Source organism: Lysinibacillus sp. NPDC097162 (assembly GCF_044762185.1).
Taxonomy (GTDB): Bacteria; Bacillota; Bacilli; order Bacillales_A; family Planococcaceae; genus Lysinibacillus.
The window spans coordinates 1-225,864 of sequence record NZ_JBIWDT010000005.1 but is presented as its reverse complement, the minus strand read 5'-3'; the positions used below and the strand labels follow the sequence as shown (position 1 = coordinate 225,864).

206 protein-coding genes, 1 riboswitch and 1 other annotated feature are annotated in these 225,864 nt (G+C 37.0%); of the genes, 155 read left to right on the top strand and 51 right to left on the bottom strand.

Translation table 11 applies throughout. The annotated features are described in order from the left end of the window. Positions 1-528: 528 nt before the first annotated feature. Entirely contained in the window at positions 529-1,038 is a 510-nt protein-coding gene (locus tag ACIQXW_RS19360) for a competence protein ComK (protein ID WP_340826325.1), read from the bottom strand. 228 nt (positions 1,039-1,266) lie between these two features. Between ACIQXW_RS19360 and ACIQXW_RS19355 the strand changes: the two genes are divergently transcribed. From ACIQXW_RS19355 to ACIQXW_RS19300, 12 genes are all read left to right on the top strand, one after another. Further along, complete coding sequence (locus ACIQXW_RS19355; RefSeq protein WP_340826323.1) at positions 1,267-1,509, top strand: IDEAL domain-containing protein; 243 nt, start codon at positions 1,267-1,269, stop codon at positions 1,507-1,509. 348 nt (positions 1,510-1,857) lie between these two features. Next, positions 1,858-3,837 (top strand): excinuclease ABC subunit UvrB, encoded by a 1,980-nt coding sequence (gene uvrB, locus ACIQXW_RS19350; protein WP_340826322.1) that lies wholly within the window; start codon positions 1,858-1,860, stop codon positions 3,835-3,837. A 7-nt stretch (positions 3,838-3,844) separates the two neighbouring features. Next, positions 3,845-6,709, top strand: coding sequence for an excinuclease ABC subunit UvrA (uvrA, locus tag ACIQXW_RS19345; RefSeq protein ID WP_401021141.1), 2,865 nt, complete (start codon positions 3,845-3,847; stop codon positions 6,707-6,709). A 279-nt stretch (positions 6,710-6,988) separates the two neighbouring features. Then, on the top strand, positions 6,989-8,179 hold the full coding sequence (locus ACIQXW_RS19340) for a DUF4097 family beta strand repeat-containing protein (RefSeq protein WP_340826320.1): 1,191 nt from the start codon (positions 6,989-6,991) through the stop codon (positions 8,177-8,179). 275 nt (positions 8,180-8,454) lie between these two features. After that, on the top strand, positions 8,455-9,141 hold the full coding sequence (gene ftsE / locus ACIQXW_RS19335; protein ID WP_340826319.1) for a cell division ATP-binding protein FtsE: 687 nt from the start codon (positions 8,455-8,457) through the stop codon (positions 9,139-9,141). Next, entirely contained in the window at positions 9,131-10,015 is an 885-nt protein-coding gene (gene ftsX, locus ACIQXW_RS19330) for a permease-like cell division protein FtsX (protein WP_340826317.1), read from the top strand. Before ftsE ends, ftsX begins: the two co-directional genes overlap by 11 nt. A 267-nt stretch (positions 10,016-10,282) precedes the next feature. Further along, positions 10,283-11,581, top strand: a complete 1,299-nt coding sequence (locus ACIQXW_RS19325; RefSeq protein WP_340826316.1) for a murein hydrolase activator EnvC family protein — start codon at positions 10,283-10,285, stop codon at positions 11,579-11,581. A gap of 269 nt (positions 11,582-11,850) precedes the next feature. After that, on the top strand, positions 11,851-12,471 hold the full coding sequence (locus ACIQXW_RS19320) for a hypothetical protein (RefSeq protein ID WP_402764802.1): 621 nt from the start codon (positions 11,851-11,853) through the stop codon (positions 12,469-12,471). Further along, positions 12,468-13,055 carry a peroxiredoxin family protein gene (locus ACIQXW_RS19315; protein WP_401021149.1) on the top strand — a complete coding sequence of 196 codons (588 nt, stop codon included), beginning with the start codon at positions 12,468-12,470 and terminating at the stop codon, positions 13,053-13,055. The genes ACIQXW_RS19320 and ACIQXW_RS19315 overlap by 4 nt, the downstream gene beginning before the upstream one ends. Before the next feature lie 605 nt (positions 13,056-13,660). Then, complete coding sequence (locus tag ACIQXW_RS19310; protein WP_340826312.1) at positions 13,661-15,109, top strand: S41 family peptidase; 1,449 nt, start codon at positions 13,661-13,663, stop codon at positions 15,107-15,109. Between the two features lie 124 nt (positions 15,110-15,233). Continuing rightward, a complete protein-coding gene (locus ACIQXW_RS19305) occupies positions 15,234-16,415 on the top strand; it encodes a PDZ domain-containing protein (RefSeq protein WP_340826311.1) in 1,182 nt (393 codons plus the stop codon). After that, complete coding sequence (locus tag ACIQXW_RS19300; RefSeq protein ID WP_401021441.1) at positions 16,415-16,639, top strand: CsbA family protein; 225 nt, start codon at positions 16,415-16,417, stop codon at positions 16,637-16,639. Before ACIQXW_RS19305 ends, ACIQXW_RS19300 begins: the two co-directional genes overlap by 1 nt. 181 nt (positions 16,640-16,820) lie before the next feature. On the opposite strand, the gene ACIQXW_RS19295 is transcribed toward ACIQXW_RS19300, so the two are convergent. Next, positions 16,821-17,147, bottom strand: coding sequence for an AzlD domain-containing protein (locus ACIQXW_RS19295; RefSeq protein WP_340826310.1), 327 nt, complete (start codon positions 17,145-17,147; stop codon positions 16,821-16,823). Then, positions 17,144-17,875 (bottom strand): AzlC family ABC transporter permease, encoded by a 732-nt coding sequence (locus ACIQXW_RS19290; RefSeq protein ID WP_401021157.1) that lies wholly within the window; start codon positions 17,873-17,875, stop codon positions 17,144-17,146. Before ACIQXW_RS19290 ends, ACIQXW_RS19295 begins: the two co-directional genes overlap by 4 nt. Before the next feature lie 125 nt (positions 17,876-18,000). On the opposite strand from ACIQXW_RS19290, the gene ACIQXW_RS19285 reads away from it, so the two are divergent. The 8 genes from ACIQXW_RS19285 to ACIQXW_RS19250 all read left to right on the top strand — a co-directional run bounded on the left by ACIQXW_RS19285 (position 18,001) and on the right by ACIQXW_RS19250 (position 31,387). Beyond that, a complete protein-coding gene (locus ACIQXW_RS19285; RefSeq protein ID WP_402764796.1) occupies positions 18,001-18,552 on the top strand; it encodes a helix-turn-helix domain-containing protein in 552 nt (183 codons plus the stop codon). A gap of 11 nt (positions 18,553-18,563) precedes the next feature. Then, on the top strand, positions 18,564-19,187 hold the full coding sequence (locus tag ACIQXW_RS19280) for a TVP38/TMEM64 family protein (RefSeq protein ID WP_340826308.1): 624 nt from the start codon (positions 18,564-18,566) through the stop codon (positions 19,185-19,187). Between the two features lie 167 nt (positions 19,188-19,354). Further along, positions 19,355-22,864, top strand: a complete 3,510-nt coding sequence (gene addB, locus ACIQXW_RS19275; protein WP_402764792.1) for a helicase-exonuclease AddAB subunit AddB — start codon at positions 19,355-19,357, stop codon at positions 22,862-22,864. Position 22,865: 1 nt separating this feature from the next. Next, positions 22,866-26,579, top strand: a complete 3,714-nt coding sequence (addA, locus tag ACIQXW_RS19270) for a helicase-exonuclease AddAB subunit AddA (protein ID WP_402764789.1) — start codon at positions 22,866-22,868, stop codon at positions 26,577-26,579. A gap of 158 nt (positions 26,580-26,737) precedes the next feature. Next, positions 26,738-27,904, top strand: a complete 1,167-nt coding sequence (locus ACIQXW_RS19265) for a DUF418 domain-containing protein (RefSeq protein WP_402764786.1) — start codon at positions 26,738-26,740, stop codon at positions 27,902-27,904. Positions 27,905-28,028: 124 nt separating this feature from the next. Beyond that, positions 28,029-28,931, top strand: coding sequence for a fumarylacetoacetate hydrolase family protein (locus ACIQXW_RS19260; protein WP_340826304.1), 903 nt, complete (start codon positions 28,029-28,031; stop codon positions 28,929-28,931). A gap of 228 nt (positions 28,932-29,159) precedes the next feature. Next, on the top strand, positions 29,160-29,528 hold the full coding sequence (locus tag ACIQXW_RS19255) for a YisL family protein (RefSeq protein WP_401021174.1): 369 nt from the start codon (positions 29,160-29,162) through the stop codon (positions 29,526-29,528). A gap of 392 nt (positions 29,529-29,920) precedes the next feature. After that, entirely contained in the window at positions 29,921-31,387 is a 1,467-nt protein-coding gene (locus ACIQXW_RS19250; RefSeq protein ID WP_402764782.1) for an alpha-amylase family glycosyl hydrolase, read from the top strand. 294 nt (positions 31,388-31,681) lie between these two features. Here the strand turns inward: ACIQXW_RS19250 and ACIQXW_RS19245 are convergent, their stop codons facing one another. Both ACIQXW_RS19245 and ACIQXW_RS19240 read right to left on the bottom strand, forming a co-directional pair. Further along, positions 31,682-32,539, bottom strand: coding sequence for a DegV family protein (locus tag ACIQXW_RS19245; protein ID WP_340826540.1), 858 nt, complete (start codon positions 32,537-32,539; stop codon positions 31,682-31,684). Positions 32,540-32,631: 92 nt separating this feature from the next. After that, entirely contained in the window at positions 32,632-33,438 is an 807-nt protein-coding gene (locus ACIQXW_RS19240; protein WP_340826300.1) for a Cof-type HAD-IIB family hydrolase, read from the bottom strand. 125 nt (positions 33,439-33,563) lie between these two features. On the opposite strand from ACIQXW_RS19240, the gene ACIQXW_RS19235 reads away from it, so the two are divergent. Together ACIQXW_RS19235 and ACIQXW_RS19230 are read left to right on the top strand one after the other, a co-directional pair. Next, positions 33,564-34,328, top strand: coding sequence for a prolyl oligopeptidase family serine peptidase (locus tag ACIQXW_RS19235; protein ID WP_340826297.1), 765 nt, complete (start codon positions 33,564-33,566; stop codon positions 34,326-34,328). 53 nt (positions 34,329-34,381) lie between these two features. Then, entirely contained in the window at positions 34,382-34,690 is a 309-nt protein-coding gene (locus ACIQXW_RS19230) for a metal-sulfur cluster assembly factor (RefSeq protein ID WP_173478090.1), read from the top strand. Positions 34,691-34,909: 219 nt separating this feature from the next. Here ACIQXW_RS19230 and ACIQXW_RS19225 read toward each other — a convergent pair whose 3' ends face one another. Continuing rightward, complete coding sequence (locus ACIQXW_RS19225) at positions 34,910-35,605, bottom strand: Crp/Fnr family transcriptional regulator (RefSeq protein ID WP_402764777.1); 696 nt, start codon at positions 35,603-35,605, stop codon at positions 34,910-34,912. 264 nt (positions 35,606-35,869) lie between these two features. Between ACIQXW_RS19225 and ACIQXW_RS19220 the strand changes: the two genes are divergently transcribed. Then, the gene (locus ACIQXW_RS19220; RefSeq protein ID WP_402764774.1) at positions 35,870-37,996 is read left to right on the top strand and encodes an ATP-dependent Clp protease ATP-binding subunit; all 2,127 of its coding nucleotides are present in this window, start codon (positions 35,870-35,872) and stop codon (positions 37,994-37,996) included. Positions 37,997-38,052: 56 nt separating this feature from the next. Here ACIQXW_RS19220 and ACIQXW_RS19215 read toward each other — a convergent pair whose 3' ends face one another. Then, positions 38,053-38,247 (bottom strand): YjzD family protein, encoded by a 195-nt coding sequence (locus tag ACIQXW_RS19215; RefSeq protein WP_340826294.1) that lies wholly within the window; start codon positions 38,245-38,247, stop codon positions 38,053-38,055. A gap of 372 nt (positions 38,248-38,619) precedes the next feature. Between ACIQXW_RS19215 and ACIQXW_RS19210 the strand changes: the two genes are divergently transcribed. The 3 genes from ACIQXW_RS19210 to ACIQXW_RS19200 all read left to right on the top strand — a co-directional run bounded on the left by ACIQXW_RS19210 (position 38,620) and on the right by ACIQXW_RS19200 (position 41,156). Beyond that, the gene (locus ACIQXW_RS19210; protein ID WP_340826293.1) at positions 38,620-39,558 is read left to right on the top strand and encodes a beta-ketoacyl-ACP synthase III; all 939 of its coding nucleotides are present in this window, start codon (positions 38,620-38,622) and stop codon (positions 39,556-39,558) included. Between the two features lie 30 nt (positions 39,559-39,588). Beyond that, complete coding sequence (fabF, locus tag ACIQXW_RS19205) at positions 39,589-40,830, top strand: beta-ketoacyl-ACP synthase II (RefSeq protein ID WP_340826292.1); 1,242 nt, start codon at positions 39,589-39,591, stop codon at positions 40,828-40,830. A 95-nt stretch (positions 40,831-40,925) separates the two neighbouring features. After that, on the top strand, positions 40,926-41,156 hold the full coding sequence (locus ACIQXW_RS19200; protein ID WP_340826291.1) for a YuzI family membrane protein: 231 nt from the start codon (positions 40,926-40,928) through the stop codon (positions 41,154-41,156). Here the strand turns inward: ACIQXW_RS19200 and ACIQXW_RS19195 are convergent. After that, complete coding sequence (locus tag ACIQXW_RS19195; protein WP_402764769.1) at positions 41,140-41,448, bottom strand: hypothetical protein; 309 nt, start codon at positions 41,446-41,448, stop codon at positions 41,140-41,142. The two genes, ACIQXW_RS19200 and ACIQXW_RS19195, sit on opposite strands and share 17 nt — an antisense overlap. 15 nt (positions 41,449-41,463) lie before the next feature. Then, on the bottom strand, positions 41,464-42,453 hold the full coding sequence (gene trpS / locus ACIQXW_RS19190; RefSeq protein WP_401021186.1) for a tryptophan--tRNA ligase: 990 nt from the start codon (positions 42,451-42,453) through the stop codon (positions 41,464-41,466). 65 nt (positions 42,454-42,518) lie between these two features. Next, positions 42,519-42,750 (bottom strand) — a binding site (T-box leader). Positions 42,751-43,243: 493 nt separating this feature from the next. Between trpS and spxA the strand changes: the two genes are divergently transcribed. The 4 genes from spxA (at position 43,244) to pepF (ending at position 47,966) form a co-directional block, all read left to right on the top strand. Further along, positions 43,244-43,639 carry a transcriptional regulator SpxA gene (gene spxA, locus ACIQXW_RS19185; protein ID WP_024362527.1) on the top strand — a complete coding sequence of 132 codons (396 nt, stop codon included), beginning with the start codon at positions 43,244-43,246 and terminating at the stop codon, positions 43,637-43,639. 437 nt (positions 43,640-44,076) lie between these two features. Then, positions 44,077-44,745: an adaptor protein MecA gene (mecA, locus tag ACIQXW_RS19180; protein WP_340826286.1), complete on the top strand. Its 669-nt coding sequence runs from the start codon at positions 44,077-44,079 to the stop codon at positions 44,743-44,745. Positions 44,746-44,918: 173 nt separating this feature from the next. Then, entirely contained in the window at positions 44,919-46,040 is a 1,122-nt protein-coding gene (locus ACIQXW_RS19175) for a competence protein CoiA (RefSeq protein WP_402764765.1), read from the top strand. 108 nt (positions 46,041-46,148) lie between these two features. After that, the gene (gene pepF, locus ACIQXW_RS19170; RefSeq protein WP_402764762.1) at positions 46,149-47,966 is read left to right on the top strand and encodes an oligoendopeptidase F; all 1,818 of its coding nucleotides are present in this window, start codon (positions 46,149-46,151) and stop codon (positions 47,964-47,966) included. Positions 47,967-48,579: 613 nt separating this feature from the next. On the opposite strand, the gene ACIQXW_RS19165 is transcribed toward pepF, so the two are convergent. The 4 genes from ACIQXW_RS19165 to ACIQXW_RS19150 all read right to left on the bottom strand — a co-directional run bounded on the left by ACIQXW_RS19165 (position 48,580) and on the right by ACIQXW_RS19150 (position 51,470). Continuing rightward, a complete protein-coding gene (locus ACIQXW_RS19165; RefSeq protein WP_340826282.1) occupies positions 48,580-49,389 on the bottom strand; it encodes a ClpXP adapter SpxH family protein in 810 nt (269 codons plus the stop codon). Next, on the bottom strand, positions 49,382-49,789 hold the full coding sequence (locus tag ACIQXW_RS19160; protein WP_173478079.1) for a globin domain-containing protein: 408 nt from the start codon (positions 49,787-49,789) through the stop codon (positions 49,382-49,384). Before ACIQXW_RS19160 ends, ACIQXW_RS19165 begins: the two co-directional genes overlap by 8 nt. A gap of 252 nt (positions 49,790-50,041) precedes the next feature. After that, a complete protein-coding gene (locus ACIQXW_RS19155) occupies positions 50,042-50,833 on the bottom strand; it encodes a lytic transglycosylase domain-containing protein (RefSeq protein ID WP_402764758.1) in 792 nt (263 codons plus the stop codon). Positions 50,834-50,879: 46 nt separating this feature from the next. Continuing rightward, on the bottom strand, positions 50,880-51,470 hold the full coding sequence (locus tag ACIQXW_RS19150; RefSeq protein ID WP_402764755.1) for a CYTH domain-containing protein: 591 nt from the start codon (positions 51,468-51,470) through the stop codon (positions 50,880-50,882). A gap of 296 nt (positions 51,471-51,766) precedes the next feature. Between ACIQXW_RS19150 and ACIQXW_RS19145 the strand changes: the two genes are divergently transcribed. From ACIQXW_RS19145 to ACIQXW_RS19120, 6 genes are all read left to right on the top strand, one after another. Next, positions 51,767-52,150 (top strand): UPF0738 family protein, encoded by a 384-nt coding sequence (locus ACIQXW_RS19145; RefSeq protein ID WP_340826278.1) that lies wholly within the window; start codon positions 51,767-51,769, stop codon positions 52,148-52,150. Between the two features lie 62 nt (positions 52,151-52,212). Further along, positions 52,213-52,884 carry a GTP diphosphokinase gene (gene yjbM, locus ACIQXW_RS19140; RefSeq protein WP_340826276.1) on the top strand — a complete coding sequence of 224 codons (672 nt, stop codon included), beginning with the start codon at positions 52,213-52,215 and terminating at the stop codon, positions 52,882-52,884. Further along, positions 52,881-53,675 carry an NAD kinase gene (locus tag ACIQXW_RS19135; RefSeq protein WP_340826274.1) on the top strand — a complete coding sequence of 265 codons (795 nt, stop codon included), beginning with the start codon at positions 52,881-52,883 and terminating at the stop codon, positions 53,673-53,675. The genes yjbM and ACIQXW_RS19135 overlap by 4 nt, the downstream gene beginning before the upstream one ends. After that, positions 53,650-54,576, top strand: a complete 927-nt coding sequence (locus tag ACIQXW_RS19130) for an RluA family pseudouridine synthase (RefSeq protein ID WP_402764750.1) — start codon at positions 53,650-53,652, stop codon at positions 54,574-54,576. Before ACIQXW_RS19135 ends, ACIQXW_RS19130 begins: the two co-directional genes overlap by 26 nt. A gap of 226 nt (positions 54,577-54,802) precedes the next feature. Continuing rightward, positions 54,803-56,179 carry a magnesium transporter gene (mgtE, locus tag ACIQXW_RS19125; RefSeq protein WP_340826271.1) on the top strand — a complete coding sequence of 459 codons (1,377 nt, stop codon included), beginning with the start codon at positions 54,803-54,805 and terminating at the stop codon, positions 56,177-56,179. Positions 56,180-56,232: 53 nt separating this feature from the next. Further along, positions 56,233-56,658 (top strand): hypothetical protein, encoded by a 426-nt coding sequence (locus ACIQXW_RS19120; RefSeq protein WP_340826270.1) that lies wholly within the window; start codon positions 56,233-56,235, stop codon positions 56,656-56,658. 66 nt (positions 56,659-56,724) lie between these two features. Here ACIQXW_RS19120 and ACIQXW_RS19115 read toward each other — a convergent pair whose 3' ends face one another. Further along, positions 56,725-57,249 carry a CotY/CotZ family spore coat protein gene (locus ACIQXW_RS19115; protein ID WP_340826268.1) on the bottom strand — a complete coding sequence of 175 codons (525 nt, stop codon included), beginning with the start codon at positions 57,247-57,249 and terminating at the stop codon, positions 56,725-56,727. A 134-nt stretch (positions 57,250-57,383) separates the two neighbouring features. On the opposite strand from ACIQXW_RS19115, the gene ACIQXW_RS19110 reads away from it, so the two are divergent. The 6 genes from ACIQXW_RS19110 to ACIQXW_RS19085 all read left to right on the top strand — a co-directional run bounded on the left by ACIQXW_RS19110 (position 57,384) and on the right by ACIQXW_RS19085 (position 60,274). Beyond that, positions 57,384-57,788: a YhcN/YlaJ family sporulation lipoprotein gene (locus ACIQXW_RS19110; protein WP_401021205.1), complete on the top strand. Its 405-nt coding sequence runs from the start codon at positions 57,384-57,386 to the stop codon at positions 57,786-57,788. After that, entirely contained in the window at positions 57,788-58,243 is a 456-nt protein-coding gene (gene spoVAC / locus ACIQXW_RS19105; protein ID WP_340826265.1) for a stage V sporulation protein AC, read from the top strand. Before ACIQXW_RS19110 ends, spoVAC begins: the two co-directional genes overlap by 1 nt. Beyond that, the gene (locus ACIQXW_RS19100; protein ID WP_401021207.1) at positions 58,237-59,232 is read left to right on the top strand and encodes a stage V sporulation protein AD; all 996 of its coding nucleotides are present in this window, start codon (positions 58,237-58,239) and stop codon (positions 59,230-59,232) included. Before spoVAC ends, ACIQXW_RS19100 begins: the two co-directional genes overlap by 7 nt. A gap of 9 nt (positions 59,233-59,241) precedes the next feature. Continuing rightward, positions 59,242-59,607, top strand: coding sequence for a stage V sporulation protein AE (spoVAE, locus tag ACIQXW_RS19095; RefSeq protein WP_340826262.1), 366 nt, complete (start codon positions 59,242-59,244; stop codon positions 59,605-59,607). Positions 59,608-59,671: 64 nt separating this feature from the next. Beyond that, a complete protein-coding gene (locus ACIQXW_RS19090) occupies positions 59,672-59,833 on the top strand; it encodes a YjcZ family sporulation protein (RefSeq protein ID WP_401009779.1) in 162 nt (53 codons plus the stop codon). Between the two features lie 192 nt (positions 59,834-60,025). Next, positions 60,026-60,274: a stage VI sporulation protein F gene (locus ACIQXW_RS19085; protein WP_340826260.1), complete on the top strand. Its 249-nt coding sequence runs from the start codon at positions 60,026-60,028 to the stop codon at positions 60,272-60,274. Between the two features lie 117 nt (positions 60,275-60,391). Here ACIQXW_RS19085 and ACIQXW_RS19080 read toward each other — a convergent pair whose 3' ends face one another. The 3 genes from ACIQXW_RS19080 to ACIQXW_RS19070 all read right to left on the bottom strand — a co-directional run bounded on the left by ACIQXW_RS19080 (position 60,392) and on the right by ACIQXW_RS19070 (position 62,142). Continuing rightward, the gene (locus tag ACIQXW_RS19080) at positions 60,392-60,820 is read right to left on the bottom strand and encodes a GNAT family N-acetyltransferase (RefSeq protein ID WP_402764743.1); all 429 of its coding nucleotides are present in this window, start codon (positions 60,818-60,820) and stop codon (positions 60,392-60,394) included. 3 nt (positions 60,821-60,823) lie between these two features. Then, positions 60,824-61,339: a YjcG family protein gene (locus tag ACIQXW_RS19075; RefSeq protein WP_401009774.1), complete on the bottom strand. Its 516-nt coding sequence runs from the start codon at positions 61,337-61,339 to the stop codon at positions 60,824-60,826. Positions 61,340-61,422: 83 nt separating this feature from the next. Further along, complete coding sequence (locus ACIQXW_RS19070; protein ID WP_340826256.1) at positions 61,423-62,142, bottom strand: alpha/beta hydrolase; 720 nt, start codon at positions 62,140-62,142, stop codon at positions 61,423-61,425. A gap of 112 nt (positions 62,143-62,254) precedes the next feature. Between ACIQXW_RS19070 and ACIQXW_RS19065 the strand changes: the two genes are divergently transcribed. Both ACIQXW_RS19065 and ACIQXW_RS19060 read left to right on the top strand, forming a co-directional pair. Further along, positions 62,255-62,836 carry a phosphatidylglycerophosphatase A family protein gene (locus ACIQXW_RS19065; protein WP_402764740.1) on the top strand — a complete coding sequence of 194 codons (582 nt, stop codon included), beginning with the start codon at positions 62,255-62,257 and terminating at the stop codon, positions 62,834-62,836. A gap of 1,292 nt (positions 62,837-64,128) precedes the next feature. Further along, complete coding sequence (locus tag ACIQXW_RS19060; protein WP_340826253.1) at positions 64,129-64,944, top strand: thermonuclease family protein; 816 nt, start codon at positions 64,129-64,131, stop codon at positions 64,942-64,944. A gap of 337 nt (positions 64,945-65,281) precedes the next feature. On the opposite strand, the gene ACIQXW_RS19055 is transcribed toward ACIQXW_RS19060, so the two are convergent. Both ACIQXW_RS19055 and ACIQXW_RS19050 read right to left on the bottom strand, forming a co-directional pair. Continuing rightward, complete coding sequence (locus tag ACIQXW_RS19055; protein WP_402764736.1) at positions 65,282-67,078, bottom strand: LVIVD repeat-containing protein; 1,797 nt, start codon at positions 67,076-67,078, stop codon at positions 65,282-65,284. 515 nt (positions 67,079-67,593) lie between these two features. Next, positions 67,594-68,211, bottom strand: coding sequence for a TetR/AcrR family transcriptional regulator (locus ACIQXW_RS19050; protein ID WP_340826251.1), 618 nt, complete (start codon positions 68,209-68,211; stop codon positions 67,594-67,596). Positions 68,212-68,421: 210 nt separating this feature from the next. Here ACIQXW_RS19050 and kynU point away from each other — a divergent pair, with 210 nt between their 5' ends. The 10 genes from kynU (at position 68,422) to ACIQXW_RS19000 (ending at position 78,335) form a co-directional block, all read left to right on the top strand. Continuing rightward, positions 68,422-69,708 carry a kynureninase gene (gene kynU, locus ACIQXW_RS19045; protein ID WP_402764733.1) on the top strand — a complete coding sequence of 429 codons (1,287 nt, stop codon included), beginning with the start codon at positions 68,422-68,424 and terminating at the stop codon, positions 69,706-69,708. A 26-nt stretch (positions 69,709-69,734) separates the two neighbouring features. Further along, positions 69,735-71,168, top strand: coding sequence for an amino acid permease (locus ACIQXW_RS19040; RefSeq protein WP_340826249.1), 1,434 nt, complete (start codon positions 69,735-69,737; stop codon positions 71,166-71,168). Between the two features lie 101 nt (positions 71,169-71,269). Further along, the gene (locus ACIQXW_RS19035) at positions 71,270-71,803 is read left to right on the top strand and encodes a 3-hydroxyanthranilate 3,4-dioxygenase (protein WP_340826248.1); all 534 of its coding nucleotides are present in this window, start codon (positions 71,270-71,272) and stop codon (positions 71,801-71,803) included. After that, entirely contained in the window at positions 71,794-72,804 is a 1,011-nt protein-coding gene (locus tag ACIQXW_RS19030; protein WP_402764823.1) for an amidohydrolase family protein, read from the top strand. The genes ACIQXW_RS19035 and ACIQXW_RS19030 overlap by 10 nt, the downstream gene beginning before the upstream one ends. Continuing rightward, positions 72,801-73,247, top strand: a complete 447-nt coding sequence (locus ACIQXW_RS19025; RefSeq protein ID WP_401021219.1) for a RidA family protein — start codon at positions 72,801-72,803, stop codon at positions 73,245-73,247. The genes ACIQXW_RS19030 and ACIQXW_RS19025 overlap by 4 nt, the downstream gene beginning before the upstream one ends. Before the next feature lie 11 nt (positions 73,248-73,258). Then, complete coding sequence (locus ACIQXW_RS19020; RefSeq protein WP_402764728.1) at positions 73,259-74,728, top strand: aldehyde dehydrogenase; 1,470 nt, start codon at positions 73,259-73,261, stop codon at positions 74,726-74,728. An 80-nt stretch (positions 74,729-74,808) separates the two neighbouring features. After that, the gene (locus ACIQXW_RS19015; RefSeq protein ID WP_402764725.1) at positions 74,809-75,588 is read left to right on the top strand and encodes a 2-keto-4-pentenoate hydratase; all 780 of its coding nucleotides are present in this window, start codon (positions 74,809-74,811) and stop codon (positions 75,586-75,588) included. Positions 75,589-75,607: 19 nt separating this feature from the next. After that, positions 75,608-76,498 carry an acetaldehyde dehydrogenase (acetylating) gene (locus ACIQXW_RS19010; RefSeq protein ID WP_402764722.1) on the top strand — a complete coding sequence of 297 codons (891 nt, stop codon included), beginning with the start codon at positions 75,608-75,610 and terminating at the stop codon, positions 76,496-76,498. 17 nt (positions 76,499-76,515) lie between these two features. Continuing rightward, entirely contained in the window at positions 76,516-77,544 is a 1,029-nt protein-coding gene (dmpG, locus tag ACIQXW_RS19005; protein WP_402764719.1) for a 4-hydroxy-2-oxovalerate aldolase, read from the top strand. A 2-nt stretch (positions 77,545-77,546) separates the two neighbouring features. After that, complete coding sequence (locus ACIQXW_RS19000) at positions 77,547-78,335, top strand: 2-keto-4-pentenoate hydratase (RefSeq protein ID WP_402764716.1); 789 nt, start codon at positions 77,547-77,549, stop codon at positions 78,333-78,335. Between the two features lie 253 nt (positions 78,336-78,588). On the opposite strand, the gene ACIQXW_RS18995 is transcribed toward ACIQXW_RS19000, so the two are convergent. The 4 genes from ACIQXW_RS18995 to ACIQXW_RS18980 form a co-directional block, all read right to left on the bottom strand. Then, complete coding sequence (locus ACIQXW_RS18995; RefSeq protein ID WP_402764714.1) at positions 78,589-80,013, bottom strand: MFS transporter; 1,425 nt, start codon at positions 80,011-80,013, stop codon at positions 78,589-78,591. 64 nt (positions 80,014-80,077) lie between these two features. Next, a complete protein-coding gene (locus tag ACIQXW_RS18990) occupies positions 80,078-80,851 on the bottom strand; it encodes an ABC transporter ATP-binding protein (protein ID WP_402764711.1) in 774 nt (257 codons plus the stop codon). A 1-nt stretch (position 80,852) separates the two neighbouring features. Continuing rightward, a complete protein-coding gene (locus ACIQXW_RS18985) occupies positions 80,853-81,917 on the bottom strand; it encodes a FecCD family ABC transporter permease (protein ID WP_340826238.1) in 1,065 nt (354 codons plus the stop codon). After that, positions 81,904-82,920, bottom strand: a complete 1,017-nt coding sequence (locus ACIQXW_RS18980) for an ABC transporter substrate-binding protein (RefSeq protein ID WP_401021234.1) — start codon at positions 82,918-82,920, stop codon at positions 81,904-81,906. The genes ACIQXW_RS18985 and ACIQXW_RS18980 overlap by 14 nt, the downstream gene beginning before the upstream one ends. A gap of 132 nt (positions 82,921-83,052) precedes the next feature. On the opposite strand from ACIQXW_RS18980, the gene ACIQXW_RS18975 reads away from it, so the two are divergent. The 7 genes from ACIQXW_RS18975 (at position 83,053) to ACIQXW_RS18945 (ending at position 91,594) form a co-directional block, all read left to right on the top strand. Further along, entirely contained in the window at positions 83,053-83,700 is a 648-nt protein-coding gene (locus ACIQXW_RS18975; RefSeq protein ID WP_402764707.1) for a TetR/AcrR family transcriptional regulator, read from the top strand. A gap of 814 nt (positions 83,701-84,514) precedes the next feature. Further along, positions 84,515-85,345 (top strand): AraC family transcriptional regulator, encoded by an 831-nt coding sequence (locus ACIQXW_RS18970; RefSeq protein WP_402764706.1) that lies wholly within the window; start codon positions 84,515-84,517, stop codon positions 85,343-85,345. 307 nt (positions 85,346-85,652) lie between these two features. Beyond that, positions 85,653-86,969, top strand: a complete 1,317-nt coding sequence (locus ACIQXW_RS18965; protein ID WP_401021241.1) for an NtaA/DmoA family FMN-dependent monooxygenase — start codon at positions 85,653-85,655, stop codon at positions 86,967-86,969. Positions 86,970-87,004: 35 nt separating this feature from the next. Next, positions 87,005-87,994 carry an ABC transporter substrate-binding protein gene (locus ACIQXW_RS18960; RefSeq protein WP_401021244.1) on the top strand — a complete coding sequence of 330 codons (990 nt, stop codon included), beginning with the start codon at positions 87,005-87,007 and terminating at the stop codon, positions 87,992-87,994. A 19-nt stretch (positions 87,995-88,013) separates the two neighbouring features. Then, complete coding sequence (locus ACIQXW_RS18955; protein WP_402764702.1) at positions 88,014-89,018, top strand: FecCD family ABC transporter permease; 1,005 nt, start codon at positions 88,014-88,016, stop codon at positions 89,016-89,018. Continuing rightward, entirely contained in the window at positions 89,006-90,040 is a 1,035-nt protein-coding gene (locus ACIQXW_RS18950) for a FecCD family ABC transporter permease (protein ID WP_402764699.1), read from the top strand. Before ACIQXW_RS18955 ends, ACIQXW_RS18950 begins: the two co-directional genes overlap by 13 nt. Before the next feature lie 123 nt (positions 90,041-90,163). Then, on the top strand, positions 90,164-91,594 hold the full coding sequence (locus ACIQXW_RS18945) for a DHA2 family efflux MFS transporter permease subunit (RefSeq protein WP_402764696.1): 1,431 nt from the start codon (positions 90,164-90,166) through the stop codon (positions 91,592-91,594). Positions 91,595-92,092: 498 nt separating this feature from the next. Here the strand turns inward: ACIQXW_RS18945 and ACIQXW_RS18940 are convergent, their stop codons facing one another. The 3 genes from ACIQXW_RS18940 to ACIQXW_RS18930 are packed head-to-tail and all read right to left on the bottom strand — an operon-like array spanning position 92,093 to position 94,958. Further along, complete coding sequence (locus ACIQXW_RS18940) at positions 92,093-92,887, bottom strand: ABC transporter ATP-binding protein (RefSeq protein WP_340826230.1); 795 nt, start codon at positions 92,885-92,887, stop codon at positions 92,093-92,095. A 14-nt stretch (positions 92,888-92,901) separates the two neighbouring features. Then, entirely contained in the window at positions 92,902-93,957 is a 1,056-nt protein-coding gene (locus ACIQXW_RS18935) for a FecCD family ABC transporter permease (protein WP_401021254.1), read from the bottom strand. After that, positions 93,957-94,958: a FecCD family ABC transporter permease gene (locus tag ACIQXW_RS18930; protein WP_340826227.1), complete on the bottom strand. Its 1,002-nt coding sequence runs from the start codon at positions 94,956-94,958 to the stop codon at positions 93,957-93,959. Before ACIQXW_RS18930 ends, ACIQXW_RS18935 begins: the two co-directional genes overlap by 1 nt. A 156-nt stretch (positions 94,959-95,114) precedes the next feature. Between ACIQXW_RS18930 and ACIQXW_RS18925 the strand changes: the two genes are divergently transcribed. Continuing rightward, the gene (locus ACIQXW_RS18925; protein WP_401021258.1) at positions 95,115-96,095 is read left to right on the top strand and encodes an ABC transporter substrate-binding protein; all 981 of its coding nucleotides are present in this window, start codon (positions 95,115-95,117) and stop codon (positions 96,093-96,095) included. 157 nt (positions 96,096-96,252) lie between these two features. On the opposite strand, the gene ACIQXW_RS18920 is transcribed toward ACIQXW_RS18925, so the two are convergent. Beyond that, positions 96,253-97,254: a FecCD family ABC transporter permease gene (locus ACIQXW_RS18920; protein WP_402764820.1), complete on the bottom strand. Its 1,002-nt coding sequence runs from the start codon at positions 97,252-97,254 to the stop codon at positions 96,253-96,255. A 158-nt stretch (positions 97,255-97,412) separates the two neighbouring features. On the opposite strand from ACIQXW_RS18920, the gene ACIQXW_RS18915 reads away from it, so the two are divergent. From ACIQXW_RS18915 to ACIQXW_RS18890, 6 genes are all read left to right on the top strand, one after another. Continuing rightward, the gene (locus ACIQXW_RS18915) at positions 97,413-98,372 is read left to right on the top strand and encodes an ABC transporter substrate-binding protein (protein ID WP_402764691.1); all 960 of its coding nucleotides are present in this window, start codon (positions 97,413-97,415) and stop codon (positions 98,370-98,372) included. 335 nt (positions 98,373-98,707) lie between these two features. Further along, positions 98,708-99,385, top strand: coding sequence for a response regulator transcription factor (locus tag ACIQXW_RS18910; RefSeq protein WP_402764688.1), 678 nt, complete (start codon positions 98,708-98,710; stop codon positions 99,383-99,385). A 351-nt stretch (positions 99,386-99,736) separates the two neighbouring features. After that, complete coding sequence (locus ACIQXW_RS18905) at positions 99,737-100,777, top strand: siderophore ABC transporter substrate-binding protein (RefSeq protein WP_402764685.1); 1,041 nt, start codon at positions 99,737-99,739, stop codon at positions 100,775-100,777. 19 nt (positions 100,778-100,796) lie between these two features. Next, entirely contained in the window at positions 100,797-101,813 is a 1,017-nt protein-coding gene (locus ACIQXW_RS18900; protein WP_340826535.1) for an ABC transporter permease, read from the top strand. Next, positions 101,810-102,874 carry an iron chelate uptake ABC transporter family permease subunit gene (locus tag ACIQXW_RS18895; RefSeq protein ID WP_401021264.1) on the top strand — a complete coding sequence of 355 codons (1,065 nt, stop codon included), beginning with the start codon at positions 101,810-101,812 and terminating at the stop codon, positions 102,872-102,874. The genes ACIQXW_RS18900 and ACIQXW_RS18895 overlap by 4 nt, the downstream gene beginning before the upstream one ends. Further along, the gene (locus tag ACIQXW_RS18890; RefSeq protein ID WP_401021266.1) at positions 102,871-103,623 is read left to right on the top strand and encodes an iron ABC transporter ATP-binding protein; all 753 of its coding nucleotides are present in this window, start codon (positions 102,871-102,873) and stop codon (positions 103,621-103,623) included. The genes ACIQXW_RS18895 and ACIQXW_RS18890 overlap by 4 nt, the downstream gene beginning before the upstream one ends. Positions 103,624-103,756: 133 nt before the next feature. Here ACIQXW_RS18890 and ACIQXW_RS18885 read toward each other — a convergent pair whose 3' ends face one another. Beyond that, positions 103,757-104,104, bottom strand: a complete 348-nt coding sequence (locus ACIQXW_RS18885) for a hypothetical protein (RefSeq protein ID WP_402764681.1) — start codon at positions 104,102-104,104, stop codon at positions 103,757-103,759. 282 nt (positions 104,105-104,386) lie between these two features. Here ACIQXW_RS18885 and ACIQXW_RS18880 point away from each other — a divergent pair, with 282 nt between their 5' ends. The 16 genes from ACIQXW_RS18880 to ACIQXW_RS18805 all read left to right on the top strand — a co-directional run bounded on the left by ACIQXW_RS18880 (position 104,387) and on the right by ACIQXW_RS18805 (position 119,091). Continuing rightward, entirely contained in the window at positions 104,387-104,959 is a 573-nt protein-coding gene (locus ACIQXW_RS18880) for a manganese efflux pump (RefSeq protein WP_340826221.1), read from the top strand. Between the two features lie 273 nt (positions 104,960-105,232). After that, entirely contained in the window at positions 105,233-105,835 is a 603-nt protein-coding gene (gene isdC / locus ACIQXW_RS18875; protein WP_401021269.1) for a heme uptake protein IsdC, read from the top strand. Next, entirely contained in the window at positions 105,835-107,346 is a 1,512-nt protein-coding gene (locus tag ACIQXW_RS18870; RefSeq protein ID WP_401021271.1) for an NEAT domain-containing protein, read from the top strand. The genes isdC and ACIQXW_RS18870 overlap by 1 nt, the downstream gene beginning before the upstream one ends. A gap of 84 nt (positions 107,347-107,430) precedes the next feature. Next, positions 107,431-108,681 (top strand): NEAT domain-containing protein, encoded by a 1,251-nt coding sequence (locus tag ACIQXW_RS18865; protein WP_402764676.1) that lies wholly within the window; start codon positions 107,431-107,433, stop codon positions 108,679-108,681. 11 nt (positions 108,682-108,692) lie between these two features. Next, positions 108,693-109,610, top strand: coding sequence for a heme ABC transporter substrate-binding protein IsdE (gene isdE / locus ACIQXW_RS18860; protein WP_402764673.1), 918 nt, complete (start codon positions 108,693-108,695; stop codon positions 109,608-109,610). Between the two features lie 224 nt (positions 109,611-109,834). Next, the gene (locus tag ACIQXW_RS18855; protein ID WP_402764670.1) at positions 109,835-110,800 is read left to right on the top strand and encodes a FecCD family ABC transporter permease; all 966 of its coding nucleotides are present in this window, start codon (positions 109,835-109,837) and stop codon (positions 110,798-110,800) included. 5 nt (positions 110,801-110,805) lie between these two features. Further along, the gene (locus ACIQXW_RS18850; protein ID WP_340826215.1) at positions 110,806-111,576 is read left to right on the top strand and encodes an ABC transporter ATP-binding protein; all 771 of its coding nucleotides are present in this window, start codon (positions 110,806-110,808) and stop codon (positions 111,574-111,576) included. Positions 111,577-111,588: 12 nt separating this feature from the next. After that, positions 111,589-112,365, top strand: coding sequence for a class B sortase (gene srtB, locus ACIQXW_RS18845; protein ID WP_402764667.1), 777 nt, complete (start codon positions 111,589-111,591; stop codon positions 112,363-112,365). A 394-nt stretch (positions 112,366-112,759) separates the two neighbouring features. Continuing rightward, positions 112,760-113,287 (top strand): YceI family protein, encoded by a 528-nt coding sequence (locus ACIQXW_RS18840; RefSeq protein ID WP_402764664.1) that lies wholly within the window; start codon positions 112,760-112,762, stop codon positions 113,285-113,287. Between the two features lie 283 nt (positions 113,288-113,570). Beyond that, entirely contained in the window at positions 113,571-114,497 is a 927-nt protein-coding gene (locus tag ACIQXW_RS18835) for an NAD-dependent epimerase/dehydratase family protein (protein WP_340826210.1), read from the top strand. A 234-nt stretch (positions 114,498-114,731) separates the two neighbouring features. Next, positions 114,732-115,160 (top strand): MarR family winged helix-turn-helix transcriptional regulator, encoded by a 429-nt coding sequence (locus tag ACIQXW_RS18830; protein WP_402764660.1) that lies wholly within the window; start codon positions 114,732-114,734, stop codon positions 115,158-115,160. 76 nt (positions 115,161-115,236) lie between these two features. After that, the gene (locus tag ACIQXW_RS18825) at positions 115,237-115,533 is read left to right on the top strand and encodes a putative quinol monooxygenase (protein ID WP_402764657.1); all 297 of its coding nucleotides are present in this window, start codon (positions 115,237-115,239) and stop codon (positions 115,531-115,533) included. Positions 115,534-115,760: 227 nt separating this feature from the next. Continuing rightward, complete coding sequence (locus ACIQXW_RS18820) at positions 115,761-116,336, top strand: RloB family protein (protein WP_173478046.1); 576 nt, start codon at positions 115,761-115,763, stop codon at positions 116,334-116,336. 245 nt (positions 116,337-116,581) lie between these two features. Next, positions 116,582-117,352 carry an ABC transporter ATP-binding protein gene (locus tag ACIQXW_RS18815; RefSeq protein ID WP_402764817.1) on the top strand — a complete coding sequence of 257 codons (771 nt, stop codon included), beginning with the start codon at positions 116,582-116,584 and terminating at the stop codon, positions 117,350-117,352. 15 nt (positions 117,353-117,367) lie between these two features. Continuing rightward, positions 117,368-118,321 carry an ABC transporter substrate-binding protein gene (locus ACIQXW_RS18810; RefSeq protein WP_402764654.1) on the top strand — a complete coding sequence of 318 codons (954 nt, stop codon included), beginning with the start codon at positions 117,368-117,370 and terminating at the stop codon, positions 118,319-118,321. Positions 118,322-118,335: 14 nt separating this feature from the next. Beyond that, entirely contained in the window at positions 118,336-119,091 is a 756-nt protein-coding gene (locus ACIQXW_RS18805) for an ABC transporter permease (RefSeq protein WP_402764651.1), read from the top strand. A gap of 29 nt (positions 119,092-119,120) precedes the next feature. Here ACIQXW_RS18805 and ACIQXW_RS18800 read toward each other — a convergent pair whose 3' ends face one another. Further along, complete coding sequence (locus ACIQXW_RS18800) at positions 119,121-119,561, bottom strand: winged helix-turn-helix transcriptional regulator (RefSeq protein ID WP_401021296.1); 441 nt, start codon at positions 119,559-119,561, stop codon at positions 119,121-119,123. 126 nt (positions 119,562-119,687) lie between these two features. Here ACIQXW_RS18800 and ACIQXW_RS18795 point away from each other — a divergent pair, with 126 nt between their 5' ends. The 6 genes from ACIQXW_RS18795 (at position 119,688) to ssuE (ending at position 127,519) form a co-directional block, all read left to right on the top strand. Then, on the top strand, positions 119,688-120,206 hold the full coding sequence (locus tag ACIQXW_RS18795; protein ID WP_402764648.1) for a DUF4242 domain-containing protein: 519 nt from the start codon (positions 119,688-119,690) through the stop codon (positions 120,204-120,206). Between the two features lie 18 nt (positions 120,207-120,224). Continuing rightward, complete coding sequence (locus ACIQXW_RS18790) at positions 120,225-121,226, top strand: acyl-CoA dehydrogenase family protein (protein WP_402764645.1); 1,002 nt, start codon at positions 120,225-120,227, stop codon at positions 121,224-121,226. A 186-nt stretch (positions 121,227-121,412) separates the two neighbouring features. Then, on the top strand, positions 121,413-123,479 hold the full coding sequence (locus tag ACIQXW_RS18785) for a catalase (RefSeq protein WP_402764642.1): 2,067 nt from the start codon (positions 121,413-121,415) through the stop codon (positions 123,477-123,479). Between the two features lie 247 nt (positions 123,480-123,726). Next, on the top strand, positions 123,727-124,923 hold the full coding sequence (locus tag ACIQXW_RS18780; protein ID WP_402764639.1) for a polysaccharide deacetylase family protein: 1,197 nt from the start codon (positions 123,727-123,729) through the stop codon (positions 124,921-124,923). A 365-nt stretch (positions 124,924-125,288) separates the two neighbouring features. Continuing rightward, entirely contained in the window at positions 125,289-126,626 is a 1,338-nt protein-coding gene (lpdA, locus tag ACIQXW_RS18775; RefSeq protein WP_402764636.1) for a dihydrolipoyl dehydrogenase, read from the top strand. 359 nt (positions 126,627-126,985) lie between these two features. Further along, positions 126,986-127,519 carry an NADPH-dependent FMN reductase gene (ssuE, locus tag ACIQXW_RS18770; protein ID WP_340826190.1) on the top strand — a complete coding sequence of 178 codons (534 nt, stop codon included), beginning with the start codon at positions 126,986-126,988 and terminating at the stop codon, positions 127,517-127,519. 46 nt (positions 127,520-127,565) lie between these two features. Here the strand turns inward: ssuE and ACIQXW_RS18765 are convergent, their stop codons facing one another. Continuing rightward, a complete protein-coding gene (locus ACIQXW_RS18765) occupies positions 127,566-127,730 on the bottom strand; it encodes a hypothetical protein (protein WP_340826189.1) in 165 nt (54 codons plus the stop codon). A 219-nt stretch (positions 127,731-127,949) separates the two neighbouring features. Here ACIQXW_RS18765 and ACIQXW_RS18760 point away from each other — a divergent pair, with 219 nt between their 5' ends. Then, complete coding sequence (locus ACIQXW_RS18760; protein ID WP_402764632.1) at positions 127,950-129,338, top strand: aldehyde dehydrogenase; 1,389 nt, start codon at positions 127,950-127,952, stop codon at positions 129,336-129,338. A gap of 24 nt (positions 129,339-129,362) precedes the next feature. Here ACIQXW_RS18760 and ACIQXW_RS18755 read toward each other — a convergent pair whose 3' ends face one another. Further along, positions 129,363-130,967, bottom strand: a complete 1,605-nt coding sequence (locus ACIQXW_RS18755) for a two-component system sensor histidine kinase NtrB (RefSeq protein ID WP_401021312.1) — start codon at positions 130,965-130,967, stop codon at positions 129,363-129,365. Positions 130,968-131,238: 271 nt separating this feature from the next. On the opposite strand from ACIQXW_RS18755, the gene ACIQXW_RS18750 reads away from it, so the two are divergent. The 7 genes from ACIQXW_RS18750 to ACIQXW_RS18720 all read left to right on the top strand — a co-directional run bounded on the left by ACIQXW_RS18750 (position 131,239) and on the right by ACIQXW_RS18720 (position 142,436). Beyond that, the gene (locus tag ACIQXW_RS18750; protein ID WP_401021315.1) at positions 131,239-132,705 is read left to right on the top strand and encodes a UDP-N-acetylmuramoyl-L-alanyl-D-glutamate--2,6-diaminopimelate ligase; all 1,467 of its coding nucleotides are present in this window, start codon (positions 131,239-131,241) and stop codon (positions 132,703-132,705) included. Positions 132,706-132,994: 289 nt separating this feature from the next. After that, positions 132,995-134,572 (top strand): peptide chain release factor 3, encoded by a 1,578-nt coding sequence (locus ACIQXW_RS18745; protein WP_340826184.1) that lies wholly within the window; start codon positions 132,995-132,997, stop codon positions 134,570-134,572. A gap of 369 nt (positions 134,573-134,941) precedes the next feature. Continuing rightward, positions 134,942-137,995 carry an efflux RND transporter permease subunit gene (locus ACIQXW_RS18740; protein WP_402764628.1) on the top strand — a complete coding sequence of 1,018 codons (3,054 nt, stop codon included), beginning with the start codon at positions 134,942-134,944 and terminating at the stop codon, positions 137,993-137,995. 20 nt (positions 137,996-138,015) lie between these two features. Further along, positions 138,016-139,101: an SDR family oxidoreductase gene (locus tag ACIQXW_RS18735; RefSeq protein ID WP_402764625.1), complete on the top strand. Its 1,086-nt coding sequence runs from the start codon at positions 138,016-138,018 to the stop codon at positions 139,099-139,101. A 333-nt stretch (positions 139,102-139,434) separates the two neighbouring features. Continuing rightward, entirely contained in the window at positions 139,435-140,199 is a 765-nt protein-coding gene (locus ACIQXW_RS18730; RefSeq protein WP_402764622.1) for a TerC family protein, read from the top strand. Between the two features lie 270 nt (positions 140,200-140,469). Then, positions 140,470-141,825 (top strand): TrkH family potassium uptake protein, encoded by a 1,356-nt coding sequence (locus tag ACIQXW_RS18725; protein WP_340826180.1) that lies wholly within the window; start codon positions 140,470-140,472, stop codon positions 141,823-141,825. Between the two features lie 452 nt (positions 141,826-142,277). Then, positions 142,278-142,436: a hypothetical protein gene (locus ACIQXW_RS18720; protein WP_340826179.1), complete on the top strand. Its 159-nt coding sequence runs from the start codon at positions 142,278-142,280 to the stop codon at positions 142,434-142,436. 680 nt (positions 142,437-143,116) lie between these two features. On the opposite strand, the gene ACIQXW_RS18715 is transcribed toward ACIQXW_RS18720, so the two are convergent. Next, positions 143,117-144,856, bottom strand: coding sequence for a B12-binding domain-containing radical SAM protein (locus ACIQXW_RS18715; RefSeq protein ID WP_402764618.1), 1,740 nt, complete (start codon positions 144,854-144,856; stop codon positions 143,117-143,119). A 259-nt stretch (positions 144,857-145,115) separates the two neighbouring features. Here ACIQXW_RS18715 and ACIQXW_RS18710 point away from each other — a divergent pair, with 259 nt between their 5' ends. Further along, positions 145,116-146,534 carry a PAS domain-containing sensor histidine kinase gene (locus ACIQXW_RS18710; protein WP_401021327.1) on the top strand — a complete coding sequence of 473 codons (1,419 nt, stop codon included), beginning with the start codon at positions 145,116-145,118 and terminating at the stop codon, positions 146,532-146,534. 109 nt (positions 146,535-146,643) lie between these two features. Beyond that, a complete protein-coding gene (locus ACIQXW_RS18705) occupies positions 146,644-147,093 on the top strand; it encodes a MarR family winged helix-turn-helix transcriptional regulator (RefSeq protein WP_402764615.1) in 450 nt (149 codons plus the stop codon). A 224-nt stretch (positions 147,094-147,317) separates the two neighbouring features. On the opposite strand, the gene ACIQXW_RS18700 is transcribed toward ACIQXW_RS18705, so the two are convergent. The 3 genes from ACIQXW_RS18700 to ACIQXW_RS18690 all read right to left on the bottom strand — a co-directional run bounded on the left by ACIQXW_RS18700 (position 147,318) and on the right by ACIQXW_RS18690 (position 148,938). Then, positions 147,318-147,989 carry a hypothetical protein gene (locus tag ACIQXW_RS18700; protein ID WP_401021330.1) on the bottom strand — a complete coding sequence of 224 codons (672 nt, stop codon included), beginning with the start codon at positions 147,987-147,989 and terminating at the stop codon, positions 147,318-147,320. Positions 147,990-148,051: 62 nt separating this feature from the next. After that, positions 148,052-148,669, bottom strand: a complete 618-nt coding sequence (locus ACIQXW_RS18695) for a CPBP family intramembrane glutamic endopeptidase (RefSeq protein WP_401021332.1) — start codon at positions 148,667-148,669, stop codon at positions 148,052-148,054. An 80-nt stretch (positions 148,670-148,749) separates the two neighbouring features. After that, positions 148,750-148,938 carry a YkvS family protein gene (locus ACIQXW_RS18690; RefSeq protein WP_024362262.1) on the bottom strand — a complete coding sequence of 63 codons (189 nt, stop codon included), beginning with the start codon at positions 148,936-148,938 and terminating at the stop codon, positions 148,750-148,752. 126 nt (positions 148,939-149,064) lie between these two features. On the opposite strand from ACIQXW_RS18690, the gene ACIQXW_RS18685 reads away from it, so the two are divergent. From ACIQXW_RS18685 to ACIQXW_RS18675, 3 genes are all read left to right on the top strand, one after another. Continuing rightward, a complete protein-coding gene (locus ACIQXW_RS18685) occupies positions 149,065-149,253 on the top strand; it encodes a hypothetical protein (protein ID WP_340826169.1) in 189 nt (62 codons plus the stop codon). A 94-nt stretch (positions 149,254-149,347) separates the two neighbouring features. Then, positions 149,348-149,542, top strand: coding sequence for a Spo0E family sporulation regulatory protein-aspartic acid phosphatase (locus ACIQXW_RS18680; protein WP_340826168.1), 195 nt, complete (start codon positions 149,348-149,350; stop codon positions 149,540-149,542). A 442-nt stretch (positions 149,543-149,984) separates the two neighbouring features. Continuing rightward, positions 149,985-150,851, top strand: coding sequence for an NAD(P)-dependent oxidoreductase (locus tag ACIQXW_RS18675; RefSeq protein WP_401021336.1), 867 nt, complete (start codon positions 149,985-149,987; stop codon positions 150,849-150,851). Between the two features lie 56 nt (positions 150,852-150,907). Here ACIQXW_RS18675 and ACIQXW_RS18670 read toward each other — a convergent pair whose 3' ends face one another. Both ACIQXW_RS18670 and ACIQXW_RS18665 read right to left on the bottom strand, forming a co-directional pair. After that, positions 150,908-151,156 (bottom strand): hypothetical protein, encoded by a 249-nt coding sequence (locus ACIQXW_RS18670; protein WP_402764608.1) that lies wholly within the window; start codon positions 151,154-151,156, stop codon positions 150,908-150,910. Positions 151,157-151,176: 20 nt separating this feature from the next. Beyond that, complete coding sequence (locus ACIQXW_RS18665) at positions 151,177-151,569, bottom strand: DoxX family protein (RefSeq protein WP_401021341.1); 393 nt, start codon at positions 151,567-151,569, stop codon at positions 151,177-151,179. Positions 151,570-151,722: 153 nt separating this feature from the next. On the opposite strand from ACIQXW_RS18665, the gene ACIQXW_RS18660 reads away from it, so the two are divergent. The 6 genes from ACIQXW_RS18660 (at position 151,723) to ACIQXW_RS18635 (ending at position 160,469) form a co-directional block, all read left to right on the top strand. Then, a complete protein-coding gene (locus tag ACIQXW_RS18660; protein WP_401009670.1) occupies positions 151,723-152,043 on the top strand; it encodes a winged helix-turn-helix transcriptional regulator in 321 nt (106 codons plus the stop codon). Positions 152,044-152,243: 200 nt separating this feature from the next. Beyond that, a complete protein-coding gene (locus ACIQXW_RS18655) occupies positions 152,244-153,566 on the top strand; it encodes an MFS transporter (protein WP_402764606.1) in 1,323 nt (440 codons plus the stop codon). A gap of 69 nt (positions 153,567-153,635) precedes the next feature. Continuing rightward, entirely contained in the window at positions 153,636-154,538 is a 903-nt protein-coding gene (locus tag ACIQXW_RS18650; protein WP_340826160.1) for a chemotaxis protein, read from the top strand. 164 nt (positions 154,539-154,702) lie between these two features. Continuing rightward, positions 154,703-156,280 carry a Ppx/GppA phosphatase family protein gene (locus tag ACIQXW_RS18645; protein WP_402764602.1) on the top strand — a complete coding sequence of 526 codons (1,578 nt, stop codon included), beginning with the start codon at positions 154,703-154,705 and terminating at the stop codon, positions 156,278-156,280. Next, a complete protein-coding gene (locus tag ACIQXW_RS18640; protein ID WP_340826158.1) occupies positions 156,246-158,402 on the top strand; it encodes an RNA degradosome polyphosphate kinase in 2,157 nt (718 codons plus the stop codon). The genes ACIQXW_RS18645 and ACIQXW_RS18640 overlap by 35 nt, the downstream gene beginning before the upstream one ends. Before the next feature lie 54 nt (positions 158,403-158,456). Next, complete coding sequence (locus tag ACIQXW_RS18635; RefSeq protein ID WP_402764598.1) at positions 158,457-160,469, top strand: EAL domain-containing protein; 2,013 nt, start codon at positions 158,457-158,459, stop codon at positions 160,467-160,469. A 241-nt stretch (positions 160,470-160,710) separates the two neighbouring features. Here ACIQXW_RS18635 and ACIQXW_RS18630 read toward each other — a convergent pair whose 3' ends face one another. After that, positions 160,711-161,328, bottom strand: a complete 618-nt coding sequence (locus ACIQXW_RS18630; RefSeq protein ID WP_402764595.1) for a TetR/AcrR family transcriptional regulator — start codon at positions 161,326-161,328, stop codon at positions 160,711-160,713. 233 nt (positions 161,329-161,561) lie between these two features. On the opposite strand from ACIQXW_RS18630, the gene ACIQXW_RS18625 reads away from it, so the two are divergent. The 11 genes from ACIQXW_RS18625 (at position 161,562) to ACIQXW_RS18575 (ending at position 171,584) form a co-directional block, all read left to right on the top strand. Further along, positions 161,562-162,455, top strand: coding sequence for an NAD(P)-dependent oxidoreductase (locus tag ACIQXW_RS18625; RefSeq protein ID WP_340826154.1), 894 nt, complete (start codon positions 161,562-161,564; stop codon positions 162,453-162,455). Between the two features lie 15 nt (positions 162,456-162,470). Next, positions 162,471-163,991 (top strand): CoA-acylating methylmalonate-semialdehyde dehydrogenase, encoded by a 1,521-nt coding sequence (locus ACIQXW_RS18620; RefSeq protein WP_402764592.1) that lies wholly within the window; start codon positions 162,471-162,473, stop codon positions 163,989-163,991. Positions 163,992-164,234: 243 nt separating this feature from the next. After that, complete coding sequence (locus ACIQXW_RS18615) at positions 164,235-165,551, top strand: GntP family permease (protein ID WP_401021360.1); 1,317 nt, start codon at positions 164,235-164,237, stop codon at positions 165,549-165,551. A gap of 15 nt (positions 165,552-165,566) precedes the next feature. Next, positions 165,567-166,328, top strand: coding sequence for a 3-hydroxybutyrate dehydrogenase (locus ACIQXW_RS18610; RefSeq protein WP_402764814.1), 762 nt, complete (start codon positions 165,567-165,569; stop codon positions 166,326-166,328). A gap of 17 nt (positions 166,329-166,345) precedes the next feature. Further along, the gene (locus ACIQXW_RS18605) at positions 166,346-167,530 is read left to right on the top strand and encodes an iron-containing alcohol dehydrogenase (RefSeq protein WP_402764588.1); all 1,185 of its coding nucleotides are present in this window, start codon (positions 166,346-166,348) and stop codon (positions 167,528-167,530) included. Positions 167,531-167,747: 217 nt separating this feature from the next. Beyond that, positions 167,748-168,077: a PadR family transcriptional regulator gene (locus ACIQXW_RS18600; RefSeq protein WP_340826150.1), complete on the top strand. Its 330-nt coding sequence runs from the start codon at positions 167,748-167,750 to the stop codon at positions 168,075-168,077. A gap of 2 nt (positions 168,078-168,079) precedes the next feature. Beyond that, the gene (locus ACIQXW_RS18595; RefSeq protein WP_402764585.1) at positions 168,080-168,484 is read left to right on the top strand and encodes a DUF1700 domain-containing protein; all 405 of its coding nucleotides are present in this window, start codon (positions 168,080-168,082) and stop codon (positions 168,482-168,484) included. Between the two features lie 327 nt (positions 168,485-168,811). Then, positions 168,812-169,579 (top strand): 2,4-dienoyl-CoA reductase, encoded by a 768-nt coding sequence (gene fadH / locus ACIQXW_RS18590; RefSeq protein ID WP_401021363.1) that lies wholly within the window; start codon positions 168,812-168,814, stop codon positions 169,577-169,579. Between the two features lie 158 nt (positions 169,580-169,737). Continuing rightward, positions 169,738-169,977, top strand: a complete 240-nt coding sequence (locus tag ACIQXW_RS18585; RefSeq protein WP_340826146.1) for a short-chain dehydrogenase — start codon at positions 169,738-169,740, stop codon at positions 169,975-169,977. A gap of 441 nt (positions 169,978-170,418) precedes the next feature. After that, positions 170,419-171,294 (top strand): helix-turn-helix domain-containing protein, encoded by an 876-nt coding sequence (locus tag ACIQXW_RS18580; protein ID WP_402764581.1) that lies wholly within the window; start codon positions 170,419-170,421, stop codon positions 171,292-171,294. A gap of 125 nt (positions 171,295-171,419) precedes the next feature. Next, positions 171,420-171,584, top strand: a complete 165-nt coding sequence (locus tag ACIQXW_RS18575) for a hypothetical protein (RefSeq protein WP_340826143.1) — start codon at positions 171,420-171,422, stop codon at positions 171,582-171,584. Between the two features lie 54 nt (positions 171,585-171,638). Here ACIQXW_RS18575 and ACIQXW_RS18570 read toward each other — a convergent pair whose 3' ends face one another. Then, the gene (locus ACIQXW_RS18570; RefSeq protein WP_402764577.1) at positions 171,639-172,472 is read right to left on the bottom strand and encodes an alpha/beta fold hydrolase; all 834 of its coding nucleotides are present in this window, start codon (positions 172,470-172,472) and stop codon (positions 171,639-171,641) included. 158 nt (positions 172,473-172,630) lie between these two features. Between ACIQXW_RS18570 and ACIQXW_RS18565 the strand changes: the two genes are divergently transcribed. The 17 genes from ACIQXW_RS18565 to ACIQXW_RS18485 all read left to right on the top strand — a co-directional run bounded on the left by ACIQXW_RS18565 (position 172,631) and on the right by ACIQXW_RS18485 (position 192,357). Continuing rightward, on the top strand, positions 172,631-172,759 hold the full coding sequence (locus ACIQXW_RS18565) for a hypothetical protein (protein WP_340826140.1): 129 nt from the start codon (positions 172,631-172,633) through the stop codon (positions 172,757-172,759). A 94-nt stretch (positions 172,760-172,853) separates the two neighbouring features. After that, positions 172,854-173,624 carry a hypothetical protein gene (locus ACIQXW_RS18560; protein ID WP_340826139.1) on the top strand — a complete coding sequence of 257 codons (771 nt, stop codon included), beginning with the start codon at positions 172,854-172,856 and terminating at the stop codon, positions 173,622-173,624. After that, positions 173,621-174,838 (top strand): YcaO-like family protein, encoded by a 1,218-nt coding sequence (locus ACIQXW_RS18555; protein ID WP_402764573.1) that lies wholly within the window; start codon positions 173,621-173,623, stop codon positions 174,836-174,838. Before ACIQXW_RS18560 ends, ACIQXW_RS18555 begins: the two co-directional genes overlap by 4 nt. A 12-nt stretch (positions 174,839-174,850) precedes the next feature. Further along, entirely contained in the window at positions 174,851-175,555 is a 705-nt protein-coding gene (locus ACIQXW_RS18550; protein ID WP_402764570.1) for a SagB/ThcOx family dehydrogenase, read from the top strand. Further along, complete coding sequence (locus ACIQXW_RS18545; RefSeq protein WP_402764567.1) at positions 175,552-176,352, top strand: arylamine N-acetyltransferase; 801 nt, start codon at positions 175,552-175,554, stop codon at positions 176,350-176,352. Before ACIQXW_RS18550 ends, ACIQXW_RS18545 begins: the two co-directional genes overlap by 4 nt. A 120-nt stretch (positions 176,353-176,472) precedes the next feature. Further along, positions 176,473-177,117: a DUF2268 domain-containing putative Zn-dependent protease gene (locus tag ACIQXW_RS18540; protein WP_402764564.1), complete on the top strand. Its 645-nt coding sequence runs from the start codon at positions 176,473-176,475 to the stop codon at positions 177,115-177,117. Positions 177,118-177,128: 11 nt separating this feature from the next. Next, entirely contained in the window at positions 177,129-178,352 is a 1,224-nt protein-coding gene (locus tag ACIQXW_RS18535) for an MFS transporter (RefSeq protein WP_402764561.1), read from the top strand. A gap of 349 nt (positions 178,353-178,701) precedes the next feature. Further along, positions 178,702-179,145 (top strand): cyclic-di-AMP-binding protein CbpB, encoded by a 444-nt coding sequence (gene cbpB / locus ACIQXW_RS18530; RefSeq protein ID WP_340826130.1) that lies wholly within the window; start codon positions 178,702-178,704, stop codon positions 179,143-179,145. Between the two features lie 67 nt (positions 179,146-179,212). Beyond that, the gene (locus ACIQXW_RS18525; RefSeq protein ID WP_340826530.1) at positions 179,213-180,100 is read left to right on the top strand and encodes a transcriptional regulator CcpC; all 888 of its coding nucleotides are present in this window, start codon (positions 179,213-179,215) and stop codon (positions 180,098-180,100) included. A gap of 420 nt (positions 180,101-180,520) precedes the next feature. Next, positions 180,521-182,911, top strand: a complete 2,391-nt coding sequence (locus tag ACIQXW_RS18520) for a hypothetical protein (RefSeq protein ID WP_402764558.1) — start codon at positions 180,521-180,523, stop codon at positions 182,909-182,911. After that, positions 182,911-183,846 carry an ABC transporter ATP-binding protein gene (locus tag ACIQXW_RS18515; RefSeq protein ID WP_340826126.1) on the top strand — a complete coding sequence of 312 codons (936 nt, stop codon included), beginning with the start codon at positions 182,911-182,913 and terminating at the stop codon, positions 183,844-183,846. The genes ACIQXW_RS18520 and ACIQXW_RS18515 overlap by 1 nt, the downstream gene beginning before the upstream one ends. After that, entirely contained in the window at positions 183,843-184,688 is an 846-nt protein-coding gene (locus ACIQXW_RS18510) for an ABC transporter permease (protein WP_340826125.1), read from the top strand. Before ACIQXW_RS18515 ends, ACIQXW_RS18510 begins: the two co-directional genes overlap by 4 nt. A 12-nt stretch (positions 184,689-184,700) precedes the next feature. Then, on the top strand, positions 184,701-186,143 hold the full coding sequence (locus ACIQXW_RS18505) for a hypothetical protein (RefSeq protein ID WP_402764553.1): 1,443 nt from the start codon (positions 184,701-184,703) through the stop codon (positions 186,141-186,143). 11 nt (positions 186,144-186,154) lie between these two features. Beyond that, positions 186,155-187,150 (top strand): AAA family ATPase, encoded by a 996-nt coding sequence (locus ACIQXW_RS18500; RefSeq protein WP_340826121.1) that lies wholly within the window; start codon positions 186,155-186,157, stop codon positions 187,148-187,150. Next, on the top strand, positions 187,147-188,019 hold the full coding sequence (locus ACIQXW_RS18495) for a DUF58 domain-containing protein (RefSeq protein ID WP_340826120.1): 873 nt from the start codon (positions 187,147-187,149) through the stop codon (positions 188,017-188,019). Before ACIQXW_RS18500 ends, ACIQXW_RS18495 begins: the two co-directional genes overlap by 4 nt. Before the next feature lie 11 nt (positions 188,020-188,030). After that, positions 188,031-189,776: a vWA domain-containing protein gene (locus tag ACIQXW_RS18490; protein WP_402764550.1), complete on the top strand. Its 1,746-nt coding sequence runs from the start codon at positions 188,031-188,033 to the stop codon at positions 189,774-189,776. Further along, positions 189,760-192,357 carry a VWA domain-containing protein gene (locus ACIQXW_RS18485; RefSeq protein WP_402764547.1) on the top strand — a complete coding sequence of 866 codons (2,598 nt, stop codon included), beginning with the start codon at positions 189,760-189,762 and terminating at the stop codon, positions 192,355-192,357. The genes ACIQXW_RS18490 and ACIQXW_RS18485 overlap by 17 nt, the downstream gene beginning before the upstream one ends. A gap of 59 nt (positions 192,358-192,416) precedes the next feature. Here ACIQXW_RS18485 and thiW read toward each other — a convergent pair whose 3' ends face one another. From thiW to ACIQXW_RS18450, 7 genes are all read right to left on the bottom strand, one after another. Then, positions 192,417-192,908: an energy coupling factor transporter S component ThiW gene (gene thiW, locus ACIQXW_RS18480; RefSeq protein WP_402764545.1), complete on the bottom strand. Its 492-nt coding sequence runs from the start codon at positions 192,906-192,908 to the stop codon at positions 192,417-192,419. Between the two features lie 220 nt (positions 192,909-193,128). Further along, positions 193,129-193,236: riboswitch (TPP riboswitch) on the bottom strand. 55 nt (positions 193,237-193,291) lie between these two features. Continuing rightward, entirely contained in the window at positions 193,292-194,488 is a 1,197-nt protein-coding gene (locus ACIQXW_RS18475; protein ID WP_401021397.1) for an MFS transporter, read from the bottom strand. A 401-nt stretch (positions 194,489-194,889) separates the two neighbouring features. Next, positions 194,890-195,963: an ABC transporter substrate-binding protein gene (locus tag ACIQXW_RS18470; protein WP_340826112.1), complete on the bottom strand. Its 1,074-nt coding sequence runs from the start codon at positions 195,961-195,963 to the stop codon at positions 194,890-194,892. Further along, the gene (locus tag ACIQXW_RS18465) at positions 195,960-196,757 is read right to left on the bottom strand and encodes an ABC transporter permease (RefSeq protein ID WP_402764540.1); all 798 of its coding nucleotides are present in this window, start codon (positions 196,755-196,757) and stop codon (positions 195,960-195,962) included. Before ACIQXW_RS18465 ends, ACIQXW_RS18470 begins: the two co-directional genes overlap by 4 nt. Further along, positions 196,754-197,563, bottom strand: coding sequence for an ABC transporter permease (locus tag ACIQXW_RS18460; protein ID WP_401009628.1), 810 nt, complete (start codon positions 197,561-197,563; stop codon positions 196,754-196,756). Before ACIQXW_RS18460 ends, ACIQXW_RS18465 begins: the two co-directional genes overlap by 4 nt. Continuing rightward, the gene (locus tag ACIQXW_RS18455; protein WP_340826105.1) at positions 197,553-198,659 is read right to left on the bottom strand and encodes an ABC transporter ATP-binding protein; all 1,107 of its coding nucleotides are present in this window, start codon (positions 198,657-198,659) and stop codon (positions 197,553-197,555) included. Before ACIQXW_RS18455 ends, ACIQXW_RS18460 begins: the two co-directional genes overlap by 11 nt. 17 nt (positions 198,660-198,676) lie before the next feature. Further along, positions 198,677-199,219 carry a helix-turn-helix domain-containing protein gene (locus ACIQXW_RS18450; RefSeq protein WP_340826103.1) on the bottom strand — a complete coding sequence of 181 codons (543 nt, stop codon included), beginning with the start codon at positions 199,217-199,219 and terminating at the stop codon, positions 198,677-198,679. Positions 199,220-199,623: 404 nt separating this feature from the next. Between ACIQXW_RS18450 and ACIQXW_RS18445 the strand changes: the two genes are divergently transcribed. The 7 genes from ACIQXW_RS18445 (at position 199,624) to ACIQXW_RS18415 (ending at position 206,754) form a co-directional block, all read left to right on the top strand. After that, the gene (locus ACIQXW_RS18445; RefSeq protein WP_401009626.1) at positions 199,624-200,166 is read left to right on the top strand and encodes a peroxiredoxin; all 543 of its coding nucleotides are present in this window, start codon (positions 199,624-199,626) and stop codon (positions 200,164-200,166) included. Positions 200,167-200,400: 234 nt separating this feature from the next. After that, entirely contained in the window at positions 200,401-200,853 is a 453-nt protein-coding gene (locus ACIQXW_RS18440; RefSeq protein ID WP_340826099.1) for a TlpA family protein disulfide reductase, read from the top strand. Positions 200,854-201,134: 281 nt separating this feature from the next. Then, positions 201,135-201,797 carry a potassium channel family protein gene (locus tag ACIQXW_RS18435; protein ID WP_024362220.1) on the top strand — a complete coding sequence of 221 codons (663 nt, stop codon included), beginning with the start codon at positions 201,135-201,137 and terminating at the stop codon, positions 201,795-201,797. Positions 201,798-201,963: 166 nt separating this feature from the next. Next, on the top strand, positions 201,964-204,486 hold the full coding sequence (mprF, locus tag ACIQXW_RS18430) for a bifunctional lysylphosphatidylglycerol flippase/synthetase MprF (protein ID WP_402764534.1): 2,523 nt from the start codon (positions 201,964-201,966) through the stop codon (positions 204,484-204,486). A gap of 182 nt (positions 204,487-204,668) precedes the next feature. Next, positions 204,669-205,235: a GNAT family N-acetyltransferase gene (locus ACIQXW_RS18425; RefSeq protein WP_402764531.1), complete on the top strand. Its 567-nt coding sequence runs from the start codon at positions 204,669-204,671 to the stop codon at positions 205,233-205,235. A 190-nt stretch (positions 205,236-205,425) separates the two neighbouring features. After that, entirely contained in the window at positions 205,426-205,923 is a 498-nt protein-coding gene (locus ACIQXW_RS18420; protein ID WP_402764528.1) for a GNAT family N-acetyltransferase, read from the top strand. 9 nt (positions 205,924-205,932) lie between these two features. Next, entirely contained in the window at positions 205,933-206,754 is an 822-nt protein-coding gene (locus tag ACIQXW_RS18415) for an alpha/beta fold hydrolase (RefSeq protein ID WP_402764525.1), read from the top strand. 94 nt (positions 206,755-206,848) lie between these two features. Here ACIQXW_RS18415 and ACIQXW_RS18410 read toward each other — a convergent pair whose 3' ends face one another. Further along, complete coding sequence (locus tag ACIQXW_RS18410; protein ID WP_340826090.1) at positions 206,849-209,938, bottom strand: efflux RND transporter permease subunit; 3,090 nt, start codon at positions 209,936-209,938, stop codon at positions 206,849-206,851. A gap of 99 nt (positions 209,939-210,037) precedes the next feature. Here ACIQXW_RS18410 and ACIQXW_RS18405 point away from each other — a divergent pair, with 99 nt between their 5' ends. Then, complete coding sequence (locus tag ACIQXW_RS18405) at positions 210,038-210,871, top strand: TetR/AcrR family transcriptional regulator (protein ID WP_340826087.1); 834 nt, start codon at positions 210,038-210,040, stop codon at positions 210,869-210,871. 379 nt (positions 210,872-211,250) lie between these two features. Here ACIQXW_RS18405 and rnjA read toward each other — a convergent pair whose 3' ends face one another. Together rnjA and ACIQXW_RS18395 are read right to left on the bottom strand one after the other, a co-directional pair. Further along, complete coding sequence (gene rnjA / locus ACIQXW_RS18400) at positions 211,251-212,918, bottom strand: ribonuclease J1 (protein WP_340826085.1); 1,668 nt, start codon at positions 212,916-212,918, stop codon at positions 211,251-211,253. A 5-nt stretch (positions 212,919-212,923) separates the two neighbouring features. Then, the gene (locus ACIQXW_RS18395; RefSeq protein WP_340826084.1) at positions 212,924-213,133 is read right to left on the bottom strand and encodes a DNA-dependent RNA polymerase subunit epsilon; all 210 of its coding nucleotides are present in this window, start codon (positions 213,131-213,133) and stop codon (positions 212,924-212,926) included. Positions 213,134-213,567: 434 nt separating this feature from the next. Here ACIQXW_RS18395 and ACIQXW_RS18390 point away from each other — a divergent pair, with 434 nt between their 5' ends. Continuing rightward, positions 213,568-214,338, top strand: a complete 771-nt coding sequence (locus tag ACIQXW_RS18390) for a Cof-type HAD-IIB family hydrolase (RefSeq protein ID WP_402764521.1) — start codon at positions 213,568-213,570, stop codon at positions 214,336-214,338. Between the two features lie 170 nt (positions 214,339-214,508). On the opposite strand, the gene ACIQXW_RS18385 is transcribed toward ACIQXW_RS18390, so the two are convergent. Then, the gene (locus ACIQXW_RS18385; protein WP_401021421.1) at positions 214,509-215,270 is read right to left on the bottom strand and encodes a DeoR/GlpR family DNA-binding transcription regulator; all 762 of its coding nucleotides are present in this window, start codon (positions 215,268-215,270) and stop codon (positions 214,509-214,511) included. Between the two features lie 147 nt (positions 215,271-215,417). Between ACIQXW_RS18385 and ACIQXW_RS18380 the strand changes: the two genes are divergently transcribed. The 5 genes from ACIQXW_RS18380 to phnX are packed head-to-tail and all read left to right on the top strand — an operon-like array spanning position 215,418 to position 220,667. Further along, positions 215,418-216,170, top strand: a complete 753-nt coding sequence (locus ACIQXW_RS18380; RefSeq protein ID WP_340826080.1) for an ABC transporter ATP-binding protein — start codon at positions 215,418-215,420, stop codon at positions 216,168-216,170. Further along, on the top strand, positions 216,163-217,791 hold the full coding sequence (locus ACIQXW_RS18375; RefSeq protein ID WP_402764517.1) for an ABC transporter permease subunit: 1,629 nt from the start codon (positions 216,163-216,165) through the stop codon (positions 217,789-217,791). The genes ACIQXW_RS18380 and ACIQXW_RS18375 overlap by 8 nt, the downstream gene beginning before the upstream one ends. Beyond that, positions 217,791-218,774: an extracellular solute-binding protein gene (locus ACIQXW_RS18370; RefSeq protein ID WP_402764810.1), complete on the top strand. Its 984-nt coding sequence runs from the start codon at positions 217,791-217,793 to the stop codon at positions 218,772-218,774. The genes ACIQXW_RS18375 and ACIQXW_RS18370 overlap by 1 nt, the downstream gene beginning before the upstream one ends. A 14-nt stretch (positions 218,775-218,788) precedes the next feature. Beyond that, positions 218,789-219,889 carry a 2-aminoethylphosphonate--pyruvate transaminase gene (locus ACIQXW_RS18365; RefSeq protein ID WP_402764514.1) on the top strand — a complete coding sequence of 367 codons (1,101 nt, stop codon included), beginning with the start codon at positions 218,789-218,791 and terminating at the stop codon, positions 219,887-219,889. Next, entirely contained in the window at positions 219,879-220,667 is a 789-nt protein-coding gene (gene phnX, locus ACIQXW_RS18360; RefSeq protein WP_402764511.1) for a phosphonoacetaldehyde hydrolase, read from the top strand. The genes ACIQXW_RS18365 and phnX overlap by 11 nt, the downstream gene beginning before the upstream one ends. A gap of 237 nt (positions 220,668-220,904) precedes the next feature. Here the strand turns inward: phnX and def are convergent, their stop codons facing one another. Further along, positions 220,905-221,462 carry a peptide deformylase gene (gene def, locus ACIQXW_RS18355; protein ID WP_340826072.1) on the bottom strand — a complete coding sequence of 186 codons (558 nt, stop codon included), beginning with the start codon at positions 221,460-221,462 and terminating at the stop codon, positions 220,905-220,907. Between the two features lie 395 nt (positions 221,463-221,857). On the opposite strand from def, the gene pdhA reads away from it, so the two are divergent. From pdhA to ACIQXW_RS18335, 4 genes are all read left to right on the top strand, one after another. Next, complete coding sequence (gene pdhA, locus ACIQXW_RS18350; RefSeq protein ID WP_401021436.1) at positions 221,858-222,973, top strand: pyruvate dehydrogenase (acetyl-transferring) E1 component subunit alpha; 1,116 nt, start codon at positions 221,858-221,860, stop codon at positions 222,971-222,973. Positions 222,974-222,976: 3 nt separating this feature from the next. Continuing rightward, positions 222,977-223,954, top strand: a complete 978-nt coding sequence (locus ACIQXW_RS18345; RefSeq protein WP_173477915.1) for an alpha-ketoacid dehydrogenase subunit beta — start codon at positions 222,977-222,979, stop codon at positions 223,952-223,954. Positions 223,955-224,001: 47 nt separating this feature from the next. Continuing rightward, a complete protein-coding gene (locus ACIQXW_RS18340; protein WP_340826069.1) occupies positions 224,002-225,354 on the top strand; it encodes a dihydrolipoamide acetyltransferase family protein in 1,353 nt (450 codons plus the stop codon). A gap of 4 nt (positions 225,355-225,358) precedes the next feature. Beyond that, positions 225,359-225,864: FAD-dependent oxidoreductase (locus tag ACIQXW_RS18335; protein ID WP_401021439.1), on the top strand; the 506-nt coding region annotated here is incomplete at its 3' end.

Here is a 225,864-nt window from a genome sequence, read left to right as displayed (position 1 = left end):
GAATTTACGCTTTAGAATTACAATGCATAGAATGGCACAGGAACTCCAGCTATGCAATATCCTCCTAGGCACTGCTAGTAGAACATTAATATATATTTCCTAAGTAAAAACCCACATAGACTCCTGCGGGAACGCACAGAGCGTAAGACGTAACAAACGGCGCCACAGCGACGGTTACGGCTTACGTGTATGCCCGCGGAAAGCGAAGGGGAATTTACGCTTTAGAATTACAATGCATAGAATGGCACAGGAACTCCAGCTATGCAATATCCTCCTAGGCACTGCTAGTAGAACATTAATATATATATTTCCTAAGTAAAAACCCACGTAGACTCCTGCGGGAACGCACAGAGCGTAAGACGTAACAAACGGCGCCACAGCGACGGTTACGGCTTACGTGTGTGCCCGCGGAAAGCGAAGTGGGTTTTTACGCTTTAGGAAGAGTCACATGAATAGAGCATTTTTTGTGACAGCTCCTACTAACCCTAACAAGTAGATATTTTATTAATACTCAAGTGACCCTTCTCCTTAAAATGGTGGATGGTACGGAGCATCGTGGCTAAGTTGTTTACGCTCACCCATATAATGTTTATAAAGCATTGAAGCATTAACAAATTGTTTACTAATCGAAGCATATTTAATAGGCAGCTCAATTTCCATATCATTTTTCAATGTAATAATACATCCTTCACTACTCGGCGAAATATTGGAAATAGCATGGAGTCCAATCCAAATATTGTGTATAGAGTTTGGTGAATAGGTCGGTAAAAAAATGCAAGGAAAGCCATAATCATATGCGACGACTATAGGGAGCTTATGTTGATTACCAAAAAAACGTTTTGCAGAATGTTTTGCAGCTTCATAGGTCGTGCCTAATGAGATGCAAGATTTGCGTAAAACATGCAAAGGTTTGCGTGTCACAATAAGCTCATTATGCTTGTCAATAACTCGAGTGAAAATTTTAGATTCATGCTGAATCGGTTCCAATAAATAAGTATTAAAAGACATTAAATAACCATTCACATAATTTGATGACATATGTAAAAGCCTCCTTTTAATAGTGATTATTTGTAGTGTAAATGACAAAAATGCATTCTGAAAATATAGATATAAACCGAAATTATATAGATAATTGATGCTTTTCCCTAAGGAATTTGCTCGAAATTCCGCTATAATTCTAATAAATAATAGATGATTTTTATTTGTTTAGCGTTGCATTTTAATCTAAATTTTCTTATAATTTAGAAAAGGATCGAGGTGAGATCGTTGGATAAATATTATTCGTACACAGATTTTCTAAAAGCCGTAGGTCAGTCAAAAAAAGTTGATGAGGCAGAGAAATTATTGAACGAGATTTATTTAGATTTATTTTTAAATCATATCCAGCGTATGCATCGTGAAGAAAAGCTAATGGTTCTGATAGATAGAACACTCGATGAACGAGATAAAAAAGCTTTTCACTTATACGCAACTGAACTAGAGGCTTTACACAAAGTAGCAAGTGAATAATATGATAAGACCGCTCTCCAATAACAGGAGAGCGGATTTTTTTGTTTATCTACAAATAGATGTTATCAGCACTATTATGTTTAATGAAAAATTGTAAAATCTTTTATTTTTCTAGAATTCTATGATTAAAGAAAGGGTATATATCTAATCATAGGTATAAAGGATAGAAGTTTGTTGTTTCTGAAAGAGTGTCACATCTAAGAGGAACCTCAAATGCTACATCAACATACACGTACCGAAATTGAAAATGAAGAAAAATAACAAACATTCGTTCGTTAAATGTTCGATATTTTAATACTGCTATGCTAAAATAAATGTACAAATTGGAAGGAAAGGACGGGGACATGCGTGCAAACATTTGATTTACAGGCGCCTTATCAGCCTAATGGTGATCAGCCACAGGCGATTGCAGAATTAGTGGAGGGTGTACGTGAAGGGAAACGACATCAAACATTACTTGGTGCAACGGGGACGGGCAAAACTTTTACGATTTCCAATGTCATTCAGCAAGTAAAAAAACCAACACTGATTATGGCCCACAATAAAACACTTGCGGGTCAATTATATAGTGAGTTCAAAGAGTTCTTCCCAAATAATGCGGTTGAATACTTTGTAAGTTATTATGACTACTTTCAACCGGAAGCGTATGTTCCGCAAACAGATACGTATATCGAAAAAGATTCAAGCATTAATGATGAGATTGATAAACTCCGTCACTCAGCCACTTCTTCACTTTTCGAACGTGATGATGTCATTATTATTGCGTCCGTATCCTGTATATACGGTTTAGGTTCTCCGGAAGAATATCGAGAATTAGTTGTATCAATTCGCACAGGGATGGAAATTGAGCGCAATCAATTACTTCGAAAATTAGTCGACGTGCAATATGAACGCAATGATATTAGTTTTACACGTGGGACGTTCCGTGTGCGAGGAGACGTTGTGGAAATTTTCCCAGCATCTCGTGATGAACATTGCGTCCGTATTGAATTTTTCGGAGATGAGATTGACCGAATTAGAGAGGTAGATGCTTTAACTGGAGAAATATTGGCAGATCGAGACCATGTAGCAATTTTCCCAGCATCCCACTTCGTTACACGTGAAGAAAAAATGCTTAAAGCAATTGACAATATTGAACAAGAATTAGAACAACGCCTTGAGCTATTGAGAGCAGAAGATAAGCTATTGGAGGCACAGCGCTTAGAGCAGCGTACACGCTATGATTTGGAAATGATGCGTGAAATGGGCTTTTGCTCAGGTATTGAAAACTATTCACGCCATTTAACATTACGTGAAGCTGGGGCAACACCATATACGTTACTTGATTACTTCCCAGAGGACTTTCTACTCGTCGTCGACGAAAGCCATGTGACATTACCACAAGTAAGAGGTATGTATAATGGGGACCAAGCGCGCAAAGGGGTACTAGTAGAGCATGGTTTCCGTTTACCTTCTGCACTAGACAATCGTCCATTGCGTTTTGAGGAATTTGAACGACATATTCATCAAGCAATTTATGTATCAGCAACGCCTGGTCCATATGAAATTGAACATACTCCAGAAATGGTAGAACAAATTATACGTCCAACAGGATTACTAGATCCGTTAATTGAAGTTCGTCCAATTGAAGGGCAAATTGATAATTTAATTGATGAAATTCATGATCGTATTGCGCGAAATGAGCGTGTACTCGTAACAACATTGACGAAAAAAATGTCAGAAGATTTATCTGCATATTTGAAGGAAATGGGCTTAAAAGTGGAATACTTACATTCAGAGATTAAGACATTAGAACGTATTGAGATTATTCGCGAACTTCGTAAAGGTACATATGATGTACTTATCGGCATTAACTTATTGCGTGAAGGCTTAGATATTCCTGAAGTATCACTAGTAGCGATTTTAGATGCAGATAAGGAAGGCTTTTTACGTTCGGAGCGTTCTCTTATTCAAACAATTGGCCGTGCGGCACGTAATGCAAATGGGCATGTCATTATGTACGCGGATAATATGACAGATTCTATGAAAAAGGCAATTGAGGAAACAAAACGCCGCCGTACAATTCAAATGGCTTACAACGAGGAACATGGCATTACACCGAAAACGATTGTCAAAAAGATTCCGGATGTTATTCGTGCGACACAGGTGGCAGAGGAAGAGGAGTCTTATGTAACAAAGGCAACGAAAGGCAAAAAATTGACGAAAGCAGAAAGAGAGAAATTACTTGCTACTCTTGAAGTTGAGATGAAGGAAGCGGCAAAAGCACTTGACTTCGAACGTGCAGCTGAGCTTCGCGATACAATATTTGAATTGAAAGCAGAAGGGTGATTGGCTTGTGAAAAATACAGAAATTGTCGTGCAAGGCGCACGAGCACATAATTTAAAAAATATAAATGTCACAATTCCACGTGATCAATTAGTCGTGTTAACAGGTTTATCTGGATCTGGGAAATCGTCATTAGCGTTTGATACGATTTACGCTGAAGGGCAACGTCGCTATGTCGAATCTTTATCGGCATATGCGCGCCAATTTCTTGGCCAAATGGATAAACCGGATGTAGATGCAATAGAGGGGCTATCGCCTGCTATTTCAATCGACCAAAAAACGACGAGCCGAAATCCACGCTCAACAGTCGGAACAGTTACGGAAATCTATGATTATTTGCGTTTACTATTTGCCCGTATCGGCAAGCCCATTTGTCCAAATCACGGTATTGAGATTACGTCTCAAACGATTGAGCAAATGGTCGATCGTCTGCTCGTCTATCCAGAGCGTACGAAAATGCAATTACTTGCACCAATGATTTCAGGGCGTAAAGGGACACATGTAAAATTACTTGAGGATTTGAAAAAGCAAGGCTTTGTCCGTGTACGAATTGATGGAGAATTACGCGATTTAGACGATGCTATTGATCTAGATAAAAATAAAAAACATTCGATAGAAGTTGTTGTCGATCGTGTAGTTGTAAAAGAAGGAATTGCAGCTCGTCTTAGTGATTCGTTAGAAACAGCCCTTCGATTAGCAGAGGGACGTGTGCTTGTCGATGTAATGGAGCATGAAGAATTATTATTTAGCGAACATCATGCCTGCCCATTATGTGGATTTTCAATTGGAGAGTTAGAGCCTAGGATGTTTTCTTTTAACAGTCCATTTGGGGCGTGCACAAGCTGTGACGGTTTAGGAACGACACAAGAGGTTGATCTTGAGCTTATCGTGCCAGATTGGGATCGTTCATTATTAGAGCACGCTATTGCACCATGGGAGCCTACTAGCTCTCAATATTATCCACAGCTATTAAAGGCTGTATGCGACCATTACGATATTCCAATGGATGTACCTGTCAAAGATTTACCTAAAGAAAAGATGGATAAGGTTTTATTTGGCTCAGGTAAAGATAAAATTCACTTCCATTATGAAAATGAATTTGGCAATGTGCGAGATCAGATGATTGAATTCGAAGGTGTCGTTCGTAATGTAGAGCGTCGTTTTAAGGAAACAACTTCCGATTATGTACGAGAACAAATGGAGAAATATATGGCTCAGCAAGCTTGCCCATCATGTAAAGGCTACCGACTAAAGCCCGAAACATTAGCTGTGAAAATTGCAGATCAGCATATTGGACAAGTAACAGAGTATTCGATTCAGGATGCAGATACGTTTTTCAAAGAACTAGATTTATCTGAAAAGGATATGCAAATCGCAAAACTCGTATTGCGTGAAATAGAAGAACGTCTCGGCTTCTTAGTCAATGTTGGATTAGATTATTTAACATTAAATCGTGCTGCGGGAACACTTTCAGGCGGGGAGGCTCAGCGTATCCGTCTGGCAACACAAATTGGCTCTCGTTTAACAGGAGTGCTCTATATTTTGGATGAGCCATCTATCGGCCTACATCAGCGAGATAATGACCGTCTCATTAGTACGCTACAAAATATGCGTGATATCGGAAATACGTTAATTGTAGTAGAGCATGATGAAGATACAATGCTAGCAGCGGATTATCTTATTGATGTTGGACCAGGTGCAGGAGTACATGGTGGACAAATTGTTGCAGCAGGTACACCACAGGAAGTAATGGATAATCCTAAGTCATTAACAGGACAATATTTAAGCGGCAAGAAATTCATACCGCTACCAATTGAGCGTCGTAAACCAGATGGTCGTAAACTATCTATTTTAGGTGCAAAAGAAAATAACCTACAAAACGTCAAAGTAGACGTACCATTAGGTCTATTTGTAGCGGTGACAGGTGTTTCTGGCTCAGGTAAATCAACTCTCATCAATGAGATTTTATATAAATCTTTAGCGCAAAAGCTCAACCGTTCAAAGGTGAAGCCAGGTGCACATAAAGAAGTAACAGGATTGGATGAGTTAGAAAAAGTTATTGATATTGATCAATCACCAATCGGCAGAACGCCACGCTCAAATCCGGCAACATATACAGGAGTATTTGATGATATTCGCGATGTTTTTGCAACAACAAATGAGGCAAAAGTACGCGGCTATAAAAAAGGGCGGTTTAGCTTTAATGTTAAAGGTGGTCGTTGTGAAGCTTGTCGTGGCGACGGTATTATTAAAATTGAAATGCATTTCCTGCCAGATGTTTATGTGCCGTGTGAAGTTTGTCATGGTAAACGTTATAATCGCGAAACACTTGAAGTGAAATATAAAGATAAAAGTATTGCGGATATTTTAGATATGACAATTGAAAATGCTGTGGTGTTCTTTGAAAACATTCCTAAAATTCAACGTAAATTACAAACGATTGTTGATGTAGGGTTAGGTTATATGAAATTAGGACAACCTGCGACTACCCTATCTGGTGGTGAGGCACAGCGTGTTAAATTGGCTTCTGAATTACATCGCCGCTCAACAGGTAAGTCATTTTACATTTTAGATGAGCCGACAACTGGCTTACATGCAGATGATATTGCACGCTTACTCATTGTGTTGCAACGCCTTGTTGAAAATGGTGACTCGGTACTTGTCATTGAGCATAATTTGGATGTTATTAAAACAGCGGATTACATTATTGACTTGGGGCCAGAGGGTGGCGACAAAGGTGGTACAATTGTTGCTACAGGTACGCCAGAAGAAGTAGTGGAAGTAAAGGGCTCTTATACAGGTAAATATTTAAAACCGATATTAACACGTGATAGAATGCGTATGGAAGCTGCTTTGGTAGAAGCATCTAAATAATTTATTATAAAGTAGTTTATTGTAAAAATCTGCTCTTTTCCGAGGGTAAGACTTAAGACCCCGCATGCTCGTTAGCTTTTGTGGCATCATGCATAAGGCTTTTTCTCCCTCAGGAAAACTTGCAGATTTTTTATTTTCCCATATCAAAAATGCACCTAATAGCGACAATGCAGTAATTCATCATCTGTGATAGTAAATACTTTTTCATTTTTTCAGTGAAACTTTTCACATAGGGATACGTATAAATAGATATAACAATCTGTGGGAGGCTATATGATTATGCAAAATGAACGTCAACGAATTTTAGAACTTGTGGAAAAAGGTACAATTTCAGCGCAAGAGGCGATTACATTATTAGAAGCATTAGAGCAACCTAGCAAGTCCACTCAAAGTAGTAACGATGTGTCGAATATGGGTCAGCAATCCTCAACAGAGAAAGAATCTATCTTTAAAGATCCAGAGTTTAAAGAAGAACAAAAGAAAAAAGATGCAGACTTCACTAAAAATTTCCAAGAGGAAATGCATGATTTTCGTAAAGATTTATCGCAAATCGGTTCAATCTTTATGGATATGATGAATACAGCAGTTAAAAAAGTAAAAGAATTTGATGTTTCTTCGCCATTTGGAGATAAATTTGAATTTACACATACAGAAGAACTAGCGGCAGAGAATGTAGAAAATGTCATTGTTGAATTACCGAACGGCAATTTTTCATTAGAGACGTGTGAAGGTGATAACTTCCAAGTCATTTGTAAAGTAAAGGCACCGCTACTTAATGATAACGAGGAAGAAACACGTAATCATTTCTTGGAACAATTTGTTGTGAAGAACGAGGAAGGCTCACTTAGAATTTTAAGTCAGCTTAAGCTTGTGCAGGTGAATGTTCAATTACTTGTGCCAAAGGAAAAGTTAGATAAATTGTCAGTCCGTTTAATGAACGGTAGTGTTGCCTTGCAAGATATCGAGCTAGATCAATTAAAACTTAAAACACTTAATGGTGCGATTAAGGGCTCTAAGCTAGTATTTACGAAGGCAGAAGTGGATTCATCGAATGGCTCGATCGAACTAACTGATGTACGTGGTAAAGATTTAGAAGCTGAAACATTGAATGGTCGTGTTTATTTAGATGGGGCTTTAGATGAAGTAGAAGCAAAATCTATAAATGGACATGTTGTTGTGACAACATGCTCTAGTAATTCATCAAAAATTAAAGCACATACAGTTGCTGGAGCTGTAGAAATATATGTACCACGAACAATGTCTTTAAGCGGAAAAATTGTCACAAACTTCGGCAAAGTGGATGTAGGTATTCAAGATACGTCGAAAATTGAAACACAGGATCAATTCTTAACTAAAGTAGTTCGTTTTGATAAAGAAGTGGAAAATGCGAATCGCTTATTTATCGAAGGCGAGTCGAAAACAGGAGCAGTTTTAATTCGTTATACAACTACTGACGAGCAACAAATGTAAAAATATAGAGCATTCAGGCTAGGCTATATAGCTTGAATGCTTTTTTATATTCAATATTTACTAATAAGAAACAGGAATCACTATAACCTTCCATCGATTCCTGTTTTTATTTGTTGTCATTTGGTGGTTTTTAAAAAAATATTCCAAAAAACATTAAATAAATAGAATATAATGCCAACGAATGAAATAAAACTGTAATAAAAAAACATAGATTGAGTGATATAATAGAAAAAGAATACATCTTACATATAAGAGGTTTAGGTGGTTTAAAAAACATGATAGAAATGAAAAATGTGACAAAGAAGTATCCGAATGGTGTAGTTGCGACAAATGGCATTTCGGTTAATATAAAACAAGGTGAATTTGTCTATGTTGTTGGTCCAAGTGGTGCAGGTAAATCGACATTTATCAAGTTAATGTACCGTGAGGAAAAAGCAACTTCAGGTGAAATTACTGTTAATGGTATTAATTTAGGTGATTTAAAAAATAAAAAAGTACCTTTCTTGCGCCGTCAACTCGGTGTAGTTTTCCAAGATTTCAAATTACTTCCAAGATTAAATGTCTATGAAAACGTAGCATTTGCGTTAGAGGTAATTGAAGAGGAACCAGTTGAAATCCGACGTAGAGTTATGGAAGTTTTAGATCTTGTTGGATTAAAGCATAAGGCAAGAATGTTCCCGAACGAACTTTCTGGTGGAGAACAGCAACGTGTTTCTATTGCTCGTTCTATTGTGAACGTACCAAAAGTAGTAATTGCAGATGAACCAACAGGGAATCTAGACCCTGAGACATCTTGGGAGATTATGAATTTGTTTGAAGAAATTAATGCACGGGGAACGACAATTGTAATGGCAACCCACAACCGCGAAATTGTGAATACCATTCGTCGTCGAGTTATAGCGATTGAAGGCGGTATGATTGTCCGTGATGAGCACGGAGGTGACTACGGCTATGAAATTTAATACGGTAAAACGACACTTTCGAGAGAGTATAAAATCACTTGGTCGTAATAGCTGGATGACAATTGCTTCTGTCAGCGCGGTTACAGTGACTTTGATATTAGTAGGTGTATTCTCGCTAATTATGATGAACTTAAATAAAGTAGCATCAGATTTAGAGAACGATGTTGAAATAAAAGTGTTAATCGATGAAACAGCAGATGAAGCTGCTGAAAAAGCATTGCTAGCAAAAATAGAAAAATTGCCTGATGTTGCGGAATTTACTTATTCCACAAAGGAAGACGAATTAACAAAGTTAGTGAAAGATTTTGGGGATGACTTTAAGCTTTTTGAGCAAAGTAACCCGTTACGAAATGTTATTTATGTAAAGGCAACAGATCCACAGCAAACTGCCACGGTTGCAAAGACAATTAATAAGTATGAATATACATACGATGTGAAGTACGGTGAAGGTAAGGTAGAAAAACTTTTCAACTTCTTAAATATTAGTCGTAATGTAGGTCTTGTGCTGATTTTAGGGTTATTATTCACAGCTATTTTCTTAATTTCTAATACGATTCGTATTACGATAATCGCACGACGTGATGAAATCGAAATTATGAAACTAGTAGGTGCAACAAATTCGTTTGTGCGTATTCCATTTCTTTTAGAAGGTATGTGGCTGGGGATATTAGGTTCTATCGTCCCGATTGCGGTTATCGCAACACTTTATCACAATGTATATAGAATTATTGCACCTCGTTTACAAGGTGAGCTCGTTCAGCTTCTTAGCTTCTCACCACTTGTTTATCAAGTAAGTGGTCTACTATTGCTTATTGGTGTGCTTATTGGTATTTGGGGAAGCTTCATGTCTGTACGTAAATTTTTAAAAGTTTAACTTGTTTCAGCAAAAGTTCTTATTTATAAAAGCGGGGGATACACGGGATTCTTTGTGGATTCTACCCCCGTCTGAATCAAGTTAAAGTCCACGGTTAATGTCACAGATTTTATAAGGAGCCTATTGATCAGGCTCGAAAAAAACTTGACGCAATAATGCCGAGGCGTAATTTATATTTAGTCAGAGATGTAGCGCAATAAAAAAGCCGTTTATGACGGCGTACATAGTCAGAAAAATGGAATTAAATAGACGAAGGGAGTTCAATAAATGAAAAGTAAGGCAAAAAACACAATTAAAGCATTTGCAGCAACAACGGCACTACTTCTTATTATCCAAACTCCAACAGCGTATGCAACTAGTTTAACGGATTTAAAAGAAGAGAAAAAACAAGTAGAAACAAAGAAAAATCAATTAAATTCTTCTATTAGCAATAAAGAAAATGCAATTAGTGCAAATGAAGAAAAGCAACAAAAATTACTAGATCAAATTCAAGCGTTAAACGCTGAAATCGAAACTACAAATAGTAGTATTAAAAATGTATTGGCAGAAATTCAATCTACAAATGCAGAGATAAAAGAATTAGAAGGTACAATTGAAGAGCTTCTTCGCAAAATTGAAGAGCGTGATTTATTATTACAAGATCGTGCACGTGCAATTCAAGCTGGGGGCTCAGTTAGCTATTTAGATGTGCTACTAGGTTCTAATAGCTTCGTAGATTTCATCGACCGCTTCTCCGCTGTAAATGCATTACTTGAAGCGGATCGTCAAATTATTCGCGATCAAAAACAGGACAAGCAAACATTAGAAGAGCAAAAGCAAGTACTAGAAAGTAAACGTCAAAAGCTTGAAGAGCAGAAAGCAAAGCTAGAGCGTCTAAAAGCATCATTAGATGGACAGAAAAAAGAGAAAAACACTTTAGTTGAACAGTTAGAAAAAGAACAAGCAAAACTAAAGTCAGAAAAAGTATTACTTGAAAAAGAATATTCAGAGGCGCTTGAAATTAGTGCTGAATTACAGCAGCAAATTATTTCAGAGCAAAACCGATTAGCGGAAGTAGCTCGTCAACAAGAGGCAAAACGTAAAGCAGCAGCGGCTGCTGCAGCTGCTGCAGGGAACTCAGGCTCTGGCGGCTCTACAGTGAATGCTCCAGCTTCGGATGGAACATGGATTAAACCAACAAATGGTCGTTTAACATCACCATATGGCTGGCGTAATCTTGGTGCTGGTCCTGAATTCCATTATGGAGTTGACCTTGCCAATAAAACAGGTACGCCAATTTGGGCAGCGGCTGACGGTGTCGTATCTTACGCCGCACCACTTAGCTCCTACGGAAATGTGGTTATTTTAACACACTCTATTGATGGAAAAATATATACAACAGTTTATGCACATTTAAGTGCATTTAATGTTAGTGTTGGTGACGAAGTAAGCCAAGGACAGCAAATTGCAGCAATGGGTAGTACAGGTCGCTCAACAGGACCACACTTACACTTTGAAGTGCACATCGGCTCTTGGCAAGGACAAGCAGTTGGTAGTGTGAATCCACTAAAATATATTCCATTGTAAATATTTTATGAAGAGAGTCGTCTCATAGTGAGACGGCTCTTTTTTGCGTAAGTGACAAAATAAAAAGGAGATTTTTCCTGTTATAACGTGCATTCGAAAGAAATGTTTATTACTATATACGATGTGGGGTATTTTCAAGTGAAATGCTCCAAAAATGACTATTCTATGAAAACTTGAGAATAATTTTTGAACACAGTGTGAAATGGAAGTTTTCATAAAAGTATGTATGCTATGCTAAAATTATCTATATCGGTGGAGGATTTGTTAAGGTGATTAATACTGAGTGGTTTTCAATTCGTGCATTAACTTTACCAGCAACGGCGGTCGCATTATTAGCAGCATTTATCATTGTATGGCTTGTCTTACGAATACAATTCCCGAAAATATGGTCAGGGGTATATGGCGATGCAATCTTTACTCTTATACTTGTTTGGAAATTTAGCGTCGTTATTACGGACTTTCAATCTGTCTTTTCACAACCATTAACGCTTCTTTACTTTAATGGCGGAACTGTCGGTGTCTTATTAGGAACAGTTGCCTTAATATTTCAATTGTGGTGGAAGCGACAACAACTACAATTCGATTCTGAAGGCGTAACTGCAAGTGGCTGGGCAATCATTTTAACGCAATCCATTTATCAATGGTTCGTGGTATTATTGAATGACAATTCGCTCCAAAGTGAACTCATCACTTTGGTAGTGCTAAGCATACTAACGATTATCATATTATGGAAAGTAACAGAAACAACTCTAGCGTTATTAGTGTATACAGCTGTGTATGTAATCGTTGCTGTTTTTCAGCCTAATGGCTTTTGGCAACCGGCTGTTGGAGTAAGCTTCCTATTACTTATGTTAGGTATAGGAATTCAACGAATGGGAGGAAAAGAATGAAAAAAAATATTGGGTTACTTATGGTTGTGTTGTTAATAGCTGCGATGATTGGTACATATGTTAAACAGCAAATCGATAAAGAGCGCGAAATTGAAACGGCCTCACTTGGTAAAGAAGTAGAAGAACGGACAATTGGGTTGAAAAAAGGAGATACACCGCCAGATTTCACGTTAACTAATTTAGATGGTGAAAAAGTGACGTTAAGTAAGTTACGCGGAAAAAAAGTAGTATTAAATTTTTGGGCAACATGGTGTCCACCGTGTAAAGCTGAAATGCCGCATATGCAAAATTATTACGATCAATATGCAAAAGAGGATAATGTTGAAATTTTAGCAGTCAATTTAACGTCAGCCGAGCGAGACGTAACAGCTGATGCGAAAATTGATTCAGTCATGACATTTAGAGATGGTTTTGAACTTACATTCCCGATTTTACTTGATCCAGAAAATGCTGCTGGTTCAGATTATCAGGTCATTACAATTCCAACAACGTATTTCATTGATTCAACTGGGGCTATTCAGCAAGCGATAGAAGGTCCAATGAACATCGAAATGTTAAAAAACACTGTTGAAGCATTAGATTAAAACTAAACTACAACCCACTGTGCCCGTAAAATGCATAGTGGGTTTTTTTAGTGCCGGTTTTTTAGTGCCAGGCACCCAAACAATTCTGAATTTTTATAGTACTGCTAGTAGATTATTTTATATATCCAAGAAAAAATCCACGTAGACTCCTGCGGGAATGCAGTGGGTATTAGTGCCAGGCACCCGAACAATTCTGAATACTTAAAGCGCTACTAGTAGATTATTTTATATATCCAAGTAAAAATCCACGTAGACTCATGCGGGAATGCACAGTGGGTATTAGTGCCAGGCACCCGAACAATTCTGAATACTTAAAGCGCTACTAGTAGATTATTTTATATACCCAAGTAAAAATCCACGTAGACTCCTGCGGGAATGCACAAAACGTAAGACGCAACAGGCGGCGCGATAGCGACGGTTGCGGCTTACGTCGTGCCCGCGGAAAGCGAAGTGGATTTTTACGCTATAGGTGGCTAGATTCTTTGAAAAGTGCCAGGCACCCAAACAATTTTGTATAGCCCGTGAGCTTATTTAGAATTCCAAAACATTATTTTGTATGTTTGAAAATAAAAATTCATACAGTAAAGAGACAGAGGAGGGAAGGTTTGCGCAAAATTACGGCAGGAGTCGGGGTACTTGTCAGCAGTTTATTGATAGGTAGTGGATTTTACTTTGACTTGTTTGATTTTGATGGAGGAGAGAAAAAAGTGCAAGTTGCAGAAGTTGATTCGATTAACGAAGCTTTGCAACTAATCGAAAAGAAATCTGTATATAGCACTAAAAAAGAAGAATTAGTAGAAGGTGCTTTACGTGGTATGGCAGATGCAATTAAGGACCCGTATAGTACCTATTACACGAAGGAAGAGGCTGAGCAACATCGACAAATGCTAGCAGAAGAAAGAGTTGGCATCGGTATTGAACTGACAGAAAACAATGGGAAGTTTATTGTTGTATCGCCTGTTCGTTCGTCACCAGCAGAAAAGGCTGGAATGCGCTCTCTCGATGAAATTGTACAAGTTGATGGCGTAAAAGTAGATGGGAAAACAATGAGTGAACTAATGCATTTAATTCAAGGTGACAAAGGGACAAAGATTACCATTGTTGTTTATCGTCCAAGTGAGGATAAGCATATTAAAATGACGATGGAACGTGCTGCAATCTCCAATAAAACCGTAACGAGTGAGGTAGTGAAGGTTGAGGATACTTCGATAGGCTATATAGAAATCTCGTTATTTGGTGAGAAGACAGCAAATGAGTGGGTTGCTGAAACAAGTAAGCTACTACGCAAAGATGTAGAAGGGCTCGTTGTTGACGTTCGTGATAATCCTGGAGGCTATTTACATAGCGTCGCAGCGCTACTAAGTACAATTTTAGAAAATGGTAAAGTATTTGCCTATATGCAAAATGCAGAGGGGGCTATGGAACCATTAAAAACTGAATCGAAAGGCTTTGATGAAAAATATTTAGCTACGATGAATAAAATTCCGATTGTCATTATTCAAAATGGTGGTAGTGCATCGGCTAGTGAAGTACTCAGTGGAGCATTAAAAGGCTGGAATCGTGCTTCCCTTGTCGGCGTTAAAAGTTTTGGTAAGGGCACAGTGCAGGAATCATGGTCTCTTGCAAATGGGGGAGAACTAAAGCTATCGACAAATAAATGGCTTACGCCAAAACGTGAATGGATCCATGGGAAGGGCATTGAAGCTAGTTTAGTTATTGAACAAAACGAGTTATTTGCGTTCCAATTGCATCCATTAACAGGGCAATTCAAAATAGGCAATATGAGCGAGGAAATCGCGTATACACAAAAAGCATTGCAAAAGCTTGGTTATCAAATTGATCGATTAGATGGGTATTTAGATGAGACAACTCAAGAGGCAGTAAAACTTTATCGTAAGCAGAAGGAATTACCACCAGCAGATAATGATGTATATGTAGATTCTACATTCTTCAATAGTTTAAATGGAACGTTAAAGGCTTATAAAGAAGATCGTCAAAATGACTTGCAATTCCAAATGGCAACAAGCTTCCTGTTGCACAATATTGAGCAATAGATATTATAAATCTAGTAAAAATGATGGGAAATAACAAGCTTTCTACCAGTTACTACTACGCAAGACAGTGGTCGTTTGATACAATGAATGCATAGTATTCATGACAGAAACGGCGGGTGTTCGTATGGTTAGTAACATATTAATAGAAATTGTAACAGCGATTGGCCGCTTTTTACTTAATCCAGTAGTTTATATGGCGATAGTGGTTGCTATCTTATTAGGGTATAGACGTGTAAAGCAAGAGCGAAGATTTTTTAACAGACGTATTATTTGGGGTTGGACAGAGCTGATAGGACAATGGAAGCGTGGATGGCCTTATGCATTAGTCATTTCTCTAATAAGTCTAGGTTTCGGGCTCACTGTACCCAAACCTTTTTTACTAATTTTAATGGCTATATCTTTACTAGGTCTCTTGTTATTTTTCATCAATGTATTGTCACCAATTTACACAATGGCAATCGCGACTCTTACATTGTGGGCGATGTACCAGTATAACTGGTCGTTCTCCTGGTGGAAGCTTTCGTTGGAAGGCGTCGATTTATTAGCAGGGGCTATTGTTACAATTACGATCATAACAGGGCTATGTGTAATAGTAGAAGGCATGTTTATTCGCCGTACTGCTAAACAAGTTATCACACCTGCTATCGAAAATACAAAACGTGGCATGCAGGCTATCGTCTATCGAACAAGGAATGTCTGGGTGTTACCTATTTTCTTTATTATTCCAGGTAATATCATCCCATCATCACTGCCATATTGGCCGCAGTTTACATTGGGAGATAATCACTTTGCATTCGTATTATTCCCTGTAGTTATCGGTTTTTCAAAGCTGTTAAGGAAAGAATTACCCGTTGTGCAGTTGCCGAAAATAGGGCGCTCAGTCTTATTGTTAGGACAGCTGATTTTAATAGGTGGACTTGCATCATTTTTGGCACCGATTATTGGTTATATAACATTAGCAGTAGGGGCATTAATTCGGATCATAATATCAATTTATTATGCTTTGCAAGATAAAACGGAATCGTATGCGGTTGCCCCAAGTACAAAGGGAGCTATTATTGCTGCGGTGCTTCCTGATTCGCCAGCAGAAAAAATGGGCTTACTTGCAGGGGAATGTATTCGTAAAGTAAACGGACACACGATTACTACAGAAGTTGAATTATATGAAGCTTTACAATCAAATGCTGCACATTGTCGTTTAGAGGTGCTAGACCGTAATAACGAAATTCGCCTTACGCAGCATGTAATTTACAGCAATGACCATTATCGAATTGGATTATTGTTGGCGGAGCCGAGGGAACTATGATAGATCTATATGGGAAAATGATGCTAGCATTATTTTTCCCAGCATTACTCGTGTTATTGTTTACACGTATTACGTATAACCGTTATGTGGCGTTAGGTTTAGCTATAGCACTTATTGCCGCTTCAGTATATGCAGGTTATACTTCCCCACCTATTATTTTTGTTGTAGATGCTTTTTCGTTAACTGTTGGTTTTTGGTTGGCGAGCAAAATGCAAAAAAAATAAGGAGGGCTGTCATTAAAGACTTCCTAACTCCTTTAGTAATAAATAAAAATCCGCGTCGCATTTGCGGGCACTGTGTAAGACGAACTCATCCATATTGGGGTGATTCGTCTTACACCTCGTGCTACTTTCGCAAGCGACTAAGCGGATTTTTTTATAGTGAAAAAGCAAACGTTAAATATTTTTACATAATGAATCTTACAGCAGCCATTATTATAACGCCTGCCACAACTGTAATCGATAAGCTTTTTGTGACTAGTGCAATGATAAGTGTAGGCACAAAAGTTAAAAAGACAGGCCAATCCAGTGTAACGAAACTTTTGCTTTCAGTATCCAATAAATTTTCGATAACAAGGGCACTAAGAATACAAACTGGAATAAAGCTTAGCCATTTTAAAACTACATCTGGCAGTTTCACACTGCGCACAAACATAAACGGTATAATACGGGGTAACCATGTAACCAATGCGCAACCGATAATAAGCCATACCATAGAAGCTGTTGTCGTCATTTATCTGTCACCACCCCAATCGTAGCTACAATAACAGTTGCAAGTAGTACAGCTAAATGCGAAGGAACGAGATAAGATAAGCCATACATAATGACCACCATATAGCCAATTAACATAAGGTAATGCATGATTTTATTTTTTCCAACGCTACTAAGCTGTAGCACTAGTAAAGCAACAAACATGGCGATTAATGCAAAGTCTAAGCCCCACTTTTCGGGATTTGCCACCCATTGTCCTAAAAAAGCACCTGCGACGCAAGATAAAATCCAAAATGCGTACGCTGTGATATTCAGTCCATCCATCCATTTGCCATGTAATTTACCATTTTGCATTTGTTTGGTTACGGCTACACCAAATGTTTCGTCTGTTAATAATGTCCCGAATCCGACATTTCGTAGCATAGAATAGCGCGTAAAATGAGGTGCCAATGTTAAACTCATTAATAAATGACGTAGATTTACGACAAAAATGGTTACAATGATAGCAGAGGCAGGACTACTCGTTAGCAAAAGTGCGCAAAAAATAAACTGCGCAGAACCCGCGTAAACGAGAATTGTTAGTAATGCAATTTCAACTACAGATAGTCCAGAAGCGGAACCTACAACACCGAATGCCAGTCCTATACTAATATAACCGAGTAAAGTAGGTACACAATCTTTTACTCCTTGTAGGAAGCTATCGTCTGTAGAGGTTGTTGATTCATTATGAAGATCTGTTGTGCTTGTCATAAATAGGTCGTCCTTTCGAAAAAATTTCCATGTATACTTATAATGGAATAGTTTGAACATTCACATATGTTTATTAAAGTATACATATGTCCGATAAAATAAACAATAGGAAATGGTGAGTCAAGATGGAACAAATGAGTCGAAATTTAGCATTCCAATTAAAAAAAATACGACAGCAGCGTAGTTTAAGCTTAGATGATGTGGCAAAAGCAACAGGCGTAAGTAAAGCACAGCTAGCGCAAATTGAAAAAGGTGAAGCGAATCCAACGGTTTCAACAATTTGGAAAATAGCTGCAGGCCTTCGAATATCATTTTCATCCCTTTTACAGCCACCGATAGCCCATTTTATGAAGTTTAGCAGTAAAAATGCGCCACATGTCGATGAAGACGATGGGCGTTATCGAGTTTACTCAATTATTCCTTATGATCCTGAACGTGGCTGGGAATTTTATAAGGTAGAAATGGAACCAGGGGCGAGAAGTAGGAGTGAAGCCCATACAGAAGGGGTAGAAGAAACTGTGACTGTTATTCATGGACAAGCTATTATTTTTGCTGGCGTAATGCATGAAACTTTAACTGAAGGAGAAACCTTGGTATTTTCTGGGCATCAAGCACACGAATATCAAAACGCTTCAGAAGAACTTACAATTTTACATGTAATTTTGCAATATAAGTAGAGGTGGCAATAGTGAATGAATGGTTTACTGTAGAAAATATCGAGCATGTTGCGGCACAATACCGAACACTAGGCCCAATAATAGGTGTAGTACTACCTTTTTTAGAGGCTTTTTTTCCTTTTTTACCGCTAGTTGTGTTCGTTGTCGCAAATGCGAGTGCATTTGGATTATGGATTGGATTTTTATTATCTTGGTTAGGTTCAGTAGCTGGCTCATATGCAGTTTTTTTGCTTGTTCGACATTTCGGAAAGCATCCGAAGCTGCGTTTTGTAACGCGAGGGAAAAAGGTACAAAAGCTTATCAAATGGGTTGATATGAACGGAATTAGCCCGTTGTTTGTATTACTGTGCTTTCCATTTACGCCTTCAGTCATTGTCAATATAGTTGCGGGACTTTCTCATATTCATAAAAAATATTATTTAACGGTGCTATTAGCAGGGAAATTCGTAATGATTTTAGGGATGAGTGTTCTTGGCTATGATTTAAAATCGCTATTAACAAGTCCGATACGACTGATTATTGCTGGTGTAGCCATTGTCTTGTTATGGTGGATTGGCAAGTTAATCGAGAAGCGATTGAACGCTCGAGTGGAAAGAGATTTGAAACGTGTGCGAAAAATGACGAAAAATGAATAATCTTCTAGGCTGAATCTGCACATGCAGTCCCTTGTATCATGTAAAATGGTAGGAGGGTCTTTTTTATTTCATTTAGCAATAGCTTTAATAGTGGAGAATTATAATGAAACAATTACAATAAATTTTTTATCATAGATTTGATTTTTTACGAATAGGGGGAAGAGTGAATGACATTACGAATTGTATCAGGACGTGCAGGTACCGGAAAATCAGCGTTTATTCATAGAGAAATAGTCGAGCAATTATCAACAGATCCATTAGGTCACCCTATTTTTATCATTGTCCCTGACCAAATGTCTTATTCAACTGAATATGAACTGACAAATAGACATGGCTTACACGGGCTAATACGTGCACAAGTGATGACGTTTAAACGTTTGGCTTGGCTTGTATTACAAGAAACAGGTGGTATTGCTCGTCAAGAAGTAAATGGCTATGGTTATCGGATGCTTATTCGAAAATTACTAGAGGAGCAAAAAAGTGATTTCTCTCTATTTCGACAAGCTGCTGGTAAACGGGGCTTTACAGAGGAAATCGAATCGTTATTACGTGAATTTAGCCGTTATAGTGTAAACAGTTCGGTATTAGCGGAAGTGACAGCTTCTTTAAAGGCTATTGATGCACCGAATACATTGCAGGCTAAAACAAATGATTTACAAATCGTTTTGCAAGCATTAGAAGCACGACTTGGCACGACTTATGTCGATAGTGAGGGATACTATCCGATCTTAACCGAGCAGTTAAAATTTTCAGAGACGATGAAACAGGCGACAATTTATATAGATGGCTTTACTGCCTTTACTGTAAGAGAGCTAGAGCTTGTTAAAGAACTGCTAAAGGTGTCAAAGCAAGTAACCGTAGTGCTGCCGTTTGACCATATAGAAGAAGTGTATGATGAGCAAGCGCTCTTTAATGAAGCGGCAATTACAAATCAGCGTTTGCATGATATAGCACAGGAAAATGGCATTGAGGTAGATGCACCGTTGCATTTTATCAAAACACATCGATTCCAGTCAGAAGATTTACGTCATGTAGAAGCAACATTTGAAAATATGGTGCCAAAAACGAAAAAATCAACAGGCGATGTGAAGGTCTTTGAAGCGTCGAATCGACGGGCTGAGATTCACGCCATTGCCCGGGAAATAACGAAGCTGACAAGGCAGGAGGGCTATCGTTATCAAGATATAGTGTTACTTTATAGACAAGCAGATGTATATGATCCGCTTATTTCAACAATTTTCCAACAATACGACATTCCTATTTTTGTGAACTCGAAAAAAACGATGCTCCATCATCCATTAATTGAGTTTAGTCGTTCTGCATTGGAGGTTATTACTTCTAATTGGAAATATGAACCGCTTTTTAGAAGTGTGAAAACAGATTTGTTTTTCCCTTTGCATGCTGAGCAAAGTGTTTGGCGGGAGCGTGCAGATCGCTTAGAAAATTACTGTTTAGCACAAGGAATATACGGAGAACGTTGGTTTGAAGATGCTCGTTGGTTTTACAAAAAATATCGAGGTCTTGAATTCCATTCCCGTGTTCAAACGGATGAAGAGCGTGCGATGCAGACAGAAATTGAGGCAATTCGTGATGTAATCCGTCCACCATTAAAAGCATTACAGGACAAGCTTATGCAAGCGACAACTGGTAGAGATGTAGCAACTGCGTTATATGAACTTGTAGAGGAAGTTCAAGTATATGACAAGCTTCAAATCATGAAAGATCGTGAAATTGATAGAGGAGAAGCATTAGCTGCAAGTGAGCATGATCAAGCGTGGAAAGAATGGGTTGCAGTACTCGATCAGTTCGTTTACATGTTTGGTGAGCAAGAAATGTCAGTGGAAGAAGCGGCAAAAATTTTAGATGAAGGATTCGATACATTAGAATTCTCCCGTATTCCACCTACTTTAGATGAAGTGATGGTGGCAACAGTCGATTTAGCTCGTTTATCGCATATTAAAGTTGCCTTTGTTCTTGGAATGAACGATGGCGTTTATCCTACTCGTATGGATTATGAAGGATTGCTGTCTGATACGGAACGTGAATGGTTTATGCACATTGGCTATGAATTAGCCCCAACATCCAAAAATAGGTTACTGCAGGAAAACTTCTTACTATATCGTGCAATTACAACACCTTCAGATAAGCTTTATATGACTTATTCGACGGCAGATGAAGAGGGGAAAGCGTTATTATCCTCGTTATATATTAAGAAGATTATCGGTAACGATAAAACGGCAGGGCTTTTAAGCGGGGTAAATGTCGAGCGTGTAGTAATAGATCCAATTGAATTGATTGATGATAATGTATTGCCGTATTTACGACATCCTCGTACAGCATTAGCCCATTTAATGCTACAGTTACGGCAAGCAGAGCATAGTCGTGAGCTTGCACCAGAATGGGTAGCTTTACAAAAATATTATGAGCAAGATCCATATTGGGCATTAATTTTACATCGACTAATGCATCCAATTACGCATAAAAATGAGGCAGAACCACTGGAAGGCTACATTACACAAGAGTTATATGGTCGTAAGCTAACATCAAGTGTGTCAAGGATTGAAAAATACTTCCGCTGTCCGTTTTCACATTTCACAACGTATGGGCTGCGTTTGGAAGAACGAGCAGAATATCGTTTAGAAACATTTGCAATGGGTGATCTATTCCATGAGGCATTGAAATGGATTACAGAAGAGACGCATCGTTTACAACTATCTTGGATTCGTTTAACAAAGCAGCAAATTCAACAGCTTGCACGACAGGCTGTAGAGCAAATTGTGCCCGTATTCTCACATCAAATTTTGCTATCTAGTGCACGCTACCGTTATATTCAGCGCAAGCTTATACGTATTGTAGAGCGCACAATGATGGCACTAACACAGCACGCGAATGTTTCGCATTTTAAACCAATTGCCATCGAAGCATCATTTGGACCAGGGCAACACGAACAGCTTCCGCCATTGGAAATTGATTTACATGGTGGCAAAAAAATGTTTATGCGAGGTCGTATTGACCGTGTGGATAGTGCATCTATAGATGATCGCTCCTATTTACGTATAGTCGATTATAAATCGTCTGCCCGTGATTTAGATTTGAACGAGGTATATCATGGGCTATCGTTGCAGGTGTTAACTTATTTAGATGTAGCGATGGAAAATGCATCCTATTGGCTACCTGGTGATGCAGAGCCTGCTGGTGTGCTTTATGTCCACGTCCATAATCCAATGCTAAAACTTGATAAAGACTTAAGTGATAGTGAAATTGAAGAAGATCGATTAAAGCAATATAAGATGAAGGGTCTTTTAACAGAAAATCCAGAAGCTATTTTATCAATGGACGAGCAACTTGAGGAAGCAAGCGGGCACTCACAAATCATACCTGTCTATATGAAAAAGGATGGTACACCGTCCGAATCACAATCGCGTATTGTGCCGGTTAATGATATGAAAAACTTGCAGCATTTTGTGCGCCGTAAGCATCAAGAAGCTGGGAATGGTATTTTAGCAGGGGATACAGCCATTAGCCCTTATAAACTAAAATCAAAAACAGCCTGTGATTATTGTCAATTTGCATCAGTGTGCCAATTTGACCCATCCGATGGTAAACAAAGCTATCGTCAGCTACCGCAAGTAAAGCCGGTAGAGGTTGTCGAAAAAATTCGGGAGGAGATGAACTAACATGGTGCAGCAAATACCCTTGAAGCCAGCAAATGTCACTTGGACAGATGATCAGTGGAAAGCGATTTATGCAAGTGGGCAAGATACCCTTGTTTCAGCAGCAGCTGGTTCTGGTAAAACAGCAGTGCTCATTAATCGCATGATTGAGAAGGTTGTAGCAACAGAAAACCCGATTAATGTTGATGAATTACTTGTTGTAACGTTTACCAATGCTTCGGCAGCTGAAATGCGCCATCGTATGGCAGAGGCGCTTGAGAAGGCGATAGCAGAAAATCCGACGTCTAGCCATTTGCGACGTCAGTTAAGTCTTGTCAACAAAGCACAAATTTCAACATTGCATTCTTTCTGTTTAGCCATTGTGAAGCAGTATGCTTATATGCTCGATATTGACCCAGGTTTCAGGATAGCGAATGAAGCTGAGATTGCGTTGCTTAGAGATGATATTTTAGCTGATGTGCTAGAATCAGCCTACGATACTGAGGATGAAGCACAAATCAACGCCATTTATCGACTAGTGGATAGCTTTACATCAGATCGTGATGATCAGGCGATTGAAACATTAATGAGTAAGCTTTATGATACTTCTCGCGTTCATGCTGAACCGAAAAAATGGTTACGAAGCTTACCAGAAACATATAAGTTAGCGGATAATGTGACAATTGATGATTTAGAGTTATCAAAATATGTAAAATTGACTGTTAAGCATAGTCTGGAGGAAGCATTCGTATTAATTTCTGAAATGCGTGCCATTACGCTCCAGCCAGATGGTCCTGCTCCATATGCTGAAACGGCAGAAATCGATTTTGCTATGATTCAAGAAGGCATTCGGATTAGTCACGAAGGAACGTGGCAACAGCTATTTGATTATTTTTCAACTGTGAAGTGGTCGACACTTAAGCGTGTTTCAAAGGATGCTTTAGTCGATGTAGAGCTTCAGGAGCTGGCAAAGAAAAAGCGTGAGTCTGCTAAAAAGATCATGAATAAGCTGAAAGAAACCTATTTTGTCCGTACACCTGCCCGTCTGCTTGAAGAAATACGACTAATGGCACCAACGATTGCAACGTTGGTTGAATTGACGACTATTTTTTACGAGCATTTCCGTTTGGCAAAATTAGAGCGGGGAATTATCGACTTTTCAGACTTAGAGCATTATGCACTGCAAATTTTAACGGAAGAGGTAGATGGTAAATTACAGCCATCACCTGTTGCGCTAGATTTGAAAAAACGTTTTAAAGAAGTGCTTGTGGATGAATATCAAGATACGAATATGCTACAAGAAACGATTTTACAATTGGTCAAGCTAGGTGAAGAGCAAGATGGCAACCTTTTTATGGTTGGTGACGTAAAACAAAGTATATATCGCTTCCGTTTAGCAGAGCCAAAGCTCTTTATGCGAAAGTATGGTGAATTTTCAGAAGATCCCGAAGCAACTGGCATGCGCATTGATTTAAATGCTAATTTCAGAAGTCGTAGCGAGGTTTTAAACGCTACAAATTTTGTATTCGCGCAAATTATGGGCGAACGGGTTGGTGAAATACACTATGATGACAATGCTTCATTGAAGCCAGCAGCACCATATGACGATAAAGAGGTACCTGTTGAACTCGTCGTTTTACATCCACTCGAGGAAGAGACATTGGATGAAGAACAGGATGAGAGTATAAGTGAGGCTTCAGAGCTTGAAGAACTAAAAAAATCACAGTATGAAGCACGATTTATTATTGATCGAATTCGCCAAATGATGGAAGATGGTACAACGGTATACGATACGAAAACAGCAACAGAGCGTCCATTAAAATACAGTGACATCGTTATATTAATGCGTTCAATGACGTGGTCAACCGATTTAGTGGAAGAATTTAAACTAGCTGGTATTCCCCTTTATGCAGAGTCATCTAAAGGTTATTTTGATGCACTTGAAGTGATGATTATGCTCAATACACTAAAGGTTGTAGATAATCCGTATCAAGACATTCCACTAGCCTCTGTGTTGCGAGCACCTTTTGTAGGCTTAACAGAAAATGAGTTAGCCAAAATTCGTTTAGCGGATACAAAAACACCGTTTTACGATGCATTAAGACAGTTTATTCGAAGTGAAGGACATGGTGTACAATCCGAAACATTTGAGAAGCTTCAACGTTTTATGCTGGCATTTGAAAACTGGCGAGATTTAGCACGTCGAGGATCTTTGTCAGATTTAATTTGGAAAATCTACTTAGATACGCATTATTATGAAATGGTTGGGGCAATGCCAAATGGTAAACAACGACAGGCGAATCTACGCGTTTTACATGATCGAGCATTAATGTATGAAAAAACGTCGTTTCGAGGCTTATTCCGCTTCCTGCGCTTTATAGACCGGATGCGAACACGTGGGGATGATTTAGGAACGGCAAAGTCCATTGGTGAAAAAGATGATGTAGTAAGACTTGTGACCATCCACTCTTCCAAAGGGTTAGAGTACCCAGTTGTTTTTGTTGCAGGAATGGGACGTCCTTTCAATAAAATGGATTTTCACAATCCATATTTATTCGACCAGGATTATGGGCTTGCGGTCAAGGCGATTGATCCAGAAAATCGCATAACCTATACTTCTTTACCGTTTCTTGCGATGAAGGAGAAAAAAGAGCTTGAAATGAGAGCCGAGGAAATGCGTGTATTATACGTAGCGATGACACGCGCCAAGGAACGGCTTATTTTAGTAGGCTCAGTAAAAAGCTGGGGTAAAACACGTGATGCATGGCAGGACGCTCAAAACTTGGCTGTGGATGCACCGTTGCAAGATTATTTACGTGCCCGTGCAAATAGTTACTTTGATTGGGTTGGACCTGCTGTTGCAAGACATGCTGATTTTGCATCAATCGCAAGTTCTCCATATAAGGCTAGACAAGATGCATCGCATTGGTGGATCCGTGCAGTTCCAACCTATCATTTTATGTATGACACGCAAGCACTCGATAGCGACGTACAGCAGATGCTAGAAGCACCAGAAGATGCCGAGTTGCTTGCAGAAATTACTGCTCGCTTCCAAGCGCAGTATGCATTTCAAAAATCGACACAAAAACGCTCGAAAACATCGGTTAGTGAAATTAAGCGTGTAGAAAGTTTACAACGTCAAGAAGAGCCAGAATACTATTTTACTGCACCTAAAAAAGACAAGGCTTCTATTGCACCAAGACCAACCTTTTTACAGGACAAGCAGCTAACAGGCGCAGAAATGGGAACGGCCGTCCATACGGCTATGCAGCATGTACCACAGTGTGGCTTTTCAACAGTGCAAGAGGTTGAGCAATTTGTAGCGGAGTTAGTGGCAAAACAGTTGCTAACAGAGGCAGAAAGCAAAATTGTTCCATGTGAGAAAATTTTCCGTTTCTTTACAACTGATATTGGCCAACGCTTCAAAAATGCAAAGCAAATTCGCAGAGAAATGCCATTTACCATTAGTCGTGTCGATGAAGACGGTGACGCGCAAATCGTACAAGGGATTGTGGATTGCTTGTTTGAGGATGTTTATGGCAACTGGATATTACTTGATTATAAAACAGACCGCATCAGTTCCCAATTTGCGGAGGAGCCAGCGTTATCGAAGGAACTTATAGGCCGTTATGGTGTACAACTACGTGTTTATAGTGAGGCGATTGAATCGATTTTACACATACAAGTGAATGAAAAAGTGTTGTACTTGTTTGACATTGAGCAGGCACTTTATGCGTAGGGAAACCTTCGCCTGTGAAATTAGGTAGTATTCCTTTCAGAAGCGTTAAAATGCAAGCTGCGATCTTCTGCATGGAAAGTGAGCGTTGATATGGCTTACCTACATGCAGAAGGGGCAAATTGCAATGTACGTGATAAGAAAGAAGAGGAGGCTATTTTGTGAATTTAAAACCGACGATGTTGCAGGAGCGTATTGCAACATTAGATATTTTACGTGGAATAAGCTTACTAGGTATTTTGCTTGTTAATATGTATGCTTTTTATTTACCAATGCCACATATTGATTTAGGGTCATGGTTTACAACACCGTCAGATATTGTTTGGCAGCAAAATTTAGATATCTATGTGCAAAGCAGCTTTTATCCGTTATTTTCTATGTTATTTGGCTATGGGTTAGCGATGCAATGGCAAAAAGCCCAAAGTCGTGAACAAAACTTTTATGGAATAGGTCTTCGAAGACTTACTGTATTATTTATGTTTGGTTTGGTGCATGCGGTCCTTATTTGGTGGGGAGATATTTTAATGATGTATGCATTTTGTGGTATTTTTTTACTGTTACTTCTACGTTTACAGCCAATCTGGCTTTTATTAACCGGCATTATAATTAATGGATGTATGCATCTTTTTATGTTGTTTGTCGTAGGTTATATTAGCTTTAATACGAAGGTAGATACGTATTTAAATATTACGGATGTGGAAAAAGCAATTACTGCTTATGGTACAGGTAGTTGGGTGGATGCCTTTTTACAACGCTTATCAGACCTATCTGTTCAGGCAGGTATAGGAATGTGGATTGCGTCATTGTTTATGGTATTACCATTTATGCTAATCGGTGCTGCTGCTTCTAAATGGCATTTAGTTGAGCGAGCGAAAGAGCTGAAATGGCTGTGGCTGGCATTAACAATCGCAGGGCTCACAGTAGGTATTTTTTTGAAAAGTACCCCAATCATCTATACTCGTACGTATTTACTAGATTATATAAAGGTCTATATGGGTGGTCCAATATTATCAATCGGCTATATAGGATTCATTGTATTACTATGTCTACTGCCAGTTGTCCCAAAATTACTTAGTCCCTTTGCAAAAATTGGACGCATGTCGTTAACGATGTACATACTTCAATCCATTATCGGAACATGTATATTTTATCAATTTGGATTAGGTTGGTATGGAAAAGTTAGTGTTTCTACTGGAGTGTTAATTGCTATCGGTATTATTGTGGCGCAAATGATCTTGGCAGAAATTTGGCTAACGAAGTGGAAGCAAGGTCCGTTAGAGGCTTTATGGCGTAAATTAACATATAAGGCGAAGACTGAGCCAAGCTAAAAAATTGCTCGTAATATACTTAATTGATAGAGAATTAGCAACATTAAAAATTGTTATCGTAAAAGTAAGGTAATTTATATCATATTGTTGTATCATGTAGAAAAAAGAAGGAGCTCTTAAAATCATGAAAATTTTATCATTTAAATTAGGTGGACATGTAAGCTTTGGACCAAAAGTAAAAAAAGAAGAAGCGGTATGGGATGTACTCGCTATTCAAAACGAACTTCAAGTTCTCCCTTCTTTTTCAAGTTCAATTGTCGATGGTATTGCATTAGGCTTCGATTTTGTTGAACAGATTCGTAAATTAGTAGAGGCAGCAGAAAAATCAGATCGTGCTAATAGCTTCAAGCGTGAATTTACAGCGATTGAATGGTTATCACCAATTCCACGTACGCCAAAAAACATTATGTGTATCGGTAAAAACTATGATGAGCATGCAAAGGAAATGGGTGCAGAAGCAGCACCAATCGATTTAATGGTATTTACGAAGTCTCCAACAGCGATTGCTGCGGATGGCCAAACATTATCTATTCATGCTGATCTTTCTTCAAAAATGGATTATGAAGGTGAACTTGCAGTTGTCATTGGTAAACGTGGGAAAAACATTCCGAAAAACTTAGCCTTTGATTATGTATTTGGCTACACAATTGCGAATGATATTACAGCGCGTGACCTGCAAGATAAACATAAGCAATTTTTCTTAGGAAAAAGTCTTGAAGGCACTTGCCCATTAGGACCATACCTTGTGACAAAAGATGAAATTCCAAATCCACAAGAGCTAACAGTTGTAACAAAAGTGAATGATGAAGTACGCCAAAACGGTACAACAAAAGATATGATGTTCACTGTTGAAAACCTTGTATCAATTTTATCGCAACACGTAACGTTAGAGCCAGGCGATGTCATTTTAACAGGTACACCAGCAGGCGTAGGGAAAGGCATGAATCCTCCGCAATTTTTAAAAGCAGGTGATACAGTGAAAGTATCAATTCAAGGTATCGGTACGTTAGTCAATCATTTTGAATAATATGTATAATCCGCGCGAGTGTAAGCTCCGCGGATTTTTTAATTTGTTTTTTGTAAAGCCCTTTTCTAGGTGGTGGAAGAATCCCAAAAATGCAATGAATTTAGTTAGGTTTAGCCACCTTCGAGGTGTAATTGATTCAATTTCGTGAACACAATTTGTAATATTTGAAACCATTTCCACCACATGATAGGATATAGTTTGATAGAAAAAAAATGAGGTGGGACAAACATGGATTTTTTAACTAACCAAACACATTTACACATTACAACTTGGGTAGTTGGTATCGTAATCTTTTTAATCGCAGCACTTAGTGGTAAGCAATCAAAAGGCTTACATATGACATTACGTTTATTTTACATTTTAATTATCATTACTGGTGGGGCATTATTTATTGAAGCAATGGATTTCGGCCAAGGAATGCTTTATGGCTTTAAATTTATTGGCGGTATTTTAGTTATTGGTATGATGGAAATGGTATTAGTCCGTCAAAAGAAAAACAAGCCAACAACAATGTTCTGGATTTTATTTGTAGTGTTTTTACTAATTACACTGTTCTTAGGGTTTAAATTACCAATGGGACAACATTTCCTTGCATAATGATTAACAAAAGCCGTGATGCAGTCGCTTCACGGCTTTTTTTTTGAAAGTGCCAGTCACTCAAACAATTTTGAATTTTCTTGAATTTATAATCTGCGGGAGCATATAAAATGTATGACACGGGCATTCTGCGCATTAGTAAGGTTGCGGCTGACACTGTGCCCACGGAAAGCACCGCCGTAGCGGACAACAACGGCATAGCCAAAATTGACTGTAGTCAAACAACACTTTTTCTCAATGGTCTCTGTCTTTTATTATTGAAGTTGGCTTAATTTGACACCTTTTTGTCTTAATTCATTTTGCATTTCAGGAAAATATTTTGAAATGATAGCTACGTAGCTGTTTTATTTGGTAAAATGACGTTGGATTGCTTTGAAAGAGAGGGAATAAAAGTGAAATTTAAGAAGTGGATAGGCGCAACAGCCGCATCGCTTTTACTGGCAACTTCATTGATTGGTGTAACACCAGCTCATGCGGATGAAGTTCAAACAAGAACGATTGCAGAAGAAAGCATTTTTGATTTACTCGTTGACCGTTTCTTTAATGGTTCAGGCACCAACGATTTTGATACAAATACGCAAGACCCAACGAAATTTGCAGGCGGTGACTTTACAGGTCTACAAGATAAACTAAAATTTATTGGAGAAATGGGCTATACGATCGTATCTATCGGAACAATTTTCGATACTGAAATATACGATGGCTCAATGCCAACAAGCTATAGTAAAATCGAAGAGCATTTTGGAACAGCAGAAGAATTTCAAAGTGTAGTGAAGACATTTAAAGAAAAAAATATGTCGATTATGGTTGACTTTCCCTTAAATAATGTAAGCCCTAATCATGAGTGGGCACAGGATGCAGCAAAACAGAACTGGATTGCCTCTACAGATAATGGACATATTCAATGGGATTTAACAAATAAAGATGTACAAGCTGCTTTAATTGAATCAGCGACAAAATTTGTTTCTACATATGATGTTGGTGGCATACGTTTAACAAATATTGCGGATGCCGATTCTGCATTTCTTAATGCAATGATCACAGCATTAAAAGATACAAAAAAATCATTATATATTATTTCAAATGAAGAAAGCGATGCAAATTTTGATGCAAGCTTCTCGCCAGAAACAGCAGAAATTTACCGTAATATGTTTAAAAATGTCGATAAAGACTCTTCAAAGCTAATGGAGCCTTTTACTAGTGAGAAACCAACGCAAATTATGATTGATTCATTGCAAACGCATCGTTTTACATTCGATTCCGCATCTGAAAATATGTTCCCTCCAACACGATTAAAAATGGCATTGGGAGCGTTATTTATGATGCCTGGAATTCCGGTTGTTCAGTATGGTACAGAAATTGCCATGAACGGGGAAGTGAAACCTGACACACATCAATTATACAATTTTAAAACAGATGAAGAGTTAATTGATTATATTAAAAACGTACAATCTTTACGTAATCAATCAGCGACATTACGTAAAGGTGATTTTGAAGTCATTACAAATGACAATGGTTTACTTGTGTTTACACGAACATCCGATGAAGAGCAATGGATTATTATGGTGAACAATACGGGGAAAACACAACGTGTCGATTTAACACCAGAGCAAATTGGTGAAGGCAAAATGCTAAACGGTATTTTACAAGAAGAAAAGGTACGTATAAATGAAAAAGATGTGTACCCTGTCATTTTAGACCGTGAAATTGTAGAAATATATCAAGTTAAAGACGATGAAGGGCTAAACATTCCTTACATGGCTGCGCTTGGATTAGTCTATGTTGTATTTATTGGCTTCGTCGTTGTTATAATTAAACGAGGTAAAAAACGTCGTCAAGAACAAGACGCTGCAAAATAAAATTAGCCAAGAGGCTGGGACAAAACTTTAAAAGAGGAACAAAACTGTTAGTAAATTCTTTTACAGTAGATAAAATTTAGAAGAGAGCATTAGTTGATGGTAGCAAAGGCGGTGACTCCTGCGGGAACGCACGCAGCGTAAGAAGCAACAAACTGCGCGCTAGCGAGGGTTGCGGCTTACGGTGTGCCCGCGGAAAGCAACCGCCGTAGCGGACATCAACGGCATAGTAAAAAAAGTGTTAGATTGATTGAAATCAATCTAACACTTTTTCTCTTATGTCCTGTTCTCAATATGCTATGATTGGTAGCTTTTATTTGTAAAGAAAATAGCGATTGTACCTGGTCCAACATGAGAACCGATAACTGAGCCAATCATTGTCATTTGAACTTCTTTTGGCGCAAATTTTTCCTGTATGGATGCCTTTACTTCGTTAGCAAAGGCCGTATCATCACTATGGCTAATGCCGACAATTTTATTAGAAAAATTACCACCACGCTCTTGCATTAAATCTAACATACGCGCAATCGCTTTTTTACGACCACGTGATTTTTCAATCGGTACCAGTTTGCCATCCTCGACATTTAAAATAGGCTTAATGCTAAGGAGTCCACCAAGAAATGCACTTGCTTTTGAAACACGCCCCCCTTTAGCAAGGTAATCTAAATCTTCCACTGTGAAAAGATGTTCCATTTGTGAAGCGAGTGAAGAGACTTTTGTTTCAATTTCTTCAAGCGAAGTACCTGCTTTCCTCAGTTGAACGGCTTCTTGAACGATTAAGCCGTGACCTAAAGAGGCACATTTTGAATCGATAATTGCTAGCTTTAGTGTAGGGTACTGCTCAATTACTTGGTTGCGTATCATTAAAGCTGTACTATACGTACCTGACAATTCAGATGAAAAGGCGATATAAATGCCTTGCTCACCGCTTTTTGCAAGCTCTTCAAAATGTTTTAAAAAGAGTTCTGGTGAAACTTGTGAAGTTTTTGGATGTGCACCTTGTCGGATAGCGTCGTAAACTTCTTTAGAATCAATTGATATGACATCATCATATTCGTTGTTATTTACTTGTACACGTAACGGAAGTAGAATGACATCATTCTCTTCGTAGTAAGACTTCGGCAAATCACATCCACTATCAGTAAAAATTTTCATCATCTTAACCTCCTAAAAAACTGTATTTATTAGTAATGCTTACTTCTCCCTATTTTTAAATGGCTGAAAAAAGGGGAATTACTACTTAACTATCATAATTTTAAGCGCTCAATAAGTATTTTAGCAATGCCATCTTCATTATTCGTCGTTGTAATTTCATTGGCTATGTTTTTTAAGCTAGTGATGCCGTTACCCATAGCGACGCCAATACCGGCATAATCAATCATTTCTAAATCATTGTCCTCGTCACCAAAGGCGATAATACGCTCACGCGGAATACCTAAATCTTTAGCTACATGTGAAATACCGACAGCTTTATTTAAGCCACGACGGACAATTTCAATAATATGAAGCGGTGCACCCCAACGACGATGCTCTATAACTTCCGCATGAACTGCTTGTAAATGGTCTCGAATAATCATGGAATTAGTTTCGTTAGCTTGAATTAGGAGACTTGTTGGATTAACTAATAGGTTTGTCGAAATATCACCTAACGTAATTTTTGGGTTACCCATGTTAAAAATATTTAGTATGCGATCATCCTCTGTATGCACATAAATGTCATCCTTCACTTCAGCTATAATATTTTCATATTCATAGCTATTAACAGAATCAACAACCTCTCGTACAACGTTTAAGTCAATCGGTGTATGCATTGTTTGCCAAGCAGCATTTTTAGGATGGTGGACATAAGCGCCATTAAAATTCACAATAGGTGTTGTTAAACCAAGCTCATGATAGTAGATATCACTTGCACGATAAGGACGACCTGTGGCAATCATAACCTGATGCCCTTGTTCCTTAGCCTGCAATAATGTTTGTTTTGTTTTTAAAGAAATTTGTTGTTGGTCCGTTAATAACGTACCATCTAAATCTAAAACGATTAAATGCGGTTTCATTGCTTGTTGCCCCTTTCCTATATGTTTGAATAGTATCTCTTTGTAATCCATACGTCAAAATTTTGTCACATTGAAAAAAGTTTGCTAACATAAAAAAGGTTAGACAAAAGTTGGGAGTGACAAGAATGTTAGTAAAGAATGAAATTTGGGGACATATTCCTTTGTTACATATATCGACAGATAATATGAATGAAAATACCCCGGTAGTAATTTTCTTACACGGCTTTATGAGTGCAAAAGAACATAACTTACATTATGCATACCAGTTAGTAAATAAAGGGGTGCGTGTCCTATTACCAGATGCAAAACTTCATGGTGATCGCAGCGAAGGATTAACAGAGACTCAAATGAATTTACATTTTTGGGATATCGTCTTAAATTCTATTCATGAAGTAGAGCAATTATATAAAGAATTAAAGAATAAGCAATTAATAGCTAACAATAAAATTGGTGTAGCGGGCACTTCAATGGGTGCAATCGTCACATCTGGCTGTTTAAAACGTTATAATTGGATTCAAACGGCAGCAATATGTATGGGAGGCCCTGGTTTTATTAAATTAGGTGCCTATCAATTGCAACAAATGGCGAAAAACGGAGTGAAATTTCCGATGTCAGAGCAAGAAGTACAAAAAACGAATGAACTTCTCGCAAAGTATGATATCAGTTTAACACCAGAACAATTCGCTGGACGCCCTGTATTCTTTTGGCATGGTGAGCATGATAAAACCGTACCTTTTAATGATACGTATAACTTTTATTTAACATTACGTGCATACTACGATGAAAATCCGAGCAACTTAAAATTTATTACAGATAAACATGCTGGTCATACTGTAACACGTGAAGGTATGTTGGCGGCAACCGATTGGCTTGCACAGCATTTGGCATAATAAGAAGCATCTGCTATGATTAAGTTAACACTGTGACGAAAGGAGAAATACAGATGGATCAAGATATGAAAGACAGCATGTTAAGTGCATTAGAAAACGTAATCGACCCTGAGCTTGGTATTGATATCGTCAACTTAGGTTTAGTATATGATGTAGATTTAGATGACGAGGGGTTAGCAACAGTTACAATGACATTAACTTCAATGGGTTGCCCAATGGGACCGGTTATTGTCGATCAAGTAAATACAGCTATGAGTGAACTACCAGAGGTGAAAAGTACAAATGTAAATATTGTATGGAACCCACCTTGGTCAAAAGATAAAATGTCTCGCTATGCGAAAATGGCATTAGGTGTCCGCTAATAGATTGACTTCTAACAATATGAATAAAAAATCCCTGCTTGCACATAACTGTAAGCGGGGATTTAATATTTATTTTGCTTTAGCAGAAGTCCTTCGCTTTTATAAGTAGGGAAGACATGCCAAAGAAGCACTGCATTCACTGAGAATTAAAATTATTGCTTAATTAATCGTTAATGAAACCTACGCATGTCTCAAATATGTCACGCCGTTGTTGATATATTAGTCAATACGGCAAATTTGCAATGGGCAGTTTTCACAGGCAATTTCATTTTTTAAATATTGTAAATTAAGAATAGTAATATAGCCTTTTTCGAAGGATAGAATGTGATGTTTTTTAAGATCGTTCAACATTCGGTTAATCATTTCTCTACTTGTAGCACATAAATTCGCAATTTCTGAATTTGTTAATGGAAAGTCGATAAAAATTGACTTATTTTCTAATGGCTTCCCATACGTATTTGAAAGGCGAATTAGCGTAGAAAATAAAGCACCTTTTTTACCATTTAACACTAAATCACGTAGACGGCTTTGATATTTTAAATTTTCTGTTTGCAACCATTTCATATACTCTACCATTAAATGTGGCTGCTCCACTAATAGATGCTCTAATGATTTACGACTTAAAACATACAACGTTGAAGGTTCTAAAACTTTAGCTGTCATCGAAAAATAAGTGAGGTTACAAAATAATGAGCCTTCACCAATTATACTATCAGGACCGCAAATTCGAATTGTTAATTCCTTTCCATTTTCGGTTTCCTGGCTAATCGAAATAGCCCCTGTTTTAATATAATAAATTTCTTTAGCTCGTTCCCCTTCTAAGAAAATTTTACTATCTTTATTCACTTTAATAAAAACGCCATTATTTTTAAAAAGTGCATGCATTTTCTCTTGAATATTATCCATTAGTACCATATATCAAACACATCTCTTTCTTTTTGTAATAAAAATTACCTGTATTACAAAAGGATGACGATAATCATTTCGATATACTAAAACAACGAAACATACCACTATTATAACGTAATTTTCCATTTTTCAGTAAAATATTTTTGAGCTTTTTTTTTGCTACGATTTGTCGATTGTTGTAAAATAAAGTTAGTCAAAAAAGGTCAAACTTTTAATGGAATCAGAATAAGGGTAAAGATATAAAAAAGAAGAGAGAAGAGGAGTGCTACAATGCAATTTCAACAAACTGATGATAAAAAACCATTAGAGCAATTTGGTCGTAACTTAGTTGAAGAAGTAAAAAACGGCAAAATGGACCCTGTAATTGGACGTGATGAAGAAATTCGCAATGTGATTCGAATTTTAACGCGTAAAACGAAAAATAACCCGGTCTTAATCGGTGAACCAGGAGTAGGTAAAACAGCCATTGTAGAAGGGTTGGCACAACGTATTGTGAAAGGTGATGTTCCAGAAGGATTAAAAGAGTGCGTATTGTACGAGCTTGATATGAGTGCATTAATAGCTGGTGCAAGTTATCGTGGTCAATTTGAAGAACGATTAAAAGGCGTACTAAAAGAGGTAAAAGAATCTGAAGGGCGCATTATTTTATTTATCGATGAAATCCATACAATTGTTGGTGCTGGTAAAACAGACGGAGCAATGGATGCTGGAAATATGTTGAAGCCTATGCTTGCGCGTGGGGAACTCCACTGTATAGGCGCTACTACGCTAGACGAATACCGTATGTATATTGAAAAAGATCCAGCTTTAGAACGCCGCTTCCAACAAGTGCTTGTTCGTGAACCGTCTATTGAAGATACCGTTTCTATTTTGCGTGGTTTAAAAGAACGCTTTGAACTGCATCATGCAGTACGTATTCATGATCGGGCTATTGTAGCTGCTGCAGAGCTTTCAAATCGCTATATTACAGAGCGTTTTTTACCAGATAAAGCGATTGATTTAATTGATGAGGCATGTGCGATGATACGAACAGAAATTGATTCGATGCCGCAAGAACTAGATGCGGTGACTCGTCGTATAATGCAGTTAGAAATTGAAGAACAAGCATTGCGTAAAGAAAAAGATGAAGCTAGTAAAAAACGTCTTGAGCAATTACAAGAAGAGTTAAAAAAGCTTAAAGATTCATCAGAAGGGATGCGAAAACAATGGGAAGCAGAGAAAGAAGCATTGCAAGGCATCCAGAAAAAACGTGAATCACTTGATAAATATCGTCGAGATTTAGACGAAGCGGAAAGTAAATATGATTTAAATAAAGCTGCTGAATTACGACATGGCAAAATTCCTGCGCTTGAAAAAGAGATTCAAGAGATGGAGAAACATCTAGAAAATGGTAGTGAGACACGTATTTTGCGTGAAGAAGTCACATCTGACGAAATTGCATCAATTGTATCTCGTTGGACAGGTATCCCTGTAACAAAGTTAGTTGAAGGTGAACGTGAAAAATTACTGCGTTTAAAAGATACGTTACATGAACGGGTTGTAGGACAGGATAATGCTGTTCAGCTTGTTACAGAAGCAGTATGGCGTGCCCGAGCAGGCATTAAAGATCCACATCGCCCAATTGGTAGCTTTTTATTTCTAGGGCCAACAGGTGTAGGTAAAACTGAGCTCGCTAAGGCACTTGCTGCACAGTTGTTTGATTCCGAGGAGCATTTTATTCGAATTGATATGAGTGAGTATATGGAGAAACATAGCGTATCACGTCTTGTTGGTGCACCTCCAGGCTATATCGGCTATGAAGAGGGTGGACAATTAACTGAAGCGGTTCGTCGTAATCCGTATTCTGTCGTATTACTCGATGAAATTGAAAAGGCTCATCCTGATGTAGCGAACATATTATTGCAAATTTTAGATGATGGGCGCATTACAGATAGTCAGGGACGAATGGTGAACTTTACAAATACCGTAATTATTTTAACATCCAATATAGGCTCTAGCTATTTAATGGAAGCACAAGAAGATGATGCTGGAGTTGAGGATTTAGTAATGGCAGCGCTGCGTCAGCACTTTAAGCCAGAACTTTTAAACCGAGTGGACGATATTATTATGTTCCATGCGTTATCTGAAGAACATTTCACTGCGATTGCTTGGAAATATGTTGAGCAGCTTGTAAAACGTGTAGCTGAGCAGGAAATTACATTAGATGTTGCTCAAGAAGTAATAGATTGGGTTGTTGAACAAGGAGCAGATCCGCAGTTTGGGGCACGTCCATTAAAACGCTTTGTACAACGGTATATTGAAACAGCAGTTGCCAAGGAGTTATTGCGTGGCGAAGTACTACCAGGAGAGACTTTGCATATTAAAATGCAAAATGGTCAGTGTGTAGTCGAAAAATAACAAATAGAAAAAAACCTGTTTCGCATTAGGCGAGACAGGTTTTTTTATGATATTGATTAATGGTGGTCTGCAGCTTCTGGAGTTGGCTCGTTTGGAATGATTGCGCCAATAACAAAAATAAGTACAGAGAATACCAATGAAAGGATCGCACCAGTTTGGAAATCAAATGGTACTCCGATTACAGCACTTACTACGTAGTTTAACATTGAAACTAGTAAGAATGACCATATGAACGTTACGATATATTGCATTTAATTCACCTCAACCGAACTTTTTTATTACATATACATTATCATATCATAACATAAGTCGAAAAAAAAAGAACCTTTTATCAAAAAGTGGCGCATACAGAGCGGTGATTTATGGCAATTTTGTAACAACATTTTAGCTTGTCGGTAGAAGAGAATTATTTAAGCGGCGATAGAACAAGTTCTATCGGCGATAACAGAAGTTTTACCAGCGACTAAGAGACTTCAATCGGCGATAGTAGTACTTTTACCAGCGATTGAACGACTACTATCTGGTATACTTAATTTAATTCACCTTGCACCATTCCTTCATTATGAGTTATAATTATGACCAGTTACTAATAATTGATAGTAAGAAAGCAGAGGGGTTGCTATATGAACGCAGGTATTATAGGTTTAGGCAGATACGTTCCTGAAAAGGTCGTTACGAATTTTGACTTAGAAAAAATTATGGACACTTCGGATGAATGGATTCGAACTCGTACAGGAATTGAAGAACGTCATTTCGCTGCAGATAATCAGGAAACTTCAGATTTAGCAGTAGCAGCTGCGAAAGATGCTATTGCAAAAGCAGGTATTACACCTGAAGAAATAGGATTAATACTTGTAGCAACTGTAACACAAGATCAAACATTTCCAAGTGTAGCATGTATGGTTCAGGAGCAAATTGGCGCTGTAAATGCAGCAGCGATGGACCAAGCAGCAGCTTGCGCAGGATTTATATATAGCTTAGTGACAGCAAAACAATTTGTAGAATCAAGCGCTTATAAATATGTCTTAGTAGTAGGTGTTGAAAAGCTGTCCAAAGTCATTGATTGGGAAGATCGCAATACGGCTGTTTTATTTGGTGATGGAGCAAGTGCTGCCATTGTCGGTCCTGTATCAGAAGGTAGAGGGATTTTATCATTTGAGCTTGGAGCAGACGGCACGGGCGGTAAGCATCTTTATTTAACGCAGCAAGAGACAATTGCGATGAACGGTCGTGAAGTATTTAAGTTTGCTGTACGTCAAATGGGTGAATCAGCAGTTAATGTATTAGACAAAGCTGGTTTAACAAAAGAAGATGTTGATTTTTTAATTCCACATCAAGCAAATATTCGAATTATGGAATCCGCACGTGAACGATTAGCATTACCAGCAGAAAAAATGTCAAAAACGATTCACAAATATGGCAATACATCAGCAGCTTCTATTGGTATTTCTTTAGTAGAAGAGCTTGAAGCAGGTAAAATAAAAGATGATGATTTATTAGTACTTGTCGGTTTTGGCGGTGGCTTAACATGGGGTGCCGTTGCAATGAGATGGGGAAAATAACATAGAAAATTGCTTGAGAGGAGTAAGACAATGAGTAAACGACGAGTAGTAATTACAGGAATTGGCGCTGTTACACCACTAGGGAATAGCATCGAAGAAACATGGGCAAACATCAAGGCTGGTAAATCAGGCGTTGGTGAATTAACGCGCTTAAATAAAGATCTATTTGCTGCCAAAATCGCTGCTGAAATAAAAGACTTTGATATTGAAAAGTATATTGAACGTAAAGAAGCTCGCAAAATGGACCGTTTCACGCACTATGCACTAGCAGCGTCTATTATGGCGATGGAAGATGCACAGCTTACAATCGATGAAGAATTAGCACCACGTGCAGGTGTATGGATTGGCTCTGGTATCGGTGGCATGGAAACATATGAACAACAATTTTTAACGTTCCAAGAGCGTGGCGCAAGACGTGTTAGTCCATTCTTTATTCCAATGATGATTCCAGATATGGCTTCAGGTCAAGTGTCTATTCACTTTGGAGCTAAGGGCATCAATTCTTGTTCAGTAACAGCTTGTGCATCAGGTACGAATTCAATTGGTGATGCATTTAAAGTAATTGAACGTGGCGATGCTGATGTGATGATTTCAGGAGGAGCTGAATCACCAATCGTGACGATGGCGGTTGCAGGCTTCTGTGCGAATACAGCATTATCGTTAAATACGGATCCTCAAACAGCTTCTCGTCCATTTGATAAAAATCGTGACGGCTTTATTATTGGTGAAGGTGCAGGGATTGTTATCTTAGAAGAATATGAACATGCAAAAGCGCGTGGCGCAAAAATTTATGCAGAAGTTCTTGGTTACGGTTCAACTGGAGATGCGCATCATATTACTGCACCAGCTCCAGAAGGTGAAGGTGCTGCACGTGCGATGACTCAAGCATTAGAAGATGGTGGAGTAGACCCTTCACAAGTTGGCTATATTAACGCACATGGTACAAGTACACCATACAATGATTTATTTGAAACACAAGCAGTAAAAACTGCTTTTGGAGAACATGCTTATAAATTAGCGATGAGCTCTACTAAATCAATGACAGGTCACTTACTAGGTGCAGCTGGTGGTGTGGAAGCCATTTTTACAGCACTAGCATTGAAAGAGGGCATTTTACCGCCAACAATCAATTTAACAGAGCCAGACCCAGAGTGTGATTTAGATTATGTGCCGAATGAAGCTCGTGAAGCGAACATTGAATATGCAATGAGTAATTCACTTGGTTTTGGTGGTCATAACGCAAGTCTATTATTTAAAAAAATTGAGGAATAAAAAAAACGTCAGCCTAATTTACAAGGCTGACGTCTTTTTTTAAAAGCTAGCGAATAGAAAAGAAAGTAAGAAGAAATAGAAAGGATGCCGTTTATTTGTTTCGTCTTTTTATATTTTTAATGAGCTATGGATTAATGATACTTTCCATTGGCAATTTAATTTTATATTTAAATTACCGGACTCTTGGTTATTCCTGGTCAGTTGTCTTTAAATTTATTATGCATACGACAGAATTTTATATGGCAATTGGAGCTTGTATTGTACTTTGTAGCGTTGTGCTCGATTTTGGTTTTGATCGAACAGCTAATCTTAAAGATAAGGCATAAATGTTACGGGCACCGCTAATTCTACTGCTACTTTTTGGGCCAAGTCTTCACCTTGCTCATCATGATTTTTCGCTAAGTATTCCATACCTTCGATAAATGAATCTGTTTCAAGATCAATCCATTCACCAAACTTACACATCCATGTCGTCAGATCAGCTAATAACACCTCTCCTAAAGGAAGCTGTTCTAATTCTAAATTAGCGCGACAATGGCCACACCATAATGGATCTGCACCAAAGTCACTTTCTAACAGTAAGGCTTTGATTGTTTTATTGCAATGTTCACAGTGCATATGCTAATTCCTTTCTTAGCGACGTGTGCGACCTAAGCCCATAGCTTGTTCCATGCGCTTTAAAGTTGCGCTAGCAATAGCATTTGCCTTTTCTGCGCCTGCATCTAAAATGATATCTAATTCAGAGGATTCTACAAGGTTATAAAATCTTTCTTGAATTGGTGTAAGATGATCGATAACTGCTGTCGCCACACCTTGTTTAAAGCCACCATAACCGATACCATCATATTTTTTCACTAAATCATCAATAGATACACCTGTAATAGCCGATTCAATCGTTAATAAATTTGAAACGCCAGGTTTATTTTCAACATCAAAAGCCACAATACCATCAGAGTCAGTTACTGCTGATTTGATTTTTTTCTCAATATCCTTAGCTGTATCTAAAAGCTTAATTGTTGCTTTTGTATTTGGGTCGGACTTGCTCATTTTTTTTGTAGGCTCTTGTAAAGATTTAATGCGAGCACCTGCTTTTGGTAACTGAATTTCAGGAATTGTTAAAACTTCACCATAGCGTTTGTTAAAGCGCTCTGCAAGGTCCCGTGTTAGCTCAATATGTTGCTTTTGATCGTCTCCTACAGGAACAATATTCGTGTTATATAATAAAATGTCAGCCGCCATTAATGGTGGATATGTTAAAAGTGCTGCAGAAACTGTTTCTTTACCATGGGATTTATCTTTGAACTGCGTCATGCGCTCTAGCTCACCGATAGAAGCGACACATTGTAGCATCCATCCTGCTTGGGCATGGGCAGGTACTTCTGATTGGATGAATAGTGTGGACTTTTGAGGGTCAATACCAGTAGCGATATAAGTAGCAGCTAAATTACGAATGTTTTGACGTAGCTCTTTTGGATCTTGAGCAACGGTAATTGCATGTTGGTCAACGATACAATAAATGGCATTCCCTTCATCTTGTAAAGCTGGGAATTGCTTGAATGCTCCAAGATAATTTCCTAATGTCACAATACCAGTTGGCTGTACGCCTGAAAAAATTGTTGTCATAATAAGTTCCTCCTCGGGGTTCGAAAAATAAAAAAACATCATGCGTCCTCATTAGATTTTACTAATGAAGGGACGAATGATGTTCGAATCCGCGGTACCACCCTGCTTGCCAAAAAGGCCACTTAGCTTCGTAACGTGAAGAGACGAGCTTTGCTAATAGGTATCAAGTGCTTACTTGTACGTTCACAAAGCTAACTCGGAAGTCCATTCCAAATGCGTACATGATCTGTTTCCAGCAACCACAGACTCTCTATACATGTATATTGCATATGTACTACTCTTCGTCAGCGTTTTTAACTACATTATTAATGTAGAGGTAATGCGCAAAATGCGCTTTTCTTATTGCACCACATTATAGTATAAAGACTTAGCTAAATGCAAGCCTGAAAAGTCAGTCTTTAGACTGAATTTTTTTAGTTTTGTAAAAAAAAGCAACCTACATTTGGAAAGTAGCGTCATAATTGTACACGTCTAAGTGACATTATTCTCGTTTGTATTTTTTAATTGAGAACAACTACTTTCCGTATATCCATGTTTAAAATGATGTGCTAATGGGAATATTATTATTAGTTCGTTGGACATGCAAAGGAATTAGATACTTTAAGGTAGTATTAAAAGACAGAATATTTTGTAACAAAGTCATTTACTATGCATTCTTTTTTTCCTTGGAACTATATTCAAATACAGCAGAGTGCTGTATAATGGAACTGTAGTTTTACATTACATTAATTCTAATTTAACAAAGTGGCTTATAGATAACGAAAACAAAGAGAAAGGATGTGTCAGTATGATAGTTACTTTATTTACATCACCAAGTTGTACGTCTTGTCGTAAAGCGAAAGCATGGTTAGAGGAGCATGAAATCCCATATACAGAACGTAATATTTTTTCTGAACCGTTAAGCATTAGTGAAATTAAAGAAATTTTACGAATGACGGAGGATGGAACAGATGAAATTATTTCAACTCGCTCCAAAATATTCCAAAAATTGAATGTAGATGTTGAAAGCTTACCATTACAACGCTTATATGAACTAATTCAAGAATATCCTGGCTTATTACGACGCCCAATAATTTTGGACGAGAAACGATTGCAAGTAGGCTATAATGAAGATGAAATTCGACGATTTTTACCACGTAAGGTTCGGGCTTATCAATTACAAGAAGCACAGCGCATGGTGAACTAAAATCCTCCTATATTGCATAGAATAAATGTATTAGGTGTTACAAATGCAGAAGCATGCATGTTGTGACATCTATTTTTTTATGTTTTACTTATGTAAAAACCTTCAAACAAAACTAATAATTAATAGGTAAAAGTCATATATTTCCCTAAAAGTATGTTAAACTTGATTTAATCTAAATAGTTTACTACAATTTCAATAATTCAAATATCTTCTTTGAAATGGTGTATATCCTTTTCATTTTATGAAAGAACAGCATACAATAGAATTAGAGACAACTGTGAACAAAAAATTTATGATTACAGTTACTCGATGACTTTCTGTGGTGTGGTCAAAGGTTGAAAAACAAGGGAGTATGAAGGTTAAAAACAATGAATCAAAGCATACTAATTAAATAATACTGTTTTTCGACAAATGACAGTGAAGGGAGATGAGGTCTAGTGGACATCGAACGTGTAAATGAAAATACACTCAAGCTCTTTATTACGTACAATGATATAGAGGATCGCGGCTATAGTCGTGAAGAAATTTGGTACAACCGAGCAAAGGGTGAGCAACTTTTTTGGGATATGATTGATGAAGTGAATACGGAAGATTATTTTGATGTAGAAGGTCCGATTTGGATTCATATCAATGCGTCGGAAGTAGGCTTAGAAATCATTGTCACACGTGCACATATTTTAAAAGACGGTGAAACATTAGATGGTCATTCACATTATGATGAACAAAAAAGTATGTTTGCCCCATTCGACGAAGTTGGAGAGGATCTTCTTAGTCAATTAACTCAATTTGGTGACATGGATGAATCAGAGTTATTTATGGATACAGACATTTATGTTTATAAATTTAAAGATATAGATGAGTTAATCCCCGTTGCAAAACGGATGACAGACGACTTAGTGGATTCCTCATTATTCAAATATGAAGGTTGTTACTATTTAGTAGTAGACTTTGCAAACGCAGATGACGATTTAAATCGTCATGATAAGAACGCAGTCATTAAAGAGTTTTTAAGCCCTTCCAATTTCACAATTCATCGTCTTGAAGAATATGGCGAAAAAATTATGGAATACGATTGCTTCGAAACTGTTCGAAAATATTTTAGTTAACATCTTTTAGCTTCTTATCAGGAACTTTCAGACTGTAGACACACTCAAAGATTTGAGTATGTCTACAGTCTTTTTTTTATGTGGTAAAAATCAAATTTCAAAGAAAAGCAGATATTTAGTTGGCTTAAAGGATAACTTTCTTTACAATGGGTGCAAAAAGGAGAAAGATTGCCATGTTAATTGCCTATACAGAGCAGCAGCAATTATTTGTCTCATATCAACATTCGAGAGAAGCTCTGCAAATGTATCGCCAATATCAACAATTTTTTTGCCCTCAATGTCAGCAGCCTGTTCAATTAAAAATTGGTCAGCTCAATATCCCGCATTTTGCTCATATTGCTAGCCAATCTTGTGAACGACGATTTTCAGAAGGAGAATCACTGCTCCATTTGCGAGGAAAAATTCAATTATTTGAATGGTTGAAATCACTCGGGCATACAGTAGAGCTGGAGCCATTTTTAACGACACTGTCTCAACGACCGGATATTTTACTACAAAGTAAACAACGAGCAATTGCGCTTGAATTTCAATGTAGCGCGATAACAAATGAAAACTGGCAGTTACGAACTGGGGGATATGAGAAAAATAATATCCAAGCTTTATGGCTTTTTCAAACACCACAAAACAGTTATACAACGCAAGCTATTCAAAAAATTAGAATTTCTCCCATCCACCAAAACGTTATTAGTTATTCATCAAACAATGTGCCATATTTAGTTACATATGATGCGAGAGCAGCTAAATTTAATTACTGGACGAATCTTCTTCATGTTCACGGGCATACTTTTATAGCGAACGTACTCGATATTCCACTTGAAACACAATACTTTCCATTTTATGAGCCGAAGTCAATTACGTATGAAGCATTTATTGTTTACTGGCATATTTATAAAAGAATGTGTCAACAGTATGTGAAGCAACGCTTAATGCGAAGTAAAAAAGGCGTACAAGACCTTTTTCTACGAAGCTGCTATGAATTAAAATTTTCGCTCAATGCGTTGCCGCATTATATAGGTGTACCTGTTATAAATGCAAAAGCTATTCCGATTTTTTCAATTGAATGGCAAGCAATCTTGTTGGATTTTTGCAGAAAACGACAGTTACTACCATATGAGATGAGTAAAGAAGAAATTCAATTGTTTCTTACGCTACTCAATTTAGAGCCTACAAATTTAAGAGTGCAAGCTATTGAAAACTATGGAAAACTGTTAGGGTATAGTTTCCTTCAAGAAAAATACAGTATGGAAATTTTGGGAAAAGTATATGAGCATTTGTATAGTCATATAAAAGTTTAAGAAACCTCATGAGGAGGAAAAGGTAGGTAGATTATTATTTGCAATTGTCGCAATATATTGAGAAAATGTTTAGAGTAAAGGAAAGTCATATATAAAGGGGGCTGGCTCATGGCTAGTAACAACAATCGAGTTTTAATAAGAAATGAAGTACCAGTAGAGTTAACTTGGCGATTGGAAGATATTTTTGCCACTGATGCACAATGGGAAGAGGAGTTTAAGAAGGTCGCAGAACTGGCAAAAAAAGCACCTAGCTATGCAGGTACTTTAAAAAATGGTTCCGATGCCTTATTAGCAGTATTAACTTATTACGATGAAATTTATCAGCGTACAATGAAACTGTATACGTATGCGCATATGCGTAATGACCAAGATAAAACGAATAGTTTGTATCAAGACTTGTATGGTCGTATTCAAACGCTAGCGACAAATATTTCAACGGCACTCTCATTTTTAACGCCTGAGATTTTATCGCTAAGTGAAGAAACAATCGAAAGCTATTTAGCAGAAAATCAAGATTTACAATTATACAAGCAATCATTAAAAGAAATTTCAATGACTCGCCCTCATGTATTACCTGCTGAACAAGAAGCATTACTTGCGCAGATGGCTGAGGTGACAGGCACTGCTTCAAATACGTTTGGTATGTTGAACAATGCAGATTTAGTTTTCCCTACAGTGAAAAATGAGGACGGGGAAGAAGTTCAGCTCACACATGGCAATTACATTAAGTTTTTAGAAAGTAAAAATAGAACAGTGCGTGAAGCAGCATTTAAAGCGATGTATGAAACGTATGGCAATTTTAAAAATACATTTGCTGCTACTTTGACAGGCAATGTAAAAAAACATAACGTAAGTGCCAATATTCGTAATTATGATTCTGCACGTCATGCTGCGATGTCAAATAACTTTATCCCAGAAAGTGTGTATGACCAATTAGTAGAGACAATTCACAAGCATCTACCAGCTATGCAGCGTTATATTGCTTTGCGTAAAAAGTTATTAGGTGTGGATGAATTGCATATGTGGGATTTATTTACACCACTTGTCCAGGAAGTTGACATGAAAGTGCCATATGAGGAAGCTAAGGATATTTTAGTGAAGGCGCTAGCACCACTCGGTGAAGAGTATCAAAGCATTGTTCAAAGTGGCTTCGATAATCGTTGGGTTGATGTTATGGAAAACAAAGGTAAGACTAGTGGTGCTTATTCATCTGGTACTTATGGTACAAATCCTTACATTCTTATGAACTGGCAGGACAATGTAGATAATTTATTCACATTAGCGCATGAATTTGGACACAGTGTACACAGTTATTACACACGTAAAAATCAGCCATATGTCTACGGGGATTACTCAATTTTTGTGGCTGAAGTAGCCTCTACATGTAATGAAGAATTGTTAAATGATTATCTGCTAAAAACAATAGAAGATCCGCAGCAGAAAATTTATTTATTAAACCATTGGTTAGACAAGTTCCGTAGTACGGTTTTCCGACAAACAATGTTTGCAGAATTTGAACATATAATACACCAGATGGACAAAAATGGGGAATCATTAACAGCGGAACGTTTAACGGAAGTATATTATAATTTAAATAAGCTCTATTTTGGAGATGCAATCGTAATTGATGAGGAAATCGGTCTGGAATGGGCACGTATTCCGCATTTCTATTATAATTACTATGTATATCAATACGCTACAGGAAAATCTGCTGCCACTGCATTAAGTAAGCAAATTTTGGAGGAAGGCGAACCTGCTGTAGAACGTTATATTAATAACTTCTTAAAAGCCGGTTGCTCTGACTTCCCAATTGAAGTGCTAAAAGCAGCAGGTGTTGATATGAATGTGGCAAAACCAATTGATGATGCTTGTAACGTATTTGAACAACGGTTAAATGAACTTGAAAAGTTATTGTTAAATAATTAATTTATGTGGCTGTAGTAATCTTACTACAGCCATTTTCTTTGCTAAGTGGAATAGGTCATTCTAGAAAAATTTAATTAATAATGATTTTCTTAGATTTACAAATGAAAAAAAGTAACCATCTTGAAAAAATACTGTATTGTAATCGCTTTCTATATGACAAATTTGTGAATCTAAAGCAGGATACATTGCTTAATTTATTATTCCATGATAAAGTGAATCTTGTGAAATAAATCACAAAACAAACATACACCCCTTTGTTTGAACGTGAACATTTCTCCCATCCCCTTTGTGAAAAAGAGGCGTCTCTATCTGTCGAGGATAGAGGCGTCTCTTTTATTTTAGGTCTTTGTTGCTATTAGCAAAACGTCTTTGTGCCTTTAGTAGTTTTTTTACTAACTATCTCTTTTACTATTTTTGCTAGTGGTGCATTATTTTATTGCTAAGACTATTGAAACAATCTTTCCACTATCAATAATGTTTTTGACGCACTGCTTTTTCTTAGCAGTAGAAAATCAATTAATCTAATTACCAGTTTTATAAAACAAAAAAAAGGATAGGTCTCTGTCATATAATGAGCGAGTTCCTAACCTTTTGGAATATAAGTATAATTGCATTATTTAAGACGCCATAGTGTAGCGTGATCTGTTTGAATACGTTCTATCTTTTGTTGAAGCATACGTTTTTTTAATTCACGTTCAGCTGCTTGTTCTGTTAAAGAATAAATAAAAGCTATATCATTTGTAGAAAGTGTTTGAAACTTTGAAAACAACTCTTCAATCGTTGGTAACGTTTGGCGTATAAGTTGCTCGTTCATCATCTCTTCTAAAATATGCTCATAAACCTCATAGGAATAGCTACCACTCACTTTTAGACCTTCATCTTCAATGCATTCATTGAAAAATACGATACTAGGTACTTCATCAACTTCCATTTCCCGCTTTATATACAAATCGCATTGGAAGGCGCGTGCGGCTTCTTTTGAGCCAAAGTCTACTACAAATTCATTCATATCTAATTGAACATCCTCGGCTATTTTTAAAAGCGTAGCATAGGAATTTACATCTTGGTGGTTCAGTACAACATATTCCTGTAATTTCGATAAATAACGAGCTCCTGCGCGTTTCCCCTGTAATTCTGCCGCCTTTATAGCTATAGAAGGTAAAACAGGGTGATTAATATCCAGCTCAATCCCTGATTCACAACCTTTCATGCGCTTGCTCAGACAATTAAGTGAAGAAAGCTCTGTGCTTAAGACAATACGCCATGAGAAATAATGATTGTACTCTAGTTGTAGTTTACGAATGATGGATTGCATACTAAAAGCTTCAGGACAAAGTGGATCTACGAAAATATACAATTCAATTGGCTTATTAGCAGTAGAAATCGTCGGTGTTGGTTCTTGCAACATTTGAATATTATTCACGTAATAATTCCCCCTCATCGTCATTAGGTGTATTAATCATGTGATGAGCTGTTAATACTAAACGGTGGTAATAGGTTTCACGGAACTTCCCTTCCAAGCCAACTTCATCCATTGCTTCAGCCATACATTCTAGCCAAGCTTGGGCACGATCGGGTGTAATTGGAAAATTCATATGACGCGCACGCATCATTGGATGTCCGTGCTCTTCAGTAAAAAGATTTGGACCACCTAAATACTGTGTTTGAAATTGAATTTGCTTGCGTGCTGTCTCTGTTAAATCTTTTGGGAAGATTGGTATAAGTTCAGGATGCTGTGCAACTCTTTTATAGAACGCATGTATGAGTTCAGAAAGTTTTTCAGCGCCCAGCTCCTCATAAGGAACAGTGTATTTTCGACTCATAAGTAAATGCTCCTTTTATTCTTTATAGGAAGTATATCGTAAAGTGCAAATCAATATGTTGATGTACAATTTTAGCTAATACTATGTTGAATAGAAAAATGTGAATATCTTGTGACTACCTTCATTCTATCAACGTCCATTCGTTTACACAAACAAAGAGCACTTTGGAAATGTTTTCGCTAGAAAAGCACAAATTTCACCAACATGGGTGAAATTTGCTGAAAAAGACCGTAATTACAGGTTTTATGCGATTTATACAGTGTAGTAATTCATCACTTTTTTGACATAATTCTGTGTTTCCTTAAATGGTGGGATTCCATTATATTTTGTTACACGAGAAGCACCCGCGTTATATGCTGCCAACGCAAGTGTTGGATCATTATCAAATTTATCGAGCATTTGACGCAAATATTTGGCGCCTGCCATAATATTTTGTTCAGGATCAAAGGAATTCGTTACACCTAAAAATTGTGCTGTCTTAGGCATTAATTGCATTAAGCCTTGTGCTCCTGCATTACTGACAGCCAATGCGTTAAAGTTAGATTCTTGCTTTATAACGGCTGCAATAAGCTTGGCAGGTACATTATAGGTAGCTGCAGCTTTGTCAATAATATCGCCGTATTTGTTTGCTCCAGCAAGTGAATTTGCATAGGCAGTTGATCCAATAACATCATCTGATACATAGGAATCAAGACTAGTGCTGGATTGCATTTTTGCTAACGTAGCTTGGATAGAAGCAGGTATATATACTGAATTTGATCCACTATAGAGCAATGATTGAAGCGATCTATTAGTAGTTCCTCCAGACATGCCTGTTAAACTACTAAGCTGATCCATGAAATTTGTTGAGCTTGATGAGCTCATTCCAAGTAGACTAGATAATTTTGCACTGTTAGTTGTTGTGGCATCGCCTAACATTTCATCAATCATATCAGAAAATAATGAATTGCTGTTTGTGAAAGAATTGGATGAAGTATTATCTGTAGAACCAAGTGTTTGCAGTGCTTGAATTTCAAGCATCGTTCTTAAAGATTGGATATCCAATTAGTTGGTCACCCTTTCGTTTGTACTATTAAGTAAGTAGCTGTAATTATTGTTTCTTAATTGATTGTAGTGCTTTCATAAAGCGGGCGATTTTTTTTTCAGCAATTTGTTTTTCTATACCATATTGCTGTAGAAATTCGTCGAAGATTGCATTTCCTTTTATTTCATCTTTTGTTTCATATTCTACCTCATAATCGTCACACTGCAAATAAAAAGAATGATCAAATACAAGAAGTCCGTCTTTATAAGGAATTTCGACACGGTCTGTAGTAAGTGAACCGAACACTGCTAATTGCTCTAATGGAATATTGTATATCGCTAGTCTTTTTGCAACTTCAGGCGCATAAAAGCCTTGACCTGCAAGCATTTTTTCGGCATGCGCTGCTGTTAATTCGTCCGTCGTCTCTACATGTACATGTTTTGAAGATTTTTCTTTTAATGTACATTCATAATAATTGTCTATTATTCGAATACGAAGCCCACTTTGCAATTTTCGAATAGCATTAGATGGTGTGTCGAAATAATGATTTGTTTGACGATGAATAGCATTTTTTTTGATTTGGAAATCTTCTAGCAATTGCTCATATTGTTGTTTGGTTAACACATTTTTAAATTCAATTTCAAGTTGTTGTGCCATGTATGCTCACCCTTTATTATTAGTATTTAAACTTGATTTAGCTGAAGTCAGCCACATATACAATTGATTCAGTGAAGGCTTAAACCCCTGCGGAATCAACTTTAAGGTTCCATGCGGCGGTCACAGATTTTAAGAAGAGCTTTTCAAGTAGGCCCGAAAATAATCTGGATGCAAATACACCGAGACGTAATAGATTTTTAACCATAGTTTACTTGTAGTTTTGCAATTACACACTGCAACTATTTACCCCATATGATAAAATAAGAGGAAGAGAACGACGAAAAGGGGACCCACATGTGCGTAAAATATATACAATAGAATCATTTTATTTTGAAAACCAGCAACTTCATTTTAGTTTAAACGACAATAATAAAAATTTACAGTTAAAGCCTGCTGCTCAATTAATTGCAGACTCTGATGATTTTGCTTTTATTTATTTACTTGATGCAGGAGAGGACTATCATTATTTGCGTTTTCCACTAACTAGTTGGGAGAATCTTGTACATATTTTACAAGCTAAGCAAAACCCAATGTTAAAAATAGATGAGGAAGTTATTGAACTTACAAATTTTTACGATGAATTGGAAATGCTCGTGTATAATATTGAAGGAAATTACAATTACGGAGCAGAATTTGTTCAGGCAGTGGAACAACACTTCAAGGCAGTTCTCGCTGAATAAAAAGACAAAACGAACAGACGGTATTGCTTTTGTTCGATACCGAATGTCGGGAGGTTTTAGCGATGGGACAATGGGAGATTTTTTTAAGTCCTTATAAACAAGCAGTAGATGAGTTAAAAATAAAATTAAAAGGTATGCGTTCCCAGTTTGGCATTGTCAATGCAAATTCACCAATAGAATTTGTCACAGGACGAGTAAAGCCACTGGCAAGCATTTACGATAAAACGTTAGAAAAAGGACTAGCCTTTGAACCTTCGAAACAACTTGGCGACGAGCTTGGCGATATTGCGGGTGTTCGTATTATGTGCCAATTTGTAGATGATATTTCGACGGTGACAGAGCTAATAAGGCAACGTAAGGATATGCGCGTTGTTGAAGAGCGCGATTATATCACCCATAGTAAACCAAGTGGTTACCGTTCACATCATATGATTGTTGAATACCCCGTTGAAACCATTCAAGGAAAAAAGGTAGTGCTAGCTGAGATTCAAATTCGTACATTAGCTATGAATTTTTGGGCATCAATAGAACATTCACTAAATTACAAATACAAAGGCATGTTTCCAGAGGAAATAAAAAATCGTCTGCAAAGTGCCGCAGAGGCTGCATTCCGGTTGGATGAAGAAATGTCATCGATCCGTAGTGAAATCCAAGAAGCACAGGCCTATTTTAGTGAATATAAAGAGGCATCGAATCCTAGTTTACTATCAGAGAAGGAGCGTGACTCACAATGAAATTTTCCATTCAATCACGTAGAGATGCACAATCGAATGAATTAATGGAGCTAGCAAAAACATATTTGCAAGACTTTGGCTTAACATATGACGAAGAGACGCCTGAAATTGTTGTATCAATAGGTGGGGACGGAACGTTATTACATGCCTTCCATCGCTACTCACATTTGCTAGATCAGGTTGCGTTTGTCGGTATTCATACAGGTCATTTAGGATTTTATGCGGATTGGAAGCCTTCGGAATTAGAGAAATTGGTGTTATCCATTGCCAAGAAGGATTTTAATGTTGTTGAGTATCCTTTACTGGAAGTAAAAGTGGAGCATCATAATACTGATTCCAATACTTATTTGGCGTTAAACGAAGCGACGGTGAAATCACCGGATGTTACGCTCGTAATGGATGTAGAGTTAAACGGGAATCAGTTTGAGCGATTCCGTGGCGACGGTCTTTGTGTTTCGACACCTTCAGGTAGTACAGCCTATAACAAAGCCCTTGGAGGAGCTATTATTCATCCAACATTAGCGGCACTTCAAATTACTGAAATAGCATCTATAAATAATCGTGTTTTCCGTACGGTTGGCTCACCATTGATTTTACCAGCACATCATCACTGCGTTTTACGTCCAGTCAATGAGCAAAACTTTAATATGACAGTTGATCATATTCAAGTTACACAAGGCGATGTGAAATCCATTGCTTTTAATGTAGCCAATGAAAAAGTCCGCTTTGCACGCTTTAGACCTTTTCCATTCTGGGAACGTGTGCATGAGTCATTTGTTGCAAATGAATAATAGCGATACACGTTTTACGCTCCGTTTTTTAGCTGAAAAGGATGGCCAATTATTACGCGAAGCTTTAGCAGAATGGCAAATATCCAAACGAGCCTTAACAGCTATTAAATTTGAAGGGGGCTTATTGACGGTCAATGGTATCGAACAAAATGTACGTTACCCTCTTCATATAGGGGATCAGATAGAAGTAAAATTTCCACCAGAAGAGAAAAGTGATGGGCTTGCTATTGAATATGGCAAGCTTGCTGTTATTTACGAGGATGAGGCTCTGTTAGTGCTCGATAAACCAGCACATCAAAGTACCATTCCATCTCGTGAGCATCCAACTAAAAGTATTGCAAATGATGTTTGCGGCTATTTCGAACAACAGAGTTTAGCTTCTACTATTCATGTTGTGACAAGACTTGATCGGGATACATCTGGCTTGTTATGCATTGCAAAACATGCGCATATTCATCATCTAATGGGTCTAGCCCAACGCCTTGGTGAAGTGTCACGTGAATATGAAGCAATTGTACATGGACATTTAACAGAAGATTGGCAGTCTATCGTGGCGCCCATTGGACGAAAAGAATCGAGCATTATTGAGCGTGAGGTACGACAGGATGGCCAATATGCTCATACGGATGTAACAGTATTACAGCGTTTTTCTGTTCAAGGAGAGCCGATGACTCATATTCGCCTAAAGTTGCATACAGGTCGAACACACCAAATTCGTGTGCATATGAGTTATTTAGGTCATCCGCTCGTTGGTGATGATTTATATGGAGGGAGTCGCGAACTGATAGATCGGCAAGCATTACATTGCGTATCGTTATGTTTGCAGCACCCTCTAACAAAAGAGAAGCAATATTTCACTAGTCCGATAAAGGATGATATGAAACAAATATTAAATAATTGAGGAGGTGTTCGCAAAATCGGGCATCTCCTTATCATTTTTACTAAAAATAATTATCTTAATAGCATGTTAACAGAAAAATAACCAATTGTAGGGTATAGTATAGTAGAAAGTTGATGTTATCTAAAAAAAGAGTTTGCACAAACAGTACATGCACACTATTATATAAAAGGTAGATTTACATCAACGTATGTAAAATGAATTCAACGCTCGGAAGGAGGGGACAAGCATGATAGAGGAAAGAAATGAAAAGGATGATGTGCAATTCGACGAGGCACATTTACGAGGTATGCTCGAGACCAATGATATTACCGCATTCCGTGATGAGTTTTTAGAACTTCATCCATATGATCAGGCAACGTTTTATGAAAAGGTGGAGCCTGATATACGAAAGATCATCTATTCGTACTTGTCTCCGACGGAAATGGCTGATATTTTTGAGGCAATCGAATTAGATGATGATGAATATAAAGCATATTTAGCAGAGATGGATCCAGCATATGGTGCGGAAATGCTTTCCCATATGTATGCGGATGATGCCGCAGACGTCTTAAATGAGCTGGATACTCAGCAACGAGAAAGCTACTTAGGCATGATGGATGAAGAAACAGCTGGAGAGATTAATGAGCTTTTGAGCTATGATGAATATACAGCTGGTTCTATTATGACAACTGAATACGTGGCCATTCCTGAAAATTCTACAGTTCGTTCGGCAATGGCGATATTACGTAAAGAGGCACCGAATGCCGAAACGATTTATTATATTTTCGTAGTGGATGAGGTACATCGACTTACAGGTGTTATTTCTCTTCGTGATTTAATTATTGCTGACGAAGATACACTTATTCGCTCAATTATGAATGAACGAGTTGTAATGGTACATGTTGGAGATGACCAAGAGGAAGTAGCACAAATTATGAAAGATTATAATTTCTTGGCGACACCGGTTATTGATGATAAAGGTGAGCTTTTGGGGATTATTACAGTTGATGATATTATCGATGTTATTGATGAAGAAGCATCTGAGGATTACTCTAAATTAGCGGGTATTTCAGATATGGATAAATTTGATACAAGTCCTTGGCAAGCAGCGAAAAAACGATTGCCATGGCTTGTCGTATTATTGTTTTTAGGTATGCTAACAGCGAATTTAATGGGGCAGTTTGAAGATACATTAGATAAGGTTGCACTACTGGCGGTCTTTATTCCCCTCATCTCGGGTACATCGGGGAATAGTGGGACACAAGCATTGGCTGTTGCCATTCGAGGTATTGCTACAGGTGACGTTGAAGAACATAGCAAAATGAAACTGTTACTTCGAGAGGCTGGTACTGGAATTTTGACTGGTATTGTTTGTGGTATCATTGTTATCGGTATTGTATATATATGGAAAAACGAATTAATATTAGGCATGCTTGTAGGTGCGGCTATTTGTGGATCAATTTTAGTGGCAACTCTTGCTGGATCATTTATCCCTTTATTGATGCATCGCATGAAAATTGATCCAGCTGTTGCATCTGGTCCGTTTATTACAACGTTAAATGATATTACGAGTATTTTAATTTATTTAGGACTAGCGACAATGTTTTTAAGTCAAATAGGCTAAGAACCAATTTCTTCATTTTTGCATATTGTAGGGAAAAAAGGGAAGTGATAATTGTGGAGCGAGAGCCACGCTTATATATAAAATCACCAACTTATTTCTTAAACATTTCCAAAATGCTGCATGAGCTTGATTTGGATGAAAGTACGTCTGTGTACGTAAGGGATCAATATGAAAACGAGTCGAGTGAAGACGAAATGCTGCCAAAACAAATTGAAGAAAAAGTAGAAATACAAGTACAAGATCAAATGGATGAATATATAATTAAACAATTACAGTTTTTGGAAAAACCGTTTCGTCAGAAGGCCTATCAGCCATTATTAATAAGTTTAAAAGATGGCAGAAAGTTGAGTGGAACTGCCTCAGATATGCAATTAGATTCACTTATGTTAACGTCGAGGGAATTTAATACGCAAGAAATAATTCACTTTGAAGATATTGAACAAATATTATGGCGAGGGAAACAATTGCCAACATTATAAAAAAAGTGTACAGCAGAGGATGCTGTACACTTTTTTTTTATGTGTAGTGTGTCAAAGGAGAAAGACTTAATCACAAATCCCTAAGTCAACATCAGCGATACATTGTACAGCGCAGAAACAAGATAAATCCACAGTAATACAGCTATCAGTTGAGTTCCAATCATCTACTTTACAAATTTTCTTCATATTGACGCAGCAGCCATCACGACTTAATAAGTCAACTGTGCTTTCAGTAGAGTCATAAGTACATAAAGGTTCTAAAACACGTAAAGTAGCACAGCATTCATCAAACATATCTTCGACACGGAAAAATACTGATGTACATTTACATGGATCTGCTGATGGTGAGCTAAAGAATGCTTTAAATGGAGTACCGTCTTTTGTAATTAACATGAATACGCGTGTATCTGCTGCTGAACGTGCAGGACTTACAATCCCGCCTAGTGGTTCTAAGAAACAATTTGCTGTACATGGGGAACACTCATCTCGCACCGCTTGATTTTGAATATCTAAAATTGCACGAACTACGTCACAAACGCAGCCTGCTGAATGGATAGGTCCAATAGGATTTGTTGGTTTACCACAACCCATATCGTCACCTCCTTTCTTTCTAACTACTTCTACAATATGTACTTTTAGAAAATGGAATCGGGCTTTCGTTTACTTATTCAAATGAATAGTTTTTTTCTGTGTGGAGAAACTGAGAAGAAAAGGAGGGTAAATACTTGAGGTTATTAAGAATGATGTTGCCTCTTTTAGTCTGTATGACATTGCTTATTGGATGCACGGAAAAAGAAAAATTTATTGTCTATGGTTCTCCGCAAAATGAAGAAGAGCTTGAGTCCTTATTAAAAGAAGAAAAATTTGTTGAAAAAACAACTGTTATTCAATATGACGATAAAATGCTTGTAGCAGTGCAAATTAAACCAATAAAAAAATGGAACAAGACTAAATTAGAGAAAAAACTACAAAAGAAGTTTGATGAAAAATACCCTAACAAAGAAATTTTCGTTTCAGCTGATTATAAAATATTTTATGAAGCAAATAAAATAAAAAAGGATCAACTTGAAGATAATAAACTAAGCGAAAAAATAACTGAGCTAGAGAAGCTTGCAAAGGAGGAAACATAATGGAAAAAGAGCAATATCAAAAACTTGAGCAAAATATAACACCGACTCCACCCTACTTAAAAAATGCTGTAAAAGCATTCGTAGTAGGAGGTCTAATTTGTACAATCGGACAAGCAGTTTCTCTTTTTTATATCGTTTTCTTTAATTTCACGGAAGCAACTGCTGGGAATCCAACGGTAGCAACAATGGTGTTTTTCGCAATGATCTTGACTGGCTTAGGTTTATACAAAAAAATTGGTCAATTCGCTGGAGCTGGTTCGGCAGTTCCAGTTACAGGGTTTGGTAACGCCGTTATATCGGCTGCAATTGAACATAAATCTGAAGGTCTCGTACTTGGTGTTGGCGGTAACTTATTTAAATTAGCTGGATCTGTTGTGTTATTTGGAGTAGTATCTGCATTTTTTGTAGCACTTATTAAATATATTCTTGTGACGATAGGGGTGGTTTCATGGTAATCATATTTCCATCAAAACCATCGTTGTTAGCTGGTGGCGTGGTGGCAGGACCGTTAGAAGACCGTAGTACTTTTAAACAATATTTTGATACAATCTACGACGATGAGCGCTGGCAAATGGAAACAAATGAACAAGGCCATCGAAAAATGATTGAAGAAGCATGTGAAATTGTGATGAAAAAAGGTGGCATTTCAACTGGAGAAGTCGATTTTTTGTTAGGTGGCGACTTAGTTAATCAAATGACACCTACTAATTTTGCTGCAAGGGAATTAGCCATCCCATTTATCGGATTATTTTCAGCATGTGCTACCTCTGTTTCTGCTGTTATTGTGGCTAGCCTTTTAACTGAGCTTGGAGCAGCGAATTTATCAATTGCCGGTGCTTCAAGTCAGCATAATGCGATAGAACGCCAATTTCGCTATCCTATCAATTATGGGGCGCAAAAACCTCAAACGGCGCAGTGGACAGTAACGGCTGCTGGGTATGCGCTTATTGGAAAACATCAAGAAGACGCTCCATGTATTGAAGCGGCGACGGTTGGAAAGGTTATTGATTATGGAATGGATGATCCATTTCATATGGGCGCTGCAATGGCACCTGCAGCCTTTCAAACGATTAAGTCACATCTTGAGGACCGCAAGCAAGAAATATATCATTATGATTTAATTTTAACGGGTGATTTAGGACAGCTTGGCTTAAAACTTCTTAAAGGGATGCTTGTAGAGAGTGGCATAAAAAATGAAGAACTAACACTTTTACGAGATGCTGGAGCAGAATTTTACGGTCAAGATGAAGCATTTCAATCTGGGGCAAGTGGAGCAGGTTGTTCAGCGGCTGTTTTTTTTAGTTATGTTATTCAAGAACTCCGAGCAGGCACATATAAACGAGTCCTTCTTGTAGCGACAGGTGCGCTACTATCTCCACTTTCATTCCAGCAAAAAGAAACAATTCCATGTACGGCACATGCGATAGAAATTACAATGAAATGAGGCAAAAGCATGGTTACGACATTTATTTTTGCATTTATTATAGGAGGCATTATCTGTGTTATCGGTCAATTATTAATGGATGTTGGTAAATTGACACCAGCACATACATTAAGTACGTTAGTTGTCGTTGGTGCCATTTTAGATGGAATGGGTTTATACGAGCCGCTCATTCATATGGCGGGTGCAGGTGCCACAGTACCTATTACATCATTTGGTAACTCTTTAACACATGGTGCAATGGCGGAAGCAGAAAAACATGGATTAGTAGGCGTGTTAACTGGAATGTTTGAAGTAACAAGCTCAGGAATCAGCGCTGCTATTGTTTTCGGATTTATAGGAGCATTAATTTTTAAACCAAAAGGGAATATTGACTAGACGAATACCCCTCTCTAATCTGCAACTTTACATATTATAGGTTGTAGAAGGGAGGGGTGCTTTTATGGGATATCAGGGCTGGTGTGCACAACCTTATGCAGGGATGAATAGCTGGAACAATAATTATTGTGGAGGTAATAACAATAGTGGCTATGGCTCAACATTTGTCTTAATAGTTGTCCTATTCATTCTTCTAATTATTGTTGGTGCTACTTTCGTTAACTAATTTTCTAGCTATTAGTGATTGATAAAAAGTTTTATATTATTTAGGCTTTAACTTCAATTCTGTGAGTATATAAATAACTTACTAAATTAGGTTAAAGCCTCCAACAGTTGTCATAGATGTTTTGTACAAAAGCTATGGGCTACAAATCATTAGCGACAATGATGTTGAGGTGGAATTGATAGGAGGGGGAACATGCATCGCTCGTTTTTTAATTCAATTGAGCAAAAGACAGGCGTTTCAATGGATGAAATCTTTGCATTAGCAAATGCAATTCAACATGCTGATTTTACCAATGAAAAACAAGTAAGAAAAATTGTACGTCGTGTCGGCAAAGTGTCTAATAGACAAATCACACAAGAGCTTGAAGATAAAATAGTAAAGTCTATTATTCAAGATGGTGCTTCACTAGACTTCGACAAGCTTGCTAAAATGATGAAGTAATGCTGAAAGCTAGCGTTATTTAGTATATAAAAGAGCTTAAATAGCTACTTAAAATAGAAAACTAGCTTCAAAAAAAGGTGTTACGATTATGCTTTGGCATATCGTAACACCTATTAATTAAATCATTTTTTCCATTGCTCGATGTGGTATACCGGCATCCATAAATTCTGGAGATGTTACCGTATAGCCAAGCTTTTCGTAAAAAGGAACAGCGTAGCTTTGCGCATGGAGTTTTAATTTCTTCTGGTCAATGGAAGTCGCGTAGTTTTCCATTTCCTTCATTATTAAGGCACCCAGTTTTTTGCCACGCTGACTTTGCAAAATACATACGCGTTCAATTTTTGCAGTATGCTCTTCAATGCTACGAAGACGAGCAGCACCAACAGGTTCATCGCCCTCATACATAATGAAATGTGTTGCAGTTTCATCTTGCGCATCACATTCTAAATGAAGTGGAACTCCCTGTTCCTCTACAAAAACCTTTTTTCGAACAGCAAATGCATCGTCATGTTCTTTCTCTGTTTCAACTATCTTAACGTTATACAAAAATTATTCAGCTCCAGTCAATCGGAATGTTTCATATGTTGTCCATGACCCATCTTCCAATTGATATAAAAGATGAATACGATCAATACTATCTTTTTCATCAACCCCTGTCATGCGGAGTTGGCCAAAAATATCATCATGCTCTGAATCAGTCATTTTTTGTGCAATTGTAATGTGTGGGACAAAAACATGTTTAGAATCCCCAAAAGGAATTTTTTCTTCAATCACACGATGGAATGCTTGTAATTGTTCAGTTGGTTCGATGCGGAAATAAATCGCATTTGTTGTTGGGAAAAACGAACTAATGCGTGATGCGTGAATGCTTAAAGGTGCATGATTGGCAGCAATGTCATCTAATTGCTTCACGATGGATTGAATATCCTCTTCCGTTGCATCAAAGCTGTCCTTTAACGTCATATGCGGTGTAATCTTTGCATAATGCGGATCGTAACGTTTGCGATACGTGTTCGCTAAATCTTGCAATTTTTTTGATGGAAAAGCCACAATTCCGTACTTCATAGTCCATTACCTCCCGTAAATAAACAATTTTTCTATCTAAGTATAACAGAAAATTAAAAAAACGTAATTTGAATCGCCCAACATTAATTGAAATTTTCAATTAATGCACGTCTTAAATCAGGTTTCCAATATTTCCATGTATGATTTCCATCGAACTCTTCATAAAATGTAGAAAAGCCTTTGCTTAACATAAGATTATGCAACTGACGATTTGGTGTTAAGAAATCTTTTATAGTTTTATCCATTGTTACAACTTTATCTTCGTTTTTGCCAACGATATGATAAATAGAAATTGCCCCTGGATCTTTGAAGTGTTCAACAGCTTTCAGTACATCTTCGTCAACATAAGGTGATTGCAAAATAACTTTTCCAAAAATGCTTGGATACTTTAAAGCAGCCATTAAGGAAGCGGTTGCAGCCATAGAATCACCGATGACAGCACGACTCATACCCATCTGGTATGTTGCATATTCAGCATCCAAATAAGGAACAAGTTCATGTGCTAGAAAGCGCAAATAGGCTTCGTGTTGTTCACCACTCGGAATATATTTATGACGGCGATCTTTAATATCTTTATATGGAACAAATGCAATGATTAAATTCTCGATTTCATAGTCATCGATAAGTTCATCGGCTAGTTTTGTAATACCTCCTAGTTGGAAATAGTCCTTACCGTCTGATGCGATTAAAATATTATATTTGTATAGTGGAGAATAATTAGCAGGGACATAAATATATAGCTCTAATTCCTCCTGCAATGCTTCACTATAGAATTTTAAATCTTGTACAGTTCCCTTATCCAATGATGACACTCCTTCATGTGTTTGTGACAAAATTGTACCATATTACTTAAGTAAAGGTATAATAGGTTGGGCTAGCGTTATACTAGCAAAAAATCTGAAATGAGGGTTAGTTATGCATGATAAAAGTATTCGCGTACATTCAGAAGAAGTGGCGAAAGCAGCTCAAGCTGCACTAATTCGTCGTGGTGTAAAGTTAGAGGACATTGCTGAAATTGTTTATGAAATGCAAAAATCCTATAATGTAGGGTTAACATTAGAGCATTGTATTCATTCGGTTGAACGTGTATTGCGTAAACGTGAAGTCCAGCATGCTGTATTAGTTGGAATAGAGCTAGATGAATTAGCTGAAAAAGGGCTATTATCATCACCTCTTCAACAAATTATCGAATCCGATGAAGGATTATTCGGAGTAGATGAAACAATTGCGCTGGGGTCTGTGTTTACATATGGAAGTATAGCTGTAACAACATTTGGACATTTAGATAAACAAAAAATCGGTATCATAAAAAAACTCGACACAGAGCCAGGACATCATGTTAATACATTTTTAGATGATTTAGTTGGCAGTATTGCGGCTTCTGCTGCCTCTCGTATTGCTCACCGTATGCGTGACTTAGAAGAAGAAGGCGAAACATTTGCGGATATTGAGCCAGAAGAGCTTGGTCCAAAACCAAAACCACATAATGAAATTTAAAATATTATTTAAATAAAGAGCCTCTCAAAAGTTTTGGGAGAGCTTATAATGACAAAAGGTATCAAGAAGTTTCAATCTTGATGCCTTTGTTGTTTTTTTATCTTGATTAAAGTGAAGGGCGTCGACTCCTGCGGGAACAGCACAAAACGTAAGACGCAACAAACCGCGCGTAAGCGAGGGTTGCGACTTACGATGTGCCCGCGGAAAGCGCGCGCCCGTAACGGAAATCAACGGCAGAAGTCTTTTATATTTATTTCGACTAAACCTTTTTATGCCAAGACCACAAATTTTTTATTGAAAGTAGCTTATTTTCAGTACTTATTCAGTTGATTGAAGTGAAGGGCGTTGACTCCTGCGGGACTAGCACAAAACGTAAGACGCAACAAACCGCGCATAAGCGAGGGTTGCGGCTTACGATGTGCCCGCGGAAAGCGCGCCCGTAACGGATATCAACGACAGAAGTCTTTTATATTTATTTCGACTAAACCTTTTTATGCCAAGACCACAAATTTTTTATTGAAAGTAGCCTGTTTTTCGTGCTTATTAAGTTGATTGAAGTGAAGGGCGTCGACTCCTGCCGGAACAGCACAAAACGTAAGACGCAACAAACCGCACGCTAGCGAGGGTTGCGGCTTACGATGTGCCCGCGGAAAGCGTGCGCCCGTAACGGAAATCAACGGCAGAAGTCTTTTATATTTATTTCGACTAAACCTTTTTATGCCATGACCACAAATTTTTTATTGAAAGTAGCCTGTTTTTCGTGCTTATTAAGTTGATTAAAGTGAAGGGCGTCGACTCCTGCGGCTTACGATGTGCCCGCGGAAAGCGCGCCCGTAACGGAAATCAACGACAGTAATCGCTTTGACGTTATAGAGTTTAGTAATTTTTATGACCTATTAGCAATGTTCCACCATCTACATAACTTGCATAACATAGCTTGATATTTTATTTGAGACGGAAGATTTTTTATTGGTAGAGTCATACTCGGAGTAAAATTGAAAAATTCTTCAGAAGACAAATCAAATTCATTGTGATATTAGTCGACTTTATTGATAATATAATTAAATAAAGTTTTGTAATAATGATGTAAGAAGAGAGGTACTGAAAATGAGTGACAAAGATATTAAAACGTTAATTACTAGCGGAACAATTATTTTTGCTGTTATTTTGTATTTAATATTCAGATAAATTTTAAATCTTCAGTTTAAAATAACTGAGGATTTTTGATTTTAGAGAAATAAGTGTATGGAATTTAAAAATATAGTTTAACTTTAAGGAAGTAGGATATTGAATTGAAAAAATTATTATTAGCTTTGTTCTTTTCAACATTGATTATTAGTGGATGTACAGAAGAATCTAGCACCGTAAGTGGTAAAGCTGAAGATATACAAGGAATTGTAGCTTCAACAAAGGAAACTGCTGAAAAGCATGATATAAGTAAATTTGAAGAATATGAGCTACAGGATGTAATTGACGGAGACACAATAAGAATAAAATATAATGGTAGCTCTGAAAAAGTGCGTTTTCTACTTGTAGATACTCCTGAAACGAATCACGAAACGTTAGGAGTACAACCTTTTGGGCCAGAAGCGAAAGAATTTGCAAAGCAACTACTAGCTGGACAAGATACGGTTTATTTAGAATTTGATGTTTCGTATCGGGATAAATATAAAAGATTACTAGCATATGTATATACGAAAGATGGAATTAGTGTTCAAGAGCAACTATTGAAAAATGGATTAGCACGCGTGGCTTATATTTATGATCCAAATACAAAGCATGTCGATTGGTTTAAATCCATTCAAAAAACTGCGCAACAATCTGCTATTGGTATTTGGTCAGTTGAAGACTATGTAACAAATCGCGGTTATGATAAAGAAGCGTATTATGATGCTGTGAAAGATGAAAATCCAACTAAAGCAGATGAAGATGACTCAAATAATACTAGCAGTAATGAGAGCTGTAAAATTAAAGGGAATATTAATTCCAAAGGTAATAAAATATACCACATGCCAGGACAACGGGATTATGACAATACAGTAGCAGAAGAAATGTTCTGTACTGAGGAAGATGCAGTGGAAAATGGGTTTGTTCCAGCAAAGCAATAAAATAGTTGAAGTTTTATATTTTTAGATTTGAAGCATCGACAAATAAAGTAATAAACGTTTATGTAATCTATGGGTAAGCGCCAAATACAACACACCTTCAACGAATTAAACCTCCAACTACATTCATGGAAACGAATGTAGTTGGAGGTTTTTTTTATGAAATGATTAGAACGTAAGCTGTTATGGCAATCTCGTATTTAAGCTTTTCACATAAGTGGCGAATCAAGCCGCTTGGTGTCCCAAAAAACTTGGCGTAAATCCAATCACTTCCAAACATCACACGCCCAAATACTAAAAAAACTGAACGACTTTCCAACAGTCGTTCGGTTTTTTAAATTTACTTTTTACTTTTTTGCGTTTGTTTTTCCTCCTCTACGGGCTTCGGTAAACCGATGACCGGGTCACCGAGTAAAGGTGTAGATAGGGCATACATGCCATGGTTTGAAAATGCCCAAATTAAATTTCGGTCCCATTCGACGAAAATGCCGTGTACCGGATTAGAATGATCGCTTGTCGTAGTTGTGCCATCTTCATTTGGAATTTCTCCAGACATCTTCGGCACAAAGTATGCTTCGATTGTTGATTCTGTTGGGTTGGTTACGTCAAAAATTTGGACACCTGCATTGTAGAAGGCGTAAGGAATATATTGGTCGCTCGGAACACCTGGATTAATGGTTGCATAGCCACTCCGCTTCGGTCCAAAGCTGCCGCGACGTTGGCAAAAGTCTGTGAATGGTGCTGATTCTGGTGGTGTCGGGCGTTTTAACGTACTAATGATTTTAGGCTCAAGCGGATTGTTGACATCGATTGCATAAATTTCCTTATAAGGCTCATGGCAATCTTCGCTAAGTGGATAGCCGCTATAGTAAACAATGCCTGTGCTTTCGACTTTGGAAACGTCAATATTATCCCCTTCAGTACCGCTAACACTCATTGGCATCTCAATATGTGAAACCGTTTTCATATTTGCCGGATCGGATATGTCGACAATATAAAACCCAAAGCCACCCATTGCTGCATAGCCGTATTTGCCACCCTTTTCTACAGGTGTGGGAATGAATAGCGGCATGCGAGCACCCATCCATGTTGTTTTGTTGCCAGCATGGGGGTTTTTATTATAGGCTGCTTCTTCGCCTACACGTTGACCTGGCACCCACCAAGTTGAAAGACGTTTCGGATTAGATGGGTCTGAAATATCAAAGGCCATTTGTGCACCTGAGTATAAATAGCTTTTATACTCCGTATTGATGAAGGAATCATCAGGTGCACCTGCAACAAATAAATAATCTCCACCATCATAGACAGGTACGTCTTGACAGCCAGAGCCTTCTTGTACAAGGTCACTTGCATTTGCTTTCGCATCTAAAGGTGTTTCAGATAGCAGCTCCCATTCTGAAAATAATGGGCTTGTAACTTCAAAAATGCGGAATCCACGCAGCATTTCTTTTTCTTTAATAGCCTTAACTTGCTCAGGGTATTCATACTTATTCGATAGAACACCATAACGTGGTACTTCGTAACATTGAACGGCAATTGTTTTGTCCAACTTTTTATTGTATTTTACTGTCATTGGACCGAAGCGTTTGTCTCCCTTATCTGTGTCAATTAATTTATTGGCGATACGCTTGGCATTTTTAGGATCTGTAATATCGAATACATTGTACATATCTGTTTCAAGATCGTATAAATAGCGACGACCGTCTAGATCGAATGTAGCTTGCCAGCTATGTCCCCACCCAATAACGTATGGATAGAATGCTTCTACATTCATATTTTTTGTATATTGATTTTGATCTAGATAAGGCAAACTCCCTTCAAATGGTTGTGGACCTTCATTATCCGGTGTTGCGGCTGGGTGAGTGAAAATCCCTGTCTTTGCATCATAGCCCCAGCTGTCAGGCGCGGGCTCTTTTGGTTCACCTGGTAAAAGCTTTGTTGTGCCTTCCGTTTTATTTGGCAGCGGTGCATCAGGTGCATTTTTGTTCAGACCTGTGCGCGGTGCTTCCTGCTTTTCTTCTTTTTTAGCTTCATCGTTCGCAAAGGCAACGCCTAAAGACAAGAAGAAAATAATGGCCATCATAAGAAAGGCAAAAGCTGAATTACTCAGAAAAGGATGTAACTTAAATTTTTTCATCAACGCAATCCCCCTAGAAATCTATGAATTTTTTAAAGCGTAAGAGCATTTTACTAAAGACATGTAGATTGTATAGGTGACAAATAAGTTGAAGCTGAAAAATTGTGAAATTTAGTTGTTCCGGAACTAAATAAATACTACAATCATATATGACACGATGTCAACTTTTTATTTTCTGAATATTTAGACTATCCTAAATTTGAGTCTTCTATCCTACCTTTACGCTGAAATTAGATCTCAAACAAAATAAAAAAACAGATGAAGATGAATCTCCTATGGACTAACCTAATCATAAGACAATATAAAACACCTCTAAAATGGGCTTGCTATATGTAAAACATTTGGGGGGTGTTTTTTTATGGCGAAAGTCTTCAGAAGATAAATCGTAAAGGATATGAGGAAGGGATATAAAAAAATTAGGCTACTTAACTCCCCTAGAATTTGGGAAGCAAGTAGCCTAATTGGGTTGTTTTCTATGTGTCTCAATGACTAGGTCAGTTCTTAATCTGGGTTTTTTATTTGTATAACCCATCGATATACATCGTTGTAATCGTCCAAGCAATATCCTCAATGGACTCGGACGTATCATCACGCACGAGGTCCCATTGGTGGTTTTCATTGATTAAAAACCATGAGCGTGCGACGATATCGATTTTTAAATCTGACCGTACTAAGCCTTGACTTTGCGCATATGTAATATCGCGGATAATAAAATGAATGTTCGTTTTTCGGATGTCATCCCACTTTTCATTCACGGCAGGGGAAAGGCTAATCGCTTCTGCGAATACTTTCATAATATCTTTATTGGATTTTGCCATCGTTAAAAAAGCAGTGACTTGATTCAGGACAAGCTCTTTTGCTTCTTCTTTGCTAGTAGGTAAGAAAGGTGTGTGGGCCATATCAAGAAATTCTTGCATGACTGTTTCCATGAGAGCAATTAAAATCTCGTCTTTTCCTTTGAAGTGTACGTAAGCAGTCCCATAACCAGTTTCTGCTCTCTTAATAATTTGAGTAATAGTAGTTTTTTTAAAGCCAAATTCGTAGAATAAGTCACGCGCGGCATCCAATAATTTTTGTTTCGTTGCGATAGAGCGCATATTTCTTCCGTCGATTTGCTTCGTTTCTTCACTCATTAAATGACCTCCAAGATATGACTTATTTTATTTATAATAAGCGTGCTATTGCTTGATAATCCAATGATTTATTTCATTTAATCATAGCCCATTAGAAATATTTTTACAAATGACGTTGAAAAAATTTGGTAAAAATAATATTGACACTATGTCAACTTTATTTTAGACTATGAACATATTCAGAAAATTTAAAAAATGGGGGAAAGAATTTTGGGAACTAGAGAAAGCGTTTACAACAAAGAGCATGCAAAACAATATGATGCGAATGATTCATTTCGATCATACCGCGATGAATTTTATTTACAATCAGGTGTTATTTACATGGATGGCAATTCCTTAGGCTTAATGTCCAAAAGAGCCGAGGAAAATGTCCATGAATTAATGGAATCATGGAAAGCATACGGAATTAAAGGGTGGACAACTGGTAAGTATCCATGGTTTTTCATTTCAGAGAAGCTCGGTGAAATGTGTGCACCGCTAATCGGAGCTGAGACAAACGAAGTCATTATTGCCGGTTCAACGACTTCCAATATTCATCAAGCTGTCGCAACATTTTATAAACCAGAAGGGCGACGAACAAAAATTTTAGCGGATGAATTAACATTCCCATCAGATATTTATGCCTTACAGAGTCAAATAAAGTTAAAAGGCTATAATCCAGATGAGCATTTAGTACGTGTGAAAAGTCGTGATGGCAAGCTAATTTTAGAAGAGGATATTATCGCAGCGATGACAGATGAGATAGCGCTCATATTGCTGCCAACTGTCCTTTACAGAAGTGGTCAGCTACTAGATATAAAACGCTTAACTGCCGAAGCACACGCAAGAGGCATTTGCATTGGCTTTGATGCTTGTCATTCCATTGGGGCAATTCCGCATTACTTCAGTGAGTGGAATGTTGATTTTGCTATATGGTGTAACTATAAGTATCTCAACGGTGGTCCTGGTTCAGTCGCTGGCTTGTATGTGAATAAAAAACATTTTGGCATTCATCCTGGCTTAGCTGGCTGGTACAGCTCCAAAAAAGATAAACAGTTTGATATGGCACATTCATTAGATGTGGAAGAATCTGCAGGGGCATTTCAAATGGGTACACCGCACGTGCTGAGCTTAGCCCCTATTATCGGCTCATTAGAAATGTTTGCGGAGGCTGGTATCGAAAATATTCGTCAAAAATCATTAAAGCTTACACGTTATATGATGGACTTAATCGAGCAAGAGCTAACTGAGCTTGGCTTTTCAATTGGCAATCCAAATGAAGATGATAGACGAGGGGGGCATGTTTGCTTAGAGCATGATGAGGCGATTCGAATTTGCAAAGCTTTAGTTGATAAGGGTGTCATTCCAGACTTTAGACCGCCTAACATTATTCGTCTCGCACCAATCGCCTTTTATACGTCATTCGAGGAGGTGTGGGAAACCGTCGAAATATTAAAGGAAATCGTGACTGAAAAGCAATATGAAAAGTATGGGATGGAAAGAAATGTAGTATCTTAAACGACAATATCAAAGGGGGAAAATGTATGTCACAAGACAATCGTTTGCAAGATATCGTTGAAAGAGAAAAGGGATTAAGTCAGAGCTTAACAACACGCCAGCTAACGATGATTGCCATCGGGGGAGCAATCGGGACCGGGTTATTTTTAGGGAGTGGCTTGGCAATTGGCTTGGCAGGACCGAGTGTCATTATTAGCTATACAATCGGTGCATTAATTGCATTATTACTCATGGGCTGCTTAGCAGAAATGACTGTAGCTCATCCAGTGACAGGGTCGTTTGGTGCCTATGCAGAGAAGTATATTAATCCATGGGCTGGCTTTTCGGTACGCTATTCGTATTGGTTTAGTTTAGTATGTGCAATCGGGACGGAGGTTACAGCTGTAGCCGTTTATATGAAGTATTGGTTTCCGACCGTGCCTGCCATCGTTTGGATAATCTTGTTTGCAGCAGTGCTTTTGTATGTGAATGCAACAACGGTCAAATTATTTGGTGCTGTTGAATATTGGTTTTCAGTCATTAAAGTAGCTGCGATTGTTGGATTTATTATTCTAGCAGTATATGTCATTGTTGGCGCGGATAGTGGCACAGCTATTGGGACTCAAAATTATACAAATAACGGTGGTTTCTTCCCTAATGGGGTATGGGGCATGTGGATTGCTATATTTGTATCGTTGTTCAGTTATTTAAGTATTGAAATGATTGCTGTCAGTGCTGGTGAAGCAAAGGATCCGGAAAAAGCAGTGCCGATTGCGCTTCGTTCAGCCGTTGTTCGACTTGTGCTGTTTTATTTATTAACGCTATCTTTAATGCTAATGATTGTGCCATGGGGGATGGCAGGCATCGATAAAAGTCCATTCGTAAAAGTAATGGAAATTATGAATATCCCAGGAGCAGCAGCTATTATGAATTTCGTCGTACTTGTAGCAGCGCTTTCTGCAATGAATAGTCAATTATACATTTCTACACGTATGATGTTTTCTTTATCAAGAGGTGGCTACGCGCCGAAAGTATTGGGGAAATTAAATAGCAAAAACGTACCTTCAGTTGCATTATTTGCTTCTGTTATCGGTATCGCCATCGCGACAATTTTTACAGTTGTCAGACCAGATGCGGCTTTTGCAACGATGATTTCGCTTTCTAGCTTTGGTGCGATGTTTGCTTGGTTTATGATTTTTATTACACACTTGTTCTTCCGTAAAAAATGGAATGAAACGAACGGGCGCAAATTACCGGTAAGAATGATTGGTTATCCGTACTTAACAATTTTCGGTGCAGTCCTGTTAACATCTGTTGTACTATCAACATGGTTCTCACCTGACTTTAAACCCACATTAACACTCGGATTCCCTTGGTTAATCTTTATTACAGCTTGTTATTTCTTGTGGAAGAAGGCGAACACGAAATCTCCGGTTATTGTAGAAGATACTACAGAGAGTTCGGGAAGCGGGATTATTTAGCAGTAGGCAATCTTGGTAATTAAAGTCGGTAAGCGATTTCAACACGGTATTAAAATAAATAAAAAAATATAAATATAAAATTTTAGAGGAGCGGGTTTCGTATGGCAAAATTACAAGCATTTAATCTATTAAAATGGATCGAAGAAAATAAGGACTCTTTAAAGCCACCTGTTAACAATAAAGTGCTATGGGAGGATTCGGAGTTTATTTGTATGATTTTGGGCGGACCTAATCGCCGTCGAGATTTCCATGTCGATCCATCTGATGAGTTCTTTTATCAAATTAAAGGCGATTGCTTCGTTGAGATAATTAATGAAGGAAAGCGTGAAGTGATTACAATTAAAGAAGGAGAAGTGTTCATGCTACCAGCGAATGTGCCGCACTCTCCCCATCGAATTGCCGACACATTTGGACTTGTCGTAGAAAGGAAGCGGGCAGAGGGAGAGCTAGAGGACTTCGTATGGTTCTGTGAAAACTGCGATCAACAAATGCACAAAAAAACGGTGCAATTAACAGATATCGAAACACAAGTGAAAGGTGCAATCGAAGAATTTAATGGTAGTTTAGAGCTGCGCACATGTAAAAATTGCGGTCATGTAATGTCTGAAGAAGTGAGTTTATGGCAATGCGAGTAGATTTCCATACTCATATTATTCCAGAAGATATTCCTAACTTTGTGGAGAAGTTTGGCGGAGAGCGCTGGCCAACATTAGAAAAAACTTGTACATGTGGTGCGAATATTATGGTAGCAGGTCAAGTGTTTAGAGAAGTGACAGACCAAGTATGGAGCCCAGAAAAACGCATACAGGATATGGATGCTGAAGGGGTGGATATACAAGTATTGTCCCCGATTCCTGTGACGTTCTCCTATTGGGCGGAGGCACATGCGGCAGAGGAAATGGCTTGTATTCAAAACGACTTTATTGCGAATACGGTGAAGCAATATCCGAAGCGATTCATCGGTATTGGCACAGTGCCACTCCAAGATGTAGAGGTAGCTATTCGTGAAATGGATCGTTGCATACATGAGCTAGGGCTTAAAGGCATCGAAATCGGGACGAATGTAAACGGCAAAAATTTAGACGACCCAGCTTTTACAGCATTTTTCGAAATGGCGGAGAGATGGGAAGTGCCTTTATTTATTCACCCGTGGGAAACGCTCGGGAAGGACCGAATGCCGCGCCATAATTTTATGTACACGGTAGGGATGCCGAGTGAAACTGCGCTTGCTGCTGCTAGTCTTATTAACGGCGGAGTTATCGAAAAATTCCCAAAACTTAAAGTGTGTTTTGCACACGGTGGCGGCTCTTTTCCTTATATTTTACCTCGCTTAGATCAAGGGTGGAAAGTATGGCCGCATCTACGCTTAACGAGTAAACCACCGAGCTATTATGCGAAAAATTTCTATTTCGATTCTTTAAATTATGATCCGCTAAATCTTCAATATTTAATCGACCGATTTGGAGCAGACAAAATTGTGATGGGCTCAGACTATCCCTTCTTATTAAGGGAAATCCCACCGGGGAAAATAGTGGATGAGACACTTCGTCTTTCAGAAGAACAAAGAAGGGATATTTTAGGGAGAAATGCCTTAGCCTTTTTAAATATCGAGATAAAGGAAGAGATCGAATCATGACACCAGAGGAAAGACTTGCACAGTTAGGACTTGAATTACCATCTTTACGTCCTGCTTGGGGAGACTATGTAGGTTGTGTAAGGACAGGCAATCTCTTATTTACCGCAGGACAGGGTGTGGATCAGTACCACGGTAAGCTAGGGAGAGATTTGACGACAGAAGAAGGCTATTTAGCAGCACAACAATCGATGCTAAACCTACTCAGTGTAGTGAAACATGAAATAGGCGAATTAAGTAAAGTGAAGCAATTTGTCAAAGTATTAGGGATGGTAAATTGCACGGAGGATTTCATTGAGCAGCCAAAAGTAATGAACGGAGCCTCAGATTTAATTGGGAAAGTTTTCGGAGAGAAGGGTAAGCACGGGCGCTCTGCTGTTGGAATGGCTCAATTACCTAATAATACAGCAATCGAAATAGAGATGATTATTGAAATCGAAGAATAGGAGGAGTGGCATTGATTAATGAAAAAGTAATCGAAGAAAAATATTTAAAAGATGCCAAACTATTCATTGGTGGCGATTATGTAGACGCCTTATCAGGTGAAACTTTTAATACGATTAATCCCGCTACAAATGAAATATTAGCATCCGTAGCAAATGGCGGACATGAGGATGCAAAGCGCGCAATTGATGTTGCACATAAAGCATTTGCTAGTGGTGTATGGAGCAAGATGCCTGTTGAGGAACGCTCGCGGATTTTATGCAAAATGGCTGATTTAATAATGAAGAATGTTGAAAAACTTGCCTATGTTGAAACGTTAGACGTAGGTAAGCCAATACGGGAGAGTCTTGAATTTGATATTCCACGAGCGGCTGCTAACTTCCGTTTCTTCGCTGAGATGGCGAAATATATGACGCACGAGCATTATGATCAAAGCAAGCATTTTTCATATGTACAATATGCCCCAGTCGGTGTGACAAGCTTAATTATTCCATGGAACTTGCCGTTTATGCAAATGACGTGGAAGGCATCTGCTGCTCTTGCTGTAGGTAATACCGTTGTAATCAAGCCTGCTTCATATACACCGCTAAGTGCCATCATGCTTGGAGAAATAGCAAATGAGGCGGGATTACCTCCAGGTGTGCTAAATATTTTGACAGGTCCAGGTGGTATTGTAGGAACAGAAATGGCGACAAACCCTGCTGTGAGGAGAATCTCCTTTGTAGGTGAATCAAATACAGGAAAAACGGTTATGCGTAATGCTGCTCAAAATTTAATCCCAGTTTCGTTAGAGCTTGGTGGGAAATCAGCTAATATTGTGTTTGAAGATGCTGATTTAGAAGAAGCAGTAGCAGGATCCATCGAAGCCATTTATCGCAATCAAGGAGAAATTTGCTTAGCAGGTTCTCGTATTTTAGTGCAGGAAAGTATTTATGATCAATTTTTAGATAAATTCGTGGCAGCTGTGAAACAAATTAAAGTTGGAAACCCGCTCGATATGACAACAGATATGGGTGCTTTAGTTTCTAAGGGGCATTTAAAGCTAGTAGATGAGTATGTGCAAATTGGTCTAGCTGAGGGGGCGAAATTAGCATACGGCGGTAAGGCTGTCGCTTCACTACCTGAAGGGAACTTCTATGAGCCGACCGTTTTGTACGATGTCAATAATGGTATGCGCGTTGCTCAAGAGGAAATATTTGGTCCTGTCCCTGTCATTATTCCATTTAAAACAGAAGAAGAAGCTATTCAGATAGCGAACGATTCTATTTATGGATTAGCAGGGGTAGTATGGACGAATGATTTACGGAGAGGACAGCGTGTGACAGCCCAAATTCATGCGGGCTTATTATGGGTGAATTGCTGGTACGTGCGGGATTTAAGAACCCCATTTGGAGGAGCGAAAGCTAGTGGTATTGGGCGCGAAGGCGGTCGTCATAGCTTTGAGTTCTATAGTGAAATAAAAACAATTACCGTAAAAAAATAAGGAATGAATAAGCAAACAAACAAACAAAAGCTGGTATAGCAACCGCCTTTTGTTTGTTTTACTAAGGAGAGTGAATGGTGGTGTCAGAGAAAATTAAGCAATATGCCACACAGTTACTGACAGCTGAAAAAACAAAGCAAAGCATCGTTCCTTTAACAGAGTCGGATGCAAGTTTAAGCATAAAGGATGCTTATGAAATACAGCTTGAAATAGTAAAAATGAAGCTGGACGAAGGTCGACACATCGTTGGTAAAAAGGTTGGTTTAACAAGCGTAGCGATGCAAAAAATGCTCCATGTAGATGAGCCAGATTATGGTCATTTATTAGATGATATGGTGTTTGGAAATGAAGCTATTGTAAAAGTGTCTAGCATGCTCTCCCCAAAAATTGAAGCGGAAATTGGTTTTGTACTAGGAGAGGATTTAGTAGGACCGAATGTAACCTTTCTCGATGTCATGATGGCTACTGACTATATCGTGCCAACAATTGAAGTAATTGATAGTAGAGTAGAGGATTGGCGCATTAAATTAATTGATACAGTAGCTGATAATGGCTCGTCTGCAAAGGTCATCGTCGGGCATGAAAAGACGAAGGTAAATGAAGTTGATTTACGGACAGCAAGTATGGCACTTTACAAAAATGGGGAGCTACTCGCAACAGGGGCAGGGGCTGCTGCACTAGGACACCCGGCACACGCAATTGCTTGGTTGGCAAATAAATTACATGAGTTTGGCATTACACTTAAAAAGGGCGAGCTTATTTTACCTGGCGCTTTATCTGCGGCAGTTGTAGTAAATGCTGGAGATAGTATTGAAGTAAAATTTGGGGGCATCGGTACAGTAACGGTTCACTTTGAATAATGGGAAAGGAGAGAAGGATATGGGCAAAATCAAAGCGGCTATACTAGGCACAGGAAACATAGGCACTGATTTGCTTTATAAATTAGAGCGCAGTGAAGTGATTGAAGTTGTGGCGATGATTGGGATAGATTCACAATCAGAAGGTTTGAAGCGTGCAGCAGAGAAAGGGTATGCGACATATTCAAATGGCATCGAAGCTATCGTTGCCAATCCTAACATGGCGGCTATCGTGTTTGACGCCACATCAGCGAAAGCTCACGTACGCCATGCGAAAGTATTGAAGGAGCTAGGAATTTTAGCGATTGATTTAACACCAGCAGCAAGAGGACCGTTCTTTTGTCCGGCAGTGGGGACTACGGAAAACTTACTCGATTTACACAATGTCAATATGATTACGTGTGGTGGCCAGGCGACGATTCCAATCGTCTATGCGGTCAACCAAGTTGCAAATGTACTATATGGGGAAATTGTGGCGACTATTTCAAGCTTAAGTGCAGGTCCAGGGACGAGGGAAAATATTGACGAGTTTACGATTACGACGCGCCGTGGAATCGAAGAAGTAGGTGGAGCAAATACTGGAAAAGCGCTCATTATTTTAAATCCGGCAGACCCACCTATCCTTATGCGAGACACGATTTATTGTGAAGTGAAAAATATGAAAGAAGAGGAAATTCGCGACTCTATTTATACAATGGTAGAGAAAGTGAAGGCATATGTGCCAGGCTATCGTTTAAGACAGGAGCCATTATTTGATGGCAACCGTGTAACAATCTTTATAGAAGTAGAAGGTGCTGGAGATTATTTCCCTCCATATGCAGGGAATTTAGATATTATGACAGCTGCTGCGACACGTGTTGCAGAAGATTTTGCGCGGGCCATGTTAGAGAGAACGACATTAGAGACGCATTAAGAAAGGGGGCAGTATACATGAATTCGCAAGTTAATAAACCAATTCGATTAACAGAAGTGTGCCTCCGAGATGGCAGTCATGTCGTGGCACATCAATTTACAGAGCAGCAAGTACGAGATGTTGTGAGAGGGTTAGATGATGCAGGCATGCATTATATAGAAGTAAGTCACGGAGATGGCCTTGGAGGCTCCACTTTTCAGTATGGCAAATCGCTCGTTAATGAGATGAAGCTCATTGAAGCAGCTGTTGCTGCATGTACCAAGTCAAAAGTTGCTGTGCTGTTAATACCAGGGATTGGTACTGTACACGAATTGAAGCAGGCAAATGACTTAGGTGCTCGCTTAGTGCGTGTTGCTACACATGTAACAGAGGCGGATGTGTCAGCTCAACATATGAGCAAGGCACGCGAGCTAGGGATGGAGACAGTAGGTTTTTTAATGATGGCTCATTCTGCACCTGTGGAAAAGTTAGTGGAGCAAGCGAAGAAAATGGAAAGCTACGGTGCTGAAGCGGTCTATATAACAGATTCTGCTGGCGCATTGCTGCCGCATGAGGTGCGTGAGCGTGTGCGCGCTTTACGACAATCGTTGCAAATAGAAGTAGGATTCCACGCTCATAACAATTTATCTATGGCAGTGGCGAACACGGTCGTTGCTATAGAGGAAGGAGCGACACGTATTGACGGGAGTGTGCGCTGTTTAGGAGCAGGTGCAGGGAATACTCAGACAGAAGTGCTATTAGCTGTGCTAGACCGCATGGGAATAGATGTAGGTATTGATTTATATAAAATGATGGATGTCGCAGAAAATATTGTAGGCCCTCTCTTGCCAGGCTCGCAGGAAATTCGAAAGGGGAGCTTAGTGTTAGGGTATGCAGGGGTGTACTCAAGCTTCCTGCTTCATGCAGAGCGTGCGGGGAAAAAATTTGGTCTTGATCCACGCGATATACTTATCGAATTAGGTAAACAAAAAGTAGTAGGTGGTCAGGAGGATATGATTATCGATGTCGCTGCTGAGCTCGCAAAAAAAAGGGAAATTGAGGTGTGAAAATGACGGTACAAATAAATCAGCAAAAAATGGTTGATTATTTATATGAGGCAGAGCGTGATGTAAAGGAAGTCATCAAGCTGACAGACGACTACCCACAGTTGACGATACAGGATGCTTATCGTATACAGGATGCTTTACTAGCACGCAAGCTAGAGGAGAATGGCACGAAGCAAGTAGGCGTGAAGCTAGGTTTAACGAGTAAAGCAAAGCAGCAGATGATGGGAGTCAATGAAGCGATTTATGGCTATTTACATAGTGATATGCTCGCACTAGAATGGGAAGCGATTGAATTTTCACAGCTCATTCATCCGAAAGTTGAGCCTGAGATTGCCTTTTTTTTAGGTGAGGACTTGGCAGGGGAGGCGGTTACAGAGGCGGATGTTGTAAAGGCAACTAAATACGTCGCACCTGCCCTTGAAGTAATAGATAGCCGTTATAAAGATTTTCGCTTTACATTAGCAGATGTTATCGCAGATAATTGTTCCTCGGCGAAATTTATTATTGGTAGTAAGTGGGTTTCTCCTCACATGCTTGATTTGGGACAAATTGGCATGGTTCTAAGTAAAAACAGCACTGTGGAGCAAACAGGCTCAAGCGCTGCTGTATTAGGGCATCCTGCTACTGCCATTGTGTGGGCAGTGAAAGAATTAGCCAAGGTAGGAAAAGGCTTTAAAAAAGGCGATATTATTTTAAGTGGTGCGATGTCTGAGGCGATTTCTTTTCAGCCAGGGGATACAGTTGTAGCAGATTTCGATGCGCTTGGCAGTGTGACATTATCTTGTAATTAAAGGACAGTGCTTCTTTCTTCTCAATTGTGAAAAGTCGATTGCAACCTCCTTTACTTTAAATGAGAGCATCTGGAAATGAAGTTTTATTTCCAGATGCTCTTTTAACGGTTTATGAAAGGGAGAATCGCTGTTTAATGTGGAAACGGTCTTTTTATGAAACTGTCTAAATAATAGGGTTCAGTTCAATCTTTTTCAAAATGGACTTTTATTAGTTAATTTTAAATAGAAATTTACAAGAGGGTTTCAATCATATTTAATTTTTGCTTTTATGATAAATAGAAAGAATTACAAAGGACATAACAGACAACAGACCGATTCCAAATAAGCTCGTAGAAAACGCATGTACAAAAGAGGCTTTGTCTAAGGTCTTATTCAAAGCTGTAGAGAATACTATGCTAATACCTGCAACTGCTAAGGAATTGGCTAAATACATGATTGTTGTAAACACCCCAGAGGCAACACCGACCTGATTCTTAGGTATTTTACTCAGAATGGCATTCGCTAAAGGTGTTGTGGCAAGCCCTAAACCAAGGCCGTAGACGAATAAAAGCACTAAAGTATAAATTGTAAATAAATTATACGGCTCGAAAGCAAGGATGCCGATAAGTATAAAAATACAAATACTCATTGTCAATGCACCAATTTTTAATACAATTAAGCCGAATAAATGAACTATTTTTGACGATAGAATCGATGTGAAAAAAAATCCAATACCAATTGGTAAAAAGATCAAGCTTGTCTCCTTCGTATTATACTGCAAGCCAAATTGTATAAAATAGCTAAGGATAAAGAAGAACGAGAACATACTCAAATAAATTGACAGTACTGAACCAATTCCAATGACAAAAGAACGGTGCTTGAACAAAGATAGATCTACAAGTGGTGTTTGATGCTTTTTTTGTTTTGATTTTTCAACAAAAATAAACGAAGCAAGCATAACACATGACAGAATAATGCAACCGAAAAACCAAGGCTGCCACCCATATGTTTGACCTTCTGATAATGGATAGATGAAAAATAATATACTAAACATTAATAAAATGGCGCCCATCCAATCAATATTATTGTTTTTCACAACTGTGGATTCAGGTATTATAGGAAGTAGTAATAGCACAAGAATGCCAAATGGGACATTGAAGAAAAAAACAATTCGCCATCCTCCATTAAATAGATTCAAACTGACTAGTAATCCCCCTAATATTAAGCCAAAGGTAAAAGCAATCCCAATGACAGCACCATACAAGCCAAAGGCTAAATTTTTCTCCTTCGAAGGGAAGATTTCTTGAATAATCGATAAAATTTGTGGTTGTATAAAAGCTGCTGCAAAACCTTGCACAATTCGGACGCCAATTATTAGTAATGGATCCGATAGCATTCCTCCGACGAAGGAGGTAAGAGTAAAAAAGAATACACCAATCCATAATAATTTTTTTCTTCCGTAGATATCTCCAAGTTTACCGCCAATTATTAGAGCTGTTGCAAGTCCAATCGAATATCCAGAAAATATTAATTGCGCTCGCGAAAAACTTGCGTGTAAGTCATTTTGAATGTTCGGCAAGGCAATTTGAATCATATAAGTATTTAAAGAGATTAGCAGTGTCGGAAGTAGGATAATCGCTAAGGCCAGCCATCTATATGCATAATGTTTGCTCGAGTTATTGGATTGAAGAGTACTCATAGATTTGGCTCCTTTTATCGTTGTTTAAAATTGAGTGATTGTCAGTCAATTAGTTAAAGCTTTATTAAATAGTTAGGGTTGGATGATACGCTATGACTAAGTTTTTAGTATGTTCATTTTGATTAATATGACAGTCAACGTCATAAACTTTTTTTACTAATTCAGGAGTTAATAATTCTTCTGGCTCGCCGTGTGTATAGATGCGCCCATTTTTTAGTACATAGAGGTACTCACAATACATGGCTGCTAGAGAGAGATCATGTAATGCAGCAAGTGTACCAATTTTTAATGATTGTACTAGGGATAAGATTTGAATTTGATATTTAATGTCCAAATGATTTGTTGGTTCATCTAAAATTAAAAACTGGGGCTCTTGTGCTAAAGCACGTGCAAGAATAACACGTTGTTTTTCACCACCAGAAAGATAGGAGAAATGCTTTGAAGCATGATGTTCCAAGTTCACCTTTCGTAACACATTATCTACAAGATCATAATCTTGGTTTGTGTCAGATTCCATTATCTTTTTATGTGGAGTTCTTCCCATCAACACCATGTCACGTACAGTAAAGTCAAAATTTGCATTGTTAAATTGACCAACAACACCCAGTCTTCTTGCAATTGCTTTAGGGGAGGCTTTTACTATATCTAAATCATCTAAGAAAATCATTCCTGTTGTCGGCTTTGTTACTTTATAAATGTTTTTTAACAATGTCGATTTTCCACAACCATTTGGTCCGATGATTCCGACAAATTGCCCTTCTTGCACCCTTAACGAAACATCTTTTATAATGTCAACATCAGATACCGAGAAGGATACATTTTGTACTGTTAATTCCATACTAATTACCTCCAAAACCATATTTTTTTTTTATTAACATGTGCATAAAAACTGGAGCTCCTAATAATGATGTCACAATCCCAATCGGTAATTCGCTATTTGGAATAATTGTTCTTGCTAGTAAGTCTGTCCAAGTTAAGAAGATAGCGCCGACTAATATGACAGTGGGTACTAAATAACGATGATTAGAACCTGTAAAGATTCGCACTATATGAGGAATAATGAGACCGACAAATCCAATAATTCCACATATCGATACAATAACACCTGTCAAAATAGCAGTAATGACTAAATAGACTCTTCTATAAATATTTAAGTTAATGCCTAATGACATTGCAGCATCGTCTCCCATAAGCATTGCGTTCATAACACGCCATTGTGATAAAAAGAATAGGCCTACAATCGTAACGATTGCAGCAATCAACGGTAAGTCCTTCCAATCAGCAGAGGCTAAACTTCCCATCGTCCAAAATGAAACAGAACGGACGCCTTCAGCGTCTTTGGCAAAATATATGAATAAATTTGATAGAGCTGTGAATAAGGCATTGACCACGGTACCCGCTAGAATAAGTTTAATGACCGACATTTTTTCTCCGACACTTGATAACAGTAATACTAGAAATGTTGCAAGTAAAGCACCTAAAAATGCCCATACAATTAAGTCGAATTCTCCAAAGAAACCGCTAAAGCGATGACCTAGAATAATCGAAAATGTTGCACCTAGTGAAGCACCTGAAGAGATGCCGAGAATATAAGGATCTGCAAGTGGGTTTTGTATCGATGCTTGCATTACACTACCACAAAGAGCTAAACCTGCACCTACTATTAATGCTAGTAAAATTCTTGGAGTGCGAATTTGCCAAACGATTTCGAATGTCATTTTAGAAATAACTGTATCAACATGACCAATATTGATCCCTGTAAACTGATACAAAAGAATTTTACAAGAATCGAGAAATGGAATGCTTACTTGTCCAATAGAAGCGGAAACAATCATTGAGACGAAAACTAGTCCTATCAATAATAAAAGAAGCACGGAGAAAGGACGTTTACTATTCACCATCATTTACTACTCCAACAAAAACATCAGGATGAATGAATTTAGCGACCTGTTCATATAAGTCAGCAAGTTCAATACCACCATTGATAGCCCCAGTATATTCAGCAACCATAACGTCTTTATTTTGGATTGCTTTTATATTTTGAAGTTTTTTATCATTGATCAAGTTATTTTTCGTTTTTTCTTGGTCGGGTTGTTGAAATTCTGTGATAATAATTTTATCTGGGTTTGCTGCTATTATCGCCTCTGTTGAAAGTTCGATATAGTCTTCTTTGGATAGCTCAATATATTCAGCTCCAGCACCTTCAATCATTTCATCAATAATTGCCCATTTAGGTGAGTAATAGAAATACTTTCCACGTGCTCCACTAACTAATAGAACGTTAGGGTGATCTTTAATATTTTTAGCCTTTGCAGTAATTTTATCAATACGAGCTTGTTGCTCTTTCAAGTATTTATTAGTTTGATTTTCGATATCGAATACTTTCCCGAATGTTTTGATTTCATCAAAATAAATGTCGATACTACGTCCAATTGTAAAGTTTGTAGAAGAAACAACAGGAATCCCACGATTGCTCCAAGAAGGGATGCTCCCAATTAGTTCCTCTCGAAATGCAGAGGCAATAGAATAAATTAAGTCAGGTTGTAGCGCTATAATGGATTCTTTTGAGGGCCACATTTCACTAACTAAATGCATTTTCTCAATCTCTTCCGTAAAATTTGAATGGGCTTGATCATTATAGGCAAATCCAACGACTTTATTTTGTTGTCCAAATTTAACCATTAATTCTGCGACTGATGATCCGATAATCATTACTTTCTCAGGAGCTTGGTTAATTGTCTGAGTGACTTTTTTCCCTTCATATGTATGAACATCAAATGACATTGGATACTTTCCGCTATTGCTGATGTTCGTCACTTCTTCAGATGATTTTCCCTCTGATTGTGAGCAACCTGTAGTAACTAAAATGAATGAAAATAATAATAGACATAGAGATTTTTTTAACATTTGAATCCTCCTAATATTTTTTTGACCGACAATCACTCAGTATAATTAAATATAAAGTACATTCATTTCTTTTTCTTAATTTGACTAGTTATTAGTCAAATGCTTAAATTGAAAAAGGGGGTAGTACAAGCGATGGTTAGAGTAACAAAGAATGCATCAGAACGGCGAAATGAAATATTAGATACCGCAGAATCTCTTTTTAGCCAAAAAGGTTATGAAAAAACTTCAACGACAGATATTACTAAAACGTTGGGAGTAGCACAGGGCACACTGTATTACTACTTCAAATCAAAAGAAGCCTTGGCAAATGCATTGATTGATAGACAGCTAAAAGTGATAAAAGAGCATTTTATCGAAGTAATTTATGACGAAACACTTTCTGCTTATGAAAAAATAGCTTGGATTTTTGTATACGAGCTTGATGATCCAACAGGGCATGTTGAAATTTTTAAGTATTTACAACACGATAGTAATGCTATCCTTCGTCAAATATTACATGTACAAACAATTTGCCAATTCACACCAATTTTAGCTGATCTAAATATTCAAGGTAATGAAGAGGGTATCTTTCATATTGATAATCCAACACTAGTAGCAGAATTTTTCCTTTCAACAATCCATCATTGGGTTGATTCATCACTATTCAAATGGAATTCACAAGAACGTATCGTAAGGATTGAAGCGATTCAATCCACATTTGAACATTTATTTGGCGTTCCTAGTGGAAAGTTTGATTTAGCTCTTTTAAGAGAAACTGTGAAAACTAAATTTAATTACTGAGTGAAAAACATCTTGATTGATAATCAATATCAATTAAGATGTTTTCATTATAATTATTGACTGACAACCTGTCAAATTAATTTTACAAGCGAAGTATTTGCAGAAAAACGACTAATGGAGGAACAAAGCCTTTCGAAAATAGGGTTGAGTGCCAACGAACTGAAAACCAACCCTAGTTCTTTTAAACTTTTAAAAACAAGCAATTTACAGCAAGTTCCTCAGTTACATGGGGAATAGCATGACAGAGAGCCTAGTGTAATCTTGTCCATGAACTGCTTCCTTTACTAGTGGATTTGGACGTATTAACATCTGACTTCATCCAATGAAATGGGCTTTTTTATGCACAATGAAATTGATTAATATTTATAGAAATTTCGAAATTTAATTTATTTTAATGTAACGCCAGTAATACATATTGATTTTCAGATTTATGTATTGCGTCTACAAATTGCTTGTGATGAGTCTCGTAGAGTGCATGTTTCTTTCCTACTGGTTTGACCGAACCCTATCCCACATGTGTACTAAATCATCATTCAGCAAACCTGGATTAGACAATAATGCATATTAGTATTTGTGATTTGTGTATTTGTATTTGTTCCAGACCTTGTTAAACTATAGTTTATAATGAGAATCTTTATTAATTAATATCCTTCTAGTAGCAACATCTGATTAGAGTATTTCATGGGCGCAAAACTATTTTTACTTTAATAGCTTCAGTCATTGTATTGGCTGAGCAATGGTCGTGCTGGCGGGAATATTGTCAGTGAAAGTAGACCAGATGTACAATGTTTGGATAGGGAGCAGGTGTATTATCATGATAGACTTAGATAAATTAGCCGAGATATTTGCTAGAGGTTTTTATGATATAGAAGGTGTCCACCGTTTAGTGATCCAGCCGAAAAGTATATTAAGTGAATTTAGAACCGTCCGCCATGGATTTCTTTTTGTAATTCGTGGGGAGGCTAGAATGCGTGTGAATGGAACTGTCTATGAATTACATCCTGGCTCAGTAATTCACGTGGCTCCAAGCATGCAAATGGACGCGCAAGTTATAGGTCAATCAGAGTACGAGTACTATTTACTGTTTTATAGATTTGTCAAGTTAGACGAAATATATAGCGTTCATGAATGCGACTCCCATTTCAAACTGGAGGCGGGAGCAAATCCGAGAGTACTAGAATTGCTTATTATGCTGCACCAGAATGCCAATACACTTAGTGGTATTGGGAAGCTTCGTGTCAAAGAATTATTTTTAAGTGTCATGCATCAAGTGTTGGTGGGTTGCAAGCATCGAGTGATTGGCAGTTCTCCAAGTGAAAAGGTAATAGAGGAGGCTATTGCATACATACATAGGCATTATATGAACCCGTTAACACTCGATGAATTGGCGGAGCTACATGCAATGAATACCAAGCGCTTCTCATATTTCTTTCACAAATATACTGGGCTTCGTCCAATCGACTATCTTATCAATTATCGTATGGAAAGAGCAAGTGACTTACTTAAAGTGGGGAATTTCGCCATCAACGATATTGCTATCAGTGTCGGATATGCCAATCCGCTTTATTTCAGTAGAGTGTTTAAAAAGAAATTTGGTGTGTCTCCTTCCGCATACACACATAAATTAGATAATCGTATAAATTGAGTGACTGATTTATGTTTTACGCCTGCAACTGGTGATGAACCTAGAGTGCAGGCTTTTTCCCCTTTGTCTTATTATTTCCTTCCAGAGCCCTATCCTACAAGTGGCTAAATTATCTTTCAGCAAAACTAGATTAGATAATAATACATATCGTATTGGTGATTTGTGTATTTGCATTTGTTGCAGACCTTGCTACACTATGGTTGATAATGAGAATCATTATTAATTAATAGCCTTCTAGAAACAACATCTGATCAGAGTATTTCATGGGTGCAAAACTATTTTTACTATATAGAAAGGGTTGGTAATATTGACGACAAATAGACAATTATGTATTGGATTAGTCTTATCTACTTGGGTGAAAGGAGGCGACTGGCGGCGCCCAGACAGCGGTGTGGAAAAAATGGATTCAATTGACCCTTACATTGATTTGGCAAAGATGGCGGAGAAGACAAAGCTCGATTTTCTTTTCAGGGCGGATTATCTTTTTGTTAGTCCACAGATGCTTGGCGATTCTGCTAATTTTGGTAGCCCTGACCCCACTATGATATTTGCAGCGATTGCTCGTGAAACTGAGCGGATCGGTCTAGTAACGACTATTTCTACCACTTTTAATCCACCATATGTTGTTGCTAGACAGCTTCAGACTTTGCATTGGCTGAGCAATGGACGTGCTGGCTGGAATATTGTCACTTCTATTGAAGGTGCCGAAAATTTTGGTGAGTCACCTATGCCTTCTTCCAAAGAAAGATATGCGAAAGCAATTGAATTTACTGAGGTCGTACGTAAACTCTGGGAAAGTTTTCCGAAAGAAGCCATTGTTATTGACCGTGAGACAGGTATATTTTCCGATAAGGATAAAGTTTCTCCAATTAATCATTCAGGTGAGTTTTTTAGTGTTAAGGGACCACTTACTTTGCCTGCACATAAATCGGGACCAATTCCATTATTTCAAGCAGGTGCGTCGGACACAGGACGAAATTTTGCCTCTTCAATAGCAGATGCTATTTTTGCTGCGATGCCAGACCTTGAGTCAGGAGTAGAATTGCGAAATGATCTGAGAAGAAGAACTATTGAGCATGGACGCGATCCGGACACCATAAGAGTTTTGCCAGGTTTATATTTTTTCTTGGCTGAAACTCGCGAGGAAGCCCATGAATTACATAAGGCGGCACACGCACATTTGACTATTGAGCGTAGACATGCATCGCTTAAATCAGTACTGGGTCTTGATTTGAGCAGCTTTGCTTTGGATAGTCATGTAACTTCCGAAATGCTTCCCGATCCGAATCAGCCAGTCCGCAGCCGAACACATGCTGAGCTGTTGCGCCGGTATATTACAAATTATCAGCCTACAGTGGAAGAGGTATTGGCAAGGCCGGAGGTTGTCGGGTCTGCTCACTGGGTTTCCGTTGGAACGGTTGAAGACGTTTTGAAAGATATAATTGAGCGATTTGAGGCTGGAGCTATTGACGGATTTATAGCTATTCCGGGTGGTTCAGAAAAATCTTTGAAATTATTTTTTGAAAAGCTGATGCCGCAGTTGGTTGAAAGAGGCTTGTTCAGAAGTGAATATACGGGTGTCACTTTGCGGGACCATTTAGGGATTAATATTACTGATCATTAATATAGGGGTACTTTTGAAAGGGGTTTAGGAGAAAAATGAACAAAAAGTTTATAATAGTTTGTTTGATAGCATCATTCGTAATTATTTTGGCTGCATGTGGAGGAGGAGACAAACAGAGCAAATCAACAAACTCCGACAGCAACGGTGAATCAGCGCAACATCAAGTGGACAATACAGGAACAAGTGAAACAAGAACGATTGATTATCTCGGCGAAAAGTATATCATCCCACAAAAAGTAGAAAAAATTGTAATTGGGGCTATGGAAGCGATGGAAGATGCGGTTATGCTTGACGTTCATCCAGTAGGGGCAATATCAGTAGGCGGAAAGTTTCCGGAAATGTTTGCTTCAGTAACGAGCAAGGCGGAATCAATTGGTGAAAAAAGACAACCTAACTTGGAGAAGATATTGCAATTGAAGCCAGACGTTATTCTAGGTTCAACCAAGTTTCCAAAAGAGGTGGAGGAGAAATTGCAAAAAATTGCTCCCACTATTTTGGTGTCGCACGTTTCTACGAACTGGGAAGACAATTTGAAGTTAATGGCTGAATTAACTGGAAAGCAAGCAGAGGCAGAAAAAATTATATCTCAATATAAAATAGATACACAAGAAGTAAAAGCATCGTTAAAAGAAAAGCTTCAAGGTAAAAAAGTAGCTGCTGTTCGTATTCGCGGAGGGCAAGCTTACATTTTTGCAAAAAATGTAGACTTTAACCCTTTTCTATACAATGACATTGGTTTAGAAATGCCAGAACAGATTAGCATGGCAAAATTGCAAGATGCGATCTCTGTCGAGCAACTGGCGGAAATGAATCCAGACTATTTGTTTGTGCAATTCTCTACGAATGATAACAAAGATGCAGAAAATGCATTCGAAGACTTAAAGAAAAATCCAATTATCCAAAATATTAATGCATTTAAACTCGATCACGTATATGTCAATGTGGTTGATCCTCTTCTAGAAGGAGGCCCTGTTTATAGTCGAATCAAGTTTTTAGAAAGTGTGCAAAAGCATTTGAACAAGTAATGGAATGGAGCAGGGAGGAATGAATTCGTTATTAAGCCATAAATTTGTTCAAATTGTCGTATTATGCATTCTTTTCAGTGTGACAGTAGTTTTATCTCTTTTCTATGGTTCGAAATCAATGAGTTTTGTAATGATGTGGCAGGCGTTTTTTCATTTTGATTCAGAGAATATGGATCATTTAATCATCCAAACATCGCGCCTTCCGCGTGTGATAGGGGCGCTATTGGTTGGCGCCTTCATGGCGGTTTCAGGGGCTTTAATGCAGGGGATGACAAGAAATTATCTTGCCTCCCCTTCGATTATGGGCGTGGCCGATGGCTCAGTGTTTGTCATTACAATATGTATAATTTTCTTGCCAGGTGCATCTTCTATGACCCTTATTATATACTCGTTAATTGGTTCAGCACTAGGCGCCGCCCTAGTTTTTTCAATAGCTAGAATGTTACCTAACGGAATGACACCGCTAACTTTGGCTATATTAGGGACGATTCTTGGGACTTTTCTCAATGGGATTTCTCAAGCGTTAGCTACGTATTTTCAAGTTTCGCAAAATATTAGTTTTTGGTATAACGCAAGGTTGCATCAAATGGATCCGACGCTCATCAAATGGACGATTCCATTTGCGATTGTTGGATTACTGCTTGCTTTTGCTGTAGCTCGTTCCATTACTGCTATTTCACTAGGGGATGAACTCGCTAATGGGTTGGGTATCAATCTTTTAGAGGTTAAAGCTTTGACGATGTTAAGCGTGGTAATTTTAACAGGAGTATCGGTCGCAATAGCTGGAAATATCCCTTTTATCGGTTTAATCATCCCTCATATTACGAGGATACTGGTTGGGCAAGACTACAGGAGAATTATTCCTTATGCAGCGGTGGTGGGGGCTTTATTTTTAGCATGGTCTGATATCATCAGCCGCTTTTTGAATTATCCATACGAGACGCCGATTGGTGTAGTAACCGCGTTATTTGGTGTCCCTTTCTTCCTTTATTTAATTAAGAAGAAAGGGGGATGGAACATTTGAATAAGCTTAGTCAGCACGCTCAATTTTTGTTTGTTTTCTTATTGACTTTAGCACTTTCTATCGTTGTGATGTATGTTGCCGTAACGAATGGAACGTTTGATATGTCTGTGTTAGATGTTCTTAGGACGTTATTTCGTTTTCAATCCGTTAGCGAGTACGATCTAGTGATTTTCGAATTTCGGTTACCGCGGATTGTGATTGGAGCACTGGTCGGATTTGCGTTAGGGATTGCTGGTGCTGTCCTTCAAGGAGTTACAAGAAACCAACTAGCAGATCCGGGCATTCTTGGGATTCATTCAGCTGCTGGAATGGCGATCATTTTGTACATGTTTTTCATTCAAGGAACGGTGAAAGGCGCTAATTGGTTATCAATTATGACGATGCCGCTTTTCGGTTGGCTTGGTGGCATGGTGGCGGCGTTATTATTGTTGCTTTTTGCTCGATACAAAGGTGCACTTGATCCAAAGAGATTAATCTTAGTAGGGATTGCCTTTAGTTCAGGTTTTGGGGCCATTACTCTTTATATTTCATTAAAGATGGACCCACAAGATTTTGAAATGGCGACTGTTTGGTTAACAGGCAGCCTTTATAGTACGACCTGGATACATATATTAGCGGTATTGCCATGGATAATCATTTTAACTCCAATTATTTGGTGGAAATCGAACAAACTTAACCTATTAAATTTGGATGAAGTATTAGCCATTGGATTAGGTTTAAATAAAGACCAAGAAAGAATGATTTTTCTTTTATGCTGCGTCGGGTTAGTTAGCGCGTGTGTATCTGTAGCAGGAAACGTTGGATTTATTGGCTTAATTGCCCCTCATATGGCTAGAAGGCTAGTCGGTATTCATTATCAATATGTAATACCTGTCTGTGGAGCAATTGGCATGCTTATGGTGTTAGTCGGGGATTTTATCGGAAAGACGATCTTTGCTCCAGCTGAATTGCCTGTAGGAATTGTCATTTCCATTATCGGTGTTCCTTATTTCGTATATCTGCTGTTTAAAAAAAGAAAATAGAATAAAGAGAGAAGGAAGCCACTCGTTGTACACAAAAAGAAGTGGAGAAGAAATTCAATTAAAATTAATCTGCTCAGACTAACGACAAACTTATAACAAAATAAAATTTTAGGTGGATTATTCATGTCATTAACAGTAGAAACACAGCAAACAAAAGTGATAAAAACTACTCCAATATTAATTTCTTTCTTAATTGCTGGTTTCATTGGATTATTCAGTGAAACGGCTTTAAACATGGCTCTCGGAGATTTAATACAAGTATTTGCTATTAGTTCTTCCAAGGTTCAATGGCTAACAACAGGTTATTTATTGACCTTGGGAATATTAGTTCCTGTCACGGGTCTCTTACTTCAATGGTTTAGTACACGTCAAATATTTATTGTGTCATTGATTTTTTCAATTATTGGGACACTAGTCGCAGCTCTTGCACCAAGCTTCGGAATATTAATGTTTTCCAGAGTGATTCAGGCTATAGGTACTGGATTATTGTTGCCTCTAATGTTTAATTCGATCTTATTGATTTTTCCCATCCATAAACGAGGTGCAACAATGGGACTAATAGGGTTGGTCATTATGTTTGCACCTGCAGTTGGACCCTCAATCTCAGGACTAATTCTTGAAAAACTGACTTGGCATTGGATTTTCTGGGTTTGTCTACCGTTTTTAATTCTTGCGTTGGTATCGGGTATCGTGTATATGCAGAATGTATCAACCATAACTAAACCGAAAATTGATATATTATCTATTGTTCTATCTTCGATTGGTTTTGGCGGGATTGTCTATGGTTTTAGCAGCGCGGGTGAGAATGGCTGGGGAAGCGCGATTGTAATCACGATGATTATAATGGGTCTTACTGCACTTTCCTTGTTTTCTTGGCGACAATTAAAAATGGATAAACCGATGCTTGATTTACGTGTATTAAAATATCCAATGTTTACTCTAGGTTTATTGTCCGTATTTATTTGCTTCATGGTAATAATGTCCACAATGATTTTGTTGCCATTATATTTGCAAACGGGACTAGCATTGACTGCATTCACTGCGGGGCTTGTTTTGTTGCCAGGTGGTGTGCTAAATGGATTAATGTCCCCAATCACAGGTCGTATCTTTGACAAATTCGGACCAAGAGGACTTGTTATACCTGGATTTGCAATCATGCCTATCATGTTATATATCATGTCAAACGTAACCATTGAAACGTCGGTTAGTATGGTGATTGTGATGCATTCCATTCTATTTATAGGTGTATCAATGGTTTTAATGCCTGCTCAGACAAATGGACTAAATCAATTACCTAAAAATCTTTACCCAGATGGGACTGCTTTAATGAATACATTACAGCAAATGTCGGGAGCAATTGGCACTGCAGTTGCAATTACGATTATGTCCGCTTCTCAGAAAAGAAATATGAACAATATAACTGATCTATCAGAACCCTCTTCAATTGGAGCTTCATTAACAGCGGGAGTACAGGACTCCTTTAGATTCACTCTAATTATAGCTATGATTGGTTTAGTTATTTCCTTCTTCATCAAATCTTCCCGTGTTAAATAGGGCTTACTGAATAATTTAAAACTCTCATTTCACGACTCAAAACAAAAATAGAAAAATATCTGCAAATCCTGTATTGTTGTAAGTCCTAATCAAACAAAATGTTTAGTGAATCTGTTACAAGGATAATAAATACGTAGTAAATTCAACAAATAACTTTTGCTCATTTTTATTCATTAAAATAAGCAAATAGAAACTACTTGTCTATTCAAGAAAAAGCTATGATTATGGAATGTTTAAGACGAATTCTGTGAGATACAGCAGGAAGCACAACAATTAAAATTAAATATTTGGTCGCACGATAATTATTTCCAATTAGACAAATCGTCTGCTGTTGAAAATCATTTCATGCAGTAAACTGCCCCATAAAAGTTAGACATAAAATCTAACCTTTACGGGGCGTTTTAATTTTTATTGAATGGAAACTTGTTCCTAGAACTTTGAAGCGTTCTAACAAAATAATTAGGTAAGAGCATATTGATTGAAAACTTCTAATTTAATTTAAGAGATAATCCTTCCTTTACCGAAGGGTATACATAAAGGCGTACCGTATATAGGATCATTTGTCATCTGACATTCTAAATCGAAAACATGTTTTACTAATGCAGTTGTCATAATTTCTTCAGGTTTTCCCTCTTGATAAACTCCTCGATCACGCACCGTAATAATGTGATCAGCATATCGACATGCCAAATTAATATCGTGTAGAACCATAACGATTGTTCTATTTTGTTTATTTAATTCAAAAAGTAAATCTAAAATTTCAATTTGATGTGTTAAATCTAAATAAGTAGTAGGTTCATCTAACAGAATAATATCTGTATCCTGAGCTAGCGTCATAGCAATCCAAGCGCGTTGACGTTGACCACCTGAAAGCTCATCCACTGGTTTATCCTGTAAATGATCCACGCCCGTCGCTTTTAAAGCGTTTAACACTATTTCTTCATCTTTTTCTGTCCATTGTTTTCGCCAGCTTTGATGAGGGTAACGACCTTGTTTTACAAGTTGTAAAACTGTTAACCCTTCTGGTGCTACTGGTGATTGAGGAAGAATAGAAAGCTTTTTAGCTACTTGTTTTGTGGACAATTTAAAAAGGTCTTGTCCATCTAATAATACCGTACCTTGTTTAGGCTTTAATAAACGAGCGATTGAGCGTAAAAGTGTAGATTTTCCACAACCATTGGCACCAATCAACACAGTAATTTCATTCATAGGAATAGATAAATTTAGATTTTCAATAATATTGGAATCACCATAATTTAGTGTAAGTGATTTAGTTTCTAAAGTTTTAGTCATGAAGTTTGACTCCTTTATTTTCTAGGATTTCTCAATAATAAATAGATGAAATAAGGGGCACCAATAGCAGCTGTAAACACTCCTGCTGGCACTTCTAAAGGACTAAATGCAGTGCGTCCAATAATATCTGCAACCATTACTAATAAAGCACCAATAGCAGCGGATGTAGGAATTAATACACCGAATGCTGGACCTACAATACGTCTTGCAATATGTGGCGCCATTAAGCCGACGAAACCAATAGCTCCTGCAAATGAAATGGCACTAGCAACGAGACTTGAACTCAAGAGTAATAAGAAAAAACGAGTTTTTTGTACAGTTTGACCTAAACTTGCAGCTGTGTCATCACCCAATTCTTGCACGTTTAACTGTCTAGTAATAAAGACTGTTAGAAGCAGAAGGATTATAATTATTGGAACGATAATTTGAACTTGATTCCAATCTGCACTTTTGACGCTACCTGTAATCCACTTATTGGCTTCACTAGCTTGATAAATAGGACCGATAACCATCAACATCGTCGTAATAGCCTGCATAAAAGCAGAAACCCCGATACCAATTAATACAAGACGGGTTGCAGTCACACCATCTTTCCAAGCAAATATATAAACAATAAATGCAACGGCAGTAGCTCCAATAAATCCTGCAAGAGGTAGCCATTCAATACTAACTGTTAAAGAATGATTGGAGTCACTGAAAATAGCTAAAAAACCAACTACCGCAGCTCCACCACCAGCAGAAATACCGATTATGTCTGGTGAAGCAAGTGGATTTTTAATCAGACCTTGTAAAATAGCACCTGCCACTGCTAAAGCCATACCTGCAAACGCTGCAATAAAAATTCTTGGCAGTCGAAAGTCAATAATAATTAATTGATCAAAATCAGAACCTTGTCCGATTATCGTTTGCATTACTTTTAACGGATTTATAAATGAATCACCAAACGATGCACTGAAGAAAAAAACAAATAGTGCTGTGATACTAAGAAACGTTAGCTTTTTAGAAGCTTTTACATCTAGTAAAAAAGATATTTTATTTTGTAGTAAACGTACTGTTTTTAATTGTTTCATTATTTTTTTCCACCTTTTCGCGCAAGGTAAATAAAGAATGGTGTGCCAATCATGGCTGTCATTACGCCAACTGGCACTTCTTGAGGCATAATAATATAGCGTGCTGCCACATCTGCTAACAGTAAAAGAATCCCACCTAATATAGCAGCCATCGGAATAAGCCAACGATGATCAGTACCAACAAACTTTCGCGCAAAATGGGGTACTACAATTCCAACAAATCCTATAGGACCAGCTATTGCAACTGAGCTACCTGCTAAAAAAATAACAATAATGCCAACTGCTAATTTCATCATTCCTAGTGGTAACCCGAGACCTCTTGCTATATCATCCCCAAGGGCAAGAATATTCATTTTAGAAGAGATAAGTAGAGCTGCAATCCAACCAATAACTAAATATGGTAACACAGATATTAGAATCTCTAGCTTTCTCCCTTGTACAGATCCAGCTAACCAAAACAGTACTTGCTCAAGTTCTGCTTCGTTTGTTGCAAGTAAACCTTGTGTAAAAGAAGCGAAAAGTGCACTGATTGCGGCTCCAGCTAACGTTATTTTGACTGGAGTTACGGCATCTCGTCCAGATGAACTAATGCCATAAACTGATAGAGCAGCTATTGCGGCACCTAAAAATGCAACCCATGCTAAAGATTGTAAAGCTGAAATATGGAAGAAAATCATTGCAAATACGACTGCAAAGCCAGCTCCAGTATTGATTCCTAAAATTCCAGGGGATGCTAGTGGATTTTTCGTTAATGTCTGCATCAGTACCCCTGTAATAGCTAAAGAAGCCCCCACACATGTAGCAATTAGAGCCCTAGGAATACGAACATTTTGAATAATGATATGCTCGTTTGAATTATTAAACTGGGTAAAAGATTCAATCGTCGTTTGAATGGAGGTATTTGCATAGCCATATACAATACTTATTCCCATGCAAATAAGTAAGAGAAGTGTTCCTACTATTAACGCTAAAGATTTTGAAGAATTATTTTTAAAAATCATATATTCATACTCTTTCTTCTATATAGAATGTACTCGCATTTTATTAAAAATATATTGACAGTAATAAATTCTTGCAATATTATTGACTTCGTTCTTAATAAAAATGATAATCATTATCACCAAACAATTTTATCATATACAATGGGGGAAAAAAAGATGCAAAAAGCATTTCAAAAGTTATTAGTATTGCTAGCTGTTATGGCTATTTTTGTTCTTGCAGCGTGTGGCAATTCTAAAGATAACGAGAAGGAAGAAAGTTCAAAAGAAAGCAATGCTTACAGTGTCGAACATGCAATGGGGACAACTGAAGTAAAAGACACACCAAAACGTATTGTTGTATTAACAAATGAAGGAACAGAAGCACTTTTAGCTTTAGGAATTAAGCCAGTAGGTGCTGTTCAATCTTGGTCAGGTGATCCTTGGTATGATCATATTAAAGATCAAATGGACGGTGTAGAAGTAGTTGGTGTTGAACATGAAATTAATATTGAAAAAATCGCTTCTTTAAAGCCTGATTTAATCATTGGTAATAAACTAAGACAAGAAAAAGATTATGCGAAACTTAGCAAAATTGCTCCAACAATTTTTTCAGAAACATTACGTGGTGACTGGAAAGAGAATTTTAAATTATATGCAAAAGCAGTGAATCAAGAAACAAAAGGTGAAGAAGTATTAACAGCCTACGAAGATAAATTACAAGCACTTAAAGAAGAACTTGGTGATCAAACGAATAAAGAAATTTCGTTCGTACGTTTTATGGCAGATAAATCTCGCATCTATTACACAGATTCATTCTCAGGTGTCATCTTTGATGCATTAGGATTTAAACGTGTTCCAGCTCAAGCAGACTTATTTAAAGATAATGCAAAATTAGGGAAGTTGGCTATTGATTTAGGAAAAGAAGCAATTCCTCAAATGGATGGCGATGTTATTTTCTACTTCACTTACATGCCAACGGGTGATGATTCTGCGTTAGCAACTGAACAAGAGTGGACACAAGATCCACTTTGGAAAAACCTAACTGCTGTTCAAAAAGGCAACGCACACAAAGTGGATGATGTCATTTGGAATACTGCTGGAGGCATTCTAGCTGCTAATATTATGTTAGACCAAGTTAAAGAATATTTTATTAAATAAGATTTTCACTTTCTAACAATTAAATAAGAACTATTTTTAGGCGCTATACAATTCCACAATTGATTGTATAGCGCTTTTAATTTCATAATTTTTTTGAATGTAAAACATCGTTAAAGATACTATATTTTATAGTAAACGTATTGTTTTAATTGTTTCATTATTTTTTTCCACCTTTTCGCGCAAGGTAAATAAAGAATGGTGTGCCAATCATGGCTGTCATTACGCCAACTGGCACTTCTTGAGGCAAAATGATATAGCGGGCTGCAACATCGGCTATCAATAACAATATGGCACCTAAGAGTGCAGCCATTGGAATGAGCCAACGATGATCTGTTCCAACAAACTTTCGCGCAAAATGGGGTACTACAATACCAACAAAACCTATTGGACCAGCGATTGCAACCGAACCACCTGCCAAAATAATAACAATAAGCCCTACTACCATCTTCATGAATCCTAGTGGTAATCCTAGCCCTCTCGCTACATCATCTCCAAGAGCAAGAATATTCATTTTAGAAGAAATGAACAAAGCAGCAATCCATCCAATAACTAGATAGGGTAGTATAGATAAAAGAATTTCAAGCTTTCTCCCTTGTACGGAACCTGCTAACCAAAACAATGCTTGTTCAAGTCCTGCTTCGTTTGTTGCAAGTAAACCTTGAGTAATAGAAGCAAATAACGCACTGATAGCCGCCCCTGCTAAAGTTATTTTGACTGGCGTTACTGCGTCTCGTCCAGAAGCGCTAATACCGTAAACAGCTAGTGCAGCGATTGTGGCACCTAAAAATGCAATCCATGCAAATGATTGCAAACTTGTCACACGGAAGAAAATTATAGAAAAAACGACAGCAAATCCAGCTCCAGCATTAATTCCTAATATTCCAGGTGATGCTAAAGGATTTTTCGTGAATGTCTGCATAAGGACTCCTGTAATGGCTAAGGAAGCTCCCACACATGTAGCAATTAAAGCTCTAGGAATACGAACATTTTGAATAATAATATGCTCGTTAGAATTATTAAAATTGGTAAAAGATTCAATCGTCATTTGAATGGAGGTATTTGCATAGCCATATACAATACTTATCCCCATACAAATGAGTAGGAGTAGCATTCCTACTATTAACGCTAGGGACTTTGAAAAATTATTTTTTAATATCATATAAGTCATACACTTTCTTTCCATTTGATGTGTTTGCATATTCGTAAAATTTTTGACAACGATAGATTATTAATAATATAATTATTTTGTCGCCAACTAATCGATAATGATTATCATTCTCGATAAATAGAATATCATATACATTGGAGGAAGAAAAGATGGGAAAAACATTTCATAAATTACTAGTTTTACTAGCGGTTATGGCCATTTTTGCTCTTGCAGCGTGTAGTAATTCTAAGGAAGAAAGTTCAAAAGAAAGCAGTGCTTACAGTGTTGAACATGCAATGGGGACAACAGAAGTAAAAGACATACCAAAACGTGTTGTCGTATTAACAAATGAAGGAACAGAGGCGATTTTAGCTTTAGGAATTAAGCCAGTAGGTGCTGTTCAATCTTGGTCAGGCGATCCTTGGTATGACCATATTAAAGACCAAATGGACGGTGTTGAAGTAGTTGGTGTTGAACATGAAATTAATATTGAAAAAATCGCTTCTTTAAATCCAGATTTAATTATTGGTAATAAACTAAGACAAGAAAAAGATTATGAGAAACTTAGCAAAATTGCTCCAACAATTTTTTCAGAAACATTACGTGGTGACTGGAAAGAGAATTTTAAGTTATATGCAAAAGCGGTGAATGATGAAGCGAAAGGCGAGGAAGTTATAAAAGCATACGAAGATAAAGTTCAAGCTTTAAAAGAAAAGCTTGGCGATAAAACGACTCAAGAAGTTTCAATCGTTCGTTTTATGGCCGATAAATCCCGCATCTACTACACAGATTCATTCTCAGGCGTTATTTTTGATTCATTAGGATTCAAACGTGTACCAGACCAGGCAGAGCTATTTAAAGATAATGCAAAATTAGCTGTTGAAGTAGGAAAAGAAGTAATTCCTAAAATGGATGGAGATGTACTATTCTACTTTACTTATATGCCTACAGGTGACGATACAGCATTAGCGACTGAAAAGGAGTGGACAGAAGATCCACTTTGGAAAAACTTAAGTGCAGTACAAAAAGGCAATGTCCATAAAGTGGACGATGTCATTTGGAACACTGCTGGAGGCATTCTAGCTGCTAATATTATGTTAGACCAAGTCGAAGAATATTTTGTTAAATAAGATTTTCATAAATCAATTATTTTCAATTTCTAACAAACAATTAATCAATTAACTATAAGAAGCGTTATACAATTATCACAAAATTGTATAACGTTTTTTATTTTGAATAAGGACTAATCACAAACATGGTGGAGCCTATTCAATGCTTAAATAGAAAAAAGCAATTTGTTGAAAATATCATTTATCTTTACTTTTTTATACACAATTATTGTAAATTTGCATAAACCTATCCTAATAAGTTGTTATAATAGTTTTTTAGAAATTTAAGATTTAATCATTCGATATGACTTTTTGTGATAAATTTATTTATGAAATGAAGTAGAGGTGAACGGTAGATGAAACAGGTGTTGGTACTAAAGAATGAACGCTCATTAGCAAAGAAAATCGTAAGCGGACTAAAACAAGAAGGCTATTTCATTTTAACACTTCATAATGAAAACAAAGGTTTAAATATAGTATATGAGCAAGATTGGGATATTATCGTATTGGATTGGGATTCGTTAAGTATATCTGGACCGGAAATTTGCAGACAAATACGGGCTGTAAAAACGACACCAATCATTATTGTGACCGACAATGTATCCGACAAGGATTGCATAGAAGGATTACAAGCAGGGGCAGATGATTATATAAGAAAACCATTTGTGAAAGAAGAATTAGTAGCAAGGATAAAAGTTATTTTAAGGAGAGGGGACGTTATTCAACCAAATGAGACTAATTTCTTTCGGTTTAAAGATATCTTCGTTGATGCATCCCACAATATTGTGACAAAAAGTGGCGAAATACTCCCTCTTACTCAGCGCGAGTATGACCTCCTTATATTTTTAATCAAGAATAAAAATAAAATTTTGAGCCGTGAAATGCTTTTGAATCAGGTATGGGGATATGACGCAGCAGTCAGTCCAAATGTAGTGGATTTATATATTGGGTATTTAAGAAAAAAGCTAAAGTGTGATAAGAAAGATAGATATATTCAAACATTACATGGTAGAGGCTATTCAATGATTGAATAATAAAGTGAAGATAATAGGTCAATCGAGAAAAAAAGAGTAAAAACAGTTTCAAACAGTTTTTACTCTTTTTTTGTTCTATAAAATATATTGAAAATTCTGTTTATTAATTAAAAAGATATGAAAATTACATATTTTATTTTGCATCCAAGCTATGCTTGATGATCAAAAAGTAACTTAATATATCAACCTACAGCCTTCACAAGATTTTCACATAATTAATGACTATACTATACCACAGAACGTTCAAATGAAAATGATTATCAATGGCAATTGAGGTGGATAGTAATTACGATTCAATTCAATCTATAGATTTCATCATTTTCAAAAAAAATCATTATAAGGAGTATATGTATGAAAAAATCTATGTTTTTAAAATTAGTTGGTATTTTAGCAGTTTTGACTTTAATGTTAGTAGCTTGCTCAGATTCAAGTAATAAAACTGATGAAACTAGTCAAGAGTCAAAGGCTAATGAAGATAATGGAAGTGAAGAGGTTACTAAACCTACGACGGTTGAAATCACTGATGCCCATGGAACTGTTACTGTTCCAGTAAACCCAAAGAATGTAGTTGCTTTGGATAATAGAACTTTTGAAACGTTAGCGGATTGGGATATTGAATTAGTAGCTGTTCCAAAAGATGTTATGCCTGCAGATTCACCATATGTAAAGGACGATTCAGTTCAAAATGTTGGAAATCACCGCGAACCAAATCTTGAAATTATAGCAGCTGCAAACCCTGAACTTGTAATTATCGGTCAAAGATTTGCTGGTTATTACGAAGATATTAAAAAATTAGTGCCAAATGCAGCAGTTATCGATCTTAATGTTGATGTTTCTGAGGAAGCTGCAACGCCTGGGGAAAATTTAGAAAATGGACTTAAAAATTCAACAATTGCTTTAGGACAAATTTTTGATAAAAATGAAGAAGCTAAACAATTGGTAGCTGATTTTGATAAAGTGATCGAAAATGCTAAATCTGCTTATAACGGAACAGATAAAGTTATGAGTGTTATCGTTGCTGGTGGGGATATTGGTTTTTCAGCTCCTCATTCTGGACGTGTTTGGGGACCAATGTATGAAATTTTCGGTTGGACTCCAGCACTAGAAGTAACTGATTCTACTTCAGATCATAAAGGTGATGAAGTTTCTGTTGAAGCTATTGCACAAAGCAATCCTGATTGGCTTTTCGTATTAGATCGTGATGCTGCAACATCTGATGCGGGTGATTCAGTTCCTGCTAAGGATGTTCTTGCTAACTCACCTGCTCTTCAAAATACAACTGCTGTTTCTAAAGACCAAATTATTTATGCACCAGCAGATACGTATACAAATGAATCAATTCAGACTTATATAGAGTTATTTGAAAATCTTGCAAATACTTTAGCTAAGTAGTGCAAAGGAGTTTGGAATGGTGCCAAAAAATATAATTTCTAGGGTTGAGAATTTTTCTCAACCCCAGTTTTATAACTACAATAAGATATGGACAAAACCTTTTATATTAGCGATTATCGTTGTTATTATTTTAGGCATTATATCACTGTTTACTGGAGTTTATGATATACGTGGACAAGAGGATGGAATGGAGATGTTTTTCATAACTCGTGTTCCAAGAACTGCTGCATTAATGCTAACTGGAGCTGCAATGTCAATGGCAGGGCTCGTAATGCAACTGATTACACAGAATCGTTTTGTTGAACCTACTACAACAGGGACAATTGAATGGTCAGGTTTAGGGCTGCTTCTTGTTTATTTATTATTTCCTGCCCCGACTTTAGTTCTAAGAATGACTGGGGCAATCATTTTTTCTTTTATAGGAACAATGATTTTCTTTTTATTTTTAAGAAGAGTTAAACTTCGCTCGTCTTTAATTGTTCCGATTATTGGATTGATGCTTGGAGCGGTCATTTCTGCAGTATCCACTTTTATGGGACTCCTTTTTCAAATGACGCAAAGTATTGAAACTTGGTTTGTGGGTTCTTTTGCGCCCGTTCAGGTGGGAAGATATGAATATTTATGGCTAATTGTGATCGTTACGTTGCTTATTTTTATTTATGCAAATCGATTGACTTTAGCTGGACTAGGGGAAGACATAGCAACAAGCCTCGGCGTTAATTACAATAGGATTGTTCTTTTTGGAACTGCCCTTATTTCTGTTGCAGTTGGAATTGTTGCAGCTGTTATTGGTAACTTACCTTTCTTGGGTTTAATTGTCCCGAACATTGTTTCAATGTTTAGAGGTGATGATCTTAGGAGTAATTTGCCTTGGGTATGTGTGATAGGAATGGGGACTATAACTGCATGTGACATAATTTCCCGAACAATAATAATGCCATTTGAAGTACCTGTTTCATTAATACTTGGAACAGTGGGGTCAGTCGTGTTTATTACTATTTTATTGAGACAAAGAAAACCTAGGAGGCTACGATGAACACATTGGATTATAGAAATAAAGAAAATGTCGAAATCGATGCTAGCCTTCATAATGAAAATAGATCAGCTAGGGCTTTTCGTACTAAGAAGGAAGAAAGACGTTATTGGGTTTTGCTAATAACATTGATTGCGTTGGGTATCCTTTCTTCATATGGTCTTTTAGTTTATAACAATCCAGTTCCGATAGATTCGCCTTCTTTTATCCCAGTTGTTATGAGAAGGATTGTAGCGCTTGTTGCAATGATTATTGCTGCAGTTTGTCAGAGCTTGTCGACTGTCGCTTTCCAATCGATTACGAATAATAGGATAATAACTCCGTCGCTTTTAGGTTTCGAATCACTTTACTCAACAATTCAAACGAGTACAATATTTTTCTTCGGTGCTAGTGCATTGATAAATTTTACTGGAATCGGATCATTTTTATTTCAAGTTGTTGTCATGGTTGTGATGAGTTTGATACTTTATGGATGGTTACTTTCGGGTAAATATGGGAATTTGCAACTTATGCTTTTAGTTGGGATTATTATTGGTACTGGGTTAAATTCTGTGTCGACTTTCATGAGAAGACTACTTGCACCTTCTGAATTTGATATTTTACAAGCAAGATTGTTTGGTTCTGTTAATAATGCAGATTCTGCATATTTTCCTATTGTAATTCCTATGGTAATAATTGTAGCAATATTACTGCTTGCTCATTCTAAAAAACTAAATATATTGTCACTAGGAAAAGATGTTTCTACTTCATTTGGAGTTAAATATCAATTTAGTGTAATTTATACGCTTGTATTAGTTGCTATTTTGATGTCAATTTCAACAGCTTTGATTGGACCGCTAACTTTCTATGGCTTTTTAGTAGCAACTTTAAGTTATCAGGCGGCATCAACTTATGACCATCGATATATTTTTCCAATGGCTCTTGCTATAGGATTTTTGATAATAACGAGTGCATACTTTTTGATGTATCATGTATTCCATGCTCAAGGTGTAGTTTCAGTTATTATTGAATTATTTGGTGGAATAATATTTTTAACTGTAGTTTTAAGGAAGAGGGCTTTATGATAAAAATTGATAATGTTAAAAAGTTCTATACTGATAAGGTGAAAATAGGACCTTTGGATATTGAAATACCAAAAGCAGGATTTACTTCTTTAATTGGACCAAATGGTGCTGGAAAGTCTACGACACTTTTAATGATTGGAAGACTCTTAGAGATGGAAGAAGGTCAAATCCAAGTGGCGAATATGGATATTTCTGAAACCAAATCAAAAGACTTAGCAAAAATTTTGACTATATTACGGCAAGAAAATCATTTTGTAACTAGGCTTACTATTAGACAACTAGTCGGGTTTGGACGCTTTCCTTATTCAAAGGGGAGATTGACTAAAGAGGATGAGGTTATTATATCTAAATATATCGATTTTTTAGACTTAACGGATTTAGAGAATAGATATTTAGATGAGCTTTCTGGAGGTCAAAGACAAAGGGCATATGTAGCAATGGTTTTATGCCAAGAGACTGAATATGTACTTTTGGACGAGCCTCTGAACAACCTTGATGTTGCTCGTTCTGTTCAAATGATGGAGCATTTGAGACGTGCTGCTAATGAATTTGGAAGAACAATTCTGACTGTTATGCATGATATAAATTTTGCAGCCAAATATTCTGATAGTATTTGTGCTATGAAAGATGGACAAATTGCCGCTTTTGGAACAGTAGAAGAGGTTATGGACTCAAAAATTTTGACTGATATTTTTGAAACAAAAATAGAAATTATTGAAGGTCCTTATGGGCCAATCGCTGTTTATTAGCTTCAATACTTGTAGATTTTAATAATCGAAGCTGCTGTCAGTATTTTATCGGCGGCAGCTTTTTTAAAGTGGGTAGTATTTCAACCTAGAAGAAGTAAACGAATACAACAGATGAACCATTTACTGTAGAAAATCATTTCATACAGTAGGTGGTTTTTTGCTTCGCGGAAAAAGCGTGTGCTATCGCGGAAAAAAGTGCTCGAATCGCGGAAAAACGGTGTGCAATCGCGGAAAAAAGTATTCGAATCGCGGAATAACGATGTGCAATCGCGGAAAAAGGTGCTCGAATCGCGGAATAACGATGTGCAATCGCGGAAAAAAGTGCTTGAATCGCGGAATAACGGTGTGCAATCGCGGAAAAAAGTGCTTGAATCGCGGAATAACGATGTGCAATCGCGGAAAAAAGTATTCGAATCGCGGAAAAACGGTGTGCTATCGCGGAAAAAGGTATTCGAACCACAGAAAAAAGCACGAACCACAAAAAAGCTCCTCCAATTGTATGGAAATCCCGTCCCTTTTGGATTACATCGCATTCACGGATGAACGCCTATTTGAACAAAATTTGCGCCTCATATTATAGAAAATAGGTAAACGTATTAACTTGCTTCAGCACAAGTCCTTCACTTCTATAAGTGAGGAATGCTTGCCACAAATGTACTTCACGGCCCCGACAGATGTCACAAATTTTGAGAGGATCTTTTCGAGCAGGCTTGAAAAAATCTAGATGCAATTATGCCAAGGCATTATTGACAGGAGGGAAATCATGCATTGGATAACCATCATTTTGATTGGTATAGCTGCCAATTTAGATAATCTAGGGATTGGCCTTGCCTATGGGGTTAAGCGAGTAAAGATACCGATTATATCGAACGCAGTCATTGCTATCATTTCAATGATTGTCACTTATGTGGCAGTGACGGCTGGTAGTACAGTAGTAGAGTATATTTCTCCACACACGGCCAATCTTTTAGGAAGTCTTTTGCTGTGTGCTATTGGGGTATATACATTATTCTCTAATCGTCTTTCCAAAAATGGCATCGCGAAAAATCCTGAAGTGTTTGATGAAGATAAAAATCATATTATTTCAATTAGAGAGGCAATGACACTTGGATTTGTTTTATCAGCGAACTGTTTTGCAGGCGGAATCGCTATTGGAGCAAACGGTATTTCAGCTATATGGACGGTCATCTCGATTGGAACCTTTTCCTTTATAACTGTGGGAGTGGGAATTCATTTTGGTGCCCTTCTTTCAAAAACATATATTGGCGTGTACTCCACAGCAATTTCAGGATGGTTATTAATCTTAATTGGGGTGTTTGAAGTTTTTGCTAAATAATAAAATTGAGGGATATTACTGATGTTTAACAGTAATATTCCTTTTTCATTGAGGTAAATTTGACATATTGAGGACGTTTTTGGATTGCTAGTTGACATAGTAAGGTATCAGAGATTATTCTTTGGTTATATAGTGTAATTGAGAATTATTTTCGTTTTCATTTTCATAATATTGCTTTCATGGAAATATTGAGAATATTATTTGTTTCAATTATAATGTTTAATGGAAAATAAATAAAAATTTTCCATAATTATCGAAGGAGGCGTGCAACACATGAAGAAAATAATGATGTTGGTCATGCTAGTTAGTATGGTTATTTTTAATTTAGCGTTACCACATGCATCTGCTCAAATGGCTGATGGCACATATTCTGTAAAATATCAGGTCAATAAACCGGATAGCAGCTCTGCGTCTATTGCGAATGATTATTTCGTAAAGCCAGCTAAGGTGACAGTAAAAGATGGTACAGCTACTGTGCAAATTACATTAAAGAATAGTGCTTGGATTACTAAATTCCAACCGCCAGGGGGAGCAGCAGTTGTTAGCGAAGATAAAGCAGCTGATACACGTGTTGTACAATTCACTGTAAAAGACTTATCAAAACCAGTTGTAACATCTATGAAAATTGATATCGATGATATTAATTATCACCATGAATATAGCGTTTCACTAGTATTTGATGCAGCGGTATCAGGAAGTTCAGCAGCAACAACAACAACAGCAACAAATAATACGAAAACGTCAACAGCATCTGAAAGTCAAGTGTCTAATCCACAAACAAGCGATGCGATGCCTTATTTGTTATTAGTTGCATTTGCAGGATCAGCATTTTTACTTTATAGAACTAAATACAAAACAAAAATGGAGGGTCAATAATGACTAAAAAACGTCAATCTCGCGCAACAAAAATCGTACTCGCTTCATTATTAGCAGCATCACTTTCAGTTCCAACATTTGCATCAGCAAAGGTGGCTGATACAACAACGACAACTATATCTACAGACGTAAAAGTGGAAGCTACAGCTGAAACAAAAGAAGGGACAGTTGTAAAGTTCCAAACGTTTAAACCTGGTACAGAACAAGCAGGATACATGGATAAATATTTTGCTGGAACAGGCTTACTTGTTGAAAAAGATGGTACATACACAGTGAAACTAACGATCCCAGCTCAATTCGCTGCAATGATTCCTGGTTTCCAAGTAAAACAAGGCGATAAATATGTTGATGCGACAATTGAAAAGCAACAAGATGGTTCAAGCATCGTGTCATTCCCAGTAGATCCAAAGGTGAAAACAGCAGCAAAAGTACATGTAGTTGTTTCACAAGCTAACATGGATACATGGTATGACTTTGATTTCCAACCAGTTGCTACAGATGAAGTAGCAGAACCGACTGAGGAAGTAAAAGAAGAGCAACCTGAAAAAGAGGAAACAGTTGTTACTGATGAAGCTGTATATGAAGGTACTGTAACAGTTTATAAAGATGGTACTAAAGAAGAATCAATGATGAAAAATTATATTAGTCCTGCTATAGCTGTTAGTGAAGTAGATGGCGGTTACGTTGTAGGTATGGTATTCCCTAAAGGTCAATATGTTCAATCATTTAAAGTAGACGGTAAAGACGCTGTATTAGAAGAAGAAGATAAAGAAACAAATGAACGTATTTATACTTTTGAAGTGAAAGATTTAAAAGCACTAACAAATGCACAGATTCATATTATCGTAGATGAGCCTGCAGCAGGAGTTAAATATGATTCAGTTCATACTGTTCAATTTAGCTTTAATGTAGACTTAGACAAACCAGTAACAGATACTGAAGAAACACCAATTGTTAACCCGTTTAAAGATATTGATAACAACGAAAATAAAGAAGCAATCTTAAATTTACTTGCTTATGATATTATTGTTGCGCAAGATAAATTCAATCCAAATAACAATTTAACACGTGCTCAATTTGCATTAATGATTGCACGTACTTTAGAGTTAGAACCTACTGAAGTTGCTGGTTTCCAAGATATTAAAGGCATCGAAGCAGAAAAAGCAATTAACGCTCTTGCTGAATATGGTATCGTAGAATCACGTGAAAAATTCAATCCAAATGGCATTTTAACACGTCAACAAGGTGCATTAATGATTTACCGTGCAATCCAAGCTGTCACTGAAGGCGACTTAAATGTTGAAATTTCATTACCTTATGCTGATGTAGCGACAATTGCGAATGATGAAGCGAAAGAAGCATTCTCATTACTTAACAAAGAAGGCATTATGACAGGTTCTGTTGCTAAAGATGGTAAAACATACATCAATGCAAACAAACCATTAACACGTGGTCAAATGGCAAAAATTTTAAATAACTCTTTACAGTTTTTCTATGAATTTGAAGAATAAGAATAATTAGTAAACGGCAACTTCCTTTCTCACTTTGATGAGGAAGGAAGTTACTGTTGCTTATATAGAAATTGGGGGTATTTGATGAAAACATACAATAGAAAAGGAGTCTTTTTATTAGCTCTTATTAGCGCTATTATCTTGGTGTTTATCCCTCAATTGCCGTTACATGCACAAGCTGAAGTAGATAGGTCATTAGGAAATGGGAGCTATCAAGTTGAACTAAGTTTTTCATCCCTTGATGGAATAGAACAAAACAGATTTTTCAATGAAGAAGCAACACTCAACGTAAAGAATGGCAAATATACATTGTCTATGACAATTAATCATCCATATATTTTACAAGAGGTACATATTGAACAGACGGAAAAAACGTTTTCATCTATTTTGAAGTGGACTGAAAATTTAGTTCAGTTTGATGTAAAAGATTTAAAAGAGCCTATTATGATAAAAGGTCTTTTGGCTTCTGAGTCAGAAGAGGATAGTTTTCAATTTGCACAGGAACTTCGCATCATATTAAAAGCACCCATCGAAGAAAATGAACAAGGTACTATAATAGAAGAAACTACACCTGAAAAAGAATGGTCGATTGATTACATATTGTACGTTGATGGAAAAAAAGAGCAATCAATTATGAATACATATGTCAATCCAGTGGCCAAGATGATAAAAAAAGACGGCAAATACTATGCTCAGATGACCATTTTAAAATCTGCTTGGGTAACGGGGTTAACAGTAGATCAACGAGGGCAACAGGCAGAACCAACGCTTGTATTCGATGTGGAAAATGAGAGAATTGTCGAATTTGAAGTAGTTGATTTAGAAAAACCACTGCGCATGTGGGTACAGGTAGATATACCGGAGATTGCTTATCATCATCAATATTTTGTTGATTTACAATTTGATGAACAACAAGTGGCGAATATTTTAGAAAAGCCTATAGAAACGGAGCCTCCTAAGCAAGACATAAACGTGAAGCCTCCTGTCGTCAATAGTGACAAAATAGAGAAGCCATTAGAGAAAAAAACAGAGGAACCTATAACAAAATCCAACAGCATTTCATTGCCAAAAGTTCAACCTCCTTTCACAGCATTAGTGGAAGAACAGTTAGCTTTTGACCGTACACTTGATGCAAATACTGAAGAAGTAGTAGAAGAAGAACCTACTGTAACTGAAGAAGAAAAGCAACCAAACATTGAGCAGGCTGAAAACAAAACGAATATAGATCAGCAACTTGCCCAGTTAGATAAAGTGAAAATTGTATTGTTAGTGTTGATTTGTATTTTATCGGGCTGGTTACTCGTTCGTCGCTTTAAAAATTCTAAAAATAACTAGGAGGTGACTATATGTGCAAAAAACAAAATAACTGGTTGGCATTGATAGCGCTTATGACCGTATTTTTAATTGCTGGTTGTAGCGGTGGGAGCGATCAAGCAAAGAATGAAGCATCTACTAACAAAGAGGAAGTTACAATAACAGCAAATACACCAAGTGAAAATCGGATTATTGCAGGTACAGTTGTTATAGCTGATATTTTAGATAAGCTAGAGCTTGATGCTATCGCAGTACCGGAAACTGAAAAAGAGTTAGCGAAACGCTTTGAAGGTTTACCTACAATAGGGAATGCTATGGAGCCTGATATGGAAATTGTTAAATCATTAACTCCTACGGATGTATTATCAGTGTCAACATTACAATACGATTTAGAAGATAAATTCGAACAATTAAAAATACCTGTGAATTTTTTAAATTTCCAAAGTGTTGATGCGATGTTAGCTGAAATTAAAACGTTAGGTGAGCGTTATGATCGTAAGGCTCAAGCCGAAGAATTATTAACAGGGCTACAGAAAAACATTGATGCCATACAAACTGTTGCTGCTAATAAAGAAGGACCTCGTGTTTTAATTTTACTTGGTATTCCAGGCAGTTACTTAGTAGCAACTGAAAACTCTTACGCTGGGGATCTTGTCAAACGTGCTGGAGGAATTAATGTGATGGAGGGGCAAGAAGCAGAGTACTTATCATCAAATACGGAGTACTTGCATAATAGCAATCCTGATATTATTTTACGTCTATCACACGGCATGCCCGACGAGGTTGTCAAAATGTTTGATGAAGAATTTAAAACAAATGATATTTGGAAGCACTTTGACGCAGTGAACAATGGTAAAGTGTATGATTTGGAAGAAGAATTATTTGGTACTACAGCTTCTTTACAAGCGCCACAGGCTTTAGGACAGTTGATGGAAATTTTTTATCGCTAATAAGTAAGTTGAAATTGTCGCTCGTATTGCAGGATAAACCTTGCCATAGAGCGCTTTTCTTATATTTCTTGTAGCACAAAGGATATTACATATTACTTTTCGTTCCAAAGCAACCGTAGTGAGCGAATCTTTAAATGAAGTAAAGTCGAAGCAATCGCAACAATGGATGCGCACACTCTGTGCAAAAATATTGTGCGGAATTTGATGAGAAAAAGGAATCCGATATGACTAAAAAAATAATAAGTTTTGCAATGGTAATATTGTTGTTGCTTGTTTCGATGGTTTACTCAGCAACGACAGGTAGTATTAAAATGGGCTTTTTTGAATTTATAGGGGCGTTGTTTGAAGAAGGGAATAGCCAGATGGAGGCAATACGTGATTTGCGATTTCCTCGTATTCTAGTCGCATTATTTGCTGGGGCTGCGCTTTCTGTTTCAGGCGTATTATTGCAATCAGTAATGCGTAATCCGCTAGCAGACGCGGGTGTGATTGGTATTTCATCAGGTGCAGCATTTGTACAATTATTTATTATTTCATTTTTTCCAGCATTATTTTTCATGACGCCGATATTGGCCTTTATAGGTGGGGCATTTGCTTGTGCGCTAGTGTTTGCCTTGTCATGGAAATCGGGATTGAGTCCACTAAAATTAATTTTAGTAGGGATTGCGATTAATGCGATGTTTACTGGTCTAACGGAAGCATTTTTAAGTTTGGGTGGCTCATTAAATACAGCTGCTTCTAGTGTCGTCGGATCAAATTTAACGATGCGTACATGGAAAGATGTTTCGACCATTGCAACGTATGGAACGATAGGCTTAGTTGCAGCATTTGCGTTATATAGCTGGTGTAATCTTCTCGTTCTACAAGATAAAACGGCAAAGAGTCTCGGTTTTAACGTAGCACGTGCTCGTTTAATTATTGCAGCTGTAGCTGTATTATTATCAGCCGTGTCAGTTGTTGTAGCTGGCGTTATTTCATTTGTCGGCTTATTAGTCCCACATATTGCCCGACGTTTAGTTGGACACGATCATCGAGTACTAATACCGTTTACGGCATTAGCAGGAGCCTTATTAATTTTAGTGGCAGATACAATTGGTCGGACGGTCGTTGCACCAATTGAAATCCCTGCTTCAACTATTATGGCAATCATCGGTGGTCCGTTCTTAATATTCCTTTTACGAAAAGAGTGAAGAAAATGGAAATGCACGACATTATCGTCTCTCATGATAATACACGTAATCATTTAGATGGTGTCTCAACGAGAATACGAAAGGGCAAAATCACAACGATAATTGGTCCGAATGGCTGTGGAAAATCGACATTACTAAGTGTGATGTCTCGAAATAATATGCCGAAATCCGGTAATGTTTCTTTGGAAAACAAAGACTTAGTTCATTATAAGCAAAAAGAGTTTGCTAAAAAGCTAGCAATTGTTTATCAACAAAATGAAGTGCCAAAAGATTTAACGATTGAAAAGTTAGTAAGTTTTGGGCGACTTCCGCATAATACAATGTTAAAACGTAATCATGAGGAAGATGAAAAAGCGATTGATTGGGCATTAGCATGTACAAACTTATTAGAAAAGCGAAAAAATGATTTAGAAGCGCTATCAGGCGGTGAACGACAACGAGTATGGATAGCGATGGCATTAGCACAGCAATCTGAAATTTTATGCTTAGATGAGCCGACTACGTACTTAGATATTTATTATCAAATGGAGTTATTGGAACTTGTAAAATCTTTGAATGAAGAACATGGCTTAACAATTGTTATGGTACTCCATGATATTAACCAAGCCATTCGTTACAGTGATCATATTATTTTGATGAAAGAAGGACAAATAATAGCTGAGGGCGCGCCACGTGACGTCATCACAAAGGAAGTTATTAAAGAAGTATATGGTGTTGAAGCAATCTTCAATGAAGATGAACAGCTCGGTCTTTATATGGTGCCTCTTGGTATTTAAGTTGGTGAAACGATGAAAAAATGGAAAACTAATCTATTGACAGTTTTATATTTGGCTATATTTTTATATGCTGGCTTTGCACTTGTAAAGTACGTCTACACGTACTATGAGTCATCAAAATCATTAAAAGAAGTACAAACGATTTATGCTGAAACATTGGCAACGATTCAAAAAGAAGTAGTTGATGAAGAAATATCGGATGCTGAGATAAAATCAAAATATACGATAAGACCTCAATTTCATGATTTACTAGCTGTTAATGATCGCATTGTTGGTTGGATTTCTGTAGATAATACAAAGCTCAACAATCCAATTTTACATGCGGATAATAATGAATTTTATTTGAATCATAATTATAAAGATCGGGAAAGTCGTGCAGGCAGTGTTTTTATGGATTATCGTAATGACACGCTCGATATAAGTCGGAATACCATTTTGTACGGTCATGCCATGAAAGATGGGACGATGTTTGGTAGTTTGAAAAATTACTTGAATCAGGATTATGCCAATGCACATCGTACAATTTATTTGGATACATTATATGAAGGTTATGATGTTGAAGTATTTGCAGCTTATGAAACAACTATTGATTTTTATTATATTGAAACAGAATTTAAAACGGATGAGGAATTTATTCAGTTTATTGGAGAAGTTCAAAAGCGTTCTACAATTGATATGAATGTAGATGTCGGACCAGATGATAAAATCATTACACTTTCTACGTGCAAAGATTCCGTAATAAGTGATGACCATCGATTTGTTGTTCAAGGGAAATTAGTAAAGCGATAACAGATAGAAGCTCGTGAATCGCCGATAAGAGTCCGCCTATCGCCGGTAAGACATGAGAAATCGCCGATAAGAGTCGATATATCGCCGGAAAACCTTTGGAAAACGTCCGCTGTAGCCTTGTCCATGGTGATAAATATTCATAGAAATTAGTAGGAGTTACGTCGATAAATAATTTCAAATAAATTACTTGACGTAAATTAATTATTAATATATAGTAAGTTACATAAAGTAATTGATTACTTTTAGTAACGGAAAATTAAAAAAGAAGCTCTCGAAGTAACTACATATGTTTAGTCCATTTATTTTTGGGTAACATAATTAGTGTAGTTACTTCATATTTTAACATATATCTCGAATTCGAGATATAAAACAATTCAAATTGGAGGAATTTAAAATGGCAAAATGGAATATCGATTTAGGACACTCAGCAATTAACTTTCAAGTAAAACACATGATGGTATCAAAAGTAAAAGGTGTGTTTGATTCTTATTCAGCTGATATTGAAGCAGCAGATCTTGCAGATTTAACTACAGCAAACATTAGCATTACAATCGATGCAGCAAGCATTAACACACGTAGCGAAGATCGCGATAATCACTTAAAAGCAGGTGATTTCTTTGATACAGAAAATTACCCAAATATTACTTTTAAATCAACTAGCATTACAAAAAAATCAGGCGATGAATATGCATTAACTGGTGATTTAACAATTAAAGATGTTACGAAATCAGTTACATTTAATACTGAATTTAACGGTAAAGGTACTAACCCATGGGGTCAGGAAGTATATGGCTTCGAGGCAGAAACGACAATTAACCGTGAAGACTTCGGTTTAACTTGGAATGCAGCTTTAGAAACTGGTGGAGTACTTGTAGGTAAAGATATTAAAATTTCAGTTGAACTAGAAGTAAACCCTGCTTAATATTGCTATCCAGTGTTGTAAAAAAATAAATAATATATTTGTTAAAATCCGCTCGTCTTTCGTGGCAACGTCTGAGTTGGGTCGCTAGTTACCGCTTGCGATTCACTCGTCCGCTTGCTTGAAAGTTTGAGTGGATTTTTATTATTATTTAATTAAAAATAGAATGTTTACTTCGATTTTACCTTTCGTTGATAGTCTGTTAAAATAATCCAATAATAAGTTCCTTGCATATTTTTAGCAATTAATGCATATAAAACATCATATTGTTTTTGGGGGCGATGGGATGAATGTATTAGTGACAGGTGGCTATGGGTTTATTGGCAGTGCAGTGGCGAGGCGATTTTTCGAGGAAGGCGCCAATATTTATATAATTGATAATTTAAGTACAGGACATCTCCGAAATATTGATTTTGAGCATAAATCTTACTTATTAAATGTTGAAGATGAGGTTTGTGAGCATTTCTTTAAAGAAGTGGCTTTTGATGTAGTAATTCATTGTGCAGCGCAAACGAGTGTTCAACTTTCGATACAGGAGCCAATGAAGGATATATTGACAAATATTGTAGGGCTAAGCCAAATGCTCTTTTATTCATCAAAATACAAGGTGAAACATTTTGTTTTTGCCTCTTCTGCTGCGGTGTATGGTAATAGCCACTATCCACCGCTTGAGGAAACAGATGTTAGTGAGCCTGTTTCGATGTATGGACTAAATAAAAGCATTGGTGAAACATATTGTGAAAAGTGGCAACGTGATTATCATTTGCCGACGCTAATTTACCGTTTTGCGAATGTTTTCGGTCCGAGACAGCGTATGCAAGGGGAGGCAGCTGTCATCCCTAGTATGTTGAAAAGTAGTCTTGAAGGTAGACCTTTTACTATTTATGGCGACGGTGAACAGACGCGTGATTTCATCTACGTAGATGATATTGCAGATGCCATTTATGCTGGAGTAGAAGCTAGACTTCAAGGTATATACAATGTTTCAACAAATGAAGCATGGTCACTGCACCAAGTTATATTATTATTACAACATTTAAATCATCCACTAGAGATTCAATATGCCCCTGCAAGAGAAGGGGATATTGAGCATTCATTTTTAAATAATGAAAAGCTTGCCAATGCGATTGGATGGAAGCCGAAGAATTCTTTTGCAGAGGGCATCGAGCGAACTATTCAAGCGCTACAGAAAGAGAAGATTGTAGAAATTTAATAATGGTAAATACAGAAGAGCTGTTCTGAAAATGAAGTCTACTAATCGGTTTATTCGGTCTGCGTTCGATTTTTTCGAGCACAGACCTTTTTGATTCCTGATTTAGGTAAGTTGTCATTTGTTGCTGGATCGATAATTTTGTATTATATTAATTGACGGGTCAATGATTGAGCACTCAATGATTAGTTGACACTTCTATAAAGTTGACCACACAAATTATTAGGAGGGTTATTGATGCAATGTTCACTTTCAAATCATGAACAAATTTTACAGCTTCTTAAAGGGCTTAATAATCAAATTAGCCCTAAATTTGAACGATGTACAGGCATTAGCGCATCACGCTATGAATTGCTACACCAGCTTTATAAAACAGAAGAAATTAATCAATCTACCCTCCAAAAAGCAGTTAATATAGACAGTGGTGCCATTACTCGTCATTTAAAACAACTTGAGGCAAGCGGTATGGTGACAAGACGACGAAACCCCACCGATAATCGTGTAATATTTGTTCGACTGACTGATGAAGGTCGTAAACAAATTGTCGGTTACAAAAAAGAAAAGGTTCGTTTCGTTAACCAAATACTTCATGGTTTTAATCAAGAAGAATTAGAATCCTTATCTGTCATGCTAAATCGCATGCAAAACAACATTATCGATTATTGAATTTTTGACCAATATACTGATTTGAAAATGAAGCATTTAGTTCAATAAATGAATTTAATTAAAAGGATGGGTAACTATGATTATTATTCACGCACACTTACAAGTAAAACCGGAGCAAGAGCAAGCATTCTTGGAAGAAGCAAAGATCCTTCTTTCAGCAACAAGAGCTGAAGAGGGTAACATTAGCTACGATTTGATGAAGTCTACTGAACACGATTGCCATTATACAATGGTTGAAATTTGGAAAGACGTAGAAGCTACTGCAATCCATAATACGAGTGAGCATTTTACTGCTTTTACTCAAAAAGCACTAACTTTTATGGCTGCACCAATGGAACTTAAAGTATTTAGTGGAGAACCTTTAAAAGCATAATTTGTAAAAAAAGCAAACACCTCAAGGAGTTATTCTTGGGGTGTTTGTTTATGTTCATTTTCATCAAATGGATTTTATAGGCACGTACAAATGTTGTATTTAGCATGAGTCATAGTAGCTGCATACAATAAAAGAAAGGCGATTTTTTCTAGTGTACTCATTGCAATACCAGTTATAAATGAATACTTATCCAATCAATATTTACGTGGAGTGGAGGTATTTGACCAGTGAGCGTACATCAACATGGTAATCGGACAATACGTAAAACAATATTAATTTATTGTGAGGGAGAAACGGAGCGCATTTACTTTGAGCAATTGCGTATTTTAAAGCGCTCGAAAACAGTGAGCGTGAAAATAAAAAACGTTAAGCGCTCTGCGATCAAGCTAGCACAACACGCCTTCCGTGATTCCAGCTACCAATATTTTGATGAAGTATGGATTGTTTTTGATAAGGATGATTTAACAGATAAACAGCTAGACGAAGTAAATATGTTCTGTGAGGAAAAAAATATTCATATCGCTTATTCAAATGAGGCATTTGAATTGTGGCTATTACTACATTTTGAAGAAGTAGATGTATCTGAAAAATATCCACGTGCTGTTTTAAACAACAAGATGGAGGAGCATTTAGGGGTAACACGCTATTTTCGTCATAAGGCAGACGAGTCTATTATTGCTCCGATTGCACTACTACATGAGGTAGCCATTAAAAATTGCGCGGAAATGATGTCCCTACGAACGACAGAAAATCGTGATAATCCTTATTGCAATATACATGACATGATTCAATACATATTCTAAATCTGGTGGATGTCTTGTTCAGCTAACGTAATGAGAAAGGTGAAGCATTATTTAAGTACAGGCGATGAATAGTTTGCAGGTTTTTTATTTAAAAATAGAAAACCTGTTTTTTTATGCGAATTGTCGGAATACAAATAAATTTCTTAAAATTAGGTTGAAATTTTAAACTGAGTATAATAAAATAACTTAAAACATATTAAACCTAGTAAAATTATAAGATTAAAGTGTGAGGTGACAATTGCATGATGACAGCACCGTTAATTTCTATACAACAAGTTAGTAAAACATTTGCTGAGCAGACAGTACTTCATGAAATTTCATTGGATATTCAAAAGGGAGAGATTATTGCCATATTAGGAAAGAGTGGTTGTGGCAAAAGTACATTGTTAAATTTAGTTGGGGGTTTTGAGCAGCCATCTAGTGGACAAGTATTGTTAGAAAACCAAGTTGTTACTAGAGCAAGTAAACGTTGTATTATGCTCATGCAAAATTATGGATTATTTCCTTGGCGTTCTGTGCAAAAAAATGTAGAGCTCGCATTAGAGGGAGAGACTTTAACGAAGAGTGAACGACAGCAACGTGCGCATTATTATTTGAAGCTTGTTGGCTTAGAAAATCGATTAAGCGCATTACCTAGTGAATTATCGGGCGGTATGCAACAGCGTGTTGCCATTGCACGCGCATTAGCGATTCGTCCAGAGGTAATTTTAATGGACGAACCATTTGCAGCACTTGATACCTTTACACGTTATTACTTACAGGACGAGCTACTTGCTATTCAAAAAAAGGAGCAAACAACTATTTTATTGGTGACCCATGATATAGACGAGGCTATTTATTTAGCTGACCGCATTTTTATTATGAGTCCAAATCCCGGACGCGTCCATCGTGAATTACATATTCGTAGTACGAAACCACGCGATCGTTCAGATTCGGAATTCCAGCATTTTCGTGAGATTATTTTCAATGAATTTCAGTTTACGCATCCGCAAGATACGATTGAATACAACATTTAAAATGGGGGGAAAACGATGAACAAGAAGGTAGGCATATTTTTACTAGCGTTGATACTATTGCTGACACTTGCGGCATGTGGAACGGATGAAAAAGAGGCAGTATCCCAAACAGAAGGCAATAAAAAGGTAGTGAAAATTGGGTATTTACCAATTACGCATGCTGCACCACTTTACATGCAAACAGATAGAGAATACGAAGGTTATGCCATTGAGCTTGTGAAATTTGGTTCATGGCCCGAACTAATGGATGCTTTAAATACAGGAAAAATTGATGGTGCATCAGTGCTTATTCAATTAGCGATGAAGGCAAAAGAACAAGGAATTGACTTAAAGGCAGTAGCTTTAGGACATCGAGATGGCAATGTTTTAGTGGCAGCCCCTACGATAGAAAATGTGGAGGATTTGAAAGGGCAAAGCTTTGCGATTCCAAATAAATATTCTACACACAATATTTTGTTATATCGGATGTTACAAAATGCGGGCTTAAATTATGAAGACGTAAATGTTGTAGAGCTACCACCAGCAGAAATGCCAGCTGCCCTTGCAGAAGGTCGCATTGCAGGATATGTAGTAGCAGAACCATTTGGTGCTATTTCTGTAGCACTTGAAAAGGGTAAAGTGTTATTCCAATCAGAGGAAATTTGGCCGGATTCAATTGACTGTGGACTAGTCCTTCGTCATGATTTTATCGAAAAAAATAAAAATATTGCAAAACAATTCGTCAAAGATTATGCGGCTGCTGGTGAGCTCATGAATGCAGAGGGAGACCGTGCACATGATGTTGTTGCTAAATATATTAAAGTTGATAAGGATGTTTTAGATTTATCGTTAAATTGGATTTCGTATCATAACTTGAAAATTGAAGCGGATGCGTATGCCATTTTAAGAGATTCATTAATAGAGATGGGCTTGTCAGAGAACCCACCATCATATGAGGAATTTGTTGATACGACATTATTGGAAGAATAGTAGGGTGCATATGTATGAAAAAAATAGGACCAATTTTACTTGGATTTGTGTTATTAATAAGCGTTTGGCAAGTAGTAACGATTATTGGTGATCATGACGTAGCATTATTTCCTCCACCATTAGCTGTTTTTACGGCATTACTGGATATCATCAAAGATGGCTCCATATTCGAGCATATACAAATTAGTTTATTTCGCTTTTTTAGCGGTTATTTATTAGCAGTTGTTGTCGCTGTAATTGTCGGATTAGTTGTCGGGAGATTGGTGAAAGTTTGGGCTGTGCTAGATCCGATTGTACAAATTTTACGTCCTGTATCACCGATTGCCTGGTCACCTTTTATCGTACTATGGTTTGGCATTGGCAATATGCCAGCCATTGTCATAATATTTATTGCAGCCTTTTTCCCCGTGTTATTATCCACAGTGACTGCAGTGAAAAAAGTTGATGCTACTTATTTACGAATCGCGGCCAATTTTGAAATGTCGCAGTTTAACCTATTGCGTAAAATTGTTTTTCCAGCTGCTTTTCCTATGATTGCAAACGGGTTGCATATGGCATTAGGAAGTGCCTGGATATTCTTAGTTGCTGGAGAAATGGTGGGGGCGCAATCAGGATTAGGCTTTTTAATAGTCGATGCTAGAAATTCACTTAGTTTAGATTTAGTTATGGCGGCCATTATTGTTATTGGCGTACTCGGTTTGTTGCTCGACAAGGTCATTCGCTATTTTGAAGGCTGGGTTGCGAAAATTTGGGGCGGACAAGGAGCTTAGAGCGGGCAAAAAAGAGCTAGCCCAATAAATTATTGGTTAGCTCCGTTTTGAATGGCACGTATTTGAATCGTATTGCTACGCTCACCGGTGTTTTTTGAATAGTAACCAATTTCTACTCGGTCACCTGAATGCGCATCAACAATTTCTTTATAGCAAGGGTCCAAATATTCGCTGCCCCATAAAATCATTGCATTAAATACAGATTCTAATGCCTTTCCTGATTCAGTTAATGAATAGGCATAACGCGGTGGATGTGCAGAGTAAAGAGTGGAAGCAACTAAACCTGCTTCTTCTAAAGATTTTAAACGTGCAGACAATAAATTTGCTGAAAGACCTGGCAAATTTAATTTAATGTCATTAAAGTTCGATTGACCGATTAATAGTTCATGTAAGATGAGCAATGTCCAACGATCACCGATAATGTTCAATGTTTGTGCAATATTGCATGGTAAGTCATATCGTGTTTTCATAGTGTTCCCTCCATGCAGTAGTGTAGCACAAATCATAATTTTTAGTAAATTCAGTTGTTTTTATTAAGTAAGTATAATAAAATAACTCACATAAAGAAAAAAACAAACTATTCGGAGGTATTTACTATGAGTTTATTTTTGGTAGAATCAACAGTTAGTGAAATAACGAACAAAGAGCAATTTGCAGCATTAGTAGAGCGTGTAGGACAAGAGCAGGATGTAACTGTTATCGAAGTACAAGTCGCAAAGGATTTTAGTCGTGCGTACTTTATCGTGGAGGCAAATGAAGAATCTCAAGTAACAACTGCACTAGCAGCTCAAAACATTCAAACAGATTTAGTAAAAGAAGTTCGCCTAGTTGGGAAAGAGCTGGATGAAGTTAAAACAAATCAAGAAGTTGTGAACTATTTAGTAGAGTGGGAAATTCCAGCAGAAATTACAATGGATCAATATTTAGCACGTAAAAAGAAAAACTCCGTTCACTATGAAGAAGTACCAGAAGTACATTTTTCTCGCACATATGTATGTGAAGATATGACAAAGTGCCTGTGCTTCTATGACGCACCAGACGAAGCAGCTGTAAAACGTGCTCGTGAGGCAGTGCAAACACCAATTACGTCTTTAACTGAATTAGCTGATAAGTAAAGGATAGGAGTGGAAACCATGGCAGTAGATGCAGTAGCTTTACAAACGTTAATTGAAGAAAAATTAAAACCGTTCGTAAAAAAGATTGATGAGGAAGCTTATTACGCGGAGGATTTTTTATTGGAGCTCGGCAAGGCTGGGTTTTTTGCTTCAACACAAAAAGATGAACAAACAACGCTATTAGATGAGCTAACGATTGTACAAGAGACAGCGAAAGTTTGTATGACAACTGCATTTTGCCTATGGTGCCACCTTGCCGCTTTAACTTACTTACGTAAAACGAATAATATGCAATTACGTGAAAATATTTTACCATTACTAGAACGTGGAGAAGTACTTGGTGCGACAGGTTTATCGAATCCGATGAAGTTTTATGCTGGACTAGAGAAGCTTCATTTATCAGCTGAGCGTGTGGATGGTGGCTATGTCGTAAATGGAGTGTTACCCGCTGTTTCAAACTTAGCGGCGAATCACTGGTTCGGGGCGATTGCCCATAACGGTGAGCAGGAAGTGATGGTATTCGTTAATACAGACAATGAGAACATTACACTAAAGGAAAAAATCCACTTTTTAGGTGTCAACGGCAGTGCGACCTATACATGTAAGTTTGACAACGTGTTTGTTGCTGATAACTATATCATTGCACAAGATGCAAGCACATTTGTAGATACTATTCGCCCGATATTTGTACTGTATCAAATCCCGCTAGGTTTTGGTGTTGTAGACTCAGCCATTGAAGGGATAGAAAAAGTTAAAGCTAAACAAAATGGTTGTAATGAATATTTGCAAGTTCAAGCGGATGAACTAACAGAAAATCTACACTCATTACAAGAAACACTTCAAGCACTAATTCAATCTGGTGAAGTAAATTTACAAGCAATTTGTCAGCTTCGTTTACAAGTCGTTTATAATACATTGGCTGCAGTGCAGGCCAACTGCTCCATAATGGCTCAGCGGGTTATATTGCAGGAAGTACACCATCACGTAAGCTACGCGAGGCCTACTTCTTTGCTAATTTAACACCGACAGTTAGACAGCTTGAGAAGATGACGGCAACAGCGAAAGCGAAATAGAGAATGAAGAAACCTTGACTGGCGTTATTGAGTCAAGGTTCTTTTTTATGAATGGACTCATCCATTCATGTTTATTTCAGAAAAACATACAGTGTATATAGAGCGTAATTAGGACAAAAGGAAAGGGGATCGCGTGGATAAGTCTAAATCAAATCAGGGCAAAGATTTGACTGAGAATGCGAAGGATCAACAACTAGAGGCATTTCGCGTTAATAATGATGGGAAAAAGATGACGACCAATCAAGGGCTGAAGGTTTCCAATGATGAAGATTCATTGAAAGCTGGCGTTCGTGGACCAACCATTATGGAGGATTTTCATTTTCGGGAAAAAATGACGCATTTTGACCATGAGCGGATTCCTGAACGAGTTGTACATGCTAGAGGATTTGCCGCGCACGGAGAGTTTGAACTATATGAGTCGATGAAAGAGTATACGAGAGCAAATTTTTTACAGGAGCCTGGGAAAAAGACGCCTGTATTTGTTAGATTTTCTACAGTCGTAGGGAGCTTAGGCTCAATGGATACGGCTCGTGATGTACGTGGGTTTGCAACAAAATTTTACACTGAAGAGGGCAATTATGATTTAGTCGGCAACAATATCCCAGTGTTTTTTATTCAGGATGCTATTAAGTTTCCGGATTTAATTCATGCTGTAAAGCCTGAGCCTCATAATGATATGCCACAAGCGGCTTCTGCACACGATACGTTTTGGGATTTTGTTGCAAATAATCAGGAAATAGCACATATGATTATGTGGCATATGTCTGATCGAACGATTCCTAGAAGTTTTCGGATGATGGAAGGCTTCGGTGTGCATACGTTCCGTTTTGTAAATGACAAAGGTAGATCCAGATTTGTGAAATTTCATTGGAAGCCAGTGTTAGGTGTGCACTCTCTAGTTTGGGATGAAGCGCAAATTATTGGGGGCAAGGATTCCGATTTTCAACGGCGAGATTTATGGGAATCAATTGAAATTGGGGATTTTCCAGAGTATGAGCTTGGTGTCCAGATGATCGAGCCCGAGGAAGAATTTAGATTTGATTTTGATATTTTAGATGCAACAAAACTATGGCCAGAAGAGCTAGTACCTGTCAAAAGAATCGGAAAAATGACATTGAATCGCAATGTGGATAATGTTTTTGCTGAAACCGAGCAAGTCGCTTTTCACCCTGGAAATGTTGTGCCGGGCATTGATTTTACAAATGATCCGCTGCTACAAGGTCGCTTATTTTCTTATATCGATACACAACTTCTTCGTCTAGGCGGACCAAACTTTGCTGAGATTCCTATTAATAGGCCAGTTTGCCCGATTCATAATAACCAACGAAATGGATTCAGTCGACAAACGATTAATATGGGAAAGGTTAGCTATCATAAAAATTCACTTGCAGGCAATACTCCTTCAACATCAACTGCAAAAGAAGGAGGATTTGTGCATTATGAAGAAAAGGTAGAGGGACGTATTACAAGGACTCGAAGTAAGTCCTTTAATGACCATTTCTCACAAGCTCGCCTATTTTGGAATAGTATGTCGCCACCTGAAAAGCAGCATATCATTGACGCCTTTAGCTTCGAGGTAGGAAAGGTAAAAAGTAAATACGTTCGCCAGCAAGTCGTTGATATGTTTGTCCGTGTTGATAAAGAGATGGCTACAATAGTTGCTGATAATATTGGCGTTAATCGACCTACAGGTGAGCAATCAAACGTTACTATATCATCACCTGCACTAAGTCAGGCAAATACTGTAAAATTGCCACAGACACTTAAAGTGGGGGTATTAATAGGTGATGGATTTGATGCCAATGAGGTTGGAGAAGTACTGAAGTTTTTAACAAGGAACGGTGTTCGATATAGCATCATTTCTGACAGACTCGGTGTTGTGAAAGGCACTAATGGTGTACAGTTAACAGCGAGTGATACATTTATTACGACCGATGCGGTGCTATTTGATTCCTTATATGTTGTCGGAGTTCGAGCTGACAATCAAGCAAAGTTTAACACCTATATTGTCAATTATATTAATGAGGCGTACAGACATTTTAAACCAATTGGTATTGCTTCAACAGGAACAACGTTTTTCAATATGTCGAATGCAAACGTAGGGCCAGGCATTATTTTAGCAACTGGAAATGCTGGATTTGCCAAAAAATTTGTAGATGCCATTGCCCAGCAACGCTTTTGGCAGCGCAATATTTATTAATGATTTCATTTGCTATCGGCGCTATCGTTGGGTTTAGCGGCGCTATCGTTGAGTTTATCGGCGATAGAAGTGGGTTTACCGGCGCTAGGGAGTATCCTTTGGGCGATATGAGTAAGTTTATCTGCGATAGAGAGTATCCAATCCTGTATTAATAAAGAGACTGTTCTATACGAACAGTCTCTTTCAGTCTGTCATTATTTCGTATATACTTGTATGTGGACTATAGTTTGGGAAAGGGACCAATATTATGAAATATATAAGGAAAATACTATTATTTGTTGTACTTGTTTGCTTCTTTATCGCAATGTCAGATCAGGCAATGGCAGCAAAGGCAACAAAATTTTATGAATATAGTAATGCCAAAGGTGTTACGGTCATTAACTATCATTCATTTGGTGAGTATAAGGAAATAGCTAATATAAATATTAATGAAAAGCTATTTCGGGAACAGTTGAAGATGCTTAAGGACAATGGCTATTCAACACTTACGGAAGAGCAGCTAATCGCATATTTACAAGGGCACGGTCGCATTCCTGAGAAATCTGTATTTTTAACGATAGATGATGGCTATGAAAGTGTATATAAAATTGCTTACCCTATATTAAAAGAAATGGGCATGCAGGCGACATTGTTTGTTATCGTAAATGATGTGGAGACAGGTGCTAGAAAAAATGTACCAATGTTGAACTGGCAACAAATAAAGGAAATGTCCGATTCTGCTATTATGCATATCGGCAACCATACATATGATTTACATTGGCGAGGGAGCAATGATAAGTCAAAACATGAGGCAATGATACTTAATCAGAAGAAAAATGGAGAGCCCCTTACAAATGAGGAGCGACTTCAATACATTCAAGAGGATATTACAAAAGCACATCAATTAATTGAAAAATATACAGGGATAGCGCCTAAATCCTTTGCGTATCCATATGGTGTTTATGATCGAGTAGCCGAGCAAGCTATTAAAAAGGCGGGTTACACGATCGATTACTCTACACAGGGTGGCTATAATTTATTTGGACAAGGAACCGTTCATATTAAACGAATTGATTCTAGCAATCGAGTGTCAGCCCATGATTTAAAAAAGATTTTAGAAAAAAACAATACACATGCGGAGCAACAATATCGACAACGGGATATTCAAGTAGAAGCACAAGTTACATCAAATAAAGTGATAGTAAAAGCTTGGTTGAAAAGTGATATGAATAAAGGACCACTGCAAGCTAAAGAGACGCGGTTTGAACTTTATAAAATGGTGAATGGTGAGCGTCAGCTACAACGTGAATTTGGCAGTTACCGATTGGCGGCAAGTACGAATGCAAGAGTGATGTCAACAGAAGAAAATATTGCAAATTACGAAGCAGGAGGCTATTCCGTTAAAACGATTATTATTAAACAAGACGGAAGTAAAGAAGTTTTCTGGATTAATTTCAATAAATAATAAAAACCGCTATGCATCGCGGAAATATTGTGATGTTCCGCGGGAATCCCGCTTCAATTCGCGGAAATCCGGCTTCGTTACGCGGAAATCCGGCTTCGTTACGCGGGAATATAGTGATGTACCGCGGAAATCCGGCTTCGTTACGCGGGAATATAGTGATGTTCCGCGGAAATCCCGCTTCATCCCGCGGAATTACTTTGCTTCAAATAAATCCCGCTATACGCCCATATCCACCTAGTACTACTAGAAGTCTCTCATGTGAGAGGCTTTTTTCATTATGTGAATTTCACCGTCGTATCTTAAGAAAGATATGTCATTGCATTGAAATTTTGTAAATGTTAAGGTGGTAAATGAGGTGAATAGACGTGGAACAATTTGATATCGCTATTATTGGCGCAGGTCCAGGAGGATATGTGTCAGCAATTCATGCAGCTAAAAGTGGTATGAAAGTAGCTTTGGTAGAACGTGATAAAGTGGGGGGAGCTTGCTATAATGTTGGCTGTATTCCTTCGAAAATTTTGTTAGAGCACAGTAAATTAGTGCAAGAAATACAACGTGGTAACGATTGGGGGATTGAAACGCCAGTCGTTAATGTAAACTTCCCTCGTTTAATGCAGCGTAAAAATACAATCGTTCAAGAGCTTTTAGAAAATATAGAACAGTACATTGCGAGCAATCATATTACATTTTACCGCGGAGAGGCGTCGGTAGCTGCCGATTTAACGGTAACGGTCGGTCAAGAAACTTTTGCAGCGAAAGATATTATTTTAGCAACTGGTAGTAAGCCATTTGTGCCGCCATTTAAAGGGCTAGAAAATTCATCATATTATACAACGGATACATTTTTTGATATGAAAGAACTTCCACAACAGCTAACGATTATTGGTGGAGGAGTCATTGCCGTAGAAATGGCATTTAGCTTAGCACCACTTGGAACAAAAGTTACGATGTTGAATCATAGTGAAGATATTTTACAAACGGAAGAACCAGATGCACGACCGATTATTCGGGAGAAAATGAGAAATATCGGTATCGAACTTGTGACAAACTTTCAATTTGAGCAATTTAATGGCAATGAAATTCATACATCTAAAGGAATCTATACATACGAAAACTTATTATTTGCAACGGGACGTCGTCCAAATACGGAAATTGCACAACAGCTAGAGCTTGATTTTGATGGTCGTTTAATAGCGGTAAATAAGCATTATGAAACGAGTCATCCACATATTTACGCAATAGGTGACTTAGTGGGAGGCTATCAGTTAGCACATGCTGCTAGTGCGGAAGGTATTTATGTTGTGGATTATATTTTGGGGGCTAAACGAGCGTTGGTTGACCAAGCACTTATTCCGCGTTGTGTTTACACCCATCCTGAAATTGCAACGTTTGGTTTGTTAGAGGATCAAGTTCATCAAGCGTATACGGTGACAAAAATGCCAATTAACACAAATCCAAAGGCGTTGATGGAAGGAAATGTGGAAGGTTTTGTAAAGCTTGTTGTAACGCAGGAGGAAGGGCATATTTTAGGGGCATGTGTTGTTGCTGATGGTGCTACAGAAATACTCAATGCTATTTTAGCGACGAAAAATGCTGGTGGTACTGCAAATGAATTAGCAAATATGATTTTTCCTCACCCTACAGTATCAGAGCATATTGGAGATGCTGCAAAAGCGGTATTCGGTAAAGCGATTCATCAATAAAATTAAATGGAGAGAAGGTTGTTCACATATTGTTGTGGCAACCTTTTTGTATTCAAATATAAATTCCAATAAAGCTTATTGACTTTATCTAATATTATGGTAAATTAAGTTTATAAGATTACTTGGTATTAGACGATATACGCTGACTAGACATCTAGAGGCTTCTATTTTTCACAACGGCTTAGTTGTTGACTGTAAATATAGAAGCCTCTTTTTGTGTCAACGGGAGAAATTAACGCCAGTAATAAATGACCACTTTGTTAATGATGACAAAATAAATATTTCTTAATTTATCGGGAATGCCTACTACTTCGAGATGGGGTAGTAAATTATTTAATAAAATATAGGGAGTGAGCGAGATGACAAAAGTAGTGATTATTAATGGCAGTAATACGAGGTATTCGCGTGTGACGGCGATTCAGGAGAAGGTCGAGTGTTTTTTCTCAGCTCAAAGTACAACAATACACACAATTCACGTACATGAACTGCCAGCTGCTGCGTTAATAACTGCAAACTTTGCAAGTGAAGACATTAAAGCAGAAAATCAAAAGGTGGAGGAAGCAGATATTGTTGTCATTTTAACACCTATATATAAAGCATCTTACTCAGGAATATTAAAAACCTACTTAGATTTATTGCCACAAAAAGCGTTAGCAGGTAAAAAGATTTTACCTATAGCAGTGGGTGGCTCTATTGGGCATTTACTTGCGTTAGAATATGCTCTAAAACCAGTATTGGCTGTATTAGGGGCAACAGATATTGCCCATTCCGTTTATATTATCGACAAGCAAATTATACGTTTAGAGGACGGCAGCTTTGCTATTGAGGAGGAAGCTATTAATCGTCTAGAGATTGAACTTAAAAAAATACAGCACACTGTAGCTGTGAACTAACATAAAAGCGCATCATAGGAAATAGCCACCTATGATGCGCTTTTTATTAATTTACTTCAGGTTCCTCCAATAAAGTGTCTTTCTCCGACTGCATTGTAGAAAGATATAAAAAAGCCTCATCTTGCAATAACGATAATTTTTCTTCACATATCCCGTGTGATAATGCTCCTGAAAAAATGGATTCCCACCAAGTTCCTGTTGTCGTTGTCATTCTCTACGCCCCCGTTTCGATTCGATATGTAATTGTATATTTCCCGAGTTTCTCAAAAAAAAACATGGCATCATTAGTTACTATTTCTGTTTTTTTACATCATCCCCTATTTCAGAAGGAGGATTTTTATCCTTCAATGTTGTATCGTATAGACAAAGATAGTTTGTTTCAAAAAAGACAAAACTATGTATCGCAATTTTAAAAAAGGGGTGTTTATTTATGAATTTTACGCCACAAGATGTTGAAAATATGATTACAGAGCAGCGACAATTTTATTTTTCTCGCGCTACAAAAGATGTAAAGTTTCGAAAAAATCAATTATTGAACTTAAAGAAAAGTATTTTAAAGTATGAAAAGGATATTATAAAGGCATTGTTTTTAGACTTAAGAAAAAGTGAGTTCGAAGCATATGCAACAGAAATTGGCATTGTCCTTGATAGTATTTCTTATATGGTGAAAAATTTAGAGGAATGGGTGAAGCCTGAAACGGCTAAAACGCCAATTCACCTTCAAATGGGGAAAAGCTTTATTGTTCGAGAGCCGTATGGTGTGACGTTAATTATTGGGCCATTTAATTATCCATTTCAGCTTGTGATGGAGCCTTTAATTGGTGCAATTATTGGTGGGAATACAGCGATTGTAAAGCCCTCTGAAACGTCTGTGCATACAGCAAATATTGTGAGAAAAATTATTGAAGAGACATTCGATCCTTCCTATATACGTGTTGTAGAAGGTGAAAAAGAAGAAGTAACCGCACTTATTCATGCTTCGTTTGATTATATATTTTTTACAGGAAGTGTAGCGGTCGGTAAAATAGTGGCGAAAGCGGCAGCTGAACGGTTAACTCCGATAGCACTCGAACTTGGTGGTAAAAGCCCAGCAATAGTCGACCAAACGGCCAATTTAGAAGTTGCTGCAAAACGAATCGCTTGGGGAAAATTCACAAATACTGGTCAAACGTGTGTAGCTCCAGACTATTTACTTGTCCATAAAGACGTTTATGATCGATTTATGAAATTGTTAAAGGACACTGTCCGTTCTTTCTACGGTAAAAATGCGATAAAAAGCCCGGATTACGGTCGTATTGTAAATGTAAGACAGTTTGATCGTCTGCAAAAAATTTTAGTGGAGGAGCGGGACACAATTACATATGGAGGGCGAACAGATCGTGATGATTTATATATTGAGCCTACCATAATTGAATATGTGGAGTGGTCAAGTCCTTCAATGCAAGATGAGCTATTTGGACCGATTTTACCAGTAATGGTATATGATGATTTACGACTTGCCATACATCAAATTCGTCAATTGCCTAAACCTTTAGCTGCTTATTTTTTCTCTGAACATGAAAAAGCCATTCAATACTTTTTAGAGGAGCTACCTTTTGGTGGTGGCTGTATAAATGATACGGTAACACATGTAGGTAATCAGCATTTGCCATTTGGTGGGGTTGGTCCTTCAGGGATTAATGCCTATCATGGAAAGGCAAGCTTTGATAATTTTACACATCCAAAATCGATATTAAAAAAATCTTCAAAGCTCGAAACAAATATTCTTTTCCCGCCATATAAACAAAAGGTTAAACTTATTCGTACTATTATGAAGTAATGCTGAGGGAGGTGTCTTGTATGTTTAGACACCTCCAACCTCATTGTTTTCTGCTGGTGGTAGTTTTATTTTTATAGTTGAACCACAGTTTAACTTGCTTTCAATAGCAATTGTGCCGCCATGTTCCTGAATAATCTTGTTTGTTATGAGCATACCAAGGCCTGTTCCTGTTGACTTGGTCGTATAAAAAGGTTCAAAAATACGCTTAATTAGTGCCTCGGACATTCCAACACCATTATCTGTAATTGTCACCATAATTAATCCTTCCGCATCTTTAGCAATGAAAATAATAATTTCTCCTTCAGTTGTACGTGCTTCAATTGCTTCAATGGCATTTTTAATAATATTAATGAATACCTGTTTTAACTGATTTTCATTAGCTAAAATTTGGTTATCTTCGCTGACGATATGTAGTGAAAAGGTAATGTTATGTTTTTGAAATTCGAGATGAAATAGTTGACTAATACTGTTAATCACGTCGTCAATCGATACGACTTTTAATTGTTCAACATGAGGCTTGGACAGCACTAAAAATTCACCAATAATTAAGTTAATTCGTTCGATTTCAGATTGAATTATTTCAGTATATGCATAGCAGGTTGAATCTTTTTCCGTACTCATCATTTGAACAAAGCCGGATATAACGGCCATAGGATTACGGATTTCATGTGCTACCCCAGCTGCTATTTCGCCTGCCATTTTTAGCTTTTCTGATTGTAGTAAAAGTAGTTCATTTTCCTTTTTATAAGAAATATCGCGTGAAATAGCAGAAATAGCTATCATTTTGTTTGTGCGATCATAGATAGGTGAGAGTGAAATTTCGACATCGAAAACAGTACCATCTTTACGCATATCTTGTGTTTCTAACAGTTTAAAGCTTTTTCCTTCTAATAAACTTGCATAGCGCTGTTCAGCTTCCAAAACATTTTCTGGAGGGACAAGAGGGATGCTCTTGCCAACAATTTCTGCACTTGTCCAACCATATACTTCCTCAAAAGCAGGATTTACATCAATGACGCGATTATCTAAACTAAAAACCGCAATACAATCATTTGCATGTTGGAAAAACAAATGCAAATAGGCTTCTTGCGAAAGTAGCTCTTGTTTTTTCTGTAAGTTCATCTCATTTAGTCGATACCAAAAATGTTGTAAATGGCGAGATTGAATCCAACCTACAATAGTAAGTAACAGTACAACAAAAATAAATGTTTCGAAGTAGCGTGGATGGACAATAAATTCACTGGAAATGCGGTGAAAATAAGAAAGAGCTATAATTTCCAGCAAAGAAACAATACTAATTAAAGTATTCAATTTTATCGATTGGTAAATAGTTATTAATAATATATAGAAAATAAAGCAAATAAAACTAGTTAAGGAAATGCTGAGAATATTAAGATAAACAATGGCAATATTGCCTGAAATAATTATTACCCATTGCATTGCAATTGGTTTAATTTTAAAAATTTTACCAGCTAGTAGAGGTAGAAATATTATTAACAACACACCGATCAGTACTTCGAGGTTACTATAGAGATCTAGCATAATGAGCACTCCATAGGCAAAAATAGCTGTCACATAAAATAGCAAGATAATCTCATTGCGCATACGTAATAATTCCAATTGTTGCATATTTAGCACCTCAATTTTTAATCGATATTCCCATCATACATGATTCATTGTTGTCGATAAATGCCGATTTTTGATAAGATAGGAAAAATCCAACTTAATTTTTAAAATGGTAGCGTTTTCATTTAAAAAACGTTTCGTGAGGCATTTCATTTCTAGGCGAATAAGTAGTAAAATAAATTCATTAGGTAAGTGGGGGTATTCAGATTGTCTTTTTTTGTCGAAAAACAAGAAATGATGAAATGAATGTTGAGATTGATTGGAGGACTATGAAATGTATGCAGAGGAATTGTTAAGTGCATTACCTTTGAAAAAAATAATTGGCGTGTTACCGGATCAAGTGACGGATATCGTTATCGATTCTCGAAGTGTGCAACCGAACAGCATGTTTGTATGTATTAAAGGTTACACAGTGGATGGCCATGATTATGCGCAAAGAGCTGTTGAAGGTGGTGCAACTATTGTTGTCACAGAACGAGAACTACCATTAGCAGATGCGATTGCACAAGTTGTTGTGAAGGATACAGATCGTGCAGTTGGTTTGTTAGCTGCTAAGTTTTTTGATTACCCTTCAAAAGATATGACAATGATTGGTGTAACAGGGACGAATGGTAAAACATCTGTAACAGGTATTATTCAAAATATCATGCACGGTATGGGCGAGAAATCTGCATTAACAGGAACGATTGGTTTTAATTTAAATGGTATTTTATATGAATCGGCAAATACTACAAGTGATGCATTATCGACGCAACAAATGATTTTCCGTGCAAAAATGGAAGGCTGCCGTTTAATGACAATGGAGGTTTCTTCACATGGATTAGCACTTGGTCGTTTAGCTGGTGTTGATTATGATGTTGCAATTTTTACGAATCTTACTCATGATCATCTTGATTTCCATGGTACGATGGAGGAATATGGGAATGCAAAAGGCTTATTATTCTCTCAACTTGGACAAGACTTAGAAAAAAATAAACTAGTTGTGCTCAATGCGGATGATGCTTGGTCAGAACGCTATGCAGCAATGACACCGTTCCCAGTATGGACTTATGGATTAAACGATGAGACAGCTGATTTCCGTGCCATTAATTGTGAGTACCATGATTACATGACTTCATTTGATGTAGTTATGCCTGAAGGAATATTTCCTGTGAAAATGCATTTACTTGGTGAGTTCAATATTTATAATGTTCTTGCTGCAATGGTTGCATTTTATGGCAGAGGCTATTCAATGGACGCAATTATTGAACAGATAGAGCAATTACCACCAGTAAAAGGACGTATGGAAAAAGTTTGCTCAGATTTGCCAGTGCAAATTTTTGTCGATTATGCGCATACACCAGATGCTATTGAAAAGGCGATTGCCGCAGCTACGCCATATAAAAAAGGTAAGCTTATTTTCTTAGTTGGTACAGGTGGTAATCGTGATAAATCTAAGCGCCCTGCAATGGCTGAAAAAGCATCTGCAGCTGATTATGTAATTTTAACGACAGATGACCCGCGCTATGAAGATTACGATAGTATTACAGGTGATCTTGCTAAAGGTATGCTGCATAAAAACTATGCCTGTATTGGAGACCGTGCAGAAGCAGTCCGTCATGCAATAGAGATAGCTGAACCAGGCGATATGATTATTTTTGCTGGTAAAGGACATGAAGATTATCAAATTATTGAAAATACGAAATATCCACATAGTGATGCGGAAATTGCTATAGAGGCAGGACACTTAAAATTTGTCTAAATTAATTTGTGTCACAACCTTCTATGCGATGAAGGGGAACAGCTAGTGCAAGAAGATATTTCTTCCGACAAGCCCTTCCTTGCAAGTCAGCGTAGTGGAGGCTTCTACGCTCGCACAAAATGTAAACGTATTGTATATGTTTTAATGAATAAAATATTACTTATTGACAGTCTGAACCCTTTTAGTAGTGACTAAAGGGTTTTCTTTTTGGTGAATTCATGTAAAAAGGTTGTACGAAGGGCTAGACTTCTTTTATTATTAGTAGGTATGAAAAAAGGAGAATGAAGAGATGACTTCAAATTTAGAAAAAGATATATTAGCACGACGTACGTTCGCTATTATCAGCCACCCGGATGCTGGGAAAACGACGATTACGGAAAAGCTTTTACTTTTTGGCGGAGCGATTCGTGACGCAGGTACAGTAAAAGGTAAAAAATCAGGGAAATTTGCAACATCGGACTGGATGGAAATTGAAAAACAACGTGGTATTTCGGTAACATCTTCTGTTATGCAGTTTGATTATAGTGGTTCGCGCGTTAATATTTTAGATACACCAGGACACCAAGATTTCTCTGAGGATACGTATCGTACATTAATGGCAGTAGATAGTGCTGTCATGGTTGTAGATGCTGCTAAAGGGATTGAGGCACAAACATTAAAACTATTTAAAGTTTGTAAAATGCGCGGTATTCCGATTTTTACATTTATCAATAAATTAGACCGTCAAGGGAAAGAGCCACTTGAACTAATCGAAGAGCTTGAAGAAGTGCTTGGTATTCAAGCCTACCCAATGAACTGGCCAATCGGTATGGGGAAAGAATTCCTTGGTATTTATGACCGTTATAACAAACGTATTGAGCAATTCCGTACTGATGAGGGCGAACGTTTCCTACCAATCGATGAGAACGGTGAGTTAGCAGTTGACAATCCAATGAAAGTCACTTCATATTACTCACAAGCGATGGATGACATTATGCTACTTAATGAAGCAGGAAATGCCTATTCAGAAGAAAAAATTCGCCGCGGTGAATTAACACCTGTGTTCTTCGGTTCTGCTTTAACAAACTTTGGGGTACAAACATTCCTTGAAACGTATTTAAAATTTGCTCCAACACCTCAACCTCGTATTACAGAAGATGAGCAGTTCATTGACCCTGTTGAGCATCCAGAGTTTTCGGGCTTTATTTTCAAAATTCAAGCCAATATGAATCCTGCACACCGTGACCGTATTGCCTTTGTACGTATCGTATCTGGTAAATTCGAGCGCGGTATGAATATGACGCTATCTCGTACAGGTAAATCTTTTAAAGTGACACAGTCTACACAGTTTTTAGCTGACGACCGTGAAACAGTTGATGTAGCGGTGGCTGGAGATATTATTGGATTATATGATACAGGCACATATCAAATTGGTGACACTGTCGTAGGTGGTAAGAAAACGTTCCAATTTGAAAAATTACCTCAGTTCACACCAGAGCTATTTGTTCGTGTGACAGCGAAAAACGTAATGAAATCGAAGCAATTCCATAAAGGGATTTTACAATTGGTGCAAGAGGGTGCCATTCAATATTACAAAACACTTCATACAGAAGAAGTTATTTTAGGTGCAGTTGGTCAATTACAATTTGAAGTATTTGAGCACCGCATGAAAAATGAATACAATGTTGAAGTAAGAATGGAACCAATTGGTTCAAAAATGGCACGTTGGATTGAAAATGAAGAAGATGTAAAAGAATCGATGTCTTCAAGTCGTTCAATGCTTGTAAAAGACCGCTTTGACAATCTTGTTTTCCTATTTGAAAATGAATTTGCTATGCGTTGGTTCTCAGATAAAAACGAAAACATCAAATTATATAGCCTTCTATAAAAAGAAACACGAATCGACATTTCATCGATTCGTGTTTTTTTACAAGGAAAATTAGAGATTGATGTAGAATATATACAATATAAGGAAATGTTTAATCATTATGAGTACTGGCATCATTGCGCTACAGGCGGACGCTTTCCGCGGGCAAGCACCGAGCCGCTTCCCTCGCTACGCTCAGTCCAGGGTCTCGGTTTGCTTGCTTTTCCCGCAGGAGTCGCCGCCTTCCGCTCCATTGAAATATTTTATTTCTCAAAAAAACAATGATGAAAATGCGAATTATGAAATTGTTTCAATATAATGTATTTATTTATAAAAAATCCCCCTTTTCGGCTATCATAGGAAAGAAGAGAAAGAAAAGGAGTATATACAATGAACATTAGTAACTTTTCGATTAAAAGGCCTGTTTTTACACTTGTTTCGATGCTACTAATAATTATTTTAGGTGGCGTCTCATTGTTAAAAATTCCAATCACTTTAATTCCCGAATTAAATCCACCAATTGGTGTCGTTGTTACCTCCTATCCTGGTGCGAGCTCAACGGAAGTAAATGAAAAGGTAACGAAACCTTTAGAGGCGACATTGGCCACCTTGCCAGGCATTAAAAAACTTCAATCTACCTCTCAGGAAGGTTCAAATTTAATTGTGCTAGAGTTTAATTGGACAACGGATATTGACGAGGTTCAACTCGATATTTTACAGCGAATCGATATGACACCGCTACCGAATGATGCACAAAAGCCAAGTTTTTTAAAATTTGACCCGTCACAATTTCCAATCATTCAGCTTTCTTTACGTGCAGAAAATGATCAGGTGGACGTGCGTATATTAGCGGAATCATTAGAAAAAGAGCTTCGTCGTACTAATGGAGTAGCGAGTGTAAACGTATCCGGCAAGCTGGTAGAAGAAGTACAAGTAACATTGGATGAATCGAAATTAATTGCAAAAGGCTTAACCCAAGCTGATATTATTCAAATTATTCAAACGAATAATGTGTCACTGCCTGGAGAACCTGTATTAACTGCTGATGGCAAAATGTTGACGACACGTATTGTTAGTACGTTAACAAAACCAGAAGATATTGCGGATTTAATTGTCTCCGTCAATCCGATAGATGGTAAAACACTAACGGTAGGAGATGTAGCGACCGTCGAGCGCGCGGAGCAAAAATCTTTAACAGAAACGCGTGCTAATGACCATCCAGCTGTATTAATGTCTGTTTTGCAAGAGTCTGGGGCAAATACTGCTGAAGTATCAAAAGCGTTCCAACAATCTTTACATGACTTACTAGCACAGGAACAATATAAAGGTGTAGTAGCAGACATATTAGTAGATCAAGGTAATTACGTGAATTTAGCGATAAGTAACATAGGTTCTTCATTACTATTAGGTGGCTTATTTGCAATGCTTGTGCTATTTATGTTTTTACGAGGTGTGAAAAGCCCAATTATCATTGGTATTGCTATACCATATTCAGTCATCGTCACATTTGTATTAATGTATTTTGCTCACTTTACTCTCAATATTATGACATTAGGCGCGCTAGCATTAGGCATTGGGATGCTCGTTGATAATGCGATTGTAGTAATTGAAAATGTGGAACGGCATTTAGGGCTTGGTAAGAAACCAATAGAAGCAGCAATGCAAGGCACTAAGGAAGTGGCGCTAGCCATAACAGCATCTACATTGACAACAATTGCTGTGTTCATTCCAGTAATGTTTATCGAAGGTTTAATTGGGCAAATCTTTACGGAATTTGCACTTACGATTTCATTCAGCTTAATTGCCTCGCTATTAGTAGCATTAACAGTTGTACCAATGTTGGCAAGTCGTCTGTTAAAAATGAAAGACAAAAATATAAATGAAATTCGAAAAGCATCGTCCTTTTATAAGCACTATAATGCATCCGTTGTTTGGGTATTAAAGCATCGTTTATTGGTCATTTTTTCGGCTGTTATCCTCTTTAGTTTATCGGTGTTTGGCTTATCGAGAATTGGTACGGAATTTTTACCAGCAACAGATGAAGGTTTTGCTTCTATTAGTGTAGATCTTGATAGAGGGGCTGCAGTCACTAAAACGGAACAGGTTGTCGCAGCAATAGAGGAGCGTTTGAAAAAAGAGCAAGATGTTGACGTCTATGTTAGCCTAATTGGCGGTACGCAGCAGTCGCAATCACGTGGACAAACAACTGCAAATCGAGCGGAAATTTATGTGAAGCTAGTACCACTTGCAGATCGTAAACGCTCAATTTTTGAATTTGTAGAAGAGGTAGAAAAGGATTTAAACAAAGAGCTAGGCGAGCAAGTTGAAATTACATTTAATGTTTCTACATCGTCAGGTTCATCTCCAAATACATTGACATTCCGATTAACCGATTCAAATGAACAACGTTTACAAGAGTCAGTTGAAAAAGTACAGCAAGAGCTAAAGCGCATTAACGTTGTCACAAATGTAATGACAGATTTAGATAATACAGTTCAAGAAATTCAAATTGAAGTAGACCGTGAAAAAGCTAAGGATTACGGCTTTTTACCGGCACAAATAGCCCAAACGGTTAATCAAATGACAAAGGGACAGCTGACAACTCAAATGATTGCTGATGATGGAGCTGTGTTATCGGTGTATACAGGCTTTGGACAAGCATTTAATGAAAGTGTCGAGTCCTTAAAGGCAATGGAGATTCGTTCTCCTGCAGGTCTATTTGTTACGCTTGATGAAATTGCAAACGTATCTATACAAGAAGGGCCAGTATCCATTAGACGTTCTGATCAGGCTGCCGCAGTTGCATTTTTCATTGATTATACAGCGAAGGAGTCACTAGGTGGTATTTCAAAGGAGGTCGATAAGGCTCTTGAAAAAGCTAATTTACCTTCTGAAACGCAAGTTGTTTTTAGTGGCGATCGAGAGCTTTATGATAGTGCAATTGATGACATGCTTTTAGCCGTTGCTTTAGCTGTAGTGCTTGTTTATATTGTAATGGCAGCGCAGTTTGAGTCATTTAAATATCCTTTCGTTATTATGTTTACGGTACCACTTATGATTATTGGTGTTACGATTGCAATGTTTGCTACAAAAACACTACTTGGTGTGACATCTGTTATTGGTATTTTGGTTCTCGTTGGCATTGTTGTGAATAACGGTATTGTACTTGTCGATTATATAAATCAGCAAAAGATGAATGGCATGAAGTCATATGATGCGATTTTACTTGCTACACAAGATCGACTGCGTCCAATATTAATGACAGCATTAACGACAATATTAGGTTTGCTACCATTAGCACTTAGTATTGGTGAAGGTACCGAGATGAACCAGCCTATGGGCATTGTTGTAATTGGAGGGCTTATTACTTCGACTTTGCTGACATTATATATAGTGCCAGCTGTTTATAGCTTAATGGATAAAGAAACTAGAAAATTGCCTTAAGTACAAGGGGGAAATGAGATATGGGTGTTCATTTTTTTACGGGTTTTCCAGGATTCATTTCAAGTCAATTAATACGAGAGCTATTTCAAAAAAATAAAACGCAAAAGGTTATCGCAATAGTGCTAGCAGGGGAATTACCAAAAGCAACTGTTGAAAAAGGCAAGATAGAAGTAGACTATCCTCATTGTACGATACAGATTGTCGAAGGGGACATTACACTACCTAATTTAGGGATGACAAATCAAATAGTACAGGAATTACTGCCTCAAATTGAAGTGTTTTGGCATTTAGCAGCTATTTATGATTTAGCGGTTCCTAGAGATATCGCATGGAAGGTCAACGTACATGGAACAGCGATGGTAAATGATTTTGTACGTACACTTCCAAATTTAAAGCGGTATATGTATTTTAGTACAGCATATGTTGCTGGGCTGCGTGAAGGGATTTTACGTGAAAATGAATTAGTCCGACCGCCTGCTTTTAAAAACTATTATGAGGAAACAAAATATGAGGCAGAGCATCGTGTAGAAGATTTAAAGTCGGAGATACCTATAACGATTATTAGACCAGGAATTGTGCGTGGACATTCAGAGACTGGGGAAACGATTAAATTTGATGGACCATATTTCTTTTTAAATATGGTGGATAAATTAAAACGTTTACCGTTTATACCTTATATAGGGCTGTCGAGCTCAGCCATCAATGTTGTGCCGGTTGATTATATTATAAATGCCGCAACTTATATAGTGGATGAGAAAAGCGCAGAAGGCAAAACGCTACATTTAACAGATCCGAACCCACATCCTGTACAAGAGGTATATCGCACAATGGTAAAGTTATTAACGGATCATTATCCTAAAGGACGTTTTCCTTTGTCGTTTGCAAAAAAATCGTTAAAAATACCTTTCATTCGAAAGTTGCTAGGTGTCGAGCAAGAATCTTTAGATTATTTAACTTGGAATGCTGTCTTTGATACAGCAGAAGCGGTTGCTATTTTACAAAAAGGAAATATTACATGTCCTGATTTTATACAAACAATGCCGAAGATGGTGGATTTTTATCTAGCACATAAAGACGATAAAAACTATCATATTCAAATTAAATAATGATGGATTTCTTTGTCAGCTTTAAATGATAGTGCTATAATAAACGAACAAAAGAAATATCCTTAGACATTTTGTTAAAGGGGAGTAGCTAGCAGATGCGAGCGATGCATCTGATTTCACATTCGTCAAGACATGGTATTTACCATCGGGTGTGATAGCAAATGTTGTTGCTTTGATAAAGGTGCAATGCCGATACCTGTAATGAGAGAAGTGACAAATACAAATTTGCTTAGCAAGACCTTTGCCTTCTTTCAGGCAGGGGTCTTTTCTTTTGCATTTGACTAGTAAATGATCGCAATTTTGGGTATACAGAGTTTAAAGGAGGAACAGAGGATGGAAGCAATATTATTACAATATGGCTGGGTACTGATTGTACTAGTTGTATTAGAAGGATTACTAGCAGCAGACAACGCAGTTGTAATGGCTGTTATGGTGAAACACTTACCGCATGACCTACAAAAAAAGGCACTTTTTTACGGATTATTTGGAGCATTAATATTCCGATTCTCTGCGCTCTTTGTTATTACAATATTAGTTAATTACTGGCAAATTCAGGCGGTTGGAGCAGCCTACCTATTGTTTATGTCAGCGAAAAATATTTATGACTTGAGAAAAGGTAAAGATGAGGAAGAAGAAAATGATGAGGCAGCTGTGAAAAAGGGATCTGGCTTTTGGATGACTGTCTTAAAAGTTGAGGTTGCCGATATAGCATTTGCGATTGATTCAATGCTTGCTGCGGTTGCTATTGCTGTGACGCTTCCACACTTAGGTAATTTTGATATTGGTGGCATTAATGGTGGACAATTTATTATTATGCTATTAGGTGGCTTTATCGGTGTTATAATGATGCGTTTTGCAGCGCAATGGTTTGTGAAAGTTTTAAACGATTATCCTTCACTTGAAACTGCTGCATTTTTAATTGTTGGCTGGGTTGGGGTAAAACTTGTTGTTTTAACATTAGCTCATGAAAAAGTGGGTATATTACCTAAAGAATTCCCTCATTCAACAGGCTGGGAATTAACATTTTGGATTGTGTTAATTGGTATCGCATTTGTCGGTTATTTAGTAGGAGTACGTAATAAAAAACAAACAAAATAACTGCTTGGAATTTTTTGTGAATATATAATGAAATTATTTTTAAATCCGCGTTGCTTTCTGCGGGCAAGGCACGAGCGTATCGCTCGCAACACTAACTGAGCCATGTGCGCTTGCTTTTCCCAGCGAAAGTGTATGCGGATTTTTGCTTTATTTCGAATAAATAGCTCGAGGTGATAGTTTTATCCTGTTTAAAACAGCCTCTTTCTTTTTTTATAGATTTTTTCTATACTAATATCTATCTTGGCATCATGAGTGGAAGGAGTTGATGAGGTGCCTTGGAAAAAATCATCTAATAAATTAATCACACCGTTTCAGGCACTAGTGTCTTATTATTTCATAGCAATAGCAATTTCCTTCCTATTGTTACGACTTCCCGGCGTTCATCAAGCGGGAGTAAAAGTGTCATTATTAGATAGCTTATTTACTGCAGTAAGTGCTGTAAGTGTAACCGGCTTAACAACGTTTAATATTTCAGAGACGTATACAACATTTGGGCTCGTCATGGTACTTGTTATTTTACAGCTCGGCGCGATTGGTATTATGTCACTGGGTACTTTTGTTTGGTTGCTTGTAGGGAAAAAAATTGGGATGCGTGAACGTCAGCTAATTATGATCGATCATAATCAGTATAATTTATCTGGCGTTGTCCAATTAATTCGAGAAATATTGAAAATTTTAATCGGCATAGAATTAGCAGGAGCTATTATTTTAACTGCGCATTTTACGAATTATTTCGATACATTTGAACAAGCGCTTATTCATGGTGTCTTTGCTTCTATATCAGCTACTACTAACGGTGGTTTTGATATTACTGGGATGAGTTTATTGCCATTTCATAATGATTATTTTGTTCAATTAATAACAATGGTGTTGATTGTGCTAGGAGCAATTGGCTTCCCGGTGCTAGTTGAGATAAAAACATTTTTACTTAATCGGCATGCTAATTTCCGTTTTAGCTTATTTACAAAAATAACGACAACTACTTATGCAATTTTATTTGTTGTAGGAGCGCTCGTTATTTTACTGCTCGAGTCTTTCCATTCATTTAAAGGGATGCCTTGGCATGAAGCGATCTTTTCCGCAATGTTCCATTCCATATCTACACGTTCAGCAGGACTTACAACATATGATGTAACATCCTTCAGTGAGGCGACAGATATTTTTATGAGCTTTTTAATGTTCATTGGTTCTTCTCCAAGCTCAGTTGGGGGCGGGATACGGACGACGACCTTCGCTATTGCGATATTATTTTTAATTACGTTTGCAAGGGGTAGAGAAGATATCCAAATTTTCGGACGTGAAATCCATTTAATCGATGTCTTCCGTGCGTTTGTCGTTATTTTAGTAGCTTGTTTTATGGTGCTAATGGCTACAATCATTTTACTAATTACAGAGCCACATGCGACACTTATACAAATCATTTTTGAAATTACATCTGCATTCGGAACATGTGGAATGTCTTTAGGGATTACCTCAGATTTATCGGTCGTAGGTAAAATCATCATTATTATATTAATGTTCATAGGGCGAGTTGGTTTAATTTCCTTCCTGTATTCACTTGGTGGAGGCGGAAGAGGTAAAAAATCTAAATTCCATTACCCTAAAGAACGAGTTATTATTGGCTAAACATTTAGAAGCATAGATATAGAGGGTTTTTAGGGGGCAAATTATTCATTTGCCCCCTTTAAAATTGGAGTCAAAAATTTTATTTGCATAGGCATGGTGAGTCTTGTCCTAATATTCCATGTACATATAGATTTGCGTTACGGGTCGTGCAGGAGCTTAAGCCAACATTGGAGCGGAAAGCACCATCCGTGGGGGAAGTCGACAGTAGTGATCTAATGTTATAAGCTGGTCGACAGTCTGAGGCAAACCTACGCTAATGGAAGAAAATACAATAGCAACATTTCTAAAAAAAAGTTTAGCTGCGTAAGTGTGCGGGTACATCTTATTAAGAGTGGAGAAAGAAAAATTACCATCTTGTACTAGAACTGAGGTATATCTAATACAGCTTTTTGAAAAGGATAGAAGCGGCGGTGAACCCAGTTACGAAAAAGAATCAAAAGGAGAACTTAACAATGACACTTACAAGCACAGCTAAACAAGAATTAAAGGACTTATTAAAAGAGACACATAAACGAGGTATTATGAAAATAGATCATAGTGATCGAGTAAGCAGTATGACAGATGGTGAAGCATTAGGTTTGCTCATTTCGGTAGTAAAACGTACTTTGTAATATTAAACAGAGCAAAATAGCTCCATGACACCTTGGCTTCTTTGTTCATTGGCTATATTCAATTAGGAGAGGGAGTACTTTCACTGCAATATTATTTTTTAATTAGACAATAAAAGTGATTCTCCTTTATGACTTTCTTCTATTATATTGTATTTAATATTTTATATATAAGAAGATGCTGGAAATTTTTCAGATAGAAGACCATGAAGTATGTTCATTTGCTTAACGAAAAATATAAAGAATACGAAACGATAATTCAATTTATTAGCTAAGAAATGATAGGTTATTTTAGGATGTCTGACTGTTTTTTTGTGCAATTTAAAAGAATAAATATAGGTTTAGAAATCATTTAGATTAAGCATTTATTAGTCATACAGCAAATATGTTGAAGATATATCTAAAAATTTAGAAAATTTAACAAAATATTTCCTGATTAAAAATGTTGCTTATTGGGTAATAAGTATTGGTTGCTCATAACTATATTTTAAGTAATTTGAACTAATAGTTTTAATGTGATTGTGAATCCATTACTAGCATTAAAAGTTAGTGGCAGTCGATAGAATTTGTAATTGCTTCGTAATACGAAGAATAGGGGATTAGTTAAAAAATCGAATTATTTTAGTTTCAAAAATAAAAAAACGCTATTCCTTGAATAATTTCAAGTGAATAGCGCTTTTTTATTAAACTGAATGGATTGTTGCAAAATACGGTTCTTGGCCGTGTCGGAAGTAGGTTAAAAGATAGCCGTTTTTTTGTACAATTTTGCCATTTGAGAAATTTTGATAATCCAAGTTATGTGGGATGATAAGTGTATGCTTGAACAGTTCTTTTTCAGTTAAATTCAAGTTGGCAAATTCATCTCCTGCAAGGTTAGGATTTTCACGTAGAGCTGTGTAAAGTGCTTTTTGTTGAACTTCAGTTGGGCGATCTTTCCACCATAATTTACGTGGTTGGAATTGCTGTGCCTTTAAATAATCAAGTTGCATTAAGCTTTGGATAATTTGTAAATTAGCACCTTCCACAGTTTCTAAAAACTCAAGTAAACGGCGGAACAAATCTTCTAGCTGATGACCAATACGAGACCAGCCCTTAGTCTCCCAGTAAGTTCCAAAGTTTTGGAAGAAATCAAATGGTGTCTCAAATACTTCTGTTACTAAATATTCGATTGTATGGTCCATACGGTGAGCATTCCAATATTTCTCAAGTACATCTTCTGCATGTTTAATACGGACAATATCATCGAAGGTTAATACATTGTTCGAAAAGATTTCATAAGGAGATAAATCTACATAGGTATAGCCAAACTTTTCAGCCTCCAAACGAAGACCTGTACCACGCAATAGCTTTAAGAAGCCTAGCTGTAATTCCTCAGGGCGCATAGCAAAAACATCATTAAATGTTTGTCGGAAGCTACTATAATCCTCTTCTGGTAGACCAGCAATTAAATCTAAATGTTGATCTATTTTTCCACCATTTTTGACCATTGTTACTGTACGCGTTAATTTTTCAAAGTTTTGACGACGTTGTACAAGTGTGTTTGTTAAATCGTTTGTAGATTGAACACCAATTTCAAAACGGAAAAGTCCTTTTGGGGCATTATCATTTAAAAATTGAATGACCTCGGGACGCATTATATCAGCAGTAATTTCAAACTGGAAGACTACGCCTTGCTTATGCTCATCTATTAAAAATTGGAACATTTCCATCGCATAGCTACGGCTAATATTAAATGTACGATCGACAAATTTAATAGTTCGCGCACCATTATTCATTAGATAACGAATATCTTCCTTTATACTTTCTCTATTGAAATAGCGTACGCCTACTTCAATAGAAGATAAGCAAAATTGACAGCTAAAAGGACAGCCTCGGCTTGTCTCAATATATTGAATTCGCTTGCTTAGATGTGGAAGGTCTTCTTCAAAACGGAAAGGACTCGGTAATTCTCGTAAGTCAATTTTAGGTGCTTGCGCGTGAATTCGAACTTTACCGTCCTCTAAGTAACAAATGCCTGGAACATCTTCTAAAGGTATTTCTCCATGCAAATGGCGTAGTAACTGCTTAAATGAAGTTTCCCCTTCGCCCATGACAATGAAATCAACTTCTTCAATTCGACGTAACCAATGATGGACATCATATGATACTTCAGGTCCTCCCAGCAAAATTTTAACATTTGGACAAACTGTTTTTAACATTTTAATAACGTGTATTGTTTCTTCAATATTCCAAATATAGCAACTGAATCCTACGATATCGGGGTTTTTTTGAAATAAATCTGATACAATATTAAATGCAGGGTCTTTAATTGTGTATTCTGCAATTACTGGATTGTATTCAGGTAAAGCAGCACATTTTAAATAACGCAATGCTAAATTTGTGTGGATATACTTTGCGTTTAAAGTAGTTAAAATAGTATTCATGCATTAATCTTCCTTTCAACTTCTAATTGTAACAGTCAAGTAGCTGACAAACAATATAATCCTTTAGACCTATTTATTTTGTGAACGGTTCGTGAAATAATTTTAAATACTTAAATTTACTAAATTTTGTAATAATAGAATCGTACAGTCATAAAGTATAGTAAAGGCTCAAAATTCGAATGAGAGGTTTTTTACTCTTTTGAAAGGTTCGGTGAGAAAGTTGAAGCAAAATGATATAAATCAATGTTTTGGAAATCTTATGAAAAGTACTTCGTCACCAACACTTATTCTTAATAAATCAGGGAAAATTTTGAATTGTAATGAGGCAGCTATTAAACTTTTTAATCTTAATTCATCATTTAAAGGTTATATAACAATGGACGAGCCATCCAATATTAAGTGGGCTAAGTTCGTTAAGGAACTACAATGTGAGTTAAGATCAGAAGAAATATTTAATATTCGTAAAAATAACAATGATCTAGAAATGATGTCCTTTAAATGTTTCTATGATCCAAACACAGAAGAAATAGTCGCACAGCTATCCACTATCAATAATGACAGAGCAATTGAATTGTATGTTAGTAAGGAACAGGAACGTTCACAATCCTTCAGCGCATATGATCATTTACCCTATGCTGTTATTGTGAGTGACGCGAGTGGGATTATTCTTGGTTTAAATAAATATGCAGAAATGTATTTGAAAATAGAAAAATCGCAGCTTCTTCATAAAGCGCATCAACATATATTTGATTCATTTACAATGAAGAATGGACAAATTACAACATATTTATCCAAATTGATGGGCGAAAAACATGCCATTATTCATGTCGTAGATGAAACACAAGTAAGTAGAACGTGCTATTACGAAATTTCAAGTGTTTTCGATGAATATAACAATATTATCGTCACTGTTATTAATGATGAAACTGAGAAAAAGCAGTTGCAGCATAAAGTAGAGCATCAGGAAGCATTGAATGTAGTTGGTCAAATGGCGGCAAGTATTGCACATGAGATTCGTAATCCATTAACTTCTTTAAAAGGCTTTACAGAGCTTTTAAAGCTGAATGCGGATGAGGAATCACGCATGTATTTATCTGTTATCGATAGTGAGTTACAACGGATGGAGCAAATTTTGTCTGAATTATTAGTATTGTCCAAGCCAACAAGTATGAAGGTAGAATTAATCGAATTAGATCATATTGTAAAACAAGTGATCGAATTTATGTTACCTGATGCCTTGATGAAAAAAATTATGATTCAATATATACCTTCAGCTACGGGAGTGTTTATTGGTGGCAATGAAAATCGTTTAAAACAAGTATTTATGAACCTTATTAAAAATGCGATGGAAGCTATGCATAATGGTGGCACAATTACGGTTGAAATGAATGTGATTGATTGTACGATTGTAGAGTTAATGATTAAAGATGAAGGCAGTGGAATGGATAGTAAAACAATCCAAAACCTATTCCAACCTTTTTATACGACGAAATCAACAGGGACAGGACTAGGCCTTGCTTTCGTGAAAAAGGTAATCGAAGAGCATGAAGGTGTAATAGGTGTTCAAAGTGAAGTGCAGAAGGGGACATGCTTCCATATGCAGTTTCCAGTTTACACATTCAATCAGTTGGACCCGTTAGATGTTTCGGCGAAGGATTCTGCTTATTTAGTAACCTAAATACAGTGAAAATTATTTCAATAGTGCGCTATTATTGAATGCTTTTGACAATGCTTTTCAAAAGTCGCTATAATGACATGTATAAAGAGCGAATTGAGAGGACTAGGCTATGACGTCAGAAGAAGATTTAAAGCAAACTTTAAAATTATATATAGTATTATCCCGTGCCCATAAAGCAATAAATGAGATGACCAACCATTTTTTTCAAGAGAATGGTGTGAATCCTACTGAATTTGCAGTTTTAGAACTCCTTTATCATAAAGGGAGACAACCATTACAGCAAATCGGCAATAAAATATTACTTGCCAGTGGGTCTATTACGTATGTAATTGATAAGCTTGAAAAAAGAGGCTATCTTTTACGGGTTTCCTGTCCATCAGACCGTCGCGTTACCTATGCAGAAATTACCGCGGAAGGTGAAGCGTTTATGGGCAAATTATTTCCAAAGCATGAACAACATTTACATGAATTGATGAGTGCATTATCAGTCGAGGAAAAAGATCAAACGATAGGCTTATTAAAAAAATTAGGGCTATCAATTAAAGATTTGTCTTATTAAAAAGAGTTGTCTCAAATGGATTTTGAGGCGATTCTTTTTTCTATGCCTAAATATAGGATTTTAAAAAGGAACTTAACGTTGTTTTTTGTAAGGAATCGAATATAATAGCTATTTTTGCCTTTTAGGAAGCTTATTTAAGGGATTAACAATGCCACCCTATGTTTTTTGTTGGTGAATAAAAAAAGGCCTTAGAATGAATTCTAAGGCCTTTCAAACAATTGGTATTATTTTTTAGAAATAGTAGCTGCCATTGCAAGCATTGCAGCAGTTAAATCTTGTTCATCATTATCATGAATTGTTAATTTTGTAATGAGTCCATCTTTTTCAAATACTACGCCAATTACTTTTTCAGTATCAAAGTCTACAACATAGCCCTCAATATTTTTAATATCCTTAAATGCAGAAAGTTCTTCAGCCGATAATGCTACTGGTCCTCCAACTGCATTCATGTAGTCTTGCATAGATGTTTTAACTGCATCATAGCTTGTTTCAGAAGCATTTGTTGTTTCAATACGCATAAATACTTCATCATCAGCATTTGATACTAACATGTCTTTTCCTGGTTCTTCTTGAGAAAGAGTGAATTCAGGTAGTTGTTGGAATTTATAGCCCTGATCAACACTATCAGATTCAGTTGCTGTTTCCTTTTTGTCGACGCCTTTTTGAACGTATTTCACTTCTTGTTCTGGTTTAGCTTGTGTGTCTGTAGTTGCATCATTTGATGTAGGCGTTTCTTGCTTGTCATCGCCTGCAGTTTCATTCTCAGATGGTTGTTGTGAGTTCGCTGGTTCATTTTGTTCAACATCTGATTGTTCTGTCTTATCCGAGGTATTACACCCCACGACAATAACAGCTGTTAGTAATAATGCAAGCATTGAAAATAATTTTTTTTGCATGAAAAGCCCTCCTTTTCTATATTAAACGCTAATAAAAGATAAAATGTTTCCAATTTTTTTTGTTATGATGTTAAAGGTAACACTAAAAACAATAGTAGAACAAAAACAACATGGGCCACAATAACTAAAGGCATACTCTTGCGCCATTCATAAATAAAGCCCCAAATTAGGCTTGTTACAAGAGCTGCGATTATACCTAGCTTAAAACCACTAAATGCAATCGAGATGGCACATAAAATTGCTGTTACAACAACTGCTAAGACAGGGCGCATAAAACGCTTCAATTGCTGTTGTACGTAGCCACGCCAAAATAGCTCTTCGCCAATGGCCACAATAAACACAAGTAAAATATAGTGCCAAATATTTTGTGGACCGTAAACAGTTAAAAACTTTTTCACTGTTACTACTAGCCGATCATTTATATATGGAGCGAGCCAATAACCAAAACGTATAATGCCATATGTGATTGTACCGTATCCTATGCCGAAAATTAGAAATTTCCAAGTAGGTAATTGATCTTCAATTGTACCTGAAAGAATAGCAATAGCTATACATACGAGCAGTGTAAATGCATATAGGTACCAAAATACAGCTGGATTAGCAAATGTAAAAGCAAGCATGCCATAAACGAATAATAAAGAAAGGAGAAGTATTATTGTTTGTTTCGAATTTGTTTGCATAATTCGACCTCCATACTTTAATTTTACCAAAAAAATAGTCCCTTATCATCTATTAAGACAAAAAGGGACTATTCAGAATATTAAGCTTCACTTGCATATAAGATTTTGTAACGTTTATGGTTGACGACCGTTTTCTCTTCAATTTCAAGGGAATCAAAATTCTCCATATATGTTAGATCAACGATCACCGAATTTTCATTTACTTTTTCAACAATACCTTGCAAACCATTTTTAAACTCGATAATATTTCCAACTTCAGCTATTTTCACAGACAGTCAGCTCCTTCATCGACTAATAATATACAGTTTGCATGAAAAAAAGGAAAACGTAAAGCTTTTTTTGAATAATTCATAATTTAATACACAAAATAAGGAAAGAGAAGGGAATAGAAAAAAATGGATCAATATGAAAATATGCTTAAACAATTACAGGAAGGAGAAATACAAAGTATCGAAATTACTAAAGATCAATTTTATGAGTTTCGTGAAGTATTAGTGAAACACCCCTTATTTAAACATTTTAGAGGTGAAGCAAAGCAAAATGGGATTATAATATACACTTATTTGGAAATTCCTAGAAGTTAATTTTGTCGAACATTGTCGTAACTTAATGCTGTAAGAAATGAAATATAAATGTATAATAATGGTATGATTATTTGTATGTTGGAGGGTTGTATGAATGGTCAATCTACTCTTGAAACAAATGGAACAAACTCGTGAGATGATGATTCGCTCTGGTGTTGAAAACGGGTTACAGAATGCAAAAACCATTCAACTGAGTCGCAGATTAGATCAGTTAATGAATACTTATTATAGACAGACAACATTAGAAGAAGAAGAAGATCAAGATGATTTGTTTCAGTATTCAGAGTAAAACTTTTTAGATTAGATGTTTAAAAATGCATTTACTGGGGAATAGTTAATATGAACACAGCAACATTCTCATTTCCCCCTTTAGAGCAGTGATTCCCATCACCTGCTCTCTTTTTTTTTGCTTATTCGGTATATATGCCATACATAATAAAGTTAGTACAAGTATTAAGAAGAATTTGAATTATTGAACTGATTCATCTACACTAAAAACACATCATAAGCTAAGCAAAAATTCTTTAAAGCTCAACTAATCTAAATGAGCGTAAGGAATAAATTGATTAGTTTTACTAAGTGAGTTAGTTTCATTCAATCGTGCGGAAGGCGGCTATTCCAACAAGAAGAGAAGCTTAGCGTGGGAAGTGGCTCGGTACTTGCCCGAAAAAGCGTCCGTCTATAGTGTAATGATGCGAATAAAATTGATTCAAGTAAAGGAGTTATTACATATGGGAAAAGAGCGTATTGCATTTATCGGTACAGGTGTTATGGGTGCTAGCATTATCAAACACTTATTGGAAAATGGCCATGAGGTGACAGTTTATACTCGCACAAAAGAAAAAGCAGAGCCGTTAATGGCATTAGGGGCTAGTTGGGCTAGTTCTCCAGCTGAAGCTTTTAAAGATAAGGATATAGCGCTAACGATGGTTGGTTATCCAACTGATGTTGAGGAAGTTTATTTTGGTGAACATGGTCTATTCAAAACTGCCCAGGCTGGTAATATTGTTATCGATATGACTACATCTGAGCCAACTTTAGCGAAGAAGATTTATACACATGCTCAAACACTAGGAGTGGAAGCATTGGATGCCCCTGTTTCTGGTGGAGATGTTGGTGCTCAGAATGGCACATTGTCGATTATGGTTGGTGGGAACGAACATGCATTTAATCAAGTTGCACCAGTATTACAACAATTTGGTGCAAATATAGTTTACCAAGGTGGAGCAGGTGCAGGACAGCATGCAAAAATGTGTAATCAAATCGTTATTGCATCTGGGATGATTGGTGTATGTGAGTCGCTAGCATATGGCTTAAAGGCAGGGCTAGATTTAGCAACTGTTTTAAAATCTATTTCTTCAGGTGCTGCTGGTTCGTGGTCTTTAAGTAATTTAGCACCACGTATGATGAAGGAAGATTTTGCCCCAGGTTTTTATATTAAACATTTCGTAAAGGATATGAAAATTGCTTTAGATGAATCACAAAAAATGGGTATTTCTCTACCAGGGCTATCATTAGCTTATGAAATGTATGAAAAGCTAATTGCAGAAGGCTACGGTGACAACGGTACACAGGCTCTTCTAAAGTATTATCAATAGACAATTATAATTGAATTCATAGAAGCAAAAGAAGAAAAGTGTTAGATTGACTGCCATCAATCTAACACTTTTTTGCATGCCGTTTTGTTTGAGTGCCTGGCAATACCCTCCGACAATAAACTTAGTGAAATTGCCAGTAAAGATCCGAGAATCGCCCGCAAGGCAGGAGAAATCGCCAGTAAAGGTCCGAGAATCGCCCGTAAGGCAGGAGAAATCGCCGCCAGTAAAGGTCTGAGAATTGCCCGCAAGGCAGGAGAAATCGCCACAAAAGATCCGTAAATCGCCCGTAAACGTTTGAAAAGCATCCTCCATCGCAGACGATCCTCTACTCTTTACTAAAAAGTTGAGAATCTAAGGAGAAGCTAGATGCCCCTGCAAGAGCAAAGTAGAGTGCTATAGCACCTAATGCTAGATCAAGCTCATAACCAGCCAGTCCATCCGCTCCGATAAAACCAATGCTAAGCTTTGCTGTAAAGATAGCAACAATCATTGTAATTGTCAGTAAAGCACCAAAAATTCTTGTTGCTAAGCCTAAAATAAGAGCAGCTCCGCCAACTAATTCAATAACCGCAACGATATATGCCATAAAACCTGGTATACCTAGACTATCAAAGAAGTCAGCAGTGTAGCTGATTCCGCCTTGGAATTTTTGGAAACCGTGCACCGTAAAAATAATGCCGAGAACGACACGTAAAATAGTTGAACCAATGTTTTGCATAATGTAATTACTCCTTTTCTTTAACTTACATTTCGTAACTTAGTTTATTTTTAAAAACAACTTTTGTCAAGTAACTAAGTTGATTTTAAGAACTGATTTTTAAAAAGTGATATAATCTTTTAATAAGAACTAGTAATAATGGAGGGGAGTAAATTGAATCAAAAAAATATTTGTCCACGATTTGAAAAGGCACTTATGCTATTGAATCATCGTTGGAATACTTTGCTTATTTATCAGCTACTTGACGGTCCACAACGATTTTCAACCATTAAAAATCAGTTGAATATTAGTAGTCGTGTGTTAACAGAGCGACTAAAGGAGTTAGAGACCGAAGAAATTGTTCTACGTACCGTGATTCCTTCTACACCAGTCGTTATTGAATATGAGCTTACAGAAAAAGGATATGCAATCACACCCGTGCTAAAAGCAATAGAACAATGGTCTAATAAATGGGTAACTATTACTGAGGAATAATAAAAAGATATTCAAGCGAGGGGCTTGAATATCTTTTTTTATTCTTTGTAAAATGGTTGGTAACGGATTAACCAATTTATGGCCATTTAGCAGTTGTATTTGTTATATTGTAAATAATATTAATTTTTATTAAACAAAAGGTATTTTTTAATACAGATAGGAATTAATTTAATATTATAAGAAGGAAAAGGAGGGATTTAATGAATCAGAGGCAAGCAGGAGAAGCTCAGCATCGCAGTCAGCTGGCACTCTATTTATCATTGCCGATACTATCATGGGCGTTTTACGATTTTGCTAATACGATATTTTCTTCAAATATTAATACAGTTTTTTTCCCATTTTATATGGACGAAGTTTTAGGTACGAATGAAGTCATGCAACAAGTAGCTAGTACATTTATTTCGTATGCCAATGCATTAGCAAGCTTTTTTCTAGTAGTTTTTTCACCGCTTTTTGGGGTATGGATAGATCAAACAGGCTATAAAAAACGATTCATTGTCTGGTTTGCATCGATTTCGATTATATTTACCTTTATGATGGGTGTTTTTGCAAATTTAGAGACAACAACAAATTATTCAGGTGTACCTCTCAGTTTATTTTTAGTTGTTGCAAGCTTTGTCATTGCGAAATTTTTCTTTAATTCGAGTCTCGTATTCTATGATTCAATGATGGGCGATCTTGGGACAAAAGAAGAAATGCCCCTAATTTCTGGTTATGGTGTAGCGATTGGTTACTTAGGTACTATTTTGGGGCTTCTTGTTTATTTATATGTAGGAAACAGTGATTTCCACCGTGCATTTATACCAACAGCGATTTTGTATTTATTATTTTCATTGCCATTATTTTTTATTAATAAAGATACGCCGATACCAAAAGAACAGCGTAAAACGACGAAGTTTTTTGAAGGTTACAAGGAAATTATTAGTACATTTAAGGATATGAAGCAATATAAAGCGATCTTTACTTTTATGATTGCGTATTTCTTTTTAAATGATGCAATTGCCACAACAATTGCAATGATGGCTGTTTACGCAACTACTATTGTAGGATTTTCTTCAGGTCAATTTATTATTCTATATTTAGTTTCCACCGTATCAACAATTATTGGCTCACTCGCATTCGGCTATATTACGAAAGCTATTGGTGCTAAGCGGGCTATTACTATTGTAGCGGTGTTAATGATTATCGCCTTAACCTTTGCTGTTTTTGCGACAGAACAGTGGATGTTTTGGATTGCTGGCAGTATGTTTGGTATTTCACTAGGCTCTATGTGGGTTACATCAAGAACATATATTATTGAGCTATCACCAGATGATAAGCGAGGGCAGTTTTTCGGACTATTTGCTTTTTCTGGTAAAGTTTCATCGATAATCGGACCAGCTGTATATGGAACGGTTACATTATGGATGAGAGATTACGGTACATTAGCAAGTCGCGTAGCATTATCAACATTAATTTTGATGACGGTTATTGGTCTATTGGTTCATCTAAAAGTTAATGATAAAAATGGAAATACCAGATAGGAGAATTGTATCGCCTATGATACAATTGAATTATTATTTGATGTTGAAATAGAAAGGAGCGGGGTTGCTTTGGAACATAAAGGCATATTATTAGAAAGTGGCACAAATGAGCTAGAAATCGTTGAATTTGAAGTAGCTAACAATAAATTCGGTATTAATGTTATTAAAGTAAAAGAAATTATTCAACCGATTCCAGTAACATTTATTCCACACGCGCACCCGCATGTTGAGGGAATTATTCAATTAAGAGGCGAGGTACTCCCAGTAGTAGATATGCTACGAGTACTAGGGATACAAAGTGCAGAACGTAATCCACAACAAAAATATATTGTTGCTGAGTTTAATAAACAACGAGTTGTTTTTCATGTAGATAACGTAACACAAATCCACCGTATTTCATGGAATCAAATCGAAAAACCTTCAGATATGTATCAGGGGGGTACTTCGCAAGTTATCGGTGTTATTAAGCAAAATGAACAAATGATTTTATTACTAGATTTCGAGAAAATTATGGTTGATATTAACCCTGATTCGGGTATTAGTGTAGAGTCAGTAAAAAAACTTGGTAAACGTGAACGCTCTGAAAAACGCATTTTAATTGCTGAGGATTCACCATTATTACGTAAGTTATTATTTGATACGATGAAGGAAGCCGGTTATGAGAATGTTGAGTTCTTTGAAAATGGCCGTGACGCTTATGAATACTTAGAAGCATTGGCGAAAAGTGGCAGTAATGTAACAGAGCACATTCAATTAGTAGTTACTGATATTGAGATGCCACAAATGGATGGTCACCATCTTACACGCAAAATTAAAGAGCATCCTGATTTACAAAAGCTACCGGTCATTATTTTCTCTAGTTTAATTACAGATGATCTTCGCCATAAAGGCGATCAAGTAGGGGCAGAGGACCAAATTAGTAAACCCGAAATTGCAGAGCTTATTTTACGCGTCGATCAACTTATTCTATAAAACTAGCGAAAAGGAACTTCACAATTATAATAATTGGTATCCTGAAATGTTAATAAAAAATGAAAGTCGGATACCTTTTAGGTTCCGACTTTTTTTGTATAAATGACGGTGCTATTAACACAAAATAATTAGACTACCGATTGTTCTATAAAGGAAGTGATTATTTGGATGAATTGAAAACAGCTATCATTGATATTGGTTCGAATACGATTCGTTTAGTGCTGTATCAGTATGATAATGAAGAGGGGCTTAGAGAGCTAGGTAATATTAAAACGGTTGCACGGTTACGTACATATTTGCAACCCTCAGGTGACATGTCAGAAGAAGGTATTCAAGTACTAACGGAAACATTATTAACATTTAAAGCAATGCTTGATGATTTTGAAATTGTAGATGTGAAAGCTGCTGCAACAGCTGCAATTCGCCAAGCAACGAATCGAGAACAAATTATAGCTTTAATGAAAGAGAGAACCGGCATACAAATAGAGCTTTTGTCTGAGGAGGAAGAGGCGTATTTTGGTTATGTTGCTGTAGCGCATTCAATTGGAACACTTTCTGCCGTGACCATCGATATTGGTGGGGGAAGTACAGAAATAACGCTATTTAAAAATAAAGAACTAATTGAATCCTTTAGCTTTCCTTTTGGAACGGTGTCGTTAAAGCAACGATTCGTAAAAGGTGACATTATGAATAGTAGTGAGAAGAAAGAATTGATTGCCTTTGTGAAAGAGCAGTTTAAATCACTTCCTTGGATTCAACAAGTAGGATTACCAATTATTGCGATCGGAGGCAGTGCAAGAAATATTGCGCAAGTTCATCAGCAACGGCATCAATATCCTATTGCGAGTGTGCATGGCTACGAAATATCTAAAGAGGATTTGGATCAGCTCAGTTTGTTTTTAGGTAACTTAAGCTTCCAAGAATTAAAACATTTAGATGGTTTATCGACAGACCGCGCTGATATTATTGTACCTGCTTTAGAGGTGTTTCGCGTGCTTATGGACATTGTCGGTAGTGAAGTGTTCCAGCTAACGAAAAAAGGTTTACGAGAAGGGCTTATTATCCACCGTATTTTGCAAAAAGATGCAAATGCCTTTGATAAATATAATGTTTTTGAGGGAAACGCTAGAAGGTTAGCTAGGCAGTACGGACGCTCTGAGGCAGAAGTTGATTATTTAATGCACCTAGCAGATCAATTATACCGTGAGTGTTGTCATTTGAAATTTTTACAATTTGACGAGATCGATTTGCAATTGTTGAGGAAGGCAGCAAAGATATTTAATATCGGGGAATATATTGAGTTAAGCTCCGCCAGCCAACATACCTTTTATTTAGTTGCCAATCAATCAATTGATGGCTTAAACCATAAGGAAAGACTAAAACTTGCACTTTTAGCATCGTATAAAAATAAAGATTATTTTTACCGATTTGCTGCTCCTTTTATAGAATGGATGAGTCGTGAAGAACATCGTAAAATACGTGATTTTGGTGCATTATTAAAATTTGTCTATGCGTTAAATGTATCGAAAAGAAATATTGTACATGCTATTGAAATGCAACCTAAGGATAATTTTGTCCAGCTAAACATTTACGTTAAAAAAAATGCGGCTGCCGAAAAATATCAAGCTAATCGGCATAAAAAACATCTAGAACGTGCTCTAAAGACACCAATTAAAGTAAATTTTATTGAAGAAGGGTGGAACCAAGATGACAACGGAAGTAACGAACAATCGCTTACATGAAGAAGATTTTTCAGAAGCACATAGCCGTTTGCTCGAAGAAATTGCAAAGCCTCAATATTATAATAATCGTGAATTAAGCTGGTTGGCATTTAATGAGCGTGTTTTAGAAGAAGCAGAGGATGTCAATAATCCTCTGCTAGAACGTTTGAAGTTTTTAGCGATATTTAGCTCCAATTTAGATGAATTTTTTATGGTGCGCGTAGCAGGGCTTCAGGACCAAGTACGTGCTGGTTTTCATAAAGCTGAAAATAAATCAGGCTTAACACCAAAAGAGCAATTGGCAAAAATTGCTGAGCGTACGCAAGCTTTAGTACGTCGACAAACGGAAGTATATAGACATTTAATTTATGATTTATTGCCCCAGCATAATGTACATATTGCGGACATGAAGGATTTAAATAGTACGCAAAAAGCATTTATAAATGAAATGTTTGCTGAGACAATTTTCCCTGTACTAACACCTGTGGCAGTAGATGCTTATCGACCATTTCCAACATTGCTAGGGAAAACTTTAAATTTACTTGTACTATTAGAACAAGATGAAACAGATTTTGAAAGCCGTGAAAGGGTTGCGATAGTGCAAGTGCCATCTGTTTTGGATCGTTATATTAAAGTCCCTTGTGCTGAGGGCGAAACGGTAATCGTACTACTCGAGGATGTGATTGTTGCTCATATTGAAAAGCTTTTCTATGGGTACAGTGTTAAATCTGCACAGGCTTTCCGTCTAACACGTAATGCGGATTTAACGATTCACGAAGAAGGCGCACGCGATTTACTCGTTGAAATTGAAAAAGAACTAAAAAAACGCAAATGGGGAGTCGGTAGTCGACTCGAAGTACGTGTCGGAGAAATGAATGAAGAAGTCCTAGCTTATTTACTAGATGAATTTGAAATCGAGGAGACCGATGTTTTTCATATTGATGGCCCATTAGATTTAACATTTATGTTTTCGTTTGTGAAAGGTATTTCTGTAGGACGAGAACATTTAGAGTATGAAAGCTTTATCCCACAGCCACCTTTAGATTTACAATCAGATGAAAATATTTTTGAAAAAGCGTTACTACAGGACATTTTTTTTCATCATCCATATGAGTCATTTGCACCGATAGTAGACTTTATTTCAGAGGCAGCTGTAAATCCAAATGTATTAGCAATAAAGCAAACATTGTATCGAGTTAGTGGCAATTCCCCAATTATACAAGCATTAAAACTTGCGGCTGAAAATGGCAAGCAAGTGACTGTTTTAGTAGAGCTCAAAGCCCGTTTTGATGAAGAAAATAATGTGCATTGGGCGAAGCAACTGGAACAAGCAGGTTGTCTTGTTATATACGGTATGAATAATTTAAAAACTCACTCTAAAATAACGTTAGTCGTGAGTCGTCGAAATGGGAAAATTGAACGTTTTGTACATCTCGGAACAGGAAATTATAATGATGCAACGGCTAAAATTTATACGGACATGGGCATCATAACATCTGATAAGGAATTTGGTATTGATGCAACAAACTTCTTTAATTATTTAAGTGGCTATACGGAAAAACCTACTTTTAATCATTTAGTCGTTGCACCATTTGATATTCGTGATGAATTTATCCGTTTAATGGATGAAGAAATTAGTTGTCATAAGAAATACGGTAATGGGTTTATTCGAGCTAAAATGAATTCATTAACGGATAAGGATTTAATGATGAAGCTTTACGAAGCCTCTATTGCTGGTGTAAAAGTAGAGCTTATTATTCGCGGTATTTGCTGCATACGGCCAGGCATACCAGGTATTAGTGACAATATCACCGTCACAAGTATTGTTGGTCGATTCCTTGAACATTCACGTATTTATTGGTTCCATCATAATGGTGAAAACAAAGTTTACTTATCATCCGCAGATATGATGACAAGAAATATGATAAAACGAGTTGAAATTCTTTTCCCTGTCTATTCAATTGAAGCAAAAGCCCGTATTATGGATATTATGAACAAACAACTTGAGGATACTGCAAAGGCTCGTATTCAAGATTCCAATGGAAAATATCATTATAAAGAGTTTGATCGAAGCGAAGACCCTATTAATAGTCAGGAAATTTTCTTAAAGGATGCTCTAAAGCCTACGCTAGATGAAGAATAAATAACGAGCGTACTAGACGACTTAGAGTAAACACGCTACCTAGAGAGGGATATAATGAAAAAATATAGAGAAAATGTAGCGCAATTCGCAAACTATCGACAGATGGCACTGCTTAATCCGTTTGATGCAGTTATATGCTTGAAAAAAGCTGATAATGGGGAATTTGAAATTGTTCACTATAACGATAAACTCCCATTAGCTATAGTGTTGCACGATGTGAAAGCAACGAAAGCAGACCGATTCTTTACTAAGCAATGTTGGCAGCAATTATTGAAAATTGTACAACAAGAATTTAACATTGCACGGAAGATTGAGCTTTATTCAGAGACTGAGCAAATGCAAAAATCGTTTGCTGTAAGTGTACAGCAATTGGAAGCATCACTTATAGCTGTTATTTTACGTGAGGAACAGAATGATACGAAGCCTTATTTGCAATTCGTTGAACAACATGTGTGTCCTGTGCTAACGACTGATTTACAAGGTCGTATTATTCATCAAAACGTTGCTGCTACGTCTGTATTGTCGAGGGAACATCACAGTCTTATAGGACTTGATATTTTTTCATTATTGGAGTGCAACTATGTAAACGAAGTACAATTATTATTTGCTAAAACGATTGAAGGCGCTACATTGGATATGGCTAAATGTTTATTTAAGGGCAATTTACTAAGTAGCGAGCCATTTTATTTGCGTATACATCCAACTTATTTTAATGGAGAAATAATAGGGGTACATTTTTTTGTAAAAGACCCGAAATCGTTTAAGAGTGATCACAGTGCTTTTTATTATTTAGCCTTAAAGGACGAATTGACAGGTATTTGGAATCGTAGAGCGTTTAAAGAGCATTGGCAACAGCATTTGAGCGATAAACAAAGTGAAAATCAGCAGGCAACAATTATTTTAGTAGATATAGATCGCTTTAAAAAATTTAATGAGTCCCTTGGTGAAAGTAAGGGTGATGAACTAATGCGGATGTTTAGTCATAGACTTCGTGAACTTTGTTACTCAACATGCTCACTTTATCGTTATAATAGCGACGAATTTATTTTTCTTTTAAAGGATGCAACAATCGATAAAATAGAGCAATTAGCTAATTCAATATTAGAATCGTTGAAACAGCCCTTTATGATTGATGAGCAGGAGTATTTTATCAGTGTTTCAATTGGTATTTCCTTAAGTCCCGCTGACGGTAAGGATATAGAAACTCTTGTGAGAAAGGCCGATCAAGCTTTATTTTCAGCGAAGGAGCACGGACGTTCACATTACCGCTATTATCGGGATGATATGACTAATGTGTTTCCAAATGAGGCATTGATGGAGGCCCATTTACGTCGTGCCATTGAGTTTAATGAGCTAAGTATACATCTACAGCCACAAATGAATTTAAATGATAATAGCATTAATAGCTTTGAAGCGTTATTGCGGTGGAATAATCGTAAATTTGGTTTTGTATCCCCAGCGCAATTTATACCTATTGCCGAGGCGACAGGCTTAATTGTTGAAATTGGTGATTGGATTATTAATGAGGTTTGTCGCTATCAAAAGGAATGGAATGTGAAGGGCTATCGACCAGTCAGAATCGCTATCAACATATCTCCAAAACAATTTAGAAAAGAAAACTTCGCACGGAAGATTAAAGCAACATTGAAAAAATATAATGTCGCACCACAATTAATTGAAGTAGAAATTACAGAAAGCTCAATGACCAATGTCCATGAAACATATTCAATTTTAACGGAACTGAAGCAGCTAGGGGTTTATGTTTCGGTCGATGATTTTGGCACTGGCTATTCATCACTTAGCTACTTGAAACGCTATCCAATCGATATTATAAAAATCGACCAATCGTTTATTGCTGATATTGAAAAGGATGATAAAAATGAGGCGATTATTAAAGCCATTATTTCGATGTCCCATAATTTAGGACTTGAAGTAATTGCAGAAGGCATTGAAGAGCCATCACAAGTAGCATTCTTGAAACGCCATCGTTGTCAAAAAGGGCAGGGCTATTTATACAATAAACCTTTACCCGTTGAAACGATTGTTGCACAATATTTTGTCGGGTAATTGATATCACATTGCCGTTGATTTCCGCTATGGGCGGGCGCTTTCCGCGGGCACGACGTAAGCCACACCCCTCGCTAATGCGCGGTTTGTTGCGATTTACGTTTTGTGCTGTTCCCGCAGCAGTCGCTCACTCTTCGCTCCAATCAACTAATTAAAAAATAGTGAGCAAGAACTTCCATATACCTTCTGTCAACACTCTGAGCACCTCGAGAATATCGAGGTGCTCTTATTGTAATTTTTGCTATTTTGTAGGATGAACCTTCATGCCATTTAGAACAACTGCTGTAAAGTGTGCCATTTCTGAAACTAAATCAAATTCCTCGTTATGAATTAACCAATCATAAACATTCGCGCGCATGCAGCGCTGAATAATTTGTTGCATTTGTTTCGCTTGTAAACCGTTAACAAATTCTCCTTGCTGAACGCCCTCTTCAATATAAGTATTGATAATTTGGAAGATTTTACGTTGAGGGCTAATTAAATAATGGTTTTGTTCAACTTGATTGGTCATTGCGGCAGAATATACTGTTCGCAATAAATCTTTTCCAACAACATTTGTTAAATACAGCATTTGCTCCTTATAAAGCGCGAGAATTTTGTCACTTGCCGATAATGTTTGATCAATATTTTTTTCGACTGTACTATAAAAACTATCAAGCTCCTCGAATTTTTCCAAAATAACATCATATTTGGATGGGAAATGTGTATAGAAAGTCCCCTTTGATACGTTACATGCTTTCGTAATTTGTTCAACAGACACATGCTCATATCCATGTTTATTAAATAAATCTAATGAAGTTTTGAGTAGTTTTTCCCGAGTTTCTAATGCCTTTTTTTGGCGAGTAGTTAACGAATTCATGCCCTTCTGCCTCCGTAATTAAAATATCCTATAATAATGACCATAAAATTTATTCAGAAAATATAAAATTTTTTGATTGACGTGCTATATTAAGTTTGTTTATGATTTAAGTGACCGAAGTCAGTGACTGCGGTCATCAAGAGTATCTCGTTATTAATGTTACGATAAAAACGTAAAGTTTGCTAGTGTATCAGCGCTTATTAACGCAATTCACAGGAAATGGGGGAACTCGAATGAAAGAGAAATTAGGTTTTATCGGCCTAGGCAATATGGGTTTACCAATGTCGATTAACTTACTTCGCGCAGGTTATGAAGTGTACGGTTTTGACACGAATACAAAAGCAATGGAGCAATTTATTGCAGAAGGTGGTATGGGTGTAACAACTGCACAAGAACTTGTAAAGCAAAGTGATGTCATTATGACAAGCTTACCAACACCGCAAATAGTTGAACATGTCTTTACATCAGAAGAAGGGATTTTACAAAATGCTAAGCAAGAAAGCTTGCTGATAGATTTTAGTACAGTAAATCCTGAGCTAAATGATGTGCTACATAAGAAGGCGCAATCATTGGGCTTACGATATCTAGGAGCTCCTGTAAGTGGTGGAGTTATTGGTGCAATCAATGCAACTCTAACAATTATGGTAGGTGGAGAAGAAAAAGATTATCAAAGTGGAGCTGAAATTTTCGGAATAGTTGGAAAAAACGTCTATCATCTTGGTGCATCACCTAGTATCGGTACACGTATTAAATTACTCAACAATTTAATGATAGGTTTTTATACACAGGCGGTAGCTGAAACGATTGTCCTTGGAGAAAATATGGGGATACCAGCTAATACACTTTACGAAGTATTAAGTAATAGCTATGGACAAAGTCGTATTTACGAACGCAATTACTTAGAATATATGAAAAATGAAAATTATGAGCCTGGTTTTTCTACAAATCTATTACTAAAAGATTTAAGGCTAGCTAAAAATATGGCTGATGAAGCAGGTGTGCCTCTTCGGATAGGGGAACAGCTAGTGAATCTTTACAATGATATATCAGCAGAGGGCTATGGTGAAAACGATATGTCGGCAGCTTATTTAAGTCTGAAGGAAAAATGCATTATTAAACAACATTAAAGGAGGAAAATAGTTATGACAACAGCGCAAGAAGTGAAAACTTTAACACATTTTATCGGTGGAGAAATGATTGAGGGGCAAAGTGGTCGGTACGGTTCGGTTTATAATCCTACAACAGGTGACATCATCGCAAAAGTTCCACTAGCAACAGTAGAAGAGACACGGGAGGCAATTGCTAAAGCACAGGCAGCATTTCCTAAATGGCGTGATACATCAGTATCTAAACGTGCGGAGGTCGTATTAAAATTCCGTAATTTAGTGACAGATAATATGGAAGAATTATTACAAATTATTTGTACGGAAAGTGGTAAAACGATTGAAGATGCAAGAGGTGAAATTACACGAGGGCTAGAGTCGGTTGATTTAGCAATTGGTGCTCCCCATCTAGTAAAAGGAGAGTACTCTGTAAACGTTGGCGGTCAAATTAATGCCTATTCGGCTAAGTATCCTTTAGGTGTTGTAGCGGCAATCTCTCCATTTAATTTTCCAATTATGGTGCCGTTAGCGCAAACGAGTATGGCTATTGCTGTAGGGAACGCCGTTGTATTAAAAGCATCGGAGAGAGTACCAATGACAGCGTTATATGTGAGTGAGCTATGGAAAAAGGCTGGGTTGCCAGATGGTATTTGGACAGTAGTGAATGGCGATAAAGATGCAGTAAATGAACTTTTAGAAAACCCAATTGTGCAAGCGATTTCATTTGTTGGTTCAACACCGGTTGCTAAATACATTTATGAAACGGGTTCAAAATATGGTAAACGTGTCACTGCTTTAGGCGGAGGAAAAAATAATATGGTCGTAATGCCTGATGCAGACCTTGAGCAAGTTGCAAATGCATTTATCGGTGCAGCATATGGAGCAGCATCACAACGTTGTATGGCAATTTCTACAATAATGCCTGTTGGTAAAGAAACAGCAGATCGTCTAGTAGCAATATTAAAAGAAAAAATTACAGCATTAAAAGTAGGCGCTTATACAGATAAGGATACAGACTTTGGTCCAGTTATTTCACAGCAATCTAAAGAAGCAATTCTTGCTGCAATTGATAAAGGGGAATCAGAAGGGGCAACTGTTGTTTGTGATGGTCGTGAGCTAGGTATTGTAAACGAATCAAAAGGATTTTTTGTAGGTCCTACATTATTAGATCATGTAAAACCAGGTATGGAAATATATGAGCAAGAAGTATTTGGACCTGCCCGCAATGTCGTACGCGTGGATTCGTTAGAAGAGGCAATCGAGCTTATTAACGAGCATGAGCTTGGCAATGGAGTTACGATCTTTACAAATGATGGGCTTGCAGCTCGGAAATTTACAACAGAGATTGATGTAGGAATGGTAGGTGTGAATGTACCAATTCCAATTCCTGTTGGTTACCATAACTTTGCTGGATTTAAAGGCTCACGTTTTGGTGAGGGGCATATGTTTGGACCGGATCAGGCACGTTTCTTTACAAAGACTAAAACAATTTCTGAACGCTGGATGACAAGTAATGCTTCATCGGCATCTACATTTGCATTCCCAAGTAATAACGATTAATGGATAGAGCTGTATCACTTGAGTTAATTTCATAAATAGTATTAAAAGGAAAATAACGAATTTCAATGGAACAAAAGGTGGTAACTCCAGCGGGAAGAACAAGCGAACGAACAACTCGAGACTAAAGCGTAGTGAGGGAATCTGTTCAATGCTTGCCCGCGGAAAGCTCCACCTATTGCGTAAAAATACGAATAATATTGGATGTAACATAGCACTTTCTATAAAAAGATAGGTGGGATGTGGATGTTAGCGTATATTGGACTTTTTGGAAGTTTAGCACTTTTAGTCTATTTAACAATGAGAGGTGTCAATTTACTTATTTCAGCACCATTAACAGCTTTAATAGCGGCTGTAACGAATGGTCTAGCTTTCTTCCCACAAACTGCAAATGACAATCAAGCTAATTTCTTAACGAGTTATATGAATGGATTTACTGGCTTCGTTGGTTCTTGGTATTTAATGTTCATGGCAGGTGCAATCTTTGGAAAAGTAATGGAAGATACAGGTGCAGCAGATAGTGTTTCCAAATGGATTGTTGAAAAAATTGGCGTGAAATATGCTACTTTTGCTGTGGTGGCTGCAGCAGCAGTTTTAACGTATGGTGGTGTCTCGGTATTTATTGTTGCTTTCTCTGTTTATCCGATGGCTATTAGTTTATTTAAGCAAGCGAATTTCCCGCGTCGTTTTATTCCTGCGGCACTTGGTTTGGGATCTGTGACTTTTACGATGACATCAGCAGGCTCACCAGAGATTCAGAACTGGATTCCGATTGAATACTTACATACGACACCATATGCAGGATGGGAAGTTAGTATTGTGGTCGCAGTATTTATGGCGGTGGGTGGCGCACTATGGTTGAACTGGATGATTAAACGTGCAGTGAAAAAGGGTGAAGTGTTTATTGAACGTTCAACGGATCCAGTAGTTGACGAAACACGTAAGCTACCTAGCCCTATTTTAAGCTTAGTGCCATTATTAGTAGTTTTACTGATTTCGTTCATTTTCCATGACTCACTTGGCACATCGGCTTTAATCGTTGCGCTAACGAGCGGTTGTATTATGGCATATTTAGTAAGTTATAAGTATTCAAAATCTGTTAGTGCGACACTCGCAGCAGGTGCGATGGGTGCTGTTGTAGCTATTGCAAATACGGCTGCAGTAGTAGGCTTTGGGGGTGTTGTAAAAGCTACACCATCATTCGTTGCAACTGTAGATTTAATGACCAATATTCCTGGAAATCCATTAATTGGCGGTGCTATTGCTATCGCTGTTATTGCAGGTTTAACAGGGTCAGCATCAGGTGGGCAAACGATTGCGATGCCATTACTTGCTCCTCATTATATTGACATGGGAGTAAATACGGAAGCATTACACCGAACAATCGCGATTGCTTCTGGCTCGCTTGATTCATTGCCACATGGCGGCTATGTTGTGACGACGATAAATTCTGTATGTAATGAAAAACATAAGGATGCCTATTTGCCTTTCGGGGCATTGACAGTCATTATACCAATTATCGGTACAATTATTGCGATAATATTATTCTCAATTGGAATGTAGGAGGGAAACGAAGTGATAGATGGCAAAACAGTATTTATTACTGGCGCTGCACGTGGAATTGGTCTGTCAATTGCTCAAGCTTTTGCTGAGCAAGGGGCGAATGTTGTTATTTCGGATATGAATGAGCAACGCTTAGCTGAAGCGGTAGAACAAAATCCACTATTAACAGCTTATACATGTGATGTTACAGATGAACAAGCAATTGGCGATGCGATTGCCTTCACCGTTGAGAAATTTAACACAATTGATATTTTAATTAATAATGCAGGATTCCAACATGTTTCTTACATCGAGGATTTTCCGACTGAAATATTTGAACAAATGCAAAAAGTAATGCTTGTTGCACCATTTGTCACAATGAAATATGCATTACCTCATATGAAGAAAAATAAATTTGGACGCATTATTAATATGGCATCAATAAACGGCGTTATTGGTTTTGCTGGTAAAGCAGGATACAATGCTGCAAAACATGGGCTAATCGGATTAACCAAAGTCGCAGCACTTGAAGTGGCCAATGATGGTATTACTGTTAATGCTATATGTCCAGGATATGTGGATACGGAATTAGTCCGTAATCAGTTTACAGATTTAGCAAAGACACGGGGTATCCAAGTAGAAGAAGTACTGGAGCAGTTGTTATACCCTCTTGTCCCTCAAAAGCGCTTGTTAGAAGTTTCAGAGATTACAGGACTTGCACTCTATTTAGCTAGTGATGTAGCAAAAGGCTTAACAGGTCAGGCGATTGTATTAGATGGCGGTTATACTGCTCAATAATGGAGGAGAGATGCGTTATGATTCAAACAAAAACAACCTTCACTGTAAATTCTCCAGGGACGATTATTTATGGAAGAGATGCTTTCGAAGAGGTTGGTCTATATGCTAAAAAACTAGGTACGAAGGCACTAATCGTTAGCGATCCAATAATGGATAGCTTAGGGTTTGTCAATCAGTGTAAGTCATTATTGACAGTCAATGGTTTGGAAGCGGTTTCGTATTTAGGGGTAACAACTGAGCCAGTGGATACGTATGTAGCAGAAGGTCTTGAAATTTTGCTATCTGCGCAATGTGATGTCATCATTTCTGTCGGTGGCGGAAGTTGCATTGATACAGCTAAAGCGATTGCTGTTGTAGCAACAAATGGTGGATACATTGGTGATTACATGAAAATGGCGAAAATCGCTGAGCAAGCGCCTATTCCACATATAGCAGTCCCGACTACAGCAGGCACAGGCTCAGAAGCTACAGATGCTACCGTTATTACCAACACGACTAATGATGTAAAAATGATGATAAAACAACAAGCTTTTATGCCACCAGTTGCAATTGTCGACCCAATGTTAACGATAACTTCTCCACCAGCCATCACAGCTGCGACTGGCATTGATGCATTAAGCCATGCTATTGAAAGCTATTTATCACGTTTAGCACATCCATATTCAAATGTATTAGCATTATCGGCGATGGATTTAATTATTAATAATTTGTTAAAAGTATATGAGCATGGTGATGACATCGATGCGCGAGAGGCGATGTCTCTAGGCTCCATGCAAGCAGGACTATCGTTTTCCAATGCGTCAGTAGCTTTAGTGCATGGTATGTCACGTCCTATAGGTGCACTCTTCCATGTGCCTCATGGAATTTCAAATGCGATGCTGCTACCAGCGGTATTAGACTTTACTAAGGATGCATGTGTGGATCGCTTAGCAGACATAGGACAATTTTTTAATAAGGATGGAAAAAATGGAACACAAGAAGAGCTAGCAAATTTAGCAATTGAATCAATAAAAAAACTGTGTAAAAAGATGAACATTGGCAATTTACAGCAATGGGGAATTGAGGAGGATGCATTTTTTGCGGCAATTCCAAAAATGGCAACCGATGCAATTGCAAGTGGTAGTCCAGGAAATAACCCTAAAGTGCCAACGCACGACGAGTTAATGGCGCTTTACAAAATTGCTTATTATTATGAGTTTTAAACAATTAAGTCTGAGTGTCTTCCTTTATGTAATAGAGGAAGGCACTTTTTATTTGAAATTTTTTGTTGAAAAATAAAAAGGAGTTGATATTACATAAAATTAGACGTCATATTGTGGCATTTATAATGCACAGTTCCTTACACAAATAAAAAATGATATGTATTAATTATACATATATGTGATTGATACATATGTATTGGTAAAATATAATTACCTTATGGACAACAAAAATAATAATACGCAATATCTTAAGGGTTTATTTGAAATTGCTATTTTAATGATGCTACAGAAAAAAACGATGTATGGCTATGAATTGACTAAAGAATTGAAAGAGAGCAAGTGTTTTTCTATTTCTGATGGCTCAATTTATCCAATATTAAAACGTTTGACGGCGAATGATTATGTTGATGTATTTTCAGAAGAATACGAAGGAAGAATTAGAAAGTATTACCGTATCACAGATTTAGGAAAGGCATTAGTAGAAAATCGACTGAAGGAGTTAGAATCAATATTAAAATATTTTGAAGAAATTAAGGGGATGGATTAGAAGTGGATAATCGGAAGATAAATGAATATATACGTCAACTGGAATTTGAGTTGGAGCCATTACCAAAAAAGGATAGAGATCATCATATCGTGGAAGTAAAAGACCATTTATTGCAATCAGTAAATGATGGTAAATCCGTAGAACAGGTATTAAAAAGTTTTCTCCCAGCCAATGAATTAGCGAAAGAAATTAAAGCTGAGTTTCAACAATTGTATAGTGCATCCTTCTCTGAAAATAGGTATCAAATTAAACAAAAGAGTAGCAAAAAAGTATGGATTACAGTAATAGTTTTAATAGGGATAATCTTTATTGCTATATTTTTAGCAATTGCAGTATTTATAGGAAGTTTATCAGATAACCCTACTGACACCAATGGAATAGTTGAGTATGAAGAAATCGGAAATTAATAATTTTAAAAAAATTATTTAACATTTGATTGGAGTGAAAGGCGGTAACTCAAGCAGGAAAGCACAATATGTAAGCCGCAACAAACTTCAAACTAGCGAGGGTTGCGCCTTACGCGTATACCCGCATCGAAAATCAACGGCAGTAATCATCTAATAATTAATATTAAAGGCGTCAAGTGCACTTCTTGACGTTTTTTTTTCGCTACTCTGAATCATGCACCTCTATAAAAAAAGAGTTTTGTAGAATTAATATGACATTTTCGAGAAAATATAGTAAAATAAAATGAATGAGTATTCATTTTTTTGAAAAACGAAGGGGGAAGCAGAATGTTGCAGGGGAAAACGATTATTATTACAGGTGGTTCAAGTGGTATGGGGCTTTATATGGCAAAGCAATTCGTTTCAGAAGGCGCAAATGTTGTTATAGTAGGTCGTAATGAAGAGCGATTAGCAGAAGCTAAAAAGTTTATATTAGAAGCAGGAAAAACAATTGAAACATTCCAAATGGATGTTCGTATACCAGAGCAGGCGGAGGCAATGGTCACGTTTGCTGTTGAAAAATTTGGCCAAGTTGATGGACTAGTGAATAATGCAGCTGGTAACTTTATTGTTCGTGCAGAAGATTTGACGCCTAATGGTTGGAAATCAGTAGTTGATATTGTATTAAATGGTACGTTCTTTTGCTCTTCTGCCATCGGCAAATATTGGATTAAAAATAAAATCAACGGTTCAATTATCAATATGGTGGCGACCTATGCTTGGAATGCAGGCGCTGGTGTAATACATTCATCTGCTGCAAAAGCAGGCGTATTATCAATGACAAGAACTTTAGCGGTCGAGTGGGGGAAACGTTATGGAATTCGTGTAAATGCCATTGCACCAGGTCCAATTGAACGTACTGGTGGTGCAGCTAAACTATGGGAATCAGAGGCAGCTGCTGCTATGACAATTGATTCTGTACCACTTGGACGAATTGGTACACCAGAGGAAGTAGCTGATCTTGCAACATTTATGATGTCTGATAAGGCGCGTTATATGAATGGTGAATGTGTCACATTGGATGGAGGACAGTGGCTAAATCAATCCCCTTTTTAACTTGCTTCAGCAAAAGAATGAATGTCGTTGAATCCAGTTAAATGGACTTGCCGATGTCACAGCTTTTAAGTGAGGCTTTTGAGCAGTCTCGAAAAAAATCATTGCATAATGAAGAGCTGTATTGATGCATACTAAGGGCAAAGAAAGGAGTTTTGTCTATGGGTATGTGGTTAATACCAGCTCTTATTGCAATTACAATCATTGCGGCTATATCCTTTGTGGCGACAATGCGAATTGCCAAGATGACTTCCGAGCGGAAATCGGAAAAAGATACGCCGATTTCAGGGACAGTCGAAGAATTTGCAACAATGCTGAATCCAATTGTTTGGGTGTATATTGTTTTTTTACTGTTTTTAGGGATTATGATTTTTTACTACTGGAGTAAGATAGGATATTAAACGGCTTTAAACGAAGTATCACCATTGCATTGGTCAATGTGATACTTCTTTTTTAATAAAAAATTTCGTCTAAAGCTAAGGTGTTAAATATTATTTTTCCTTAAAATTGCGAATTTATAAGGTGTTTTTTTATTAACTTTAATTTGTGCTTAGCTCAAACATTTTGAGTGACAGCACTTTTTTCTTTTCAACAGTAAATTTTGAAAGGAGCTCCATTTAGTTTAAATAATGCTCCTTGTCTTTGCTCGTAATAATTTTAGGGGCTTTAATTGAGTTATGGACATATTACTTTTTTATTATTAGAATAGTTATAATGATAAGGAGTTTATATTATAAAGTAATAACAAACTTCTTCAAAATATATGCACCATGGGGTTCTCATAGAAAAAGAAGTGATTACGTAAGTATAAGAACTATATACTGTAGAAGAAAAGGAGAATTATGTTAGAACTTATTTCAAGTAAATTAAAAGAAGCACGTAAAGATAGAGGAATTACACAAGCGGAGCTAGCAGATGGAATTTGTACGCAAGCGATGATAAGTAATTTTGAAAAAGGTGAAAGTGTACCATCTAGTGTAGTGTTATTTAAAATTGCTCAAAAATTAAAGTTAGATATTAACTACTTCTTCGGACAAAATTCATTGAAAACACATCAAGATGATAATGAGGAAACAAAAAAATTAATAAGAAAACTAATAAGAAATCGTGATTATCAAGCTATAAATTATATAGTAAAAACGGAAAAAGAAAAGGCGAATTTTAGCAGTAATGAAGACAAACAGTTTTTACTATGGCATGAGGGCATATGTGATTTTTATTTAAATAAAGATAGTGTTAACGCTATAAATATATTAAACAGCGCTTTAAAATTAACCGGTAAGGAAAATTATACAGAGCAGACTATTAGTATAAATAATAGCATTGCGATTATTTATTTTGAAGTACAGCAGTATGAAAATTCTTTAGAAATCTTCCAAAAGTGTAAATCAGAATACGATTTAAGTAATTTAAAAGATAGTGTGCTGAAGATTAGAATTTTATATGGTCTATCTAAAACTTTAGTTGCTTTAAAAAGAGAAGAAGAAGCTATTTTAGAATGTAAGAAGGCAATTAAAATATGCGTTACAGAAGAGTCACTGTATTTATTGGGAGAGCTTTATTTCCAAATAGGTAGGAATTTAGTTATTTTAGATAGAATAAAGGAATCAGAACAATATTTTGAGAAAGCGCAACATATTTTCGAAATTGAGGGAAATTATGAATTCCTTGATGTGATAGAAAAAGTAAAATTAGATTATTTTACTGAAAAACGATAATGATATGGGATTCCTGATTGCATTACAGCTGTCGGGAATTTTTTATTAAAATAAATATTTATATAAAAATACTTATTGAAAAAATCAAAATATTTATGTATAATATTTCAAAAGGAGGGTAATATATGAAGAAAATAATAACGCAATTTTTAGTAGTATCTACTCTTTTCGTAACTTTTATTAGTGGACCAACAACAAAACCAACAGCAATGGTGGACAGTCCTAAAAATATTGAAGTAGTCAATATTATAGAAGTTCTAGATATACCTGATTTACCAAGTCAACACTAATCCTATGATGAACAAGAAGCTATTCCTCCTATATGTGGGGAATAGCTTTTTTCTTTATTTAGTCGACTTAACAAAATTATTAAATGCCTCTTCTTCTTCGACAAATGGATTATGACTACTTTCGTCAAATATCGTTAAGCTAGAATTGTTAATTTCCGTGGCGATTTCTTCAGAAAAAACTAAAGGACATTGTGTATCAAACCTTCCGCAATAAATAAAAGAAGGGCTATCTATTTCTTTTAAGCGATCAGTAATATCATAGTTTTTTAGTTCCGTAGATATAAAATAATCTAATCTTTTGTTTACTGCCTTTCCACTATTAGGTCGAGACATTATGATATCGTAATCTTCTTTTTTATAAATGGACATTAGATTCCATTCTTTATTTAAAGCTCTTCGTTCTTCTAAAGTTTTAGATGGATCTTTAAGAAGTTTTAAAATTTCTAATAACCTTGGATTATTAGGATTACTTTTACAATAAATGCTATCTGGATGCGACATATATTTTGACGATGCGGACAAACCACCTACTATAATTTTTTGTAAAGAATTTGGATTCGTTATCGCATAAATTAAACCCAACATACCCCCAGCAGAATGACCAGCAAAGCTCCACTGTGACAAACCTAGTGATATTCTGATTGCTTCCAAATCTTTAACACTAGTCATAAAACTATAGTCATCAGTTAATGTTGAATCGCTAGAGTTTCCACAGCCTCTTAAATTAATTAAATAGACAGTATAGTGTTTAGTAAAAGGAGCTGCGAATATATTGCCCTTACTATTAAACTCCGTATATTGATGTGTTATACAAATTGGTTCACCATTTCCCATTTTAAAATACTCAAAGTGTCCTCGAGGGGTTTCAATCATATATTGTGTCCACATAGGGTGCCTGCCTCCAATTGTTTTTATTTATTATAACACTATTACAATAAGTTTATTTATAAAATATCCATAAAAATAAGTAATTTTATAATTTAATAAATATATTTATTGTAAAAATATTAAAAATTAGTATAATTATATACAAGGAGGTGTTAAATATGAAATTAACAATTAAAAGTGTAGATGTTCAATCATTAAACACAAAAACTAAAAAAGATTCACAACAATTACTACAAGCTGGTTGCTGTTGTGGAGGTGGAAGTGAAGCTCGTCCATTAAAAAAATAAGAGCAAATATTTTCGTACCATCTAGATATAAAAATTTAAAAAAGTAGCGAATTTTTTAAATTTGCTACTTTTTTGTAACTTTGAGGTGATAAATATGTATATTCAATCAAACGGGGAACTACAACGTTTATCTGAAAAGCTAATATTTATTAATGATCGAGTAGGTTATGAGATAGATGGAGAAGGTGTAACAAATTTTAATCAGTTATTTCCTTATTTAACAGGTACAATTCCTTTGACAAAAATAAGTGAATTAATCCATATGGAAGAACATGAATTATTAAATAATATAAGTGATTTAGAGAAAGTTGGAATTGTTTCGATTAATGATGCACCATTGCTGAAAGTGAGCATAGTTTCTGGAAGTTTAAATAGTGAAAAGTTACAGCGAATTTTTGACATTCCTACTTTAAATCAAATTATAACTTTTACTAATTTAGAAAATATCTCATTAGAAAACACAGACATTGTAATAGCACTTGATAATGATGGTAGTAGTTTTTTTTCACAGGTACATAAACGTTTAAGAGCTATTGAAGTCCCGTGGTTAAAATATTCCTTTAGCTATTCTAAACTTTTTATGGGACCGATTTTCTTTCCTGATGGAGGTCCTTGTTACAATTGCTTCCAAAAACGCCTTAGTAGAGCGGAGGAAGAGCCTATAAAAAATAAAAGTTTAGGCAATTTAGAAGCTTTTTTAGCGCCTTTTATTGAAAAAGAATTATTAAAGTACTGTAGAGCTAAAACGCCAACACTATGCTTTAATACTGAAATCGTTTTTGACGCTGAGGAACTTGAAATTAAAAAATATCCTGTATATCAAATGCCTGACTGTGAGTTTTGTAGGGGTGAGGTTAGTTTATGAGTAATCAAATAATAATTGAGGATACTTTAAGAGCAAGCTTTATTTCAACATTAAACGAAATTTACCCTTTGCCTGGGTCACCTAGGTTATTTCGCTATTTAGCAGTAATTAATGGTGATAATCATTATATAAGTAGTGGCTCTGGCTTTTCAATAAGTAGGGAGCATGCTAAGTCTGCTGCAATTGGAGAAAGTGTTGAGAGGTATTGTGCTAATCAGTTTAATATGAAAGACATTTATATCGGAAAATATGCAGATATTAGTCATCAGGCACTTAATCCTACATTTATTACTCGATATACAGATGACCAATATAAGAATAATACGATGTACAAAGAAGTCGACGTTAACGAACCGAGAGCATGGGTTGAGGCAAAAGATGTAGTAGATAATAAAAAAATATTAGTCCCATTTGAACTGATTTTTCTAACTAGCCCTCCTAGTCATTTGCCATTACGGGATTTAATTTCTACTGGATTAGCTTGTGGCCAAACTTTAGAGAAAGCAATTTTAAGTGGTTTTAATGAATGTATTGAAAGAGATGCATTTGTTAAATTTTGGTTACTTGGTTGCGTACGAGGAGAAATTGATTTAAATACGGTTCACAACGAATATGTAAAAAGACTATTGGAGCTTGCTGAAAATAGCAATCTACAATTGAGGGTGTATGATATTAGCACTGATTTGGAAGTGCCTACAATATTAACTGTTGTAAAAGTTACAGGGAATGCTGGATTTTACTTAGGGTGTGCTAGCTCACTCGAATACTTGCATGCAATTAGAAAGTCAATTGAAGAAGGGTTAGGAGGATTTTCGATTTATTATGAGTTGATAAATCACTATAAAGAGCCTATTCCTAAAAAGCTTGATTATACATCTACTTTAGATGATCATCCACTATATTATTTAGCTGGCAATAATGATGAAATTTTATTGCAGCTCCTTCCTAATTCTATACCTAAAATTGCCGTAGAAGACCTTAGTGTGCAATTTACTGACGCAGTTGAAAGGATTAATCGTCTAGGTCATAAAGTATATTATAGTGAAATTACAACTGAAGATGTAAAACAAATGGGATTATCTGTTGTAAGAGTGATAATACCCACTTTGTGTTTTCTCTCAATTAATGATCCACTACTCAATTGCCCAAGGTTACAAGAAACGGCTTCTAAATTAGGGAGAAAAATAAATACAGAACCGCACCCATTTCCATAAGGAGGGCTTTATTTGAAAGATTCATATATATACGAGTTTTATCATAATAATTCAAAAAACTATCTTTCGCAAATTTTAAATGCTCCGGGGAAAAGTTTTAACATAGATAGTGATGGCAAACTATATCCACTTAGTCATAAAAATTATTGCGATGTGTCGAATGTTAACGGTACTATAACAAGTTCCTTTAGAAGTTATGAAAAAGTGGATTTAACAATGGATGTACTTTTACAAATATTAAAAAAGAGCTACTTTTTAGAGAAAAGGGGGGAAGAAATTAAATCTTTAACCCCCTCAGCTGGTGGATTATATCCAATTGAAATGTATGTGCTAACATCTACTAGCCATTATTTAAAAGGAACATATCATTACCTTAGATCAGAAGCAAAACTTAATTATATACGTGATGCAATAGCGTTTGATTCATTTCTACCTACTAATAATAGTTTTGTTTATAGCGCTCCATTTGTCATAGTAATGACGGCAAGAATGGAAGACATAATTAATAAATACGGAGCAAGAGGGTATAGATACGCCCTTCTTGAAGCAGGTCACATCGGTCAAAATATTTCGAGGGCAATTATGGATAATCCAGATTTAGGTTGTTGTGCTATTGGTGGCTTTTATGATGACAAATTACATAGTGCACTTAATCTACCATTAGATGAAGTGCCACTATATTTATATTGTATTGGTCAAAAGGGGGAGTTTACATGATGGCATATAGAGAATATTTAAGATTATTGAGCATTGATGACTCTATGCTCTTACATTTACCACGTTTTGACTTGCTTTCGCGAATTATCTTAAATCATCAGTTAGCTATACCATTCGATACAGTTAGAAAATCTCAAGATTATAACGCTAAAAAAACATTAAAAGAGAATTATGCAGATGTTAATCAATATATCCAATCTGTTTCTCAAAATGGTTATGGTGGAACATGCTTTCATCTCACGTGGGGTCTTTATAATCTGTTACATTCACTTAATTATGAAGTGAAAATAATTAAATTAGAGGAACTACATTTTGCGTTAGTTGTCAGCTACGATGCGGAAGAGTTTTACGTTGATGTTGGTTTTTGGGCGCCATTATTTAAGCCTTTCCCATTAAGAGAAAATTGGATAGTAACAAATCATGTGCATTCTGTTGAATGGAGGTATATGCCTGAAAATGAAAGCGGCACCCTTCTGTGTGGCGGAGAACCCGCAAAAAGGTGGGATGGTAGCTTCCTAAGTGTTCATGATTTTTGGCGTGAATGGGAAAATTCGATGAATGAAGATAATACCTTTCTTCAAAATTTATATATTAATAAATGGAAAGATGAAGATACTTTTTTATTTCTAGTTAACAATAGCTATAAGGAGTTTTATAAAGGGAAAAAAATTAAAGATGTCCAATATGACTATACAAATACAGTTGAATTAAAAAACATACTTGTCAGTAATTTTAATGTGGATGGGGACGATTATATTTATTTATTGGACCAACATTATAAAAGCAAGATGAGGTGAGTAGCTATAGTTAATGTAATTAATTTAATTGATAAACCTATCGATCAAGTAAAAGAAAAACTTGTTATATTTAGCTCAGCTTTAGATATCAATCAATTAATACAAACTGGTTTTAGTCAAATGATGCATGATAAAAAGGAAAACTTATACGATAATATCGAACATGAAGTGGCGACTTATATAAAGTCAGCTAGTAATCAATTAATGGAAGTTCCTACGAATGTGTTTCTTCTGCCGTTAATTACGAAGGATGTATTTTATTTAGAAAAAATGAACGGAATTTTAGCACATACAGATGGGACATCAAATATTTTTATATATTTAAATGTTGATAAAAGGGTGGATTCAAAATTTATTCAAAGTATTTCCTTCCATGAATACCAGCATGTTGTTCGCAATACAATCGTCAAAAAGAAAGAACCAAAAACTTTACTAGATGTAATGATAGATGAGGGTTGTTCAGAATTATTTGTGGAAGATGCTCTTGGTAAAGACTATGTTGGGGAATGGGCAACGTCGTTAAGTAACAATGAAATAAATCTGTATCTAGAACGTTTTAAGCATAAGCTTTCTTTAACGAAAGCGGATGACATTCAAAAATTTATGTATGGTAATACGTTGGAATACCCATTGTGGTTAGGTTATTCGATGGGATACTACATTGTTAATAACTTTAGGAAGAAAGAGCCACAAATAAAATTCGAACATTTAATACGACTTAATCCTTATCAAATTTATTATAACGCTACTAGTATAGATAGGTGATTAACATTAAAATGAATACAATTTCGTATATATGGAGAAAGTATCCAGATTTTAAAAGATTACAAATGTCCTCAATTTTTACTGGATTAGGATCATGGATTTCGTTTATAGGGATGCTTGTGCTATTAGATAAAATAACACAAAATGGGATACAGTTAGGATTATTATGGTCAATAAGTGGACTTGCACCTATTCTATTTAGCTTATTTACTGGCGTTTTTGTAGATAGGGTGAATATTAGGAAGTTAATAGTTTTTGCTGATTTTTTAAATGCAATATTATTTCTAGTTTATATATTTATTCCACAATTCGATATGAACATATCTTGGGTATTATTTTTTGTTATTCGATTCATAATTGGAATATCAAATTCGTTCTCTTCTATCGCCTCTCAAAAAGTAGTAAAAAATATCGTCAATGGAGAAGATTTAGTTATTGCTAACTCTTTAAGCTATACCATTACAAGTGTTATAAGACTTACAGGAGCCTCAATCGGGGGACTAGTGATTTCGTTTTTTCCTCTAGAGATAGCATGGATTATCGCCTCATTCCTATATTTAATATCAGCAGTTAATATTTATTTATGTAACTGGAAGCATAGTGAGAAAATAAAATCAGAAAAGAATTTTAAAGAAGAATTTATAACGGGTTTAAAAGTTGTTCAGCAAAATAAATTAGTGGGGATCGTATTAATTTCTGCATTAACAATGGGAATAATTATTGGAACCTTTAATTTAATGCTTCAGCAATATGTTACGAATATATATAAAATGCAAAATTATGGGATTAGCATTTTGTATTGCGCTGAAGGTTTAATTGCAATTATTGTTGGGTATAAAATAGCTCAGAAGAAATTTATGCTAAGCAATAAAATTAAATATAGCTTTATTTATGGATTGATTGGATTAGGATGGATACTTTTCGGTTTTACTAATGGTATATATGAAGGCATACTTGCACTAATTATCTTTTCAATCGGCGCAGCGATATTAGCCCCATTTGAAAGATACATTATGCAGACACAGGTTCCAGAAGCATTACAGGGGAGAGTCTTTGGCTTGTGGAATACCGTTACATTGGCTGCAATACAAATTGGTGCGTTATTTACTGGAATCATTATAGAAGGCTTAGGTATCAGATTTGTCCCCATCATAAGTGGTACTCTTGAAATACTAACAGGTATCGTATTTTTTATTATTTTTAGTGCCAGGCACACAAACAATTCTGACAATTAAAAATAACGGCAACAAAATGTCCTTTCCATATGCGAATACATTGTATAAAGCTGAGGATGAATTTTGTATATGGAAAGAGTATTAAAACGAATCAAAGATATTTTAGCATTACATACATAAATAGATATTACAGTGAAGATGCATTATCTATGTAAATGAGGAGAATATAAAAATATTCCTCCTAATATGCTTTGAACAGAAGAAGGTGTTAATGGGAAATGCCCATAATATGCATTGTTTATAAAAAACTCTTCTTGACCTTGTCGTGGTCATATTCGGAAACATTGTGATATGATAAAAGAGAAGGATCCTGTTCTGCAAAGCAAGGACAGAAAAGGAGAAGAATTTCATGATTTCAACTAACAGCAAAGACTTATTAGCAATGCCAATTAGTGATTTTATTATTTCATCCGAAAAGGTCGCGCATGTACAAATTGGTAATAGTGCTGAGCATGCACTCCTTGTTCTAACACGTACGGGGTACTCATCAATACCTGTATTAGATATGAAATATCGACTTCAAGGTTTACTGAGCATGAAAATGATTACCGAATCCATTCTAGGTCTCGAACATATTGAATATGAAAAATTACCAGATATTAAAGTCGATACAATAATGGAGAAAAATATAGCCGTATTAAAGATGACGGATACATTCCAACGCGCTTTAGATTTGGTTATTAACCATGCATTTTTATGTGTTATAGATGAAGATGGTACATTTACAGGAATTTTAACAAGACGCGTTATTTTAAAGCAGTTGAAAAAATATATCTATCAAAAAGAAAAGTAGTGTAAGAGGGAGCTCAGATGAAAATCATGAGGTCCCCCTTTACTTGTATTGGAGGTTTAGGTAATTGATGGCAACAGAAGCGGAAATTTTGAAAGTTTTAGCTGAGGAACGCAATATGCGTAAGGCAGCGGAGCGGTTGTTTTTATCGCAGCCTGCACTTTCACAACGGTTGCAATCGATTGAAAAAGATTGGGGTGCACAGCTTTTTATTCGTTCACAAAAAGGACTAACAGCAACACCTGCAGGGGAGCACGTCATTGCCTATGCAACAGACATGCTCACTAAAAAAGAAGAAATCTTTGAAATGATTCAATCCTTAACGACAAAAGTTAATGGGACACTAAAAATTGCTTGTGCTTCGATTGTAGGGCAAAACTGGTTGCCCCAAATATTAAAGGACTTTGTGACAAAATATCCAGAAGCTAAAATATCACTTATGACTGGCTGGAGTTCAGAAATTGTCAAAGCTTTATATGAAGGAGAGGCTCATGTCGGAATTGTGCGTGGTCAGGTCGATTGGAAAGGAGAAAAGATTCATCTTTTCCGAGACACACTATACTTAGTCGACCAAGAATTAAAAACGATTGAAGATGTGTTAACGACTGATCGCCCATTTATTCAATTCAAAAGTGATTCGAATTATTACCAGGAAATACAGCAATGGTGGCAACAGCATTTTGCTTCAAATCCAAGAAGACAAATTTTAGTGGACCAAATTGAAATATGTAAGCAGATGGCGTTAAATGGCATAGGTTATGCTATCTTACCGTCAATCACATTAAATGAGCATGATAATATTAATAAAATCGCACTAACAAACGATGAAAAAGAATTCGGTTTAACGCGAGATACATGGTTAATTGGCTATGAGTCTTCTTTTGAATTACGACAAGTTGAGGCATTTGTAGAAGTCGTGCAAGATCATGCGCGATGTCTGTTTGACTATACAAAGTAAATATCCCAATGCTAAAAGAGGCTGGGACAAAAGAGAAAAAGTGTTAGATTGACTGTGGTCAAACTAACACTTTTTTGCTGTGCTTATTATGAAGGAGAACGTATATTCTTTCATTTGGCATAGATAAAATTCAATTAGTTGATGGTAGCGGAGGCGGTGACTCCTGATGGAACGCACGCAGCGTAAGACGCGGGCATTCCGCGCGTTAGCGAGGGTTGCGGCTTACGGTGTGCCGCGGAAAGCAACCGCCATAGCGGACATCAACGGGTAGCAAAAATAGGCCCGACCTCTATTTATATTTCTCCCTAAATCTTAAGAGTTTATGAATATTCATGAAGATATCATAAGAAATGGAACAAAATGCCCGATAAAACGTATAATTATGTAATCATCTAAAAGTAAGAAAAAGGGGTTGAGCTTTTGAAAAAAGTAAATATTACAGTACTAATACTATTATTAATGCTTGTTGTAGGTTATGCTCTGCCTGTCTCCGAGGCGAGCGCAGCACCTACTTTAGAGGTACAAGCTAAGGCAGGGATTTCAGGAAAGGCTAAATATCAATCAGTTACACCATTGCAAGTAACGGTAAAAAATAATGGTGCTGACTTTTCGGGAGATATGGCCATTAATACCTTTAATTCTTATCAGGCTGCATCAGCACTAGTCGTTCCAATCGATATAGCAGCTGGTGAAGAAAAAACATTTACATTATATTTAGACAGCTTAGCTGACTATGGATATTCCGATGCCGATTTATTTGCCTTTTATGAGGGCGATATTGAAAAAGGAAAAAAGGTCGCTTATAAAGGAACAAAACGTTTGCAGGCTAATTTTTTAGAAGCAAATTCAACATTTATTTATACGCTAACAGATAAAAGTGACCGATTATCGGCATATTTGCGATTATCACAATTTGTACCATCAAATAGTGTTGAAATTTTTAATTTAAATCAACTAAAGGATTATACATTACCTGAAGTTGCACAAGGCTTTGAGATGGCGAATATCATTGCAGTAGATGAGATAGCCATTGCTGATTTATCACCTAAACAACAGGAAGCATTATTAAAATGGGTACAAGATGGCGGTACATTATTACTTGGAGGCGCTGAGCAAATCAATGCAACAGCGGGCATTTTTAAAGACTATTTACCACTTTCATTATCCCAACAAATGACAAGTGTCTCAGCAGATAGCTTAACAAAATTATCTGGAGGCGGTATTTTCACACAAGCAATACAAGTATATACAGCAACAGAAAATGAAGGAAGTGTCCCAGTATTAAAGGACAATAATATTATTCTAGCAGCTAAGAAACAGGTTGGTAGTGGAGAAATTGTGCAAACAACGTTTTCATTAGGAGATCAGCCTTTAGCATCGATGGATGGTTATGCGGCATTAACGGCGAAAATGCTAGATATTCAAACAATGTCTCAACAAACAACGATGCAAGGTCAATCAACGATGGATCAGCTTTCTTATGAGCTAGGTAGTATTAATGAGTTATTCCCATCATTTGAAGTGTCTGTTACTTATATGCTCATCGTCATTATTCTTTATATTTTAGTAATTGGTCCAATCCTTTACTTTGTTCTAAAGAAAATGGATAAACGTGAGCATGCTTGGTGGGTAGTTCCTGCTATTTCTGTTGTCCTATCGATTGCGCTATTTATTTTTGGTGCAAAAGATCGTATTGTACAGCCACAAGTACAACAATCGGCATTTTTTAAAGTAAATGAAGATAGTAGCGTAAATGGCTATTATGTTGAATCGATTTTAACAAATCGAAGTGGTAATTTTGTTGTGAATGCAGATAAGGCTACGACTGCACTAGCATTCCGTAATAACTATAATCTTTCCGGTGCAGCGGGTTCATTACATGAATCATCGTATATTAAGGAGCACGCAAATGGTTCGACATTAACATTACGTGATTTAAGCTATTGGTCTGTACAATCTTTTGGAGGAAAAACTGCAGCTCAAAATATTGGCAAAATGGATGTTGATATTACATTAAAAGACGAAAAGCTTTCAGGAACAGTTAAAAATAACTTCCCGTTTGCTCTAAAGGATGTCACTGTAATATCGGGCACGAAAGAAGTGAAGCTTGGTGATATTGAACCAAATGCCACACTAACGGTGGATAAAGAAATGAAAACAACGGTTCTTCAAAAGCCTTCAAACTTTAATAATTATAATTATGATAATCCAAAGTCGAAGGAAGAGGTTGACCCAATACGTATTGAACGCATGAAATCTCAGGCACTTCAATTAGTAGAAAATGAAAAACAACCAGTCATTACAGCTTGGGCAGAGCAAGCGATTGTTGGCGTAGAACTTGAAACAAGCGTCAAGATGTCGCCTATTTCTTATTTTGTACAGCCATTCGATGGAAAAGTTGAAATGTCCGGTCCATTTACGATGAAACGCAACAACTTTTCATATAATTTGAGCCCACAATCATCAAATGCCTTTTTTGATAAAATAGATGAACAGTTGAATACTTGGTACTTGTCAGACGGCTTATACGAATTATCGATAGAGATGCCAGACAATTTTATGAGCTTCGTTCAATCTTTAAATGAGCTCACAATTTCTAATAAAGATGTTAAACGTATGCAGCTTTCGATTTGGAATAATACAACGAATGCCTATGAGCCATTAGTGGATACAAAGCAGGTGTTTACAAAAGATATTACTCAGTATTTCAATGAAAAGGGTGAACTGCTTTTGGAAATTAAATTTGGACCAGATCAAACTGGAGAGCAGACAAAATTACCTGAAATAGAGCTGAAAGGAGTGGCGAAGTAATGATTGAGATTCGTGATTTAACAAAAAAGTATGGCTCCTTCATAGCACTAGATCATTTAAATCTATCATTGGAGGAAGGGGTAGTGTTTGGTTTTGTAGGTGCCAATGGTGCTGGGAAATCGACAACATTTTCGATTTTAGCAACATTGCTTTCCCCAACTTCAGGCGATGCATTGATTAACGGAAAAAGTGTCATTAAGGAACCAAAAGAAGTGCGTAAACAAATAGGCTATATGCCAGATTTCTTCGGTGTATACGACCAACTAAAGGTAGATGAATATTTAGACTTTTATGGTGCGAGCTATGGCATTGGAACGCAGGACCGTAAAGTGCTGATACCACAGTTACTAGAGCTCGTTAATTTAACTAATAAACGTTTTGAATATGTAGATTTACTATCACGAGGAATGAAGCAGCGTCTATGTTTAGCAAGAGCCCTCATCCATGATCCAAAGGTATTAATCTTGGATGAACCTGCTTCAGGATTAGATCCACGTGCGCGAGTAGAAATGCGTGATATTTTACGAAATTTAAAATCCATGGGAAAAACCATTTTAATTTCCTCGCATATTTTGCCAGAGCTAGCTGAAATGTGCGATGAAATTGGCGTTATTGATAATGGTAAACTGATTGCCCATGGCAATGTTGCTACTATTCAAGCTCAGTTACAAGGGGAAAAGCGCATTGTCATTAAGGTTTCGGATTGTTTAAATGAAGTACGTGCATTTTTGGAAGAAGATCCACTTATTTCTTCAATAGATGTGATGGACAATCGATTGGAAATTGCCTTTAATTACCGTGGAACGGACAGTGAACAAATCATGTTACTGAAAAAGGCAATGCTTGCGGATTTACCAATTTATGCATTGAGTGAAGAAGAAAAAGATTTAGAGGATGTCTTTATGGCGATTACGAAGGGAGCGGACAATCAATGATGGAAAGGTTTTATAACCCTGTACTTGTAAAAGAATTGAAGTTACGCTTCCGTTCTTTTAAAAGCTTTTCAGGTTTAATGTTTTATCTAGCAGTGATTTGTATTTTTATCGCAGGCTTTTTACTGCTGACGACTGAATTTACCGGCAAAGGCTTCTTCAGACCCGACACAAGCTTTATGATGTTTGCAGTACTGACAATTTTACAAATGGCACTCGTTCTTTTCATTACACCGAGTTTAACTGCTGGGGCAATTAGTAGTGAACGAGAAAAGCAAACGTTAAATATTTTACTAACAACTACACAAAGCTCAACACAAATTATCATTGGTAAATTATTGTCATCCGTGGCGTTTTTAGTATTAATGTTAATCGCGGGGCTACCGTTGTACAGTTTAGTATTTTTATTTGGTGGGGTATCACCTTCACAACTTATTTCAATCTTTTTATTTTACTTATTAACAGTTGTTGCAATTGGCAGTATTGGTGTTATGTTTTCAACTATCACGAAGAAAACAATTGTCGCAATGATAGCTACGTACGGTTCAATCATTTTTTTAGGTGGAATTACGGCGTTTTTCTTCTTCCTATCGATGGCATTCCATCAAATGGGCAATACGATTGCAACAAGTTCTTCATTTATGACATATTTTTGGGCATCTATTAATCCAGGTGCTTTAATGCTTACACTTATTTCTCCATCTATGGGAGACGCGTTAACCGAGCTTAGCGGAGTGAAGTTCCCAGTATGGATTACCTATTTAGTAGTTTATATTTTAATTATCGTGTTAAGTTTATCGATTGCGATTAAAAAATTACGTGCCAATATGAAGAGTAATCGATGAGGAGGAAACAGCATGGAGCGTCGACAGCAATTACGAAAATTTATTCAGCGTGCAAAAAACAGTTTAACATTTGAGAAAAGTCTACCAATTGCACAGTACGGGTTGTTTTTAGCATTGCTTTCGAGTGCTTTGCTCGTCCTTGTATCAAGATTGTTTGTTTGGCCATATTATCGTCAAATTGCGCTTGCTACCTTTATTATTGGCATACTTGCTACAGTTGTTTTAATGTGGTGGCGACGTGTTAAAGAGAAGGAAGCATTGCATGCGTTGGATTATTACTTCGCTCATAATGAATTAGTAACAGCATTGTCATTTAAAGATGACAAAGATCCACTCGTGCAATCTTTACTTGCAAAAGCTGTCCAAAAGTCGGAAAAAGCCTTTGCTGAATTTAAAGCTCGAAAGAAAAATTTGTTTCGAACTCAAGCCTTCGTCGGCCTTTTTGTGACAGCTGTCGTATTAGCAGTACTTTATATGTTCCCAGCGGCAACACAAATTGAAGCGATTGAAGTTGAAAAAGAAAAGGCTGTTATTGAGGACATAAAAAAAGAAGTTGCCAAGTTAGAGAAAAAAGCAGAGACAAAAGAAGTGAAAGAGCAGTTAAAGGAATTACAAAATACATTAAAAGAAACACAAACTGCCGAAGAAGCATTACGTGAAGTTGTGAAAAAGCAGAAGGAATTAGCTCTAAAAGAACAGCAATTAAAAGATAAGCAGACTGCGAGTAAAGAAGGCGCTGCAGACAATAACAATGACGCTTTATCAAAAGAGGAAATCGCACAGTTGAAAGAGCTTGCTCAGATGCAGCAACAGCTTACACAAAGTGCGAATACAACACAAACTGCGATGAGCAATTTAGGGAAACCAGCAAGCAATACATTACAAAATGCTATTGCTAGTGCTAATAGTACAAATAATAACCAGCAGAGCAATTCAAACTCGAATCAACATTCTTCAGGTAACGCACAGCCGAGCAGTCAACAAGGGCAATCGGGACAGCAAGGACAAAATAATTCCCAAAATGGTTCCCAGCAAGCAACAGGCAACGGGCAATCACAAGGCAACCAGCAAGGCCAAGGCCAGGGCCAAGGACAGGGACAGGGTCAAGGTCAAGGACAGGGTCAAGGTCAAGGCCAAGGTCAAGGTCAAGGAAGTGGCTCAGGTTCTGGTTTAGGAAATGGTGCGGGGAGCGGTCAAGGCAGCCGAAACTTATTAACTACACCTAGAATTGGTGGATCTAATGAAACGACTGTCGATGGCGGGCAATTAGGCGACGGTTCGCATGTATCTGAGCAACAAGGAAATGGACCGATTACGAAAGGTTCTATCCGACCGTATGAAGAAGTAATTGGCTCATATAAAGACAGCTATTTAGAAAGCTCAGAGCGTTTACAATTGCCGAAGGATTTACAACAAGTCGTGCAATCATATTTCACGACTATTGAGCAGCAGTAGGAGGAGAAAACATGGCATTTACAGAACAACAGTATGTCGAAATGGGTACGAAATTACAACAAGTAAAAGATGAAATTCATCGTTTTATTGTTGGACAAGAAGAAGCAATTGATTACACATTATATGCAGTCCTTGCAGACGGTCATGCGCTGTTAGAAGGGCTTCCTGGATTAGGGAAAACGATGCTCATTCGTACAATCTCTGAAGTGCTCGATTTATCTTTTTCACGTATTCAATTCACGCCGGATTTAATGCCTGCTGATATTACAGGAACAAGCATGATTGAGCGCACAGCAGATGGCAGACAGCAGTTTGCATTCCAGCCAGGGCCAATTTTTAGTCAAATGGTATTGGCAGATGAAATTAACCGTGCAACACCAAAAACGCAAAGTGCCTTGCTTGAAGCAATGGGGGAAAAAACGGTTACGATTTTAGGGGATACGAAGAAAATGGCAAAACCATTTTTTGTCCTAGCTACACAAAACCCAATTGAAATGGAAGGTACATATCCGTTGCCTGAGGCGCAAATGGACCGTTTCCTTTGTAAAATTCTCGTTCCATATCCAGAGAAAAGTGAGCTTATGGAAATTATGAAGCGGACAACAGGTGCGCAGGAAGTAAGCTTACAAAAAGTTTTGGATACAGATGGACTAATTATGGCGCAGCAAATGGTTAAGGAAGTGATGATTGCTGATGAGATGCTTGAGTTTGCAGCAGATCTTGTTGTGGCAACACACCCTGAAAGCGCAGATACTATCGATGAAGTAAGGCACTATGTTATGTATGGCAGTGGACCTCGTGGCTTGCAAAGCTTAATTAAGTTAGCGAAAGCTAGAGCTTTAATGAGTGGACGCTTTCATGTGTCTGTTGGGGATATTAAGTCAGTGGCGAAGCCCGTATTACGTCACCGAATGCTGCTGAATTATGAAGGGGAGGCTTCAGGTAAAACAGCAGATGATGTGATAGACGTTATTTTAGAAAAAGTACAGCAAGGCGTAAGTCGATGACAAAAAACATATTGCCCGAAGATTGGTTAGCGAAAATAAGTCGTTTCCAAGTGGCGACTGCCTCCAAAATGCGCGGCCAGCATAAAGGCTCGCATCGTTCGCAGCGCTTCGGGGCATCCCTCGATTTCTCTGATTTCCGCGAATATCATTTAGGTGATGATGTGCGACAAGTAGATTGGAACGTCTATGCAAGAACCGATAAATATTTTATTAAACGTTTTTTAGATGAGCAAGAAATGAGAGTGCATATTTTATTAGATGCAACAAAATCAATGGGCGATCAAGCAAAATGGACGTTTGCGCGGCAAATCGTTGCTTCACTTGGATTAATGGTACTTGGGCGTGATGACCGTTTATCGTTTGCTTATGTGCAGGATGACGTGAAGCCACCGTTTCGTCGTAAAGGTGCAATGTATCGTCGTGCCTTTTTGCAAGTTGTAACAGAAATTGAACAAGCAACTTATACAGCAGGCTTTGCACAGGGAGCATTAAAGGCTTTACCAAAGGATAGTACTGTGCTATTCATCGTGACTGATGGGCTTGAACCTATTGAGGAATGGGAGCAGTTATTGAAAAGATTACCCCGTTTTGCAGGAGATGTCCGCATTTTACAAATCGTTACTGAGGAGGAGCTATCCCCTCATTATGCAGGAGATGTGCGTTTACTCGACCGTGAAACAGGGCGTGATGTAAATGTCACGATGTCATCAAAAGTACTAAATACGTATGAGGCAAGACGTCGCCTTCACGAAGAAGAGTTTGAAACCATTTGCCGTCGCTTTGGCGTGCGTAAACTGCAACTCAAGGTGGAGGACGGGTTGCAACATGCAATCTTTCAGCAATTATTAAAAGCACATTGGATTAGGTGAGGTGAGCCGTTTTGGGCTTTAGTCAAATTATTTTTAGCTGGACGGCCATCATCCCGGTCATTGTCCTGCTATATTATTTCTTTCGAAAAAAATATACCGATCAAACGGTGTCCTCAACACTTTTTTGGTCTGAAATTATGCAAGAAACTCGGGTTTCTCCATATTTAAAGCATTTACAAAAAAATGCGTTGCTCTATTTGCAATTGCTAGCATTGCTCCTATTAGTGCTAGCACTGATGAATCCGTATGTGAAAAAAAGCACTATTGCGGGTGCGCAGACGATTTTTATCGTTGATACGTCCGCTACAATGCTAGCCGGTAAAGAGCAATCTACATTTGATGCACATAAAAAAGAAATGCAATCATTAGTGAAGCAACTTGACGGACGACCTGTCACATTAATAACAACGGGCAATACGCCACAAGCAGTACTACAGCAGGAAACTAATGTGAAAAATATTGAAAAAGCGATACAAGATTTACATGTAACGTATGAAACTGCGCAAATGAATAAGGCGCTTGACGTTGCACAAGCATTTGTTGGTGATACGCAAACATCGATTTACGTCTTTACAGATTCACTCGATAAAAAACAATTGCCAATGGAGAAAGATTCAGTGAAATGGCTCGTATATGGTGCTGAAAAGGGATTAACAAATGTTGCAATTACACGCTTTGCGGCAACGACAGACGGTAAATCTACGATGGCGTTAGTGCAACTACAAAACGATACCAACCAGGAGCATGAGCTGACAATTACACTTCAAAATAATCAAGGTGAAGTGATAATGGACGAGCAAATATCTTTATCAGCGAATGAAGCTACGACTAAAACATTTAAAGATTTACCTTTAATGGATACTATAACAGCGAACATTGATGTGAAAGATGATTATGCAGTGGATAATACACAATCGGTTGTGCTTCAAACTGCAACAGCGAATATCGTTGTCGACCAAAGCATGCATCAACTTATTCAAAAGGGCTTTCAATCTATTAATAATAATGTAAAGATTGTACCGTCATTACAACTAGCGGATAACCAAAATGCTACCATCGTAACAAATCAAACGTCATTACTTCAAAAAATACAAAGACCGTTAGTATTAATTGGACGTGATGATGTTGAAAAAAAGGAAATTAATGGTGAGGTAAAAACAACGAGCGATGCTTTATTTGCATTTAGTGAGTTAAATGATATTTATGTAAGTGCTCTGTATCCTGCTTTTGATGGCTATAAAACAATTGCCACAGTAGGTGATAAACCATTTATTCAACGATCACCACAAGGGGATATTATCGTTCTAGCTGATATTGCAGATACGGATTGGCCATTATATCCTTCATTCCCGTTATTTTTATGGAGCGCGGAACAACAATTATCTGAATCAGTAGGATCTCTTGGCATTTTCGCACCAAATGAGCAACGTTCAGTTGCGTTAGCACAAGGAGATTGGAGTGTCTATTCTCAGGACGATGAATTTTTATCGTCAATTACTAACGGTTTATTAACTGCACCGATGCAGCCAGGTATTTACACGGCTCGCTCAAGTAGTGAAGAAAAACGTCTTATCGTGCAACTACAGGCACCTGAACGTGTGATAGAAGAAGGGACGAGCTATACGCTTGGAGAGCTTCAGCAAAATGGCAAAGAAGAAGTATCAAAGGCTTCATTTGTCCCTTGGTTAATACTCATTATTTTATGTTTGCTTGTAGCAGAGTGGGAGGTGCAACGACGTCGTGGATTTACGAATTGATACGCCATTAGCCTTATTGTTATTAGTGCCATTGTTTATGTACTTTGGGTGGACTTATTGGCAAGAGCGTATGCGCCTGAAAAAAAGTCATCTTGTTGTAATGAGCATTCGTGTAATAGCAATCGGTTGTTTGGTCTTTGCACTCGCAGCGCCCTATATTTTATTACCAGTAAAGGACGAGCAAGTATTATATTTAGTTGACCGTTCTGCTTCGATGAATAACACAGAAGCGGAAATGACTAGTTTTATAGAGGAAAGTTTGAAATCGAAAAAGGATGAACAACTTGCAGGGATTTACTCTTTTTCATCAACTCTCCAAACAGAAGCGATTTTATCGAAATCATTAAAGGAAGTTCCCAAATTTACTGAAGTCAAAGGAACAGACCAAACGAATATTGAGCAAAGTCTTCAACTTGCTACAGGTATTGTCGATCCTAAAAAGGCAACAAGACTTGTTTTACTAACTGATGCCAATGAGACACAAGGGAGCGCGCTAGATTTTGCAACGAAGCTAAAGGGCTCCAATATTAGTGTAGATGTCGTTCCATTTCATCAAAGTGTGACGAATGATGTGTCGCTAAAAAGCTTTGTTACACCACAAGTAGCTTACGTAGGTGAACAGCAGCAGCTTGTTACGGAAGTAAATGCTACAGCTGCAGGACAAGGTGAACTATTACTGTACGAAAATGACAAACTCATTCATCGCGAGTCTGTAGAACTTGCACAAGGTTCAAATGTTTTCACATATAAACATACGGCAACTGCAGAGGGGCTTGTAAAATATGAGGCACACGTGCAAGTTGGACAAGATGCTATTTTTGAAAATAATAAATTAACAAGTATTACAATGGTGCAAAGTGAGCCACATTTACTCATTGTTAATGGCTACGATACGACATCACCAATTGCTGCAGCGCTAGGGGCGAATTCAATCTCCTATAATGTGATAGATGCAGCAAGCTTACCAAATGAACTTTCTAGCTATTTGCAATATAACGCTATTATTTTTGATAATGTACCTGGACACTTAGTCGGTGAAGCGAAGATGGGCGTTATTGAGCAGGCAGTCAAAAACTTTGGTGTTGGCTTTACAATGGTCGGCGGTGAAAATAGCTTCGGCTTGGGTGGCTATTTTAAAACGCCGATTGAAACATTATTACCTGTTGAGATGGAGATAAAGGGTAAAGAGCAATTGCCATCGCTAGGACTTGTCATCGTACTTGACCGTTCAGGAAGTATGTATGGCTCAAAATTAGAGCTAGCGAAAGAAGCGGCCGCACGATCAGTTGAAATGTTACGCGATGAGGATACGCTTGGGTTTATTGCCTTTGATGATCGACCTTGGGAAATCATTGAAACTGGACCGCTTGGTAATAAAGAGGAAGCAGTCGATACGATTTTATCGGTAACTCCAGGTGGTGGTACGGAAATATATAGTTCACTTGCAGCGGCATATGATAGTTTGGCAGATTTAAAATTGCAGAGGAAGCATATTATTTTATTAACTGATGGACAGTCGCAATCAGGCAATTATGAGGATTTAATTGAAAATGGTAAGGAACAAGGGATTACACTTTCTACAGTGGCGATTGGACAAGATGCAGATGGCAACTTACTACAGTCATTAAGTGAAATGGGTAGTGGTCGTTTCTATGATGTCATTGATGAACAAACAATTCCTTCAATTTTATCACGTGAGACAGCCATGATTTCCCGTACTTATATAGAAGACAATCCATTTTACCCTACAATTTATAATGCAGCTGGATGGAATGCACTCTTTGCAAATGGTGTGCCACAAATGAATGCATATATTGGTACGACAGCGAAGCAGGGAGCTGCTGTGATTGCCGAAAGCGAGAAGGAAGACCCTGTATTGGCTCAATGGCAATATGGACTTGGTAAAACTTTCGCTTTCACATCAGATTCGACAGGGAAATGGGCTGGTGACTGGGCAAGATGGCAAGGATGGGGATCATTTTGGCAAACAATTATTTCGCAAATGCTACCAAGTTATAATGATGTAGCCTATGATGTACGTCTTGATACAGATGGCTCATTTATCATTACGGACCCGACAAATGAAGCTGCCTTTTTAGATATTGTCGCTGTTGATGAATCTGGCGAGGAGCTTGATTTGCAGCTTGAAACGATTTCTGCTTCGCAAGTACGTGCAGTTGTCCAAGCTAAACCAGGGTTGATTTTTTTCCGTATTGCTGACGAAGAACAGGCGATTTATCAGGCTGGACTAAGCGTACCGTACAGTGCAGAATATGAATTACGTCCTGTGAATGAAACACTTGTCGAGCAACTAACGAAGCAAACAGGTGGCTCTGTCTTGAAAGAACCACAAGATGTGTTCCGTAAGTTCACTAACAAAGGAGCAGAGCGCCAAAATATTGCAACATGGTTATTATTAACGGGGATGCTATTATTCTTCGTAGATATTACGATTCGACGCTTTGGCTGGAGCTTCATAACAAGGCATAAACAAAAAGAAAAGTCTGTAGAAGAAGCAACTGTACAGTCGGAAGACACAAACGTTGCACAGTTATTAAAAGGGATGAAAAAACGCTCTTAATTAAAAAAACGATAGCACATTGCTAAAAGCGTGTGCTATCGTTTTTTTTATAAACATAGCTACTTCGTAATAAGAATATGCGATGCGTTTTTCTTTAGACTGCTAGCAATCATAATACCAAGAAATGCCCCAATTAAACTAGATGTAAAAAATGCAGGCATAAAAAATAATGCTCCTACGGACGTTCCCATTAATAACTGCGCATATGGTACAGCGACTAATGAGGCAAGGATACCAGTGCCAAATACTTCACCAATACCAGCTAGCCAGTTGTTGCGACTGTATTTATAAGCAAAGGCTGCACATGCAGCACCGATGACGCTACCAGGAATCGCTAAAAGAGAGCCTGTGCCTGTTAAGATACGAATTAATGATGTAACTATAGCAACGACGATGGAAGGCATAGGACCTAATAGAATGGCACAGATGACGTTGATCGCATGTTGTACAGGATAAGCACGTGCAATGCCAGTTGGAATGGAGACAAAAATAGAGCCTGCTACTGCAATAGCTACTAATAAAGCCATCGTAGTTAGTTTTCGAATAGACATGATAGATACTCCTTTTAGTTTTGTGCGATGAATCGCCGATAGAACCCAGTGAACCGCCGGTAAAATGTGAGAAATCGCCGATAGAACTTCCGAAATCGCCGATAAAACCGGACAAATCGCCGGTAGACCTCGCAAAATCGCCGATAGCACTGTCTAATGAATACAAAAAAGCCGCTTCCTTGTCACGAAAGGAAGCGGCCTTGCATTTTACATTACACGAAAGCAAGCGTCGCCACTTCCCTCCGCTAGTGTGAACTAGATCAGGTTCAAAGGGTCCGTATATGAGCATATACGTCTCAGCCTTGTAAAGACTCCCCTAGTGGTATTAAACGATTTAATTTTTCGATAATAAATGTACCATATTACAAATAATTGTCAATAGACTAATTTGCATCAGGCTGCATAAGATGCGGCGCCTTTTTCAATGTCCAAATAAGCGCTAGTAAGAAGCATGTCATTAAAATAATTGCCCCAAATATATACGGGCTGTTCATATTCCAATCGAATAAAAGACCCGCAAGTGCAGGACCAATCATATTTCCAAGACTCATATAGGCATTGGTAAGTCCAGCGGCTAAACCTTGTTCATTACCAGCAAGTTTAGAAATCAGTGTGTTGACGGCTGGGCGAATAAGTGTTGTTGCCGTTGAGAAAATCGTTGCGACAACTAAAATAAGTGCGAAGCCAGAAACAAATAATATTAGGAAAATAGCTACAGCAGCAATAAATAAATTGACTAATACAACTTTCATTTCCCCAAAGCGTTTAAAGAGTGGTGTTATGATGAACATTTGCACAACAACACCAAATGCGCCACCGACAGTTAAAATGATCGCAATATCGGTAGGTGTGTAGTTAAATTTGTCTGTCACAAATAATGATAATGTCGTTTGGAAATTGGCGATGCCGAACGAGAACACTAGCATAATTACCAACATAACAAAGTATGGCATTTGGACTGAACGTGCCATCTGTCTTACGAGATTGTCTTGCTTTTGTGCTTTCTGAGCTGCACTTGGTTTTGTAGAAGGTAATAACAACAATGAAAGGATAGAGGCAATAATAGCAGCTCCTCCAGCCATGAAAAATGGGAAATGCAAACTAACTTTAGATAGGAATCCACCAATACCTGGTCCAATCATAAAACCAAGAGACATAGCGGCACCTAACATGCCCATTCCTTTACCTCGTTCTTCATACGTTGTGATATCTGCTACAAACGCCATAATTGGAGGTGCTACAAAGGCAGAACCTAAACCTCCTAAGAATCGAGCAACAAAAAGCATCCATACGTCTGTAGATAGCCCGAACGAAATTTGCCCAATACCAGTTACAATCAGACCAAAAATAATCAAATTTTTTCGACCATATCGATCCGAAAGATTCCCAGCAATTGGAGAAAAAATGAATTGTGCAAAGGCGAACGTTGCAATTAACATGCCAAGAACTTGTCCTGCTGCACCAAATATATGTAAGTACTTTGGCATAACAGGAATAATAATTCCGATACTCCCCATTGCGATAAACATATTAAACATTAAAATATACAAAGCCGCCTTGTTAGACTTCTGCTGGGTCATCGAATACCCCCCTTTTTTCTATTGAAACATTACTCCAGTCTATCATAAAGAAATATTGCTTGGCTATTGGATTATAGTCGTAGATGAATGACCTGGTGATTGGAACAGAGATATTGTTTTTTCCTATGAATAATACCGTTGATTTCCGCTACGGGCGGTCGCTTTCCACGGGTATACTGTAAGCCGCAACCCTCGCTGGCGCGCAGCCTGTTGCGTCTTACGTGTTGTGCGTTCCCGCAGGAGTCGCCGCCCTCCGCTCCAATTAACTGAACATATCGGAAGTGAAATTCTCTATTAGAACTATCAAAAGAAAAAATGACAAAAGACACCAAGTATTTAAACTTTTGATGCCTTTTGTCGACTCTTTGAGAGAGAAAAATATTGTTTTTTCTCTTTAGTATTTATCGAATACTCATTTTAAATTCTAAAAACAATTCATTGTATTTGCCTAAATATTCTGGACCAAGGTTTTTATATACTTCTAATTTTTTGCGTTGCTCCTCGGAAGGGTAGAAGCGCTCATCAGTTACAACTTCTTTATCCATTAAGTTCATCGCTGCAATATTAGGTGTAGAATAGCCTACATAATCAGCGTTTTGCGCACCAGATTCCGCTTTCAACATAAAGTTAATAAAAGCATGTGCACCATCAACATTTTTTGAAGTTTTCGGGATAACCATATTGTCAAACCATAAGTTTGAGCCTTCTTCTGGAACAGCAAAGTCTAAGTCTTCATTTTCAAATAACATATCTGCTGCTTGACCAGACCATGTGAGAGCGACAGCCGCTTCGTTATTAATCATTAAAGGTGTAATTTCATCACCGATGATTGCTTTAACGTTTGGTGCGAGTGTAATTAGTTTATTTGTAGCCTGACGTAACTCATGGTCATCTAACGAGTTAAGGGAATGACCAAGACTATTTAAGCCCATGCCAATAACTTCACGTGCACCATCTACTAAAAAGACTTTACGTTTTAACGATGGGTCCCATAAATCTTCCCAAGAAGAGAAATCTAAGTCACCGACCAAATCTGGATTATAGACAATACCTACTGTGCCCCAGAAATAAGGAACAGAGTATTCATTGTTATCATCAAATGGTAAATCGAGAAAATACGGATCGATATTTTTAAAATTAGGTATTTTCGTTTTATCTAACGGAAGTAGTAAGTTTTCTTCCTTCATTTTTTCAATCATATATTCAGATGGCACTGCAATATCGTAAGCCGTACCACCTTGTTTAATTTTCGTCATCATTGCCTCATTGGAGTCAAATGTTTCGTAAATAACATGGATACCCGTTTCTTTTTCGAATTGCTTTAGCAAATCAGGGTCGATATATTCTCCCCAGTTAAAAATCGTTAATGTATCTTTACCACTTTTACCACCGTTCGCACTCATTGCGTCAGCAGCGTACATTAAAAGGGCGGAAACGACAAGAATAGCGATAGTAGCTTGAATTAAAGATTTCATTGTTGTCCCCCCGTTCTTTTACTTGTACGGCTAGTAAAGAAATAATAGCCGACTACAACTAATATAGTTACGAAGAATACTAAACCAGAAATTGCGTTAACCGTTAAAGAAATACCTGCACGAGCCATCGAGTAAATTTCAACAGATAATGTACTAAAGCCATTTCCTGTTACGAAAAATGTTACGGCAAAGTCATCCAATGAATAAGTTAAAGCGAGAAAGAAACCTGCAAAAATACCAGGCTGGATATACGGTAAAATAACGCGCATCATGACATCTTTTTTTGAAGCGCCAAGATCTAAAGCTGCATCAATTAACGACTTATTCATCTCTAGCAATTTCGGTAAAACCATAAGTACTACAATAGGAACACTAAACGCTACATGGGCTAATAATACCGAAGCAAAGCCTAGTTTAATGCCAACCATTGTAAATAATATTAAAAAGCTTGCGCCGATAATAACATCTGGACTAACGATTAACACATTATTTAAAGAAAGTAGGGTATTGCGCATTTTCGAATCTTTTACCGTAACAATACCAATTGCTCCTAATGTGCCAATAATTGTCGAGATAAGGGCTGAAAGCAGTGCAACAATTACCGTATTAATTAAAATAACGAGTAGTCTTGAATCCTCGAAAACTGCCTTGTAATGGTCCAATGTAAAGGATTGGAAGTTAGTCATGGAATCCCCACTATTGAATGAGTAAAAGACTAAGTAAAGTATAGGTGCATACAGGACGATAAAAACAATCGCTAAATACACTTTTGCAGATGTTGAGAGTTTGCTCATCGTACGCGACCTCCTTTATCCTTTTGACCTGTAATAAGCATAATAATCACCATGAATAAAATTAAAAATACGGCAATCGTTGAACCCATGCCCCAGTTTTGCGTCACAAGGAATTGCTGTTCAATTGCTGTACCCAGAGTAATGACACGATTCCCTGCAATTAAGCGAGTAATCATGAATAGTGATAAAGCTGGAATAAATACAACTTGAATCCCTGATTTAACGCCATCCATCGTCAATGGTAATACGACGCGACGGAACGTTGTAAAAGCAGATGCACCTAGGTCGCGGGCTGCGTATATAAGCGTTGGATTTAGACGATCCAATGAGTTGAAAATTGGTAAAATCATAAATGGTATAAAAATATAAACAGATACAAAGACAAAGCTAATATCTGTGAATAGCATTTGCTTCGGATCAAAGCCGAATACTTCAATCGCTGCGTTAATCGGACCATATAAACCAAAAATCCCTATAAATGCGTATGTTTTTAACAATAAATTAATCCAAGACGGAATAATAATGAGCAACAGCCATAGCTGCTTGTGCTTTGTTTTTGTTAAAAAATAAGCTGTTGGGTATGAAATAAGCAGTGTAAAGAATGTTATTAAAAACGCATACCAAAACGAACTAAGTGTCATTTTTAAATAGACAGAAGAGAAAAATGCTTTGTAGTTATTAAGCGTAAAATTGCCATGTAAATCTAGTAGGGAGTAGTAAACAACGAGAGCAATCGGCGCAATAACAAAAAGTGCAATCCATAAAACATATGGAAATAACGCTGATTTCGAAGTTTTAGTTTGCATCTTCGTCATCTCCATAGGATTCTAGACGTTTATCGAACTCTTCCTCAGTTTCATTTAAGCGCATTACATGAATGGCTTCTGGATCAAAGTCTAATCCTATTTCTGCCCCTACTTCAGCTTTTTTCAATGAATGTACAAGCCACTCATTACCTGCCTTGTCATATGTGGAAAGCTCATAATGTACACCACGGAATAATTGTGTATCTACCTTAACAATTAATTTTCCTTTGTCGACTGTTGTAATTTCTAAATCCTCTGGCCGTATGACAATATCGATTTTCTCATTTGGTTTCATCCCTTGGTCAACACACTCAAACACTTTACCAGCAAATTCAACTGTAAAATCTTCTATCATAACACCGTTAACAATGTTTGATTCTCCGATAAAGTCGGCAACAAAACGGTTAATTGGTTCATCATAAATATCTACTGGCGTACCTGATTGTTGAATTTGACCTTCACTCAGTACGAATATTTCATCACTCATGGCTAGAGCTTCCTCTTGGTCATGTGTAACAAATACAAAAGTTTTACCAAGTCTTTGTTGTAATTCACGTAGTTCATACTGCATTTCAGTACGAAGTTTTAAGTCTAGTGCAGAAAGAGGCTCATCAAGTAAAATTACCTCTGGATCATTCACAATGGCACGAGCGATTGCCACTCGTTGACGTTGCCCACCTGACATTTCAGAAATTTCACGATTGCCGTAACCTGCTAAATTGACAAATTTAAGCGCTTCTGACACACGTTCTTTAATGTTGCTTTCAGGAAGCTTTTTAATGCGTAGTCCAAATGCCACGTTTTCAAAAACGTTTAAATGTGGAAATAACGCATAATCTTGAAATACTGTGTTAACTTGGCGTTCATTTGCTGGAACAGTATTAATTTTTTTATCGTGGAAGAATACATCACCTGTAGTAGGTTCTGTGAAACCAGCTATAATACGTAAAATAGTTGTTTTACCGCAACCAGAAGGACCAAGTAACGTATAAAACTTACCTTTTTCAAGCTCTAAGTTAATATTTTGTAGGACGACTGTACCGTCACTATATGATTTTGAAACATTTTCAAAGCGGATAATTGAATTTGTTGTCATTGAAGCGCCTCCTTAAGCTATAAATAAGAATCAGTTGCGACGAGTAAAATTTTTGTCTCATCGTCATGTGCATTAAAAATTTGATGATGATCGGATGCGTCAAAATAGAGCGCATTACCTTCACTAGCTATATATTGTTCATTCCCTAAAACGAGACGAATACGCCCTTTGACAATATAAATAAACGTTTCTGATAGAGATGGTTCGAATTGTTTAAATTCTCCATCAGCAGCAAGTGTCAAAAAGATGGGCTCCATTTCTTTCTCATTTGAAGTAGGAATGAGCCATTGAATTTCATATTTTTTTTCTTCATCTGTATAGGTCGATTGATCTTCCTCAGTGTAGACAACTTTTTGTTCTGGTGCATCATCATCAAAAAATTCCTTAGGCGTCGATCCTAAAACTTCTAATAATGAAAAAAGCGTTTCAATAGAAGGCGAATTCAAATCTCGCTCCAGTTGTGAAATATAGCCTTTACTTAAATCAGTACGTTCTCCAAGCTCTTCTTGGGTAAGACCTTTTTTCAAACGAAGTGCTTTAATTTTTCCTCCAATTTGCATCCTTTCCCTCCTAGAAGAAGTTTAGCAATCATAAACTTTTAGAAAATGAAGTTTACTTTAACGAAACTTTTAGTTTACTAAAAACATTACTATTATACATAATAATAAAAAATTTGCAATCGTTTTAGATGAAAAAAAGTACAAGAAATTTATAGAAAAAATGCATATAAATTTTCGTGCATATTTTTGGATTTTTCCAGAATAAATTTGCGGAAATTAGCAAATAACTAATTTGTAGACATAATTATTTTTTGGGTATTTGACAAATATTTGTCAATGCATATGCGACGATTAGCGTGGCGAAGTGAACTTCGTTGAAAAACTGTGCTTTCTTTGCTATCGTAGAAGACGGTTCGCATGTGCGAATAGAATATAAAACTACATATTATTCGGAGGGATTTATAATGGCAGAACGCATGGTAGGTAAACAAGCCCCAGATTTCACAATGGAAGCAGTACTTGCAGACAAATCTTTTGGTAAAGTATCTTTAGAAGAAATTAAAGCACAAGACAAATGGACTGTATTATTCTTCTACCCAATGGACTTCACTTTTGTATGTCCAACAGAAATTACTGCAATGAGCGATCGTTATGACGAGTTTGAAGACTTAGATGCAGAAGTAATCGGTGTATCAACTGATACAATCCACACACACTTAGCTTGGATTAACACAGATCGCACTCAAAACGGGCTTGGCGATTTAAAATATCCATTAGCAGCAGATACTAACCATGCTATTTCGAAAGAATATGGTGTTTTAATTGAAGAAGAAGGTATCGCACTACGTGGCTTATTTATTATTAATCCAGAAGGCGAACTAAAATATCAAACAGTATTTGATAATAACATTGGCCGTGATGTAGATGAAACTTTACGTGTACTACAAGCTTTACAAACTGGTGGTCTTTGCCCAGCAAACTGGCGCCCAGGTCAAGCAACACTTTAATTTGATTTAGCAAAAGTCCACTACCTATATAAGTACGGGATGAATGTTAGCTAATTCAGTGGGGGTTCACCCCAACTGAATGAAGCGGATGTCACAGATTTTATGAGGTGATTTTCGAGCGTGCTCGAAAAAAATCTGGACGCAATTACGCCAAGACGTGATTGATGCATAAAATAAATAATGGGTCCCCACGATACGCTTGTGGGGATATTTTTTTCTAGGGAGGATTTTTTTATGAAACTTCGTGAACAAATGCCTGAACTTGTAGGCGCAACAACGTGGTTAAATGGTGAAGTAACAAAAGCAGAGCTAGTTGGCGAAAAACCAACGTTAATCCACTTCTGGTCAGTTAGCTGTCATTTATGTAAAGAAGCTATGCCAGATGTGAATAATTTCCGTGATCAATATAAAGATGAACTAAATGTTATCGCTGTGCATATGCCTCGTTCGGAAGCAGATACTGATTTAGAGACAATTAAAGCTGTTGCGGCAGAGCATGATATTACGCAACCAATTTTTGTTGATAGTGAAATGAAGCTAACAGATGCATTTGAAAATCAATACGTTCCTGCGTACTTTGTTTTCGATAAAGATGGTCAGCTTCGTCATATGCAAGCTGGTGGAAGCGGCATGAAGATGCTAGAAAAGCGTGTAAATCGAGTTCTTGATGAAATGCGTAACGCATAATTTTAATATTTGAAAGACGAGGATGTTCAAATCCTCGTCTTTTTTTATCTTGCTGTAACAGACCTTCTAGTATGTAGGAACTGGCGAATGGTAAGAGGGACTTTTCGAGCAAGTTCAAAAAAAGTTAAGCTGAAGCGTAAATAATTAGTAGTTGTATGATAGAATGTCGAAAGTTATAGATAGAATATATAAAATGGGGAATCGTATCCTGTTTTGACGATACATATGAGTAAATATAAGTTAAAATAAAGTAATTGTAGTTTTCGGAGGGATTTTTAATGATGAAAAAAGAATTTGCTGTCATTGGACTTGGACGTTTTGGGGGAAGCATTGTTCGTGAACTAATGAGTCAAGGAGCGCAAGTTATGGCGATAGATCATTCATCTGAACGGGTGGATGAATTTGCTGCGATTGCTACTCAGGCCGTTATTGCAGATTCAACAGATGAATCGGTATTAAATTCATTAGGCATTCGTAATTTTGAACATGTTATTGTCGCGATAGGCGAAGATATTCAGGCTAGTATTTTAACGACAATTATTTTAAAAGAAATAGGTGTTCAGCAAATTACAGTAAAGGCTCAAAATGATTATCATGAAAAAGTGTTAAGAAAAATTGGGGCAGATTTTGTTGTGCATCCTGAGCGTGATATGGGTATTCGTATTGCCAATAATATGCTGTCTAATACGGTACTCGATTATTTAGAGCTTTCAGATGAACACTCAATCATGGAGCTAAAAGCAAATGATGCCATTGCAGGCTACTCGATTATGGATTTAGATATTCGAGCAAAATATGGCATTAACATTGTAGGGATAAAGCGAGGATCGGATATTATTGTTTCCCCACAAGCGAGTGACAAAATCTTACTAGGGGATATTATGCTTCTTATAGGTGCAGATGTAGATATAAATCGTTTTGTGAAAAAAGCGATGAAAGAATAAATGGGTGCCAGGCACTCAAACAATTTCACGTTGTGCTGTGCGAAAACATCCGCCTGCATCCGAAATCAACGGCAGTTATATTTAATATGCATAATCCCTAAAAGGGTATTAAGAAGTTTGTTCGAATTTTAAACTTTTAAGAAAGCTTGGGGAGTAGGTTTAGCACATGTTCAAAATAAGGAAAGAACCATTAATGCGGTTTCTGAAAATTTTATTTCCAGTCATACTGTTAGCGATAGCTATTTATGAAATTCAGCAATCGCTAAGAGGCGTAGATGTTAATTTACTTCGGAATGAAGTTAGTCAATTACAAATATGGGAACTGTTATTGATTTTTTTCATCGCATTTTGTGCGATTACTCCGATGATTTTTTACGATGTCATTTTAGCTAAACTACTAGGAATCAAAATGAACAAGCGCACTTTGCTGAACAATTCATTTATCGTCAATACATTTTCTAACCTCATTGGCTTTGGTGGTTTAGTAGGCGTTTTTCTACGAAATTATTTTTATTCAAAATATAAAGAGGATCGAGAAGGATTGTTGAAGAACATTGCCTCCGTTACTCTTTTTTATTTAACAGGAATCTCTTTGTTAGCCTGGCTAATGTATGTATTCTTTTGGGACTTCCCATTACTAAAAGAAACTCGGTGGCTTTCAATTGCCGTAATTCTTGTCAGCTTATATGTTCCAGCCTTTATTGGGATGCACCTTATTCGTTATAAAAAAGGTAGTTCTTTATCAATAAAAGTATCTCTTCAATTAATAATTACTTCAGTAGCAGAATGGCTTGCAGTTTTTTTCGTTATTTGGCTGCTAACGTTAATCTTGCATATACCTATTGAGTTATCGACCCTTATACCGATATTTTTAATTGCCTCATGTGCTGGCATAATTAGTATGATACCTGGTGGGGTTGGCTCATTCGACCTCGTATTTCTATGGGGGACGCAAAGTGTTGGAATCGGTGAAGAAAAAGTACTTTTTTTATTAATTTTGTACCGTGTTGGCTACTTCGTATTACCATTTTTAGTATCCGTACTATTATTTATTAAAGACTATTGGGAACGCTGGAATCGATCTTGGGATGACTTACCAAATGTTATTTTTCAAAAAATTAGTCATATGTTGTTAACAATTTTAGTATTTATCTCAGGCATTGTGTTATTGCTATCGGCATCGGTGCCTGGCGTTTTAAGTCGGCTAAAAATAGCTCAGGAGTTTTTATCATCACCAATTATGAATATCTCCCATCAATTGACTGTGGCAGCAGCCTTTATCCTTTTAGGATTGTGTAGGGGAATTAAATATAAAGTGAAAAAAGCTTATCAACTTGCAATCATCGTGCTTAGTAGCTCGGCTATATTCTCGATCATTAAAGGCTTTGATTATGAAGAAGCGATCTTTTTACTAATTGTCGCAGTGTTGCTCATGGCATCGAAAAAACAATTTTATCGAGAAAGTTATGTCCTCACATGGGGCGTCATCCTATTTGACCTTGCTGCCGTTCTTTTTATTACTGCAATGTATTTATTAATTGGATATGTCAACTTACCTACTGCAAAAATTCATATTCCAGCAGCGTTACAATATTATATCCTTACCGACTATCGGGATTTATTTTTTAGTGCAATTATTGGTATCCTCATTGCGTGTGTCATTTTTTACTATGGCTATTTTACGCGCGGAACGAAAAAAATGGAAAAGCTTCTATCAAGAGAGCACGAAGATAAAATTAAAAACCACTTAATGGAATATAAAGGGACTGAGTTTTCTCATTTAATATTTTTACATGACAAATTCATATATTGGAATGAAAAGAATACAGTGTTATTTGCGTATCAAATATTTGCAGATAAAATTGTTGTGTTAGGAGATCCAGTAGGGCAAGAAAGTGATTTTTTATCAGCTATTCAAGAGTTTTTGGAATTGGCAGATAAACATGGATATACACCTGTTTTTTATGAGATAAACAACAATATTTTCCCTTCTTTACATGAGCATGGCTATAGCTTTTTTAAACTTGGTGAGGAAGCATTTGTTGATTTAGATAAATTCACGTTTACTGGTAAAGAAATGAAGAGTAGTAGGGCGGTAAAAAATAAGTTTGAACGAGAGAACTATGCGGTTGCATTATTAAGCCCGCCATATTCACAGGAACTCATGAATGAATTGGAAGAGGTATCAAGTAAATGGCTACAAGGAAGAGCTGAAAAGGGATTTTCTCTTGGCTTTTTCGATGAAAACTATTTGAGTAAGTCAAACATTGCTGTTTTAAGAGGCGCAGAAGGTGTGATAGGCTTTGCTAGCATTATGCCAATGTATGACAATGACGAAAGAATTTCAGTCGATCTCATGCGTTTCAAGCCAGGTGCACCGTCTGGAACGATGGATTTCATTTTTTTATCGCTGTTTGAATGGGCGAAAGAACAAGGTTATCGAGTGTTCAATATGGGCATGTCGCCACTATCAAATGTGGGGCAATCGAGATATTCCTTTTTAAGTGAAAAAATTGCAGCACAAATATTTTTACATGGACATTTCTTCTATCATTTCAAAGGATTAAGAAATTTTAAATTAAAATATGCTGATTTTTGGGAACCTAAGTATGTGGCATATCGTAAAAAATCTTCATTACCATTTACAATGGCACAAGTAACGCTATTAATCGGTCGAAAAAGAAAATAAGTGAATTTTAAATTGCAAGTAAGACATACTATAAATGGTAATGTGCTATAATTTTCCTAATTACAATGGAAGGAATGATGAATATGAAAAAGATACGGAATGTGATTGAGAAGTAGCATATAGAGGATATGCCACTTTTCAAGCAATTAAAAAAAGAAATGAAAATTGAAAAGAGGCTGCTTATGTACACAGATCAAGAATTAAACATTCGTCCTATCATTGAGTCTGATTTAGAGCGCATATGGGAGCTTATTTATAAAGACGAGCAACCAGAATGGAAAAAATGGGATGCTCCTTATTTCCCGCATCAAGCTAAACCATTGAATGATTTTATGTTAATGTCACAGCAATTTATTAATCAAAAAAACTTTTGGGCAATTGAGGTTGATGGCGATATTTGTGGCGTAATCTCATATTATTGGGAGCATGAGCCTTCTAAGTGGTTAGAAATAGGTATTGTTTTTCATGAGTCTCATAATTGGGGCAAAGGACTTGGCACTAGAGCAATGGCACTTTGGATTGATCACTTATTTTCTACGATGCCACTTGTTCGCGTTGGGTTTACGACATGGTCAGGAAATAAACGGATGATTCGCGTCGGAGAGAAATTAGGGATGCAATTGGAAGCGAAAATTCGCAAAGTGCGTTTGTATGAGGGTGTCTATTATGATTCCATACGTATGGGCATGTTAAGAGAAGAGTGGGAAGCTAGAAAAGAATGCTTAAAGGAGCTTTCAACAACTAAATAACAAGCTAGTCATTATGAAATAAGATAGACTTAGTAATTTTGAAAAAATGTTTTAGCCTGTGTTCGATATTGTATCGGACGCAGGCCTTTTATTTTCTTTGAGAGGATTAAAACAAATTAATGTAAAATTGTGTTTGATTTCCTATTATAGCTTTGTCATAATAAAGAAAATTAAAATAGCGAGGCATGTTATGTTAATTACCGAAAATTGTATCATCCAGTCAATAAAGCCAAACCATGTTGAAGATATTTATTCATTGTATTGTAATGAGGATGTCAGAGCCTTTCTAGGAGGGGTACCGGAAAAAAGCTACATCTATTCTTCCTTTGACAGCATGCTACAAGCACCTTTGCCTAATTCATATTTTTATATTTCATTAAAAAACAAAAATGAGTTTATTGGTTTAGTGTCGATTGATGAATATCATGAAAAAACGACATATGAGCTGAGCTATCAATTTTTACCACAATATTGGGGTAAGGGTTATGCATTTGAAGTATTATTAGCCATCATCCATTATGGATTTTCCACCCTAAATTTATCAAAAATAGTAGCGGAAACGCAAACCGCAAATGTTGCCTCCTGTCGTGTACTAGAAAAGTTAGGTATGCAAAAAGTAAAGGTTTTAGAAAGGTTTGGTCATGAGCAAGCTGTCTTTCAGTTATTGAAAACGATAGAAAAAGAATAGGGGTAGCCAATGAGAAATTATATACAATACAATGCCAATCAGCATAACGAGGTTATTATTGCGATTCCAGCTCTTGGGGAACGGAAAGAAATGTATGCTGCATTGGCCAAAGCATTGCCAGAAGTGCATATTGTAGCAATTGATTTACCTGGGCATAATGGGCTGCTAGACAATGATTTTTCGTTTAAAACATATACCAAGAACATTAAAGAAACGATGGATGCGTTAAAAATTGCAAAAGCTCATTTTGTAGGAAATTCAATAGGCGCCTGGATCATTCAAAATTTTTATACAAACTATCGTAATTCAGTAAAGTCGTTAACATTATTAGACGGTGGCCATTATTTTCATGGACAATATCATCTTGATGATGAAATGGAGATAAAATTGCCTATTATTGAAAGCTACGAAGATTTACAAGAGGCGATAAATGAAGAAATAAAGAGCATGGGCATAGCAACAGCTGAACATCGGCAATATTTGTACGAATATTTTATTGGGAATTTTGTGAAAGAGGAAAATATCTACCGTCACCATAGTAAGGAAGAAGCTATAAATTATTTGGCGAAAGCAGTTGACCAGCACGATTATTGCATAGAAACGGAAACTCCTTTGCCAGTTTTATTACTGTTAGCAGATCATCAACAAGACGAATTGTTACATAGGAAATTAACTAATTTTCACGAAAGACAACCAACTGCAAAAATAATAAAAGTTCCTAATGGATTTCATTTTTTACCACTAACGAATCCACAAGAGGTTGCTGGATGGATTCGTAATACGGTACTTTCGGGGCGTAACCCCCAAATGGACCTTAAAGCCTCTACGTGAAAAGGGAGCTTCTAGATCAGAAATCAAAGGTTACGAAGACGATAAAAAAAGGGCACTCCATTATGGGGTGCCCTTTTAGCATTGCGACTATTAATTAATTTTCTTCCATATCTTTACGGTTTTTCTTTAACATTTTTGATAGCATTTCATACACAATTGGTACGACTACTAATGTTAATAATGTTGAAGATAATAAACCACCGATTACTGTAATTGCAAGGTCTTTCGAAATTAATCCGCTACCACCATTACCAAGTGCCATTGGAATCATCGCGCCAATCGTTGCAATTGCAGTCATTAAAATTGGACGTAGACGCGTTGCACCTGCTTCTAAAATTGCTTCACGCATACCCAGTCCATCTCGTTCCATATGGATAATGCGGTCGACAAGTACGATGGCATTTGTTACAACAATACCTATTAGCATCAATAGACCCATCATAACTGAAACAGAAATCGTTTGATTCGTTACATATAAGCCAACAAATGCACCGATTACCGCAAACGGTAATGAGAAGAGGATAGCAAATGGCGCTAAACCTTCACCAAACGTTACGACAAGAATAAAGTAAACGATGGCAATTGCTGCTAACATAGCAATTCCAAGTTGTGTGAATGTTTCTTGCATATCTGCTGCTACACCGGATACGCCTGTTGTCACACCTTTAGGTAAGTCTAACTTATCGATTTTTTTATCAGCTGCAGAAGTTGCTTTTGAAATATCATCACCAATAATTGTGGCAGATACTGTTGCGAAGTATTCACCTTTTGAGCGTGATAATGAATTAAGCGTTGTACCTTCTTCAACATCTACTAATTCACCGATTGTCATCGTTGTGCCTAAAGCTGTTTTAATTTCTGTTTTTAAAATATCATCGATTGATAAGGCTGCTTTCTTTGCATCGCGTTGGACAATGACGTTAATATCTTCACCGTCACGTTCAACTGTTGTTAACACTTCTTGTGAAGCCGTAGAATTTAAAGCCATAACGATTTGAGCAGTCGTTAAACCGTATTGTAAAACATTTTTTTGCTCTACTTTTAATACATGCTCTACATAAGGGTCTTCATAATCAGATTTAACATCCTCTAAGCCCTTAACATCATTTAATGTACCTTCAACATCTTTTACAGCGCTACGAAGATTATCTAAGTTTTCACTGTATAATGTGTAGCTAACTTCATTTGAAGACATAGACATTGATGTGAAGTTTTGGCTTTTCCATTCACCTGATTGGTCAATGTTAAATACATAGTTTTCCACTTCTTCACGAGCTGCTGGGAAGTCTTCCATTTCAGGGTCAAAGATTAGGTACATTAATGCACCACCAGCTCCGCCACCCATCATCATTGTTGCAGGATCTGCGTTTGTAGCATCTGTTATAGAAACTTGTAAAATATCAATATCTTTACGTTTCATTAATTCTTTTTCGACTGTTGCAACATTTGCTTCTGTTTCATCATTTAACTCACCAGTACCAGGTGTATATGTTAAATACATTACCTTTTCCTCTTGAGATCCCATGAAACTAAAGCCGATTAATGGTGTTAGGGCAAGTGAGCCAACAAGCATTAAAATCGCAATTGTAGAAGTGATAATTTTATGATTTAACGCTTTTTCTAATACACCTCTGTACCAAGTAGCTAGTTTACCAACTTCTTGATGTTGGCTTTCCTTTTTCTCTCCATAGATTTTTTTACGGAATAAGAAATGAGATAATGCTGGTACAATTGTAATCGCTACTAATAATGACGCGCCTAAAGCAAATGTCATTGTTAATGCGAATGGCATGAATAATTCACCGACCATACCGCCTACAAACATAAGTGGGGCAAATACCGCAACTGTAACTAATGTAGAAGACAGGATAGGTTTAAACATTTCAATTGTCGCTTCACGAATAAGTGCGCGACCCGTTAATTTTTCTTGTTTCAAATGGATGCGTCGATAAATATTTTCTACTACGACAATGGAGTCATCAATAACGCGCCCAATGGCAACGGTGATTGCACCAAGTGTCATAATATTTAACGTAATATCCATCCAGTTCAATAATAGTAAAGCCATGAAAACAGATACTGGAATAGAAATTATTGAAATAATTGTTGATTTGAAATCGCGTAAGAATAGTAAAATAATTAAAACAGCTATTGCGCCACCGAATACTGCTTTTTCAATCATTGTGAAGACTGAATCTTCAATTGGAGCACCTTGGTCAAGTGAGATATCCACTTTTAAGCCGTCAATTCTTTTTTCTTCATCTTTAATAAGGTCTTTTACAGCATTTACGACAGTTACAGTATTTGCATCTTGACCTTTCACAATTTGAATCGCAATGGCATCTTTACCATTTGTGCGTGAAACAGATTGTACTTTACCTTCAACTTCAATCGTTGCAATATCACCTAAACGAACGAAAGGAGAAGGTTGTGTTGCTGAAGGTGTGACTGGTATTAATAAATCTTTTAATTCATCAACAGATTTAACTTTACCATCTACGGAAACTGCTTGTTCTCCAACAGTAAATTGATATAAACCAAGCGATAATGACATATCACTTGCTTGGATCATTTGCTTGACGGTATCCTCTGTTAAGCCGAGAGCAGCCATTTTCTCTTCGTCATATTTAAACGAAACTTGTTCAATATGTTGACCAGTAATTGTTGCAGAAGCAACACCGTCGATTTTTTCGATTTTAGGAAGTAATAAATCTTCTACTGTTGATGTTAGTTCAACTATATCTTCCTTAGAACTACTTACTGATAATGCGACAACAGGCATCATGTTCATACTTATTGCCATAATTGTAGGTTCTTGTGCACCCTCAGGGAGTTTCACATTATCTAAAGCTGATTCTAACTGGCGTTTTTTCTCATCCATATCGATGCCGTAGTCATATTCAACTTGAACTTGTGCAATGTTGGATGAAGAAGTAGAATAAACTGCCTTAACATCCTCTAAACTTTCGATTGATTTTTCAAATGGAATGGAAAGTTCATTCATGACTTGTTCAGGCGTTGCACCTGGATAAACGCCCATTACAATTAAATATGGAATCGATATATCAGGGATTGATTCCATTTTCATTCTTGTACCTGAATAAATACCTGAGACAGTGATGATAATTGTTAATAACCACACTGCCAATTTGTTCTTCAATACAAAATTAACTAAACCTTTCACCTTCACACCTACCCTTTATTGACTTACTAGATTCAATTATTTATAATAATGACTAATCGGTCATTTGTCAATGAAATGCATTAGGAGAGATTTGAAAATATGTCAAAAAAGCAACTGATTATGGAGAAAGCATTAGAGCTGTTTTCTGAACAAGGCTTTGAAGCAACATCTGTACAGCAAATTACAGAGCGCTGTGGGATTTCTAAAGGGGCATTTTATTTGTCTTTTAAAACAAAAGATGAACTTCTTTTTTCAATGGTTGACTACTACCTACAGCAATTTATAGCTGATATTGACCAAGTAGTCAGAAGCACGAACAAAAAAGATGTCGTGTTGGTAGATTTTTATAAAGGTATTTTTCAAACGTTTAAAAAACATTCAGCTTCTTCACGTGTGTTCTTTAATGAAAAGGTATTTCTTACAAAAAAAGAGCTGTTTTATAAAGTGAGTGCCTATGAAGCGGATATGTCGAAGTTTATCGTCCAAATGCTTGAACAACTTTATCGAGAAGAGCTGCAAGAGACAAAATATGATGTGATGTATTGCGTAAAAGGATTTGTGAAAGGCTATGCCGAGCTGTTTATGTTCTCAAATTTGCCGCTTGATTTAGATCAATTGGCAAAATCATTAGCGGAAAAGACAGATATTATTGCACGTCATACGACAATCCCTTTTATTACCGAAGAACTCGCTCAAATTGTAGCAAGACCCTGTGCAGAGGAAGTTACGCAACAATCGCTTTTGCAGTTAATCGAACAAAACATCCAGAACATAGAGCCATCTATTGAACGTGAATCATTGGAGCTGTTAAAAAATCAAGTAGAGCACCAAACATACAGTAAACCGATTATAAAAGGACTAATTGAAAACATCCGCCTACAGCCAGGGTGTCAATGGATCGCATATGTATTAGAGAAATATTTCCAATTTTAAACATTGAAATAGAATTGTTCACTAGTAAGTTAGAGTGGACGATTCTATTTTTTTGAAATTGTATTCAAAAGGATGTTTCATTTCGAAAAGGGGGAAAGGAATCGTGTTGTTATTACTATATACGTAATTTGTTATCGGAGGTTTCAATATTTTAGAAATTTATTAAATCAAATTTAAACTGAAACGAAAAAAGCTAAGTCACGTAAAAAGTATTGCTGGTGAATTTGTGTATTCTAAATTTAAGGAGGTTAAACTACATCTTACAAAATTAAAGTGGGGAGCTTAGTCTTTCAAACTCTATAATTTTATGCAAATAAAATAGAATGTATATACATAAAAAAAGCTACGCAAATAATGCGTAGCTTCTTAATTTAAAAGATTATACTTCCATAATAATCGGTAAAATCATCGGACGACGTTTAGTTTTCTCAAATAAGTAAGGTCCTAAAACGTCAGTAATTTCATTTTTAAGCTCAGTCCATTGCGGCGTTTTGCTTTGAATTGTTTCGTTAAGATGACGGTTCAGCATTTTTTGTGCTTCATTAATCATTGTACCTGATTCACGCATATAGACGAAGCCACGTGAAATAATATCAGGACCTGAAACAATTTTTTGGTTTTCCATATCTACGCTCACTACAACTATTACTAAACCTTCTTCAGAAAGTATACGGCGATCGCGTAGTACAATATTGCCAATATCTCCAATACCGTTACCATCAATATAGACATCACCAGAAGGGATGCGACCTGCAACATGTGCTTCATTTGCACTTAATGCCAGGACATCACCATTTTCCATAACGAAAGTATTTTCAAGTGGAACATCACAATCTTCTGCTAAATGCGTATGCATTTTTAACATACGGAATTCACCGTGGATAGGCATAAAGAATTTTGGCTTCATTAGTCGTAGCATTAGCTTTTGTTCTTCTTGCGATCCGTGACCAGATGTATGGATATTATTTAATGCACCGTGAATTACTTCAGCGCCAGCACGGAAAAGTAAATTAATGATTTTATTTACGCTAACCGTATTACCTGGTACAGGTGAAGAAGAGAAGATAACAGTGTCGCCAGGCTGGATTTGAATTTGACGGTGTGTACCATTGGCAATACGAGATAGTGCTGCCATTGGTTCACCTTGCGAGCCTGTACATAAAATCATCACTTCGTTGGCAGGTAAACGGTTAATGCTTTGGGCATCAATGAATGTATCTTTTGGTGCGTTGATGTAGCCAAGTTCACGGCCGATTGTAATGGCATTATCCATAGATCGACCGAATACAGCGATTTTTCGTCCGTACTTAATGGCAGCATCTGTTGCTTGCTGTAAGCGGTGAATATTTGATGCGAACGTTGCAAAAATAATACGACTATCAACCTTGCGGAAGATTTCGTCAATACTTTTCCCAACTGTACGTTCAGACATCGTGAAATTTGGTTTTTCAGCATTCGTACTATCAGATAGTAAGCACAGCACGCCGTCACGACCTATTTCAGCCATTTTTGTTAAGTTTGCTGGCTCGCCTACTGGCGTAAAGTCGAATTTAAAGTCACCTGTATGCACGATATTGCCAGGAGGTGTTTTTACGACGATACCATAAGCATCTGGAATACTATGCGTTGTTCTAAAGAAGCTTACAGATGTTTTTCTAAATTTAATAACATCATCTTCTTTAATTTCGATTAGTTTAGTTGTACGTAGTAAACCATGTTCTTCAAGTTTGTTGCGCAATAAGCCAAGTGCAAGCTTACCACCATAAACAGGAACATTCACTTGACGTAGTAAATAAGGGATGCCACCAATATGGTCTTCGTGTCCGTGCGTAATAAATAACCCTTTAATTTTATCGACGTTTCGTACTAAATACGTGTAATCAGGAATAACATAGTCAATTCCGAGTAAATCGTCTTCTGGAAATTTTATTCCGGCGTCAATTAAGATGATTTCATCTTGAAATTGAACGCCGTAAGTGTTTTTGCCGATTTCGCCCAGTCCGCCGAGCGCGAAAACAGCTGCTTGGTCATTTTTAACAAACTTCATGTTTGTTAAATTTCCTCCAAGATGAAGTTCGGACTTGCTTGTTCGTAGTCTAAATAGTTACCTTCAAGCAGTTGAATGAACTCAATGTTGTAATGACGGTCTTGTAACTTTTGACGTACTTCACGTTCTGAAGCAGCTTCAAGGTATAGACTTTTAGTGTTTTCGCGAACTGGAATCTCATTTGCTTTTTCTTGATAATAAACTTTGTAAATCATAGTTTGCTCTCCTTTAATTGCGTACATTATTATTGCAGATTTGGCTATTACCACACACGTACTACAAGAAAAAACCGCGAATTTCTAGTATACTTCAAACTAATAAAGAAATGAGCGTTTGAATTTCTTGTATCTCAATACTTTAATCTTGCACTTTTCATAAAGGCAATGAGACAGTGGTTGCGCATAGACAAATAAATGCATTTCCTTTATATTATCACGCGGCTACTTTAAAATAAAGAAAAGCCCTTCAAATAATGAAGGGCAAATGTTAGGCAATTGATTTTTTTCCGAGTACGCCGCGAAGTTGCTTCAACAATTTTTGCTTTAGTTTCTTCAGCATGGCACATCACTCCTTAGGATCATTATAATTAAAAACGATACCTGTGTAAAGTATTTTGCCTTTGCAACAACAAAAAGAAAGGAATTATAAAATGAATAAAATTTTATTTTTTGATGTAGATGGAACACTTTATAACAGTGAAAAAATATTGCCAGCTTCAGCAAAGGAAGCGTTATTAGAAGCACGTCGTAAAGGCTATGAGATTGCAATTGCCACTGGACGTGCACCTTTTATGATTCAATCATTGTTAAAAGAGCTTGATATTAATACGTATGTGACCTTCAATGGACAATACGTTGTTTATCGTGGCGAGGTTGTCTATACAAATGGTGTTGAAAAAGATGAGTTAGCGAAAATTATTGCCTTTGGTGAAGCGCGAAACGAACCAGTTGTTTTTTTAGACGACAAGCGAATGATCGCGTCAGTTGGAGGGCATAACATGGTATCCGAAAGTCTCGATACTTTAAAATACCCATATCCAGAACTAGACTCATCTTATTATATGCAGAACGATGTGTATCAAACACTGATCTTTATGGAAGAGAAAGATGAACATTTGTATTACGAAGCTTTTCCAAATGTTCAGTTTGTGCGTTGGCATCAATATTCTTGTGATATTTTGCCTAAAGGAGGCTCGAAGGCTGCAGGAATCGAAAAAGTGCTCACAAAAATGGGTCTAACATTAGATGATGCAATTGCTTTTGGTGATGGTATTAATGATATTGAAATGTTAGAGGCTGTTGGCACGAGCATAGCGATGGGGAATGGCCATGAGAGAGTAAAGGCAGTTGCCTCACATATTACAGATCATGTAGATGCGGACGGTCTTGCAAAAGCAATGCGTTATCTGAGAATTATATAAGTGCCAGGCACCCAAACAATTCTGAATTTTACCCGTAAAATATATTTAAAAATCCAATAAGACTCCTAGGGAAACGCACGTAACGTAAGTCGCAACAACCTTTGTGTTAGCGAGGGTTGCGGCTTACGTCGTGCCTGTTAGAGTGTCAGGCACTCAAACAATTCTGAATTTTACCCAACTTCAACAATCTCCAGTTTAATTCCTGCCTCATTATACTGCTTTAGCGTATCTTTAGAGAGCTTGTTATCGGTAATAATCTTGTCGACCTGATTTAACGGGCACACTTGAATCGCGACATCTTTATTAAATTTAGAAGAATCCGTTGCAACATAAACCGTTTGTGATATATTAATGAGCTGTTTCCTCGTCATCGCCTCTTCTAGACTGAAATCGGATATTCCTTTTTCAAGCGTTACGCCACTTGCGCATATAAACGCCTTATTAATATTTAGATGCTCGAATCGGAAAAGGAAATCATTAGAAGTGACCGACTTTTCTGAATGACGTATCTTTCCGCCGATAATCATTACTTCAATATTAGAGCCGATTAAATCAAATGCCACAGGTAGAGAATTCGTAACAACTGTTAGTTTTTCCTTTCCTAAAAGGAATGGCGTCATCTGATAGGTTGTTGTACCACTATCAATAAATATGCAGTCACCATCATCTACTAAAGATGCGCAAGCTTTTGCGATAGCGATTTTTTCTGTTAGTTGCTGCGTCAATCGATTGTCCATTAGCCCTTCGACAGGTTCAATATATTTTACGCCCCCATAAAACTTCTCGATTTTCTTCTCTTGTACAAGTAATTGAATATCTCTTCGGATAGTTTCCATTGATACATTGAATTCTTTTGTCAAGGTAACTAATTTCACTACCTTGTTATTGCGCACGTATTGCAAAATATGTTGCTGCCTTTCTAATGTATACATTTAATCACCTCTATTTGTTATTTACTCAAAGTAGTAATGACTTTGTCAACAGTTGGTCAGAATTTACTCAACATTTACACAAACATGTTATTTCCCTTTACAAATTGCCACTATACTGTGAGTAACAACTCAAAAGGAGTGAGCGACTTGTTGGAACTAAGAAATATTTCAAAAAGCTATAAAAATAAAAAAGTTTTAAAAGATATAAATTTAACAATTGGCTCTGGCGAAATAGTTTCTTTATTGGGGCCGAGTGGTTGTGGCAAAACAACATTACTCAACATTGTTCTAGGTCTTACAGAGCAAACGAATGGGCAACTTTTTTACAATGGACAAGATATATCGAAACAATCGATGCAGGAACGGGGATTTAATATCGTTTTCCAAGATTTCGCGTTATTCCCACATTTAAATGCTTACGACAATATCGTATATGGCTTAAAAAATAAAAAACAGCAAATGACAAAAAATGAGATACAAGAGTATGTTGATTTTTTAGAACTAGCCCCACATTTACATAAGAAGATTCACGAATTATCAGGTGGGCAGAAACAACGTGTATCAATTGCTAGAACACTCGTGATGCAACCGAAAATATTATTACTAGATGAACCATTAAGTGCGCTTGACGGGGTAATCAAGGAATCGATTAAAGAGCGCATTAAATCGATTGCACGGCAATTTAATTTAACGACAATTATCGTGACCCATGATCCTGAAGAGGCGCTTACGTTATCAGATAAAGTACTAATTATTAATGAGGGCACTGTTTCACAATATGGTACACCTCATGAAATATTAAAAACACCAAAAAATCAATTTATCGAAGACTTTATCTTAAGGCAACTTCACATTAAACGTCATAACATTTACCAACTGTTTGGAGAATCCTATGCTTAAAACTAATAAAATGGTGAAAATTTTGTTTATCCCTGTTGCCTTCTTTTTTCTCTTCTTTTTAATTGTGCCATTGCTTTATATGTTTTGGCAGTCCTTGAAAAAAGGCAATAGCATAACGTTACAAAACTATGTAGAAGCATTACAGAGCGTTGAAATTCGTGAAGCGTTTCTCAATAGTTTTCAAGTGTCATTTGTAGCTGCTATTATCACGACTTGTTTAGCGTTTGCATTGGCTTATGCATTACATTTTACGATGATGAATCGGCATGTTAAAAAACTTGTGCATGTAGGAATAACATTGCCGATGTTGTTGCCGACAATCACCTATGGTTTTGTACTGATTTATACATTTGGCAATCAAGGCATTATTACAAAATTAGTAGGTCAGCCTATAGTGACTATTTATGGATTTAATGGATTGTTAATTGGATATGTACTTTACACATTACCTGTTGCCTTTATTTTAATGCATAATTCGATGCAATACATTGATAAACGGTTTTTGCTCGTTTCCATGCTGATGCATGATAGACCATCACGTCGATTTTACCATACCGTACTTCGTCCAATGCTAGGAACAATTGGTGGAGCTTTTATATTAACGTTTATTTTAAGTTTTACCGACTTTGGAATACCAGCGTCGGTAGGTGGAAGTTATAAAGTGATCGCTACAGAGCTTTATCAAGCAATGCTTGGCTCTATCGTGCGATTTGAGCAAGGATCGGTAATTTCTGTATTGATGCTTGTGCCTGCTGTACTTGGGATCGTGATACTAAGTTTGCTAGATCGATTTAATTTTCAATACAAGCATGCTAGTCAAAGTGAGCTAGTAGTACATCGTCTGCGCGATAGTACATTTACAGTTCTTTCATTACTATGTGTGAGTTCGATTTTTATCATCTTCTCAACAATGTTCATCGTGCCATTTACAAAAGGGTATCCATATGACTTTAGCTTCACATTGGAACATATACAAAATGTTTTAGCGGAAAAAAACTTAACTAGAGTTTATTTGAATTCACTCATCGTTGCTTTCTTTACAGCCGTTTTAGGTGTTTGTATAGCATTTGTCTCAGCGCTTCTAAACGTCAGAACGCCACTGAAAGGCAGGAAAACGATAGATATTATGTCAATGGTTACGAACACCGTGCCTGGGATGGTTCTTGGTCTTTCTTATTTATTTTTCTTTAATGGAAGTTCGTTAAAGGGGACCTTCTTCATTATTATTGCCTATACTGTCGTTCATTTTTTTACAACACCGTATTTGATGGCGAAAAACTCTTTGCAAAAAATGGACCCTACATGGGAAGTAACGGGGGAATTGCTAAAAGACTCCTGGATTCAAACAGTGGTACGCGTTATTTTACCAAATATCCGTCCTACTATTTTTCAAATGTTTAGCTACTATTTTTTAAATGCCATGGTGACTGTTAGTGGGGTAATTTTCCTTGTCAGTACGAAAACAATGCTTGTCTCCACGCGCATAAAAGAACTTCAGCATTTTGCGAAGTATACAGATATTTTTGTTCTCTCCATTTTTATTTTATGCACAAACCTCATTGTGAAATTAGGTTGTGATTATATAACAACAACTAAAGAAAAGGTTAAGGAGATGGAATGATGAAAAAGTCAACAATCATGATGTTAGGTACTGTTAGTTCTGCAATTGTATTAGCTGCATGTGGTAGTGCAGAGGCTGATGCAAACAAACAAGTAATCATTTATTCGAATGCAGATGATGAAGCAATTGAGGTAATGCAAGCGACATTAGATAAGGAAGGCTATGAAGGCAAGTATATCATCCAATCTTTTGGGACATCTGAATTAGGTGGAAAAATGATGGCGGAAGGTACTGATATTGAAGCGGATGTTGTAACGATGGCTTCGTATTTTATAGAAAGTGCTCAAACATCTAAATCCATGTTTGTTGACCTGCCCTCTGACTTAAAGCCAATAGATGGTGGATCAACCTATGCATTACCGATTTTAGGGAATGTAGGATCAATTTTTATTAATACAGATTTATTGGCACAAAAAGGACTACCTGTCCCGAAAACAATAAAGGATTTAACGAACCCTAAATTTAAAGATTTAGTTTCATTTCCTAATATTTTAGACTCATCTACAGGTTGGCTATTAGTACAAGCGATTATGAATGAATACGGAGAAAAAGAAGGGAAACAAGTATTAGCGGATTTAATTAAAAATGCAGGTCCTCATATTGAAAGCTCAGGCTCTGGTCCTATTAAAAAGGTAAAAACAGGTGAAGTGGCAGCTGGGTTTGGGTTACGTATTCAAGCAATTGATGCAAAAAATGAAGGCTTACCAATTGATTATATTGACCCTACTGAAGGCAACTTTACGTTAACAGAATCTGTTGCTGTTGTAGATAAAGAGGGCGATGAAGCGTTGGCAATTGAAATGGCAAAGGTAATAGCGACAGAGGCACGAGCAGATTTGTTGAAACAATACCCGGTAGCGCTTTACGAAGGTGAGCAAGTAGATGATGAATATGTACCACAGTATTTGAAAAAGTGGGATACGACTTTAACTGTTGATTTATTAGAAAAACATCAAGCATTCTTTAAAGAAGCACAACAATAAAGGGGCATAACGACATGAATAACTACAAATTATTAACACCAGGTCCATTAACAACAACAGATGCAGTAAAAAAGGAGATGCTAATGGATCGCTGTACATGGGATGACGACTATAAGCAAGTTACACAAACAATACGTAAAAAGTTAGTAGAACTAGCGCAAGTAGATGAAACAAATTATTCAGCAGTACTAATGCAAGGAAGTGGTAGCTTCGTTGTTGAGTCTGTACTAACAACTACTATCGGTGATGCAGATAAAGTTCTTATTTTAACAAATGGTGCTTATGGGGAACGGATAGTCGAAATGGCGAAAGTACTTCAGTTACAGCATATCGTTTATAGTGTCCCGTATAATGAACAACCATCACCGTTAGAGGTGCGAAATATACTAGAAAATGATGCTGCTATTACACATGTCGCTGTTGTACATTGTGAGACGACAACAGGGATATTAAATCCCATTGATGAAATAGGAGAAGTCGTTCGTTCGTTCAATAAAACATTTATTGTAGATGCGATGAGTAGCTTTGGTGGTGTGCCGATGGATTTGTCAAACGGTCAAATTGACTTTTTAATTAGTAGTGCTAACAAATGTATTCAAGGCGTTCCTGGTTTTGGTTTTGTCATCGCGAAAATTGAAGCGTTAGAAAAATGTAAAGGAACGGCCAAAAGCGTTGCATTGGATTTATACAATCAATGGGAAGTGATGAAAGTAGATGGGAAATGGCGTTTTACATCACCGACACATGTTGTAGCAGCTTTTGCCAAGGCACTTGAGGAACTAGCTGAAGAAGGTGGAATTGAGGCGCGCTACAAACGCTATGCTAAAAACAACCTAATGCTGCGTGAAAGATTGTCGCAATGTGGATTTAAGGCTTATATTTCTGAGGAAGTTCAATCACCTATTATTACTACGTTTTTATATCCATATGAAGCATTTTCTTTCGATCATTTCTATCATGAGATGAAAAAAGCTGGCTTTGTTATTTATCCAGGGAAATTAACTGAATTCGATACATTCCGAATTGGGAATATAGGGGATGTTCACGAGGAAGATATTAATACATTATGCAATGTTATTGAAAACTATATGGCGGTGAAAAATAATGAAAATTGAAGCGGTAATTTTAGATTGGGCAGGTACGGCGGTTGACTTCGGATGTTTTGCTCCAGTAAATGTGTTTCTTACAATTTTTGAAGAAGCAGGTGTAACGGTGACGCTGGAAGAAGCGCGTAAACCTATGGGAATGTTAAAAATTGATCATATTCGAACAATGCTTGAAATGACTAGAATAAGTGAGGCTTGGGAACAAGTGTATGGACGTGCATATACAGAACAAGATGTACAAGCGTTATATTCACAGTTTGAAACGAAGTTAATGGAATCACTAGCTATGTACACCGATCCAATCCCACATGTAATAGAAACGGTTAATCATTTAAAACAGGCAGGCATAAGTATAGGCTCTACAACAGGCTATACTAAATCTATGATGGAAGTAGTGACTCATCACGCTCAGGAAAAAGGGTATAAGCCTGACTTTTTAGTTACGCCAACTGACGTAGGAGATAAAGGGCGTCCGTATCCTTATATGATTTTCAAAAATATCGAGGAGCTTGGTATAAAGGCAACAAAGCAAATTGTTAAAGTTGGGGATACTACTTCAGATATTCAAGAGGCACTAAATGCTGGAGTTTGGGCTGTCGGCGTCATTATAGGTAGTTCAGAAATGGGTTTAACGGAACAGGAATTTATGGGCTTATCTGATGATGAGCAAGTCGCTGTTATCGAAAAAACCAAAGCTATTTTTGAAAAAGTGGGCGCGCATTATACTATCCAAACAATGGAAGAACTTCCTGCGCTAATTGAAACAATTAATGAACGATTAGTTTAAAATAAAGCTCTTAAAGCGAAAAAGTGTTAGATTGACTGTCATCAATCTAACACTTTTTGCAATAAATAAAACTTTGCAGAGAGCAATAGTTGATGGTAGCGGAGGCGGCGACTCCTGCGGGAACAGCACACAATGTAAGACGCAACAATCCCGCGCTTTAGCGAGGGTTGCGGCTTACGGTGTGCCCGCGGAAAGCGTCCGCCGTAGCGGACATCAACCAATAGCCACTAGCTTGTCTTAGTCGCGTTCGTACGGTACAGCGTTTGGAATTTCAGCAAACGGATTTTTTTCATTGATACGATCATAAAACATGACGCCATTTAAATGGTCTAATTCGTGCTGGAATGCAATAGCTGGTAAGCCTGATAGGCGCATTTTTTTCTCTTCACCGTCGATTGTTTTAAATTTCACGGTAATGCGTGCATGACGAGGCACGTAACCAGGTACATTACGATCAACAGATAAGCAGCCTTCGCCCGTTGGCAGGTAGGTATTTTCAACTGAGTGGCTAACAATTTTAGGATTGATAGCAACAAAGCTAAGTTGTTCGCCGTTTTCGTCTTTCAAATGAAGAGCGAACATTCGATGTAGGCTGTTTACTTGATTAGCAGCTAAACCGATGCCACTACGCAAATCATACTTATCAGCTATTTCAGGATCTTGGCTGTTAATTAAAAATTGAAGCATATCTGTAGCAAGCTGTTTTATTTCATCAGTTAAAGGGAATAGAACTTCCTCTGTTTTTGTGCGGAGAGTCGGATGGCCTTCGCGAATAATATCATCCATTAAAATCATGAGTAAATCTTCCTTTCAATCTTTGTATTACCTTACTTATAAGTATACATCACCTATCAAAACATGCACATGAAAAAAGACTTTATTTGAATAAGCTTAAAAATATTTTATGTTGCTATTAGATTATAGAGAACTGGGGTATTCTACTATTGGTAATTATGTATTGAAACGTAATGTTTGTGCGCTTGATGAATGTTGTTGTAATACAGATTTTTGAGGTTAGTAATACAGTATAGGACAGTCTGTAATAATCGTTTTTGTAGAAAAATTCTTTGGTATTAGGCGTAATATATGATTGACCGACAGTATTTTATTCAGTATACTGAGTGCTAAGAATAAGTTGTACTAGTTTAAAAGTGATTTATTTTAATACAGTTGAAAGGGAGATGTGACAAATGAGCAAGAAAAACAATAATATTTTTGATCCAAAACAAACGCTAACTGAAATCGAAGAAAAGTTTGAAATGTTTCAAATTTTGAACGAAGAAGGCGAAATTATAAATGAAGAGGCAGATCCGAAATTATCAGATGAAGAGTTAGTTGAGTTAATGACGCGTATGGTATATACACGTATTTTAGATCAACGTTCCATTTCTCTTAACCGTCAAGGTCGCTTAGGCTTCTATGCACCAACAGCAGGTCAGGAAGCATCACAACTTGCTTCTCATTTTGCATTAGAAAAAGAAGATTGGATTTTACCGGGTTACCGTGATGTACCACAAATAGTGTGGCATGGTTTACCGTTAGATAAAGCATTTTTATTCTCACGTGGTCACTTCTTAGGGAATCAAGTTCCTGAAGGCGTAAACGTACTAGCTCCACAAATCATTATTGGTGCTCAATATATCCAAGCTGCTGGGGTGGCACTTGGTATTAAAAAACGAGGTAAAAAAGCAGTAGCAATTACTTATACAGGTGATGGTGGTTCATCACAAGGCGATTTCTACGAAGGTTTAAACTTTGCTGGTGCATTTAAAGCGCCTGCAATTTTCATCGTACAAAATAACCAATTCGCGATTTCAACACCACGTGAATTACAAACAGCTGCAAAAACAATTGCACAAAAAGGTATTGCAGCAGGTATTCCAAGTATTTTAGTTGATGGTATGGATGCGCTTGCAGTTTATGTTGCAACTCGTGATGCACGTGAACGCGCAATTAATGGTGAAGGTCCAACTTTCATTGAAACAATGTGTTACCGTTATGGCCCACATACTATGGCTGGGGATGATCCAACACGTTACCGTACATCAGATACAGATAACGAATGGGCTCAAAAAGATCCTCTAGTTCGTTTCCGTAAATACTTAGAGGGTAAAGGTTTATGGGATGAGAAAAAAGAAGAGGCTGTTATCGAGCGCGCGAAAGAAGAAATTAAAGACGCAATCAAAAAAGCTGATGCTGCACCAAAACAAAAAGTTACAGAGTTAATGGAAAATATGTATAAAGGCGAAATGCCATCTAATTTAAAAGAACAGTATGAAATCTACAAAGAGAAGGAGTCGAAATAACCTATGGCACAAATGACGATGATTCAAGCAATTACAGATGCTCTTCGCACAGAATTAAAGAATGATGAAAATGTTCTTTTATTCGGAGAAGATATAGGCGTCAACGGTGGGGTTTTCCGAGCAACTGAAGGCCTACAAAAAGAATTTGGTGTTGACCGTGTATTTGATACACCATTAGCAGAGTCAGGTATCGGTGGGTTAGCGATCGGTCTTTCTCTTCAAGGTTTCCGTCCAGTTCCAGAAATTCAATTTTTCGGTTTCGTATATGAAGTAATGGATTCTATCAGTGGGCAATTAGCACGTTTAAGCTACCGTAGCGGTGGTGTGTATAATGCACCTGTAACAATTCGTTCTCCATTCGGCGGCGGTGTGCATACACCAGAAATGCACTCTGACAGCTTAGAAAGTTTAATGACAGCTCAACCAGGTTTAACAGTAGTTGTACCATCAACACCTTACGATGCTAAAGGTTTACTTATTTCTTCTATTCGAAATGATAATCCAGTTATTTTCTTAGAGCATTTAAAATTATATCGCTCATTCCGTGAAGAAGTACCTGAGGAAGCATACGAAATTCCATTAGGTAAGGCTGATGTAAAACGTGAAGGTAAAGATTTAACAATTGTTGCATATGGCTTAATGGTACACGAAAGCTTAAAGGCTGCAGAAGAACTAGAAAAAGAAGGACATTCTGTAGAAGTTATTGATTTACGTACAATTCAACCAATTGATATTGAAACAATCATTGCGTCAGTTGAGAAAACAGGCCGAGCAATCGTTGTTCAAGAGGCACAAAAACAAGCAGGTATTGCTGCGAATGTTGTCGCTGAAATTACAGAACGTGCAATTTTGAGCTTAGAGGCTCCTGTTCTTCGTGTAGCAGCACCGGATACAGTGTACCCATTCCCACAAGCTGAAGGTGTTTGGTTACCGAATTTTAAAGATGTAATGGAAACAGCGAAAAAAGTTTTAACATTCTAATGTAACTTGCATATTTGAAGAAGAGCAATGAGAAAGGATGGGTACACATGGCATTTGAATTCAGATTACCGGATATTGGCGAGGGTATTCACGAAGGCGAAATTGTAAAATGGTTCGTTAAAGCTGGGGATACAGTAAAAGAAGACGATATCCTTTGTGAAGTACAAAATGATAAAGCAGTCGTAGAAATTCCTTCACCTGTTGAAGGCAAAGTAGAGGAAATATTAGTAGCAGAAGGTACAGTTGCTGTTGTTGGCGATGTATTAATTCGTTTAGATGCTCCTGGTTATGAAGATTTGAAGCTAAAAGGTGACGATCATGCGGAAGCGAAGACAGAGGCACAAGTGCAGTCAACTGCTGAAGCTGGTCAAGATGTAGCAAAAGCGCCTGCTGCTAAGGAAGAAGCTCCAAAAGCTTCAGCAACAGCGGAGGTAGCAGTAAAGCAAGAAACAACTGATAGTACGAAACGCATCATCGCTATGCCTTCAGTTCGCAAATTTGCTCGAGACAATGATGTTAATATTCATGAAGTATCGGGTACTGGCAAAAATGGTCGTATTTTAAAAGAAGATATTGAGAATTTCTTAAATGGTGGTGGAGCAGTACAGTCTGAAGAAGCTGAAGCTCCAGTTGCAAATGAGGAAGCGGTTGCTCAACAAGAAACTGCACCAGCTGCACCTGTTGTTCTTGAAGGCGACTTCCCAGAAACACGTGAAAAAATGTCTGGCATTCGTAAAGCAATTGCTAAAGCAATGGTGCATTCAAAACAAACTGCGCCACACGTTACACTAATGGATGAAGTTGATGTAACAGCTCTTGTAGCACATCGCAAAAAATTCAAAGATATCGCGGCTGAAAAAGGTGTGAAATTGACGTATTTACCATACGTAGTGAAAGCACTTATTTCAACTTTACGTGAATTCCCAGAATTTAACCGCTCATTAGATGATGCAACACAAGAAATCGTTCAAAAGCATTACTACAATATCGGTATTGCGGCGGATACTGAAAAAGGCTTGCTAGTTCCAGTTATTAAGCATGCTGATCGCAAATCGGTATTTGCGGTTTCAAATGAAATTAATGACTTAGCAACAAAAGCACGTGATGGTAAACTTGCACCACATGAAATGAAAGGTGCATCAATGTCTATTACGAATATCGGTTCTGCAGGTGGTCAATGGTTTACTCCAGTAATTAACCACCCTGAAGTAGCTATTTTAGGTATTGGTCGAATTGCAGAAAAACCTGTAATAAAAAATGGTGAAATTGTAGCTGCACCTGTGTTAGCATTATCATTGAGCTTTGATCATCGCATGATCGATGGAGCCACTGCGCAAAATGCTTTAAATCACTTAAAGCGTTTGTTAAGTGAGCCAGAATTATTATTAATGGAGGCGTAACAAAATGGTAGTAGGAGATTTCCCAATCGAAACAGATACTCTTGTCATTGGTTCAGGTCCTGGAGGATATGTAGCAGCAATTCGTGCAGCTCAAACTGGCCAAAAAGTAACAATCGTTGAAAAAAATGTACTTGGTGGTGTGTGCTTAAACGTAGGTTGTATTCCATCAAAAGCGTTAATTTCAGTTGGTCACCGCTTTGAGCATGCTAAACATTCAGATGACATGGGTATCATCGCTTCTGATGTGAAACTAGACTTCTCAAAAGCACAAGCTTTTAAAGACAGCGTTGTTAAAAAATTAACTGGCGGTGTTGAAGGCTTACTTAAAGGTAATAAAGTTGAAATTGTACAAGGTGAAGCATATTTCGTTGACGCTAATTCAGTGCGTATCATCAATGGTGAATCTGCTCAAACTTACACATTTAACAATGTGATTATCGCAACAGGTTCTCGTCCAGTTGAAATTCCAACTTTTAAATTCTCTGATCGTGTCCTAAACTCTACTGGCGC

Excerpts from the sequence above, each read along its gene's own strand:
- cbpB (WP_340826130.1), top strand. The coding sequence starts at position 178,702 with ATGATTTCAACTAACAGCAAAGACTTATTAGCAATGCCAATTAGTGAT.
- ACIQXW_RS18435 (WP_024362220.1), top strand. The coding sequence starts at position 201,135 with ATGAAAAAAGAATTTGCTGTCATTGGACTTGGACGTTTTGGGGGAAGC.
- ACIQXW_RS18455 (WP_340826105.1), bottom strand. The coding sequence starts at position 198,659 with ATGACAACAAATTCAATTATCCGCTTTGAAAATGTTTCAAAATCATAT.
- ACIQXW_RS18865 (WP_402764676.1), top strand. The coding sequence starts at position 107,431 with ATGAAAACATACAATAGAAAAGGAGTCTTTTTATTAGCTCTTATTAGC.
- ACIQXW_RS19090 (WP_401009779.1), top strand. The coding sequence starts at position 59,672 with ATGGGATATCAGGGCTGGTGTGCACAACCTTATGCAGGGATGAATAGC.
- pdhA (WP_401021436.1), top strand. The coding sequence starts at position 221,858 with ATGAGCAAGAAAAACAATAATATTTTTGATCCAAAACAAACGCTAACT.
- ACIQXW_RS18540 (WP_402764564.1), top strand. The coding sequence starts at position 176,473 with ATGATGCATGATAAAAAGGAAAACTTATACGATAATATCGAACATGAA.
- ACIQXW_RS19025 (WP_401021219.1), top strand. The coding sequence starts at position 72,801 with ATGACACCAGAGGAAAGACTTGCACAGTTAGGACTTGAATTACCATCT.
- ACIQXW_RS18675 (WP_401021336.1), top strand. The coding sequence starts at position 149,985 with ATGGGAAAAGAGCGTATTGCATTTATCGGTACAGGTGTTATGGGTGCT.
- ACIQXW_RS18685 (WP_340826169.1), top strand. The coding sequence starts at position 149,065 with ATGGATCAATATGAAAATATGCTTAAACAATTACAGGAAGGAGAAATA.
- ACIQXW_RS18555 (WP_402764573.1), top strand. The coding sequence starts at position 173,621 with ATGAGTAATCAAATAATAATTGAGGATACTTTAAGAGCAAGCTTTATT.
- ACIQXW_RS18945 (WP_402764696.1), top strand. The coding sequence starts at position 90,164 with ATGTCATTAACAGTAGAAACACAGCAAACAAAAGTGATAAAAACTACT.
- ACIQXW_RS19035 (WP_340826248.1), top strand. The coding sequence starts at position 71,270 with ATGGCAAAATTACAAGCATTTAATCTATTAAAATGGATCGAAGAAAAT.
- ACIQXW_RS18970 (WP_402764706.1), top strand. The coding sequence starts at position 84,515 with ATGATAGACTTAGATAAATTAGCCGAGATATTTGCTAGAGGTTTTTAT.
- ACIQXW_RS19220 (WP_402764774.1), top strand. The coding sequence starts at position 35,870 with ATGCAATTTCAACAAACTGATGATAAAAAACCATTAGAGCAATTTGGT.
- ACIQXW_RS18910 (WP_402764688.1), top strand. The coding sequence starts at position 98,708 with ATGAAACAGGTGTTGGTACTAAAGAATGAACGCTCATTAGCAAAGAAA.
- pepF (WP_402764762.1), top strand. The coding sequence starts at position 46,149 with ATGGCTAGTAACAACAATCGAGTTTTAATAAGAAATGAAGTACCAGTA.
- ACIQXW_RS18495 (WP_340826120.1), top strand. The coding sequence starts at position 187,147 with ATGACAAAAAACATATTGCCCGAAGATTGGTTAGCGAAAATAAGTCGT.
- ftsE (WP_340826319.1), top strand. The coding sequence starts at position 8,455 with ATGATAGAAATGAAAAATGTGACAAAGAAGTATCCGAATGGTGTAGTT.
- ACIQXW_RS19230 (WP_173478090.1), top strand. The coding sequence starts at position 34,382 with ATGGATCAAGATATGAAAGACAGCATGTTAAGTGCATTAGAAAACGTA.
- ACIQXW_RS18460 (WP_401009628.1), bottom strand. The coding sequence starts at position 197,563 with ATGCAAACTAAAACTTCGAAATCAGCGTTATTTCCATATGTTTTATGG.
- ACIQXW_RS18840 (WP_402764664.1), top strand. The coding sequence starts at position 112,760 with ATGGCAAAATGGAATATCGATTTAGGACACTCAGCAATTAACTTTCAA.
- ACIQXW_RS18345 (WP_173477915.1), top strand. The coding sequence starts at position 222,977 with ATGGCACAAATGACGATGATTCAAGCAATTACAGATGCTCTTCGCACA.
- ACIQXW_RS19225 (WP_402764777.1), bottom strand. The coding sequence starts at position 35,605 with ATGGTACTAATGGATAATATTCAAGAGAAAATGCATGCACTTTTTAAA.
- ACIQXW_RS18655 (WP_402764606.1), top strand. The coding sequence starts at position 152,244 with ATGAATCAGAGGCAAGCAGGAGAAGCTCAGCATCGCAGTCAGCTGGCA.
- ACIQXW_RS18780 (WP_402764639.1), top strand. The coding sequence starts at position 123,727 with ATGAAATATATAAGGAAAATACTATTATTTGTTGTACTTGTTTGCTTC.
- ACIQXW_RS18545 (WP_402764567.1), top strand. The coding sequence starts at position 175,552 with ATGATGGCATATAGAGAATATTTAAGATTATTGAGCATTGATGACTCT.
- ACIQXW_RS19150 (WP_402764755.1), bottom strand. The coding sequence starts at position 51,470 with ATGGCACAACAACTTGAAATTGAATTTAAAAATGTGTTAACCAAACAA.
- ACIQXW_RS19135 (WP_340826274.1), top strand. The coding sequence starts at position 52,881 with ATGAAATTTTCCATTCAATCACGTAGAGATGCACAATCGAATGAATTA.
- ACIQXW_RS18730 (WP_402764622.1), top strand. The coding sequence starts at position 139,435 with ATGGAAGCAATATTATTACAATATGGCTGGGTACTGATTGTACTAGTT.
- ACIQXW_RS18695 (WP_401021332.1), bottom strand. The coding sequence starts at position 148,669 with ATGCAAACAAATTCGAAACAAACAATAATACTTCTCCTTTCTTTATTA.
- ACIQXW_RS19315 (WP_401021149.1), top strand. The coding sequence starts at position 12,468 with ATGAAAAAAAATATTGGGTTACTTATGGTTGTGTTGTTAATAGCTGCG.
- ACIQXW_RS19160 (WP_173478079.1), bottom strand. The coding sequence starts at position 49,789 with ATGAGTCGAAAATACACTGTTCCTTATGAGGAGCTGGGCGCTGAAAAA.
- ACIQXW_RS18450 (WP_340826103.1), bottom strand. The coding sequence starts at position 199,219 with ATGCAAATTGGAGGAAAAATTAAAGCACTTCGTTTGAAAAAAGGTCTT.
- ACIQXW_RS19100 (WP_401021207.1), top strand. The coding sequence starts at position 58,237 with ATGGTAATCATATTTCCATCAAAACCATCGTTGTTAGCTGGTGGCGTG.
- ACIQXW_RS18985 (WP_340826238.1), bottom strand. The coding sequence starts at position 81,917 with ATGATGGTGAATAGTAAACGTCCTTTCTCCGTGCTTCTTTTATTATTG.
- ACIQXW_RS19360 (WP_340826325.1), bottom strand. The coding sequence starts at position 1,038 with ATGTCATCAAATTATGTGAATGGTTATTTAATGTCTTTTAATACTTAT.
- ACIQXW_RS18880 (WP_340826221.1), top strand. The coding sequence starts at position 104,387 with ATGCATTGGATAACCATCATTTTGATTGGTATAGCTGCCAATTTAGAT.
- ACIQXW_RS18465 (WP_402764540.1), bottom strand. The coding sequence starts at position 196,757 with ATGAGCAAACTCTCAACATCTGCAAAAGTGTATTTAGCGATTGTTTTT.
- ACIQXW_RS18855 (WP_402764670.1), top strand. The coding sequence starts at position 109,835 with ATGACTAAAAAAATAATAAGTTTTGCAATGGTAATATTGTTGTTGCTT.
- ACIQXW_RS18470 (WP_340826112.1), bottom strand. The coding sequence starts at position 195,963 with ATGAAATCTTTAATTCAAGCTACTATCGCTATTCTTGTCGTTTCCGCC.
- ACIQXW_RS18375 (WP_402764517.1), top strand. The coding sequence starts at position 216,163 with ATGCTTAAAACTAATAAAATGGTGAAAATTTTGTTTATCCCTGTTGCC.
- ACIQXW_RS19295 (WP_340826310.1), bottom strand. The coding sequence starts at position 17,147 with ATGACGACAACAGCTTCTATGGTATGGCTTATTATCGGTTGCGCATTG.
- ACIQXW_RS18835 (WP_340826210.1), top strand. The coding sequence starts at position 113,571 with ATGAATGTATTAGTGACAGGTGGCTATGGGTTTATTGGCAGTGCAGTG.
- ACIQXW_RS19195 (WP_402764769.1), bottom strand. The coding sequence starts at position 41,448 with ATGCACTGTGAACATTGCAATAAAACAATCAAAGCCTTACTGTTAGAA.
- ACIQXW_RS19040 (WP_340826249.1), top strand. The coding sequence starts at position 69,735 with ATGTCACAAGACAATCGTTTGCAAGATATCGTTGAAAGAGAAAAGGGA.
- ACIQXW_RS18640 (WP_340826158.1), top strand. The coding sequence starts at position 156,246 with ATGACAACGGAAGTAACGAACAATCGCTTACATGAAGAAGATTTTTCA.
- ACIQXW_RS18960 (WP_401021244.1), top strand. The coding sequence starts at position 87,005 with ATGAACAAAAAGTTTATAATAGTTTGTTTGATAGCATCATTCGTAATT.
- ACIQXW_RS18810 (WP_402764654.1), top strand. The coding sequence starts at position 117,368 with ATGAACAAGAAGGTAGGCATATTTTTACTAGCGTTGATACTATTGCTG.
- ACIQXW_RS18665 (WP_401021341.1), bottom strand. The coding sequence starts at position 151,569 with ATGCAAAACATTGGTTCAACTATTTTACGTGTCGTTCTCGGCATTATT.
- ACIQXW_RS18745 (WP_340826184.1), top strand. The coding sequence starts at position 132,995 with ATGACTTCAAATTTAGAAAAAGATATATTAGCACGACGTACGTTCGCT.
- ACIQXW_RS19115 (WP_340826268.1), bottom strand. The coding sequence starts at position 57,249 with ATGGGTTGTGGTAAACCAACAAATCCTATTGGACCTATCCATTCAGCA.
- ACIQXW_RS18565 (WP_340826140.1), top strand. The coding sequence starts at position 172,631 with ATGAAATTAACAATTAAAAGTGTAGATGTTCAATCATTAAACACAAAA.
- ssuE (WP_340826190.1), top strand. The coding sequence starts at position 126,986 with ATGACAAAAGTAGTGATTATTAATGGCAGTAATACGAGGTATTCGCGT.
- ACIQXW_RS18800 (WP_401021296.1), bottom strand. The coding sequence starts at position 119,561 with ATGAAAACACGATATGACTTACCATGCAATATTGCACAAACATTGAAC.
- ACIQXW_RS18795 (WP_402764648.1), top strand. The coding sequence starts at position 119,688 with ATGAGTTTATTTTTGGTAGAATCAACAGTTAGTGAAATAACGAACAAA.
- ACIQXW_RS18975 (WP_402764707.1), top strand. The coding sequence starts at position 83,053 with ATGGTTAGAGTAACAAAGAATGCATCAGAACGGCGAAATGAAATATTA.
- ACIQXW_RS18760 (WP_402764632.1), top strand. The coding sequence starts at position 127,950 with ATGAATTTTACGCCACAAGATGTTGAAAATATGATTACAGAGCAGCGA.
- ACIQXW_RS19000 (WP_402764716.1), top strand. The coding sequence starts at position 77,547 with ATGACGGTACAAATAAATCAGCAAAAAATGGTTGATTATTTATATGAG.
- ACIQXW_RS19030 (WP_402764823.1), top strand. The coding sequence starts at position 71,794 with ATGCGAGTAGATTTCCATACTCATATTATTCCAGAAGATATTCCTAAC.
- ACIQXW_RS19075 (WP_401009774.1), bottom strand. The coding sequence starts at position 61,339 with ATGAAGTACGGAATTGTGGCTTTTCCATCAAAAAAATTGCAAGATTTA.
- ACIQXW_RS18415 (WP_402764525.1), top strand. The coding sequence starts at position 205,933 with ATGAGAAATTATATACAATACAATGCCAATCAGCATAACGAGGTTATT.
- ACIQXW_RS18895 (WP_401021264.1), top strand. The coding sequence starts at position 101,810 with ATGAACACATTGGATTATAGAAATAAAGAAAATGTCGAAATCGATGCT.
- ACIQXW_RS18475 (WP_401021397.1), bottom strand. The coding sequence starts at position 194,488 with ATGACCCAGCAGAAGTCTAACAAGGCGGCTTTGTATATTTTAATGTTT.
- ACIQXW_RS18365 (WP_402764514.1), top strand. The coding sequence starts at position 218,789 with ATGAATAACTACAAATTATTAACACCAGGTCCATTAACAACAACAGAT.
- isdE (WP_402764673.1), top strand. The coding sequence starts at position 108,693 with ATGTGCAAAAAACAAAATAACTGGTTGGCATTGATAGCGCTTATGACC.
- ACIQXW_RS18755 (WP_401021312.1), bottom strand. The coding sequence starts at position 130,967 with ATGCAACAATTGGAATTATTACGTATGCGCAATGAGATTATCTTGCTA.
- ACIQXW_RS18535 (WP_402764561.1), top strand. The coding sequence starts at position 177,129 with ATGAATACAATTTCGTATATATGGAGAAAGTATCCAGATTTTAAAAGA.
- ACIQXW_RS18980 (WP_401021234.1), bottom strand. The coding sequence starts at position 82,920 with ATGTTAAAAAAATCTCTATGTCTATTATTATTTTCATTCATTTTAGTT.
- ACIQXW_RS18955 (WP_402764702.1), top strand. The coding sequence starts at position 88,014 with ATGAATTCGTTATTAAGCCATAAATTTGTTCAAATTGTCGTATTATGC.
- ACIQXW_RS18735 (WP_402764625.1), top strand. The coding sequence starts at position 138,016 with ATGGGTGTTCATTTTTTTACGGGTTTTCCAGGATTCATTTCAAGTCAA.
- ACIQXW_RS18445 (WP_401009626.1), top strand. The coding sequence starts at position 199,624 with ATGGCAGAACGCATGGTAGGTAAACAAGCCCCAGATTTCACAATGGAA.
- ACIQXW_RS18420 (WP_402764528.1), top strand. The coding sequence starts at position 205,426 with ATGTTAATTACCGAAAATTGTATCATCCAGTCAATAAAGCCAAACCAT.
- ACIQXW_RS18605 (WP_402764588.1), top strand. The coding sequence starts at position 166,346 with ATGATTCAAACAAAAACAACCTTCACTGTAAATTCTCCAGGGACGATT.
- ACIQXW_RS18930 (WP_340826227.1), bottom strand. The coding sequence starts at position 94,958 with ATGATTTTTAAAAATAATTCTTCAAAATCTTTAGCGTTAATAGTAGGA.
- ACIQXW_RS18670 (WP_402764608.1), bottom strand. The coding sequence starts at position 151,156 with ATGCTTTTCAAACGTTTACGGGCGATTTACGGATCTTTTGTGGCGATT.
- thiW (WP_402764545.1), bottom strand. The coding sequence starts at position 192,908 with ATGTCTATTCGAAAACTAACTACGATGGCTTTATTAGTAGCTATTGCA.
- yjbM (WP_340826276.1), top strand. The coding sequence starts at position 52,213 with ATGGGACAATGGGAGATTTTTTTAAGTCCTTATAAACAAGCAGTAGAT.
- ACIQXW_RS18940 (WP_340826230.1), bottom strand. The coding sequence starts at position 92,887 with ATGACTAAAACTTTAGAAACTAAATCACTTACACTAAATTATGGTGAT.
- ACIQXW_RS19050 (WP_340826251.1), bottom strand. The coding sequence starts at position 68,211 with ATGAGTGAAGAAACGAAGCAAATCGACGGAAGAAATATGCGCTCTATC.
- ACIQXW_RS19130 (WP_402764750.1), top strand. The coding sequence starts at position 53,650 with ATGAGTCATTTGTTGCAAATGAATAATAGCGATACACGTTTTACGCTC.
- ACIQXW_RS18425 (WP_402764531.1), top strand. The coding sequence starts at position 204,669 with ATGTACACAGATCAAGAATTAAACATTCGTCCTATCATTGAGTCTGAT.
- ACIQXW_RS18825 (WP_402764657.1), top strand. The coding sequence starts at position 115,237 with ATGATTATTATTCACGCACACTTACAAGTAAAACCGGAGCAAGAGCAA.
- ACIQXW_RS18385 (WP_401021421.1), bottom strand. The coding sequence starts at position 215,270 with ATGTATACATTAGAAAGGCAGCAACATATTTTGCAATACGTGCGCAAT.
- ACIQXW_RS18830 (WP_402764660.1), top strand. The coding sequence starts at position 114,732 with ATGCAATGTTCACTTTCAAATCATGAACAAATTTTACAGCTTCTTAAA.
- ACIQXW_RS18620 (WP_402764592.1), top strand. The coding sequence starts at position 162,471 with ATGACAACAGCGCAAGAAGTGAAAACTTTAACACATTTTATCGGTGGA.
- ACIQXW_RS18710 (WP_401021327.1), top strand. The coding sequence starts at position 145,116 with ATGAAAAGTACTTCGTCACCAACACTTATTCTTAATAAATCAGGGAAA.
- ACIQXW_RS18635 (WP_402764598.1), top strand. The coding sequence starts at position 158,457 with ATGAAAAAATATAGAGAAAATGTAGCGCAATTCGCAAACTATCGACAG.
- ACIQXW_RS18920 (WP_402764820.1), bottom strand. The coding sequence starts at position 97,254 with ATGATATTAAAAAATAATTTTTCAAAGTCCCTAGCGTTAATAGTAGGA.
- spoVAC (WP_340826265.1), top strand. The coding sequence starts at position 57,788 with ATGGAAAAAGAGCAATATCAAAAACTTGAGCAAAATATAACACCGACT.
- ACIQXW_RS19285 (WP_402764796.1), top strand. The coding sequence starts at position 18,001 with ATGGAACAAATGAGTCGAAATTTAGCATTCCAATTAAAAAAAATACGA.
- ACIQXW_RS18705 (WP_402764615.1), top strand. The coding sequence starts at position 146,644 with ATGACGTCAGAAGAAGATTTAAAGCAAACTTTAAAATTATATATAGTA.
- ACIQXW_RS18765 (WP_340826189.1), bottom strand. The coding sequence starts at position 127,730 with ATGACAACGACAACAGGAACTTGGTGGGAATCCATTTTTTCAGGAGCA.
- ACIQXW_RS18905 (WP_402764685.1), top strand. The coding sequence starts at position 99,737 with ATGAAAAAATCTATGTTTTTAAAATTAGTTGGTATTTTAGCAGTTTTG.
- ACIQXW_RS19240 (WP_340826300.1), bottom strand. The coding sequence starts at position 33,438 with ATGAAACCGCATTTAATCGTTTTAGATTTAGATGGTACGTTATTAACG.
- mgtE (WP_340826271.1), top strand. The coding sequence starts at position 54,803 with ATGATAGAGGAAAGAAATGAAAAGGATGATGTGCAATTCGACGAGGCA.
- ACIQXW_RS18850 (WP_340826215.1), top strand. The coding sequence starts at position 110,806 with ATGGAAATGCACGACATTATCGTCTCTCATGATAATACACGTAATCAT.
- ACIQXW_RS19215 (WP_340826294.1), bottom strand. The coding sequence starts at position 38,247 with ATGCAATATATCGTAACGTTCATATGGTCATTCTTACTAGTTTCAATG.
- ACIQXW_RS18600 (WP_340826150.1), top strand. The coding sequence starts at position 167,748 with ATGGACAACAAAAATAATAATACGCAATATCTTAAGGGTTTATTTGAA.
- ACIQXW_RS19010 (WP_402764722.1), top strand. The coding sequence starts at position 75,608 with ATGGGCAAAATCAAAGCGGCTATACTAGGCACAGGAAACATAGGCACT.
- ACIQXW_RS19210 (WP_340826293.1), top strand. The coding sequence starts at position 38,620 with ATGAACGCAGGTATTATAGGTTTAGGCAGATACGTTCCTGAAAAGGTC.
- ACIQXW_RS19325 (WP_340826316.1), top strand. The coding sequence starts at position 10,283 with ATGAAAAGTAAGGCAAAAAACACAATTAAAGCATTTGCAGCAACAACG.
- addB (WP_402764792.1), top strand. The coding sequence starts at position 19,355 with ATGACATTACGAATTGTATCAGGACGTGCAGGTACCGGAAAATCAGCG.
- ACIQXW_RS18790 (WP_402764645.1), top strand. The coding sequence starts at position 120,225 with ATGGCAGTAGATGCAGTAGCTTTACAAACGTTAATTGAAGAAAAATTA.
- ACIQXW_RS18805 (WP_402764651.1), top strand. The coding sequence starts at position 118,336 with ATGAAAAAAATAGGACCAATTTTACTTGGATTTGTGTTATTAATAAGC.
- ACIQXW_RS18505 (WP_402764553.1), top strand. The coding sequence starts at position 184,701 with ATGGAGCGTCGACAGCAATTACGAAAATTTATTCAGCGTGCAAAAAAC.
- fabF (WP_340826292.1), top strand. The coding sequence starts at position 39,589 with ATGAGTAAACGACGAGTAGTAATTACAGGAATTGGCGCTGTTACACCA.
- ACIQXW_RS18370 (WP_402764810.1), top strand. The coding sequence starts at position 217,791 with ATGAAAAAGTCAACAATCATGATGTTAGGTACTGTTAGTTCTGCAATT.
- ACIQXW_RS18915 (WP_402764691.1), top strand. The coding sequence starts at position 97,413 with ATGGGAAAAACATTTCATAAATTACTAGTTTTACTAGCGGTTATGGCC.
- ACIQXW_RS18395 (WP_340826084.1), bottom strand. The coding sequence starts at position 213,133 with ATGATTTACAAAGTTTATTATCAAGAAAAAGCAAATGAGATTCCAGTT.
- ACIQXW_RS18405 (WP_340826087.1), top strand. The coding sequence starts at position 210,038 with ATGTCAAAAAAGCAACTGATTATGGAGAAAGCATTAGAGCTGTTTTCT.
- ACIQXW_RS18615 (WP_401021360.1), top strand. The coding sequence starts at position 164,235 with ATGTTAGCGTATATTGGACTTTTTGGAAGTTTAGCACTTTTAGTCTAT.
- ACIQXW_RS18525 (WP_340826530.1), top strand. The coding sequence starts at position 179,213 with ATGGCAACAGAAGCGGAAATTTTGAAAGTTTTAGCTGAGGAACGCAAT.
- ACIQXW_RS19255 (WP_401021174.1), top strand. The coding sequence starts at position 29,160 with ATGGATTTTTTAACTAACCAAACACATTTACACATTACAACTTGGGTA.
- ACIQXW_RS18950 (WP_402764699.1), top strand. The coding sequence starts at position 89,006 with ATGGAACATTTGAATAAGCTTAGTCAGCACGCTCAATTTTTGTTTGTT.
- ACIQXW_RS18500 (WP_340826121.1), top strand. The coding sequence starts at position 186,155 with ATGGCATTTACAGAACAACAGTATGTCGAAATGGGTACGAAATTACAA.
- ACIQXW_RS19175 (WP_402764765.1), top strand. The coding sequence starts at position 44,919 with ATGTTAATTGCCTATACAGAGCAGCAGCAATTATTTGTCTCATATCAA.
- isdC (WP_401021269.1), top strand. The coding sequence starts at position 105,233 with ATGAAGAAAATAATGATGTTGGTCATGCTAGTTAGTATGGTTATTTTT.
- ACIQXW_RS18995 (WP_402764714.1), bottom strand. The coding sequence starts at position 80,013 with ATGAGTACTCTTCAATCCAATAACTCGAGCAAACATTATGCATATAGA.
- fadH (WP_401021363.1), top strand. The coding sequence starts at position 168,812 with ATGTTGCAGGGGAAAACGATTATTATTACAGGTGGTTCAAGTGGTATG.
- ACIQXW_RS18340 (WP_340826069.1), top strand. The coding sequence starts at position 224,002 with ATGGCATTTGAATTCAGATTACCGGATATTGGCGAGGGTATTCACGAA.
- ACIQXW_RS18715 (WP_402764618.1), bottom strand. The coding sequence starts at position 144,856 with ATGAATACTATTTTAACTACTTTAAACGCAAAGTATATCCACACAAAT.
- ACIQXW_RS19305 (WP_340826311.1), top strand. The coding sequence starts at position 15,234 with ATGGTTAGTAACATATTAATAGAAATTGTAACAGCGATTGGCCGCTTT.
- ACIQXW_RS18720 (WP_340826179.1), top strand. The coding sequence starts at position 142,278 with ATGACACTTACAAGCACAGCTAAACAAGAATTAAAGGACTTATTAAAA.
- ACIQXW_RS18440 (WP_340826099.1), top strand. The coding sequence starts at position 200,401 with ATGAAACTTCGTGAACAAATGCCTGAACTTGTAGGCGCAACAACGTGG.
- trpS (WP_401021186.1), bottom strand. The coding sequence starts at position 42,453 with ATGACAACAATTTTTTCAGGCGTACAGCCAACTGGTATTGTGACATTA.
- ftsX (WP_340826317.1), top strand. The coding sequence starts at position 9,131 with ATGAAATTTAATACGGTAAAACGACACTTTCGAGAGAGTATAAAATCA.
- ACIQXW_RS18560 (WP_340826139.1), top strand. The coding sequence starts at position 172,854 with ATGTATATTCAATCAAACGGGGAACTACAACGTTTATCTGAAAAGCTA.
- ACIQXW_RS18870 (WP_401021271.1), top strand. The coding sequence starts at position 105,835 with ATGACTAAAAAACGTCAATCTCGCGCAACAAAAATCGTACTCGCTTCA.
- ACIQXW_RS18740 (WP_402764628.1), top strand. The coding sequence starts at position 134,942 with ATGAACATTAGTAACTTTTCGATTAAAAGGCCTGTTTTTACACTTGTT.
- ACIQXW_RS18625 (WP_340826154.1), top strand. The coding sequence starts at position 161,562 with ATGAAAGAGAAATTAGGTTTTATCGGCCTAGGCAATATGGGTTTACCA.
- def (WP_340826072.1), bottom strand. The coding sequence starts at position 221,462 with ATGATTTTAATGGATGATATTATTCGCGAAGGCCATCCGACTCTCCGC.
- ACIQXW_RS19290 (WP_401021157.1), bottom strand. The coding sequence starts at position 17,875 with ATGACAAGCACAACAGATCTTCATAATGAATCAACAACCTCTACAGAC.
- ACIQXW_RS18585 (WP_340826146.1), top strand. The coding sequence starts at position 169,738 with ATGGGTATGTGGTTAATACCAGCTCTTATTGCAATTACAATCATTGCG.
- ACIQXW_RS19055 (WP_402764736.1), bottom strand. The coding sequence starts at position 67,078 with ATGAAAAAATTTAAGTTACATCCTTTTCTGAGTAATTCAGCTTTTGCC.
- ACIQXW_RS18570 (WP_402764577.1), bottom strand. The coding sequence starts at position 172,472 with ATGTGGACACAATATATGATTGAAACCCCTCGAGGACACTTTGAGTAT.
- ACIQXW_RS18630 (WP_402764595.1), bottom strand. The coding sequence starts at position 161,328 with ATGAATTCGTTAACTACTCGCCAAAAAAAGGCATTAGAAACTCGGGAA.
- ACIQXW_RS18575 (WP_340826143.1), top strand. The coding sequence starts at position 171,420 with ATGAAGAAAATAATAACGCAATTTTTAGTAGTATCTACTCTTTTCGTA.
- ACIQXW_RS18580 (WP_402764581.1), top strand. The coding sequence starts at position 170,419 with ATGTTAGAACTTATTTCAAGTAAATTAAAAGAAGCACGTAAAGATAGA.
- ACIQXW_RS18700 (WP_401021330.1), bottom strand. The coding sequence starts at position 147,989 with ATGCAAAAAAAATTATTTTCAATGCTTGCATTATTACTAACAGCTGTT.
- ACIQXW_RS19260 (WP_340826304.1), top strand. The coding sequence starts at position 28,029 with ATGAAAATTTTATCATTTAAATTAGGTGGACATGTAAGCTTTGGACCA.
- ACIQXW_RS18390 (WP_402764521.1), top strand. The coding sequence starts at position 213,568 with ATGAATAAAATTTTATTTTTTGATGTAGATGGAACACTTTATAACAGT.
- ACIQXW_RS19340 (WP_340826320.1), top strand. The coding sequence starts at position 6,989 with ATGCAAAATGAACGTCAACGAATTTTAGAACTTGTGGAAAAAGGTACA.
- ACIQXW_RS18515 (WP_340826126.1), top strand. The coding sequence starts at position 182,911 with ATGATTGAGATTCGTGATTTAACAAAAAAGTATGGCTCCTTCATAGCA.
- ACIQXW_RS18935 (WP_401021254.1), bottom strand. The coding sequence starts at position 93,957 with ATGAAACAATTAAAAACAGTACGTTTACTACAAAATAAAATATCTTTT.
- ACIQXW_RS19245 (WP_340826540.1), bottom strand. The coding sequence starts at position 32,539 with ATGAAAATTTTTACTGATAGTGGATGTGATTTGCCGAAGTCTTACTAC.
- ACIQXW_RS18510 (WP_340826125.1), top strand. The coding sequence starts at position 183,843 with ATGATGGAAAGGTTTTATAACCCTGTACTTGTAAAAGAATTGAAGTTA.
- ACIQXW_RS18815 (WP_402764817.1), top strand. The coding sequence starts at position 116,582 with ATGACAGCACCGTTAATTTCTATACAACAAGTTAGTAAAACATTTGCT.
- ACIQXW_RS18750 (WP_401021315.1), top strand. The coding sequence starts at position 131,239 with ATGTATGCAGAGGAATTGTTAAGTGCATTACCTTTGAAAAAAATAATT.
- ACIQXW_RS18680 (WP_340826168.1), top strand. The coding sequence starts at position 149,348 with ATGGTCAATCTACTCTTGAAACAAATGGAACAAACTCGTGAGATGATG.
- spoVAE (WP_340826262.1), top strand. The coding sequence starts at position 59,242 with ATGGTTACGACATTTATTTTTGCATTTATTATAGGAGGCATTATCTGT.
- ACIQXW_RS18990 (WP_402764711.1), bottom strand. The coding sequence starts at position 80,851 with ATGGAATTAACAGTACAAAATGTATCCTTCTCGGTATCTGATGTTGAC.
- mprF (WP_402764534.1), top strand. The coding sequence starts at position 201,964 with ATGTTCAAAATAAGGAAAGAACCATTAATGCGGTTTCTGAAAATTTTA.
- ACIQXW_RS18890 (WP_401021266.1), top strand. The coding sequence starts at position 102,871 with ATGATAAAAATTGATAATGTTAAAAAGTTCTATACTGATAAGGTGAAA.
- ACIQXW_RS19235 (WP_340826297.1), top strand. The coding sequence starts at position 33,564 with ATGTTAGTAAAGAATGAAATTTGGGGACATATTCCTTTGTTACATATA.
- phnX (WP_402764511.1), top strand. The coding sequence starts at position 219,879 with ATGAAAATTGAAGCGGTAATTTTAGATTGGGCAGGTACGGCGGTTGAC.
- srtB (WP_402764667.1), top strand. The coding sequence starts at position 111,589 with ATGAAAAAATGGAAAACTAATCTATTGACAGTTTTATATTTGGCTATA.
- ACIQXW_RS18925 (WP_401021258.1), top strand. The coding sequence starts at position 95,115 with ATGCAAAAAGCATTTCAAAAGTTATTAGTATTGCTAGCTGTTATGGCT.
- ACIQXW_RS19085 (WP_340826260.1), top strand. The coding sequence starts at position 60,026 with ATGCATCGCTCGTTTTTTAATTCAATTGAGCAAAAGACAGGCGTTTCA.
- ACIQXW_RS19065 (WP_402764740.1), top strand. The coding sequence starts at position 62,255 with ATGCATGATAAAAGTATTCGCGTACATTCAGAAGAAGTGGCGAAAGCA.
- rnjA (WP_340826085.1), bottom strand. The coding sequence starts at position 212,918 with ATGAAGTTTGTTAAAAATGACCAAGCAGCTGTTTTCGCGCTCGGCGGA.
- addA (WP_402764789.1), top strand. The coding sequence starts at position 22,866 with ATGGTGCAGCAAATACCCTTGAAGCCAGCAAATGTCACTTGGACAGAT.
- dmpG (WP_402764719.1), top strand. The coding sequence starts at position 76,516 with ATGAATTCGCAAGTTAATAAACCAATTCGATTAACAGAAGTGTGCCTC.